The organism is Citrobacter sp. Cpo090 (genome assembly GCF_030332665.1).
Classification (GTDB): domain Bacteria; phylum Pseudomonadota; class Gammaproteobacteria; order Enterobacterales; family Enterobacteriaceae; genus Citrobacter; species Citrobacter portucalensis.
Genome location: NZ_JAOWHK010000025.1, coordinates 1143667 through 1374352 on the forward strand (window position 1 = coordinate 1143667; position 230686 = coordinate 1374352).

Below are 230686 nucleotides of genomic sequence, written 5' to 3' on the forward strand. Positions count from 1 at the left end.
TAAATTATATAACCTTAATTTGAATTTAAGTAATCCTAACATACCGTATGTGAATGTATTTTTTAATATATTATATCGCACCCGCTTTAATCTCTAATTTTTGCATGATTACTTACAGCATTCATCAATAATGTAAATACAAGATCATTTCTTTATCTAATTTTAAGAAAACGTTTATGAAAAAAAACATTTAGCACATGTATTTCTCTCTGCAATACTCCACGACTGTTATCAATGTTAATTAAAAGCAAACAATTGGTTATAAGTGGAGAATGAAATTATGCGCGTCATCACTCTGGCGGGAAGCCCACGCTTTCCCTCTCGCTCCAGCGCGTTACTGGAATATGCCCGAGAAAAACTGCACGGTCAGGATGTCGAAGTCTTTCACTGGAACCTACACAATTTTGCCCCAGAAGACCTGATCTATGCTCGTTTCGACAGTCCGGCGCTGAACACATTTATCGAACAATTGCAGGATGCAGACGGGCTGATTGTCGCAACACCGGTCTATAAAGCCGCTTACTCTGGCGCTCTGAAAACCCTGCTCGACCTGCTCCCCGAGCGGGCGCTGGAAGGGAAAGTAGTTTTGCCGCTGGCGACCGGCGGCAGTGTGGCGCATTTACTTGCCGTCGATTACGCGCTGAAACCGGTACTGAGCGCATTAAAGGCCCAGGAGATCCTGCACGGTGTGTTTGCCGATGATTCACAGGTAATTGATTATCAACATAAACCTCAGTTTACGCCCAACCTTCAGCAGCGTCTGGACAGTGCGCTCGATACCTTCTGGCTGGCGTTGCATCGTCGTGATGTCCAACTTCCCCAACTGAACACCCTGCGAGGTACCGCCCATGCTTGATCTTCTCAAGCGTCACACGTCATGGCTGGCACTGACCGGGTTGTTGTCGCTGTCAACTCTGGGGCATGCCGCAGAGTCGGCCCCCGATGCTCTGCGCATTGGTTACCAGAAAGGAAGCGTCAGTATGGTACTGGCCAAAAGCCATCAGCTACTGGAGAAACGCTATCCGCAGACTAAAATCTCGTGGGTCGAATTCCCGGCTGGACCGCAAATGCTGGAAGCACTCAATATCGGCAGTATCGACCTCGGCAGCACCGGTGATATTCCACCAATTTTTGCCCAGGCCGCCGGAGCCGATCTGGTTTACGTGGGCGTCGAGCCGCCCAAACCGAAAGCCGAAGTGATTCTGGTGCCGAAAAATAGCCCGATCCAGAGCGTCGCGCAGCTTAAAGGACATAAAGTCGCCTTCCAGAAAGGTTCCAGCGCCCACAATTTACTGCTCCGGGCGCTACAACAGGCCGGACTGAAATTTACCGATATTCAACCGACCTATCTGACTCCCGCCGACGCGCGAGCAGCCTTTCAGCAAGGAAACGTTGAAGCATGGGCGATCTGGGACCCCTACTACTCCGCCGCGTTACTGCAAGGTGATGTGCGCGTGCTGAAAGACGGCTCAGACCTCAAACAGACCGGTTCGTTTTATCTCGCTGCACGTCCTTATGCCGAGAAAAATGGCACATTTGTTCTTGGCGTGCTGGATACCTTTAGCCAGGCCGATGCGTTAACGCTCAGCCAGCGCCAGCAAAGCATTACCCTGCTGGCCAAAACCATGGGGCTGCCCGAGCCGGTAATTGCGTCTTATCTGGATCACCGCCCGCCAACCACCATTGTGCCAGTCAACGCCTCTGTTGCTGCCCTACAACAACAAACCGCCGATCTGTTTTATGACAACCGTTTGGTACCGAAAAAAATCGATATTCGTCAGCGTATCTGGCAACCCACTCAGCAGGCAGGAGAAAAATTATGAGTCTGAACATGTTCTGGTTTTTACCCACCCATGGTGACGGTCATTATCTTGGAACGGAAGAAGGTTCGCGCCCGGTCGATCACGGTTATCTGCAACAAATCGCGCAAACAGCCGATCGTCTTGGATTTACCGGCGTCCTGATCCCAACCGGACGCTCTTGCGAAGATGCCTGGCTGGTCGCCTCCTCGATGATCCCGGTCACCCAGCGATTAAAGTTTCTGGTCGCGCTGCGTCCAAGCGTCACCTCACCAACGGTTGCCGCACGTCAGGCTGCAACGCTCGACAGACTCTCAAATGGCCGGGCGTTATTTAACCTGGTGACCGGCAGCGATCCACAGGAGCTGGCAGGCGACGGCGTGTTCCTCGATCACACCGAGCGCTATGAAGCCTCTGCTGAATTTACTCAGGTCTGGCGACGCCTTTTGCAAGGTGAAACGGTGGATTTCAACGGCAAACATATTCATGTCCGCGGCGCGAAGCTGTTTTTCCCTCCCGTACAACAACCCCGGCCACCGCTTTATTTCGGCGGCTCGTCTGATGTCGCACAAGACCTTGCTGCCGAGCAGGTTGATCTCTATCTGACCTGGGGCGAGCCGCCGGAACAGGTGAAAGCGAAGATTGAACAGGTGCGAGCCAAAGCAGCGGCGCTCGGACGCAAGATCCGCTTTGGTATTCGTCTGCATGTGATCGTACGGGAGACAACGCACGAGGCGTGGCAGGCAGCTGATCGTCTGATAGCCCACCTTGATGACGACACCATTGCCAAAGCCCAGGCCGCCTTCTCAAGAACGGATTCGGTTGGTCAGCAGCGAATGGCTGCACTGCACAACGGTAAACGCGACAAACTGGAAATTAGCCCGAACCTGTGGGCAGGCGTTGGCCTGGTGCGCGGTGGCGCGGGTACCGCCCTGGTCGGAGATGGTCCGACTGTCGCGGCGCGTATCAACGAGTATGCCGCGCTGGGAATCGACAGCTTTGTGTTGTCCGGATACCCACATCTGGAAGAGGCATACAAGGTCGGCGAGCTGCTGTTCCCACATCTGGATGTTGCTATACCAGAAATTCCGCAACCGCAACGCCTGCAACAACAAGGCGAAGCGGTAGCAAATGACTTTATCCCGCGCAAAGTCGCGCAAAGCTAAGGAGCTGCTAATGGCAACGCCGAGAAACAGGTGGTTATTACGCCTCGCGCCCTGGTTTTTACCGGTAGGTCTGGTGGCGCTCTGGCAGCTCGCATCTTCAATGGGCTGGCTGTCCACTCGCATCCTGCCCTCTCCTGAGGGTGTTATCGAAGCTTTCTGGACGCTTTCCGCCAGCGGCGAGCTTTGGCAGCATCTGGCCATCAGTTCCTGGCGCGCGTTGATCGGATTCTCCATCGGAGGATCGATTGGCCTGACACTGGGACTGATCAGCGGTCTTTCGCGTTGGGGAGAGCGCCTGCTGGATACCTCGGTGCAAATGCTGCGTAACGTACCGCATCTGGCGCTGATCCCGCTGGTGATTCTGTGGTTCGGCATTGATGAATCCGCCAAGATCTTTCTCGTTGCGTTGGGCACGCTGTTCCCGATTTACATTAACACCTGGCATGGGATCCGGAATATCGATCGTGGGCTGGTAGAAATGGCGCGCAGCTATGGATTATCCGGCTTTTCACTATTTGTTCATGTGATCCTCCCCGGCGCCTTACCCTCGATTATGGTCGGCGTGCGTTTTGCTCTCGGGCTGATGTGGTTGACGTTGATTGTGGCGGAAACCATTTCTGCCAATGCCGGTATTGGTTACCTGGCGATGAACGCCCGCGAATTTCTGCAAACCGATGTGGTCGTGGTGGCCATTATTCTCTACGCCCTGCTTGGCAAACTTGCCGACGTCAGCGCCCAATTGCTGGAGCGAGTCTGGCTACGCTGGCACCCGGCTTACCATGTAAAGGAGGCTACCGTATGAATACCGCTCGCCTGAACCAGGGTACACCGCTGTTGCTGAGCGCCGTGACAAAACAATACGCCGCCAATACAGTGCTCAATCAATTAGATTTGCATATTCCGGCCGGACAGTTTGTTGCCGTGGTTGGCCGCAGCGGTGGTGGTAAAAGTACGTTACTGCGTCTGCTGGCAGGGCTGGAATCGCCCACCTCAGGCGCATTACTTGCCGGAACCACCCCACTGGCGGAAATTCAGGATGATACGCGTATGATGTTTCAGGATGCGCGTCTGCTGCCATGGAAGACGGTTATCGATAACGTCGGTCTGGGCCTGAAAGGTCTCTGGCACAATGCGGCCCGGGATGCGCTGGCCGCCGTTGGACTGGAAAATCGTGCTCAGGAGTGGCCCGCAGCGCTTTCTGGCGGACAAAAACAGCGCGTGGCCCTGGCGCGGGCATTAATTCACCGCCCCGGTTTGCTGCTGCTGGATGAACCCCTCGGCGCACTGGACGCCTTAACCCGCCTTGAAATGCAGGAGCTGATCGTCTCTTTATGGCAAGAGCACGGCTTTACCGTACTGCTGGTCACCCATGACGTCAGTGAAGCGGTGGCAATGGCCGATCGCGTGTTGCTGATTGAGGACGGAAAAATCGGGCTGGATTTAACGGTGGATATTGCGCGACCCCGCCGGATTGGTTCCGTGCGTCTGACAGAACTGGAAGCCGAGGTGTTGAATCGGGTAATGCAGCGTGGTGAGGCAGAACAGTCAATCCGACTGCATGGATAAACATTCAGGACGTTGTAGGCCCGGTAAGCATGAGCGCCACCGGGCATTTTGCCGGATGACGGAGTTACCGCCTTATCCGGCCTACAAAACTACAGGTCAACGTCTCAGGCTAGCGCTTTAGTGATCTTCTCGAACAGATCGCCGGAGAGATTCTCCAGACCTTTCAGCTGTTCCAGCGCCGCACGCATTTTTGCCTGACGTTTTGCATCATAACGTTTTAAGCGAATCAGCGGCTCAATCAGACGTGACGCCACCTGCGGATTACGACTATTAAGCTCAGTCAACATGTCGACCAGGAACTGATAGCCGCTACCATCTTCCGCATGGAATGCCGCCGGGTTGCTACCTGCAAAGGCACCAATCAGCGAACGGATTCGGTTCGGGTTACTCATACTGAAAGATCGATGCTTCAGCAGACCGCGTACTGTTTCCAGTACATTATCCGCCGGGCTGGTGGATTGCAGGATAAACCATTTGTCCATCACCAGACCGTCATGGTGCCACTTATCGTCATACTCCTGCATTAGCGCGTCGCGACATGGCAGCTGTGCCGCCACTGCCGCGGATAGCGCCGCCAACGCATCGGTCATATTGTTCGCTTCACGGTACTGCTTGCTTACCAGTGTGTCAGCCAGATGGGTTTCACCAAAGGCCAGGAAACGCAGGCAGGCATTGCGCAGCGTACGCTTGCCAATATCGGCATGCTCAACGCGGTACTCATCAAGATGATTAGCGTTATAGATGGCAAGGAATTCATCCGCCAGCTCGGCCGCCAGCGTGCGGGTTAACGCTTCGCGTACTTCGGTTATCGCCACCGGATCGATGATGTCAAACAGTTCGGCTATTTCATTTACTGAAGGCAGCGTCAGGATCTCTGCCGCCAGCGCCGGATCGATTCTTTCATCCAGTAAAATTGCGCGGAATGCATCAGCCACGTGTACCGGCAGCGAGAGCGGTTGTCCCTGCTGATGACGAGCAACATTAAGCTTAATATAAGTCGCCAGCAGGCTTTGTGCGGCATCCCAACGAGAGAAATCGTTTCGCGCATGACGCATCAGGAAAGTCAGTTGCTGATCGCTCCATTTATATTCCAGTTTTACCGGCGCGGAGAATTCGCACAGCAGCGCCGGAACCGGCTGGAAGTAGACGTTATCAAAGACAAACGTCTGCTCTGCCTGGGTGACGTTGAGCACGGAATTCACCGGGTGACCACCTTTTTGTAGCGGGATCACTTTCCCTTCGTTGTCATACAACTCGAGGGCGAATGGAATATGCAGCGGCTGTTTTTCGGCCTGATCCGGCGTGGCCGGCGTGCGCTGGCTGATCGTCAACGTGTACTGCTCAGTTGACGGGTTGTAGTCATCACGCACGGTCAGAATCGGCGTACCGGACTGGCTGTACCAGCGGCGGAAATGGGAGAGATCAACGTTAGACGCATCTTCCATCGCCTGCACGAAATCATCACAAGTTGCAGCGCTACCGTCGTGACGCTCAAAGTAGAGCTGCATCCCTTTCTGGAAGTTAGTCTCACCGAGCAGGGTGTGGATCATACGAATCACTTCAGCGCCCTTTTCGTACACAGTCAGGGTATAGAAGTTGTTCATTTCAATGACCATATCCGGACGGATAGGATGCGCCATCGGGCTGGCATCTTCAGCAAACTGCAGGCCGCGCATGGTACGCACATTGCTGATGCGGTTTACCGCGCGTGAGCCGAGATCGGAACTGAACTCCTGATCGCGGAACACGGTTAAGCCTTCTTTCAGGCTCAACTGGAACCAGTCACGGCAGGTCACACGGTTGCCGGTCCAGTTGTGGAAATATTCGTGGCCAATGACGCGCTCAATATCGAGGTAGTCTTTGTCGGTGGCGGTATCGGTACGTGCCAGCACATATTTGGAGTTAAAGATGTTCAGACCTTTATTCTCCATCGCGCCCATGTTGAAGAAATCCACGGCGACAATCATATAGATGTCGAGGTCATACTCGAGGCCAAAGCGCTCTTCATCCCATTTCATGGAGTTTTTCAGTGAGGTCATGGCCCACGGCGCGCGGTCCAGGTTGCCGCGATCGACGTACAGCTCCAGTGCCACTTCGCGCCCTGAGCGAGTAGTAAAGGTATCGCGCAGGACGTCAAAATCACCGGCCACCAGCGCAAACAAATAGCACGGTTTCGGGAACGGATCCTGCCACTGTACCCAGTGACGACCATTTTCCAGTTCACCCTGAGCTACACGGTTACCGTTGGAGAGCAGGAACGGATATTGCGTTTTATCAGCGATAATTTTGGTGGTAAAACGCGCCAGGACATCAGGCCTGTCGAGATACCAGGTAATATGGCGGAACCCTTCCGCTTCACACTGGGTGCACAGCGCTTCGCCAGACTTGTACAGTCCTTCCAGCGCGGTATTGGCCGCTGGGCTAATTTCGTTCACGATACGCAGCGTAAAACGTTCCGGTAACTGACTGATGACCAGAGCGCCCTCTTCTTCTTTATACTCTGTCCACGGCTCGTCGTTAACGTGGATCGACACCAGGGTCAGATCTTCGCCATTCAGGCGCAGGGGCGCATCGGACGCGCCATGACGGACAGCCTGGCTCACTGCGGTGACCACGGTTTTTTCAGCATCCAGGTCAAAGGTCAAGTCAATATCAGTAATCTGGTAATCCGGCGCACGATAGTCGTGACGGTATTTGGCTTGTGGCTGTTGTGTCATAAAAAAACCTTTAGCATCTTTAATAGAGTCTCGGCTTCAGTCTATTCCTGTTGCGTAAATCGCGCTACGCAGAATGTTCATCTTTTCAGGCACAAACACCCTTTTTGCTACATTTTCATAACACGTGGCACGAATTGCCCTCGACCAGAAAGAGAGCTTATGGTGTGATCGGGGTTCAATAAATCGCTAAACAGGGTATACTCCAGCGGTTTTCTTAGTTGTTTATTGTACTAAACGCTCCCGTGAGAGGATGCTACTGCGCACCTATGACACAATTCGCTTCTCCTGTTCTGCACTCGCTGCTGGATACAGACGCTTATAAGTTGCATATGCAGCAAGCCGTTTTTCACCACTACTATGATGTACAAGTAGCGGCTGAATTTCGTTGCCGTGGCGATGACCTGCTCGGTATTTATGCCGATTCTATTCGTGAGCAGGTGAATGCTATGCAGCACCTGCGACTGCAGGAGGATGAGTACCAGTGGCTCTCCGGCCTGCCTTTCTTTAAAGCTGATTACCTCGCCTGGTTACGTGATTTCCGCTATAACCCGGAACAGGTTTGCGTCACCAATGATAACGGTAAGCTAAACATCCGCTTAACCGGTCCGTGGCGTGAAGTGATCATGTGGGAAGTCCCGCTGTTAGCGGTGATTAGCGAACTGGTACACCGTTACCGTTCACCTGAATCAGGCGTCCCGCAGGCACTCGATGAGCTGGAAAGCAAACTAGTAGAATTCTCTGCTTTAACGAAAGATGTCGATATGTCCCGCTTCCATTTGATGGATTTCGGTACGCGTCGTCGTTTTTCGCGCGAAGTACAGCAGGCTATCGTTAAACGCCTGCAGCAAGAGCCCTGGTTTGTCGGCACCAGTAACTACGATCTGGCCCGCCGCCTGTCATTAACCCCAATGGGTACGCAGGCGCATGAGTGGTTCCAGGCTCATCAGCAAATCAGTCCTGAACTTGCCACCAGCCAGCGCGTAGCCCTGGCCGCCTGGTTAAATGAATACCCTGACCAACTCGGCATTGCATTGACCGATTGCATCACCATGGACGCGTTTTTACGCGACTTTGGCGTTGAGTTTGCGACCCGCTATCAGGGTCTACGCCATGACTCAGGCGATCCGGTGGAATGGGGTGAAAAAGCCATCGCCCATTATGAAAAACTGGGTATTGATCCGCTGAGCAAAACGCTGGTCTTCTCAGATAACCTCGATCTGAAAAAAGCGATTGAACTCTACCGCCACTTCTCTTCCCGCGTACAGTTGAGTTTTGGTATTGGGACACGGCTAACATGCGACATTCCGCAGGTTAAGCCGCTCAATATCGTTATTAAGCTGGTGGAATGTAACGGCAAACCGGTGGCGAAGTTATCTGACAGCCCGGGTAAAACCATCTGCCACGATAAAGCATTTGTTCGTGCACTGCGCAAAGCCTTCGATCTCCCGCATATTAAAAAAGCCAGTTAATCCTTCCAGGGAGCCATTTTGGCTCCCTTATTCACGTTTATTTCCGAAATCTTTCACTCCAGCTACGAATTCTGCTTGTCTGATTGCAGATGCCAGGTAACATAGGTATCCCCCCCATTATGGGTGGACATGTGTTTATATATCCGACTATTAACAGAGAGAATATTATGAGCGTTGTGCCTGTAGCCGACGTACTCCAGGGCCGCGTAGCCGTTGACAGCGAAGTCACCGTGCGCGGATGGGTGCGTACCCGCCGAGATTCAAAAGCTGGCATCTCCTTCCTCGCCGTTTATGACGGTTCCTGCTTTGATCCTGTACAGGCCGTCATCAATAATTCTCTGCCCAATTACAATCAGGACGTACTGCGCCTGACGACGGGTTGTTCAGTTATCGTAACGGGTAAAGTCGTTGCATCACCTGGACAAGGACAGAGCTTTGAAATTCAGGCCACTGAGGTTGAAGTCACCGGCTGGGTCGAAGATCCTGACACTTACCCAATGGCAGCCAAGCGTCACAGCATTGAGTATCTGCGTGAAGTAGCGCACATGCGTCCGCGTACCAATATGATTGGTGCGGTGGCGCGTGTACGTCACACGCTGGCGCAAGCTCTGCATCGTTTCTTCCACGAGCAGGGTTTCTTTTGGGTATCAACGCCGCTGATTACCGCTTCCGATACGGAAGGTGCCGGTGAAATGTTCCGTGTTTCTACGCTGGATCTGGAAAACCTGCCGCGTAACGATCAGGGCAAAGTCGATTTCGACAAAGACTTCTTTGGTAAAGAGGCCTTCCTGACCGTTTCCGGTCAGCTGAACGGTGAAACCTACGCCTGCGCCCTGTCCAAAATTTATACTTTTGGCCCGACGTTCCGTGCAGAAAACTCTAACACCAGTCGTCACCTGGCAGAGTTCTGGATGCTGGAACCAGAAGTGGCTTTTGCTGACCTGAACGATATTGCAGGCCTGGCTGAAGCGATGCTGAAGTACGCGTTTAAAGCCGTTCTGGCAGAGCGTGCGGATGATATGAAATTCTTTGCTGAACGTGTCGACAAGGACGCGATTTCACGCCTGGAACGTTTCATTGACGCTGACTTCGCGCAGGTGGATTACACCGACGCGGTAAGCATTCTGGAAAAATGCGGCAAACAGTTCGAAAACCCGGTTTACTGGGGTGTGGATCTGTCTTCTGAGCATGAACGTTACCTTGCCGAAGAGCACTTTAAAGCGCCGGTGGTGGTGAAAAACTACCCGAAAGACATCAAAGCGTTTTATATGCGCCTTAACGAAGACGGTAAAACCGTTGCTGCAATGGACGTACTCGCTCCAGGAATTGGTGAAATCATCGGTGGTTCTCAGCGTGAAGAGCGTCTGGACGTGCTGGATGCCCGTATGCTGGAAATGGGTCTGAACAAAGAGGATTACTGGTGGTATCGCGACCTGCGTCGCTACGGTACCGTTCCGCATTCCGGCTTTGGATTGGGCTTCGAGCGTCTGATCGCTTACGTCACCGGCGTGCAGAACGTCCGTGATGTTATTCCGTTCCCGCGTACTCCGCGTAACGCCACCTTCTAAACGTGCGTTATTGTTTCAAAGGCCAGCATTGCTGGCCTTTTTTATACCCTTTTCATGTTATCTGGATACCCATCTCACGTTAAACACAACCTTTCAATTCCCTCTACCTGTTACGTAATATTTCATCGCAACACATTTGAACAAAAAATAATCAGCAATTTTATTGTGGATTAGCATTTTCTGATTAAATAGTACATTTTTTAACCTTTCACACGGCATTCCAGACGTCCAAAAATCGTTATCTGTAAAAGCCGAACTTTCCGGCATAACGGACAAAAAATAACCTTAGCAAAATTAAATATAAGAAAATCATATAAATAGAAATAAAAACGAGAATTTTCAGCGCAGGGGTATCCGAAGTTTGACGCCGTTCACAAAGTTGCACAAAAATAATATTTTGTTACACATTTTTTCTTTTTGAAACTAAATCTTTATATTTGTAGCACTTTGACGGTAGCGAAACGGTAGTTTGAATGGAAAGATGCCTGTCAGACACATAAAGACACCAAACTCTCATCAATAGTTCCGTAAATTTTCATTGACGGAATTTATTGGCGGCAGTGGCAGGTGTCATATAAAAACCGATGAGGGTAATAAATAATGATGAAGCGCAATATTCTGGCAGTGGTTATCCCTGCTCTGCTGGTAGCCGGGGCAGCTAACGCTGCAGAAGTTTATAACAAAGATGGCAACAAGCTGGATGTATACGGTAAAACCGTAGGTCTGCACTATTTTTCTGATAACGCTGGCAACGATGGCGATCAGACTTATGCCCGTCTTGGTTTCAAAGGGGAAACTCAGATTAATTCCGATCTGTCCGGTTACGGTCAGTGGGAATACAACTTTGCCGGTAACAACTCAGAAGGTGGCAGCGACGCTCAGAACGGTAACAAAACCCGTCTGGCATTTGCTGGTCTGAAATATGCCGATCTGGGCTCTTTCGACTACGGTCGTAACTACGGTATCGTTTACGATGCCCTGGGTTACACCGATATGCTGCCAGAATTTGGTGGTGATACCGCGTACAGCGACAACTTCTTCGTTGGCCGTGTGGGTGGTGTTGCGACCTACCGTAACTCTAACTTCTTCGGTCTGGTTGACGGCCTGAACTTCGGTATCCAGTATCTGGGTAAAAACGAGCGTGATGGCAATACCGGTCGTTCTAACGGCGACGGCGTTGGCGGTTCTGTAAGCTACGAAATGGATGGCTTCGGTATCGTTGGTGCTTACGGTGCAGCTGACCGTACCAACGCGCAGGAAAACTCTTTCTACGCTAACGGCGGCAAAAAAGCTGAGCAGTGGGCAACCGGCCTGAAGTATGATGCTAACAACATCTACCTGGCAGCGAACTACGGTGAAACCCGTAACGCAACCCGCCTCTCTACTACCCAGAATGGCGTGACCACCAGCGGCTTCGCCAACAAAACGCAAGATTTCTTTGTTGTCGCTCAGTACCAGTTCGATTTCGGTCTGCGCCCGTCCATCTCCTACAACAAATCTAAAGCGAAAGACGTAGAAGGTGTAGGCAACGAAGATCTGGTGAACTACATTGAAGTGGGCGCAACCTACTACTTCAACAAAAACATGTCCACCTATGTTGACTACCAGATCAACCAGATCGATTCTGACAACAAACTGGGTGTGAACTCTGACGACACCGTAGCACTCGGTATCGTTTACCAGTTCTAATAGCAGAACCTCTTTGTTAAATGCCTATAAAACAGGACTTCGGTCCTGTTTTTTTATATCTGCTAGCGAATTCTTGCGTCTTAAAAAAACACCTCAGCTTTTCGTCAGTAACGGTTGGCATTTTGTAAATCTACCGTTAACCTGATAGCGGACTTCCCTTCTGTAATCACTATGGAACCTCGTCATGTTTGAGAACATTACCGCCGCTCCTGCCGACCCCATTTTGGGTCTGGCTGATTTGTTTCGTGCCGATGACCGCCCTGGAAAAATAAACCTCGGGATCGGTGTATATAAAGATGAGACAGGCAAAACGCCGGTGCTGACCAGCGTTAAAAAAGCCGAGCAATATATACTGGAAAATGAAACCACCAAAAATTACCTTGGCATTGACGGTATTCCAGAGTTTGGTCGCTGCACTCAGGAATTACTGTTTGGTAAAGAAAGTTCGCTGATCAACGATAAGCGTGCACGTACAGCACAGACCCCTGGCGGCACTGGTGCACTGCGCGTGGCAGCTGATTTCCTGGCAAAAAATACGTCGGCTAAACGCGTATGGGTGAGCAATCCAAGCTGGCCGAACCATAAGAGCGTCTTTAACTCTGCAGGCCTGGAAGTTTGTGAATACAACTATTACGATGCAGCAAACCACTCATTAGATTTTGATGCGCTGCTGGCAAGCCTCAGCGAAGCGCAGGCTGGCGACGTGGTGCTATTCCACGGCTGCTGCCATAACCCTACCGGCATCGATCCTACGCTGGAACAGTGGCAAACGCTGGCTCAGATGTCTGTCGAAAAAGGTTGGTTACCGCTGTTCGACTTCGCATACCAGGGCTTTGCCCGTGGCCTGGAAGAAGATGCAGAAGGTCTGCGCGCATTTGCGGCGCTGCACAAAGAGCTGATCGTCGCCAGCTCCTACTCCAAGAACTTTGGACTGTACAATGAGCGTGTAGGCGCCTGTACGCTGGTTGCTGCCGATGCGGAAACCGTTGACCGTGCGTTCAGCCAGATGAAATCAGCCATTCGCGCTAACTATTCCAACCCACCAGCACACGGTGCATCCGTAGTGGCCACGATTCTAAGCAACGACGCACTGCGTGCCATCTGGGAACAGGAACTGACTGATATGCGCCAACGCATTCAGCGCATGCGTTTACTGTTCGTGAATACGTTGCAAGAGAAAGGTGCAAACCGCGACTTCAGCTTTATCATCAAACAGAACGGCATGTTCTCGTTTAGCGGCCTGACAAAAGAACAGGTTCTGCGTCTGCGTGAAGAGTTTGGTGTCTACGCTGTCGCTTCCGGACGTGTAAACGTAGCTGGAATGACGCCAGATAACATGGCGCCGCTGTGCGAAGCGATTGTTGCGGTACTGTAATCTATCGTGCACAAAAAAGGCCGCAAACGCGGCCTTTTTATTTATTAAACGAATTACCAGACAGGCATTTCATCCTGCAGGAACGGGTTATGTAGCCGTTCATTACCCAGCGTAGAAAGTGGGCCGTGACCTGGAATAAACGTCACGTCATCGCCCAGCGGCAACAGTTTACATTTAATCGAATCGATCAGTTGGCTGTGATCTCCGCGCGGAAAATCGCTGCGCCCTACGCCGCCTTTGAAAATCACGTCACCAGAAATCAGTAACTTTGATTGCTCATCAAAGAAAACCACATGTCCCGGTGTGTGGCCCGGACAATGCAGCACCTGTAACGTCACGTTGCCAACGCTGACCCGATCACCTTCGTTCAACCAGCGATCGGGCGTCAGCGGCTCACAATCTCCGAGGCCAAACATGCGGCTCTGAGCAGGGAGTCCCTGTAACCAGAACTCATCTTCTTTTTCCGGGCCAATAACCGGTACACCATAATGCTGTGCCAGTTCAGCCGCCGCTCCAACATGGTCAAGATGACCGTGAGTAAGCAGGATCTGCATTAGCGTCAGACCGCTGGCATCCACTTCCTGTTTGATTTTCTCGGCATCGCCGCCGGGATCGACCAACGCGGCCAGACGAGTCTGCTCACACCAGATTAGCGAGCAGTTCTGGGCGAATGCAGTGACCGGAATAATACGATAGTTCATACAGCTCCTGTTTCATTAAGCTTATGGATCACCAGTGCCGTGCAGGGCCGGTGTCAATATGCACAAAGTTACTGCTGGGGTAGTATCCTACACCACCTGCGCGCATAGATAACGCAGCTTTGCGAATATTACTTAATGCGATGCCTTCAATATGGAAATCCATGGCCTGACCTTTAGTGTGGTAGCTTTTCTTGGCCACACCACGGCTACGTGCACGGAGTTCATTATTGGTATCGATAGAGCGATAGCCTGAGATCAGCTGTACGGGTTTACGCGTGCCCAGCAGGCCCTGCAGACGGAAGAGTTGATCAAACAGTCCCGGGTCAATGGATTTCACTTTATTGGCCCGAAAATCACGGAAAAAGTGGTTAAGTTTTGCTAATTCGTCCTGAATATAGCCCCTGCCATCAAAAAACTCTGCTTTTATTGACTCACCGGTATGCAGGTTATTCAGAGTCAATATACGCGGACGTGGGGTAGAGAGTGTTGCAAACGCAGGCGTAGGCAAGATGGCAGCGCCGAGGGCAATACCACCAAGCGCCAGCAGTTTGCGGCGATTAGCGTCAAATTTGTCCATGGTATTAAGGTCTACAAGGTCAATGTTATCGTATGTATGCTCTAGCGCACGCGGGAAACCTTATCTGGCTAAGTAGTCCACGTCAAGGCTCCCAACCCCAGGAAATACGGGGCTTGTAGCCATTTCGCCCCGTTTCCAGCATAACTTACGACAATCATTTTCCTCGAACTGCTTCATTTATCTGATTAATTGCTCGGCTTTTGACACAATTTGTGCGCTGGATCGCGCTGTCAGATCGTAATTGTAAATATCTGTACGATACTGCGTGCGACCATCCGGGCCGACAAATGCGGTCAGATAGTAGAGGTTGACCGGAATATTCTGGCGAATATTCACATACCGCGTATCCCCTTGCTTCAGGGCATCCGAGATGCGTGTATCATTCCAACCCGCATCCTGTAGCAGCATATTCGCCAGCTCAGATGCTTTGTTCACACGCACGCATCCGGAGCTTAACGCCCGCGTATCTTTCTGGAACAGATTGTGGTTCGGCGTATCGTGCAGATAAATAGCGTCCGAACTGGGCATATTGAATTTATAGCGTCCGAGCGAGTTACGTGCACCCGGAGCCTGCTGAAAGCGGAACGGCAGATTGGACGCAGTGATGGTGGCCCAGTCAACCTGCCACGGATCTATCGTCTCTTTACTGTTCCAGCCGCGCATTACGGTATAACCGTGACGTTCAAGATATCCCGGATCATTCCATAACTTAGGCAGAATATCTTTACGTGCCAGCGTCGGCGGCACGTTCCACGGCGGGTTAACAACCACGTTATTCAGCGCACTGCTCATCATTGGCGTTTTGCGATCTGGACGCCCGACAATAACGCGCGAGGCCAGCACCTGATTGCCATTCTGATAATAAACCAGCGAATAGGCAGGAATATTCACCATGATACCGGTAGACAGCTCACTCGGCAGCAGGCGTAAGCGCTGAATATTTAACGCCAGCACGCCCGCACGCTGAGCAGGCGTCACGTTCAGCCAGTCACGCGTCGCTGGGCCAATCGCGCCATCTGCGCCAAGTCCCTGCCACGTCTGAAAACGCTTTACTGCATCAACCAGTTCACGATCGTAGGTGCCACGACCTTCTTTGCCAGACGTACTGACAGCAGGCTCCAGCATCCCGGTTCGGCGCAAAATTTCACGCAGCGCGGGGATGTCATTACTCCACTCCCCTGGACGTAGCGTTGCTGTACTGGTGAGCTGCGGCCAGGGACGTGTATCACCCACCAGCTTGAGCAGCGATTCATGCATGGCTGCATACTGCGGATGCTGAGGTGCCAGGTTGGCAACAAACGAAGTTAGTTGACCGTTATCCAGTGCGACCTGCCACTGGTTGATGACGGAAATCGGCGGTGTCGTCAGCGCATAGGGCTTATCGCTGTAGAGCCAGCGATTACCTTTGACAGGGATGTTAGCGATAAAGTGCAGATACCCCATCATCGCATCAGAGAGCACGATGTCTCTCGCCTGACCGGTTACTGCCGGATCGGTCAGAAGTGCAACCCAGGTAGTAAACTGCGGCTGAAAGCCGGCAATCGCTACCTCGGCTAACTGTTGCTGAAAGGCCTTTACCGCATCACGATTTTCCCACATCGGCTTCATTTCGCGTGCGGCATACAGCAGTTCCAACTGGCTCATGTAAACCGGCGTATAGCCTGCTGGCAGTTGAGAGTGTATTTCGGCGCGGGCTTTATCAACAGACACGCCTTCTGGCAGCGGTTGAATACCCGCCATGATAGCCGTCGCAGAAGATTGAACCTGCGGCTGCGATAACGCTGTTGGCTGTTCACTGACGGTCGCAGAGCTATCGCCAGGGATCATTTCAGGCTCATCGGCCTGCGCATTGAACAGTGGAGCGAATGTTACGGCCAGGCACAAACTGATTGCCGACAGCCGACGACCACACATTTTATTAAGCAACATCCCTTGCCCCCTGTTTTCTTTATCATACTCTGAATAGCCAGGCCGCCTGTGTTCCCCTTTATTTGGCGGGGACAGACCTGTAAAACGCCAATACAAACTGAAGTATGACGAGCAAGCCCGTGACGCGTTGGGCTTACCTTTAGTATATAAACATCAAAAAGTTTTTGCCTAACCTAATGTAAAGAAGTCTAAAGAAATTACACCAGGCATGAAGTCTTTTCGGAAAAAAATAAGGCGGCCATATAGCCGCCTTTTTGCTTAACTTGCCTGCGAGGAGGCATCTTCAGTCCCCGGCAGCGGTTCCGGTAACTGAGGCGCAAACCCGCGCAGCCCCACCACGTGAACGTGCTCGGTGTTCTGGAAGACTTTACGCACCAGTTTGTAGGTAGTGCCTTTCTCTGGGCTGATGTTTTCCGGCGCAGCGATAATCAGTTGCATCTGCAAACGCTCACACAGCTCAAACAGGGTCGCAATAGAACGCGCATCGAGTCGTGCAGCCTCATCAAGGAACAGCAGGCGGCAAGGCGAGATATCTTTCCCGCGCAATCTGCGGCCTTCATCTTCCCAGCTTTGCACCACCATCACCAGAATAGACATCCCGGTCCCGATCGCTTCCCCCGTTGACAACGCGCCAGACTCAGCACGCAGCCAGCCGTCAGAGCCACGGTTAACCTCAACTTCCATTTCCAGATAGTTACGATAATCCAGCAGCTCTTCACCAATGGTTTGCGGCGTGCGTTGCCCCATGTCTATCTGCGGATTCAGACGCTGATACAGCTTCGCCAGCGCTTCTGAGAAGGTCAGGCGATTGCTGTTAAACAGATCCTGATGCTGTTCATGCTGCTCTGAAAGTACGTCCAGTAAGGTAGCATGCGTTTCACGCACATTGACGTTCAGGCGAACGCTGTTGACCTGACCAAACGACACGCTTTGCAGACCCTGGTTCAACATGCGAATACGGTTCTGTTCGCGTTGAATGGTCTTACGAATAATGTTCGCCACGCTGCGTGAGCTGATCGCCAGCTTCTGTTCACGAGAGGTTAACTCTTCCGTCAGACGGCTCAGCTCAATCTCCATCTGTTCGATGGCTTCAACCGGATCGTCGGTGCGAATAATATCCTGACGAATACGTTCACGCAGATGCTGGTAAACCGCGACGAAGAACTGAATTTTGCGCTCTGGACGTTTTGGATCTTCAGACAGGCGCAACACATCGCGCAAATGCTCGTTATCCGCAACCGCCAGACGTAGCGCACCGAGCGCCTTATCCGACATCGAACGCAGTTCGTCACCGGAAAGATAGGCCAACTCGCGGCGGTGCAGACGACGTTCCACACCGTTATCTTTCACCATCCGCATGACTGCACACCAGCCAGCTTTAGCGGTGACTACCTGCTCGCGCATTTCATGATAGTCACGTTCCAGCTTGCGCAGTCTGCGGGTCAAGTTTTCCATCTCCGCTTCGCAGAAGGTCAGTGCTTTCTCAAGTTGGTTGCGGCGTGCACGGTTGTTGCTGAGCTGCGCATGCAGTTCGTCACGACGGATACGCGCGCGCTCTTCGGCACCGCTGTCCGCACGAACGCCAATATCCTGCAGTTCACGTTGTAAATCGTTCAGCAGCTCTTTTTTGGTGTCATAAGAGCTTTTTAGCGATGCCATGACCTGGTTGTACTGGCTTAACTGTGCGGCGTGGCTGCGCAGCGCTTCACGAGCGCGGGTACGTTCGGCTTCCGCCTGTTCCAGGCGTTCACGCAATTTTTCGTTCAGATCGCTGTTGCCGCTCAGCATTTCAGCTGAGTCGGAATAACTAAAGTGCGCCCGACGCTGTACGACTTCGGTCAGCGCAAAAGCCTGCTGACGTGCGTCCCGCTGCATCTGCTGGGAATACGTATAGTCTTCCTTCAGCTGTTCAAACTGCTCAGGGTCATTTTGCAGAACCGAAACGATAGGTTCCAGTTTCGCCAACTGATTGCCATGTTGCTGTACAAAACGCGCGGCTTCCTGAGCTTCATCCAGACGCTCGCGAATTTCGTCTACGCGATCGGCCAGCGTATCATCTGCCAGCAGATTCAAGCGCGGCAGCAGGCGGTTCAGCGCAGAGACGCCCTCTTTCGCCTGTTCAAACTGCATACGGCTTTGCTGGTTATCATTTTCATGATTGGTCAGCGCACGCTCCAGTTCAACGCGGCGGCTATTCAGTTGGCGAATTTCCGCTTCTGGATCGGCTTCAAACGCCACCGACAGATGGCTGCCGATAAAGCGGCTGAACGCCTGATGCAGACGTTGGGTTTTCTGGACGTCAAAGGAGAGCGTTGCGAAACGTTCAGACAGCCCTTCACGCTCGGCATGCAGGGTTTCTATACGGCTTTCGCGCGCTGCACGACCAAAAATCGGCACCGTCGGGAAGCGGGAATAACGCCACTGACGCTCGGCAGTTTTCACCACCACCGCATTTTCCAGTTCATCAACGCTGAAGACGCTGTCATCAAACGACTGCGGATCCCCTTCGATGAAATAGAGATCTTCCGGGCAATCCGTCAGCCCTTCAAGCTGTTCGGTAATCAGCGACAGATCCGGCACTACGATGGCATGACGCGAAGGGCCGTACAACGCAGAGAAATACGGCGCATCTTCAAGGCTAACGTCATCATAAATTTCTGACAGCAGCACGCCGCCGAAGCGTTCCGCCAGCGCGTTCAGACGCTGATCTTCGGCCCCGCCCGGCTGACTTAGACGTTCAATCTCTTCATCAACCGCATTCTTACGTGCGCCGACTTCATCACGCTCAACAATGGCTTCACGCTCGCGCTCCAGCAGTTGTTGCAGATACTCGGTTACATCCTGGCTTGAAGTAAATTCTTCACCACACTGCTCGCTAAGCTGGTTCAGACTATTTTGCGCGGCCAGCCAGACAGGTGCCCGTTTCATCAAATGCTGAATACGGGATTGCAGTTGTTCCTGTTCCTGACGCAGCGTCATACGCTGTTCGCTGGCAGACGAAACGCTGTCCGACAAGGCGGCGATGCGCGCTTCCAGCTCCTGGTGCAGCGCTTCCAGCTCATCGATATCGAACTGTTTACCCTGACGCTTGCAGAATTCGGCCAGCAGACGCTCGGCGTCCTGCTGTTCGCGCAGACGCTGCTCCAGTTCGCTCAGTCGCATACGCAACGGCTGAACCTGTTCCGCCAGGTGGCGCTGTTCAACGCCTTCGCGCAGCAGCTCACGCGCTACGCTCCAGGCTTCACCACGCGCCAGCGGGCCGTTGATCGCCGCCACCAGCTGATAAGCCTGTTCGAACTGGCTATGCGCGGTTTGCGCCACGCTCATTTTTTGTTCCAGCGTCAGCAGCTTTTCAGTAGCTTCCTGCTCTTTGGCCTGGAAAGTCTCCAGCCATTCGGCGGCGCTGTCGGCTGTCAGATCCGGTAAGTGGCAAAGCTCTTTCGCCCGATTTAGGGCCTGGATTGCCTGGGTATACTGGATGGCTCGCGTCTGCTGGACGTCGAGCGCCTGCTGGTAATCGGCAAGCTGACTTTTCAGCTCATCCACTTCCAGCTCAGCGGCTTCCGCACGGGCTTCGTTTTCATCCTGGCGGTCAACGGCTTCCGCGACCACCTCATTTTGTTCTTCAAGACGGACCTGCAGTTCTTCGAGATCCGCCTCGTAGCGTTCAATTTTTTCCTGCTGACGCAGTGCGGTTTGCACCAGATTCAGGTGATCGCTTGCGGCCTGGTAATCAGCTTCCAGATCGCCTTCCGCACCGTTGTGCTCACCCAGTTCACGCGCCATATCCACGTGTTTGTACTGCTCTGCCGCCAGTTGCTTGCGAGAGGTATACAGTTCACGACGATATTCCAGTGCTTTATCCAGATGGATACGACGTTCGTTGGCGTGGCGCATATAATCCGCGGCCACATAGTTGGTCGCTTCGCTGATTAAATGCTTAAACAGGTCGCGGTCAGACTGGGTTACGCGAATCGCTTCCAGCGTCATACGGTTTTCACGCAGCGCGGCTTCCATATCCTGGAACGCTTTACGTACGCCGCTGTTTTCCGGCAGCAGGTAGTCACGCAGTGAACGGGTAATGGCGCTGGAGATCCCGCCGTACAGCGAGGCTTCAATCAGACGGTAGAATTTACTACGATCAGACGCGGAGCGCAGACGACGGGCAATGATGCCCAGATCGAACATCAGCGAGTGATAATCGGTTATTGAGTTGAACTGCTTAAACTGCACGCCTTCCATCTCATCAAGCTTCTCTTTCAGCTCAGGTAGAGACAGTACGCGCGCCTGGCGTTCGTTCAGCGTTTCCGTCACCAGTTGGGTTGGCTGTACCGACATCGGCAACCCCTGAATGGCAAACGGTTTGATATCCACTTTGCGATCGCGACCGGCAACCTGTTGCAGACGCACACCCACGACCACGCGCTGATGACGCGAGTTGAGGACGTCGAGCATTGAATAACAAACCCCTGCTTTCAGCTTACCGTGCAGGCCTTTATCGCGTGAACCACTGGTTGCACCGGCTTCGGTGGTGTTACGGAAATGCAGCAGGGTTAAGTCCGGAATGAGCGCCGTAACAAAAGCCGCCATGGTGGTGGATTTACCCGCACCGTTACCACCGGACAGCGTGGTGACCAGCTCATCGAGATCAAACGTACGGGCAAAAAAACCATTCCAGTTAATCAGCGTAAGTGAGCGAAATTTACCGCGTTCAATCATTATTCTTCTTCTCCACTGTCCGGCTGATTCTCTTCGGGCTCATCGTTGAGCTGCAGACGGTTCTCGACCGCCATCGCTTCACCATCACGAATTAAGCGACGCTGTGCTTCACGCGGATCGTCGCCGCTACGCACATCCGCGCCAAAGCGGAAGACAGATTCCGTAATACGGAATTTGCTGCTGTCGTGTCCCAGAAACCACACCATGCCTAAGCGGCGCAAGCGGTTGAGCGAAGAACGCACTTTTTCCTGTAGCTTTTGGCGGTCAACGTCAGAACCGGTTGAACGATTGTTCACCAGCTTCAGTAACTTCGCTTCGTCTGCCAGCGTTAGCAGCTCGTCGTACAGTTCTTGCTGGGTAAAAATCCCTTCGTTCGCCAGGCGTTCCGGGCTGAGATAGAGATAGCAAAGAATTTTACCCACCATCATGTCCAGTTCAGACAGGACCGAACGCGGAATGAGCGTCGTTGAACGCGGACGAAGGTAGAAGAACCCTTCCGGCGCACGGATCAATTCCACGTTATAGCGGCTGTAAAATTCTTCAAAATATTCCTGAAAATCCATCAGGAAGGCATGATTATCCAGTTCATCCAGACCGATATGGCGACCCGAACGTAAGGCACTATCCAGCGCCGGAAATAACGGATTCGCCAGCGCCTGCGCCAGCTTTACCGGCATCACTTGTTCAATATTTGTCAATGACATGCGCCTGTACCTTGGCTCCGTAATCATTAATCGGCTGCCATTTGGCTGGCAGTCCGGTGAAGTCTGCTTGCGCTACGCCAAGGCGTACCGCCTGATCGATAACAATACGCGCGACGTCGAAATGACGCGCACGTGGGTATTGCGCCAGATACTCGCGCACTACCAAACCGAGATCCAGTGGTGTTTGTCTGGATTTGTAGATAGCCAGCTGTTCTTCGATGATCGCCGCCAACTGCTCACGGATCTCGTTAAATTCTTCATATTCCAGATCTTCCGGAAGTTCACCGGTGACCTCTTCGTCACGCAGCACCATCTCCTCGTCACGCATATCCAGCAGACGATCGGCGTTGGCGTAGGTCAGCGCCCATGGGTCGTCAAAGTAGGTCTGCACAGACTGACGCAGACGCTGGGCGAAGACGCGGTTTTTATCCATATCGATCGCGGTACGGATAAATTTATGCACGTGACGATCGTAGCCGATCCACAAGTCAATGGACTGCTGGCCCCAGCTAATAATGCGGTCGAGCTTGCTTTGTAAATCAAACACCAGCCGATCGACAAAATGCAAATCGTCATGCGTCATCGTGGCGTCCTGGATGCGTAACAGGTTAGCCTGCAGCTTATCCCCCGCCGCTTCCAGCGTATCTTGCAGCTCACGCAGCGTACCAGATGTTTCAGACAGCAGCAGTTCACAGCTGGAAATCGCCGCCCGCCAGTCTTTGTTTAGCAACTGTGCGATGTCGTCTTTTACCTGCTGCTGCTGTTCATCCATGATGCGCTGGGTTAGATCGATACTGTCGAAAATCTCCGCCACCGAGTATTTCAATGGCGCATAGACGTTGCGATGCCAGTGGAACTCATCGCCACCTTCCGCTGCCGCATCCGCCGCGCGCTTCAGTTCGCCTGCAACAATCGACAATTGCATGGAAAGACGCAACGTAGAGAACTCGCGCTGACGAATATAGTAATCTGTGATGCCAATCCCGAGCGGCGTTAAACGGTAAATGGCGTTGCCTTCAGCCTGCTCGCTGGTAAAGCGGTTCAGCAGACGTTGACGCACCATATCGTTGATCGCGTTGTTGGCGCGGACGCCGATGGTTTCGCTGGTTTGCTCAAACGCATCACTCACATGGCGGAACGCATCCACCAGTTCACCTTCACTCATCTCACCGTCAAGTCGCTCACCGTTCAATGTGGCGACCGCCAGCAGGAACGAAAGTCTGTCTACCGGCAGAGAGATGGAGAAGTCATTTTTTCTGGCCCAGGCAACCAGTTCGGGGACTGTCTGGGAAAATTCACTCATAGGTTATCCTTGCATCTGCGGCTCGGGCCGGACGTTTAATCGCGGTGACATGAATATAGCGCCCAAGGCTGATAAACGGTTCCTGGCGGCAATAGCGCGTTTCTATTTCTGTTAAATCATCAAAACAGTCATGCTGTTTTTGTTTATCACGCAGATAATCATGAAACACCCTTACGCCCGTTTTACCGGTTATCTCCCAGCCAATCTCCTCCAGCCAGCCATAGACCTGCTGAGGGTCGCGCGGGAAATCGGGAGACAACGTGCGCCGTTTCTTTTTATACATTCCCTGCTGTACATAGCCGAAATTACCGACCAACACATTACGCATCAACAGACCGTTTGCATTGTAGAACATCAGCGATAAAGCACCGCCCGGGCGTAACATCGACCACAATGTTTTTAAGACAGCTTGCGGATCGGCCACCCATTCCAGCACAGCATGAAACAATATCAGATCAACCTGAGAATCCAAATGCTGTGGGATATCCTGAGCGGCACAATGTATAAAATGCATGTTGTCGCTCACACCTTGCTCTTCTGCCGCCCGTTGCGCTCGCGCCACCATCTCAGCAGAAAGATCGCATAAGGTAACATGATGGCCTCGCTGCGCCATCAGAATGGCTGTCTGCCCTTCTCCGCCACCCGCATCAAGCACACGCAACGTTTGGCCCGCGTAGTCGGCAAGAAGTTTGTCCAGATCCTGCCAGAGGATCGTCTGACGGAGCTGGCCTTTGGTGGTGCCGTAAATGTTACGGGAAAACTTCTCTGCAATGTCATCAAAATTGCGATCCCGCATCGGGCTCTCCACATGCTGGCTTTAGGGTGACTAAGTAAAACCGCTATTTTGTCACACCCGCGGCGAGAATGAACCTTCCTGGTGTAATATCGCTGCAGATCCCCTGCTGTATGGTTAAAAAAGGAACCAAAAAGGATGCTTTTTACGCTGAAGAAAGTGATTGGCGGTATGATGCTGCCGCTGCCACTGATGCTAATAATGATGGGCATAGGCCTGGCGCTGCTCTGGTTTAGCCGCTTTCAAAAAACAGGGAAAGTGTGTATTAGCCTGAGTTGGCTGGCGCTGTTACTGCTTAGTTTGCAACCCGTCGCCGATAGTCTGCTGAAACCGATTGAGGACAGCTATCCAACCTGGCAGGATACACAAAAAGTGGAATACATTGTGGTGCTGGGCGGAGGGTATACCTGGAATCCTCAGTGGGCACCAAGTTCAAACCTGATCAGCAACAGTCTTCCGCGTCTGAATGAAGGTATTCGCCTCTGGCGTGCTAACCCAGGATCAAAGCTTATCTTTACCGGTGCTGCGGCAAAGAGCAATAACGTCAGTACTGCAGAAGCGGGAGCCCGCGTAGCGCAGTCACTGGGTGTGCCGCCCAGTGATATCATCACGCTGGATCACCCCAAAGATACTGAAGAAGAAGCCGCAGCGGTAAAGCAGGCCATCGGCAATGCGCCTTTCCTGCTGGTAACGTCTGCCTCACACTTACCGCGGGCGATGATCTTCTTCCAGCAGGCCGGGTTACATCCGCTGCCCGCGCCAGCCAACCAGTTAGCGATTGATTCACCGCTTAATCCGTGGGAGCGCGCGATCCCCTCTCCCGTCTGGTTGATGCACAGCGATCGTGTTGGTTACGAAACGTTGGGGCGAATCTGGCAGTGGCTAAAGGGATCGGAACATTGACAGAAATGTTGTCTGATAAGACGCTACCGCGTCTTATCAGTCCTGCTTGTTCAGCGCAGAATTGTAGGCCGGACAAGGCGCTCACGCCGCCATCCGGCAATGCCGCAACGGGATAGTCAGGCGAGCCACGGCAGTAATGATTTTGTTGCCAGGTCAAAGTTGGAGCGATTAAAACGTCCGGTGTTGACCAGTTGCGTCACTTCATCCCATAACACATACAACCAGCGCCGCCAGATGAAGGACTCCGCCACGGGCGCGCGTTGCAGGTATTGCCAAAGCAGACTTTCTGCCAGCGCGTTATCCATTAAACGGAACAATTCATACTCTCTGGGCGCCCACAGCATCAACCCCGGTCCGACCATCGCCAGAAGCTGATCGCTACGGGCGTCTTTGAGCATGCTACGTAAACTAAAATTACCGTGGATCAGCACGCAGTTATCATTGAATCCTTCAAATAAAGCGGGCAAACACTCACGGGTACGAAACAGGATCCGCTTATCCTGCATCGTCAGCCCGGTATTGTTGAACTGATTTAACGTGGTCCACAACACTTCAACACGCTGACGATACCAGGATGGCCAGATATTCTCTTGCGTGTTATCCACCATTCCCACGCAGCCACGGCTATCCTGCCGATGCCATGACAGCAGACCTTCTACGATCTGATCTTTTAAATGTTCCCAGCGTTCGGGCGTTCGGGCTGGCGCTTCCACCGGCACACCGCGTAAACGCTCAAGCAGTAGCACATCGGGACCGGGATGCTCTTCGTGGGTTAAGACCCCGTAAATGACGGGCATTCGCACCGTACCACTGCGCGCCAACATGGAGGTTTTCCATGCCAGCTGCTGCGCCATACCTGGCGTGGTGAAACTTCTCGCCATCAGCGGCATCGGATTTCCCTGGCTGTCGTACAGTGACCACAGGGCCGTATCCACTTTTTCATTCACGCATTCTATGCGACTGAGTTTTTCGCCCAGCAGGTGGCTGAGTTCGGCACGCAACTGTTCCATTTCAGATTGCCCTCATAAATGCTACTGCTTTCATAATGAGCGTCGTGCAGACAGATGTCACCCGGATGAGATCAATTGATGAAAAGAAAAGTGGAGGGAAAGCGCAACGATACGACACTCCTCCCAAAAATACGCCTCAATATGGGGGGAGTGCCGTGAGAAAAACTAATGCATTTCGGCGCGAACGCGCTCAAGATCTTCGGCAGTGTCTACGCCGGTACCCGGGACTTCTTTTGCGACGGCAACGTGAATTTTTTCGCCGTACCACAGCACTCGCAGCTGCTCCAGCATTTCGATATGCTCAAGCGGGCTAGGCTGCCAGTTAACATAGCGGCGAATAAAACCGGCGCGATAGCCGTAAATGCCCAGATGGCGCAGAAAGGTGTCCCCCACCGTTTCCAGACTTTTGGCGAAACGATCGCGATCCCATGGGATGGTCGCGCGTGAAAAATAGAGAGCATATCCTTCAGCGTCCAACACGACTTTTACCGCATTCGGATTAAATGCCTCTTCCGCACTGTGAATCGGAGCCGCAAGAGTCGCCATACCGACCTGACGTTGCGCCAGATTCTCAGCCACCTGGCGAATAATGACCGCCGGAATCATCGGCTCATCACCCTGTACGTTCACAATAACGGTATCATCGCTAAAACCACATTTCTCGACGACTTCCGCCAGGCGCTCCGTACCAGACTGGTGATCGGCGCGAGTCATGCACACTTCGCCACCCACCGCTTCTACCGCGCGAGCGACATCCTCGTGATCGGTGGCAACGATGATACGTTCAGCGCCAGATTCACGCGCACGCTCCAGTACATGCACGATCATCGGTTTACCGTTGATATCCAGCAACGGCTTACCCGGCAGACGAGTGGACGCATAACGCGCAGGAATAATGACCACAAAACTCATGATTTACTCTCATCAGCAGTCAGAACGCGGGCTTCGGTTTCCAGTAACACGGGAATGCCATCACGCAGTGGGAAAGCAAGGTTATCCAGTTTACAAATCAGTTCCTGTTTTTCCTGGTTAAACCAGAGTTTGCCATTGCATACCGGGCAGGCAATGATTTCAAGCAGACGATGATCCATAGTTCCTCCAGATGGACCGGATTGTGAATCCGTAAATATTAACATAATCGCTTAAAGGGCTGGGTCTATTTCCCAACCATGGCGTGCATCAGCAAATAAACCTTCAGGATAACATCCCAGCGTCACGCGTGTTGCCTGCTGCCAGCGGGCAAAATCGTCAATCGCCTGGAACAATCCTTTTTGCAACGTCACCCCAGGCTTAACCCCATCCTGTAACCACAGCGAAATAACGTCCAGCACACCTGTTTTGCGGTGCATTTTGGCATCCATCCGCCCAACTAACTGTCCGCGATGCAGCAGCGGTAAGACGAAATAACCGTACTGACGTTTTGGTGCTGGCGTGTAACACTCCAGCCGATAGCTAAAATCGAATAGCTGCTCTGCCCGTTTACGATCCCAGACCACCGGATCAAAAGGCGATAATACTGCGCTGTGTGTCGCCGTTAATTTGCCCGCCAGCGCCTGTTCAAGCAGCGGCTGAAGGTGGCTATGCAGCCACAGAGTTCCAAGCCCTTCAACGTCGACAGGAATAATCTGTTGCTGTTCCGTCCGTTCGTTGCACCAGTTTTTTAGCGCCGGGCGCTTCAGGCGGTAGTAGTCTGCCAGCCATTGTTCGCGGAAAATCCCCAGACTGCGGGCGCTGTTATCCAGCATGACGCTTTCAGCATCTTCCTGCGAAAGTGGGTCACGTTCATCGTCCCAGTGTGGCATGACGCGATGAGTTAAATCATACACTCGCTGGAAATTACGCCGTTCCACGACCATCACTTTCCCGGCGGTAAACAACCCTTCAAGATGACGCTTTTGCGGTTTCCATTCCCACCAGCCGCTGGTACCTTTGCGCGGATGCTCAAAATCAGCTGAGCGTACCGGTCCGTTATGCTGGATGTGCTGGAGCAGTTGCTCAATCTCAAGCGCATGCTCTTTCATCCACGCCGCTTTATATTTCCAGCCCATGTTCTCTGGGGCCAGCATGCGGTGACGTATCAGCATAAAATCGCTGCGCGGCAAAAAGCAGGCCTCGTGCGCCCAGTATTCCATCAGTTCGCCCTGCTGTAGCGAGTCGTCCAGCCACTGGGGTGAATAATCGCCTAAACGACTAAACAGCACCAGGTAAGGACTGCGCGCCACAATATTGATGGTGTCGATTTGCAGTAACGACATGCGCGAAATGGTCGCGAGAATATCTGCCGGTGTTGCTCGGCGGCGTGTTTTTTTCAGGAGACCTTGAGCAGCAAGGTGAAGATGACGGGCATCCGTCAGAGAAAGGCGCGGCAACGACATTTATGGCCTCATAAATGATTCGCTGCCGCAGCGTGAATCAGTTAGCGAGTCAGCGAGATTAAGCTATTCAGCAATACATCAGGCCGATCGCCTGACAAATGTGCGTCAACAGGTAAATACCACCAGTTTTCATCGGCAAATGCCCGGCACTTAACCGCATCTTTTTCCGTCATTACCAGCGTTTGCCCGGCGTCTACAAACGCACTGACGTCACTGTAGGTCAGAGACTGATGGTCTGCCAGCGCAATGCTTTTTTGCACGCTGGCACCGCATGCTTTCAGCGTGGCAAAAAAACGCGGTGGATGACCAATGCCCGCCATGGCGACAATATTGGACAATTGCGCCACATCACAGCGTTCACCTGTAAGTAAATTAACGGCCAGCCCCGGTTCAAGTCGCATGGGGATTTCCCCTGGCTGCGCAACGCCACCGTTAACAATAGTCGCATCCACCGATTTAAGGCGACCCGCGCGTTCCCGCATAGGACCAGCGGGAAGCCACCAGCCGTTGCCAAACCGACGTTCGCCGTCAATGACTACGATTTCAATATCTCGCGCCAGACGATAGTGCTGTAGCCCATCGTCCGTCACAATAATCTGCACGTCGTGTTGGGCCAAAATGGCTTTTACCGCATCCGATCTTACCGGGGATACCGCTACCGGCACACCGGTACGTTGGGCGATCAGCACAGGTTCATCGCCCGCTTCTGCGGTAGTGGTATCAGCGGTTAGCAACAGCGGGTAAGCAGTCGCTTTCCCGCCATAACCACGCGACACCACACCCACGCGAATCCCGCGTTGTCGCAGTTGTTCTACCAACCAAATCACCACCGGCGTTTTACCGTTTCCGCCCGCGGTAAGGTTTCCGACCACCACAACCGGGACTGGCGCGCGCCATGCGCGTTTAAGCCCCAACTTGTAGCATAAGCGGATCGCGCCACTCACCAGGCCATACAGCCAGGAGAGTGGAAGTAACAATCGCCACAACGGCGATTCACCAGACCAGATACGTGCGATCATTGACCAAATTGCATTTTGTGTAATTGCGCATACACCCCGCGCTGCTCAATCAGCTCGCTATGGGTTCCGCGTTCGACAATCAGACCATCCTCCACCACGATGATTTCGTCGGCTTGTTCAATGGTTGAAAGACGGTGAGCAATGACCAGAGAAGTACGGTTTTTCTGTAGCTCATCCAGCGCAGACTGAATCGCGCGTTCAGATTCAGTATCAAGAGCCGATGTTGCTTCATCAAGGATAAGAATTGGGCTATCACGCAACAAGGCACGGGCGATAGCGATACGCTGACGTTGCCCGCCGGAAAGCAGGACGCCGTTTTCACCAATCACCGTATCCAGGCCATTGTCCATCTTATTGATGAAGTCCATAGCGTAGGCCATCTGCGCCGCTTTTTCGATCTGCTCACGGCTGTACATATCGGTACGCGCGTAGGCGATGTTGTTGGCAACCGTATCGTTAAACAGGTGCACATTCTGCGAAACCAACGCAACCTGATCGCGCAGCGATGCCAGGGTATATTCGCGCAGATCGTGTCCGTCCATCAGAATCTGCCCTTCATCAACATCGTAGAAGCGCGTAATCAGGCTGGCGAGAGTGGATTTTCCTGAGCCCGAACGGCCAACCAGAGCAACGGTTTTGCCCGCTGGAATATTCAGATTGATGTTACGCAGAGCCGGTACTTCACGTCCCGGATAAGTGAAAGTCACGTTGCGGAACTCAAGATCGCCAGTAGCACGTTCGATAACGCGTTTACCTTCATCTTTCTCCTGCTCGCTATCCAGAATCGTAAATAAGGTCTGGCATGCCGCCATACCGCGCTGGAACTGCGCGTTGACGTTGGTCAGCGATTTCAACGGACGCATTAATGCGATCATTGAGGAGAAGACAACCGTAATAGTCCCTGCTGTCAGGTTTTCCATTATGCTTGGGAAGCTGGCCGCATATAACACAAAGGCCAGCGCCAGAGACGCTATCAACTGGATGATAGGGTCGGAGATAGAAGAAGCAGAAACCATCTTCATGCCCTGCAAACGCATCTTGTTGCTAACCTTATCAAAGCGCTTGGTTTCGACTTCCTGACCACCAAAAATCAGAACTTCTTTGTGGCCTTTCAGCATCTGCTCCGCACTGGTCGTAACCTGCCCCATGGTGTTTTGCATGTTTTTACTGATGCTGCGAAAGCGCTTGGAAACTACACGGATTGCCACTGACACAATTGGCGCCAGTACAATCAGGATCAGTGACAGCTGCCAGCTGTAATAGAACATCATGATAAACAGGCCAATGATTGAGGCCCCTTCACGTACCACGGTTATCAGCGCGCCGGAAGACGATGACGCAACCTGCTCTGAATCATAGGTAATACGCGATAACAATGTCCCTGTAGACTGTTTATCAAAAAATGAGACGGGCATGCCCATCATATGGCCAAACAGGCGGCGGCGCATGGTCATAACCACTTTGCCTGACACCCATGAGATACAGTAGCTGGAGACATAGCTGGTTAAGCCACGAACTATCATCAGCCCAATGACCACCAGTGGCATCCACAGCAGCACCGAGCGATCAGTTTTACCAAAACCATCATCCAGTAATGGCTTAAGGAGCGATAACATGAAGGTATCGCTGGCCGCGTTAAGGACTAACGCTATACCCGCCACGATCAGACCCGATTTAAAAGGCGCTATGGTTGGCCATAGTCGGCGAAACGTCTGCCACGTAGAGAGATCTTTATCGTTATGCATTCAAAAAACCAGCATTTGTTAGAATAGCCGCATATTCTACCCGTTATCCTCCGACACGCCAAACCACTGATGATACCAACGAGGTAAAATCTGATCCCGCATGCTGCGTATTCGCCAGTTTTTTTGGTAAAAATCCAGCGTAATCTGCCCCTGATGTGGTGTATCCAGCCACTGATAGTTTTGTTGCCGATAACGTTGCTTCACTTTCCAGGATGGCAGACGCCAGGCATTGTAACGGGATGCGGAGGCCAACGCGGCCTGTCCGCCGACCCGCTGAATCAATGCTAATGATGATGAGGTATTGCTGCCATGATGCGGAACCTGCATCACCGTCGACTGAAGGTGCTGCCAATAGTGACTTAGCATTTTTTGTTCAGCGGGGGACTCAATATCCCCGGTCAGCAGAATACTCTGATACCCGTCATCAACCTTAACCACGCAGGAGTGGTTATTCCCCTGCCCTGTATTTCCACGCACAGGCCAGTGCGCACTGAAGGTTAACCGTTGCCATTGCCAACGTTCTCCGCGAAAACACGGGAGATGGTCTTTCCAGCCCAGCGGACTTCTTATCCATAGCGACGGCCAGACTTGCTGCAGCGAACGCAACCCGCCACGATGATCCATATGCTCATGGCTTAAAATGACCCCTTCCGGCTCCAGATTATGCCAACGCAACCAGGGAATAATCAGCTGTTGCGCACTATCGCCTTCAGGCCATGCCAGACCGGTGTCGTAAAGCAGCGCTTTCCCATTACGCGCGATCACCATCGCCAGCCCCTGCCCGACATCCAGCATATGCACTTGCCACACATCTGTACGCGGTGCACGCCAAAGCGTCCCACTCAGCAAAAGGAGCACAGAGAAACAGACCACAGGTAGCGTACGCAAGATATTTAGTCGCCATGCGATAATCATCATTCCGGGTAAAAATGCAAGCCATTGCCAGCGTGCATCAATATTGATCCACCCTTCAGGCAGGCTTCTGAGCTCCCAAAATAACAGTGCCAGAGAACGATCCGCTAGATACCACAGGCTCGATTCAACCATCACCGCCCCGGCTAAATGCACGATCATGCCTGCTAATATCAAGGGTACAGAAACAAACGTGACCAAAGGGACAGCAAACAAATTAGCCAGAAACGAGGTCAGACTAAAACCGTGAAACATTGCGATCTGTACGGGAAGAAGCAGAAGCGTAATACCCAATTGCAGATGCGCCAGCGCCAGAAATTGACGTCCAGCACGCGACAGCGGCCAGTCCGGGAGCGGTACCCATTGGTACCAGAACAGCAGTGCCGCAACGGCGGATGCAGACAACCATAGGCTTTGCGAAAGAACAGCAACAGGATCCACCACCAGAATGGCTGCCAGACAGCAAATCCAGACCGACCATCCACTCCACTGCCTGCCGCTAAGTCTCAGCGCCCCCCAGACTAGCAGCGCAACAACCGTTCGTAATGCCGGGGGTTGCAGCCCCGTCAGCCAGGCATAAAATGTGGCGCAGACAATCCCACCCACTAATGGCATCTGCCAGCAAATCCACCTTGTTGGCATAAAAAATTGTCCAGCACGTATCAATCCTGCGGCCAGTAATGCGGCAAATGCAATATGCAGCCCGGAAATTGCCATCAAATGAGCCGTGCCGGTATCACGCATAATCGTTTTCACCTCTTGTGACACGGACAAGCGCTCCCCCATTCCCAGACCCAGTATGACCTGCTGCCAGGGATAGTCGGCAAGTGCCGTTTTCAGCGAGGTGAGATACCGCGAACGCAAACTGCATTGTGGTGTGATTACCGAAGCCTGCAAGAATCGTCCCGTCAGCGGTTGATGCTGCGCCAACGCGTAACGCTGGCTATCAAATCCGCCTTCGTTTAATTGACCGTGTACGGCGCGGACTTTCAACGTCATCGCCCATGTCTGACCCGCACAAACATCACCGGGTAAATACTGCCCGTACAAGACGACTCCTTGCGCAGGAAAGATTCGTTTCCCCTGAAGGTGAGTGATCTGGCCGTAGTGCGTTGTTATATTGTCAGTTCCAGTTATCCGCACAATGGCTTGCTGGGTTTTCGCAGGCAGTGTATTACCGGCCCACAGAGCCTCTTTCGCGGCCAGGATTCCCCAAAGAAAAAACAGCAGGGTTATTCCGACGGAACGTATATATTTGTGGGGGAGAAAACAGAGCAGACATGCCAGACAAAATACAATACCGATACACAACATGCCTGGCAGCGTAGGTAATAGCATGAGTGGGAGAATGCCGAATAATGCACAGGTACTCACCGTTGTTATTTTCATCAATCACCTCCCTGTTACAGGAAGTGTGCAGTACTCTTCGACGGTTGTCTGGCATCAATTTATCGTTATACGACCTGAGTTCCGCAGACATTTAGTGGTGGTTGTAACGCACAAATTAACTGGGATGAAGATTCCAGGATGGGCGGACAGAAATGAAAAAAGCACCCATTTGGGTGCTTTTCTCGGCGTTAAGTCTCGCTAAAAACTTAACCGTAAATATTGGCGCGATCGCGCAGTTCTTTACCTGGTTTAAAGTGCGGAACGTATTTCCCTTCCAGATCCACTTTATCGCCGGTCTTCGGATTACGTCCGGTGCGTGGTGCGCGGTAATGCAAAGAGAAGCTGCCGAAACCGCGGATTTCAATACGCTCGCCCTGCGCAAGAGTCGAGGCCATATGTTCCAGCATCTCTTTAACTGCATCTTCAACCGCTTTCGCGGGAATATGAGGTTGCTGGGTTGCAAGTCTTTCAATCAATTCTGACTTGGTCATGATTCCTCCGGTTCCTTAAAGGCATAATTAGCTGCTGCATTGATTAAGGGCGGCCGTAGCCGCCCTTTGTCATTGATTACAGGACGAATCCTGTAATCTGTCAAGCTACTCGTTACCCTTTGTGCCGTTAACAGCACAAAGGATTTAGAGCACTCGATATTACTCGCCTTTAGCTGCTTTGAAAGCTTCAGCCATTGCGTTGTTAGAGAAGTTAGCATCTTCCTGTTTGTTAACAGTTGCGATTGCATCTTTCTCATCAGCTTCGTCTTTAGCACGAACAGACAGGCTGATTGCACGGTTCTTACGATCAACGCCGGTGAATTTAGCTTCAACGTCGTCGCCTACGCTCAGAACCAGAGTTGCATCTTCAACGCGGTCACGTGAAGCTTCAGAAGCGCGCAGGTAACCTTCAACGCCGTCAGCCAGTTCTACGGTTGCGCCTTTAGCGTCAACTGCAGTGACTTTACCGTTTACGATTGCGCCTTTCTTGTTCAGTGCAACCCAGTTGTTGAACGGATCTTCTGCGAGCTGTTTAACGCCCAGAGAGATACGCTCACGCTCTGCGTCAACCTGCAGAACAACTGCTGCGATTTCGTCGCCTTTTTTGTATTCACGAACTGCTTCTTCGCCTGCAACGTTCCAGGAGATGTCAGACAGGTGAACCAGGCCGTCGATGCCGCCGTCCAGGCCGATGAAGATACCGAAGTCAGTGATAGACTTGATTTTACCTTCAACACGGTCGCCCTTGTTGTGGGTTTCCGCGAACTGCTGCCATGGGTTGTTTTTGCACTGCTTCAGACCCAGGGAGATACGACGACGTTCTTCGTCGATATCCAGAACCATAACTTCCACTACATCGCCAACGTTAACAACTTTGGACGGGTGGATGTTTTTGTTGGTCCAATCCATTTCGGAAACGTGAACCAGGCCTTCAACGCCTTCTTCGATTTCAACGAAGCAGCCGTAGTCGGTCAGGTTGGTCACGCGACCAGTCAGTTTGGTACCTTCCGGATAACGCTTAGCGATAGCTACCCATGGATCTTCGCCCAGCTGTTTCAGGCCCAGAGATACACGAGTACGCTCGCGGTCGAACTTCAGCACTTTAACAGTGATTTCGTCGCCAACGTTTACGATTTCGCTCGGATGCTTAACGCGTTTCCATGCCATGTCGGTGATGTGCAGCAGGCCGTCAACGCCACCCAGATCAACGAATGCACCGTAGTCAGTGAGGTTCTTAACGATACCTTTAACTTCCATGCCTTCCTGCAGGTTTTCCAGCAGCTGATCGCGTTCTGCGCTGTTTTCGGATTCGATAACGGCACGACGGGAAACAACAACGTTGTTACGCTTCTGATCCAGCTTGATTACTTTGAATTCAAGCTCTTTGCCTTCCAGGTGCAGCGTGTCGCGGACCGGACGAACGTCTACCAGGGAACCCGGCAGGAACGCGCGAATACCATTCAGCTCAACAGTGAAGCCACCCTTGACTTTGCCATTGATAACACCAGTAACGGTTGCAGCTTCTTCGTAAGCTTTTTCCAGCGTGATCCAAGCTTCGTGACGTTTAGCTTTTTCACGGGACAGCAGGGTTTCACCGAAGCCGTCTTCTACTGCATCCAGAGCAACGTCAACTTCGTCACCAACCTGGATTTCCAGCTCGCCCTGGGCGTTTTTGAACTGCTCTGCCGGAATGGCGGACTCAGATTTCAGACCAGCGTCAACCAGTACTACGTCTTTGTCGATAGCAACAACAACACCACGAACGATGGAACCCGGACGGGTTTCGATTTCTTTTAAGGATTCTTCAAACAGTTGAGCAAAAGATTCAGTCATGTTTAATCTTCAGGTTTCATATTTAACGTCCACCTGGCTCCATGCCGGATGGGGTTGTTTAACATACCCGCTGTCAATCCATTGCAACGGGGGTACTGCAAATTCGGTCGCACTTAAGCGAGAGCCAGTTTTTGGCGCGCGTATTGTAACGCTTTTTCAATCACTTGCTCAATGCTTAATCGGGTTGAATCCAAAACTAAAGCATCAGCAGCGGGAACCAGCGGCGCTACAGCACGGTTACGATCGCGATAATCGCGTTCTTCGATCTCGGCCAAAAGGCGTTCAAAGTTAACACTAAAGCCCTTCTCCTGCAACTGTAGCATACGTCTATGCGCACGTTCTTGCGAGGAGGCGTCCAGAAAAATTTTCACCGGCGCATCCGGGAACACCACGGTTCCCATATCACGTCCATCGGCAATCAGACCTGGGGTTTCGCGAAACGCGCGTTGACGACGTAGAAGCGCTTCACGCACGCGGGGAAAAGCCGCGACCTGAGAGGCGGCATTCGCCACTTCCTGGGTACGTATTTCACCACTGACATCTTCACCTTCAAGAATGACTTCAAGGTTGCCGTCTGTTGAGATAAAACGCACATCCAGGTGTGAGGCAAGCGGTACCAGAGCATCTTCAGATGTGACATCAACATGGTGATGTAACGCTGCGAGCGCCAGTACGCGGTAGATCGCGCCTGAATCTAACAGATGCCACTGCAATGCTTCCGCCATTGCCTTGCACAAGGTGCCTTTACCTGCACCGCTTGGGCCATCAATGGTAATAACCGGGGCAATTGCCGTCATCTTTTTCTCCTTAAACGGGCGTACATTAACGTGAACGCCGCGCATTATACGCGCCAACGCCAACGATCGTTATCTTTGTGTGAAAAATGCAGAATCATTGAAGCTGAGTGTAGAATAAATAGGCAACTGGAGATGTCAGAATGTGCCGCACCCGAAAGTGCGGCAATAAAATCAGGCAGGTGTACTAATACGAGCCAGCTGTTCGAAATAATCCGGGAAGGTTTTGGCGGTACATTTTGGGTCAAGAATGGTCACCGGCGTGTCAGACAGCGCCACCAGCGAGAAACACATCGCCATGCGGTGATCGTTGTAGGTCGCGATGTCCGCAAATTGCAATGTTGCAGGCGGGGTGATGCGTATAAAATCATGCCCCTCTTCCACTTCCGCGCCCACTTTGCGTAACTCCGTCGCCATCGCGAACAGACGATCGGTCTCTTTGACGCGCCAGTTGTAGATATTACGTAATGTCGTGGTGCCTTTCGCAAACAGCGCCGCCGTTGCAATGGTCATCGCCGCATCAGGAATATGGTTCATATCCATATCCACTGCGTTCAACTCGCCGTGAGTACAGGCAATGAAATCGTCGCCCCATGTAATGGTCGCACCCATTTTTTCCAGTACATCAGCAAAACGAATATCACCCTGCATGCTGTTGCGGCCAATCCCGGTAACTTTTACCGTGCCACCTTTAATGGCGCCCGCCGCGAGGAAATAGGAAGCGGAAGAAGCATCGCCTTCAACCAGGTATGCACCCGGTGACTGATACTGCTGCTGCCCCTTCACGACAAAGCGCTGGTAGTTTTGATTTTCAATTTCAACACCAAACGTTTTCATCAGGTTCAGTGTGATATCAATGTAAGGTTTGGATACCAGGTCACCTTTAATTGCGATCGTCGTATCCTGCGGCGCCAGCGGCGCAGTCATCAGCAGCGCAGTGAGGAACTGGCTGGAAACGCTACCGTCTACCTCAACCTGGCCTCCGGTAAAGCCACCGCGCAGACGTAAAGGTGGATAGTTTTCCTGCTCCAGATAGTCAATTTTGGCTCCGCCCTGGCGCAGCGCATCAACCAGATGGCCGATCGGGCGCTCTTTCATGCGCGGTTCGCCCGTCAGCACGATGTCATTGCTGCCCAGACATAACGCTGCGGCCAGCGGGCGCATTGCGGTTCCGGCGTTGCCAAGGAACAGCTCAACTGCACCTTCTGCGTGCAACGCACCACCATTGCCAATTATCTCGCAGCGGGTACGATCGGCAGAAAGGGTATAGCTAATCCCTAACGCATTCAGAGCATTGAGCATATGGCGAACATCATCGCTGTCCAGCAGATTGGTCAGGACAGTGGTGCCATTGGCTAATGCAGCCAGCAGCAAAGCGCGGTTAGAAACACTTTTGGATCCAGGCAGATTGATGGTGCCATCCACCCGCGCAATGGGTTGTAACGTCAGGGATTCCATGAAACTCGACTCTCAAAAACAGACATAAAAACCCCACAGACGGGCTGTGGGGATGAAAAGTACAGCAGATTAGCCGCGGCGGCGTTCGAAATCGACCATGAAATCGGTCAGTGCTTTAACACCTTCAAGCGGCATTGCATTGTAGATGGACGCACGCATACCGCCGACCACACGATGCCCTTTCAGCGCGTGCAGGCCCGCAGCAAAAGACTCTTCCAGGAACAGTTTATCCAATGCACTGTCAGCCAGCTGGAACGGTACGTTCATGCGTGAACGGTTGGATTTCGCCACATCGTTACGGTAGAAATCACTGTTATCGATTACGCCGTATAGCAGTTCCGCTTTTTGCTGGTTAATTTTATCCATCGCATTAACACCGCCCTGCTTTTTCAGCCATTTAAAGACCAGGCCAGACAGATACCAGGCAAAGGTTGGCGGCGTATTGAACATGGAATCGTTGTCATTCAGCACGGTATAGTCGAGGATTGACGGGCATGAGACATGAGCTTTACCCAGCAAATCTTCACGGACGATGACAATCGTCAGGCCGGCCGGACCGATGTTTTTCTGTGCCCCGGCATAAATTACGCCATAACGGCTAACGTCAAGCGGTGCGGAAAGAATGGTAGAGGACAGATCCGCCGTGACCACTACATTGCTGGCAAAATTCGGCGTTTCATCGATCGCAATACCATCGATGGTTTCGTTCGGACAATAGTGCAGGTACGCCGCGTTATCAGAAAGCTGCCATTCACTCATCGGCTTAACAGCACGCAAGCCGTCCACGGTGACTTTGGCATCAATAACGTTTGGCGTGCAGTATTTTTTCGCTTCTTTAATTGCACTGGCGGCCCAATAACCGGCATCGACGTAATCCGCGGTGGTTTTATCGCCCAGAATATTTAACGGGATACCCGCGAACTGCCCGCGACCACCGCCATGGCAGAACAACACTTTATAGTTGGAGGGGATGCTGAGAAGATCGCGAAAATCCTGCTCCGCTTCCTCTGCTACCTGGATGAATTCTTTGCCACGGTGGCTAATTTCCATCACTGACGTGCCAAGACCGTTCCAGTCACAAAGATCCTGTTGAGCCAGTTTAAGTACTTCTGCCGGTAACATTGCCGGACCTGAACTAAAATTGAAGACCTGAGCCATTTCCCCTCACCACGTTGTGTTGTTGTCCAATCAACATCCTGTCATTGACGATAATCCGGTGACAGACATTGGTATAAGTTATTCCTGTGGATATCGGTTTTATCATTCAGTGACACGCGCCGCAATGGGTAAAACTGGCAAGGGTAAAAATGTGTCATCGGTCACACAACAGAATCTATCGGATTGACGGGTAAAAACCGAGATTTTCGCTGTCAGGTAACCCGTTTTGCCCGACTGGCCTTCGACCATTCTGGATTTGCACAGCGCGGACATAATTGATGATCTCCGGCATTCATTTGCACCACTTCGCTACAACGTATGCAGGCATAGTCCCCTGCTTCAGGTATTACTTTAAATCGTTGCGTACAACGTTTAGGCAGAATACTGAGCCCCGGCTTTACGTCTTCATCGGCAAAAAAGTAGACGCTGATTTGCCCATTCGTTTCCAGAATGGCCAGTTTCACCTGTCCCAATTGCTCCACGCCGTTCAAACGTAATTCCATAAAGAATTCAAATTCCGTCATATTGGCGCTATTGAGCTTTGACCATGCCAGCTCACCGTCCTCAATGATCACAACAGGTTTGCCCTCCAGCAGGTCCTCCATTTTTTCACTATGCGCCATCAGCCACATCACCAGCCGATACAGCACAGCAAGAGTAATAAAGACCACCAGCACCGGCAGCAGCGGGACATCGTCATAGAATGCCACGTCTCCCGCTGCAGAACCCAGCGTAAGGATGATCAGCACTTCAAAAAGCGACATCTGGCGTACGCCGCGCCGTCCGGTGATTTTTAAAAACAGAAAAACCAATATAAAGGTGTAAAGGCTGCGTAGCGCAACTTCCCCAAGAAAATCCATGGGCACCTTATCAAGCGCCATACGGTGTAAATCGAAAGCTTTCATTAGTATGCTCTAAACGTGGTTGGCTGTAAGAAAGCATAGCCAATGCTTTTATTTACGCATGGGCTCCGGCGACGATAGCGCCATTCATTGAAAACCCGTATCATTGCGCGCTTTCCGTACGACAAAAGTGATTTTCATGACGCAAACATTTATCCCCGGCAAAGATGCCGCTCTGGAAGACTCCATCGCACGCTTCCAGCAAAAATTGCTCGACCTCGGTTTTCAAATTGAAGAAGCTTCGTGGTTGAATCCCGTCCCTAACGTCTGGTCTGTACATATTCGCGACAAAGAATGCGCGCTGTGCTTCACCAACGGTAAAGGCGCGACAAAAAAAGCGGCGCTGGCTTCTGCGCTGGGCGAATACTTTGAGCGTCTGTCGACTAACTACTTCTTTGCGGATTTCTGGCTGGGCGAAACTATCGCCAATGGCCCGTTCGTACATTACCCGAACGAAAAATGGTTCCCGCTGACTGAAGAAGACGATGTTCCAGAAGGTTTACTGGATACACGTCTGCGTGCGTTTTACGATCCAGATAACGAACTGACCGGCAGCATGCTTATCGATCTGCAGTCTGGTAATGAAGAGCGTGGCGTCTGCGGCCTGCCGTTTACCCGCCAGTCGGATAACCAGACCGTCTACATTCCGATGAATATTATCGGCAACCTGTATGTTTCTAACGGCATGTCTGCAGGTAACACGCCTAACGAAGCTCGCGTTCAGGGTCTGTCTGAAGTCTTTGAGCGCCATGTGAAGAACCGCATTATCGCCGAAAGCATCAGCCTGCCGGAAATCCCGGCCGAGGTGATGGCGCGCTATCCGGCAGTGGTGGAGTCCATCGCCACACTGGAAGCAGAAGGTTTCCCAATTTTTGCCTATGATGGCTCGCTGGGCGGCAAGTACCCAGTGATTTGCGTTGTCCTGTTCAACCCGGCCAACGGTACCTGCTTTGCCTCCTTCGGCGCACACCCGGATTTCGGCGTTGCGCTGGAGCGTACCGTGACTGAACTGCTGCAGGGCCGTGGTCTGAAGGATCTTGATGTCTTCACCCCACCGACCTTCGACGATGAGGAAGTGGCAGAACATACCAACCTTGAAACTCACTTCATCGATTCCAGCGGTCTGATCTCCTGGGATCTGTTCAAGCAGGATGCCGACTATCCGTTCGTTGACTGGAATTTCTCCGGCACCACGGAAGAAGAGTTCGCCACCCTGATGGCCATCTTCAATGCTGAAGATAAAGAAGTGTATATCGCTGACTATGAGCACCTGGGCGTTTACGCGTGCCGCATTATTGTTCCGGGAATGTCTGACATCTATCCGGCAGAAGATCTGTGGTTAGCCAACAACGCCATGGCCGCCCATCTACGTGACACCATTCTCTCTCTGCCAGGCAGTGAGTGGGATAAAGAAGACTATCTCAATCTGATTGAACAGTTGGATGAAGAAGGTTTTGACGACTTCACCCGCGTGCGCGAGCTGCTCGGCCTGGCGACCGGTGCGGATAACGGTTGGTACACCCTGCGCATTGGCGAGCTTAAAGTAATGCTGGCGCTGGCCGGTGGCGACCTGGAACAGGCACTGGTGTGGACAGAATGGACGATGGAATTTAACGCCTCCGTCTTTAGCGCGGAACGTGCAAACTACTATCGCTGCCTGCAAACATTGTTGCTGCTGTCTCAGGAAGAAGACCGTCAGCCGCTGCAATATCTGAACGCATTTGTCCGCATGTACGGCGCAGAGGCAGTTGAAGCGGCAAGTGCGGCACTGAGTGGTGAAGCGCCATTTTATGGACTTCAGCCAGTAGACAGCGATCTGCACGCATTCCCGGCACATCAGTCTCTGCTGAAAGCCTATGAGAAATTGCAACGCGCGAAAGCTGCACACTGGTCAAAATAGTGACAAACAACTTGCCTCGAGTAGGCTAAATGTATTGTCTGGGCTATATTACGGGGCGCTTAAAGCGCCCTGTTTTTTATTTTGGTCAAATCAAAAAATAAATGTAAAAACAAGGTTAAATATTAGTAGTTGATATTAAAAAATTTAGCTTATTAATGTGGTTTTTTATCTCAATTACTCCATTTTAATTAACCGTCCGACAGGAGGCTGAAAGAAAAAATTCAACTCACTTTATAATTTTTAAAATTTATTTTTATATGGATAATCAACACGTTACACCGTAATCGCATAAAAACCATGCGTCTTACGGGCCTATAAGCCAGGCGAGATATGATCTATATCAAATTCTCATCTATAATGCTTTGTTAGTATCTCGTCGCCGACTTAATAAAGAGAGAGTTAGTGTGAAAGCTGACAACCCTTTTGATCTTATTCTACCTGCTGCAATGGCCAAAGTTGCCGAAGAAGCAGGCGTCTATAAAGCAACGAAACATCCGCTTAAGACGTTCTATCTGGCAATTACTGCCGGTGTATTCATTTCAATTGCCTTTGTTTTCTATATCACCGCCACAACCGGCACTGGTACTATGCCTTTCGGCATGGCGAAATTAGTAGGTGGTATCTGCTTTTCCCTGGGGCTGATTCTTTGTGTTGTCTGCGGTGCGGACCTATTCACTTCAACCGTACTGATCGTCGTTGCTAAAGCCAGTGGTCGTATTACCTGGGGTCAGTTAGCGAAAAACTGGCTTAACGTTTATGTCGGCAACCTGATTGGCGCCCTGATCTTTGTGTTACTCATGTGGCTTTCTGGCGAGTATATGACCGCCAACGGCGCATGGGGGCTCAACGTTCTGCAAACAGCCGACCACAAAGTGCACCATACTTTTGTTGAGGCAGTGAGCCTTGGTATCCTGGCTAACCTGATGGTGTGTCTGGCCGTATGGATGAGCTACTCGGGCCGTAGCCTGATGGACAAAGCGTTTATCATGGTATTACCGGTCGCAATGTTTGTTGCCAGCGGTTTTGAGCACAGTATCGCAAACATGTTTATGATCCCTATGGGTATTGTAATACGCGATTTCGCCACCCCGGAATTCTGGACCGCAGTTGGGTCTTCTCCGGAGAATTTTTCTCACCTGACCGTGATGAATTTCATCACCGATAACCTGATTCCGGTTACGATCGGTAACATTATCGGCGGCGGTTTGTTGGTCGGGTTGACATACTGGGTCATTTATCTGCGTGGTAACGATCATCATTAATCTGATGATGCCCATTACACGCAGTAAATAAAAAATCCACTTAAGAAGGTAGGTGTTACATGTCCGAGCTTAATGAAAAGTTAGCCACAGCCTGGGAAGGTTTTACCAAAGGTGACTGGCAGAATGAAGTAAACGTACGTGACTTCATTCAGAAAAACTACACTCCGTATGAGGGTGACGAGTCCTTCCTGGCTGGCGCAACTGATGCGACCACTGCACTGTGGGACAGCGTGATGGAAGGCGTTAAACAGGAAAACCGCACTCACGCGCCTGTTGACTTTGACACCTCCGTTGCTTCTACCATCACTTCTCACGACGCTGGTTACATCAACAAAGCGCTCGAGAAGATTGTTGGTCTGCAGACTGAAGCTCCGCTGAAACGTGCGATCATTCCGTTTGGCGGCATCAAAATGGTTGAAGGTTCCTGCAAAGCGTACAATCGCGAACTGGACCCGATGCTGAAAAAAATCTTCACCGAATACCGCAAAACCCACAACCAGGGCGTATTCGATGTTTACACCAAAGACATTCTGAACTGCCGTAAATCCGGTGTTCTGACTGGTCTGCCTGATGCGTATGGCCGTGGCCGTATCATCGGTGACTACCGTCGCGTTGCGCTGTACGGTATCGACTACCTGATGAAAGACAAATACGCTCAGTTCGTCTCTCTGCAGTCCGATCTGGAAAACGGCGTAAACCTGGAAGCAACTATCCGTCTGCGTGAAGAAATCGCTGAACAGCACCGCGCTCTGGGTCAGATCAAAGAAATGGCTGCTAAATATGGCTGCGATATCTCTGGTCCGGCTACCAACGCTCAGGAAGCTATCCAGTGGACTTACTTCGGCTACCTGGCCGCAGTTAAATCTCAGAACGGTGCAGCAATGTCCTTCGGTCGCGTATCCACCTTCCTGGATGCTTACATCGAACGTGACCTGAAAGCAGGCAAAATCACCGAGCAAGACGCACAGGAAATGATCGACCACCTGGTCATGAAACTGCGTATGGTTCGCTTCCTGCGTACTCCTGAATATGATGAACTGTTCTCCGGTGACCCGATTTGGGCAACTGAATCAATCGGTGGTATGGGCGTTGATGGCCGTACTCTGGTTACCAAAAACAGCTTCCGCTTCCTGAACACCCTGTACACCATGGGTCCTTCTCCGGAGCCGAACATCACCGTTCTGTGGTCTGAAAAACTGCCTCTGAACTTCAAGAAATTCGCCGCTAAAGTGTCCATCGACACCTCTTCTCTGCAGTACGAGAACGATGACCTGATGCGTCCGGATTTCAACAACGACGACTACGCTATCGCTTGCTGCGTAAGCCCGATGGTTGTTGGTAAACAAATGCAGTTCTTCGGTGCGCGTGCAAACCTGGCGAAAACCATGCTGTACGCAATCAACGGTGGCGTTGATGAAAAACTGAAAATGCAGGTTGGTCCTAAATCTGAACCGATCAAAGGCGACGTTCTGAACTTCGACGAAGTTATGGAGCGCATGGATCACTTCATGGATTGGCTGGCTAAACAGTACGTCACTGCACTGAACGTTATCCACTACATGCACGACAAGTACAGCTACGAAGCCTCTCTGATGGCGTTGCACGACCGTGACGTTATCCGCACCATGGCGTGTGGTATCGCTGGTCTGTCCGTTGCTGCTGACTCCCTGTCTGCAATCAAATATGCGAAAGTTAAACCGATTCGTGACGAAGACGGTCTGGCTATCGACTTCGAAATCGAAGGCGAATACCCGCAGTTTGGTAACAACGACTCTCGCGTTGATGACATGGCAGTTGACCTGGTAGAACGTTTCATGAAGAAAATTCAGAAACTGACTACTTATCGTAACGCTATCCCGACTCAGTCTGTTCTGACCATCACCTCTAACGTGGTTTATGGTAAGAAAACTGGTAACACCCCAGATGGTCGTCGTGCTGGCGCGCCGTTCGGACCGGGTGCTAACCCAATGCACGGCCGTGACCAGAAAGGTGCTGTTGCCTCTCTGACCTCCGTTGCTAAACTGCCGTTTGCTTACGCTAAAGATGGTATCTCTTACACCTTCTCTATCGTTCCGAACGCTCTGGGTAAAGACGACGAAGTTCGTAAGACCAACCTGGCGGGTCTGATGGATGGTTACTTCCACCACGAAGCGTCCATCGAAGGTGGTCAGCACCTGAACGTGAACGTCATGAACCGTGAAATGCTGCTGGATGCGATGGAACATCCGGAAAAATATCCGCAGCTGACCATCCGCGTTTCTGGCTACGCAGTACGTTTTAACTCCCTGACTAAAGAACAGCAGCAGGACGTTATTACTCGTACCTTCACTCAGACCATGTAATTGGTTTTGACTGAAATCGTACTTTAAAAAGCGTACAATAAAGGCTCCACGTAAGTGGGGCCTTTTTAATAGCCTGCTTTGTCAGCTATCTATACTTATATATTCGATGGATTTCGAGTTGCATTGAGGCAGCAACGGAGTGAATCCCCTGGAGCGTACAGAAGTACGTGACTGGGGTGAGCGAAGGAAGCTAACAAAGATGCAGCTTGAAAGACGAAAAGTATGGATAACAGCCAAAACAGACTCGACACAGTTAATAACTGTGCACTAACACTGGCCCCGGATGGGCCACACCTGGAGAAACACCGCAATGTCAGTTATTGGTCGCATTCACTCCTTTGAATCCTGTGGCACTGTTGATGGCCCGGGCATCCGCTTTATTACCTTCTTTCAGGGCTGCCTGATGCGCTGCCTGTATTGCCATAACCGAGACACGTGGGATACGCACGGCGGTAAAGAAGTCACCGTCGACGAATTAATGAAAGAAGTGGTGACCTATCGTCACTTTATGAACGCATCCGGCGGTGGCGTGACGGCGTCCGGCGGCGAAGCTATCCTGCAAGCTGAATTCGTACGTGACTGGTTCCGCGCCTGTAAAAAAGAAGGTATTCATACCTGTCTGGATACTAACGGTTTTGTTCGCCGCTACGATCCGGTGATCGATGAGCTGCTGGAAGTCACCGACCTGGTCATGCTCGATCTCAAACAGATGAACGATGAAATCCATCAGAATCTGGTCGGCGTATCTAACCATCGTACGCTGGAGTTCGCGCGTTACCTGTCAAACAAAGACATCAAAGTGTGGATCCGCTATGTTGTCGTCCCTGGCTGGTCTGATGACGACGACTCCGCACACCGTCTCGGCGAATTTACCCGCGATATGGGCAACGTTGAAAAAATCGAGCTGCTGCCTTACCACGAACTGGGCAAACACAAATGGGTGGCAATGGGCGAAGAGTACAAACTGGATGGCGTCAAACCACCAAAGAAAGAGACCATGGAGCGCGTGAAGGGCATTCTCGAGCAATATGGACATAAAGTGATGTATTGAGTTTTAGCCTCCACGAAACGGCTGCCCCAAATGGCAGCCGTTTTGCTATCTAAGCGACAATATTTGAATCGAAGGTGCGGTTAACAGGAGAAAGCGACGCTATCTCCTGCTCTCGTCTTTAGCGCCCTCTTCTCGCCAGTAGCGGGAAAATTAATCCCAATCCAACCAGCACAAATGGCGTCACAATATTCAGCGTGAGCTGGAATGTCCACTCAGGGGTAAAGGCTTCCATTTTCGGGAAGATCCCGGTCAGACAGGCAAAGGCGGTAAAGGCGAAGCACCAGATCCCTACGGTCATCGCAAGCGATCGGTTGCGAATAAAGACATATTCCGATTTATATTTTTGCGCCAGGCGAATAACGGCAATGAACGCCACAAACACCCATAAATAACGCAATGGCATCACGACAGAGTTAAGATTCAATAGCCATTTATACAAATTGTTCATGTCGCCAATTCCTAGTGTTGGCAACATAATCAGAATCGCCACCAGCACCAGAGTCAGAATATAACCATTTACCGGCGTACCGGAAGCGTTGGTTTTACACAGGCTCTCGGGAATATATTTACGATCGGCATCGCCCAGCAGAACTTTAAGTGGTGCATCAATAGAAAATACCAATGCCGCAATCTGTCCCAGCGTATTGGCAATCGCGTAAATAACCATCAGCGAATTACCCATGCCATAATACTCACCCAATTTCTGGAAGGCGTAATATTGACCATTCGTCATCAGGTCATCTGGAATATGCCGGGAGTCAAACATCATTCCCATAGCCAGCGACCCGAGAATCGCGCATACCGCTACCATAACAGCCAGAACGAGCATCCCTTTCGGAAATTCTTTGCCCGGATTACGTGTCTGATTAACGTAGGGTGAAATTTTCTCCGCGCCGCCCACGGCAAAGACCAGCATGGAGATCGTGGTAATGTAGGTAAAATCGATGTGCGGGATAAACGATTCCCAGGTGATATTGGTTGTCGCTATCTGTACATCCGTAATTGCAGGCGCAGTTACCGCCATCACGACATACAAAATGGACATCACAAACATCGCGATACCCGCCACTGACCCAACAATTTTCAGCGACTTCATGCCACGGGACGCAACCCACATGAAAAAGACAAACAGTGCCAGCGTCAGCCCCTGCAACGCCACGACGGTGTACTCTTTTATCAGCGAACCATCGCCCTTCAGCGCCCATCCCAGCGCAATCAGAATAGCCTGCGGTTTTTGCGCCAGATAAGGTATATGCACAACCCAATAGGTCCAGGCAGCAAGATAGGCCAACCCTGGCCCCATGGTATGTTTAATCCAGGTACTGACGCCGCCTTTACCCTCTTTAAAGGTTGAGCCAAGCTGCCCGACGATCAACGCATAAGGAATAAAATAGAGCGCGAAAATAAATATCCAGGAGGAGACAACAACCAATCCCTGATTAGCATAGTTGTTAACGACGTTGCCAAAACCCCAAACGGTAATAAATGACATCAATGCAATGTTGTACCATCGCAATTGTTTTTCCTGCACACCAGCCATACGCGATCCTTCGAGGAAGCTTTTTGATTATCAATAAATGAGGCGTGGGATTATGCGCGGTAAAATGAGAGAGCGGAAACGGCAGGATGTAAAACTATAACCTTCTGCACACTTTATTTTCAGGACAGAAGTGTGTGATTAAATAATGCAGGTTCCCATAAAGCATACATAAACAATATGTATGGGAACCTGTTCATATTCTGTTAAATCACATCAAATGTGCGCAATAGAATTGGGCGTATGGCCCGTCTTACGCAGCAGCATCAGTAAATAAATAAACGATACGCTGGCAATCATGATAAACAGCAAGCTATCTGAATAATTCTGCATCAGCATCGCTGTAAATGAAGGACCCAGCAGACTGCCCACGGTATAGCTCAATAACAATGCCTGATTCATGGCGACCAGTTGATGATGTTCTACCTTTTCACAGGCCCAGGCCATCGCGACCGGATAGAGGGTAAAACCTGCCGCACCCAACATAAACAACGCAGGCGCCATCGCCGCCTGATTCAGCATGGCGATACTTCCGACGATCACCACGAAAACCTGGACGCGTAAAACCAACAGGCGTCCCAGCTTGTCCGCCAGACGGCCAATCGGCCATTGTCCCAGAATACCGGCACTTACCAAAACCGCCATCCAGAAACCAATGCTGGCGTTACTCACTCCTTGATGATTGAGATACAGCGGCATCAAACCATACAAAGATCCCAGCACGATCCCGGAAATAATGCAGCCATTAACACCCAGACGCGCCTGACGCAGCTTCAGCATGGAGGCAATAGGCGTAGATTGCTGTTCATCACCCTGCTGATTGGCGATGCGCGTAAAGAGCAATGGCAGAACACCCGCCAGGATAGTACCCGTCACCCACGGCAGGACGTTCATCAATTCTGTTGATACTTTACTGACCAGCAGTTGGCCTAAAAACGTACCCACGTAATAGATCATCATATAGGCGGCAAGTAATCGTCCGCGATTACGTGACGTCCCGCTGCACATCAGCGCGCTTTCCACGACCACCCAGATCATGGCGCAGCCAACACCAGCGATAAAACGCCAGGTCATCCAGCTCCAGAATCCCACCATAATCCCCAGCCCGACACAACCCGCTGCAAAAATAAGCGAGGCGATGTAATAGCTGCGGTTAAAACCAAGGTGCTTTATTAAATACCCTGTCAGCAACGTCCCTACCAGATTACCGGTAAAATAAGACGAGCTCACCACACCTACCTGCCAGGTGGGCAGATTTTCATGGGCGAGCCAAAGCGGGACGAGCGTGTTTAACACGGCGATCGCCAAGGTCAACAGAAGTAGCCCGCACAGCAATAGCATGACGGGACGGGTATAGGTGGACATGAATAAAAACCGTGAGGAAGTTCAAATTTCATGCGCATCATGCCACCGCTAAAAACATTGTCAATCGGCGTAATCAGAGGGCTGAGGCGCTTTCTGGTCGATCGATTTGCATTACTGATTCTTAATGTGAATAGATAAAAAACACAAAAACACATCTGCTTGTTTTTATTGATCTAAAACAAAAATCTCGCGTTACGTTCAGTCGAAAAATTTCATGGACTCCCCTTACTTTTATTTCTTACTAAACTCTATGCGGGATGCTGAGCTGCATTGTCTCCAAAATAGAACTGTGAGTTCTTATTTATCTATCTAATCCAAATATCGTTCTTTTCGTAGACTTAAACTCATCAAATTTCCCCCACGGATACTGAACAGGAGAAATACCATGACTAAACCTTACGTAAGACTTGATAAAGACAATGCGGCAGTACTGCTGGTCGACCATCAGGCTGGCCTGCTCTCTCTGGTTCGGGATATCGATCCCGATAAATTTAAAAACAACGTGCTAGCCCTGGGTGACTTAGCAAAATACTTCAACCTCCCAACCATTCTGACAACCAGTTTTGAAACAGGACCAAACGGACCGCTAGTACCGGAACTGAAAGCTCAATTTCCCGATGCGCCTTATATTGCTCGCCCAGGAAACATTAACGCGTGGGATAACGAAGATTTCGTGAAGGCAGTAAAAGCGACCGGCAAAAAGCAGCTGATTATCGCTGGTGTCGTGACGGAAGTTTGCGTCGCCTTCCCTGCGCTCTCGGCTATTGAAGAAGGTTTTGACGTTTTTGTTGTCACCGATGCTTCAGGTACGTTTAATGAAATTACCCGCCATTCAGCATGGGATCGGATGTCTCAAGCAGGCGCTCAATTGATGACATGGTTCGGAGTAGCGTGCGAACTGCACCGCGACTGGCGCAACGATATCGAAGGTCTGGCGACGTTGTTCTCTAATCACATTCCGGATTATCGCAATCTGATGACCAGCTATGACACGTTAACTAAGCAGAAGTAAAGACTGGGGCAAACCCCTGGCCTGACATATTGCCGAATGGCGCGCAGCGTTAAGGCCTACGGATACTTTAGGCTTGATAAAACGCGAGCCGCCATCCGGCATATTATGAATTAACTTGCCACCGCCATACCGACGGTCATATGCAGCCCGTAGAATACGCCACGACCAATCAGCTCGCCGACCAACAGCAGAATAAACGCGACGGAAAGCAGTGGAACGGCAGGCTGGTAACCCTTCACCTGCGGTACTATCCAGCAGCACAGCGCTAACGCCAGTGCCACAATCCGCCACGCCATCAGCGAACCGTAATCCGGAACCAGTGCAGATGCCTGTTGAATCGAACTGTGGATCGTCGCCAGTTCAGTTCCCTGCATTACCGACATGATGGCGCTCACGACCAGAGCAAGCACTGATATAGCCGGCAGCAGGCGCATCGCCCAACCATCCACGCCAGCAATTCTCAGTAACAGATATCCCAGCAGCGGACCGGCCATAAACATCGTCAGGAAGAAGCCCAGCGGTGTCCAGACGCTGTACCAGGTCGGTACGGTATCAATGGTGTTATACACGCGCACCATCATCCAGACAAAAACCACACCAAGCACCATGGTGACAACTAACCACAGATTGCGTAATGCGGGCGACACTTTTTTCATCATAGCCAGCAGCCAGCCGATACCGCCAACAGCAAAGAAGAGTGAGCCGCTGGCAATTTCGTTACTCAACGCAGATGACCCAATGCGATTGAGAGAGTTAAAGGCACGCATCGGTGAGCCCAGGTGGAGCATGGAGGCAATAAAACCAATGCCCATTAATACCCACAACCCAAACATACAGGTAATCACGCGCTGCTGCGATTCTGGGCGTAAGTCACCTTTCATCAACGCCAGCGCCAGAACAATAAAACCGCCAACCACACACTGTCCGAAGACCGTGAAGATCATCAGCGGCCATTCATGCCATCCACTTCCCATCTTACACCTCCTTCGGATTGGCCAGATAACCTGTGGTATCCCCGGTTGGGCGGCTATTGGCGTTAGGTTTGATGACAATACTCGGTTTGGTAAAGTGCGCTCCCGGCAGTGGCGCAACCGCAGCCAAAGTACCGTGTTTCTTGCGCAGTTCATCAATTGGGCCAAAATCCAGCGCACGCAGTGGACAGGACTCGACGCAAATAGGCTTCTTACCTTCAGCGACGCGCTCATGGCAGCCATCGCATTTGGTCATGTGCCCTTTGTCAGCATTGTACTGTGGTGCGCCGTAAGGACAGGCCATGTGGCAATAGCGGCAGCCGATGCACACATCTTCATCGACAACGACAAAGCCATCTTCACGTTTGTGCATCGCACCGCTCGGACACACCTTGGTACAGGCCGGGTCTTCACAGTGGTTACACGCAATGGAGAGGTAATAGGCAAAGACGTTCTGATGCCAGACGCCGTTGTCTTCCTGCCAGTCACCGCCCGCGTACTCATAAATGCGGCGGAAGCTGACTTCAGGGGTTAAATTTTTGAAATCTTTGCAGGCCAGTTCGCAGGTTTTGCAACCGGTGCAACGGCTGGAATCAATAAAAAATCCATACTGGGTTGTCATCGGTTACTCCTTACACCTTTTCAACCTGAACAAGGTTCGTGTGTGATGGATTCCCCTTCGCGAGAGGAGACGGACGCTGGGTCGTCAGGACGTTAATACAACCGCCCTGGTCCACGCGTTTTGCGTCCGGGTCATACCACGCCCCTTCGCCCAATGCCACCACGCCTGGCATCATACGCGGCGTTACTTTCGCCTCGATATGCACTTCACCACGATCGTTAAAGATGCACACCTTGTCGCCGTTGTTAATGCCGCGCCGCTGTGCATCCATCGGGTTGATCCACATTTCCTGGCGGCAGGATGCTTTCAGAACATCCACGTTGCCATAGGTCGAGTGGACGCGAGACTTGTAGTGGAAACCGGTCAACTGCAGAGGGAATTTCTCCACCAGAGGATCGTTTAAGCTCTCAAAGCCTGGGGTATAAATCGGCAGCGGATCGATCACATCACCTTCCGGCAGTTCCCAGGTTGACGCGATCTCGGCAAGCTGCTGCGAATAAATTTCGATCTTACCTGACGGCGTGGTCAGCGGATTAGCTTTAGGATCCTCACGGAACGCCTTGTACGCCACATGATGCCCTTGCGGGTCGCGCTGTTTAAAGATCCCCTGCTTGCGGAATTCTTCAAACGTTGGCAGTTCGGGAATGGCTTTGCGCGACTGCTCGTAGAGATGACGCATCCACTCTTCCTGAGTACGACCTTCTGTAAACTGCTGCTCAACGCCAAGGCGTTTCGCCAGCTCGCTGGTCATCTGGTAGATAGTCTTGCATTCGAAGCGTGGTTTGATCGCCTGATCGGTGAAAATCACATACGACATATTTCCGCAGGAGGCATCCAGTGCGAAGTCCATCTGCTCCGAAGCGGTGCAGTCCGGCAGCAAAATATCCGCATATTTCGCCGAGGAGGTCATATGGCAGTCGATGACAACGATCATCTCGCACTTCTTATCGTCCTGCAGGATTTCATGTGTGCGGTTGATGTCAGAGTGCTGGTTAATCAGGCAGTTACCCGCATAGTTCCAGATCATCTTAATCGGAACATCGAGTTTATCTTTCCCACGAACACCGTCACGCAGCGCCGTCATCTCCGGACCTCGCTCAATGGCGTCCGTCCACATAAACATAGAGATGCTGGTTTCTACAGGGTTTTCCAGCGTAGGCATACGTTCAAACGGCAAACTATATGAGCCCTCACGCGCCCCGCTGTTGCCGCCGTTAATCCCAACGTTACCGGTCAGAATAGCCAGCATAGAAATGGCACGGGTCGCTATTTCACCGTTAGCATGACGCTGCGGTCCCCACCCCTGGCTGATGTATGCCGGTTTAGCGCTACCGATTTCACGGGCCAGTTTGACGATTCGTTCAGCAGGAATACCTGTAATTTGCGCTGCCCATTCCGGGGTCTTAGCGATACCGTCTTTGCCCTGCCCAAGAATATACGCCTTATAGTGACCGTTTTTCGGTGCGTTGGCCGGTAAGGTTTTCTCGTCGTAACCCACGCAATATTTGTCAAGGAACGGTTGATCGACCATGTTTTCGGTGATCAGCACATACGCCAGACCATTAACCAGCGCCGCATCGGTACCTGGGCGGATCGGGATCCACTCATCTTCACGACCCGCGCCAGTATCCGTGTAGCGAGGATCGATAATGATCATGCGGGCATTGGATTTCTGTCGCGCCTGTTCAAGGTAATAGGTTACCCCACCCCCGCTCATACGGGTTTCACCTGGGTTATTCCCGAACAGAACCACCAACTTGCTGTTTTCAATGTCGGACGGGCTGTTACCGTCTGCCCAGCCGCCGTAGGTGTAGTTCAACCCGGCAGCGATTTGCGCTGAAGAGTAGTCACCGTAGTGATTCAGGTAACCACCACAGCAGTTCATCAACCGTGCCACCAGCGTTTTGCCCGGCGGCCAGGAGCGTGTCAGGGTACCGCCCAGCGTACCTGTACCGTAGTTCAGGTAGATAGACTCGTTGCCGTAGTCTTTGATAAGACGCTGCATATTGCTGGCAATGATGTCGTAAGCTTCATCCCAGCTGATACGTTCAAATTTACCTTCGCCGCGTTGGCCGACGCGTTTCATCGGGTATTTCAGACGGTCGGGATTATAAACGCGACGGCGCATGGAGCGACCACGCAGACAGGCACGTACCTGGTGCAAGCCGTCGTAGTTGTCATCACCGGTGTTGTCGGTTTCAACATACTTTATTTCACCGTCTACCACGTGCATACGCAGAGGACAGCGGCTACCACAGTTCACCGTACACGCGCTCCAGATGACTTTCTCATTGGACTGTGTCGGATTAAGGGCTTCTGCAGCATTTGCAATTCGGGTAAATGGCAGGGTAAACGCGCTACTGGCCACCGCCAGTCCGCCTATCGCCGTCGTTTTCACCAAACCTCGGCGACTAACCTCAGCTGCCAGCATGGCATCGGGGATCTTAGTTTTCATAGTGGCTCACTCTGCTGCTCACAATAAACAAAAGAGAAATACTCGTTGTATAGATTTTTATATAGCGTTAATAGCGATATTCAGACTGGTAGATACTGAATTTGCAAAAAGACAGAGATAAATACTGACTTTCATTCGAAGGCAGTATTACTCCTATGGAGGTAGGTGTTATTGTCCGACGTCAAACGGGCATAAAAAAAGCGCCCTGAGGCGCTTTTTTAGCAAAGAAAGGTAGCTTAGCCGATAAATTCCAGGCCATTCATGTACGGACGTAACACTTCCGGAACCTGAATACGGCCATCAGCCTGCTGATAGTTTTCCATCACCGCAACCAGCGTGCGTCCAACCGCCAGACCGGAACCGTTCAGCGTATGTACTAAACGGGTCTTTTTGTCGGATTTGCTGCGGCAACGCGCCTGCATGCGACGGGCCTGGAAATCCCACACGTTAGAGCAAGAGGAGATTTCGCGATAGGTGTTCTGCGCCGGGATCCACACTTCCAGATCGTACGTTTTGCATGCGCCAAAGCCCATGTCGCCTGTGCACAGGATGATCTTACGGTACGGCAGGCCCAGCAGCTGAAGAACCTTCTCGGCATGGCCGGTCATCTCTTCCAGCGCGTCCATAGAGTCTTCCGGGCGAACGATCTGCACCATTTCAACTTTATCGAACTGGTGCATACGGATCAGACCACGGGTATCACGACCGTAAGAACCTGCTTCAGAACGGAAGCACGGCGTATGCGCGGTCATTTTGATCGGCAGCGCATCTTCGTCAATGATTTCGTCACGCACCAGGTTAGTCAGCGGAACTTCAGCCGTTGGGATCAGCGCATAGTTGCTGCTGTCAGCTTCTTCATCCAGCGGACGGGTGTGGAACAGATCACCAGCAAATTTCGGCAGTTGGCCTGTACCGTACAGCGTGTCATGGTTAACCAGATACGGAACGTAGTTTTCGCTGTAACCATGCTGTTCGGTATGCAGATCCAGCATGAACTGAGACAGCGCACGGTGCATACGCGCGATCTGCCCTTTCATCACGACGAAACGAGAGCCGGTCAGCTTAACCGCAGCGGCAAAATCAAGACCCGTGTGCATTTCACCCAGGGTAACGTGATCGCGCACTTCAAAATCGAACTCACGCGGAGTACCCCAACGGCTGACTTCGACGTTGTCATTTTCATCTTTACCCACCGGAACGTCGTCCGCTGGCAGGTTAGGAATGGTCAGCGCAATGTCGCGGATCTCGGCCTGTAAGGTATCAAGTTCAGCTTTCGCGGCATCCAGCTCTTCGCCCAGTTTGTTCACTTCCAGACGTAAAGACTCGATATCTTCCCCGCGCGCTTTTGCCTGGCCGATGGATTTCGATCGAGAGTTACGCTCTGCCTGCAGGTTTTCAGTTTGTACCTGCAGAACTTTACGACGCTCTTCAAGAGCGCGCAGCTTATCTACATCCAGCTTAAAGCCCCGGCTTGCCAGTTTTTCTGCGACTGCGTCTGGCTCATTACGCAGCAGATTGGGATCGAGCATGCTTATCCTGTGCTTATCGAATTAAAATAGGAGAAAGTGACCACAGCCTGCGGTCACAGGGATACAGAGACAACATTACCGCAACGATAACACTAACGGTAGCGTTTTATAGGGCTATTTTGATCCTGTCGGGCGAGCCAGGCGAGCTTTTCGCCAATCTTGCCTTCAAGACCTCTGTTTGTGGGGTGATAATAGCGCGTTTGTGCCATTTCCTGCGGGAAGTACTCTTCTCCAGCGGCATAGGCATTTGGTTCATCATGGGCGTAACGATACTCCTGACCATAGCCCATTTCTTTCATCAGCTTGGTCGGCGCATTGCGCAGGTGGACCGGCACGTCGTAATCCGGTCGTTCGCGGGCATCTGCCAGCGCGGCTTTAAAGGCGGTATAAACCGCATTACTCTTCGGCGCACAGGCCAGATAAACAATCGCCTGTGCAATCGCACGTTCGCCTTCCGCTGGTCCCACGCGGGTAAAGCAGTCCCATGCGGAAATTGCCACCTGCATGGCGCGAGGGTCGGCATTGCCCACATCTTCAGAGGCAATTGCCAGACAGCGACGAGCAACATACAGCGGGTCACCGCCTGCACTAATGATGCGTGCATACCAATAAAGCGCTGCATCCGGAGCACTGCCGCGAACCGACTTATGTAATGCGGAGATGAGATCGTAAAAACGATCGCCTTTGTTATCGAAGCGTGCGCTGCGTTCACCGGCAATTTCAGTGAGCAATTCTGGTTTCAATACGCGCTTGCCAGAATCATCAACTTCGGCCATATCGGCCATCATTTCCAGCGTATTCAGCGCTCGCCGCGCGTCCCCATTAACCAGTTCGGCAATCGCCCGACGCGTCTCTGGCGGCAGTACGATATCCTGGTCGCCGTAACCACGGGCTTTATCTGACATCGCCTGATCAAGCACCTGTTCAATATCGTCGGTGGTTAACGACTTCAGTAAATAAACACGCGCCCGCGACAACAGTGCCGAGTTAAGTTCAAACGAGGGGTTTTCTGTGGTGGCGCCAATAAACGTGATGGTGCCGTCTTCAATATGCGGTAAAAACGCATCCTGCTGGCTTTTATTAAAACGGTGAACTTCGTCCACGAACAGGATCGTACGTCGACCCGCGTTACGATTTTGACGCGCCCGCTCAATTGCTTCACGAATTTCTTTTACACCAGAGGTAACCGCCGAAATTCGTTCAACATCGGCGTTGGCGTAACGGGCAATAACTTCGGCTAGCGTGGTTTTCCCCGTCCCCGGCGGCCCCCATAAAATCATAGAGTGCAGGTGCCCGGCTTCGATGGCGCGCGGCAAGGGTTTACCTGCAGCCAGCAGATGCTGCTGGCCGATGTACTGTGCTAAATTTTCTGGCCGCATGCGTGCGGCCAGTGGCTGAAAGGTATTATCAGAAAAGTCGAGCGACAGATTGCTCACTCACACGCCTCTACTTACGTTGATCGTCAACCGTTACACCTTGCGGCGGGGTAAAGGTGAATTTAGAAGGTTCAATCGCACCATTCTGCTGTGATTTCAGCTGATAACTGCTGCGCTGATCGTCTTGCTCAACGGCGCTAAATTGGTGGATCGTCCCGTCCCGCCCAACATTGATAGTAAACTGTTTCAGGTTACCGCTGCTGGTTTTTGGCGTCAGCACGAAATCGTCGCCGTTTTGCTTAATGTTGTACTGTTGCCAGTCGCTGGCCTGGTTACGCGCAATCAGCATGAACGGCGTGTTGCCCGTGGCGTCTTTCAGCCAGGTCGCGGTCGCCTGCTCGACAAACGGGTTAAAGAACCACAGCGTTTTACCATCGGAAACCAGAATGCTCTCGTCAGGCTGCGTCATATGCCAGTTAAACAGATTAGGGCGTTTAACCCATAAGTCGCCCTGACCTTCCTGCACCGCCGCGCCGCTACCGTCCGTGACCTTCTGAGTAAAGCTGGCATGGAAGCTACTGACTTTATCCAGACGGCTTTTCAGGTCGCTGGCAGCATCAGCCCAGACGCTGCTCACCACAAAGCTCGACAGTAATGCACAGGTGATTGCGATTCTTTTCATCGTTATTCCTCAAAATACGTCACTCCCAACGGGGAGATCCCTCTGCTATCCATTTCAGGCCAAAAATCAGCATGAGGAAAGTAGAAAATACTGAATTACTTAACTTTGCAATCATTCGAAGGGCGGCGGAGCCAGCACTTCACGATTACCATTATGCCCTTGTTCGCTGACAATTCCCTGCGCTTCCATCTGTTCGATGATGCGCGCCGCTCGGTTGTAACCGATACGGAACTGACGCTGAACGCCAGAGATTGAGGCTTTGCGTTTCTGAGTAACAAAGTTCACCGCCTGATCGAACAGCGGATCCAGTTCTTCGCCACCATCAAAGCCGCCACCGCCGCCTTCGCTTTCGCTGTCAGAGGTAATGCCATCAACGTATTGCGGACGACCGCGCGCTTTCCAGTCCTGAACCACCGCGTGAACTTCTTCATCGCGTACAAAGGCGCCGTGTACACGTACTGGGATCGTCGAGTTTGGTGCAGAATAAAGCATGTCACCCATACCCAACAGCGATTCCGCACCGCCCTGGTCAAGGATGGTACGCGAGTCAATTTTACTGGACACCGTAAAGGCGATACGCGTCGGGATGTTCGCTTTAATCAGACCGGTGATAACGTCAACTGATGGTCGCTGGGTTGCCAGCACCAGGTGGATCCCTGCCGCACGCGCTTTTTGCGCCAGACGAGCTATCAGTTCTTCCACCTTTTTGCCAACGGTCATCATCAGGTCGGCGAATTCATCCACCAGCACCACGATATACGGCAGTTTTTCCAGAACCGGATGCTGAACATCCATGCTGTCGCCCGGCTTCCAGTATGGGTCCGGAATTGGACGTCCCATACGGGCGGCTTCAGCAATCTTATCGTTATAACCGGCAAGGTTACGCACGCCAAGCGCCGACATCAGTTTGTAGCGACGTTCCATTTCATTGACGCTCCAACGCAAGGCATTGGCGGCATCTTTCATGTCGGTCACAACTTCAGTCAGCAGATGCGGAATACCTTCATAAACAGAAAGTTCCAGCATTTTCGGGTCAATCATGATAAAGCGAACGTCTTCCGGCTGCGCTTTATAGAGCATGCTGAGGATCATGGCGTTCACCCCAACAGACTTACCGGAACCGGTTGTCCCTGCCACCAGCAGGTGCGGCATTTTAGCCAGATCGGCCACTACCGGTTCGCCCGCAATATCTTTGCCCAGCACCACTGTCAGCGGAGATGAGTTATCACGGAATTTAGCGTTATCCAGCACTTCACGCAGATAAACGGTTTGACGTTTTTTGTTCGGTAATTCCAGTCCGACATACGGTTTGCCTGGAATAACCTCAACCACACGCACCGCCGCGGTCGACAATGAACGCGCCAGATCTCGTGACAGGTTAGAAATACGCGCCGCTTTAACCCCTGGAGCCAGATTAAGCTCAAAGCGAGTAATCACCGGGCCAGGAGAGTAGTTCACCACATCGGCTTTAATGCGGAAATCCGCCAGACGCGCTTCCACCAGACGTGCCATCTGTTCCAGTGCGAACGTATCTATCGGCTCAACTTCACTCGGCGGCGGCGTGAGCAGATCTAACGATGGCAGCGGCGTGCTTGGACGGTGCGCCGGACGACTATCCCCATTACGCATCAGCAGCGGATGGATCAGACTATCCTGCGGCGGCGGTGTAACAGGCTGCGCTGGCTGCTGATAGTGCTGCTGTGGTGCAACTGGCTGCGCTGGTTGCTGATAGTGCTGCTGCGGTGCAACTGGCTGCGCCGGTTGCTGATAGTGCTGCTGCGGTGCAACTGGCTGCACCGGTTGCTGATAATGCTGCTGCGGTGCAACTGGCTGCGCTGGTTGCTGATAGTGCTGCTGTGGTGCAACTGGCTGTGTCGGTTGCTGATAGTGCTGCGGCGGCGCAACGGGTTCCTGGTACTGCGGCGCGGGCTCCGGCATTACGCCAGGCGTAAACAGCGGCTCATGCGGACCCTCATCCACCAACGTTTTCATTGGCGAAAATTCAAAGTCATCGAGAGAGAACGGATTCGCTCCGGCAGGCTGTTCACCGGAATAACGCTGCTGCTGAGAAGAAGCAAACTGGCGAGCCAGTTCCGCTTCTGCGGCTGAATCTTCGTCATCAGTCTGGTGGGTATCGTCCTGATACTCTTCGCCATAACGATGCTGCTGCGACTGAGCGAACTGACGTGCCAGCTCGTCCTGCTGCATTGCATCCATTTCATCGTCATTGTACGCATCTGTATCAAACTGCTCTTCGCGCGCTTTCTCTTCAGCCATACGCTGTGACGGCAGTTTTATGCCATATGAAGCCAGCTCACGACGAGTAGGCACGCGCACACGATTCGGACGCGGCAACTGCGGGCCAATGCCCTCTTTCACCTGCGGACGCGGCGCACCGCCACCCGCAAGGCTAAAGACAGGCGCTGCGGCAGCGGCCCCCGCCCCTAAAGCGGCGCTTTTTACACCGGCAGCCAGCGGTGCAACGGCAGCAACAGACTCAACTGGCGGTATAGATGCCGTCGTCGGCATAGATGGCGTAGACGGCTTAACACGCTCAGGCTCCTGAGCAGGTTCTGGAATCGGCTGATACCATGCGGCCAGTTGCTCACGTTCACGCGCACGTTTCTCTTCGACTTCTTCAAAGTAATAGAGCGGCGGACGAGTCGGTTTAACTTCTTCAACCACCGGCTCAGGTTCCACCACTGGTGGTTGTTCAACCACAGGCTGCTGGAACGTAGTGTTCTGTTGAGGGATTGATTCCTGCTGATAAACAGGTTGCGGCACAGACTCCGGCTGATAAGCAGGCTGCTGGAATGTGGAGTTCTGTTGAGATGTCGGATCCTGTTGATAGACAGGTTGCAGCACGGGCTCTGATTGATAAACAGGTTCCGGCTGCGGCGCGACTGGCTGCGCATATACAGGTTCAACGGGCTGCGGTGCGTAATATTGCGGCTGCGGACTCTCCTCCACAACAGGCTGTTGCCATGGCTCATACGGCTGCTGCACCGGAGGTTGCGCGTACTGGGTTGGTTGCGGATAACCTTCTGGCGCTGGTGCAATCGTGGCATCACCGGTTTGCGGACCAGGCACGGGTTGCCAGGCCACGGTTGGGACCGGTTGCTCCATAACAGTATTGGTCACAGGCGACGTTTGCAGCAATGGATCAACCGGCGCGCTCCATGCCTGAGCGGCTGTTGTAGCTGCAGCTGCTGCAGCCACAGGCTCGGTCACCGAGTGCCCGTTAAGTAGTGGATCAAGTTCGTCATATTCAGGCAGCGTCGCGCGATTTCCGGAGAACAGCACATCGTTAGGATCAGCAACCACGCCACGGGCGCTGTATTCAATTTCGTCTTCATCATCCATGCGTTTGCCGGAGAACAGCGCCGCATCGGTATGACGGCCAAGCGGGTTGGTAAATTTCTCAGCCAGACGCTTACGGCGCGCTAACGCACCGCGCAGGATACGAGCACGGCGCGATTCATGGGGTTTGCCATCAGCGGCATCGACAGACTCTTCTTCGTCTTCATATTCTTCGTCATCGACCCAGGTATCGTCGCGGCGGGTACGGTTGCTGGCAAACGTCAGGATATTGAGTAACCAGCCGCCCAGTTTTTCCGCAATGCTCACCCATGACCAACCGGTGAACAGCGTTAATCCCGCAGCCCAAATGCACAACAACGTCAGCGTGCCGCCGCTGCTGTGCAGCAATGGTTGTAGCGTAGTGCTGAGCAGACTGCCGATCACGCCACCAGAGGCGAAATACCAGATGTCATCGGCGTTAATTGCGGCCAGCCCGCAGGAAGTGAGAATCAGCGCCAGAACGCCAATAATGCGCAGCGAGACGGCAAAATAATCGACGTATTCATCGCTGGCCTGATGTCGCCAGGCAAACCAGCAGCCACCGACAATGATGACGGGGATGGTGTAGGCCATGACGCCAAAAATAAAGAACAGCGTGTCCGCCAGCCATGCCCCAGGTATTCCGCCCAGATTATGGATAGGCTCATGCCAGGCGGTTTGTGACCAACTGGGATCCGAAGGGTTAAAGCTGAGTAAGGCAGCCATCAACCAGACGGCAAAAAGGGCAATAAGGATCAGTAGCGCTTCCAGAAGTCGGCGCCCGCTGCTTAACTTCGTCAATGTGACGTCTTTGTCTTCAGTGTATTCCTGGCTCAAAAACGGCTCTCCAGGTTTCGGGCTTTTCCTGCCCGATGCTAAAACGGACAACAGCACCGGGTTGCCCCGGCACTGTTGCTGTATGGATTAACAGGAGTGTAATCAAACTGCGTCGATTTTGCACCTGTTCCGTGTTAGCGCGTCTTAATTACCAGACGATTGCTCTGTTTGACTTCTTCCATTACTACATAGGTACGTGTGTCATTCACGCCAGGCAGACGCAGCAGGGTTTCCCCCAACAGCTTACGGTATGCCGACATATCCGGTACGCGTGTTTTCAGCAAATAGTCGAAATCACCGGAAACCAAATGACACTCTTGAATTTCTTCAAGTTTTTGTACCGCAGTGTTAAATTGTTCAAACACATCCGGAGCGCCACGATTCAGAGTAATCTCAACAAAAACCAGAAGTGATGCATCCAGATAATGTGGGTTTAACAGCGCTGTATAGCCCTGAATGAAACCCTGTCTTTCCAACCGACGCACACGCTCAAGGCAGGGCGTTGGTGAAAGTCCCACACGTTTAGAAAGCTCGACGTTAGAAATACGCCCATCCTTTTGCAGCTCATTAAGAATGTTACGATCGATACGGTCGAGATCTTTGCCAGGGCGCTTCTTACTATCTACCATTATTATTGTCTCTCTGTATTCCTTCCCTACTCCTGCCTGACTCTACCAACATCACTGTTCAGAGTCGCTCCCCATCAAAATAAACCGCAACCCAGAGGGATTTTCGGTTCGCAATGTCTGGGTTTATGGTGAGAAGACCGTTGCCTGTCGGCGGCTATCGACATCACGAATGGCATCTGTCCACACCATGCGTAGATTTCGCTAACACGGTAAACATGGTATCTACATGCATGATTATGCAGCACATACATGACACAGTTTTTTTCTTCCTTGAATGTTTTCGCAAAACAGCAGGTGATTGTCAAAGCAAAACATCGATTTTTAGTACAACATGCCAGTTATTCATTCGCAGTGATGGAAAATCGTCATTTTATCACCTTATAACTGACCGATTTTAAGTAGAAATCGTTATAGTATTACGCTTAATTCACCCGTTCATCGGTTTCTGCTATTACACATATTGTTAACAAAATCGCCATACTCTTTTTTTACGCCTGTAAATTCCCTACAATCCTGCTCATTGCCTGCCAACAACTATGGGGATCTCATGGGCGCAACCAAACACAGTAAACTTCTTATTCTGGGCTCTGGCCCTGCGGGATATACCGCTGCGGTCTACGCTGCACGCGCTAACCTGCAACCGGTACTGATTACCGGTATGGAAAAAGGTGGTCAGCTGACCACAACAACAGAAGTGGAAAACTGGCCTGGCGATCCGCACGATCTCACAGGCCCATTGCTGATGGAGCGCATGCACGAACATGCGACCAAATTTGAAACTGAAATCATTTTTGATCATATCAGCAAAGTTGATCTGCAAAACCGTCCTTTCCGTTTGACCGGCGATAGCGGTGAATACACCTGTGACGCATTAATCATCGCCACCGGTGCGTCAGCACGCTACCTGGGTCTGCCTTCAGAAGAAGCATTCAAAGGCCGTGGCGTTTCCGCCTGTGCGACCTGCGACGGTTTCTTCTACCGTAATCAAAAAGTTGCGGTGATCGGCGGCGGCAACACCGCTGTTGAAGAAGCGCTGTACCTGGCGAATATCGCATCTGAAGTGCATTTGATTCACCGCCGTGACAGCTTCCGCGCCGAGAAAATCCTGATCAAGCGTTTGATGGATAAAGTCGAAAACGGCAACATCGTGCTGCATACCCACCGCACACTGGAAGAAGTGACCGGCGATCAAATGGGCGTAACCGGACTGCGCCTGCGCGATACGCAAAACACTGACAACGTCGAGTCACTTGACGTTGCAGGGTTGTTTGTCGCTATCGGTCACAGCCCGAATACCGCCATTTTCGACGGTCAGCTTGAACTGGAGAACGGCTACATCAAAGTTCAGTCCGGTATTCATGGTAATGCCACCCAAACCAGCATTCCGGGTGTATTCGCCGCCGGTGACGTAATGGACCATATTTATCGCCAGGCGATCACTTCAGCAGGCACCGGTTGTATGGCTGCGCTTGACGCAGAACGTTATCTCGACGGTCTGGCAGACGCTTGCAAATAAGTTTTACAAATCAGTTACAAAAGTAAAAAAGGCGACTATAAGTCGCCTTTATTTTTGCCCCGTTGTAACATTGCCCTGCCCAAAAATTCCAATAACTCACCTGCTAAGCGTGCAATGAATAAAACCCGTCAAAAAGAACTGACCCGCTGGTTAAAACAGCAAAGTGTAATTTCCCAACGATGGCTGAACATTTCACGCCTGTTGGGGTTCGTGAGCGGCCTGTTAATTGTCGCTCAGGCCTGGCTCATGGCCCGAATTCTCGACCATATGATCATGGACAATATCCCCAGAGAGGCGCTTCTGCTCCCTTTCATTGTGCTGGTATTGATTTTCATCCTGCGAGCATGGGTCGTCTGGTTACGCGAACGCGTCGGGTTTCATGCAGGCCAACATATCCGCTTTGAGATCCGCCGTCAGGTGCTTGACCGTCTACAACAAGCAGGTCCCGCATGGATACAAGGCAAACCGGCCGGGAGTTGGGCTACGCTAATCCTGGAACAGATTGATGACATGCATGATTACTATGCACGTTATCTGCCGCAAATGGCGCTGGCCGTATGCGTCCCCTTATTAATCGTGGCGGCGGTATTCCCGTCAAACTGGGTAGCCGCCCTTATTCTGCTTGGAACTGCCCCGCTGATCCCGTTGTTTATGGCGATGGTTGGTATGGGTGCAGCCGACGCTAACCGCCGCAATTTTCAGGCTCTTGCTCGCCTCAGTGGCCATTTCCTCGATCGCCTCCGGGGTATGGAGACGCTAAGAATCTTTGGTCGCGGCGAAGCTGAAACAGAAAGCATCCGCGCAGCGTCACAAGATTTCCGCCAGCGCACCATGGAAGTCCTGCGCCTGGCGTTTCTGTCATCCGGTGTCCTTGAGTTCTTTACCTCCCTGTCCATCGCACTGGTCGCGGTTTACTTCGGTTTTTCCTACCTCGGTGAGCTCGATTTTGGCCACTACGGGACAGGCGTCACATTGGCTGCAGGCTTCCTTGCGCTCATTCTGGCGCCGGAATTTTTCCAGCCCCTGCGCGATCTGGGCACGTTTTATCACGCAAAAGCGCAAGCCGTTGGTGCCGCGGATAGTCTGAAAACCTTCATGGAAACCCCGCTTGCACATCCTGAGCGTGGCGACATTGAGCTGACGACAAAAGACGCTGTTTCAATTGAAGCAGAAGATCTGGTCATCACCTCGCCGGAAGGTAAAGTGCTTGCAGGTCCGCTCAACTTTACCCTGCCAGCGGGCCAACGCGCAGTGCTGGTTGGCCGCAGCGGCTCCGGTAAAAGTTCGTTGCTCAATGTCCTGTCCGGTTTTCTCTCTTATCAGGGATCGCTGCGGATTAACGGCTTTGAGCTGCGCGACCTGTCGCCTGATTGCTGGCGCAAACAGCTGTCCTGGGTTGGACAAAATCCGCAGCTCCCTGCCGCCACGTTACGCGATAACGTGCTGCTCGCTCGCCCCGATGCCAACGAAGAACAGCTACAAGCCGCACTCGACAGCGCCTGGGTCAGTGAGTTTTTACCACTTCTGCCACAGGGTGTGGATACACCAGTAGGCGATCAGGCTGCTCGACTTTCTGTCGGACAAGCGCAGCGCGTTGCCGTGGCTCGCGCCTTACTCAATCCATGTCAGTTATTGTTGCTGGACGAGCCCGCCGCCAGCCTTGATGCACACAGCGAACAACGCGTGATGCAGGCGTTGAACGCAGCGTCACGCCGCCAGACCACGCTGATGGTGACACACCAACTTGAAGATCTTGCCGACTGGGACGTTATCTGGGTGATGCAGGACGGACAGATCGTTGAACAAGGCACTTATGCCGAACTTAGCGCAGCCAACGGGGCGTTTGCGACATTACTGGCTCATCGTCAGGAGGACATCTAAATGCGCGCTTTGCTACCTTATCTGACGCTGTATAAACGTCACAAATGGATGTTAACCCTGGGGATCGTTCTGGCGATCGTCACACTGCTGGCAAGTATTGGTTTGCTGACGCTTTCAGGTTGGTTCCTGTCGGCTTCTGCGGTGGTAGGTGTCACCGGGATTTACAGTTTTAACTATATGCTCCCTGCAGCCGGGGTACGCGGTGCGGCAATCACCCGAACCGCGGGCCGCTATTTCGAGCGACTGGTCAGCCACGACGCGACGTTCCGCGTGCTGCAACATTTGCGTATTTATACCTTCAGCAAACTGCTGCCGCTCTCCCCTGCTGGCCTGTCCCGTTATGGACAAGGTGAATTGCTTAACCGCGTGGTGGCGGATGTCGACACGCTCGATCATCTCTATTTGCGCGTACTCTCCCCACTTGTGGGCGCTTTTGTCGTCATCATGGTGGTCACGCTGGGGCTAAGCGTTCTCGATTTCACGCTGGCTATCACTCTCGGCGGTATTATGCTGCTGACCTTATTTATCTTGCCTCCACTCTTTTATCAGGCAGGTAAAAGCACCGGGCAAAGTTTGACGCATTTACGTGGGCAGTATCGTCAGCAGTTAACATCCTGGCTGCAGGGCCAGGCCGAACTGACCATCTTTGGCGCCAGTGAACGTTACCGCGCCCAAATGGAAGCCACCGAGTTGCAGTGGCATGAAGCCCAACGACGTCAGTCTGAATTAACGGCGCTATCACAGGCGGTCATGCTGTTAGTCGGCGCACTGGCAGTGGTTGTAATGTTATGGATGGCCTCAGGCGGCGTGGGTGGCAATACCCAGCCTGGCGCACTGATCGCGCTGTTTGTCTTCTGTGCGCTGGCCGCGTTTGAAGCATTAGCACCCGTCACCGGCGCGTTTCAGCATCTCGGACAGGTTATTGCCTCTGCGCTGCGCATCACCGAACTGACCGAACAGCAGCCAGAAGTCACCTTCCCGGATGCCGGTTCTCCGGTTTCTGAGCAGGTCACTCTCACGCTGCGCGATGTTTCATTCAGTTATCCGGGGCAAGCACAAAAAGCACTCGACACCCTTTCCCTACAGGCTCAGCCCGGTGAACACATTGCGATTCTCGGTCGCACCGGTTGCGGTAAGTCAACGTTACTGCAATTGCTGACCCGCGCATGGGATCCGCAGCACGGCGAAATTCTGATTAATGAGCAGCCGATTTCAGCCCTCAGTGAAACCACGCTGCGCCAGAGCATCAGCGTCGTGCCACAGCGCGTGCACCTGTTCAGCGCAACGCTTCGCGATAATCTGCTGTTGGCAGCACCGCACGCCAGTGATGACACATTATCCGCGATGCTGTGCCGCGTCGGTCTGGACAAACTGCTTGAGGGTGATGGACTCAACGCCTGGTTAGGTGAAGGTGGTCGACAGCTTTCTGGCGGCGAACTCCGTCGTCTGGCTATCGCCCGCGCCTTATTGCACGATGCCCCACTGATGCTGCTGGATGAACCGACCGAAGGGCTTGATGCAACAACAGAAAGCCAAATGCTTGAATTAATTGGCGATGTCATGCGCGATAAAACCGTATTGATGGTGACACATCGTCTGCGCGGCTTGTCACGTTTTGATCAAATAATAGTGATGGACAACGGACACATTATTGAGCAAGGTAATCACGCAGATTTGTTAGCCCGGCAGGGGCGTTATTACCAGTTTAAGCAACGTCTGTAAGCTATTATTGAACGATCAAACTCGCGTAGTGGAGTTTCGCTGTCATGCGCCTGGTGCAATTGTCCCGCCATTCTATAGCCTTCCCTTCACCGGAAGGCGCTCTACGCGAGCCTAACGGTTTGTTGGCGCTTGGCGGCGATCTCAGTCCAGCCCGACTGTTAATGGCCTATCAGCGCGGAATTTTCCCGTGGTTTTCGCCTGGCGACCCCATCCTTTGGTGGTCGCCCGATCCACGCGCCATTCTTTGGCCCGAAAAATTTCATCTCAGCCGCAGCATGAAGCGCTTTCATAAAAACTCGCCTTATCGCGTGACGCTCAATTACGCGTTCGGTCAGGTGATTGAAGGCTGTGCGAACGACCGGGAAGAAGGCACCTGGATAACGCATGATGTAGTGGATGCCTACCATCGCCTGCACGAACTGGGGCATGCGCACTCCATTGAAGTGTGGCGACAAAATGTATTAGTGGGCGGTATGTATGGCGTGGCGCAAGGTACACTATTTTGTGGCGAATCAATGTTCAGCCGTCAGGAAAATGCGTCCAAAACTGCACTGCTTGTTTTTTGCGCTGAATTTATCCGTCAGGGCGGAAAATTAATCGACTGCCAGGTATTAAATAGCCACACAGCTTCGCTGGGCGCCGTCGAAACCCCACGTCGGGAGTACCTTGAACACCTGAGCAGACTGCGCCAGCAGCGGCTACCGAGCCATTTCTGGGTTCCCAGGACGTTATTTTCGCCTCAGAGGTGAATGTTTTCGGCACATTTTTTGTCGGGGTGTTATAATTGTCGCGCAGAGTTGGTTTAGCCCATTACCCCGCCGCCGTTAAGGAACAGTTCGCGTCAGGCAACGCCTATCGTTTATCTCCTCGTTCCCTTACACGTTGCGCTTTAAGTGCGGCTTCGCCGTGTGTGGTTAGAGTAATGCGCCAAACCCGATTTGCTGTGTTTTAAACGCACAAATCTTTACTTATTAAAAGAACTTCGGCATTATCTTGCCGGTTCAAATTACGGTAGTGATACCCCAGAGGATTAGATGGCCAAAGAAGACAATATTGAAATGCAGGGTACCGTTCTCGATACGTTACCTAATACCATGTTCCGCGTAGAGTTAGAAAACGGTCACGTGGTTACTGCACACATCTCCGGTAAAATGCGTAAAAACTATATCCGCATCCTGACGGGCGACAAAGTGACTGTTGAGCTGACCCCGTACGACCTGAGCAAAGGCCGCATTGTCTTCCGTAGTCGCTGATTGTTTTTAACGCCCGAATGGCGTCCAGATAATAAAAGGTCGGTTTAACCGGCCTTTTTTGTGGGCTGAGGTCAGGTATTTAATCCTCAATCATCCGCGCATATTCTTCCGTTAAGAAATCCACTAATGCGCGCACTGATGGCAATAATCCCCTGCGTGATGGAAAGACCGCGTGAATAATTTCTCGCTTCGGTTCCCAACCGTCGAGCAATGCCACCAGTTCACCTGCGGCTAATTGATCTTTTACCATCAGCTGCGGAAGTTGAACAACCCCCACACCGGCAACTGCGGCTTCACGTAGCGCCAGCATATCGGTGGTGATCATACGCGGCGTGAAATGCACCTCTGCCCGCGCGCCCTGCGGGCCAAATAACTCCCACCGATGTACATGTTTACCCGTCGCCAGACTCAGGCCCGGCCAGCGCGTCAGCTCCGCCGGAGAGTGTAGCGCCCCCATTTGCTCGATTAACTGCGGGCTGGCATACAAACGATGTCCCCTGTCCGCCAGGACGCGCATCACCAGGTCGCTATCCTCAAATGGCCGGGGCCTGACGCGAATCGCCACGTCCAGCCCCTCTCCAACAACGTCCACGCGGCGGTTAGTGGCTTCCAGTTGCACTGATACGTCAGGATAACGCGCCATAAAACGGGCAAGCATTGGCCCGATATGCACATGCAGCAGCGTGACCGGGCACGTCAACTTCACCACGCCACGCGGTTCAACCTGTAACGCGGCTATCGCATCCTGTGCCGCCTGTGCTTCCACCAGCATCGCTTTACAGTGTTCGTAAAAGGTTTGCCCAACTTCCGTCACATTAAATTGCCGGGTGGTTCGCTGAATCAGCCGTACCCCCAACCTCTCTTCCAGTTGCGCTATACGTCGGCTCAGTTTTGATTTCGGTTCATCAAGCGCCCGACCCGCCGCCGCGAATCCCCCTTCCTCTACAACATGCACAAACCATGCAAAATCATTGAGATCTGGCTTTGTCATCTAATTGTCCTATTTATGAGACAGTGAGGACTATTTTAGCTACTACTCAGCTCGCTGTCATGAATATAAGCTTATTCACATCAAGATAACGCCACAGAGGAGACACATATGAAACAAGTAACAGGCGTCTACACCGCACCTCGCCCGCACTGGGTTGGCGATGGATTTCCGGTTCGCTCGATGTTTTCTTACCAGTCTCATGCTGAGCAACTAAGTCCGTTCCTGCTGCTGGATTACGCCGGTCCACATACGTTTACACCGGGTAACGAAAAACGCGGCGTAGGCGAACACCCTCACCGTGGTTTTGAGACGGTGACCATCGTTTACAGCGGCGAAGTTGAACACCGTGATTCAACCGGGCGCGGCGGCATTATCGGCCCCGGCGACGTGCAGTGGATGACTGCGGGAGCAGGAATATTACACGAAGAGTTCCATTCACCTGAATTTACCCGTCAGGGTGGCGAACTGGAAATGGTACAGCTGTGGGTCAATCTGCCAGCAAAGGACAAAATGACCGTTCCGGGTTACCAGGGCATCAGCAGTGATGTGATCCCCACTGTCGCCCTGCCCGATGAAGCAGGAAGCGTTCGGGTGATTGCGGGCAGCTATCAGGATACAAAAGGCCCGGCACATACCTTCTCGCCGCTGAACGTCTGGGATATGCGTTTGCAACGTAATCATCAGCTCACGTTGTCCCAGCCGGAAGGATGGAGCACTGCGCTGGTGGTATTGAAAGGGAATATCACCGTAAACGGCACTACGTCTGCCAGCGAAGCGCAACTGGTGGTGCTGAGCCAGCAAGGGAAAACGCTGCATCTTGAAGCCTCCAGCGACGCCAGCGTGCTGCTGCTTTCTGGAGAACCGTTGAACGAGCCGATTGTAGGTTACGGTCCGTTTGTCATGAACACGAAACAAGAAATCGCTGAAGCCGTACGCGATTTTAACTCTGGCCGCTTTGGCCAAATCTGAATCGAAGGAGAAGAATATGTCCAGTCCTGCAAACTTTAATGGTTCACGTCCGGTCATCGATGTGAATGATTCCGTCATGCTGCTTATTGATCATCAGAGCGGGCTGTTCCAGACCGTCGGCGACATGCCAATGCCAGAACTGCGTGCGCGTGCCGCCGCGCTGGCAAAAATGGCAACCCTGGCGAAGATGCCGGTGATTACCACGGCATCCGTACCGCAGGGACCTAACGGCCCGCTGATCCCTGAGATCCACGCTAATGCGCCACATGCCCAATACGTGGCACGTAAAGGCGAAATCAACGCCTGGGATAACGAAGACTTCGTGAAAGCGGTCAAAGCAACGGGTCGTAAAACGCTGATTATCGCCGGTACAATTACCAGCGTGTGCATGGCTTTCCCGGCCATCAGCGCGGTTGCGGAAGGCTACAAGGTTTTCGCTGTGATCGACGCTTCCGGTACTTACAGCAAAATGGCGCAGGAAATCACCCTGGCTCGCGTAGTTCAGGCTGGCGTTGTGCCGATGGATACCGCCGCCGTCGCTTCTGAAATTCAGGGCACATGGAACCGTGAAGACGCCGCCGAATGGGCTGAAGTGTATACCAAAGTCTTCCCGGCTTATCAGTTGCTGATCGAAAGCTACAGCAAAGCCCAGGAAGTCGTGACCAACGGCGAAAAACTGGACTCTCAGCGCTAATCCTATCCTCCGCGCCTGCCTGGGCGGAGGAATATGTATAATGCGTAACCAAACGAGAGTTAACACGTAAATTCTGCTTGACCGTTTTAGCGCAACTCCCTATAGTAGCGCCCCGTTGCCCCCCAAGCGGTCAGGCAGCAATACAATATGGTGAGGTGTCCGAGTGGCTGAAGGAGCACGCCTGGAAAGTGTGTATACGGCAACGTATCCGGGGTTCGAATCCCCGCCTCACCGCCATATCTTAAGAAGAGCTCATACGCAAGTACGGGCTTTTTTTTCGCATGTTGCATAGCCAGGTGGGGATGAGAAGCCCGGACCAGGGTTCGACTACTGGCGCAGCCAGTTGGACAGACCGGGAGCATCGCGAACGGGCTGCCCCGCAGGGGCGAGCAAAGCGAGTCAATCCCCGCCTCACCGCCATATCTTAAGAAGAGCTCATACGCAAGTACGGGCTTTTTTTTCGCATGTTGCATTTGCCGGATGCGGTGCAAGCACCTTATCCTGCCTACGAATGACGAACAGCACGTAGGCCTGATAAGCGAAGCGCCATCAGGCAAGTCAGTTATTGTCGGCTGAGTAGCGTTAACACTTCATAATGCGCGGTGTGTGGGAACATATCGAAAAGCTGGACGCGTTCAATGCGATACCCTGGCAACTCACGAATATCCTTCGCCATGGTTTGCGCATTACAGCTGGAATAAACGATAAAACGCGGAGCCATGCGGGAGAGAAAATCGCATAGCGGCTTTCCAATCCCGCGACGCGGCGGATTCACCAGCACCAGGTCCGGTACTTCGCCCTGAGCGGTAGCAAACTGAGTTGAATCCAGCACCTGAAAATGCAGATTCTGCAACCCAAGCTCCTGCGCTGACTGCTTCGCGCAGGTAATCGCCTCTGGCGCGATTTCAATACCCGTCAGTTTCATCTGCGGCGTAGCACAATGCAGACCAAAACCCCCGACGCCGCAAAACAGATCCCACATGTGATTAACCGGAAGCTGGCGCACCCAGTCGCGCGCCGTGGCATATAATTGTCCCGCCACCACCGGGTTAGTCTGGAAGAAGCTCTGCGGGCGGATCCACAACGGCACATCGTTAAAGCGTTCCGCCAACGCCTGTTGTTCGGTCAGGAAGATTTCTGTCTCCCCTTCCATGATCGCCATATGCACCGGTTGAATATTGGCAGTGATCACTTTTAACTGTGGGAGTTGTGCCTGCAACCAGGGGAGCGCCGCGCGCAGCTGTGCTAATTTTGCTTCAGAACGCAGGACAAAACGCAGCATCATACCGCCGTCAAACCGACTTTCCGTTAACAGCAGATACTTCAGTTCCCCGCGTTTGCGCGCTACGTTATAGGGCGTCAGCCCCGCCCGAGCGATAAACGGTTTAAGCGCGGAAAATACGGGCGCAAAAGACTGAGGATAGAGCGGACAGTCGCACAAATCCTCAGGCGTACCGTCACGATGCAGCATCCCCAGCAGCGGTTTTTCCACGCTGCCGCTGACTACCATTTTGGCTTTATTACGAAACGCGCTTTCCGGACCACTGACCGGCGCGCACCATTCTCCGACCGGATACTCGGCCAGCAGATTCTGCAGATCGGCTGTTTTTTCGAAGAGTTGATCGGCGACAGGCTGTGTTATCCACTGACAGGAGCGACAGCGTTCGGCGTCATATAGTGCGCACTGCATACAAAGACCTACAAATTAACCGGGGGCAAAGATTATACACGTTATTGCAAACGGAAGAACCGCCTGCTGGACGCAGGAACAAACAGCAGCAGCAATACCAGCATATCCGGCAGTTTTTGCATTACCAGAGTATGCAGGATTTCGCGTCTGGACTCCCCCGCAATACTGAACAGTTCCGGATATCCGTAACCCAGCGAAGCCGCCCACAGATAGACGCTGGCAATAATCTGGGTCAACAGATAGATCCAGCGTGCCCAGTTTCGGCCTTTTACCAGCGAGAATGCGCAGAAAATTTCGATAAACAGCAGCACCAGACTGCCCAGAAACACCAGCGTCAAATTCCAGGTCTGCACACTGCGATGAATAAACTCACTGGTTCCACGAAACCCAAGCGTATTAAAAATCATCAACAGATCGAGACAGCGGATCATGATAATAGCCAGCGCCGCCACCTGCACCAAAGCAGGGACGTTTAAGCGAGCATGTGATGTGGATGATTTCTTAAAAAATCCCAACGCGTCGTCTTCCATGAAAACGGCGCAACCACCACAGCTGCGCCGTATAGACAGGTTGGCAGATTTTAGTTTTTTCAGCCGCGTCTTGCACGTTGGATATCGCGGATCCGTTGTTTTTCTGTTCGCGCCATCAGATACCACGCGATAAATCCGATAATTCCTACCACACCAAGGATCAGCGTCGCCAACGCGTTGATCTCCGGGTTCACCCCCATACGTACGCTGGAGAACACCAGCATCGGTAACGTTGTGGCGCCAGGACCAGAGACAAAGCTGGCAATGACCAAATCATCGAGTGACAGTGTGAAGGCCAGTAACCACCCGGAGATCACCGCCGGCATAATCATCGGCAGCGTGATGACGAAAAAGACCTTCAGCGGCGTGGCGCCAAGATCCATCGCCGCTTCCTCAATGGAGTGATCCAGTTCGCGCAAACGCGAGGAAATCACCACCGCCACGTACGCCGTACAAAAAGTGACGTGCGCCAGCCAGATGGTCAACATGCCGCGATCCGCCGGCCAGCCGATGGCGTGAGCCAACGCTACAAACAGCAGCAGCAGCGACAAACCGGTAATGACATCCGGCATAACCAGCGGCGCGGTGATCATAAAAGCGAAACCATTCGAACCACGAAAACGACCAAAGCGCACCATTACCACGGCGGCGATGGTGCCGAGGATTGCCGCCATCGTCGCAGCGCCCGCAGCAATCGTTAAACTCATGCCGACGGCGCTTATCATCGCGCTATCGTGAAAAAGCTCGCCATACCAACGTGTTGACCACCCCGCCCAGACTGTCACTAGCTTGGAGCTGTTAAACGAATAGATAACCAACATCAGCATCGGCGCGTACAGGAAGGTAAAGCCCACTACCAGGATAAAAATACGCCACGGCGAGCGAACGACCGGTAAGTTATTCATCCGTGTTCCCCCACGCTTTTCTGCTGATATTTATGGAACCACATAATTGGCACAATCAGTAACAGCAGCATAATAATGGCGACAGCAGAAGCCACCGGCCAGTCGCGGTTATTAAAAAACTCCTGCCAAAGCACACGGCCAATCATGATGCTATCCGGACCACCCAGCAGTTCCGGGATCACAAACTCCCCGACAGCCGGAATAAACACCAGCATTGACCCAGCGATAATCCCGCCCTTGGTCAACGGCACAATCACGCTAAAGAAGGTCTTCAGCGGTCGGGCACCTAAATCCAGCGCCGCTTCGACCAGCGAGTAATCAATACGCGTCAGCGCGGTATAGATCGGCAGCACCATAAAGGGCAAATAGGCGTAAACAATACCGATATAGACCGCCAGATTGGTGTGCAAAATCGTCAACGGTTGGTCGATGACGCCCAGCCACATCAGAAAGTTGTTCAGCACGCCGTTGTTTTTCAGGATCCCCATCCAGGCATACACGCGAATTAAAAACGAGGTCCAGGACGGTAGAATCACCAGCAACAGCAGAATATTACGCGTTGAGGGTTTACTGTGCGCGACTGCCCATGCCAGCGGGTATCCCAGCAGCAGGCAACAGATTGTCGAAATTCCCGCCACCTGTAACGATTGCAGATAGGCATCGAAATAGAGCGGATCGTCCGTCAGTTGCAGGAAGTTGCCTAAGTTGAGCGTGATGGATAACTGATCGTCAGCCCATGAAACAAGGTCGGTATAGGGTGGAATAGCGCGCGCCATTTCAGCCAAACTGATTTTGAAGACAATCAGAAAAGGCAGCAAAAACAGGAGCAGCAGCCACACGTACGGCAGCGCGATCACCATCTTGCGCCCGTGCTTCATTTGCAGCCGTGACATAAACAGCGTGAATCGCCCTGCTTTATCCACGCGTGCCGGAGGTTCAAGTGTACTCATCTTCGCTCCTTAAACCGTCAACACCACACAGCTGTCCGCATCCCAACACAAACGAACTTCGTCACCCCAGGTTGGTAATCCCTTGCGATAACGATGTTCATTTTGTAGCTGAGCGCTAAGCATCTGGCCGCTTTTCAAACGTACGTGGTACACCGACAAATCACCCAGATAGGCAATGTGCACCACTTCGCCAACCGCGAAGTTATATCCCTCTGGCGGAGGCGCTTCGCAGAGCATGATTTTTTCCGGGCGCAGCGCAACATACACCGGGACGTTATCGACAACAGATGCATCGGCGTCCACCTTCAGCGGATGCACCAGTCCTGGAGACTCAATCACCAGACCATCTTCCTGGCGTTCTTTTAGCAGTCCCTCAAAAACGTTTACCGAACCGATAAACTCTGCGCTGTAACGCGTAGTCGGATGTTCATAGATCTCTTCCGGCTCGCCAATCTGGACAAATTTGCCACGGTTCATGATCGCAATACGGCCCGCCATCGTCATGGCTTCTTCCTGGTCGTGCGTCACCATCACGCAGGTCACACCGACGCGTTCCAGGATATCCACCACTTCCAGTTGCATGCGATCACGGAGTTTTTTATCCAGCGCCCCCATTGGTTCATCCAACAACAGCAGCTTCGGGCGTTTTGCCAGGCTGCGCGCCAATGCCACGCGCTGACGCTGACCGCCAGAAAGCTGATGTGGTTTGCGTTTGGCGAACTCCTGCATATGCACGAGTCCCAGCATCTCATTCACCCGACTGGCGATTTCAGCCTTTGGCAATTTGTCCTGCTTGAGGCCAAAGGCAATGTTCTGCTCGACAGTCATGTGCGGAAACAAAGCATAGGACTGAAACATCATATTAATCGGACGCAGATAAGGCGGGACGTGCGCTAAATCGACGCCATCAAGCATGATTTGCCCGGTAGTCGGCAATTCAAACCCCGCCAGCATACGCAGCAGGGTCGATTTGCCACAGCCGGACGCGCCGAGCAGAGCAAATATTTCACCTTTGTAGATAGTAAGATTGACGTCATCAACGGCGTGCTGACCGTCAAATGACTTGGTCAGATTGCGAATTTCAAGCAGCGGGGTCAGCGCCTTGCGGATTTTCGCTTGTGGACGTGGGGTTGCATCATTCACTCAGGTGCTCTCCGGCATAAAACAAAGAAACGGTGCAAATAACGCACCATAACGGTGCGTATTGCCGGGTTATATGTGTCCGGGCTCAACGCTGCCCGGCAGGCACAAACCCTGCCGGGTCATGTCCCAAACATCGGTTTATTTCCCGCTTTTTACCTTTGTCCATGCGCGGGTACGTACACGATCGATCTTCGGATCCTGTACTTTCAGTGTGAACAGCTTAGCTCGCACATCCGCAGGCGGGTAAATGCCCGGGTTGTCACGAACTTCAGGGCTGACCAGAGCCGTCGCTTCTTTGTTGGCATTGGCATAAAACACATGGTCGGAAATATGCGCAATCACGTCAGGGCGCAGCAGATAGTTGAGGAACTGATAGGCTTCGTCTTTGTTTTTCGCATCGGCAGGCATCGCGAATACGTCAAAGAACGCCATTGCACCTTCTTTAGGAATTGAGAAGGAGATATTGACGCCATTTTTCGCTTCTTTCGCACGGTTTGCCGCCTGCCATACGTCCCCTGCCCAGCCAATCGCAACGCAGGTATCACCGTTTGCCAGGTCGTTAATATATTGCGAGGAGTGGAAGTAGCGAATATTTGGACGCAGCTTCAACAGCAGGTCGGTTGCCGGTCCGGTGTAATCATCCGCTTTGGTACTGTTTGGATCTTTACCCAAATAGTTCAGCACCGTGGCAAACACCTCTTCGGGCGCATCGAGGAAAGAGACGCCGCAGCTTTTGAGTTTTTCCAGATTTTCTGGCTTGAGGATCAGATCCCAGCTATCAACCGGCGCATCCGGTCCCAGCACCGCTTTGACTTTATCCACGTTATAGCCAATGCCGGTCGTTGCCCACATATACGGCATCGCAAACTTGTTATCCGGATCGTGTTTACCCACCAGCTTCAGCAGTTCAGGATCAAGATTTTTCCAGCCCGGCAATTTGCTCTTATCTAGCGGCTGGAATACGCCTGCAGTCAGTTGACGCTCAAGGAAGCTGGCAGAAGGAACGACAAGGTCAAAGCCGGTACTGCCAGCCATGAGCTTACCTTCCAGTACTTCATTGGAATCAAATACGTCATAGATAACTTTAATTCCGGTCTCTTTTTCAAAATTAGCCACCGTATCCGGGGCAATATAATCAGACCAGTTATAAATATGCAGCGTTTTTTGTTCAGCAGCGAGCGTGCCGGCAGAGACGGCCATCAGAGCACCCGCAACCAGGCCTGATAACCATTTTTTATTTAAGGCGGTCATAATCTCTTTCCTTCTGAAAGTTCGTTAACAAACGAACAAAAATGTCACACTCTAATGATATGCAAGAAACGTGCATATTCTTTCATGCGGCACCGATGAAAAGAGGGACCTCTCCTCACGCCGCTATTGCTCGCTGGCATCCGCCCAGGCATTCAACATACATCGTGGCCACAGGACTGGTCACAAGGGCTGTTTAAATGATGACGTTGGTAAGCTTCGCAAGAATAACTTTAGCCAGGAATTGTGGATATAGCCCAGCTTAAAAAACGCCTTTTATCAATTTTTTATGCAGGAATTGTCTATGACGTAAAGCGGAAGGCGCTGAATCGAGGTGAATAATTCTTTAATGAAAGGTTAAATGCAGAATAAAAACGGGCAATACGCAACCGCTATGGCAGCGGCTGCGCAATATATGTCCAGACTCAGGAAGAATTAATGGAGGAAATGAATTTCAGCGGTGCTGTTTTGCGCATCTTCTTCAGCATTAAATAACAACTGATGCGCACCGGCTTCAAGGATCACCATCGATATCTGCTCTTCGCTCTGGCGAATAAAATATTCGAACTGCTCAAACGTCACGCCCGGCGTAACGGATAAAGACTGGCAAACCACCAGTTTTGGCAGATTATCATCCTGCATATCCAGAAACGCTTTCACCGTCAGTGAACTAGCATTGATCGCGGACAGATCGGCGGCCAGCGGCAGCAGCGCAGAAGGTCTGACTTCCGCCATCGCGGAAAACAGAATGACGTTATCGACCAAATCAACTTTTGCATCAAAGATGCCGTCAAAATTCTGCATGTGCGGCAAATGCAGCGCCTGACAGGTATCGCATTCAAAAAAACTCATGCCCAGGTCGTCGAGCCATTGACGCAACGTATCCAGAGTGGGAACGACCAGTGATGTCATAATAATGTGCGACCTCTATTGATGAAAAAAATACCGGCACAGCTTACGCAAAAAGAGCGTGTCATACCACGATCGCAATCGATATTGCGCTTAGCCGCCGATTTTAAGGCAAAATTCAGGCGTAGCGTGACGTTCGATCCACTGGATCATCTTGCCAGCTATGTCTATCCCGGTGGTTTTCTCCACGCCTTCCAGCCCTGGGGACGCGTTGACCTCCATGACCAGTGGGCCTCGATCAGCGCGCAGAATATCAACGCCTGCAACGTCCAGGCCCATAGTCCGGGCAGCTTTGAGCGCAATTTCTCTTTCGCGCGGCGTGATACTCGCAATAGTCGCCACACCACCGCGATGGAGATTAGAACGAAAATCACCCTCTTTAGCCCGGCGTTCAATGGCGGCCACTACTTCGTCGCCCACAACGAAACAGCGGATATCCCGCCCTTTCGCTTCTTTGATATATTCCTGAACCAGGATATGGGCATTCAGCCCACGAAAGGCATCTACCACGCTTTCTGCAGCCTGCCGCGTTTCCGCCAGCACCACGCCAATACCCTGGGTGCCTTCAACCAGTTTGACCACCAACGGCGCACCGCCAACCATGTCAATCATGTCGCTGGTATCGTCCGGAGAGTGAGCAATTCCGGTGATGGGTAAATCAATTCCCTGACGCGCAAGCAGCTGTAGCGAACGCAGCTTATCGCGCGCTCGCGTAATCGCTACCGATTCATTCAACGGATAGCTACCCAGCATCTCAAACTGGCGCAGCGCCGCCGTCCCATAAAAGGTAATCGCGGAACCAATCCGCGGGATCACCGCGTCGAAATGGGGAAGCTGACGGCCCTTGTAATGAATAGAGGATGCCGCCGGGCTGATGTTCATATAGCAAGAAAGGGGATCGATAACTTCAACCAGGTGACCGCGCTGCATCGCCGCTTCACGCAGGCGTTTACAAGAATAGAGCGTTCCGTCCCGGGACAAAATGGCAATTTTCACCCTGCACCTCTCTGAATGACCTGGTAAAAGCTGGCGTATCATACACTGGGTTAAAATCTTTAGCGCGTGGCCCACCCCTGTTTATGCAAATATTCCAGGATAAAGGGGCGACTTTCTTTAATGATGGTACGGCGAATATGATCGCTCCAGGTGTCGCGACGAGTATTGCTGCCTCGGGTCAGATAGTACTGCGCGAGCTGCTCATCATATTGCGCCAAAGCATCGCTGTTGAGTGGCTGATATTGGTTTTCGTGCACCACAATCGATGCTGGTAGTCGCGGCTTGATATCCGGGTTATCCGCAGGCCAGCCGAGGCACAATCCAAAGAGCGGAAGAACATGTTGCGGAAGCTTCAACAGTTCGGTGACCGACTCAATATTGTTACGCAGACCGCCAATAAACACGCCGCCAAGTCCCAGCGACTCTGCCGCCGTCAACGCATTTTGCGCCATCATCGCAGTATCGACCACGCCCAGCAGCAGCTGTTCCGCCAGCCCAAGTTGCGCATCAGGGCAAATCTGCAAATGACGATTAAAATCAGCGCAAAACACCCAGAACTCAGCGGCCTGTGCCACATGCTTTTGGCCGCCAGATAAGGTAGCCAGCGATTCGCGCAGAGATTTATCCGTTATGCGAACGATCGTCGTGCACTGAAGAAAACTGGAGCTGGACGTTCCCTGAGCGGCGGCAATAATCGCCTCACGCTGTGCATCCGAAATGGCATCATCGGTAAAATGGCGAATGGAACGGTGGCTGCGGAGTAAATCAATGGTTGGTGTCATCTCTTTTGTCTCTGTCTGAATCAGTTGAATCACCGGGTGCGCGTGACATTAGTTGCGGTGCCAAAAGTTGAGCAATACGCCACATCAACGCCACCGCAGCAGGGAGCATCAGCAGTACGCCCAGAAATATCATCACCACGCAGGCTAACGGGCTGTTAAGCGGTGCGGGTAAGGTGAGGTAATCGTTAAGCGATAGTAGCGCCAGCGATAACAAAACCATCCCAATTATTTCCAGCATCAATACGCTTTTGGGTAATACACCAATTGTGCGCATACGCGGCCTCCCGGCGAAATGGCTTTCATTATAAAACGTTCCGGCTTGCCGTGTTTAACAGATATAGCTTGAGGATATCAAAGCAACAGGCTGAACCTGCTTTCCATCCGTCACAAATCGCGGCATCATAACCAGTATTGCCATCCGGCCTGATAAGTTCGAGGAGAAAGAGATGTTTGCCGTTATTTTTGGTCGCCCAGGGTGCCCGTATTGCGTGCGCGCAAAAGAATTAGCAGAAAAATTAAGCAATGAGCATGACGATTTTAACTTCCGCTACATTGATATCCATGCTGAAGGAATTACCAAAGCAGATCTGGAAAAGACGGTAGGTAAGCCAGTTGAAACCGTTCCGCAGATTTTTGTCGATCAAAAACACATCGGCGGCTGCACGGATTTTGAAGCTTGGGCAAAAGAGAACATGAATCTGTTCGCCTGATAGCTGTTTCTACGCCCTCACCTTGAGGGCGTCATCAGTTCTTTTTCCGCCGTTGATGCTGATTGAATAAGCTACTGATAAATAAAAAACATAATGCGCCAAGCGCGCACCAAAACACCGCACTAAACAACCACGCCAGCTCTTGCCACAATGAACGCGTCGGCATAAAAACGAACCGCATCAGTAACAGGCAGCACGGCGCCGCCAACATTGCACCAAGAAGGGGTTTGAGCACTTCCCGACGATGGGAAAAAAAGCTTGCTGCAGCACCAGGTAAGATAAAAAACAACAATCCGACCTCAGGATGCCCTGCCGCTCTGAATGCCCCTTTCACGTTCAGCGTTAATGAAAGACACACCACAATAAAGAGCACAAAGCAGCAGACCGCACTCGCCCAACTTTGCTTATGTTTCAATCGTTCCTCCTGACACATTCTCTATCGAACACTCTTTTCGCCCGCAGGCGTCCAGTCAGATAAAGTAACTCGGCATTCCATGCCAAAAACACACCCACACGATTCTTATAGCCGTTGATACGTAATGAGATTAAACTAGCCGCATATATTGTTATGCTGCATTATTCGGGGCTGTGTACGATGCTATCGCCCCTTAATTTCTGGCAAAAACATTAGCGTAAATTGCCATTTCTTTCAATAGCTTACTAGTAAACAAGAAGTTAGTCTCCGTGAATATAAACGTCGCAGATTTGTTAAATGGGAATTACATCCTGTTATTATTTGTGGTCCTGGCACTGGGCCTGTGTCTGGGCAAATTACGTCTGGGTTCAGTCCAACTCGGTAATTCCATTGGCGTTTTAGTGGTCTCCCTATTATTAGGTCAGCAGCACTTTAGTATTAACACCGATGCATTAAATCTCGGCTTTATGCTGTTTATTTTTTGCGTCGGCGTCGAAGCCGGCCCCAACTTTTTTTCGATTTTTTTTCGCGATGGGAAAAATTATCTAATGCTTGCTCTGGTGATGGTCGGTAGCGCAATGCTGATCGCCCTGGGGCTGGGTAAGCTATTTGGCTGGGACATCGGCCTGACGGCGGGTATGCTGGCTGGCTCGATGACCTCAACTCCGGTGCTGGTCGGCGCAGGTGACACCTTGCGCCATTCAGGAATGTCAGGGACACAACTTTCAAGCGCTCTCGATAACCTGAGCCTGGGTTACGCCCTCACCTATTTGATTGGTCTGGTCAGTCTGATTGTTGGTGCGCGCTATTTGCCGAAACTTCAGCATCAGGACCTGCAAACCAGCGCCCAACAAATCGCGCGTGAACGGGGTCTGGACACAGACGCCAATCGTAAAGTGTACCTCCCGGTGATTCGCGCCTATCGCGTTGGCCCTGAGCTGGTGGCATGGGCCGATGGCAAAAATCTGCGCGAACTGGGTATTTATCGCCAGACCGGCTGTTACATTGAACGCATCCGTCGCAACGGCATTCTGGCGAATCCGGATGGTGACGCGGTGCTGCAAATGGGCGATGAGATAGCCCTGGTGGGTTATCCGGACGCCCATGCTCGCCTCGATCCCAGCTTCCGTAACGGTAAAGAGGTGTTCGATCGCGATCTGCTCGATATGCGCATCGTCACTGAAGAAATTGTGGTGAAAAACCACAATGCCGTTGGTCGTCGCCTGGCCCAGTTGAAACTGACCGACCACGGTTGCTTCCTCAACCGCGTGATCCGCAGCCAGATTGAAATGCCTATTGATGACAACGTCGTGCTCAATAAAGGCGACGTATTGCAGGTCAGCGGTGATGCTCGTCGCGTGAAAACCATTGCCGATCGTATCGGCTTTATTTCAATTCACAGTCAGGTGACCGATCTGCTGGCCTTCTGCGCCTTCTTTATCATCGGTCTGATGATCGGGATGATCACCTTCCAGTTCAGTAATTTCAGCTTCGGCATCGGGAATGCGGCTGGACTGCTGTTCGCCGGGATCATGCTGGGCTTCCTGCGAGCCAACCACCCTACGTTTGGCTACATCCCACAGGGTGCGCTGAATATGGTGAAAGAGTTTGGTCTGATGGTATTCATGGCAGGCGTCGGTTTAAGCGCAGGCAGTGGCATTGGTAATGGCCTGGGTGCCGTCGGTGGTCAAATGCTGATTGCCGGTCTGGTGGTCAGCCTGGTGCCGGTTGTCATTTGTTTCTTGTTTGGTGCTTATGTATTGCGCATGAACCGCGCCCTGCTGTTTGGCGCCATGATGGGCGCACGTACCTGTGCTCCGGCAATGGAAATCATCAGCGACACCGCACGCAGCAACATCCCTGCGTTAGGCTATGCCGGGACCTACGCGATAGCCAACGTTCTGCTGACATTAGCGGGGACACTCATCGTCATTGTCTGGCCTGGCCTTGGTTAGCACTGAAATTTACCCTTAAACGAAAATTTTTTGCAGGTAAGCAGAACTTTTCTTCAAGGCGTCAGTCATAACTATTGCCACTGCTTTTCTTTGATGTCCCCAATTTGTGGAGCCCATCAACCCCGCCGTTTTGGTTCAAGGTTGATGGGTTTTTTGTTGCCTGAAATTCAAAATCTTTAAAATCATATTTGTAGATCTATTGTGATTTACGCAGTGGAGCGCTCATTCCATGCATCATGGGCTAAAAGATTGCCGTCTTTGTACAGATGCGTAATTTTTTCGTAGTTCAGCGCAACATCTTCCATGTGGCCTGTTCCAGGGCATCCCCGAGTGTCGTGCATTAAAGGACTCACTGAAACTACTTTCACATTTTCGAGTGTGATCCGGTAATACTCTACCTCTTGCCCTGCATCGTTGATGTGGTAGAAACGAAATTCAGCAGATCTGAGAGTCTGACCAGTAGCCGCGGCTTTGAACAGGTACGGACTTGAGCTGTCGAGCTCCTTAGTAAACTGAAATGGCGAATGTTGACGTGTTCCCGTTACCTTACCTGTCATTGGATCTGTAGGTAGCATTATGTTGTGATGTAGTCCCCTTAGTTCCACGCTACCCTCACGGTCTCGAACATCGCACGATCCACGGATAATCGAACCGCCATCATCAGTCAAAAATAAGTGAACAGGTACAGCCATTTTAAAGCTCCTTGCTTATGCTCAGTTATATAACCAGCGTCCTGCTTTTGCTGATTCAATCAACATGCCTATAGTGAAATCAGGTACAGGTACAGGTGGTGATTTTTTAAATGGATTCAGTGAGAATGATTCAGCAGGATAGTATGTTTCAACCTTAAAATTGCCCCGCTCAACATTGAACTGTTCAAAAAAATCATTCATCAGATCTTCGGCTTCCACTTCATCAATATCCAGATCAGTATCGAGGTCAGTTTTAGGTGTTAGCACCACTTTCTTTATGTTGAATAAATAAGTCCCTGCGTAGGGCCGTATCAGATCATAAATTCTTTGTTCGAGACTATTTACCATAACTTATCACTGCCCCTTGCTATAACGTTATAGTCGCGAATAGTACGGTAGGTAATTTGAGACACGTCAGCTGCCAGAATAATCATGCCAACCAAGGGGATTGAGCGACCAACAAATGATCCAATGTTGTGGACCATAACACGGCGAGCTGTCCACGGAGTGTAGCCGCCAAGCCAGGTCGGTAATGATATACCAAAAGGGAATTTTGACTTTTTAAACACTGCGCGTGCTGCTTTGGAGGCGTATGAAGTACCTTTAGTCGCACCAATCGGCTTTGCCCTTGTCCAAAGATTATTGCGACCTGATACCAGGGCAACGATAGCCCCGAAATCTGCAACACCAATCCCGAACTGGCTGGCGGTATTCTCACAGAAAATCATAAACAAAAGCTCAGCAGCCGTCAGATTGGACTTCCCTGCATAGAAATATGTCCCGTTGAGTTCCTCTACAGTGTCCATTGATGTCCTTATTTATCGTTGATTGTTACCGCGTTATAGCCTGATTTTATGAAAATAATTTGATGTTGTGTGCCTGATCTCCTTGAGCGGACTTACGTCCTGTTTGACCTCCACACTACAACGCTTTATGCGCTATTGATTATTTTTTAATAGCTTTGATCTTGGCCTCGGATGCATGATACGCAGTTACCGGGGCCACATCATTTTCAGACACCTGTAAAACAGCCATTCCGAAGTATTTCTGTTTTCCGAGCTTAATGGCCTGAAATGAGTTCAGGATGACCCTTTGCTGATTACCCCCCTTGTTTAGCGCCACTTCGCTACGCGTACAGAACGACGCGGAGAGCACCTCGGCGACCAGCTACCTGTTCAATCCGTCGCCAGCTCGGGATGACAGAACGTGCTGCAGGTGATAGGGATAAAAGGTTAGCTACTCTGCCAAGTGGCGACAAATTTGCAGCATGCCGGTTATGGCACATACTTTAAAACGATGCTTTTTCGGGGATGGAGGTTAGTCATGTTGCTTACTGGCAAAGTCGCAGTAATTTTTGGTGGCAGCGGGGCTATTGGTAGTGCGGTTGCGCAGGCCATGGCGCGCGAAGGTGCTCATGTATACCTGGGCGCGCGTAGCCAGGAAAAGCTGGATTGGACGGCCAGTCGCCTTCGAACGGCAGGCTGTACCGTCGATACCTTTATCACCGATGTACTCGACGAACACGACGCATCAAAACAAATTACTCAACTTGCGCTGCAAACCGGTGGAATAGATGTGGTGGTTAACGCGACCGGCTTTATGCACGAACAGGGCAAGCGCATTGACGCATTATCCCTCTCTGAGTTTATGAGCGGTATCACCCCTTTCCTCTCGGCGCAGTTCAATATCGCAAAAGCCGTAACGCCGCACATGGGCGGCAATCGTGCAGGCGTCATCCTAAGCGTTGTTGCCCCCGCGGCTCCGATGGCGATGCCTGGTCACCTGGGTCATATTGTCGGTTGTGCAGGAACAGAGGCTTTTATTAAAGCGCTCGCCAGTGAGGTGGGACCGGCAAATATCCGGGTCGTCGGCGTGCGCTCGCATGCGATTGTGGATGCTGTTGCAGCTGGCTCCTATACCGGAGAAATTTTCTCCGCTAAAGCACAGTCAATGGGTTTAACCATCGATCAATGGTTAGGGGGTGCAGCGCAAAGTACCATGCTCGCGCGCCTGCCTACGCTTGCACAAATCGCTGAGATCATAACCTTTCTCGCTTCAGGCCATGCCAGCGCCATGACCGCGACGGTGGTGAATGTTACCGGGGGCGCTACGCACAGCTGACTGTCGCGGGTACCCCTGCAATACGCTCCACCATCAGCAAGATATCTTCTCGCTGCAGCGGTTTTTTGTCCGTGACAAAATGCAGCGTCATTCCTTCAATAAACGCATCCAGCGCCCGCGCCGTAACTGGGTCAAACCACTGCTCTAACGTTTGTTGGCTGCGTAGCATCCAGTTCTGCATCACCGTTTTCAACGCTGGTTTACGGCTGGCGAAAGCATACAGCTGATACATGAGCTCCATATTATCAGGCGTTGTGACCTGAGAGCCGTAAATCATATCGGTAATGGCATGGCAAGCCTGCGACGCATCCTTAACGTCGGCAAAAAAGTCCTGATACTGCAGCATCATCCTGTCAGTAAAACGGCCAAATGCCTCCATCAAAAGCTCATCGATTCCCGAAAAGTAATAGGTCATAGAACCCAGTGGCACCTCGGCAATCATAGCGATTTTACGGTGTGTAACCCCATGAATACCATGGGCTATTACTGCATCCAGAGTCGCCTGAACTATTTTTTCCCGCCGCTGCGGATCGTTTGCACGTCGCACTGCATTTCCTCTTCTTGCATTTGTGTACAAATGTACACAGTCTTGCTAATGTTGTCTCCTTCCCTCTTTTCTTTGGCTCGAATTCATGACTGGCATCTCATCACGCAAAGCCTTAAGACGTCGCACCTGGGCGCTGTTCACGTTCTTCTTTTTACCAGGATTATTAATGGCCTCCTGGGCAACGCGTACCCCTGCCATCAGAGATATTCTCTCCATCTCTACCGCCGAAATGGGCGCGGTGTTGTTTGGACTCTCTATTGGTTCGATGAGTGGCATACTTTGTTCGGCCTGGCTGGTGAAACGATTTGGCACGCGTAAGGTGATCCGCACCACCATGTCTTGCGCAGTCCTCGGAATGGCGATCCTCAGCCTGGCGCTATGGTTACACTCCGCCTGGCTTTTCGCGTTTGGTCTGGGTGTTTTTGGCGCCAGCTTTGGCGCGGCAGAAGTCGCCATCAACGTCGAAGGTGCGGCGGTTGAGCGCGAAATGAACAAAACCGTGCTGCCGATGATGCATGGTTTTTACAGCCTGGGAACGCTGGCAGGGGCTGGGGTTGGAATGATGCTCACCGCCTTCAGCGTCCCGGCTACCGCGCATATTCTGCTGGCTGCGATAGTTGCTATCACACCTATTTTCATAGCCATCAAAGCTATTCCTGACGGCACGGGCAAAAATGCCGCTGACGGTTCTCACTCCGGTGAAAAAGGACTGCCTTTTTATCGTGATATCCAGCTATTGCTGATCGGCGTTGTAGTGCTGGCGATGGCATTTGCTGAAGGTTCCGCCAACGACTGGCTCCCACTGTTAATGGTGGACGGACATGGATTTAGCCCGACATCAGGCTCGCTGATTTATGCCGGTTTTACGCTGGGTATGACCGTTGGACGATTTACCGGCGGCTGGTTCATCGACCGTTACAGCCGCGTTGCGGTGGTGCGTGCCAGTGCGCTGATGGGCGCTCTCGGGATTAGCCTGATTATTTTTGTCGACAGCTCTTGGGTGGCGGGTGTGTCCGTTATTTTGTGGGGACTCGGAGCTTCACTCGGCTTCCCGCTGACCATTTCAGCCGCCAGCGACACCGGCCCCGACGCACCAACCCGCGTCAGTGTTGTCGCGACCACCGGCTATCTGGCGTTCCTGGTTGGCCCCCCGCTGCTGGGCTATCTGGGTGAACACTATGGCCTGCGCAGCGCTATGCTGGTGGTGCTGGCGCTGGTGCTTGTCGCCGCCGTCGTCGCGAAAGCGGTAGCGAAACCGGATCTCAAAAATACCACGGTGATGGAGAACAGCTAATGAGTATCAAACTAATTGCGGTCGACATGGACGGCACATTTTTAAGCGACCAAAAAACCTATAACCGTGAGCGCTTTATGGCGCAATACCGCCAGATGAAAGAACAAGGGATCCGCTTTGTGGTCGCCAGCGGCAACCAATATTATCAGTTGATTTCCTTTTTCCCCGAGCTGGCCAATGAAATCTCATTTGTCGCCGAAAACGGCGGTTGGGTGGTCAGTGAAGGAGAAGATGTCTTTAACGGCGAACTGGCTAAAGACGATTTCCACGCCATCGTAGAGCATCTGCTGACCCGCGCCGATATCGACATTATTGCCTGTGGTAAAAACAGCGCCTATACATTGAAACAGTACAGCGATGAGCATAAAAGAGTTTCCGCCATGTATTATCATCGTCTTGAATTTGTAGATAATTTTGACAATCTTAACGACGTTTTCTTCAAGTTCGGGCTGAATATTTCCGATGACCGAATCCCGCAGGTGCAGGCCGATCTCCACGAGGCGATTGGCGATATTATGGTGCCGGTGCATACCGGCTACGGCAGCATCGACTTAATAATTCCCGGCGTGCATAAGGCAAACGGTTTGCGGCTGCTGCAACAACGCTGGAATATTAACGACGATGAGGTTGTTGTGTTTGGTGATGGCGGAAATGATATTGAGATGCTGCGTCAGGCCGGATTTAGCTATGCGATGGCAAACGCCCATGAACCGGTGATCGAGGCGGCGAAATACCGCGCGGGGTCGAACAACGAAGAGGGTGTGCTGAATGTTATCGACCGCGTGTTAAAGAATGAAGCACCGTTTACGCATTAACCTCTCAGCACAGACGGCAACAAAATGATGGCATGATCTATTCATAATCCGCCTCAAATTAACCCGCTGGATTATTACTTCCAGTGAATATTTCAGGCGAGCGGATCATGAAGAAAAGTGTACTGATGGCGACATTGTTGCTGGGCTTTGCGGGGACAACATTTGCACAAAGCGTTACCGTTGATGTCCCCAGCGGTTATAAAGTGGTGGTTGTACCCTCCTCTGTCAGCGTGCCGCAGGCGGTCAGCGTAACGAGCGCACCACAAACAGTCTATGTTGCTCCAGCGCCTGCCCCGGCACCGGTTTATCGCGCGCATCCTTATGCGCGACATGTGGCAAGCGTCGGTGAAGGGATGGTTATCGAACATCAGATTGACGACCACCACTAAGTTTTTGCCAGGCCCGGGCAACCGGGCCTTAACCTTCCCGGGAATTCCCTACCCGTTTATCTTTCAGGAAGATAACCATCAAAATCAGCCACAGTATGCCGCTTGCCAGATTGAACAGGCTGAACAAGCCGTTCCCTCCCAGCAGATACGCGTGTTTACTCAGCTCGATACCAACGGTAAAAATCAGCATCTGCAACATGCCCATTGCAGCAGAAACGGTACCTTTACTCATTTCACTGGCAAACAGCGTCAGGCGCACCAGCCCCGCATTCGCCACCCCAATGCCAAACGCATAGATACTCAAACCCGCCGTCATCCATAGATATGCATGAGATGACACCACCGTAGCCGCAGCGGCAATAATCAAGCCAACGGCGATTGGCCAGCCGCCCATGATAATTAGCGAACGCACGGTTTTTCGCGAAGTCAGACGCGCCAGCACCAGGTTACCGGCAATCAACGCGCCAAAAATCGGCACCTGCAACAGACCATATTCGTAGCTGCTGAGATGTTCACCGCTGATGATAATAATCGGGGACTGCGCAATCCATGCCAGTAACGGCAGGCTGACAAAACCCAACGCCAGCGCGCCTGCAACGAAGCGCACATTCCTCAGCACCAGCTTATAATCCTTGCCCAGCTCTTTAATGGATAGCTTTTCACCAAGCCGGGTCGCCGTTTCCGGCATCGCGCGCTGCAGACCAAAAAAGGAGATGGCCGCCAGAGCAGCAAACAGGATAAACATCCCTTCCCACGGCAGAACATGTACCCAGGCTGCGCCTACCAACGGCCCCAGTAGTGGCGCAATCAGCGCCACGTTTGCCATCAGCGCGGTAATTTTTATGCAGACCGCTTCTTCGAAGGATTCCTGAATGGCGGCGTAACCCACCGCACCAATAAAGCACAGGCTTATCCCCTGCAAAAAACGCAGAAAAGTAAATTGCTCAATATTCTGTGCGAGCAGGGTCGCAAGGCAGGTAACGATGAACCAGATCACACCAGTTAACATTACCGGACGACGACCAATACGGTCCGACAGCGGTCCTAACAACCACTGCAAAAACATGCCGCCTGCCAGATAGGCGGTCATGGACGTAGGTACCCAATCTAATCCGGCGTTATATTGCGCCACCACCGCCAACATTCCGGGCTGGATCATATCGTTGCCGATATAAGTGGAGAATTCGTAAAGCACCAGACAAAGCGGGAAAAGTAATGCCTGACGCCCCAAACGGACGCCTGAAGATAAACGGTTCTGCATGCAATCTCTTAACTATAGAAAAATCGCGCAAAGTGTAATAAATGCGCCGTACTGGTGATAGTGAATTATGTGATTTGAAAGCAAAATGCGCACATTTTTACATTCATTTTTACATTCATTTGCTCAGGAACATTTTGCTTTAAGGTTAATTTAAGTTGAGACCGCTATCATGCTCAATAAGCCTCATAAATTGTCTTAAAAATCGTCATTTAACAGGCAAATAAGACAAGACCGCTTTTTATCCCGTGAAAGCAATTTTATGCTCTCCCCTTATGGGCCTTTTTAACGATTACACTGAGTCTGGACGTTATGCTGGAAAATCTGAACAATTCGCTTTTTTACTTGATCAATGCAACACCCGACTCTGCGCAATGGGCCATTTCGCTCGCCATTTTCATTGCCAAAGATCTGATCAGCATTGTGCCGCTGTTAGCCGTTGTGCTCTGGCTTTGGGGACCTCGTGGTCAGGTTACGCTCCAGCGCCAGTTGGTCATCAAAATGGCCATTGCGTTGGTAATCGGTCTGACGATTTCCTGGCTGATGGGGCATCTTTTCCCCCACGATCGCCCGTTCGTTAACCACATCGGCTATAACTTCCTGCACCATGCGGCAGATGACTCTTTCCCGAGTGACCACGGTACGGTTATCTTTACCTTTGCTCTGGCCTTCCTGTTCTGGCATCGCCTATGGACGGGGGCTCTGCTGATGGCCGTTGCCGTGGCGATTGCGTGGTCACGAGTCTACCTTGGCGTACACTGGCCGCTGGATATGCTGGGCGGATTACTGGCTGGATTGATCGGCTGTCTGAGCGCCCAGATGATCTGGCAGCGCTTTGGCACCCCCCTGTACCTCGGCTTGCAGACTTGCTATCGCACCTGCTTCGCCCTCCCCATCCGTAAAGGTTGGGTACGTGACTAACCCACGGTAAAAAGAGTAGTATTAAGCGCGAAACTGAGTACTTATTCTATTCTCCAGGGGAACTATGGAAACTCGACGCGACGAGCGTATTGGTCAATTACTGCAGGCGCTGAAACGCAGCGATAAATTACACCTCAAAGAAGCCGCGGCGTTGCTGGGCGTATCTGAGATGACCATTCGTCGCGACCTGAATAATCATGATGCTCCCGTCGTGCTGCTCGGGGGCTATATTGTTCTGGAACCCCGCAGCGCTAACCATTATTTAATCAGCGATCAAAAATCCCGTCTGGTTGATGAAAAGCGTCGCGCCGCCCAGCAGGCGGCGAGTCTCGTGCAGGCGCATCAGACCATCTTTTTCGATTGCGGTACTACCACGCCGTGGATCATTGAAGCGATCGACAATGAATTGCCCTTCACCGCAATCTGCTACTCGTTGAATACGTTTCTGGTGCTGCAGGAAAAACCGCAGTGCCGCGTCATTCTGTGTGGTGGTGAATTCCATGCCAGTAACGCGATTTTTAAACCGCTCGATTTCCAGGAAACGCTGAACAATCTCTGTCCGGATATCGCCTTTTATTCTGCGGCAGGTGTTCATATCGAAAAAGGCGCAACCTGTTTTAATCTGGAAGAACTGCCGGTGAAGCACTGGGCAATGTCGATGGCGCAGCATCACGTTTTGGTGGTCGATCACAGCAAGTTTGGCAAGGTGCGACCTGCGAGGATGGGGGAATTAAAACGCTTTGATACCATCATCAGTGATAACCGTCCTGACGATGCGTTTGTTGAGTACGCTAAAGCGCAACGTATCACGCTGAAGTACTAACAGATACTGCCGGACGGCGATTGCGCCATCCGGCAACGGATAAGATTAAGAGAACCAACCACCAAACCACTGGTGGAATTTCATCATCACAAAGTCCCACATGCGGCTAAAGAAACCACCCTCTTCCACATCTTCCATCACCATCAACGGACGCTGCTCAATGGATTTTCCGTTCAACTGGAAGTCGATAGTGCCCACAACCTGACCTTTCTTCAACGGCGCGGTTAGCTGTGGTTCAGTCAGGGTAAAGCTGGCCTTCAGATTTTTGAGCTGACCACGCGGGATAGTCACCGAACCCGCTTCTCCAGCGCCCAAATTTACTTCACTCTTATCGCCAAACCAGACGCGCTGGGTCACGAAAGTGGCATCTGGTTTAATCGGCGTAACGGTTTCAAAGAAGCGGAAGCCCCATGTCAGTAGCTTTTCTGACTCATTAAAACGAATGCGGTCGGTTTTCGCTCCTAGCACCACGGAGATCAGGCGCATATCGCCCTGGGTCGCGGAAGCCACCAGGTTGTATCCCGCCCCGGCAGTGGTCCCGGTTTTCATACCATCCACGTTCAGGTTGGTGCTCCACAACAGACGGTTGCGGTTCGGCTGGCGGATTTTATTGAAGGTAAATTCTTTCTCTTTGTGGATAGCATACTCTTCCGGCACATCGTGAATTAACGCCTTCCCGAGCAGCGCCATATCACGTGCGGTACTGAACTGTCCTGCCGCATCCAGGCCGTGCACCGTTTGGAAAGTCGTGTTGGTCAGCCCCAGTTTTTTCGCATAGCCGTTCATCAGACCAATAAAGGATTCCTGGCTGCCGGCAACGTAATCAGCGAGTGCAATACAGGCATCGTTACCTGACTGAATGATAACGCCTTTATTCAGATCGGATACCGCAACCTGATCGCCGGGCTTGAGGAACATAACCGACGAACCGCGCAGGGCCGGATTACCGGTCGCCCAGGCGTCTTTGCCCACGGTGACCATGTCGTTGAGGTTAATTTTTCCGGCCTTTAGCGCCTGCCCAACCACATAGCTGGTCATGATTTTGGTCAGACTGGCAGGGTCCAGTTTCTCATCAGCATTACCTTCCGCCAGCACCTTGCCGCTGGCGTAATCCATCAGAATCCACGCGCGCGCGTCCACGCTCGGCGGGGCCGTCGGTTGCTCCGCCGCCTGTACGGTCGGCGCCAAAAGGATTAAGAGTGCAGAACCTGCAGCAAAGCTGCGAAGTGAAGAGAAGTATTGCGTCATAAATGCCACCCGAGTATCCATTCCAAAAAACCACGTCATACCACACCGTGTTTACACAAAACCGGCCAGACTACCTCGGCCAACCCATGCAGAAAAAGTCTGATGGATGACGTGTAAAATAAGTGCGGTGAGTAATAACGCACTAACGAGCTTAAAGAAACCGTAAGTTGGTAAAGTTTTTAAAGTTTATGCAATAACGCCGCGCTGCGCTGCTCCTGGCACGATTTTTTTAGACTTTGTTGCGTAAATATTAGGTTTACCCCACCATGTGAGCTAGTCAGATGGCATCTGCAGCCATAAAGCTGCTCAATTAATTTGCGGGGTTACTATGATTACACTGTGGGGTCGCAATAACTCGACCAACGTAAAAAAAGTATTGTGGACGCTCGAGGAACTGGAACTGCCGTATAACCAAATTCTGGCGGGCGGGCAGCATGGCGGTAACCGCGATGCCGACTATCTGGCACTGAACCCGAACGGACTGGTCCCGCTACTACGCGATGATGAAACGGACGTTGTTCTGTGGGAATCCAATACCATTGTCCGCTATCTGGCCGCTCAGTACGGACAAAAACGTTTGTGGATTGACGCCCCGGCCGCGCGCGCTGTCGGTGAAAAATGGATGGACTGGGCAAATCAGACGCTAAGCCCAGCGCATCGGGTTATCTTATTTGGTCTGGTCAGAACACCTGCCGATCAGCGCGATATGGCGGCCATTGAGGCAAGTAAGCAAGTTTGCGATAACCTGTTTGCCATTCTGGATAACGCGCTGGCAGACCAGCCATGGTTCTCCGGGGCTGAATTTGGCACCGCGGATATCGCTGTTGCGCCGTTCATCTATAACCTGTTCAACGTTGGCCTGAACTGGACCCCACGCCCGCATCTGGAACGCTGGTATCAACAACTGACCGAGCGCCCAGCATTTCAAAAAATCGTGATGATCCCGGTCAGCTAACCAAATCAGGGACTCACTTTCAGTAATTCCCCGTCGGACTCGTCGGTTAACACGTACAAATAACCGTCTGGTCCGACGCGCACATCACGGATCCGCTGCCCCCTTTCCTGCAACAGGCGACCATCCTCCCTGACCGTATTCCCTTTAACGCTCAACATGATCACTTCTTTATCTTTCAACGCGCCGATGAACAACTTCTGCCGCCACTGCGGGAAGGTATCGCTATTGTAAAAAGCCATTCCGCTGACCGCCGGCGACTTTTCCCAGTAAAAGATGGGTTGTTCCGTGCCAGCAACAATTTGACCTTTTGCTTCGGGAATTTTCAAACCACTGTAGTTAACCCCCCAGGTCGCGATAGGCCAGCCGTAGTTTTTCCCTTTCTCGGGGATATTGATTTCATCGCCTCCGCGTGGACCGTGCTCATTGAGCCACAGCACATCACTCCACGGATTCATCGCCATACCCTGCGGGTTACGGATGCCATACGACCAAATCTCTGCCCGTGCTCCCGCCATGTTCACAAACGGGTTATCCGGCGGAATTTTGCCCTCGTCGGTCAGTCGGACTAATTTGCCCTGCAATTTATCCAGATCCTGGGCGGTAGCGCGTTGATTATTCTCCCCCAGGCCAATAAACAGATAACCGTTACCATCAAATACCAGACGTCCACCAAAATGGTTTCCGGTGGAAAGCTTTGGCTGTTGGCGAAAAACGGTCTGAAATCCTTGCACATGTTTGAGATCGTCACTCAATCGCCCGTAGCCTACTGCGGTGCCCGCTTTGCCTTCACGGTCGGCTTCAGCGAAGCTTAGCCACACCCGGCGGGATCGTTCAAAGTCCGGAGCTAACACCACATCAAGCAACCCGCCCTGACCATTCGCCCAGACTTTTGGTACGCCGGTCAGCGGGTCGGACAGCCCTTTATCAGGCTGCCAGAGTCGAAGTTGTCCACCTTTGAGCGTAATGAGCATACCGCGGTTATCGGGTAAAAAAGCCAGTGACCATGGGTGATCAAGTTTAGTTTGCAGCACTTCTACCTTTACCGCAGCGGCATAAGATGAAAGTAACGCGAATGAGGCAGCACAGAGAAAGAGTCGACGCATAACACCTCCTGAATGGCTCTGCATAAAGCGTAGCCAGCAAGGGGAATTATCCCGCTACCTTTACATAATATTGACGAAAAGGGGGAGCGCCCTCCCCCTGATTCAGACGTGTTCCAGCGTTGGGTAAGATTGCAAACTCTGGATACTCAGCGTCAGCGTTGTCAGGCAGTTTTCCAGTTTCTCTGCGTTAACGGCGATGAATGTTGGACAATCGTGATGTCCACTCATAAGACAAACAGCAGCGGCGGCTAACGCCCCTTCAGCACGATGAAGGGCATTCCACTCTTCCTGATCAAGATGCATACCGTGAAGCTGTGATTGCTCGTGTAATTCACGATTCAGTGCAAAAAAAACATCACGCAGGCGATCGCTCTCGCTAACTGACATGTAGCCTTTCGCTTTTCTCAACTGCAGATAAGCGGCAAGTTCGATACGGGCGTTTATCAATTTGTTGAGAAGATCGGTTCTCAGTCTGTCAACAACCATACTTTGTTCCTCCTCTTTCCAACTATGGTGCAACTTAATAGTATGGTTGTTTTTTGAACAAATAGATGTCCTACATCAATAAAGCTCAATTGATTAACATAATTTACAATGTTACAACTTCATTCTGTACGCTTTCGAAGGCGCTCAGTGTCTGACTCGTCTGACATTTTTTGCTATACCTGATGTGGTTACTGCCATGGCGTTGATGATGAGGGGTCTATGTCGAAAGCAAATGATGCAGAAAAAATACGCACACTATCAAAAATAGATCTCAATCTGCTGACCATTTTCTGCTTGATCTATAGCGTGGGTAGCATCTCCAGAGTCGCTGACATGCTGAACATCTCGCCTTCCGCCGTCAGCCAGTCATTAAGAAAACTGCGCGAAATGATGGGGGATAATCTGTTTGTCCGTAGCGGTAATGCACTGTTACCGACGGTCTATTCTGATGAGCTGTATGATAATACAATCCCAATTATCGATAAGCTGTCAACGCTGATGCCGCTTTCCACGCCTGCCGCAAAAAAAAGGTTAACGCTTTATACAGAATCTTTTATTTCCCCTATCGTTATTCCAGATGTCACCGCCAGAATAATCGAGACTGACGCCGATATCAGCCTCCTGCACCTTACCGCCGACCTGAATGAACAGAGTATTATTGAACTGCTGAATATGCGTCAGGCAGATGCCGTTTTTTCTACCTTTTCTGTAGAGTCAGCAAGTCTTTCATGCCAGAAAATATGCGATATGCGCCTGGTTCTGGCGGCCTCGCAAAATAATTCTTTATATGGTAACACCATCAGCGAAGCGCAATTCAGAAACGCTAGCCTGGTCGGTTACAATACTAAGAATGAGAAAATCATTTATCATCGCAGTATTGTGGATAAAAAATTCAGAACAGGAGAACGCTGCCTGCTTACCTCATCGTTTACGGCGATTCTGACGATTGTGTCCAATACCCATTGTTTAGGGGTGATCCCGGAAAAGGTATATGAAACACACGCCCACCTGTATGGACTAAAAAAAATAAACACTCCGTTTCCCTTGCCACAATTTAGCGTGTTTGCCTCATCGCGCAAAGAAGGCAATACCCATAAGGTCCTCGCCCCTATTCTGGCTAATTTGCAAACAGCCTCCCTGTTATGAAAACCAGGGAGGCTGAGCGTTAGGAATACTGGCTACACGCGAATTTTTGCTATTCGCCAGATATAGTCGGCATATTCCTGAACCGTTCTGTCCGACGAGAAATACCCCATGTTAGCAATATTGTGCAGGGTTTTTGTCGTCCACTCACGGGGATTACGATACAACTCATCCACCGCATCCTGACAATCTACATAGCTGCGATAATCTGCCAACACCTGATAGTAGTCGCCGAAGTTAATCAATGAATCCAGCACGCCTCTATAACGCCCTGGTTCCTGCGGACTGAATACCCCCGTACCGATTTGCGTCAGCACCTGATGAAGTTCCTCATCCTTTTCAAAGATTTGTCTCGGGTCATAGCCATCATGTCGCAGAGTTTCAACCTGGTTCGCCGTATTACCAAAGATAAAGATGTTATCTTCCCCAACGTATTCGCGCATTTCGATATTTGCGCCGTCGAGCGTACCGATAGTCAGCGCACCATTCATACCGAATTTCATATTGCTGGTCCCGGAGGCTTCCGTCCCGGCCAGGGAAATTTGCTCTGACAGATCGGCTGCCGGAATAATTAGCTGAGCGAGACTGACGCTGTAATCCGGAATAAAGACTACCTTTAGTTTGCCGCCAATTTGCGGATCGTTATTGACTAACTGCGCCACGTCATTAATCAAGCGAATAATTTGTTTTGCCATGTGATAAGAGGATGCTGCTTTTCCGGCAAAGATATTCACTCGCGGTACCCAGTTGGCATCCGGTGCGGCTTTAATCCGGTTATAACGTGTAATAACGTGGAGCACATTCATGAGTTGCCGCTTGTACTCGTGGATGCGTTTCACCTGCACATCAAACAGCGCATCAGGATTCACCACCACGCTATAGTAGGTGGCAATATGGTGCGCCAGCCGCTGCTTATTTTTACGTTTCGCACGATGCACAGCCTCATTCACCGACGGATAATCTATAAACTGCTTTAGCTCGCCCAACTGCATTAATTTAGCCCGCCAGCTGTCACCGATATTGTCGTCCAGCACTTTGGCAAGCGGTGGATTCGCCAGCGCCAGCCAACGACGCGCAGTCACACCATTGGTTACATTGGTGAAACGCAGGGGAAATATACGCGCGAAGTCTGCAAACAGTGATTCGGTCATCAGTTTTGAATGCAACGCCGATACGCCGTTTACCTTATGACTGACAACTACCGCCAGCCAGGCCATACGCACCACACGACCATTGGATTCTTCAATTAACGACACACGTTTCAGTAGATCGCCGTCATTACGATAACGTTCCTGTAAAGTCTTCAGAAAACGATCGTTAATCTCAAAAATAATCTGCAGATGGCGCGGTAAAATTCGACTTAGCATTTCTACCGGCCAGGTCTCCAGCGCCTCACTCATCAACGTATGGTTGGTATAAGAAAAAATCTGGCAGGTCACGTCAAACGCGTGATCCCAGCTAAACTGGTGATGATCAATCAATAAGCGCATCAACTCAGGGATCGCCAGTACCGGATGCGTATCATTAAGGTGAATCGCAATTTTATCGGCCAGATTGTCGTATGTTCTGTGCAACTGATAATGACGACTCAGAATATCCTGAATCGTTGCCGAGGCCAGGAAATAGGCCTGGCGTAAACGCAATTCACGCCCCGCATCGGTGGAATCATCCGGGTACAAAACCCGCGAGATTCGATCGAAGTGATATTTGTTCTCCACTTCTGTAGCAAAGTCGGCCTGTTGATTCAGTTTGCCCGCATTAACTTCGTTATTCACCTGCACGTTCCACAAGCGCAACGTATTAGTCGTGTCCGTCGCATAACCTGGAATGATTTGATCATGCGCCACCGCCAGAATATCCTCGGTTTCAAGCCAGCGGGTTTTATTCCCCTCCTGTTGAACACGCCCACCAAAACGCACTTTATAATGCGTATTATGACGTTTGAACTCCCACGGATTACCGTATTCCAGCCAATAATCCAGCGACTCTTTTTGTACACCGTTAACGATGTTTTGTTTAAACATACCGTAGTTATAACGAATACCGTATCCACATCCCGGTAATCCGAGCGTCGCCAGTGAATCAAGGAAGCAGGCCGCCAGACGACCGAGACCACCATTACCTAACCCGGGATCGTTTTCTTCATCAATCAGTTCTTCCAGTTCAAGCCCCATTGCCTCCAGCGCGCTTCTGACTTCGTCATAAATACCTAAAGAGAGCAATGCATTGGATAGCGTACGACCAATTAAAAATTCCATCGACAGATAATATACCTGGCGCGCATCCTGAGAGAATTGCGCCCGATTAGAACGGTGCCAGCGCTCGACCATTCGATCGCGTACCGCATATAACGTTGCATTAAGCCACTCCCGTTTCGTGGCGATTGCGGGATCTTTGCCAATAGTAAATAAAAGTTTATTAGCAATATCATCTCTCAGTTTATCAACATCAGAGTCCGCCGTAGGCGGCAGTGGCGAAATATACATATTAACGTTACCTTTCAAATTTTGTAGGATGGGTAATAGACAGGTAAATTATTTAATTTCTGGGTTACGAGCGTCAGATTTTTGTCGAATAATTTCATGACTGGCGATGAACGTTAATTCTGTCATTAATACACGCCAACTTAAGCCTGTGGCAAGTGAGATATAATATAAACTCACACCATTAGCATAAAGCGTTTTAGCCATTTCAAGTTTCGACTTCAAAACAATATCTTTCAAATTAAACCTCATTAGTAACGCTCGACGAGATAAAATTTACGATAATGAGTGCCTATAGCCAAGAAGCGGCACTTAAAGCCGGAATTAGACTCACTAAACACCTTTCACTAACCGATCTACTCTTTATAGGTATCGCTCTTTATTCTCTCCGTCTTATGCTGATCAGATATAGATGTACCGTGAAGGCATCTGTATAATCCCCCGATTACGAGCAATGTACAGAATAAGAAAATGGCAAAAATTGGTTTTATATCACTAGGTTGTCCGAAAAACCTCGTCGATTCTGAGCGCATCCTGACCGAACTTCGTACCGAAGGCTATGATGTTGTGCCAAGCTACGACGACGCGGATATGGTTATCGTTAACACCTGCGGCTTTATCGACAGTGCGGTTCAGGAGTCCCTGGAAGCAATTGGCGAAGCGCTGAACGAGAACGGTAAGGTGATCGTCACCGGCTGTCTGGGCGCGAAAGTCGATCAGATCCGTGAAGTCCACCCGAAGGTGCTGGAAATCACCGGGCCGCATAGCTACGAACAGGTTCTGGAGCACGTTCACCACTATGTGCCAAAACCAAAACACAACCCGTTCCAGAGTCTGGTTCCTGAGCAGGGCGTCAAGCTGACTCCTCGCCATTACGCCTATCTGAAGATTTCTGAAGGCTGTAACCACCGCTGCACGTTCTGCATTATTCCATCCATGCGCGGCGATCTGGTGAGCCGTCCGATTGGCGACGTCCTCAGCGAAGCCAAGCGTCTGGTCGATGCGGGCGTGAAAGAGATTCTGGTAATCTCTCAGGATACCTCTGCGTACGGTGTAGATGTTAAGCATCGTACCGGTTTCCATAACGGCGAGCCGGTCAAAACCAGCATGGTTGATCTGTGCGAACAGCTATCAAAACTGGGGATCTGGACGCGCCTGCATTACGTCTACCCCTACCCGCACGTTGATGATGTGATCCCGCTGATGGCGGAAGGGAAAATCCTGCCATATCTGGACATCCCGTTACAGCATGCCAGCCCGCGTATTCTTAAACTGATGAAACGCCCAGGCTCCGTGGACAGACAGCTGGCGCGCATCAAACAGTGGCGTGAAATCTGCCCTGAACTGACGCTGCGCTCCACTTTCATTGTTGGTTTCCCGGGTGAAACGGAAGAAGACTTCCAGATGTTGCTCGACTTCCTGAAGGAAGCGCGTCTGGATCGCGTGGGCTGCTTTAAATACAGCCCGGTAGAAGGCGCTGGCGCTAATGACCTGCCGGATCAAATCCCGGAAGAGGTGAAAGAAGAACGCTGGAATCGCTTTATGCAATTGCAACAGCAGATCTCTGCTGAACGTTTGCAGGAGAAAGTGGGCCGCGAGATTCTGGTCATCGTTGATGAAGTTGACGAAGAAGGCGCAATTGGTCGTAGCATGGCTGATGCTCCGGAAATCGACGGCGCGGTATATCTGAATGGTGAAACCAAGGTGAAACCTGGCGATATCATCCGCGTGAAAGTCGAAAACGCAGATGAATACGATCTGTGGGGCACCCGCGTTTAATTAAGCGCAACCCAACGTAGGCCGGATAAGGCATTTATGCCGCATCCGGCAATGCCTGATGGCGACGCTGAAGCGTCTTATCAGGCCTACGGTTTACCCTTTTATTTTCGGGTCCAGCGCGTCGCGCAGACCATCTCCCAGTAAGTTAAACGCCAGCACCGTCAGGAATATCGCTACCGCCGGGAAAATCGCCACGTGCGGCGCGATCACCATATCAGCACGCGCTTCATTAAGCATTGCCCCCCACTCCGGCGTCGGCGGTTGTGCGCCTAATCCCAGAAATGACAGGCTCGCGGCAGAGATAATCGACGTACCAATTCGCATGGTAAAAAAGACCACGATCGATGAGACCGTTCCAGGCAGAATATGGTTGAAGATGATGGTCGCATCGCTGGCACCAATACTGCGCGCAGACTCAATAAACGTCTGCTGCTTCAGCACCAGCGTATTCCCGCGCACCAGGCGCGCGAAGGCTGGAATGGAGAAAATGGCTACGGCAATGATCACGTTAGCAATACCGCTGCCCAGAACGGCGACCACGGCTATCGCCAGCAATATCCCCGGAAAGGCGAACAGCACATCGCAGATTCGCATAATCAGTCGATCCCACCAGCCTTCGTAGTATCCCGCCAGCAGCCCCAGCACTGTGCCAATCGCCGCGCCAATAAACACGGCAAAGACCCCTGCCGCCAGCGAGATTTGCGCGCCAACCAGCACACGGCTAAAGATATCCCGTCCCAGTGAGTCAACGCCAAACCAGTGCAGCATTGATGGTCCATCATTCAAACGGTCATAATCGAAGTAATTCTCGGCATCAAATGGTGTCAGCCAGCGGGCAAAAATCGCCACCATGATCAGGAGCAATACAAACAATCCAGCGAACATCGCCATGTGCTGTCGACGGAAACGACGCCAGAATTCATGCCACGGTGTGCGTATCTGCTCTGGCTTAACAAGAGGCATCGCATTTAAAATCGCCTGTCGGCGCCAGTTAAAAAATCGCATCCTTACTTGTACCTGATAGCCGGATTAATGGCGGCGTAGAGCACATCCACCACTAAGTTAATAAGAATAAATTCCAGAGAAAACAACAGTACCTCGGCCTGAATTACCGGGTAGTCGCGCATTTCGACGGAGTCCACCAACAGCCGTCCAAGCCCTGGCCAGTTGAACACCTTCTCAACCACAATAGAGCCACCAAGCAAAAAGCCAAACTGTAGCCCCATCATGGTGACCACCGGGATCATCGCATTACGCAGACCATGTTTTAACACCACCCAGGTTTCACTCACCCCTTTAGCCCGCGCGGTCCGCATATAATCTTCACTGAGCACATCGACAAACGAAGCGCGAGTAAATCGGGCTAACACCGCAGCCACCGCCGCGCCCAGCGTAATAGACGGGAGGATATAGTGCATCCAGGTGTCAGCGCCAACGGTGGGTAACCAACCGAGCTCAACGGAGAATATCTGCATCAGCAGCATGCCAAGCGCAAACGCCGGGAACGAGATCCCGGTGACCGCCAGCGTCATGCTCAATCTGTCCGGCCAGCGATTGCGCCATACGGCAGCAATGATCCCCGCCGTCATGCCGAACAATACCGCCCACGCCATACTGGCAATAGTCAGCCATAGTGATGGCATAAAACGACTGGCTATCTCTTCAGAAACCGGACGACGAGAAACCATCGACGTGCCAAAATCGCCTTGCAACACGTTGGTCATGTAATGCCAGAACTGAACATGCAGCGGCTGGTCCAGACCCAGCTGCTTGCGCACCAGTTCAATCACCTCGGCGTCAGCTTCCGGCCCGGCAATCAGCCGGGCCGGATCGCCGGGTAGCAGGTGAACAAATAAAAATACCAGCACCGCAACAATCAACAGAGTTGGAATCAACCCCAGCAGGCGCTTGAAAACATAGTTAAGCATCACGCTCCCTTCGCCGGCCCCTACGCTTCGGGGCCGAATGAATAGCTTATTTTAAATCCGCATCATCAAAGCTAAATCCGGTATCCGGCATGATCCAGAATCCGGTCAACCTGGTGCTGTGCGCCGAAATCAGTTTTTCCACTACCAGCGGGATCCACGGCGACTCTTTCCAGATAATATCCTGCGCATCCTTGTACAGCTTCGCTTTCTGCGCCGGATCGTTGGTTTGCAACGCTGCAGCTAAATCACTGTCCACCTGTTTGTTGCTGTAGAACGCCGTATTAAACAGAGTGGGCGGCCAGTTTTGTGATGCAAACAGCGGCGACAACGCCCAGTCAGCTTCACCCGTAGAGGCAGACCAGCCGGTGTAGAACATCCGCACCCCGCTCTCTTTCTGCGCTTTCCCTTCAACTTCCGCCGCACGCTGGCCGGCATCCATCGCTGTTACCTGAGCTTTAACACCCACCTGCGCCAACTGCTGCTGGGTAAATTGCAGCACTTTCTGCGCGGTACTGTGGTTATGCGAAGACCATAGCGTGGTGGTAAAACCGTTCGGATAACCTGCTTCTTTCAGCAGTTCGCGCGCTTTCGCCGGGTCGTACGCCCATGGCGTATAGCTTTGTGCATAGGCTATCGACGGTGGGAGAACGCCGGTTGCTGGCGTCGCGTAACCGGCAAAAGCCACTTTCACCAGCGCCTGGCGGTTGATGGCATAATTCAGCGCTTCACGCACCTTCGGGTTGTCGAACGGTTTTTGCGTGACGTTCATGCTGATATAACGCTGCATAATAGACGGACTGGCCACCAGTTCCAGGTTTTTGTTCTTCGCCAGTAACGCCGCCTGCTCGTAAGGGATTGGGAAGGCAAACTGCGCTTCCCCGGTCTGTAACATGGCCGCACGCGTGTTGTTGTCGGTCACCGGACGCCAGGTAATCGTATCCAGCTTTGGCAGCCCCTGCTGCCAGTAACCTGCGAACTTCTTAACCTTCACAAAATCTGTCTGATTCCAGGTATCAAGCTGGTACGGCCCGGTCCCCACAGGGTGGAAACCGATCTCCTTACCGTATTTCTCCAGCGCGGCGGGAGAAATCATCGCCGTTGCCGGATGCGCCAGAATATTGATAAAGGCAGAGAACGGCTGTTTCAGGGTAATCTTCACCGTCGACGGATCGACTACTTCGGTTTTATCGATATTCTTATACAGGTTGTAGCGTTTCAGATGGTTTTCTGGGTTACTGGCCCGATCGAGGTTAGCTTTTACCGCATCGGCATTGAAGTCAGTACCATCCTGAAACTTCACACCCTGGCGCAGCTTGAGGGTATAGATCAGCCCATCATCAGAAACCGTATAACTCTCCGCGAGCACATTTTTCAGCTTCATTTCTTTATCAAGACCAAACAGCCCCTGATAAAACGACTTCGCTACCGCCTGCGACAACGTGTCATTCGCGTCATAGGGGTCGAGCGTCGTGAAATTGGATCCCACCGCCACCACCACATCTTTGGCGGCCCAGCCAGGCGATGCGGCCAGTGCAGAGGCCACTCCCACAGCAACCAGCCATTTTCGAGCAACAATTTTTGTCATGTTATTCTCCTTAAACCCTGCCTGCCTGTTATAAACGCGAAAGCGCATTTTCTGGTTGCCCACGCGCAACAAAATGCCCCGGACCAACTAACTGGAGCGAAACGGGGGAAATCTCTTCGCCACGTTTGCGAATATTGCTGGGGATATCGTCCGACAACAGCACGCGCTGGGGACGGTGATGCGATGGATCGGCGACCGGAACTGCCGCCATCAGCTTGCGAGTGTACGGATGTTGCGGATTTTCAAACACCGCCCGCCGGGTGCCTATCTCAACGATCTGTCCCAGATACATGACCGCCACACGGTGACTGATCCGTTCCACCACCGCCATATCGTGGGAAATAAACAGGTATGCGATACCCAATTCTCGCTGCAGGTCGAGCATCAGGTTGATGATTTGCCCACGAATTGAAACATCCAGCGCCGAGACAGATTCATCAGCAATAATCACTTTGGGATTGAGCGCCAATGCACGTGCAATACAGATACGCTGACGCTGACCGCCGGAAAACTCGTGCGGATAGCGCCAGGCATGCTCAGGCAGCAAGCCTACACGTTCCAACAACCATGCAACCCGTTTTGATCCCGCGTCACCCTGCAATAACCCATGTACCCGTAGCGGCTCCAGAATGGAATATCCCACGGTCTGGCGCGGATCGAGCGAGGCATACGGATCCTGGAAGATAAACTGAATATCCCGACGCAGCGGCTGTAACTTGCTGGCAGCAAGGGTATCAATACGCTGTCCGTTGAAAATGATTTCCCCACGCTGAGACTCAACCAGGCGCAGCAGCGCCCGCCCGGTGGTGGATTTCCCGCAGCCCGACTCCCCCACCAGCGAGAGCGTTTCTCCCGGCCACAGGTCAAAGCTGACGTTTTCCACTGCATGCACCTCGCGAGTCACGCGATTTAGAATGCCACTGCGCAGAGGAAAACGCGTCACTAAATTTCGTACCCGCAGAATAGGCTCGCCTTCAACCACGGTGTCCTGCTCGGTCTGCGGTTCTACATGACTGGGATCCTGCAATGAAATAAGCGGGAAACGGCGCGGAAGCTCATGCCCGTTCATCGCCCCAAGCTGCGGCACGGCTGCCAACAGCGCTTTGGTATAGGGATGCTGGGGAGCGTGAAAAATCTGTTCAACGCTGCCGGTTTCTACCGCCTCGCCTTGATACATCACCAGCACGCGGTCGGCAATATCCGCCACAACGCCCATATCGTGGGTAATGAAGATCACGCCCATCGACATATCCTGCTGCAACACTTTTATCAGTTGCAGGATCTGCGCCTGAATGGTGACATCCAGCGCGGTCGTCGGCTCATCGGCAATTAAAACCGCAGGCCGACATGACAGTGCCATGGCGATCATCACTCGCTGACGCATACCGCCGGAAAGCTGATGTGGATAACGCGATAAAATCGCCTTCGCCTCGGGGATACGCACCTGATCGAGCATTCGCTTCGCTTCTACCATCGCCTCTTCGTGACTGGCACCCTGGTGCAAGCGGATAGACTCGGCAATTTGCTCGCCCACGGTAAACACCGGATTGAGCGATGTCATAGGCTCCTGGAAGATCATCGCGATATCCGCACCGCGCACGTGACGCATTTGCGATGCGCTCTGTTCACCCAGCTCAATAACCTGCCGATTGCGGCGTCGCAGCAGCATTTCATCGCAGCTTACCTCGCCGCCTGCCTGTTCAATCAGACGCATCAGCGACAAGGCCGTTACCGACTTTCCTGAACCGGACTCACCAACAATCGCCAGCGTTTCGCCACGCTTCAGGCGAAATGACAGATTGCGCACTGCGCTGACACGCTGCTGCTCCTGTTCAAAGGCAATATTCAGATTGCTGACTGCCAGCACGTCACTGGCATCAAGCTCATCACTGTGTGGCAACGCTCTCTCCTTTTTCCCGATAAATACCGGTGGTTGGCGTATCGCCTGCGTATCCCCAGGCGCGGTACATGCCTTCGCTGTTAAACGGCAAGGCGACGTTGCCCTCATGATCGATAGCAATTAAACCGCCACTGCCGCCAAGCGCCGGTAATTTTTCCATCACTACGCGTTCACACGCTTCGGATAAACTCAGGCCGCCATAGTCCATCAACGCCGCAATGTCATAGGCCGCCAACGCACGAATAAAGACTTCCCCGGTTCCGGTGCAGGAGACTGCCACACTTGCATTATTGGCATAACAGCCTGCGCCGACCAACGGACTGTCGCCCACCCGCCCCGGTAATTTGTTGGTCATCCCGCCGGTCGATGTTGCTGCCGCCAGATTGCCAAACATATCTAACGCGACCGCACCCACGGTACCCATTTTGTTGTTTTCATCCAGCGGGCTCGCGCTATGGTCCAGCACCGTTTCACCCGCTGTTCGCGCCGCTAATAGTTGAGCGTAGCGTTCTGGCGTCGAGAAAATATCCGCGGATACGCGCTCCATACCCTGCGCAATGGCAAAGTTTTCAGCCCCTTCACCTATCATCATGACGTGTGGACTGCGTTCCATTACCAGGCGCGCCGCGAGAATCGGATTGCGTAAATGGCTGACTCCGGCGACGGCTCCCACATTGAGCGTGTTACCGTCCATCACGCAGGCATCCAGTTCATGGGTTTCATCACGGGTATACACCGCACCAATTCCGGCATTAAACAACGGGCACTCTTCCAGCAGACGTACGGCTTCGGTAACGACATCCAGTGCGCTACGACCGTCTTCAAGCATCCGCTGGCCGGTTTCAACGATATCCGACAGCGCCTGTATATAACGCAACTCTTGCTCCTGGCTCAGCTGCGAACGGGTGATAGCCCCTGCGCCGCCGTGAATTGCAATGACTGCTTTACCCATTTTTTTCGTCCATTAGCTGGCAGGTACCGGGGTTATAAATATCAGAATTTCTGTGACTTATTGATTCGATTTTTGAATATAGAAAGATGCAGACGTCATGTAAAGGTAAAGGCTCGCGCCTTACAACTCGCCCCATCAGGTCATGCAGACGTGTTTAACGCAAAAGAGATCCCTAAACGTAATTAATAAATTATTTAAACCTATCGGTAATCTGTTTTTTTGCATAACACACAAAGCGTTCAACAGATGGCATAGACGCAGCCCAGTTTTTTTTGGTTAATCCCAAGTATTCCGCACGTGCAGCTTGCAGCGTATCAGCATACTCAACGGGTAATTGCGGTATAAGCCAGGAGGCGGCTTCATCTTTAGCGACAATATTGCCCGTAACTACGCTGTACCAAATACGCGCCAGAGTAAGGATGATATTTCGCTCGTCACCCTCTAAATCGCCCGGTTTCTGCCATATATCAAGGATATGCCGAAATGTTTGCACGACATCGCTAAAAGGGATGACATTGAATAACGTCCCTGCGGGTTCACCGAACAACGCTACGCTGGCGCGCCGGGCCTGGGTCAGCAGAATGGCAAGATCAGGATCCAGCTGTGTCGGTTCAACAATTCCCGCGAGAATATCGTCACGCAACCATTCGCCAAATTGCATTTCTCTTGACGGTGGGAATTGCCAGGGTACAAGTTGTGAATAGACCACGATGGTCACTTCCAGCGCCCGATAGCTATCAACGCTGCCAGGCGGTGCTGATATTTCCAGAAAACCCTGCATCAGATCTTTTCTTTGCCGGGTATTAAGTGGCTGCCTAATGGTAACCAGTAAATCGATATCGCTTTGGGGCTTTAAGCCACCTTCAACTGCAGAGCCATACAAATGAACAGCTACCAGGTCGCCCTCGATAATCCGCGCAATCAGTGCACTGGCGGCATTCACCTGCCGTCGAATTGAATCCGGGATAGTCGTAGACATTTAGCCTCCTGGCGAAAAAGCAGAAATAATGAGTCTATACTGCATTTTTCCTGTAGCGCTATTCTCTGGCAGAAAACCTGTATCAGATCTGATCCTAAGCCTGAGGTAGCATACTGTCCGCGTCCATTTTCTGACATAATGAGCGGATTCGATTTTGCCCCGCAGGAGTCTTCTCATGGAATTTACCGCCGGACTGATGCCGCTTGAAACGGCTCTCTCTCAGATGCTTTCGCGTATTACCCCACTCACCGCCGTCGAAACGCTGCCGCTGGTTCAATGCTTTGGTCGCATTCTGGCCACCGACGTCGTCTCCCCGATTGATGTGCCGGGATTCGATAACTCGGCAATGGATGGCTATGCGGTGCGATTAGCCGATTTACAATCAGACCAGCCTCTTGCGGTGGCTGGCAAAGCCTTTGCTGGTCAACCATTCCACGGCGAGTGGCCTGCGGGAACCTGCATCCGCATTATGACCGGTGCCCCGGTGCCTGCCGGTTGTGAAGCCGTGGTGATGCAGGAGCAAACGGAACAAACTGACGACGGTGTGCGTTTTACCGCCGACGTCCGCAGCGGACAAAATATTCGTCTGCGCGGTGAAGATATCGCAAACGGCGCGGTGGTATTCCCTACCGGAACTCGTCTGACAACCGCCGAGCTTCCTGTTCTGGCCTCGCTCGGCATTGCCGAAGTACCGGTCGTTCGCAAAGTTCGCGTGGCGTTGTTCTCCACCGGTGATGAGCTGCAACTGCCGGGTCAGCCGCTGGGCGACGGGCAGATTTATGACACAAACCGTCTGACCGTTCACCTGATGCTGCAGCAGTTGGGCTGCGAAGTGATCAACTTAGGAATTATTCGCGACGATCCCAACGCGCTGCGGGCCGCGTTTATCGAAGCCGACAGCCAGGCCGACATCGTCATCAGCTCTGGTGGCGTTTCGGTAGGCGAAGCGGATTACACCAAAACCATTCTGGAAGAGCTGGGAGAAATTGCCTTCTGGAAGTTGGCCATTAAACCCGGCAAACCGTTCGCGTTTGGTAAACTGAGCAACAGCTGGTTTTGTGGCCTGCCGGGTAATCCGGTTTCTGCGGCCCTCACCTTTTATCAACTGGTGCAACCGCTGCTGGCGAAACTCAGCGGCAACACCGCCTGTGGGTTGCCTCCGCGCCAGCGCGTGCGCACCGCATCACGTCTGAAGAAAACACCTGGTCGTCTGGATTTTCAGCGCGGTGTATTGCAGCGTACCGCGGAAGGCGAGCTGGAAGTCACCACCACCGGACACCAGGGCTCGCATATTTTTAGCTCCTTTAGCCAGGGCAACTGCTTTATCGTGCTGGAGCGCGATCGCGGTAACGTTGAGGCCGGTGAATGGGTTGAGGTCGAGCCGTTTAACGCACTGTTTGGAGGCCTGTAATGGCAGAACTCAGCGACCAGGAGATGATGCGCTATAACCGGCAAATCATTCTGCGCGGCTTCGATTTCGAAGGTCAGGAAGCGCTCAAAGATGCGCGGGTACTGGTCGTTGGTCTGGGGGGACTGGGATGCGCAGCAACCCAGTACCTTGCGGGCGCTGGCGTCGGGCATTTAACCCTGCTCGACTTTGACACGGTCTCCGTATCGAACCTCCAACGCCAGACGCTGCACAGCGATGCAACCGTAGGGCAACCCAAAGTGCTATCAGCCCGTGATGCGCTAGCGCGGATTAACCCTTATATCGCCATTACGCCGGTGAATGCGCTGCTGGACGATAGCGAGATTCACGCGCTTATTGCCGAACACGATTTGGTGCTGGACTGTACGGATAACGTCAGCATCCGCAATCAGCTGAATACCGGATGTTTTGCCGCCAGAGTTCCGCTGGTTTCCGGTGCGGCAATTCGCATGGAAGGGCAAATTACCGTATTTACGTATCAGGAAGGAGAGCCCTGCTACCGTTGCCTGAGTCGTCTGTTCGGTGAAAATGCCCTGACCTGCGTAGAAGCCGGAGTGATGGCCCCGCTGATCGGCGTGATCGGCTCGTTACAGGCAATGGAGGCCATTAAGCTGCTGGCAAACTACGGTAAACCGGCATCCGGAAAAATCGTCATGTACGATGCCATGACCTGCCAGTTTCGCGAAATGAAGCTGATGCGCAACCCGGGGTGTGAGGTTTGTAGTCGGTAAAAAAGTCGGGTGGCGGCTTCGCCTTACCCGACCTACAACGACTCGAACGTAGACCGGGTAAGCGTTAGCACCACCCGGCAACAGCATCAGATTGACGTGCGTCCAAATGCGCTCTGCCAGTCATGCTCAAACTTCGCGACGGCAGCGTCAACCGCCGGAGAGCTAATCATCTGCTGAGCAACGTCCAGCGGTAGCGTGATGGACTCGCAGCCCGCCAGCAGACAATCCAGCGCCTGACGCGGCGTTTTAAAACTGGCTGCCAGTACTTTGGCGTGCGGGGCATGCATTTTCAGTAACGTCTGCAGGTCGGTCACCGTCTGAATGCCATCCCCTCCTTGCGCATCCACGCGGTTAACGTATGGCGCAATGTATTCCGCACCCGCCAGAGCAGCTAATAACCCTTGAGCTGCACCGTATACCGCAGTACCCAACGTCGGGATCCCTTCTTCTTTCAGCAATTTTATAGCCGCCAGACCTTCTGCTGTCACCGGCACTTTGACCACGATATCAGCGATGATTGCCCGCAGCTTACGCGCATCGCTGACCATCCCTTCGGCGGTGGTCGCCATCACCTGAGCAAACAGACGGCCTTGCCCTCCCATCGCTTCCTGCAGTTGCGGCAGTAGTACTTCCAGCGTCTGATTCCCTGCCGCCACAATGCTCGGGTTAGTGGTCACCCCTGCCAGCGGGAAAATGCGCGCCAGAGCTTTTACCGCATCAACATCAGACGTATCTAAATAGAGTTCCATAACCTTTCCTCAAACGAATAATTAGCATGAATAAAAGGTAGCACGGCGAAACCTCACGGTTAGTTGACGCATGTCAATATAACTTTCATTCGAAAGTAATTTAATCTTTATACGAAAGAAATGAGGCCGCTTATGATTTTCAATATTCAGCGCTATTCCACGCATGATGGCCCCGGTATTCGTACCGTGGTGTTCCTTAAGGGATGCTCCCTGGGCTGTCGGTGGTGCCAGAATCCGGAAAGCCGCGCCCGCGCGCAGGACCTGCTTTATGACGCGCGTTTGTGCCTCGACGGTTGCGATCTCTGTGCTCAGGCAGCACCCGCGGTGATTGAACGGGCGCTGGGCGGATTACTGATTCATCGCGAAAAACTGACCGATGACGCTCTCACTGCGCTGACCGACTGCTGTCCGACTCAGGCGTTAACCGTCTGTGGAGAGATAAAAAGCGTGGACGATATCATGGCGACCGTATTGCGAGATAAACCGTTTTACGACCGTAGTGGCGGAGGCCTCACCCTGTCCGGCGGTGAACCGTTTATGCAACCAGAGCTGGCAGCGGCTTTGCTCAAAGCCAGCCACGACGCAGGCATTCATACCGCGGTGGAAACCTGTCTGCATGTTCCGTGGAAGTATATTGAACCGTCACTGTCTTACATCGATCTGTTCCTGGCTGATTTAAAACATGTAGCCGATGCGCCGTTTAAACAGTGGACCGATGGCAGCGCCTCTCGCGTACTGGAAAATCTAAAAAAACTGGCCGCCGCCGGTAAAAAAATGATCATCCGTGTACCGCTGATTCAGGGATTCAACGCAGATGAAGCCGCTATTCAGGCCATTACCGATTTTGCCGCCGATGAGCTTCACGTCGGTGAGATCCATTTTTTGCCCTATCACACCCTTGGCATCAACAAATACCACTTACTCAGTCAACCCTACAACGCACCGGATAAACCGCTTGATGCGCCAGCACTGCTCGAATTTGCCCAGCAGTACGCCAGCCTTAAAGGTTTAACCGCGACCCTACGAGGATAATCGCCATGACCACTCTGAAACTGGATACACTCAGCGACCGTATCAAAGCGCATAAAACGGCCCTGATCCACATCGTGAAGCCGCCGGTTTGTACCGAGCGCGCCCAGCACTATACCGAGATGTATCAGCAACACCTGGATAAGCCTATCCCGGTACGTCGCGCACTGGCACTGGCCCATCATCTGGCGGAACGCACCATCTGGATCAAACATGACGAACTGATCATTGGTAACCAGGCAAGCGAAGTGCGTGCCGCGCCTATCTTCCCGGAATACACCGTCTCCTGGATTGAAAAAGAGATCGACGACCTCGCCGACAGACCAGGTGCAGGCTTTGCGGTAAGCGAAGAGAACAAACGCGTGTTGCACGAGGTGTGCCCATGGTGGCGTGGTCAGACCGTGCAGGATCGCTGCTACGGGATGTTTACCGACGAACAGAAAGGGCTGCTGGAAACCGGCATTATCAAAGCCGAAGGTAACATGACCTCCGGCGATGCACACCTGGCGGTAAACTTCCCGCTACTGCTGGAAAAAGGTCTTGATGGTCTGCGTCACAAAGTTGATGAACGTCGCTCCCGTATCAATCTGACGTGTCTGGACGATCTCCATGGCGATCAGTTCCTGAAAGCGATTGATATCGTGCTGGAAGCCGTCAGTCTGCACATTGAGCGCTTTGCCGCGCTGGCGCGTAAAATGGCATCCACGGAAACCCGCACCAGTCGTCGTGATGAACTGCTGACCATGGCGGAAAACTGCGATGTGATCGCCCATGAGCCGCCAAAAACGTTCTGGCAGGCGTTGCAGTTGTGCTATTTCATCCAGCTGATCCTGCAAATTGAATCAAACGGTCACTCGGTGTCGTTTGGTCGTATGGATCAATACCTCTACCCGTTCTATCGTCGCGACGTCGAACTGAACCAGAGTCTGGATCGCGAGCACGCCATTGAGCTGCTGCACAGCTGCTGGCTGAAACTGCTGGAAGTGAACAAAATCCGCTCCGGCTCCCATTCGAAAGCCTCAGCGGGCAGCCCGCTGTATCAGAACGTGACCATTGGTGGTCAAAATCTGGTCAACGGCCAGCCGATGGATGCCGTCAACCCGCTCTCCTACGCGATTCTGGAGTCCTGCGGCCGTCTGCGTTCTACGCAGCCAAACCTGAGCGTGCGTTATCACGCAGGGATGAGTAATGACTTCCTGGATGCCTGCGTGCAGGTGATCCGCTGCGGCTTCGGGATGCCTGCCTTTAACAACGATGAAATCGTCATACCAGAATTCATTAAGCTGGGCATTGAACCTCAGGATGCCTATGACTATGCGGCCATTGGGTGTATCGAAACCGCCGTTGGCGGGAAATGGGGCTACCGTTGCACCGGCATGAGCTTTATTAACTTTGCCCGCGTGATGCTGGCGGCACTGGAAGGTGGGCGCGATGCCACCAGCGGCAAAGTCTTTCTGCCACAGGAAAAAGCGCTCTCGGCTGGTAACTTCAACAATTTCGACGAAGTAATGGAAGCATGGGATACGCAGATCCGCTACTACACGCGTAAATCCATCGAAATTGAGTATGTCGTCGACACCATGCTGGAAGAGAACGTGCACGATATTCTGTGCTCCGCGCTGGTAGACGACTGCATTGAGCGGGCGAAAAGCATTAAGCAAGGCGGCGCGAAATACGACTGGGTATCAGGTTTGCAGGTGGGTATTGCCAACCTCGGTAACAGCCTGGCAGCAGTGAAGAAACTGGTCTTTGAACAGGGCGCTATCGGTCAACAACAACTGGCCGCCACGCTGGCCGATGATTTTGACGGTCTGACCCATGAGCAGTTACGCCAACGACTAATCAACGGCGCGCCGAAATACGGCAACGATGACGATAGCGTTGATACGCTGCTGGCCCGCGCTTATCAGACCTATATCGATGAACTGAAACAGTATCATAATCCGCGTTACGGACGTGGCCCGGTTGGCGGCAATTACTACGCCGGCACCTCGTCTATCTCCGCAAACGTGCCGTTTGGTGCAGCAACGATGGCAACGCCGGATGGCCGTAAAGCGCACACTCCGCTGGCAGAAGGCGCCAGCCCGGCTTCCGGTACGGACCATCTCGGCCCAACGGCGGTAATTGGCTCGGTGGGTAAACTGCCGACCGGTTCGATTCTCGGCGGCGTGCTGTTAAATCAGAAGCTCAATCCGGCCACGCTGGAAAATGAATCAGATAAACAAAAGCTGATGATCCTGCTGCGTACCTTCTTTGAAGAGCACAAAGGCTGGCATATTCAGTACAACATCGTGTCCCGTGAAACGCTGCTGGAAGCCAAAAAACACCCGGATCAATATCGTGACCTGGTGGTGCGCGTCGCAGGCTATTCCGCCTTCTTCACCGCGCTGTCTCCGGATGCACAAGACGACATCATCGCGCGTACTGAACATATGCTGTAAGCAATATTGTTGGCCGGATGAGATTCCACACTGCCATCCGGCACGCTACCCTCCCCATTGCCGGATGCGCTGACGCTTATCCGGCCTACAACGACTCTCCCCTTAGCCGGGTAAGGCGAAGCTACCGCCCGGCTTTTTACTTTCATTCGAAATTAAATTTGTGCTACAGGTCACATTGTTATTAGAATGTTTCTGGTTGCAGTAATCGCCAGGAGCCTATCTTTATGACCATCAAAGTTATCGTCACCGATATGGACGGAACTTTTCTCGACGACGCCAAGAAATACGATCGTGCACGTTTTATGGCGCAGTATCAGGAACTGAAAAAACGAAATATTGAATTTGTCGTGGCCAGCGGCAACCAGTATTACCAGCTGATCTCCTTTTTCCCGGAGCTCAAAGAGGAAATTTCCTTTGTCGCCGAGAACGGGGCGTTAGTTTTTGAACATGGTAAACAGCTGTTTTACGGCGAGCTAACCCGCCACGAATCCCGCATTGTCATTGGTGAACTACTAAAAGATAAGCAGCTCAACTTTGTGGCTTGTGGGCTGCAAAGCGCTTACGTTAGCGAAAATGCGCCGGAGTCCTTTGTCGCGTTGATGTCAAAACACTACCATCGCCTGAAGCCCGTAAAGGATTATCAGGATATCGACGATGTGCTGTTCAAGTTCTCGCTAAATTTACCGGACCAACAAATCCCACTGGTTATCAATCACCTGCATGCTGCGCTGGATGGCATTATGAAGCCCGTCACCAGCGGCTTCGGGTTTATCGATCTGATCATTCCGGGCTTACATAAAGCCAACGGGATCAGCCGCCTGCTTAAACGCTGGAACCTGTCACCGCAAAACGTAGTCGCCATTGGCGATAGCGGCAACGACGCGGAAATGCTGAAAATGGCGCACTACTCTTTCGCCATGGCCAACGCGGCAGAGAGTATCAAAGCGATTGCCCGCTTTCAGACCGACGACAACAACCATCAGGGCGCGCTGAACGTAATTCAGGCAGTGCTGGATAACACCTCTCCTTTTAACGTCTAACCCTGCCAACCGGGGTATCCCTCATCCCGGTTTTCACTCCTTTTCTATTTTGCTCACTCCATCAAATTTTAAACTTGCGTTAACTAAATTTTAACTTATATTATCATCTGTAAGTTAAATTAGTTTCGAATGAAAGTTAATGCGAGGTGGATATGGCTTTTACTTTTACCAGCGACACGCTGCCCGCCGATCACAAAGCGGCAATCCGGCAGATGAAACAGCAACTGCGGGCACAGCTTGGGGATGTTCAGTTGATCTTCAATCAGTTGAGCGACGCTATCGCCACCCGCGTGGCGGAAATCAACGCCCTCAAAGCGCAGGGAGCCCCGGTATGGCCAGTGATATCTTATGCAGATATCAAAGCGGGCCACGTAAATGCAGAGCAGCGTGAAGAAATTAAGCGTCGCGGATGCGCAGTCATTAAAGGTCATTTCCCTCGCGAACAGGCTCTCGGCTGGGACAGCTCAATGCTGGACTATCTGGACCGCAACCACTTTGACGACGTCTATAAAGGACCCGGCGATAATTTCTTCGGTACTCTGAGCGCATCACGGCCTGAAATCTACCCCATCTACTGGTCCCAGGCGCAGATGCAGGCCCGCCAGAGTGAAGAAATGGCCAATGCACAGTCGTTCCTCAATCGTTTGTGGACCTTTACTAGCGAAGGTAAACAATGGTTTAACCCGGATGTCAGCGTTATTTACCCTGACCGTATTCGCCGTCGACCGCCGGGAACCACGTCCAAAGGGCTGGGCGCGCATACGGATTCCGGCGCGTTGGAACGCTGGCTTCTTCCGGCATATCAGCAGGTCTTTGCTCATGTTTTCAATGGCAAGCTGGAAGATTACGATCCGTGGCAGGCGGCACATCGCACTGAAGTAGAAGAGTACACGGTGGATAACACCACCAAATGTTCGGTATTCCGTACCTTCCAGGGCTGGACTGCACTGTCCGATATGCTGCCAGGTCAGGGATTGTTGCACGTGGTCCCTATTCCTGAAGCGATGGCGTATGTGCTGTTACGCCCATTGCTTGACGATGTGCCGGAAGATGAACTTTGCGGCGTAGCGCCTGGCCGAGTGCTGCCGATTTCCGCGCAATGGCATCCGCTACTGATTGAAGCGTTAACCAGCATTCCACAACTGGACGCCGGAGACTCCGTCTGGTGGCACTGTGATGTGATCCACTCCGTCGCACCGGTGGAAAATCAGCAGGGCTGGGGTAACGTGATGTACATCCCTGCCGCCCCGATGTGCGAAAAGAATCTGGCTTACGCCCACAAAGTGAAGGCCGCGCTGGAAAAAGGCGCGTCGCCGGGTGATTTCCCGCGGGAGGATTACGAAACAAACTGGGAAGGACGCTTCACGCTGGAGGATTTGAATATCCACGGTAAACGCGCGCTGGGGATTGTTTGATTTTATATACCCTTATCCCTAAGTATCTCGTGTTACAGGTGCAACCATCACACCTGTAACACGAGAAGGACGGGATAATTATTCGACGCCTTTGCTACGCAGGTAATCTTCGTAGTTACCGGTGAAGTCGATTACGCGTTCCGGCGTAATTTCAATCACGCGGGTTGCCAGCGAGCTGACGAACTCACGGTCGTGAGAAACGAAGATCAGCGTGCCCTGGTACATTTCCAGCGCCATGTTCAGCGACTCGATAGATTCCATATCCAGGTGGTTGGTCGGTTCATCCATGACCAGGATATTCGGTTTCTGCATCATCAGCTTACCGAACAGCATGCGTCCTTTTTCACCACCGGAGAGCACTTTTGCAGGTTTCTTGATATCGTCCTGGCTGAACAGCAGACGACCAAGGAAGCTACGTACTACCTGCTCATCGTCGCCTTCTTGTTTCCACTGGCTCATCCATTCGAAAACGGTCAGATCGTTTTCGAACTCGTATTCGTGATCCTGCGCGTAGTAACCGACCTGGGCGTTTTCAGACCACTTAACGGTACCGTTGTCCGGCTGCAAGTCGCCAACCAATGTTTTCAGCATGGTAGATTTACCCACGCCGTTGGCACCAATGATGGCAACCTTCTCCCCTACTTCCAGCAGCAGGTTGAAGTTTTTAAACAGCGGGCCTTCATCAAAACCTTTCGCCAGCGCTTCCACTTCCAGCGCGTTACGGAACAGTTTCTTATCCTGTTCGAAGCGGATGAACGGGTTCTGACGGCTGGACGCTTTCACTTCGTCGAGCTTAATCTTATCAATCTGACGCGCACGAGAAGTCGCCTGTCGAGATTTAGACGCGTTGGCGCTAAAGCGGCTGACGAAGGATTGCAGATCGGCAATCTGTGCTTTCTTCTTGGCGTTATCGGCCAGCAGACGTTCACGCGCCTGGGTTGCCGCCGTCATGTATTCGTCGTAGTTACCCGGATAAACACGCAGTTCACCGTAGTCCAGATCCACCATATGCGTACAGACCATGTTCAGGAAGTGACGGTCGTGCGAAATGATGATCATGGTGCTGTCACGCTCGTTCAGCGTCTGCTCCAGCCAGCGGATGGTGTCGATATCCAGGTTGTTCGTTGGTTCATCGAGCAGCAGAATGTCCGGGTTAGAGAACAGCGCCTGCGCCAGAAGCACACGCAGCTTCCAGCCGGGCGCAACTTCGCTCATCGGGCCGTAATGCTGTTCTACCGGAATACCTACGCCCAGCAGCAGTTCACCCGCACGCGCTTCCGCAGAGTAGCCGTCCATTTCGCCATACTGAACTTCGAGGTCAGCCACTTTATAGCCGTCTTCTTCGCTCATCTCGGCCAGAGCGTAAATGCGATCGCGCTCCTGCTTCACTTCCCACAGTTCAGCGTGACCCATGATCACGGTGTCAAGCACGGTGAACTCTTCAAAGGCAAACTGATCCTGGCGCAGCTTACCAATGCGCTCGTTAGGATCGAGGGAAACGTTACCCAGCGTCGGTTCGAGGTCGCCGCCGAGAATTTTCATAAAAGTGGATTTACCGCTACCGTTCGCGCCAATCAGGCCGTAACGGTTGCCGCCGCCAAATTTGACGGAAATATTTTCAAACAGCGGCTTACTGCCGAACTGCATGGTGACGTTGCTGGAAACTAACACTGGCGTATCCTGAAAGAGAAAGAAATATGTGACAAACCGCTTATTATGCCATAAGTTTGCAAGAAGATCGCGTCTTCATGCGGAAGGGTAAAAGTGAAACCAAAAGGAAAAAAATGTGATTTAGTACACATCCGAATTCCTTGTTGCTCAGATTGCACATATAATGCGTGCCCAACACTACATAAATCTCAACCCACTAGCCTGCCTGGCACTGAATCTCGCATACATGAAGATGAATATGAAATTAACAACGCTTTTCGCGGCGGCACTCGCAATAGTTGGTTTTTGTAATACCGCTTCAGCCGTCACGTACCCGCTGCCTACCGATGGTAGTCGTTTAATTGGCCAAAACCAGGTCATTACTATTCCTGAAGGCAACACCCAACCGCTGGAGTATTATGCGGCAGAGTATCAGATGGGTCTGTCTAACATGCTGGAAGCCAACCCGGGCGTGGATACCTTCCTGCCGAAAGGCGGCACCGTGCTGAACATTCCTCAGCAGTTGATCCTGCCGGATACCGTGCATGAAGGTATTGTTATCAACAGCGCTGAAATGCGCCTGTACTACTACCCGAAAGGCACCAACACCGTAATTGTTCTGCCGATCGGTATCGGCCAGTTGGGCAAAGACACGCCAATCAACTGGACCACCAAAGTAGAACGTAAAAAAGCGGGCCCAACCTGGACGCCAACGGCGAAAATGCATGCGGAATACCGCGCTGCAGGCGAGCCGCTGCCAGCCGTTGTTCCGGCGGGTCCGGATAACCCGATGGGACTGTACGCGCTGTATATCGGCCGCCTGTATGCAATCCATGGCACCAATGCTAACTTCGGCGTTGGCTTACGTGTCAGCCACGGTTGCGTGCGTCTGCGTAACGACGACATCAAATTCCTGTTTGAAAATGTTCCGGTCGGCACCCGTGTACAGTTTATTGATGAGCCGGTAAAAGCCACTACCGAACCAGACGGCAGCCGTTACATCGAAGTACATAACCCGCTGTCTACGACTGAGGCACAGTTCGAAGGCGGAGAAATCGTACCGATTACCCTGAACAAGAGCATTACCAGCATCACCGGCCAGTCTGACGTCGATCAGGCCGTCGTTGAGCAGGCGGTACAGAACCGTTCAGGTATGCCGGTTCGTCTGAACTAAGCACATACCTAAAACGAAAAAGGCGGATGATTCATCCGCCTTTTTTATTGCCTCAATGCCGTTATTACATTAATAACAACAAACCATACCCCACCAGCACCGCCCATATCAGCATCGGCACCGAATACCAATGAAAACGCCACCAGATCCGTCGATCGTTTGCCATCCGTAACGCAATGAGATTCGCCAGCGATCCCGGCAACAGCCCGAAGCCGCCTACATTGACCGCCCAGGCTAACAGCAGCGTTGGCGGGACGTAGTTCAGCAGCAAAATCGTACTGGGCACATTACTGATAAACTGCGACAGGCCAATGGCGGTTAACCAAAGCCCCGGCGCTGAGAGCGTGCCAATCTGGTGGGTAATCCCCTGCAAGGCCGGGAGCTGCGTCAGCAAATGCACATCAATGAACATCGCCATAAACACCAACAGCAACGTCCAGTCCACGCTGAGGATCACGCGGCGAGCCAGCACCATGAAACCTGCCGCCACAATCGCCAGGCCCCACAGCTCTTGCTTTAACTCCAGCGCCGCCAGGAAAATGATATACAACGCCAGACAGCTCCATACCAGGCGCGGTTGCCAGTCAGGCGCGCGCGTACCGGTATGATAGTGCAACGCTTTATGCGGGAAACTGAACCAGCACAGCACCACCAGCGTCAGCATCATGGCCCCCGCAAGCGGTGCCATTTGCCAGGTAAACGCGGTAAACGATAAGCCTGAGCGTCCCCACATCAGAATGTTTTGTGGATTGCCTATTGGCGTGAGCAACGATCCGGCGTTTACCGCCAGCGCCTCAAAGATAATCAGGCGATTCACTGGAATGGCACATAATTTTTTCAGGGTGATGGTTAGCGGAACAACAATAAACAACGCAACGTCGTTGGTCAGAAACGTCGACAACAACGCCGCCGCCAGCACCATAAATATCGCCAACTGGCGCTCTGTTTTGAAGCGGCGGGTCATCTTGCGCCCTAACACATCGAAATAACCGCTTAGCTCCACGCCTTTGGTCAGTAACATCAGACCGCTAAGCGTAATGATCGTGTGCCAGTCAATCGCCCCTGGCCACGACCGGGGCGTAAATGGCGTGAACAGGCTTAGTACAACCCCGACGATGATTAATAACTGGAAAAAGCGGTCGCGCTGTAAGGCACGCAGTAAAGGAAAACTCATTCAGAGCCAGTTCCTTGCTGTTGCGTAAACCGGCTAAAAGCCTCCAGCGTTTCCTTACTGACGTGATGCTCCATCCCCTCCGCATCACGACGGGCAATTTCCGGGCTGATGCCTAACATCAACAGGAAGTTTTCCACAATCTGATGACGTTCCCGGCTCTCCTGGGCCAGTCGTTCACCTTCTGCAGTTAAGAACACCCCACGCCAGGGGATCATTTCAATCAATCCGACTGAAGCAAGGCGCTTAAGCATTTTGGCAACCGTCGGCTGGGAAACCCCAAGTCGCGCGGCCATATCCACCTGGCGCGCTTCACCCACCTCAATAATGAGATCGGAAATCAGCTCTACGTAGTCATCAATCAGCTCACGGCGATGCGCCTCACGGACCTGACGAAACCCTTCAACGTGTTCTTCGACATTCACCAATTGCGTCACTTTTTTTGTTGTTGGCATACCTGCGCGACGACTCATTCTGCTTCCTCGTTACTGTGACGCGTTAACGGCATCTGATTAGAGAGCGCTCATTGTAAACCAGAGTTGCGTGGGCACAAAAAATTAACGTTTTAGCAATAGCTATATAATATAGCCTGTGCTATATCTGTATATAATAAAGACATCCCTCAAGGACTGATGGGATCGTGAAGTCAGGAGGTTTACATGAATGAATTTAAGAGGTGTATACGCGTGTTTAGCCACTCTCCCTTTAAAGTACGGTTGATGCTGATCTCTATGCTGTGTGACATGATTAACAGCAAACCAGAGCAGGATAAACCTTCAGAAAAATAATGCGGCGTCGCGGTACGCCGCTTCATTTTCCTGCCGTCATTTGGGTACGGTGGTGGTTTTCGTCTCAATAACCCTTCTTTTTGTCAGTTTTGCCACGTCCCTCGCAAAACAATTTCTTTGTAGTAGTTGACCTTCTCTTGCGCACACTCTATCTTTTCGCAGCCCTGCGTATATTGCGGCTCGCGGATGCGGACCCTATCCCTCTTCTCGCTCTCTCAGGCAGGCAATGACCCTTAGCGCCAGGGTAAGCACATGGCGTTTTTGTAACAGTGGCATATGAATTTAACCCTCAAAGATTCAATCATTGCTCGTAGCCGGGCAATTAGTCCGTGGACTGGCCTCTATTTCTTACAGTCTCTGCTGATCAACCTTGCACTGGGCTACCCGCTTAGCCTGCTCTATAGCGTTGCTTTCACCTGTATATTGATGCTGCTGTGGCGTAGCGCGCCGCGCGCGCAGAAAGCACTGATTGGCATTTGCTCACTCATTGCGGCAATGTACTTTCCGTTCGGCCAGGCTTACGGCTCACCGAACTTCAATACTTTGCTGGCGCTGCACTCAACCAATATGGAAGAGTCAACCGAGATCCTGACTATCTTCCCCTGGTACAGTTATCTGGTTGGGGTATTTATTTTTGCTCTTGGTGTTATCGCCGTACGCCGTAAAAAAGAAATACAACAGCGCAACTGGAATAAATTCGACAGTATTTGTTTGCTGTTTAGCGTTGTCGCATTCTTTGTTACCCCGGTACAAAACCTGGCCTGGGGCGGCGTGTTCAAGCTGAAAGATACTGGCTATCCGGTTTTCCGTTTTGCCAAGGACGTTATCGTCAATAACAACGAAGTGCTCGACGAACAAGAGCGTATGGCGAAACTGTCGAGCGTGAAAGACAGCTGGACGGTAACCGCCGTTAAACCGAAGTATCACACCTATGTCGTGGTGATCGGTGAAAGCGCACGCCGCGATGCGTTAGGCGCGTTTGGCGGTCACTGGGATAACACCCCGTTTGCCAGCTCCGTTAACGGTTATTTCTTCGCGGATTACATTGCTGCCAGCGGTTCAACGCAAAAATCGCTTGGCTTAACGCTTAATCGGGTGGTGGATAATAAACCCCAGTTCCAGGATAACTTTGTCACACTGGCTAACCGTGCAGGTTTCCAGACATGGTGGTTTTCCAATCAGGGACAGATTGGTGAATACGATACGGCCATCGCCAGTATTGCGAAGCGAGCTGATGAAGTTCAGTTCCTCAAAAGCGGTGACTTCGAAGCGGATAAAAATACCCGTGACGAAGCGCTGTTGAAGATGACTGCCCAGGTGCTGGCAACCGAGCGCACTCAGCCACAGCTCATCGTACTGCATTTAATGGGCTCGCATCCGCAGGCCTGCGACCGAACGCAGGGTAAATACGAGACTTTCGTCCAGTCAAAAGAGACATCTTGCTATCTGTACACCATGACGCAGACGGATGACCTGCTGCGCCAGCTTTACGAGCAGTTACGTAACAGCGGTAATAGCTTCTCGATGGTCTATTTCTCCGATCATGGCCTCGCGTTTAAAGAGCGGGGAAAAGAGGTGCAGTACCTGGCGCATGACGATCAGTTCCAGCAGAACTTCCAGGTGCCTTTCATGGTGCTGTCGAGCGATGATAAAGCGCATCGGGTAATTAAAGCCCGTCGCTCCGCCAATGATTTCCTCAGCTTTTTCTCGCAGTGGACAGGGATCAGCGCAAAAGAAATTACCAACAGCTACCGCTTTATCTCAGAGAAAAAGGCCGGGCCGGTGTACATCACCAACTTCAAACTGCAGAAGGTGGACTACAACCATCTGGGCACCGATATTTTCTCAACCAAATAATACTCTTGTAAACCGGATAAGACGCACTGTGTCTTATCCGATCTCGACGAACTTCCTTCCAGGATTACAGGCAAAAAAAATCCGCCCCAAGAGGCGGATTTTTCATATCACCGAAGTGATTAGAAGCGGTAACCCACGCCAGCAATCCAGGTGCCAACGTCAACGCTACGAATACGGCTCTGCTCGTAGGAGAAGTCCAGAGCAACGTTTTCGATCGGGTTGAACTGCAGACCAGCACCGTAAGAGAAACCGTAGTCGCTGGTGGTGTGGTTGTCAGCCGGGGATGCTGCGTTCTGGAATTTACCGTAACCAACACCCACTACGCCGTAGATGCTTGCCCAGTCATTCAGACGGTAAGCCGGACCAGCAGTGATGCCGTAGTACTGGGTTTTGTTGTAGTCGCCAGAAGCATCGGTACGATCTTTTTCAGTGTAAGTGAAGGAACCGATAACACCCAGCGGGTTGTTGTCCTGCTCGTAACGATACTTCAGGTTGAAACCGTTCATTTTGTTCGCTGCGCCCTGAGCATCGCTCTGAGCGTAACCACCGGTAACGGTAGAAGTAGCAGCTACAGCAGTACCTGCGGAGAAAGCCAGAACAGCGGCCAGTGCTGAAAGACATGCAATTTTTTTCATAACCACCTCAAATGTGCTTCAAGTAAATCTTAAGTTTTAAATATACCAAAAATTGATGGGAAACTCTTTGCGATTCGCGATGTCTAACGGTGTCTTTCATGTAACAGAACGTTTCAAAAACCCGCTATCTCTTTCAATTAACATCACTTTTTCAACTGAAAATACCATTATTGCGCGCACAATATGGCACATTCATCCAGAACATTCCTAATCACACAGATTATTAATCCATCATTTTCATGCCATTGTACGGAACTGAGCAATTTTTTTTTCAACGAATACTCAACCAGTTGAGCGTAATTCCATTACACTCGCTGTTTTACTTTTCTATACATAAAGTCATCTGCGTCGTAACAATGCTGAAGCGTGGCACAGATGGAGACGTGTAATCATCATTTGACAGGAGAAAGGATGCCGGGGTTGTCACGTAAAGCGCCAGTCTGGTTGCCTATTTTGGTTTTGCTTATTGCTATGTCCTCCATTCAAAGCGGAGCATCACTGGCAAAATCTTTGTTCCCACTCGTCGGTGCGCCGGGCGTTACCGCGCTGCGCCTTGCGCTGGGCACGCTCATTCTTATCGCTTTCTTTAAGCCCTGGCGTTTACGGTTCGCCAAAGAACAACGCCTGCCGCTACTGTTTTATGGCCTGTCTCTGGGCGGGATGAACTACCTTTTCTACCTGTCTATCCAAACCGTCCCACTGGGAATCGCCGTGGCGCTGGAATTTACCGGCCCGCTCGCGGTAGCGCTGTTTTCATCCCGACGCCCGGTGGATTTCATTTGGGTTGCGTTGGCAGTACTCGGGCTTTGGTTCCTGCTGCCGTTAGGTCAGGACGTTTCTCACGTGGATTTAACCGGCGCAGCGCTGGCGCTGGGGGCTGGCGCCTGCTGGGCCATCTATATTCTTACCGGGCAGCGAGCCGGGGCGGAACACGGCCCGGCAACCGTCGCAGTAGGGTCATTCATTGCAGCACTGGTATTTGTACCCATCGGCGCACTCCAGGCCGGAGATGCCCTGTGGCACTGGTCCATTCTGCCATCAGGCCTGGCCATTGCAGTCCTCTCAACTGCGCTTCCCTATTCACTGGAAATGATTGCGTTGACGCGCCTGCCTACGCGTACTTTCGGTACATTGATGAGCATGGAACCCGCGCTGGCAGCGGTTTCCGGAATGATCTTCCTCGGTGAAACGCTGACGCTTATCCAGACGCTCGCTCTGGGTGCCATTATCGTTGCATCAATGGGCTCTACGCTCACTATTCGTAAAGAACCACAAATAAAACAAGTCGACGTGAATTAACCTCGTAATATTCTGCATGGTTTGCATAATCATGCAGAATATCCAACTGTAAACCTGCGTGATAATAATTCTAATAAATATAATTTTCTCATCCGCATATTTCATTTAATCTCAAAATTAACATAAAAATAACACAACGTAAGTAACAAAACACTCATTGCATTGATTTTATTCGATATTTTATATTCACCCTCTTCTTCGCTATTAAAGTGATAGGCAACACCGGAAACAAAAATCAAAATTTAGCGCTATACTTAATTCCGTTGAAGAGTTGGGACATAAATATCAAGAGGATATGAAAATATGAGTACCGCGAAACTGGTAAAAACAAAAGCATCCGCCCTCCTTTATACCCGCAACGATGTGTCTGATAGCGAAAAGAAAGCGACCGTAGAACTGCTGAATCAGCAAGTAATCCAGTTCATTGACCTGTCATTGATCACCAAACAGGCTCACTGGAACATGCGCGGCGCAAACTTCATTGCGGTACATGAAATGCTGGATGGCTTCCGTACAGCTCTGACCGATCACCTCGACACCATGGCTGAACGCGCCGTACAGTTGGGCGGTGTGGCACTGGGCACAACTCAGGTTATTAATAGCAAAACGCCTCTGAAAAGTTACCCGCTGGATATCCATAGCGTACAGGACCACTTAAAAGAGCTAGCCGAACGTTATGCCGTAGTTGCAAACAGCGTGCGTAAAGCTATTAGCGAAGCAAAAGACGAAGATACCGCGGATATCTTTACCGCAGCGTCTCGCGACCTCGATAAATTCCTGTGGTTTATCGAAGCCAACATTGAGTAACAGCAGACATAAGAATTACCTATATAACCCTCGCTCCGGCGGGGGTTTTGCACATCTATGGTGCATAACATTGATCATTCGTCACTCCAAAGTAAATTATTTGTAATAATCACCTCACACAATCGTTAACGAAAGATTGTTTTATCAACAATTTTTACGCTAAATAGTCATACCGTTTGCACCGCGTCTGGTTCGCACCAAATGAGTGCCCCAAAACAGTGCAGATTACTCGCTTTGCCCTACTTATTGTGCAGAGAAACGAGACACCCTCTTGTTAAAACAATGAGTTGCAAAATTGGCACGATTTTTTCATTAAGCCATATGTTCTCGCAGGGGATCGCCCCGTGGATATAAAAGGAAATCCTATGAAGTCTGTATTAAAAGTTTCACTGGCTGCACTTACCCTGGCTTTTGCGGTATCCTCCAATGCCGCAGACAAGAAACTGGTTGTCGCAACCGACACCGCGTTTGTACCGTTTGAATTCAAACAGGGTGACAAATACGTTGGTTTTGATGTGGATCTGTGGGCTGCCGTGGCCAAAGAACTGAAACTGGATTATGAACTGAAACCAATGGATTTCAGCGGCATCATCCCGGCTCTGCAAACCAAAAATATCGACCTGGCTCTGGCGGGTATCACCATCACCGACGAGCGTAAAAAAGCGATCGACTTCTCTGACGGCTACTATAAAAGTGGTCTGTTAGTGATGGTCAAAGCAAATAACAACGACGTGAAAAGTGTGAAAGACCTGGATGGTAAAGTCGTTGCGGTTAAGAGCGGCACCGGTTCCGTTGATTACGCGAAAGCGAATATCAAAACCAAAGATCTGCGCCAGTTCCCGAACATCGATAACGCATATATGGAACTGGGCACCAACCGCGCAGACGCCGTACTGCACGACACACCAAACATTCTTTACTTCATCAAAACAGCGGGCAATGGTCAGTTCAAAGCTGTAGGCGAATCACTGGAAGCCCAGCAGTACGGTATCGCCTTCCCGAAAGGCAGCGACGACCTGCGTGAGAAAGTGAACGGCGCGCTGAAAACGCTGAAAGAGAACGGTACTTACAACGAAATCTACAAAAAATGGTTCGGTACTGAACCTAAATAATAACCGGTAGCGTTGCCCGGTGGCGTGATGCTTACCGGGCCTACGCCTGGATTTTTGAGACCTGTAGGCCGGATAAGCACAGCGCATCCGCCAAAACGGGCATTTGAATATTTACACCACGGTAACAGGAACGACATATGCAGTTTGACTGGAGTGCCATCTGGCCCGCCATCCCGCTTTTGATTGAAGGCGCCAAAATGACCCTGTGGATCTCTGTCCTCGGTCTGGCTGGCGGTCTGATAATCGGACTTGCAGCAGGGTTTGCGCGCACTTTCGGCGGTTGGATCGCCAACCACGTAGCGCTGGTGTTTATCGAAGTCATTCGCGGTACGCCAATCGTTGTGCAGGTAATGTTTATTTACTTCGCTCTGCCAATGGCATTTAACGATTTACGTATTGACCCCTTTAGCGCCGCCGTTGTCACCATCATGATCAACTCCGGGGCCTATATTGCGGAAATCACCCGCGGTGCGGTGCTCTCAATCCATAAAGGGTTCAGCGAAGCCGGTTTGGCGCTTGGACTTTCACGCACAGAGACTATCCGCCACGTTATTTTACCTCTCGCGCTGCGTCGTATGCTGCCGCCGCTGGGCAACCAGTGGATCATCAGCATTAAAGATACCTCGCTGTTTATTGTCATTGGCGTCGCTGAACTGACCCGTCAGGGCCAGGAAATCATTGCCGGTAACTTCCGCGCACTGGAAATCTGGAGCGCCGTTGCGGTGTTCTATCTGATCATTACGCTGGTGCTGAGCTTCATTCTGCGTCGTCTGGAAAGAAGGATGAAAATCCTGTGATTGAATTTAAAAACGTTTCTAAGCACTTTGGTCCAACCCAGGTGCTGCACAATATTGACCTGAACATTCAGCAGGGTGAAGTAGTGGTGATTATCGGGCCGTCAGGATCCGGTAAATCTACCCTGCTGCGCTGCATTAACAAACTGGAAGAGATAACCTCCGGCGATCTGATCGTCGATGGTCTGAAAGTAAACGATCCGAAGGTAGACGAGCGCTTAATCCGCCAGGAAGCCGGGATGGTGTTTCAGCAGTTCTACCTGTTCCCACATCTGACGGCGCTGGAAAACGTCATGTTCGGACCGCAGCGCGTACGCGGGGCGAATAAAGAACAGGCCGAGAAACTGGCGAAAGAGCTGCTGGCGAAAGTGGGTCTGGCCGAACGTGCGCATCACTACCCTTCCGAACTGTCCGGTGGTCAACAACAGCGTGTGGCTATCGCCCGTGCGCTGGCGGTGAAACCGAAAATGATGCTGTTTGATGAGCCAACCTCAGCACTCGACCCGGAACTGCGCCATGAAGTTCTGAAAGTTATGCAAGACCTGGCGGAAGAAGGGATGACCATGGTGATTGTGACCCACGAAATTGGCTTTGCCGAAAAAGTGGCCTCTCGCCTGATTTTCATTGATAAGGGACGTATTGCCGAAGACGGTAATCCGCAGGCCCTGATTGAAAATCCGCCCAGCCAACGCTTACAGGAATTCTTGCAGCACGTTTCCTGATAGCTCAACCTCCCTTCGCCCGAAGGGAGGTTTTTCACCAGAATCCTCTCATTTCAATTCCCTCCCGCCCTGACATCTATACTTATCCTTTTGCATTTATTTTCTCATGGGAGGAGTCATGCGCTGGATCCTGTTCATCTTTGTTTGTCTGTTGAGTCTTCCGGCCCAGGCAGTGACGATACCTGGCGTCACCACGCCAACGTCAACCAACGCACAAACCGCCCCGGCAAAAGAGCCGGATGTTGAACAGAAGAAAGCGGCCTACGGCGCACTGGCTGATGTGCTGGAAAATGACACCTCGCGGAAGGAACTGATCGATCAGTTACGCAAAGTGGCAACTGCCCCCCCTGCCGAGCCGGTGCCAACCATTGTCCCACCCACGTTAACGGAAGAAAAAACGGTGCTGGAAAACGTCACGGACGTCACCCGGCACTACGGTGAGGCGCTCTCCAGCCGCTTTGCTCAGCTTTATCGCAATATTACCGATGCACCGCACAAGACCTTTAACCCGCAAACGTTCACTAATGCCCTGACTCATTTTTTAATGCTGGCGGCGTCAGTGTTCGGTTTTTTCTGGCTGATTCGCCTGTGCGCGCTGCCGCTGTATCGCAAAATGGGGCAATGGGCGCGGCGCAAAAACCGCGAACGCAGCAACTGGCTGCAGCTTCCGGCGATGATCGTTGGCGCATTCATTATTGATTTGCTTCTGCTGGCGCTGACATTGTTTGTCGGGCAGATACTGAGCGACAGAATGAACGCTGGCAGTCGCACCATCGCCTTTCAGCAAAGCCTGTTTCTCAATGCCTTCGCCCTGATTGAGTTCTTCAAAGCCATTCTGCGTCTGATATTTTGCCCAATGGTGGCCGAACTGCGCCCGTTTAATATTCAGGATGCCGGTGCGCGCTACTGGAATCGACGTTTGAGTTCATTAAGCAGTTTGATTGGTTACGGACTGATCGTTGCCGTTCCCATTATCTCCAATCAGGTCAACGTGCAGGTCGGCGCGATGGCCAACGTCATCATCATGCTGTGTATCACGCTATGGGCGCTGTACCTGATTTTCAGAAACAAGAAAGAGATAACGCAACATTTACAGAATCTGGCGGAAAGATCGTTAGCTTTTTTCAGCCTGTTTATCCGCGCCTTTGCGCTGGTATGGCACTGGCTGGCCAGCGCCTATTTCATTGTGCTGTTTTTCTTTTCGCTGTTTGATCCGGGCAACAGCCTGAAATTCATGATGGGTGCTACGCTGCGCAGCCTGGTAATCATTGGCATTGCCGCCTTTGTTTCCGGCATGTTTTCCCGCTGGATAGCCAAAACTATTACCCTTTCACCTCACACCCAGCGCAGCTATCCGGAACTACAAAAGCGGCTGAATGGCTGGCTGTCGACGGCGTTAAGCGTGGCCAGGATCCTGACGGTGTGCGTTGCGGTGATGCTGCTACTGAATGCCTGGGGACTGTTCGACTTCTGGAACTGGCTGCATTACGGCGCAGGAGAAAAAACGGTGGATATTCTGATCCGTATCGCGCTGATTTTATTCTTCTCCGCCATCGGTTGGACGATCCTTGCCAGCCTGATTGAAAATCGTCTGGCTTCCGATATTCACGGCCGTCCGCTCCCCAGCGCTCGTACACGCACCCTGTTGACGCTGTTTCGCAACGCTCTGGCGGTAATCATCAGCACGATCACCATCATGATTGTGCTGTCGGAAATTGGCGTCAATATCGCCCCCTTACTGGCCGGGGCCGGTGCGCTGGGGCTGGCTATCTCTTTCGGCTCGCAAACGCTGGTAAAAGATATTATTACCGGGATTTTTATTCAGTTTGAAAATGGCATGAACACCGGCGATCTGGTGACCATAGGTCCACTCACCGGTACGGTTGAACGGATGTCCATCCGTTCTGTGGGCGTGCGTCAGGACACCGGGGCATACCATATCATTCCCTGGTCATCGATAACGACCTTCGCCAACTTTGTGCGTGGAATTGGATCTGTCGTCGCCAATTACGACGTAGACCGTCATGAGGATGCGGATAAAGCGAATCAGGCGTTGAAAGACGCGGTTGCTGCGGTGATGGAAAAAGATGATATTCGCGGGCTGATTATCGGCGAGCCGTCGTTTGCCGGGATTGTAGGATTAACCAATACGGCATTCACGCTACGGGTCTCGTTTACCACCTTGCCGCTGAAGCAGTGGACGGTACGTTTCGCGCTCGACAGCCAAGTGAAGAAATACTTCGATCTGGCCAACATACGCGCCCCGGTACAGACGTATCAAGTGTTGCCTGCACCAGGGAATGGCCCAGCGCCGGCGGCAAGCGAACCGCTACCGCCAACCGAGCCAACGCTTTAACGTTTACGCGCCATAAAACGACGACGCTGATCGTTATCCATAAAGGTCCAGGCAATGAAGCGGCTCTGCTTTTGCCCCTGGGCCATCTCTTTCTTAACCACTTTCACCGCACCCGCATCCGTTAACGCGTGATACAGTGGAGGCAAGTTCTCACCGCGCGAAACCAGCGTGGTAAACCACATCACCTGACGGCCAAAGGCCTGGCTTTCGGCAATCATTTTTTTGATGAACGCCACTTCGCCGCCTTCACACCACAGCTCCTGCTGTTGTCCGCCAAAGTTCAGCGCATCATCTTTGTCCTGGCCCAGATTACGGCGTTTGCGTTCGCTTCCGGCGCGGGCTGAGGCCGCAGAATCATGGAATGGCGGGTTACACAATGTGGCTTCATACTGCTCATTTTTGTGAATGATGCCGTTGAAGATTGCCGTTGCATCTTTCTGGCGACGCAGACGAATAGCGCGGGTTAACCCCGGATTGGCGTTGACGATCGCCTGAGCGCTGTTAAACGCTTCGCTACTGGTCTCACTGCCGGTGAATCGCCAGCCGTACTCATGTACGCCGATCAGCGGATAAATACAGTTTGCCCCTACTCCCACGTCCAGCACGCTCGCATTTGCCGGAATGGTTCCACTGGTTTCACCCAACAGGTCAGCCAAATGGTGAATGTAGTCAGCACGACCAGGCACCGGCGGACACAGAAAACCGTCTGGAATATCCCAGTTTTTCACCGCATAAAAATGCGCCAGCAGTGCTTTATTGAGCGCCTTTACTGCCTGCGGATTCGCGAAATCAACACTCTGCTCGCCGCCGGGCGTGAGGGTGAGAAATTGCGTCAGCTCGGGCGTAACCTGGCATAAAGTCGCAAGATCATAACGGCCATTGTGGCGGTTGCGTGGGTGTAATCCCGGTTTCTGGGCGGACATAGCATTCTCCTTTTAACAGCGGCGTAAGATACCCGCATAACGCCACGCGGTAAACACACACAACAAGGAAATTTGATTTTTTACGCCTGTTTGACGCTTTGCGTGTTGTTCAAAAAACAGACAGTTCATCACCAGTTTTTTGCGGTAAATGTCATCCGCTAACGACCTAAACTTATCAGGCACACCTGTTGTTTTTCAGAGGACATCACCATGAAGAAATGCCTCACATTACTTGCCGCTACCGTACTTACCGGCATGACATTTGCCTCCTTTGCAGCACAGCCATACACCAGCCCGGCTACCGGTCAGCTACAAGCTTCCGGAACAGTATCCGCTACCGGCGCCTCTAACCTGAGTGACCTGGAAGACAAGCTGGCAGAGAAAGCGAAAGAGCAAGGGGCAAAAGGCTTTGTCGTTAATTCTGCGGGCGGTAAAAATCAGATGTACGGCACCGCAACCATCTATAAGTAACCCCTTCCTAAGCCCAACTGCATTCATCCCGAATGCAGTTTTCTGTGCGCTGTTCACTTCATTTGCCGCTCAAATTGTAATCAATATGTTGGCATTTTGAATACAATGTAAATAAATGTATTTATTTTTGAAGTAATGAATGCTAAAACGTCGCACTGATTAGCAATGCTTATCAAAATCATTATCAATTACACATTCATTTCCGCGAGGCCTGCAGGGTATAACATCCATAGAGATGTCCCTTCGCGCGAGTGAAATCGTCCACTCCAAAAATAATAAGTCACTCATTAACATGGATAAAAATCGCAACTTGCCGTCCAGTAGCTTCCACTCACTGACTTTTTTTGCCGGTCTGTGCATTGGTCTGTCCCCGATAGCTCAGGCTGTCGCTGCGGGCGACCAGGATAAAAAACAAGAAGACACTTTGGTCGTTGAAGCGGCCAAACCTTCGCTGTACGCCCCAACACAGTCTGCCGACCCTAAATTCTCCCGCCCGGTGGCGGATACAACCCGCACCATAACGGTGATTTCTGAGCAGGTGATTAAGGATCAAGGCGCAACAAATCTGACCGATGCGCTGAAAAACGTCCCGGGCGTTGGCGCATTTTTCGCCGGTGAGAACGGTAACTCCACCACCGGTGACGCGGTTTATATGCGTGGTGCGGATACCTCGAACAGTATTTATATCGACGGTGTACGTGATATTGGCAGCGTCACGCGCGACACCTTCAATACCGAACAGGTGGAAGTGATCAAAGGTCCTTCCGGCACCGACTATGGACGTAGCGCACCGACTGGCTCTATCAATATGATCAGCAAACAGCCGCGCACCGACTCAGGAATCGATGCATCGGCCAGCGTCGGTAGCGCCTGGTTCCGCCGGGGTACGCTGGACATTAACCAGGTCATCGGCGAGACCACCGCCGCACGTTTAAACCTGATGGGTGAAAAAACGCATGATGCCGGTCGCGATAACGTTAAGAATGAACGTTACGGTGTGGCCCCCTCTCTCGCTTTTGGCTTAGGCACTGAGAACCGACTGTACCTGAACTATCTACATGTCACCCAGCACAACACGCCGGATGGCGGCATCCCTACCATCGGCCTGCCGGGATATTCCGCGCCTTCTGCGGGGACTTCTGCACTGAATCAGTCAGGCAAAGTAGATACGCACAATTTCTACGGTACCAACTCAGATTACGACGATTCGACAACCGATACCGCGACGATGCGTTTTGAACATGATCTGAACGACAGCACCACTATTCGCAACACCACCCGCTGGTCGCGCATTAAACAGGATTATCTGATGACGGCGGTGATGGGCGGCGCGTCTAACATCACTCAACCCACCAGCAGTGTCGACACCTGGACCTGGTCACGCCTGGCAAATACCAAAGATGTCAGCAATAAAATCCTGACCAACCAGACCAACCTGACCTCAAAGTTCTACACGGGATCCATCGGTCACGACATCAGCACCGGCGTTGAGCTGACGCGCGAAACACAAACCAACTATGGCGTGGCGCCTATCACCCCACCACCGGTGAATATCTATCACCCCGACAGCAATGTGAATATCGGCGGATTGTCTCGTAACGGCGCCAACGCTAACGGGCAAACAGATACCTTCGGTGTGTACGCTTTTGATACGCTACAAATTACCCGTGAGTTTGAGCTGAACGGTGGTATTCGCCTCGACAATTACCGCACTGAATATGATAGCGCCACCGCTTGCGGCGCTTCCGGCCGCGGCGCAGTCGCGTGCCCGACAGGTGTGGCCAAAGGTTCCCCGGTCACCACTGTGGATACTGCTAAATCAGGCAATCTGGTGAACTGGAAAGCGGGCGCGCTGTATCACCTGACCGATAACGGTAACGTGTACATCAACTATGCCGTTTCTCAGCAACCGCCGGGCGGCAGCAACTTTGCTCTTGCTCAGGGCGGCAGCGGTAACAGTGCGAACCGTACCGATTTCAAACCGCAGAAAGCAAAAACCAGCGAGATCGGCACCAAATGGGAGGTGCTGGATAAGCGCCTGCTGTTAACCGCCGCAATTTTCCGCACGGATATTGAGAATGAAGTTGAGCAGAACGACGACGGTACCTATTCCCAGTACGGAGAGAAACGCGTTGAAGGCTACGAGCTCTCGGTAGCAGGCAACATCACCCCCGCATGGCAGATTATTGGGGGTTACACCCAGCAACGCGCGACCATCCACAGTGGCAAAAACGTTGCTCAGGATGGATCCTCTTCACTGCCATATACACCGGAACATGCGTTCACCCTGTGGAACCAGTATCAGGCTACTGATGATATCTCCGTTGGCGCAGGCGCTCGCTACGTGGGCAGTATGCATCGTGGTTCAGATGGAGCCGTGGGTACGCCATCCTACACCGAAGGTTACTGGGTCGCCGACGCCAAACTGGGTTATCGCGTGAATCGCAATCTCGATTTCCAGTTGAACGTCTATAACCTGTTCGACACCGATTATGTATCCTCCATAAACAAGAGCGGATACCGTTATCATCCGGGCGAGCCAAGAACTTTCCTGCTCACCGCCAATATGCATTTCTGATCCATCGCGTGGGGCGTCAGCCCCACTTTCAGGAGAAACACTGATGATGTACCACATTCCCGGCGTTCTGTCGGCGCAGGATGTAGCCTGGTTTCGCGAACAACTGGACGCTGCCGACTGGGTTGATGGCCGCGCAACCACCGGCGCTCAGGGGGCGCAGGTGAAAAACAACCAGCAGGTGAATACGCAAAGTGAACGCTACAGCGTTTTACAACAGGCGGTACAGACTGCGGTAAATAACAGCGCGCTTTTCTTCGCCGCAGCACTACCAAAAACGCTCTCCACACCGCTGTTTAATCGCTACCAGGACAACGAGACCTACGGTTTTCACGTTGACGGTGCGGTGCGTAGCCATCCGCAAAACGGCTGGATGCGCACAGACCTTTCCGCAACCTTATTCCTGAGTAACCCGGATGATTATGAAGGAGGAGAACTGCTGGTCAATGATACCTACGGCCAGCATGCGGTGAAGCTTCCGGCAGGCGATCTGGTGCTTTATCCTTCCAGCAGCCTGCACTGCGTCACGCCGGTGACTCGTGGGGTTCGCGTGGCATCCTTTATGTGGATACAGTCGATGGTCCGTGACGACAAAAATCGCGCCATGCTTTTTGAGCTGGATAAAAACATTCAGTCTTTAAAGGCTCGTCATGGGGAGAGTAGCGAGATCCTGTCATTACTCAATCTTTACCATAACCTGCTGCGCGAATGGTCTGAAATCTGATACTGCTGGCGCATGGTCGTTTTTCAGCCATCACCTTCGCTATACTTAGTCTGTAGACATCAGCAGGAGGTACACATGGCATCCGGATGGGCAAATGACGACGCAGTTAACCAACAGATCAACAATACTATTGAAGATGCTGTTGCCCGCGCCCGCGGTGAGTTACCGACGGGGGAAAGTCTGTATGAATGCGAAGAATGTGGCAATCCTATCCCTCAGGCCAGACGTGAGGCCGTGCCTGGCGTACGCTTGTGCATCACTTGCCAACAGGATAAAGATTCACATAGTTCATCATTTTCAGGATATAATCGCAGAGGTTCGAAAGACAGCCAGCTACGTTGACTCATCTTTACCTAAAGTTTCAGCGCATACGCTTTCCTTTACGAGCACGCTTTTTTGCACTCTGTGTAGCAAAATGTGCCGTTGTCGTCTTCTCTGTAAATCGCAATGACAAGAACTGTAAATCCCTTACTCGAATTTATTAATATTCAATAAGTTATTTGTCATTCAATTTTTTTGATTGATGTCGTCAATTCTATTCGATTTTCTCTCGCCAAAAAAAACGTGATACTTATCACATCGACGGAACAACGTCTTCTTAACAGAACACTTACTAACAGAACAAACCTGCGAGAGATTAATCATGAAAAACATTAAATATGCTGTTGCTGCTATCGCCCTGTCTACCCTGTCATTTGGCGTTTTCGCTGCCGAGCCGGTTTCCTCCACTCAGGCACAAAGCATGAATAAAATTGGTGTGGTTTCTGCTGATGGCGCCACCACGCTGGATGGCCTGGAAGCAAAACTGGCTGAGAAAGCGGCTGCTGCCGGTGCATCTGGTTACAGCATCACTTCCGCTGTCGGTAAAGACAAAATGAGCGGCACCGCGGTTATCTATAAATAACCGAAAGATTACCTGTACGACCCAATGCTCCAACCCTCATTGACCCTGTTTGTTACCCTTTGTTTGCCCGTCCGCCACTGGACGGGCTTTTTTTTGCCTATTGTTCCAGCCGCTGGCAAAATTCCCGCAACACGGCGTCTGGCATCCCAATTTGCAGTGCCGCGTCACAAATAGCCTGCCAGCTTCCGGCGTCCAACGGAATACCGTGTTCCAGCCGTTCCTCACGCGTATTGACTTCCCACTCCCCTGGCAACAGGATTGGAGCCTCTTCAGCATGCGGAGATGCTTTCACCCATTCAGCAAATGCCGCAACCTGCTTGTCGCAGTCCGGCGCGCCGAACAATTCCGGATTCAGAATAATGGTGGTCATACAGTTAATGATGGCGTCCGCGCTAGTCTGCAGGCTCTCTTCATGTGTGGTTTTACCGCCAGAAAGCGCCCCCCCCATAATTTCGCACATCGCCGCCAGCGCATACCCCTTGTGCTCGGCAAAGGTCAGCAACGACCCCAGCGGAGAAACCTGCATTACCGCAGGATCGGTTGTGGGAGCCCCCTCTGCATCGATCAAGCATCCCGGAGCTACCGGCTCACCCTTGTGCCATGCCACCCTGGTTTTGCCAAACGCGATAGCGCTGGTTGCATAATCCAGCAACAGTGGGAAGGTATTTTTACGCGGGAATACGACACAGAAGGGATTGGTGCCAAAACGGCTATCGCGGCCATGAAACGGCGCGACCATCGGGATCCCTACCACATTCACAAAATGCACCGAAACAAAACCCGCCGCTGCACATTGCTCCGCCCAGTAGCCAATGCGTCCGATATGGTGCGAATTATGTAATGCCACGGCAGCGATTCCGTACTGACGCGCTTTTTCGATTCCAAGCGTGATTGCCTCGTGCGCCGCCACCTGACCAAACGCACAGTCGCCGTCAAGCGTAATCACCGCCCCCGCATCTTTTACCACTTTGGCATGACGGTTGATCTGCAGATGCCCCTGCGAGAATGAGCGAATATAGCTTGGGATCATACCGATACCATGGGAGTCGTGACCGGCGAGGTTAGAGGCTATCAGATGGTCGGCCACCAGCCGCGCCTCCTGATCATTGCTTCCCATCTGATGAAAAACGGCCTGGATAAAGGCGTGCAGCGTTGGCACATGGAAGCGATGTCCACTGTTCATTGTTATCTCCTGTTGTGTCGCGTGTTTGTTGTGTTTCTTATTTTTCAACAAACTATGCTGCGCCACGGCGCTCTGGAGGTCAATAAACGTGCAGAAATTTCACATTGCCGAAAAGAGTAAACCGACAGGCCAGGCAACAGGCCCGTCGGGATAACAAATGGTTTAGAAACTTTGCTCGACGCGGGAAAGTCCTTCAGCCAGTGAGGCGGATTCACCGGTTGCCACCAGGCAGCAGGCCATCTGAATTTTCAACGATGCCGGAACCGGCTCACTGCCAGCCAGACAACGCTCAATCCAGCGCGCGGTGGTTTCCGGATCTTTTGCTACCGGTAGCGGTACCGGCTCGTCAGGCATCTCGCTCTGTCGGTCCTGTAGCACTCGCACACCGGATGAATCTATCAGGCTTATCTGCGGGCAGCGCTGCGGGTTGGCATACACTTCGCCCTCGGTACCATGCATCAACAGGCCACGCCCACCGATATCGCCGAAGAACTTCGCCACGCGCGAGACGTATTCCGGGTGGGACACGCTGGAAAGACGCAGCGCGGCATCTTCGGCAAACGGCGTGGCTAATTTAGCCAGCGTATGCGCACTGTTACGCACGCCCATACGCCAGCGCATCGCCAGTTGTTTCTCCAGCGGAGGACACAGGGTGCTCACCGGGATGAACACCGGCTCATGACCATCCAGCTTTGCCTGCGCCTGCCCGGCATGCAGCGTTGGCGTAATCCCCATCAGTTCGAAAATGGTTTCTGTCAGCACACGGGTTGGATCCTCGCTGACGCCGTGTACCACCACCGGGAAGCCGAGCTTATGCAGTAAAATCGCCAGCAGCGGAGTCAAATTCGCCTGCTTACGCGCACCATTGTAGCTGGGAATGACAATCGGCATAGGTTTGGCTACCGGCGGAGTCAGACGAATGGTGTGGTTTTGCATCGCTTCGTAAAAGCCCAGCATCTCCGCTTCGCCTTCGCCCTTGATACGTAGCGCAATCAGTACCCCGCCCATCTCAAGGTCAGGTACGTCGCCGTTCATCATATGGGTATACAGTCCGCGAGCAGTATCCCTGTCCAGGTCACGCGCGTGATTTTTTCCTCGCCCAATCTCTTTAATGATTTTGCGGTAATCCATCGATAACTCCTTGCCTGTTGCTCGCATCGTTAACGCCGACGACGGCGCGTGGGTTTCGCTTTTTCTTTTGGTTTTACTATAACGTCTGGCACAGCAGGTTGCTCTATCGGAAATATGGGTAACGCGTTCAGTAAACGCTTGCCATAGCTTTTGGTCAATAAACGCTTGTCATAAATAACCACTTCTCCCCAGCAGCCATGGCTACGGATGAGTCGCCCAACCTGCTGGATCAAATTGAACGACGCCGCGGGCAGGCTCTGCACCTCGAAGGGGTAGCGGTTCAGGCTTTTCAACCACTCGCCCTCGGTGATCACAACCGGGCTGTCGATAGGCGGAAAAGCAATTTTGTGAATATGCACCTGGGTCAACAGGTCGCCTTTCAAGTCCAGACCTTCAGCAAAAGATTGCAGCCCAACCAGCACGCTGCGCTCGCCGTTAGTCACCCGCTTGCGGTGCAACTCCACCAGACGATAGCGCGGCTGATCGCCCTGTACCAGCAACAGCAGGCGCAGATCGGTAACGTGCTCAAGAAAACGCTGCATCGCCCGACCGCTGGCAAAGAGTACCAGCATGCCCTGATGCTTTTTACTTTCCAGCTGTTCGCGGAAATAGGCGGCCATTTCCGCAATATGCTGCTCTTCGTTATCAATTAACGGTTCGTAGCGCATCTGCGGAATAACGATTTTGCCCTGTTCAACGTGATTAAACGGTGAATCCAGCGCGACAAACCGGTCCCCTGCTTTTTCCTTCAGACCGCTCATCTCCTGCAAACGCGAGAAGCTGTTGAGCGAGCGCAGCGTGGCGGAAGTGACAATAATATGCGGGACGCTACGCCACAGCAGTCGTTCGAGCTGATCGCTCACGCGGATCCCCACGCAGTGGAACCAGACGTGGATCTGCCCGTCACGCACCTCGCGCGTTGCCCATTTACTCACCGGCGCGCCTGACGACTGCGCGAGCGATGCCAGCCGCCACAATTTGCTTTGTGCCTCAAACATGCCCAGCGCCCGGTTCATCTGCAAAATAACCCGATGCAAACGCACAATATCGTGAGTGCCGGTTTTTTCACTGAGATCGTTGAGGAACAGTTCCGCCAGACCGCGCAGCATTTCTGTTAGCTTCGCCAGACGCTGACAAATCTCCATCACTTCAGCAGGCAATTCGCCCATCGCGAAGCGGTGTTCCGCCTCCTGGGTAGCAGGCATGTACAGATTAAGAATGTTATTGAGCGATGAAATCAGCTCATACAATTCCTCACAGTGACCGTTCAGACGCTCGGCATTCGCCAGCGGCGGCGTAGTTTTTGGCCGAAACTGCTCCAGGCAGGTAGCCACTAATTTGCAAAATAGATCCAACTGCAGCCGATACCAGGGGGCACTGATTTCTGCGCTCATCTCCAGCGCATCGCGCGCGACATCCGGCAAATGGTGGCCTTCATCAAGCACCAACAGCAGATTTTTCGGCTCCGGCAAAACGGCTTCGCTTTCCATGGCCGCCATCACCAGCGCGTGGTTGGCTACCACCACTTCAGCTTCCTGAATCTCCCGGCGGGCGACAAAAAAAGGGCATTCACGATAGTAGTGACAGTTACGATTCAGACAGCTGGCTTTATCGGTACTCAGACGCTGCCAGAGTCCGTCGTCAATGGCGATATCGGTGTGATCGCGCAGCCCGTCCCACTTGTAGCTGTCGAGATCGCCTTTTAGCCTGGCGCAGCGCTTTTGTTCTTCCTGGTTGTTGGGCGTCAGGTCATCGTCGAGAAAAGCCAGCAGATCCTGCTGATTGGGTTCGGTGCTGGCCAGCGCCGCTAAGTTACGCGGGCAGACATAGCGTCCGCGACCAAACGCGGCAGTGAAACGCAGGTCGGGGATAATTTTGCGCAGCAGCGGTAAATCTTTGCTGTAGATCTGGTCCTGCAAAGCGACGTTGGCAGTACTGACCACCAGCGTTTTTTGCTCTTCACGCGCAATGGCAATACCGGGAATCAGATACGACAGGGTTTTCCCCACCCCGGTCGGTGCTTCAATCGCCAGATGCCGCCCTTCTTCCCCGGAAAGCGTTTTCGCGACGTCAGCAATCATCTGCCGCTGCGGCGCACGGGGGATAAAGTCGGGGATCTGTTCCTGAAGCGCCTTGTACCAGGCGGCGATTTGCGCTTTTAGCGCAGCCGTAAGTGCCATGAGAAAACCTGAAATACTGTATAAACAGCCACTATTGTGGCACATTTCAGGCGTTGGATGTACCTTTTTCCCCCATTCTGGAAAGCGCTTCGCGGCTCTGGCTTAAATTGCCGGATGGTGGCTTACACCCTATCCGGCCTACAGTCAGGTGCATTGCAGGCCGAATAAACGTGTCGGTTAATAGTATCCCAGCAGCTTCCACCACAGCATGCCCACGGCAAAAATGATGATCACATTTGCCGTTACCACACAGAGGTTAATTTTGTAAAAGCGCGGTCGTTCAAAATATCCCTGGGCAAAATAAATAGGACCAGGTCCGCCGCCATACTCGGTATTCCCCCACATCAGGTTACTAAAGATGCCGAAGCAAATAGCGACCATCATCGGCGGCGCACCCGCAGCAATCGCCGTGGCCGCGAAAGGAGCATACAGTGCAGCTACGTGTCCGGTAGCCGTAGCAAAGAGATAGTGGACGTAAATGTAAAGGATCCCCAGCACAATAAAGGACTCGATCGCACCAAACCCCTGAATGCCGCTGCCTAACTTTATTGTCATCCATTTAATAAAGCCCAGATCGGCAAGTCCGGTCGCCAGGCTAATAATGACGCTAAACCAGATAACCGTATCCCAGGCTGCATGGTCATTAAGCAGGCTTTTCCAGCTAACGGCCCCCGAGGCAAACAGATAAGCAGCCAGCCCCAGTCCGACAGATGTGGCAGACAATCCAGTAATCAAACTGGTGCCCCAGCCAACCAGCGCCAGCACAAAACCAAACGCGACCTTTTTCTCGTTGCTGCTCATCGAACCGAGCTCACCGAGCGCCTTCTTACCCATCGCTTTTGCCTCTGGTGTACGCTTAAGCTCAGGATCCAATAATTTATAGACCAGTAGCGGCATCAGACAGAAACAAACCATCGCAGGGACCACTGCGGAAATAAACCATTCGCCCCAGGTTATCTCCATGCCCAATGACGATTTCGCCAGGCTCGCTACCAGCGGATTCGCCGCCATCCCGGTGAGAAATATCGCCCCGGTAATCGGCGTAAACTGGAAGCACACCATGGTTAAGAAATCGCCAATGCGTTTGCCTGTTACCCCCGGCGCGGAGCCCAACACATCATTGATGGAACGCGTAATGGGAAAAATTATGCCCCCGGACCGTGCAGTTACTGACGGCATTGCCGGGGCCATAATCAGATCGGAAACCCCCAGTGAGTAAGCAATACCCAGGCTGCTGCCGCCAAAGAGCGATAACATTTTATACGCAATACGTTTCCCCAGGCCTGACGTCACAAACCCCAGAGACAAGACGTAGGCACAGAAAATGAGCCATACCGTACCGGACGCAAACCCTGACAGCGCCTTTGCCTCTGGCAACGTTTTGGTGAAAATAACCACGCAAAGTGCAATTAACATCACCGCCCCCGAAGGGAGCGGCTGAGTAAGAATGGCTGCAATAGTCGCGGCAAATATCGCGAACATATGCCAGGCCTGAGGCGTCAGACCATCAGGAACGGGATAAAACCAAACGATCGCGCCTATCGCCAGCGGTATCAGGAACGACAGAATGGATTTTCCCGTGACAGAATTCGTTGACATAAAAATATCCTTATTCCGTTAGCCCGAGAGCATTCATTTCTGCGACATGTATCTTGCTAATACCTGATCCACCATCGCCGGTGCCATTCCAAGGTAATTTGCCGGATCGGTCAGTTTTTCAATCAACTGTGGGTCCAGTCGTTCAGAGACGGACGGCATCGCATTCAGCACATCAGCCAATCGTCCACCTTGTTCGTTGACGATACGACAGGCGTCATACACCACGTCATGTGCATCCTGACGACCAATATACGGAGCCAACCCCATCATGACCGCTTCAGCCACAATCAATCCGTTAGTCATGCCGAGGTTACGTTTCATCGCATCTTCATCAACCACCAGCCCCGCCAGCATAAAGTTGGCCTGATGCAATGCCCCCGCACTGAGCACGAAACTTTCCGGGATAGCAATCCATTCGGCATGCCACGGCCCGGTTGCTCGCTCCAGATCTTGCACCATCGCATCAAGCATCAGCCCTGCCTGTTGGCGAACACCTTTGGCGCAGGCCAGCATCAGCTCACTGGAAATAGGGTTGCGTTTCTGCGGCATGGTACTGCTGGCGCCACGCCCTTTAACAAACGGCTCATACAGTTCGCCAAACTCGTTTGCTGCCAGCAGCATTACGTCGTAGGCAATCTTGCCCAGCGACCCGGTAATCACCGCTAACAGGTTCACCGCTTCGGCAAAACCATCACGCGCGACGTGCCAGGTGGATGTTGGGACATTTAGCCCAAGCTCTTCCATCATCGCTTTTTGTACCGCGAGGCCTTTATCCCCCAGTGATGCCAGCGTACCAGCTGCACCCGCAAATTCGCCGACCAATACACGAGGACGCGCCTGGGTTAGACGTTCCGCATGGCGTTCAAACATATCCAGCCAGATGGCCGTTTTGTAGCCAAAGGTCACGGGCAAAGCCTGTTGTAAATGGGTTCGCCCGGCCATCGGCGTATCACGGTAGCGGCGTGAAAGATCGGCCAGCGTTGCACGGAGTTTGTCCATATCGGATTCAATGAGCGCAAAAGCATCACGAATTTGCAGGACCACTGCGGTGTCCATAATGTCCTGAGTGGTTGCCCCCCAGTGCACATAGCCACCGGACTCGCCAGCCTGTTTAGAAATCTGGTGCACCAGCGGTAGGATCGGATAACCCACAATTTCGGTTTCATGGCGCAATAAATCAAAATCGAGCGTGTCAGCATTACATTTTTCTGCGATTTCCTGCGCCGCAGCCTCGGGTATCACACCGCAGCGTGCCTGGGCTTTGGCTAATGCCACTTCCACTTCCACGTATTTGCGCACCAGCTCACGATCGTCAAACACCGCGCGCATCGCCGGTGTGCCGAAAGAATCCCTGAACAGAACAGAATCAAGTACATTCGAAGCCATAAATCCCCCTGGAAAATCTGATAATGATAAGATGCGTGTTTACGGCAGTTTGTTGGATATTCAAATGCCGCCACAATGTCCAGACATAAGTAAATGTCCGCACATTTAAATGTACGGACATTTATAGTATTCATAAGAAATGTAGGGAATAGTCCGTACAAATTTTCGTGATAAAGATCACTAATATTTTGATGAAACTGCGATGAAAGAATCTCTGTACAAGCGAATAGCACGTGAACTGGCGCAGCAAATTGCGGTGGGAACTTTTGCCCCCGGTTCGCTGTTTCCTACGGAAATGGAACTGTGCGAAACATGGCAGGTCAGCCGCCACACCATGCGTGAGGCGCTAAGGGAATTAACAGAGCAAGGTCTGATATCACGGCGTAAAGGCGCGGGAACCCGCGTTTGCGAACCTAAGGCTAACGGCGTCAATCACCCGCTATCGCATCTTGAGGATCTGTTGCTGCTAGCCAAAAACAATCTGCGCGTCATCAAGAAAATCGATGAGATTGTGGCGGACATAGAGCTGTCCCAGATGATTGGCTGCCCACCAGGTTCGCGTTGGCTGCACATTGCCAGCACTCGCGAAGATGCTCAAAACCCCGACGCGCCAATCTGCTGGACAGACAGCTATGCCAGCACGGATTACGCCAAGCTGCGTACGTACATCCGTGACGACCCACACTCGCTAATCAGCGATTTGATCGAAACCCATTACGGTATCAAAAGTCATGAGGTGCACCAGACCATTACGGCTGTCGGCGTGCCAAAAAAGGTGGCAAAGATCCTCAATGTTGCACCTGATTCACCAGCGATGAGAATCGTGCGTCGTTATCTGGACAGGGACGGGAAAGTATTTGAGACGACGATTTCGATTCACCCGGCAGGACGCTATACCTGCTCAATCGTGCTGAAATCGCAAAGTTCGGGGGAGTGATTGACCTAGCCGGCCTACACTGTGTGTAGGCCGGCTAGCGTGTTTATACTGCCATACAGCAAGGTAAATTACTGCGCTGCAGACGGTTTGCGCGGACGACGCGGTGGACGAGGTTTATCACCTGCCGGTTTGCCTTCGCCACTACGCGGTTTCGCTTTTGGCGCACCGCCATCCTGACGACGCGGTTGCTGGCCACGCCCTGCTCCGCCCTGCCCGCGACCACCGCCGCCGCCACGCTGCTGGCGACCATTCTGGATCGGCTCTGCTTTGATGGACGGATCTGGCTCGTAGCCTGGCGTTGCAATACGCGGGATCTCTTTTTTCAGCAACTTCTCGATGTCACGCAACAGCTTGTGTTCATCGACACACACCAGAGACAACGCTTCGCCAGTAGCGGCCGCACGACCGGTACGACCAATGCGGTGCACGTAATCTTCCGGGACGTTTGGCAGCTCGTAGTTCACCACGTGCGGCAGCTCTTCAATGTCCAGACCTCGTGCGGCAATATCGGTCGCTACCAGCACGCGAATATCACCGGATTTAAAATCAGCCAACGCACGCGTACGCGCACCCTGAGATTTATTACCGTGGATTGCCGCACTGCGGATGCCGTCTTTATTCAGCTGTTCTGCCAGATGGTTCGCGCCATGTTTGGTACGGGTAAACACCAGCACCTGCTGCCAGTTGCCCTGACCAATCATCTGCGACAGCAGTTCGCGTTTACGTTTTTTATCAACGAAATGAACATGCTGAGTAACCTGCTCTGACGCGGTATTACGACGCGCCACTTCGATTTCCAGCGGGTTGTGCAACAGTTTTTCGGCCAGCGATTTAATGTCATCAGAGAACGTTGCCGAGAACAGCAGGTTCTGACGTTTTGCCGGCAGTTTTGCCAGAACGCGACGAATATCGTGAATAAAGCCCATATCCAGCATGCGATCAGCTTCGTCCAGTACCAGGATCTCAACCTGATCCAGTTTCACCGCATTCTGGTGTTCCAGATCAAGCAAACGACCCGGAGTGGCGATCAGCACATCTACGCCGCCACGCAGCTTCATCATCTGCGGGTTAATGCTGACGCCGCCGAAGACCACCAGCGAGCGAATATTCAGATACTTACTGTAATCACGGACGTTTTCGCCAATCTGGGCCGCCAGTTCGCGGGTTGGCGTGAGGATCAGCGCACGAACCGGACGACGGCTTTTACCATGCGGCTGATGGGTGATCAGGTGCTGCAACAGCGGCAGGGTAAAACCTGCCGTTTTCCCCGTACCGGTCTGGGCGCTGGCCATCAGATCGCGGCCTTCCAGCACGGCAGGAATAGCCTGCTGCTGAATAGGGGTAGGTTCACGGTAACCCTGCTCGGCAACGGCACGTAAAATTTCAGGGTTTAAACCAAGGGAATCAAAAGACATAACAACTCCGAACCGCCCTGACCGTTACCGGTGTCGTTTTCAGGGAGATACATACAATAGAGATGACAAAAACCACAATGTCATGAAGGGGCGGAGTGTAGCAGTTTTTGTGATGTGCCGCATAAATTATCCCTTCACTGGAAAATAACGCTCTGGACTGGACAAGGCTGCACATCAGTCATAATCTTAATCAATCGATTGATTAAGATCAGAGTCGTGCCATGAATACACCCACCATGACAACCAAAGGTGAACAGGCGAAGAACCAGCTCATTGCCGCCGGATTGGCGCAATTCGGCGAGTATGGTCTGCACGCCACGACGCGCGATATCGCTGCACAGGCCGGGCAAAACATTGCGGCTATCACCTACTATTTTGGCTCAAAAGAGGATTTATATCTCGCCTGCGCCCAGTGGATTGCAGATTTTATCGGCTCGCAGTTTCGCCCGCACGTTGAAGAGGCCGAGCGTTTATTCGCCCAGCCGGAGCCGGATCGTGGCGCGATGCGCGAACTGATCCTGCGTGCCTGCAAAAATATGATCATGCTGTTAACTCAGGACGACACCGTTAACCTGAGCAAATTTATCTCGCGCGAACAGCTTTCCCCCACCGCGGCTTATCAACTGGTGCACGACCAGGTTATCAATCCGCTGCATACTCATCTGACGCGCCTGATTGCCGCTTATACCGGCGGCGATGCCAATGATACCCAAATGATCCTGCATACCCACGCCATACTCGGCGAGGTGCTGGCCTTTCGTCTGGGGAAAGAAACCATTCTGTTACGTACGGGCTGGTCACAATTTGATGAGGATAAAACCGCGCTGATTGACCAAACGATCACCTGTCACATCGATCTTATTCTGCAAGGTTTAACGCAAAGGAGTCTGGAGTCATGAAAAAACCTGTCGTTCTCGGGCTGGTTATCGCGGCCCTCGTTGCCGTGATTGCCGGTGGAACGTGGTGGTATCAGAACCGGCAAGATAACGGCCTGACGCTATACGGCAATGTCGATATCCGTAGCGTCAACCTGAGTTTTCGTGTCGGCGGCAGGCTGGCCTCGCTGGCGGTTGACGAAGGCGATGCGATTACCGCCGGCCAGGTGCTGGGCGAACTGGACCGCGCACCGTATGAAAACGCATTGATGCAGGCAAAAGCCAACGTTGCCGCCGCACAGGCGCAATACGATCTGATGCTGGCTGGGTATCGTGAAGAAGAGATCGCGCAAACCGCGGCGGCAGTCAAACAGGCGCAGGCCGCCTATGATTACGCGCAGAACTTTTACAATCGGCAGGTGGGATTGTGGAAAAGCCGCACCATTTCTGCCAACGATCTGGAAAACGCCCGTTCATCACGCGATCAGGCGTTAGCTTCGCTGAAATCCGCACAGGATAAACTCACCCAGTATCGCAGCGGTAATCGTGTGCAGGACATCGAGCAGGCAAAAGCCACGCTCGAACAAGCTCAGGCCGAGCTGGCACAGGCAGAGCTTAATTTGCATGACACCACGCTGACCTCACCGTCTGACGGCACGCTTCTCACCCGTGCGGTTGAACCCGGCAGCATGCTGAACGAAGGGGGTACGGTACTGACGCTGTCGCTCACGCGTCCGGTTTGGGTTCGTGCTTACGTTGACGAACGCAATTTGAGCCAGGCTCAGCCAGGACGCGAGATCCTGCTCTATACCGATGGCCGCCCGGATAAACCGTATCACGGCAAAATCGGCTTTGTGTCTCCTACCGCCGAATTTACCCCGAAAACGGTCGAGACCCCTGACCTGCGTACCGACCTGGTTTATCGCCTGCGAATTGTCGTAACCGACGCGGACGATGCGCTGCGCCAGGGAATGCCGGTAACGATTAAGTTTGGCGATGAGGCACGGCATGAATGACGCCGTCATTACGCTTAAAGGGCTGACGAAAAACTTTGCCGGAATGGAAAAACCGGCCGTCGCCCCGCTCGACTGTACCGTTCATGCGGGCTACGTGACCGGGCTGGTCGGGCCGGACGGCGCGGGCAAAACCACGCTGATGCGAATGTTGGCGGGGTTATTAAAACCTGATGCCGGAAGTGCTGCGGTGATTGGTTTTGATCCCATCAAAGACGACAGCGCGCTGCATGCGGTGCTCGGCTATATGCCGCAGAAATTTGGTCTGTACGAAGATTTAACCGTCATGGAGAACCTCAATCTCTATGCCGATTTGCGCAGCGTCACCGGTGAAGCGCGAGAAAAAACTTTTGCCCGACTCCTGGAATTCACCTCGCTGGGGCCGTTTACCGGACGACTGGCAGGCAAGCTTTCCGGCGGCATGAAACAGAAGCTCGGACTTGCCTGTACGCTGGTCGGCGAACCCAAAGTGTTGCTGCTGGATGAGCCAGGCGTGGGCGTCGACCCTATTTCCCGCCGCGAACTGTGGCAAATGGTCCACGAACTGGCCGGGGACGGCATGCTGATCCTCTGGAGTACGTCATATCTGGATGAAGCAGAGCAATGCCGCGATGTGCTGCTGATGAACGAAGGTGAATTGTTATACCAGGGCGATCCTACTCAGCTTACGCAAACCATGGCAGGTCGCAGCTTCCTGATGAGCAGTCCGCAGGAAAACAACCGCCGACTGCTGCAACGCGCGTTAAAACTGCCGCTGGTCAGCGACGGAATGATTCAGGGGAAATCCGTCCGTTTAATCCTGAAAAAAGAGGCAACAGCTCAGCAGATCCAAAACGCTGACGGCATGCCGCAGATAACCATCAATGAAACCGCCCCCCGCTTCGAAGATGCCTTTATCGATTTACTCGGCGGAGCTGGAACATCAGAGTCTCCGCTGGGCGCTATCCTGCATACCGTGGAAGGCACGCCTGGCGAAACGGTGATCGAAGCCAAAGCGTTGACCAAAAAATTTGGCGATTTCGCCGCGACCGACCACGTAGACTTTGCCGTGCAGCGCGGCGAGATTTTTGGTCTGTTAGGCCCTAATGGCGCTGGCAAATCCACCACCTTTAAAATGATGTGCGGCCTGCTGGTCCCCACCTCCGGCAAAGCGCTGGTACTGGATATGGACCTGAAAGTCAGCTCCGGCAAAGCGCGTCAGCATCTGGGCTATATGGCGCAGAAATTCTCCCTGTACGGTAACCTGACGGTTGAACAGAATCTGCGCTTTTTCTCTGGCGTCTACGGCCTGCGCGGTCGGGCGCAGAAAGAGAAAATCGATCGTATGAGCGAGGCATTCGGCCTGAAGAGTATCGCTTCCCACGCCACCGACGAACTGCCGCTGGGGTTTAAGCAGCGTCTGGCGCTGGCCTGCTCGCTGATGCATGAACCCGACATTCTGTTCCTTGATGAACCCACTTCCGGGGTCGATCCCCTCACCCGTCGTGAGTTCTGGTTGCATATCAACAGCATGGTGGAAAAAGGCGTCACAGTGATGGTGACCACCCACTTTATGGATGAGGCGGAATACTGCGATCGCATCGGGCTGGTGTATCGCGGCAAACTGATTGCCAGCGGTACACCGGACGACCTGAAGGCTCAGGCTGCCGACAGCGACACGCCGGACCCGACCATGGAACAGGCGTTCATCACGCTAATCAATGACTGGGATAAGGAGCATACGCATGAGTAACTCCGCTCTCTCCTGGCGTCGCGTACGTGCGCTGTGTGTGAAAGAGACGCGCCAGATCGTCCGCGATCCCAGCAGTTGGCTGATTGCGGTGGTGATCCCGCTGCTGCTGCTGTTTATCTTCGGCTACGGGATCAACCTCGACTCCAGCAAGCTGCGGGTAGGGATTTTGCTCGAACAGCAGAGTGAAGAGGCGCTGGATTTTACCCATACCATGACCGGCTCGCCGTATATTGACGCCACCATCAGCGATAACCGTCAGGAACTGATTGAGAAAATGCAGGCCGGGCGTATTCGCGGTCTGGTGGTGATCCCGGTGGATTTTGCCCAGCAGATGGCACGCCCCAATGACGTGGCACCGATCCAGGTGATCACCGACGGCAGCGAACCGAATACCGCCAACTTTGTGCAGGGTTATGTCGAAGGCATCTGGCAAATCTGGCAGCAACAGCGGGCAGAAGATCGTGGGGAATCGTTCAAACCGTTGATCGACGTACAAACCCGCTACTGGTTTAACCCGGCGGCCATCAGCCAGCACTTTATTATTCCCGGGGCAGTCACCATCATCATGACGGTGATTGGCGCCATCCTCACCTCATTAGTGGTGGCGCGCGAATGGGAGCGCGGCACCATGGAAGCGCTGCTGTCTACCGAAGTCACCCGCGTCGAGCTGCTGCTGTGTAAACTAATCCCGTATTACTTTCTGGGTATGCTGGCGATGCTGCTATGTATGCTGGTGTCGGTGTTTATTCTTGGCGTGCCCTACCGCGGCTCGTTGCTGATCCTGTTTTTCATTACCAGCCTGTTTCTGCTCAGTACGCTCGGCATGGGGTTGCTTATTTCCACCATTACCCGCAACCAGTTTAACGCCGCGCAGGTCGCGCTAAACGCCGCCTTCCTGCCCTCGATTATGCTGTCGGGTTTTATCTTCCAGATAGACAGCATGCCCGCGATTATCCGGGCGGTAACCTACATTATTCCGGCGCGTTATTTCGTCAGTACCCTGCAAAGCCTGTTTCTGGCGGGAAATATTCCGGTGGTATTGATTATCAACGTGCTGTTTTTAATCGCTTCGGCGGTGATGTTTATCGGCCTGACGTGGCTTAAAACCAAACGTCGGTTGGATTAAGGAGGCGGGCATGTTTCATCGCTTATGGACATTAATTCGCAAAGAGCTGCAATCGCTGTTACGCGAACCGCAGACGCGAGCCATTCTGATTTTACCGGTGCTGATTCAGGTTATCCTGTTCCCGTTCGCGGCAACGCTGGAAGTGACCAACGCCACTATTGCTATCTATAACGAAGACAACGGTAAACATTCGGTTGAGCTTACCCAGCGCTTTGCCCGCGCCAGCGCTTTTACGCATGTTCTGCTGCTGAAAAGCCCGCAGGAGATCCAGCCCACCATCGACACGCAAAAAGCCCTGCTACTGGTGCGTTTCCCGGCTAACTTTTCGCGTAATCTGGATACCTTCCAGCAGGCACCCATGCAGATTATCCTCGACGGGCGCAACTCAAACAGCGCGCAAATTGCCGCGAATTACCTGCAGCAAATCGTTAAGGAGTATCAGCAGGAGCTGATGGACGGTAAGCCGAAACCGAACAACAGCGAGCTGGTGGTGCGTAACTGGTATAACCCGAATCTGGATTACAAATGGTTTGTGGTTCCGTCGCTGATCGCCATGATCACCACTATCGGCGTAATGATCGTCACCTCGCTGTCGGTTGCCCGCGAGCGTGAGCAAGGCACGCTGGATCAACTGCTGGTCTCTCCGCTGACCACCTGGCAGATTTTTATCGGTAAAGCGGTGCCCGCGCTAATTGTGGCTACTTTTCAGGCCACCATCGTGCTGGCGATTGGTATCTGGGCTTATCACATTCCGTTTGCCGGTTCACTGGGGCTGTTCTATTTCACGATGGTGATTTACGGGCTGTCGCTGGTCGGCTTTGGTCTGCTAATTTCGTCACTGTGCGCCACCCAGCAGCAGGCGTTCATCGGCGTGTTTGTGTTTATGATGCCGGCGATTTTACTCTCAGGCTATGTCTCACCGGTCGAAAACATGCCGGTCTGGTTGCAGAATCTGACGTGGATAAACCCGATCCGCCATTTTACGGACATCACGAAACAGATTTACCTGAAAGATGCGAGTCTGCAGATTGTCTGGGGAAGCTTGTGGCCGCTGTTGGTAATAGCGGCCACGACTGGCTCAGCGGCGTATGCGATGTTTAGACGCAAGGTGATGTAGTTTTTTGTCTTTCGCCAGCAGCGAGACCACGGCGGGTCCGGCAAGGATTACCAGCCCCGCCAGTGCCAGCAAGACATTGTTTTGCAGCACGCGTGATAGCAGCCACAGTACGATCACTGCGGTACCGAAATACCACGTCGTGGTCAACTCTTCCAGCACGTCAGCCACGTCGCGCCAGCGCTGTTCGTGGTGACGTTGCAATGCAAGCATCAATAAAACCGTAACGCCGTAAACGACGCACAATCCCAGGCCGACATGCACCAGTCTACCGCTCATCCAGCCCATTACCAGCAACGCCACTACCAGTAAATGCAACACTATCTGCCAGCAACTTAGACCCGTTGCGACACGAACACGTTGTTGCCACCTCATGGCTATTCTCCTGAAGGATTTTCGACTAATTGTTCAGAGTACCGGACTTTACGGAAAATTCCGCAACACCGCATCTTTTTGTGACGACGACTACACTATTTTATTTAGGAAGTGACGCCAACGGGAGGCTCATGAGCGGATCGGGAGTTCAATTTTCATTCAATGTGCTCACCATTAATACTCACAAAGGGTTCACCGCCTTCAACCGACGTTTTATTTTGCCTGAGCTGCGGGAGGCCGTCAGAACGGTCGGTGCAGACATTGTGTGTCTGCAGGAAGTCATGGGCGCGCACGAAGCTCATTCGTTGCACATTGAGAACTGGCCGGAGACCAGCCACTACGAATTTCTGGCAGACACGATGTGGAGCGACTTCGCCTACGGGCGTAACGCCGTGTACCCGCAGGGACATCACGGTAATGCGGTGCTGTCGCGGTATCCCATTGAGCATTATGAAAATCGTGATGTGTCGGTCGGCGCAAGTGAAAAGCGCGGAGTCCTTTACTGCCGAATCGTACCGCCAATGCTCTCCCACCCCATTCATGTGATGTGCGTGCATCTCGGCCTGCGTGAAGCTCACCGCCAGGCCCAGCTCGCTATGCTGGCAGACTGGGTTAACGCCTTGCCCAATTCGGAGCCCGTGGTGATTGCCGGAGATTTTAATGACTGGCTTTCAACGGCCAATCGCCCGTTGAAAGCCAAAGCTGGCCTTGACGAGATTTTTACCCGCGCCCACGGCCGCCCGGCGCGAACCTTTCCGGTGCAGTTCCCATTGCTGCGCCTGGACAGGATTTATGTGAAAAACGCGAATGCCAGTACCCCAACGACGCTGGCGCTGCGTCACTGGCGACATTTGTCCGATCATGCCCCCCTGAGTGCGGAGATTCATTTATGAAATATGGCTGGCGTGAAGGCAATCAAATTCAACTGCTGGAAAACGGCGATCAATTCTACCCCGCCGTCTTTGACGCCATTGAGCAGGCACAGCAAAAAATTATCCTTGAGACCTTTATCTGGTTTGAGGATGCGGTCGGAAAACAGCTGCATGCCGCGTTGCTCGAAGCCGCCCGGCGAGGCATCAAAGCAGAGGTGCTGCTGGATGGCTACGGTTCGCCGGATCTTAGCGACAGTTTTGTTGAAGAACTTACCGTAGCCGGTGTCGTTTTCCGCTACTACGATCCGCGCCCGCGCCTGTTCGGTATGCGCACCAATCTCTTTCGCCGTATGCATCGAAAAATTGTGGTCATAGATGACCGTGTTGCCTTTGTCGGCGGCATCAATTACTCCGCTGAACATATGTCTGATTACGGCCCGGAGGCCAAACAGGATTACGCCGTGCGCGTTGAAGGCCCTGTCGTAGCCGACATCCTGAGATTCGTGCTGGAAAACCTGCCCGGGCAAAGCGCCGTACGACGCTGGTGGCGGCGTCATCACCGGGCAATCGACAATCATCGACCTGGCGAAGCGCAGGCGCTGTTTGTCTGGCGCGATAACGAAGAGCATCGCGATGATATTGAACGCCACTACCTGAAAATGCTGACCCAGGCCCGGCGGGAAGTGATCATTGCCAATGCCTATTTCTTTCCTGGTTATCGCCTGCTGCATGCCCTGCGTAAAGCAGCACGACGCGGCGTTCGGGTAAAACTCATTGTGCAGGGTGAACCGGATATGCCGATTGTGAAAGTGGGCGCCCGCCTGCTGTACAACTATCTGGTAAAAGGCGGCGTCCATGTCTATGAGTACCGCCGTAAACCTCTGCATGGCAAAGTGGCGTTGATGGACGATCATTGGGCGACGGTGGGCTCCAGCAATCTCGATCCGCTGAGCTTGTCGCTGAATCTGGAAGCAAATCTGATTATTCATGACCGCACGTTTAACCAGACCCTGCGCGATAACCTGAACCCTATTATTGCGCAGGACTGCAAGCGGGTTGACGAATCTATGCTGCCAAAACGCACCTGGTGGAACCTGACCAAAAGCGTGCTGGCCTTCCACTTTTTACGCCACTTCCCGGCGCTGGTCGGCTGGCTGCCGGCGCATACCCCGCACCTGGCCGAGGTAGAGCCGCCCGCGCAGCCCGCTCTGGAAACTCAGGACCGTATACAAACTGAGGATGCAGGAGGGAAAACCTGATGGCAAAAAATCACCGGCGCTGGCGGTTAGCGAAAAAGATCCTCACATGGTTATTTTTTATTGCGGTGATCGTGCTGCTGGTTGTTTATGCCAGCAAGGTCAACTGGCAGGAAGTGTGGACGGTAATTCGCGATTACAATCGGATCGCCCTGCTCAGCGCAGTAGGGTTGGTGATCGTCAGTTATTTACTTTACGGCTGTTATGATCTGCTCGGGCGCTACTACTGCGGTCACAAACTGGCAAAACGCCAGGTCATGATGGTGTCGTTTATTTGTTACGCCTTCAACCTGACGTTAAGCACCTGGGTGGGCGGTATTGGGATGCGCTACCGGCTTTACTCACGGCTCGGGTTGCCGGGGGGCACAATAACGCGGATTTTTTCACTGAGCATTACCACCAACTGGCTGGGCTATATTCTGCTGGGCGGTTTTATATTTACCTTCGGCGTCGTCGAACTGCCCGCACACTGGTATATCGATGAAGGTACGCTGCGTATCTTAGGCATTGCGCTGCTGTTGATAATTGGCGTTTATCTGTGGTTTTGCGCCTTCGCTAAACATCGTCACATCACCATCAAGGGCCAGAAACTGGTGCTCCCCTCATGGAAATTTGCCCTCTTGCAGATGGCGATATCCGGGACTAACTGGATGGTTATGGGGGCGATTATCTGGTTGTTACTGGGTCAGAATATTAACTATTTCTTCGTGCTGGGCGTGCTGCTGGTAAGCAGTATTGCCGGGGTTATTGTGCATATTCCGGCGGGGATCGGCGTGCTGGAGGCGGTGTTTATAGCGCTGCTGGCGGGAGAGAATACGTCTCAGGGCACGATCATTGCTGCCCTGCTCGCGTATCGCGTGCTGTACTATTTTATTCCGCTACTGCTGGCGCTGATGTGTTATTTGCTGCTGGAAAGTCGGGCGAAAAAGCTACGAACAAAGAACGAGAAGGCGATGGCGAAATGATGGTGCTTATAGTGCCGGATGCGGCTTAACGCCTTATCCGGCCTACTTTCGATACACAACTGCAGGCCGGATAAGCGCAGCGCCATCCGGCAACAGAGAATTAACGACGATTGCCGAAAATACGCAGCAGCATCAGGAACAGGTTGATGAAGTCCAGATACAGCGTTAAGGCCCCAAGAATCGCGTATTTACGCAGATTGGAGCTGTCTCGCAGGTCAATCTGCTCACCGATATTTTTCAGCTTCTGCGTGTCATAGGCGGTAAGACCGACAAACACAATCACCCCGATATAGGTCACCGCCCACATCAGCGCTTCGCTCTTCAGCCAGAAGTTAACCAGCGAGGCCAGCACAATACCGATCAGCGCCATGAACAGCATATTGCCGAAGCCGCTCAGATCGCGTTTGGTGGTGTAGCCATACAGACTCATGATCCCGAACATCCCACCGGTAACCACAAAGGTGCTGGCGATAGACGAGTAGGTATAGACAATAAAAATGCTTGATAGCGTTAACCCGGTTAATGCCGAATAGAGCATAAACAGCGTGGTCGCCATACCCGCGCTCAGCCTTTGCACCATGCCGGACAGGACGAACACCAGCGCCAGTTGAGCAATGATCAGGCCAAAGAAGGTGATTTTGCTGGAGAAGACAAACATCATCACCGCGGGCGTATTTGCCGCATACCAGGCGATAAACGCCGTCAGCAACAGTCCGCAGGTCATCCAGCCGTACACCTGCGCCATATACGTTTGTAGGCCGGAACGGGCCTGTACAATAGAATCGGATCGTGGGAATCGGTCCATGACAATCTCCTGAGTCAGTATGAGCCTACAACAATTGTACTCTACCAGCGTTTTGCTGCTAGCTTATCACTGTCACGGGCATCAACCCAGCGCTCACCTTCCGGCGTGGCCTCGCGCTTCCAGAACGGCGCGCGGGTTTTCAGGTAATCCATAATGAACTGCCCGGCATCAAACGCGCTGCTGCGATGCGCACTGGTCACGCCAACAAAAACGATTTCGTCACCCGGCCACAGTTCGCCAATGCGATGAATCACCGTCACCCGACCCAACGGCCAGCGTGAACGCGCTTCGTCGACAATCTCCGCCAGCGCTTTTTCGGTCATTCCCGGATAGTGTTCCAGCGTTAACGCTTTTACGCTGTCGCCGAGATTGTGATTGCGTACTTTACCGGTGAAAGTGACTACCGCGCCGTCTTCATCGCGCTCTGCCAGCCAGGGATACTCATCCCCGACGCTGAACGGCGCATGACCAACAACAATTCGCGTTTCAGCCATTTTAGCCTCCGGTTACCGGCGGGAAGAAAGCAACTTCATCACCCGCGTTAAGAGGATGGTCAAAACTGACCAGCGTCTGATTTACCGCCGCCAGCAATTTGCCGTCTTCCAGCGCCAGCGCCCAGCGATCGCTTTGCGCCGCCAGATGCTTGCGCAGCGCTTCTACCGTTGCAAACTCGGCGGCAACTTCTAAGGCATCTGTGTTCACCAGTTCCCGTACCTGAGCAAAGAAAAGAACCTTAATCATGCGCATCCACCTTAAAATCACCCGATTTGCCGCCGCTTTTTGCCAGCAAACGCACCGGACCAATCACCATATCCTTTTGTACCGCTTTGCACATATCGTAGATGGTCAACGCCGCCACGGAGGCTGCCGTTAACGCCTCCATTTCAACGCCGGTTTTACCGGTCAGGCGACACAGTGTTTCAATACGTACGCGGTTGTGCTCCGGCTCGGCGTGAAGATTGACTTCGACCTTGCTTAGCATCAGTGGGTGACACAGCGGGATAAGATCCCAGGTGCGTTTGGCTGCCTGAATACCGGCAATACGCGCCGTGGCGAAAACATCACCTTTATGGTGGCTGCCATCGATGATCATCGCCAGCGTCTCGCTACGCATGGTCACGAATGCTTCGGCACGCGCCTCGCGTACGGTTTCCGCTTTGGCGGAGACATCCACCATATGCGCTTCGCCAGCGGCGTTAATATGAGTCAGTTGCGACATACTTATTTCTTCAAATGTGGGTGGAAATTACACGGACGCGTACGGGCATCAAGCTGCGGCGCAATGATATTTTCCCAGGCGGTACGACACGCTTTGGTCGAACCCGGCATGGCAAAAATCAGCGTTTTATTCGCCACGCCGGCAATCGCGCGGGATTGCAGCGTCGCGGTGCCAATCTCTTCAAATGACAGCATACGGAAGACTTCGCCAAACCCTTCAACTTCTCTGTCGAACAGCGGTTGCAGCGCTTCCGGTGCCTGGTCCCCTTCAGTTAAGCCAGTGCCGCCGGTAATGAGCACCACCTGTACATCGTCACTGGCAATCCAGGCAGAAACCTGGGCGCGGATGGCGTAGCGGTTCTCTTTGACAATCGCCTTATCGACAATCTGATGACCCGCTTCTTGCGCCGAGTCACGCAGATAATGGCCGGAGGTGTCATCTTCTTCGCCGCGACGGTTGGAAACAGTAAGAATAGCAATGCGTGTCGGGATAAATTCAGCGCTTACCTGACTCATGAAAAACTCCTTTTAGCGATCAGCCGCCAATGTAAGATAAGTTTTGCGTAATACCGGTATTGTTCTGATGCAGGAAATGGGTCTGCTTTTTCTCCAGCAGCGCGGCTGAAATGCGTTCTTCCAGCGCCGGTTGCTGAGCATCGTCTTCCAGCAAATCACGCAGGCTTACGCCGCCTTCACCAAATAAACACAGATGAAGCTTACCGACAGAGGAAACGCGCAGACGATTACAGGTGGCGCAGAAGTCTTTCTCATAAGGCATGATCAGACCAATTTCGCCAACATAATCAGGATGACAGAAAACCTGTGCCGGGCCGTCGCTACGCTGTCGGATCTGGTGGATCCAGCCGCGACGCAGCAGCTCATCGCGAAGTACCTGTCCGGAGATATGGTGTTTACGGAAGAGAGAGCTGCCCTCACCCGTTTCCATCAGTTCAATAAAACGCAGTTGGATTGGCCGAGGTTGGATCCACGCAAGGAAGGTGTCCAGTTGATGATGGTTTACGTCGCGCATCAGTACGGTGTTGACTTTCACTTTTTCAAAACCGGCATCAAAGGCGGCATCAATGCCCGCCATCACCTGCTGGAACTTGTCCTGTCCGGTAATGGCGTGAAACTGACGGGCATCAAGGCTGTCGACGCTGACGTTGAGCGCGGTCAGTCCGGCATCGCGCCAGGCGGCAGCTTCGCGCGCCAGACGATAACCATTGGTGGTTACCGCAATCTGGCGGATGGCGTCGTTTTCGCGCACGGCGGCGATAATGTCAGTGAAGTCGCGACGCAGTGAAGGTTCTCCCCCCGTCAGACGCACTTTTTCCGTTCCCAGACTGGCGAACGCACGCGTGACGCGGCGAATTTCATCAACGGTCAAGAAGCCGTTATTGGTGACCCCGCCGGGCTTATAGCCATCCGGCAGGCAGTAGGTGCAACGAAAGTTACACACATCTGTAATCGACAAACGTAAGTAGTAAAACTTACGTGCGAAAGCATCGGTAAGTTGAGAGCCCATGTACACCTTTCCAAATACGGGAGACGTAGTCATTTCTTCCTGCGCCCTGGTGACAAACTTTTTCAAGTCTTGTCACGGCCAAAGCACCGTATCATTTGACCCAGGTGCAGAGGCTAGAGTGTTTATACTCATCATACTTCGAGTTGCAGATGCGTTGGCTTCCGGCAACTCAAATTATTAAGAGTACTTTGTGGTTATGCCGATACTAGCGTGTAAATGGCGATTTTTCCATGTACACTTTCGCTGTATAAATATGTATATAGCGACATGATCGTGCAATTTCGCTACAGAATAAGCAAAAATCACAGTTTTGCATTGATATACATCATCTTGCCATCAGGTGGGTGTCGTCAGAAAGGAGTAGATCGCAGAAAAAAATTACGGCAAATGCCGACTGGATAATTGCTGAAAACACGCTATTTACGTTACTGTAGCGCCGATCAATTGATATCAGGAAAATATATGCGCACTCGCACGCTGGCAGATCTGGACCGCGTTGTCGCTCTCGGCGGAGGGCATGGATTAGGACGCGTTCTCTCCTCTCTTTCCCCATTAGGTTCCCGCTTGACGGGTATCGTCACCACCACGGATAACGGCGGGTCGACAGGTCGTATTCGTCGCTCTGAAGGGGGAATAGCATGGGGAGACATGCGTAACTGTCTGAACCAGTTAATTACCCAACCCAGCGTTGCATCCGCGATGTTTGAGTATCGTTTTGGCGGTAACGGCGAACTTTCCGGGCATAACCTCGGAAATCTGATGTTAAAGGCGCTCGACCACCTCAGCGTGCGGCCTCTGGAAGCCATCAATTTAATTCGTAGCCTGCTGAAAGTTGACGCACATTTAATTCCGATGTCGGAGCTGCCGGTGGATCTGATGGCCATTGATGACCAGGGGCACGAAGTTTATGGCGAAGTGAATATCGATCAACTCACCGTCCCGCCTCAGGAACTGATGCTGTCGCCAAAAGTCCCGACTACGCGCGAGGCCGTTGAGGCAATCGCTGAAGCGGATTTGATTTTGATAGGCCCCGGCAGTTTTTACACCAGCCTGATGCCGATTCTGTTACTCGATGAAATGTCACAGGCATTACGTCGCACACCGGCTCCGATGGTCTACATAGGCAATCTTGGGCGCGAATTAAGCCTGCCAGCAGCCAGCCTGACGCTTAGCGATAAGCTGGCCATTATTGAACAGTACGTCGGGAAGAAAGTGATTGATGCGGTGGTTGTGGGGCCGAAAGTGGATGCTTCCGCCGTTACCGACCGCGTGGTTATTCAGGAAGTGCTGGAAGCCAGCGATATTCCCTACCGCCATGACCGCCAGCTATTGCATAGTGCACTGGAGAAAGCGGTGCAGGCGTTGGGCTAAACGGATTTGCCTGATGCGCTTTGCTTATCAGGCCTACAAAAACGTTCTGCGCCGCCATCCGGCCTACGTACGCAATCTACCCCGTAGGTCGGATAAGGGGTTTACCCCGCATCCGACACCGTCTTACGATGCCGCAATAAACAACTCGCGCAGCTGATGCAACTGGTCGCGGATTGTCGCGGCCTCTTCAAATTCGAGATTCTGCGCGTGCAGCATCATCTGCCCTTCCAGCTCGTGAATCTTCTGCTGCAGCGCTTTTGGCGTCATATCCAGTTCGACAACCTCAGACTTCGCGCCTGCACGTGACTTCCCTTTGCCTTTCGCCTTGGTCTTCGCGATATTCTGACCCAGCGCCAGAATATCGACCACTTTCTTGTTGAGCCCCTGCGGCGTAATACCGTGCTCTTCGTTATAGAGCTGCTGTTTCTCACGACGACGTTCGGTTTCACCAATCGCTTTAGCCATTGAGGCGGTAATTTTATCGCCGTAGAGAATCGCCTTACCGTTGATGTTACGCGCCGCACGACCGATGGTCTGAATAAGTGACCGTTCAGAACGCAGGAACCCTTCTTTGTCTGCGTCCAGAATCGCCACCAGTGAGACCTCAGGCATGTCCAGACCTTCACGTAACAGGTTGATACCCACCAGCACGTCAAACTCGCCCAGACGCAGGTCACGAATGATTTCCATACGTTCCACGGTATCGATGTCAGAGTGCAAATAACGCACCCGTTCACCGTGCTCTTCAAGATACTCGGTGAGGTCTTCCGCCATCCGTTTGGTGAGCGTGGTGACCAGCACACGTTCGTTAATCGCCGCACGGGTGCGGATTTCAGACAGCAGGTCGTCAACCTGCGTCGCCACCGGACGCACCTCAATAACCGGATCCAGCAGCCCGGTCGGTCGTACCACCTGATCGACCACTTCATCGCCGGATTTCTCCAGCTCATAGTTGCCCGGTGTTGCCGAGACGTAGATGGTCTGCGGTGCCAGCGCCTCGAATTCTTCAAATTTGAGCGGACGGTTATCCAGCGCCGATGGCAGACGGAATCCGTACTCGACCAGGGTTTCTTTACGCGCCCGATCACCGCGATACATGCCGCCAATTTGCGGAATAGTCACGTGGGATTCATCCACCACCAGCAGGCCATCGGCAGGCAGGTAATCAAACAGCGTCGGCGGCGGCTCGCCCGGACCACGCCCGGACAGATAGCGGGAATAGTTTTCAATCCCCGAGCAGTAACCCAGCTCGTTCATCATTTCCAGATCGAACTGGGTACGTTGACTTAAGCGCTGTTCTTCCAGCAGTTTGTTATTTGCCAACAGGACTTTTCGCCGCTCAGCCAGCTCAACTTTAATTTCTTCCATCGCCTGTACAATACGTTCGCGCGGTGTCACGTAGTGCGTTTTAGGATAGATGGTGAAGCGCGATATAGTCGATTCGACCTGCCCGGTAAGTGGGTCAAACAGCGACAAACGTTCGACCTCTTCATCAAACAGTTCCACGCGCAACGCGATGTCGTCAGATTCCGCCGGGAATATGTCGATCACTTCACCGCGCACGCGGAAGGTCCCGCGCTGGAACGCCTGATCGTTGCGGGTATATTGCAGCTCCGCCAGACGACGCAGGATAGCACGCTGGTCGATAATCATCCCCACCGTCAGGTGCAGCATCATTTTCAGGTACAGGTCCGGGTCACCCAGACCATAAATTGCGGAAACCGACGCCACAACGATGACATCCCGTCGCTCAAGCAGCGCTTTGGTCGCTGACAATCGCATCTGCTCAATGTGTTCGTTAACCGAGGCATCCTTCTCGATGAAGGTGTCAGAACTTGGCACGTAGGCTTCCGGCTGATAATAGTCGTAGTAGGAGACGAAATACTCCACCGCGTTATCCGGGAAGAATTCCTTCATCTCACCGTACAACTGCGCGGCAAGCGTCTTATTGGGGGCCAGCACCATGGTAGGGCGCTGTAAGTCCGCAATCACGTTCGCGATGGTGAATGTTTTCCCCGACCCCGTCACCCCCAGCAGCGTCTGATGCGCCAGACCATCCTCCAGACCTTCTTCCAGGCGACGAATCGCCTCAGGCTGATCGCCAGAGGGTTTAAAAGCGGAATTTAGTTTGAACGGTTTACTCATGAGCAGCTACCTGAAGCAATGGGCGGGCAGGTGTGTAATTTTACTCGCAACAGTATATTTTGCCAGTAAAATATACTGGATGAAAAAACAGTAACACGCCAGAATATTTCTGTTACGCCAGCAAAATGGCCGTGACTACAGGCTAAAATTTGTCCGCAGGCAAGATAAAACACCAGCAAAAATGTGTTATCCCCAAACCAATGACTTTTTTAACATTTGTCAAGCTACCCGATGAAAGTTTTGTGGCAACACATGACACTTCTGCGACAGCCATTGCATTTATCTAACACACTGTAATTTAATGACTATTATCTCAAGCCGTCTTTCGCATCAATTTAGTCGCAGGCCGCGTCTTCTCTCGCTTACCTTGTGTTTTCTAACTCTAATACACAAGGTTATCCACAGGAATAGTGGATAACTGCCTCCAGCCCGTACGGACTGTAGCCTGGCAAAAACGTCCTCACTCCCTTTTCCGGTGGCATAAAAAAAAATTATCGCTATTTTTTGATATTTATCAGCTAACGAAGCGACCTGGGATGGCCGAGATCTTGCTCGCATTTTCATCATTTTCCTGCCTGCACCATCACAACGCCACCAGGCACTGACAATGTGCACACTGCGGCGCTCATCCACAACAAGCGGATACCGCAACCCGCTACCCTGCTGTATTTTCCCCTCATTCAGCTTCTGGCAAGAGATTTGCAGTTTTCTCCCGACCATCAGCCCGCGAGGCGGATATCATCATGAGGGAGAAATCTATGTTGAGTCTTCGTGCAGTGAATCACTATTACGGTAATCAACACTCGCTTTGGGATGTCGATCTCGACCTGTTGCCCGGCAAATGTACCGCCGTGCTAGGTCTTCCAGGGATGGGAAAAACCACGCTGGCCAATTGCATCATCGGCAATTTACCGATTGAGAGCGGAACCATGTTCTGGCATCAGGCCGGTGCACCACCTTGCGATCTGCTGCAGATTCCGGCGGCACAGCGCATTGCGCTGGGTATTAACTGTGTGTCACAGAAGCGGCGAATTTTTTCGCAGCTGACGGTAGAGGAAAATCTGCACATTGCGCGCCAGGCGGTTGAGGAAAGCGAAGCAATGAACAGCAGCGATATTTACCGCCTGTTTCCACAGCTGTTTACACTGCGTCAGGCCAAAGGGGTGGCATTGTCGGAGGAAAATCAGCACCAGCTTGCACTCGCCAGTGCGCTGGTCACTCGCCCGCGCCTGCTGATCCTCGATGAGCCGACGCGAGGAAGTGGCCAGGCGTATATCCACAAACTGGGTAATCTGATTGTGAGGCTAAGCCAGGAGCTTGGCATCGCCATTATGCTCGCGGAACAAAGCCTGCCGTTCATTCGTCGGGTCGCCGACTGCTATTGCTTGTTACATCGTGGCCGCAACGTGGCTCAAGGGCAAATAACACAATTCAGCGACCCGCTAATCAACGACTGGTGGGCACCAGAGACAAAACGCTAAGATCGATATAACGACCTGTCGCTGCTCGCTCCGGCTCTTCTGCCAGCCAGGGAATTTCCCCCAGTAGCGGAGCCGCAAGCGAACGCTTTAGTGTCGCCATATATTCAGCATGACGCTTGCCGGGTGGCATCACATCATTGGCAATCCATCCGGCGAGCGTCAGCCCGGCCTGCTGCACCGCCTGGGCGGTCAAAATGGCATGATTGATACAACCGAGCTTAACGCCAACCACCAGAATCACCGGCAGTTGTTCCGCTTTTACCCAGTCAGCAAAACTCAGCGTAGGCGACAGTGGCGTAAACCATCCGCCTGCGCCTTCCACCAATACCCAGTCAGCCTGTTCTTCAAGCAAGCGTAAACCCGAAGACATCACTGAGGCCTGAATGGGGCGCCCTTCGTCAGCACTGATGATATGCGGTGAAGTGGGTTCGGCGAAGGTATACGGATTGATGGCCGCATAATCCACTGCCACACTGCTGTTGCGCTGTAGAGCCAGCGCATCGCTGTTTCGCAGACCTTCAGCCGTCATGTCACTGCCTGACGCCACCGGCTTATAGCCGACGGTTCGCAACCCCAGCAGTCCCGCTGCCTGAAGCAACGCACAGCTGGCGATAGTTTTACCTACTTCGGTGTCCGTCCCGGTAACAAAATAGGTGTTAGTCACGTTGAATCACTCCCAAAAAAAGATGATAGGTCAGCGGATATTTCCCCTGCTGACAGGGCCAGGCGAGCTGTAACTGGCGCAGTTGCGAGCGGGTCAGCACACGCTGCTCGCGTCCATCGTGCAAATGCGTCGCGCCAATGCCCTTCAGCGAGCGCATGGCGCTCAGCGCATCGTCAAACCACAGCGTGACGGTATGAGACTGGTATTCAACGTCCCAGCCGCACAGCGCGTTTTCCAGTTGCTCCACCGGCAAAAAACGGTTGGCATGCTCCCGGTCATCAACTGCTCGCCACGCCTGACGAAGTTCCGGCATGGACCCTTGCGCCAGCGTACTAAACGCCACCGTCCCGCCAGGACGCACCACCCGGTATAGCTCGCATAACGCACCGCGCAGGTCGTTGCACCACTGCACGGCCAGATTGCTCCAGGCCAGGTCGAAAGTGGCAGCGGCCTGCGGAATGGCTTCGATATCCGCCAGCAGATAATGATGGGCGACATCGTGACGCTGCGCTTGCGTAAGCATTTGTGCCGACAGATCCAGCGCACAGACCTCGCTCCCCTGCTCCCGCCAGTAGCGACTCATACGCCCAGGCCCACAGCCCGCATCCAAAACCCGTGAGAACGCCCGGCCATCGAGTTGCGCCAGTAACGCATCGGCGCTCTGACGCTGAAGCTCCGCATGTTGTTCATAGTGCGTGGCCGCGCGCCCAAACGCAGCGGCAATCGCCTGCTTATTGACCTGCGCCATGCAGCACCTCCAGTAAGTTGTCGATATCCTGGACTTCATGCGCCTGGGTCAGCGTAATCCGTAGCCTGGCCGTCCCAACCGGCACCGTCGGTGGACGAATCGCCGTCACCCAGCATCCCTGTTGCCGTAACGTCTGTGCCAGTTGCAAGGCTTTATGGTTGTCGCCAACGATCAGCGGTTGAATAGCGCTGTCTGAATGCGCCAGCGTCAAATCCGTGGTATCAACCCCTGCGCGAAAACGCTGGATCAGCATCGCCAGCTTTTCTCTGCGCTCATCGCCTTCGCGGCTGCGGATCACCGCCAGCGCGGCGCGCAAAGCCTGAGCCTGGGCTGGCGGCATGCTGGTGCTGTAGATCAGATGACGGGCAAATTGCAGCAGATAATCGGCCACGCTATCAGAACACAGGATCGCCGCACCGCTGACGCCAAACCCTTTGCCAAACGTCACCACCAACAGCTCAGGTTTCACCTGCTGTCGAAAGCACGAACCGCGCCCTTCTTCACCTCTTACGCCAATCCCATGCGCATCATCCACCAGCAGCCACGCGCCCTGTCGTTTCGCCACCGCGTGGATTTCTGCCAGCGGCGCGCTGTCGCCATCCATGCTGAACACGCCTTCTGTGACCACCAGCCGCTGTCCCGGACAGGGGGCAGTCAGCAGACGATCCAGATGTTGCGAGTCGTTATGGGTAAAGCGACGTAACACGGCAGGGTTAAGACTGGCAGCTTCCAGCAGCGATGCATGGCTGAGCCTGTCGGCAACAATCTTGTCATCTTTTCCCATCAGTGCGGCAATGACCGCCTGATTGGCGGCAAAACCAGAGATGAACAGCAGCGCCCGGGAATAGCCGAGCCACTGCGCCAGCTCTTCTTCCAGCGCCTGATGAGCAACGGAATAACCGCTGACATGGCCCGAGCCGCCGCTGCCGACGCCAAAACGCTCAGCGCCCTGCTGCCACGCGCAGATAATCTGCGGATGGTGGCTTAAGCCGAGGTAGTCGTTGCTGGAGAAGTTCAGATACTGACAACCGTCGGCCTGCAGCCAGCGACCAGCGCCCTGCGTCACCGCATAGCGCTGACGCCACGCATCAGCACGACGACGCGCCGTTAGCGCATCGTCTATTTTTTGCTGCCAGGTCATACGGTTGCCGCGTTGTAGTAATCGTCGGTATCTGGGGTACGCAGCGCCTGCTCCAGACGTTGCTGTTGTTCGTTATCACCCGCCAGCACCGCCGTTTGCTGCGGGTTAAGACCCAGCTTGCGGAACAACAGTAAATCTTTATCTTCGTTAGGATTCGGCGTGGTCAGCAGTTTGCAGCCGTAGAAAATCGAGTTGGCCCCGGCCATAAAGCACATCGCCTGGGTTTGCTCGTTCATCTGCTCGCGCCCGGCAGAAAGACGCACGTATGAGGTCGGCATCATGATGCGCGCCACGGCGATAGTACGAATAAAATCAAAAGCATCTACGTCGTCGTTATCGGCAAGCGGCGTGCCCTTCACTTTCACCAGCATGTTGATCGGCACGCTTTCCGGCGGCGTCGGCAGGTTAGCTAATTGCAGCAGCAAACCCGCGCGATCGGTCACCGTTTCCCCCAGCCCCACAATTCCGCCGGAGCAAACTTTAATGCCCGCCTCGCGCACTTTATCCAGCGTATCCAGGCGCTCCTGGTACGAACGAGTGGTGATGATATTGCCGTAAAATTCCGGCGAGGTGTCGAGGTTGTGGTTGTAGTAGTCCAGACCCGCATTGGCGAGGCGCTTGGCCTGAGATTCGTCCAGCGTGCCCAGCGTCATACAGGCTTCCAGCCCCAGTTCTTTTACGCCCTGCACCATTTTTTCCAGGTACGGCATATCGCGCTCATGCGGGTTCTTCCACGCCGCGCCCATGCAAAACCGCGTTGAGCCAGCCTGCTTAGCCTTACGTGCCGAGTCCAGTACCTGTTCAACCTCCATCAACCGTTCTGTTTCCAGACCGGTTTTATAGCGGGAGCTTTGCGGGCAGTATTTGCAATCTTCCGGGCAAGCACCGGTCTTAATCGACAGCAGCGTACTGACCTGAACCTGCTGCGGATCGAAATGCTGCCGATGAACCTGCTGCGCTTCAAACAGCAGATCCAACAGCGGTTTTTCAAATAATTCGGTGACTTGCGACATTGTCCAGCGAGAAGAATGAGCCATATTGGTATACGTTTCGTTGTTAGTTTGGTGTAGACTCGTAAACCTAAATCTTTTTAATTTGGTTTACAAGTCGATTATGACAACGGACGATCTTGCGTTTGACCAACGCCATATCTGGCACCCATACACCTCCATGACCTCCCCGTTGCCGGTTTATCCGGTGGCGCGTGCCGAAGGTTGCGAACTGATCTTAGCCAGCGGTGAGAAGCTGATTGACGGCATGTCATCCTGGTGGGCGGCGATCCACGGTTACAATCACCCGCAGCTGAACGCCGCGATGAAAACGCAGATTGATGCCATGTCGCATGTGATGTTTGGCGGCATTACCCATGCCCCGGCCATTGCACTGTGCCGCCAGCTGGTGGCGATGACCCCAGAGGCGCTGGAGTGCGTTTTTCTCGCGGATTCAGGATCGGTTGCCGTAGAAGTCGCGATGAAAATGGCGCTGCAATACTGGCAGGCTAAAGGCGAATCCCGCCAGCGTTTCCTGACATTTCGTAACGGTTATCACGGTGATACCTTCGGCGCGATGTCGGTCTGCGATCCCGACAACTCAATGCACAGTCTGTGGAAAGGGTATCTGCCGGAGAACCTGTTTGCGCCTGCCCCACAAAGCCGCATGGGCGGCGAGTGGGACGAACTGGATATGGTGCCTTTTGCCCGTCTGATGGCCGCACATCGCCACGAAATTGCGGCGGTGATCCTTGAGCCAATCGTACAGGGCGCTGGTGGTATGCGCATGTATCATCCCGAATGGTTAAAACGCATCCGTAAGATGTGCGGCCGAGAAGGGATCCTGCTGATTGCCGATGAAATCGCCACCGGATTTGGCCGTACAGGCAAGCTGTTTGCCTGCGAGCACGCCGACATCACCCCGGACATTTTGTGCCTGGGCAAAGCGTTAACCGGCGGGACAATGACCCTTTCAGCAACCCTGACCACACGTCAGGTCGCAGAAACCATCAGCAACGGTGAAGCCGGATGCTTCATGCACGGCCCAACCTTTATGGGCAATCCGCTGGCATGCGCCGTCGCCTCCGCCAGCCTGTCGTTAATCGAAACCGACGAGTGGCGCTCACAGGTAGCAGCCATTGAAACGCAGCTGCGGACAGAGCTCGCCCCAGCGGCAGATTCCAGTTGGGTCGCTGACGTGCGCGTGCTCGGCGCCATTGGCGTAATTGAAACCACGCATCCGGTGAATATGGCAGCGTTACAGAAGTTCTTTGTCGAACAGGGCGTGTGGGTAAGACCGTTTGGCAAGCTCATCTACCTGATGCCGCCGTACATCATTCAGCCCGATCAGTTGCGTCGCCTGACGCAGGCCGTGAACGAGGCTGTGCGCAATGCAACATTTTTTAGCGATTAATCAGCGGTAAGCTCTACGGTTTCTGGCTACACTTTTTGGCTAACAAGAGGAGTCAGCATGAAACTAATCAGTAACGATCTGTGCGACGGCGATAAGCTTGGCCATCGCCACGTCTTTAACGGCATGGGGTATGACGGGGATAATATTTCTCCGCATCTGGCGTGGGACGACGTGCCCGCAGGAACCAAAAGCTTCGTGGTGACCTGCTTTGATCCTGATGCGCCAACTGGTTCCGGCTGGTGGCATTGGGTGGTGGTAAATCTGCCGGCTGATACCCGCGTACTCCCGCAAGGTTTCGGCTCCGGGCTGGTTGCACAGCCTGATGGGGTGATTCAGACCCGTACAGATTTTGGTAAAGCCGGTTATGGCGGCGCTGCGCCGCCGAAGGGGGAAACCCACCGCTATATCTTTACGGTTCACGCACTGGATGTGGAGCGTATTGATGTCGATGAAGGTGCCAGCGGCGCGATGGTTGGATTTAACGTCCATTTCCACTCGCTCGCCAGCGCCTCGATTACCGCGATGTTTAGTTAAACGCAGCGCCGGATGTCGGCTTCGCCTCATCCGGCCTACGGGTTTCCTGGTTTTGTAGGCCGGATAAGCGTCAGCGCATCCGGCAGGGTATTACAAAAACTCAGGCAATAATTTTAACAACGCCCCCTGCGCTAACAGCTCGGTCGCGCACTCAATATCCGGGGCGAAAAAACGATCCTGCGTGTAATGGGCAACCTGCTCGCGCAAAGCCTGGCGCGCCTGCTCCAGCAGCGGACTGGAGGTTAACCCTTCACGCAGGTCAATCCCCTGACACGCCGCCAGCCACTCCACGGCAATCACGCCGCGCGTATTTGCCGCCATCTCCCACAGTCTGCGCCCTGCCGCCGGAGCCATAGACACATGATCTTCCTGGTTAGCGGAGGTCGGCAAGCTGTCCACGCTGTGTGGATGTGCCAGCGCTTTGTTCTCGCTCGCCAGCGCGGCGGCGGTCACCTGAGCAATCATAAAGCCGGAGTTAACCCCACCATTTTTCACCAGGAACGGCGGCAACTGCGACATATGTTTGTCCATCATCAGCGCAATGCGCCGCTCTGATAACGAACCAATTTCCGCAATCGCCAGCGCCAGGTTATCTGCCGCCATCGCCACCGGTTCAGCATGGAAATTCCCACCGGAGATCACATCGCCCTCTTCGGCAAACACCAGCGGGTTGTCGGAAACCGCGTTGGCTTCAACCAGCAGGACATCCATCACCTGGCGCATTTGTGTCAGACATGCCCCCATCACCTGTGGCTGACAGCGCAGAGAATACGGATCCTGCACTTTTTCACAGTTATGATGCGACTGGGAAAGCGCACTGGTGTCGGTCAACACATGACGGTACAGCGTTGCGGCATCAATCTGTCCACGCTGCCCTCGCGCGGCATGAATACGCGCGTCAAACGGACGACGGGAGCCCAGCACGGCTTCAGTGGTCAGCGCCCCGCACACCGTCGCAGACGCGAACAGCTCCTGAGCTTCAATTAACCCGCGCAGTGCAAAGGCGGTGGAAGCCTGAGTTCCGTTGAGCAGCGCCAGCCCTTCTTTCGCCTCCAGCGTTATCGGCTCCAGCCCGGCCTTTTTCAGCGCGTCGGTCGCCGGGAGCCATTCCCCCTGCCAGCGCGCTTTACCTTCACCCAGCAACGTCAGAGACATATGCGCCAGCGGCGCCAGGTCACCCGATGCGCCCACCGATCCTTTCGCCGGAATCAGCGGATACACCTCGGCATTCACCAGCGCAATCAGCGCTTCAATCACGCTCAAGCGAATGCCGGAAAAACCGCGCGCCAGGCTGTTGATTTTCAGCACCATAATCAGGCGAACCATCGCGTCGTCCAGCGCCTCACCAACGCCTGCCGCATGGGAAAGCACCAGCGAACGCTGTAAATTCTGCAAATCTTCCGTGGCGATACGGGTCTGGGCCAGCAGACCAAACCCGGTATTAATGCCATACGCCGTACGACCTTCAGCGACAATATTATTGACGCAGGCGACGCTGGCGTTGATAGCATCAATCGCTCCGGCATCCAGACTCAGTTTGACCGGCTGCTGCCAGATTTCACGAAGCTGGGAAAAACTCAGATGGCCCGGCGTGAGTGTCATGGTGTTCATATCAGCGTTTCTCCTGCGTCGCAGCAACCATCGGCAAATTCAGCCCTTCTTCGACGGCGCACTCCACCGCAATGTCATACCCGGCATCAGCGTGACGCATCACCCCGGTCGCCGGATCGTTATGTAATACCCGGGCGATGCGCGCCGCGGCTTCATCGGTGCCATCGCAAACAATGACCATCCCGGCATGCTGGGAGAAACCCATGCCAACCCCGCCGCCGTGATGCAGCGACACCCAGGTCGCGCCGCTGGCGGTGTTAAGCAACGCGTTCAGCAGCGGCCAGTCGGATACGGCGTCTGAACCGTCGCGCATAGCTTCGGTTTCGCGGTTTGGGCTGGCAACAGAACCGGAGTCCAGATGATCGCGACCAATAACAATCGGCGCGGATACTTCACCGCTGCGTACCATTTCATTAAACGCCAGCCCCAGTTTCTGACGCCACTCCAGGCCGACCCAGCAGATACGCGCCGGTAAGCCCTGGAAGTTAATCCGCTCACGCGCCATATCCAGCCAGTGATGAAGGTGCTTATCATCAGCCACGATCTCTTTCACTTTGGCATCTGTCTTGTAAATATCCTGCGGATCGCCCGACAGCGCCACCCAACGGAATGGCCCTATGCCGCGACAGAACAGGGGGCGAATATAGGCAGGTACGAAGCCGGGGAAATCAAAGGCGTTTTCCACGCCCATCTCTTTGGCCATCTGGCGAATGTTGTTGCCGTAATCAAACGTCGGCACGCCCATTTTGCTAAACGCCAGCATCGCCTCAACGTGTGTTGCCATTGAACGTTTCGCCGCCTGCACCGTGCCCTGCGGATCGGACACCGCTTTTGCCTGATACTCTTCCCAACTCCAGCCGGACGGCAGATAACCATGCAGTGGATCGTGGGCGCTGGTCTGGTCGGTAACCATATCCGGGCGCACACCGCGCTTCACCAGTTCCGGTACAACATCAGCGGCGTTAGCACACAGCGCAATGGAGACCGCTTTACCCTCGCGGGTGTATTTGTCGATACGCGCCAGCGCATCGTCAAGTGATGTCGCCTGCTCGTCGACGTAATGGGTACGCAGACGGAAATCAATTCGGCTTTGCTGGCATTCAATGTTCAGCGAACAGGCACCCGCAAGCGTAGCGGCTAACGGTTGCGCCCCGCCCATGCCGCCCAGCCCGGCGGTCAGCACCCAGCGTCCGCTCAGGTTACCCTGATAATGCTGACGCCCGGCCTCAACGAAGGTTTCATAAGTCCCCTGCACGATGCCCTGGCTGCCGATGTAGATCCAGCTCCCGGCGGTCATCTGGCCGTACATCGCCAGTCCTTTGGCGTCCAGTTCGTTGAAGTGTTCCCAGGTCGCCCAGTGCGGGACCAGGTTGGAGTTGGCAATCAACACGCGCGGTGCGTTGTCGTGAGTTTTGAATACGCCTACCGGTTTTCCGGACTGGACCAGCAGAGTCTCATCGGTCTCCAGTTTGGTCAGCGCGTTGACGATGGCGTCATAGCATTCCCAGTCCCGCGCGGCGCGGCCAATCCCGCCGTAAACCACCAGCTCATGCGGATTTTCCGCCACATCGGGATCCAGATTATTCATTAACATGCGCAGCGGCGCTTCGGTCAGCCAGCTTTTGGCCGTTAAGGTGGTGCCGCGTGGGGCACGAATATCCTGCTGACGATATTTGCTATGGGACATGACAGAAAACTCCTCGCGAACGTCGGATAGATAAGTAACATATACTTGTCTATACAAGTCACCGCAAGGATGATTTTAACAATTAAGATACATTTTTATTATATTGCGTCAGCAATCACGGTTTTCATATCCTGTATCAGGACATAAACCGCCCTTGCAGGCGATAGCGGGAACCCGGGAACAGCAAACGGGCATGAGAGACAATGGATGACGCAGACCAGGTTTTACGGCGGATCAGCAGGCAGGGATCGTGTTCTTTGATATTCAGCAGCGCGCACTCTTCAGCGCTGGCACGTACCGCTTCAACAATATGCTCACCTTCCGTTAAAGGGGCTATCAGCGACAGGTAAGCGTGCGGCGTGGTCTGGCTGTAATCCTGCGCCAGATACTCCGGCACAATTTCGGCATTCACGCAGCGATCTTCAATCTGCACCGGCAAATCGTTCTCGTAGTGCACCATGACAGAGTGAAAAATGGAGGTGCCTTCTTTGACGTTTAACACCAAAGCCTGCTGCGCGTTGGCCTGGGTTCTTTCCAGCGTCAGCACTTCGCACCGGTGCTGATGCTGACGGGCGTTGATTTCATCCGCAATGCTGCGGATTTCAAACAGCGCGGACTGGCCTTTTGGCTCGGCGACAAACGTCCCCACGCCCTGCAAACGCACCAGTAAACCTTCATCCGTTAACTCACGCAGCGCCCGGTTGATGGTCATGCGGCTGAAACCATACTGCGCCACCAGCTCTGCCTCAGACGGAATGCGATCGTGAGGCTGCCAGATACCGCTGGCTATTTTTTCGCTGATCTCCTGTTTGACCTTTTCGTAAAAAGGAGCCGGAGCAGAACGGGATGGGAGCATGCGTGAGCCTTCCTTAAGCTGAAAATGTGAATGGGTACAGTTTACAGGCATTACCCGAGTCTGATAAGCGCAACGCCAACAGGTATGTCAGTGCCACCAGTGGGCGATTTGCCAGCCTAACCGCGCCGCAACCCGCGCCGCCCTGCCATCATCGTCAAAGCGTGGATTAAATTCAACCATATCCACCGCTTGTAGTTTACCGCTACGGCACAGAGGCTCAATCAGTCTCAGCAGCGTCGCCAACGGTACGCCAAGCGCGGCGGGGGCCGACACGCCGGGCATTTCCCACACCGGCAGCACGTCGAGGTCGATTGTCAGATAGATGACATCCAGGTTGGCGACAAACTGCGCTAACTGCGCTAACTGCGCCTGCGCCGTATCACAATGCAGATCCTCCACTACGGTCACACCGAGCCGTTGCGCCTCATCCCAAAGCGCCTCGGTATTTGCCGCCCGACTGACGCCGATGCAGGCATAGTGAAATTCGCGCTGCTGTTCATCGCAAAGCTGCGCCAGCTGGCGAAACGGCGTACCGGATGTGGCTTGTTCAGCTTTGCGCAAATCGAGATGCGCATCGAAGTTGACAATCCCCACCTTCGCCTGCGGGAACGCGTCCAGTACGCCTGCGCCGTGCGCAAAGGCGGTTTCGTGTCCTCCGCCCAAAACGAAGGTACGCATATTCTCCTGCTGACAGCGCTGTACCGCATTGCGTAACGCCTGCTGCGCGCCCTCAAGATCGGGAGCCTGTGCCACAATATTTCCCAGATCCACCAGACGATGATGCCCATCATGACTGGCTAAATTCGCCAGCGCCTTGCGTAGCACATCGGGTGCTCCGGCGGCGCCCGTGCGCCCCTGATTACGTTTAACGCCTTCGTCGCAGGCAAACCCGAGCAACGCTATCTGCCCGCGGTACATTTCTGGGCTAAACGTCGGGCTCAGGGTGATAGTCTGAAACAGGCGCAGCGCATTCGGCGATTCGGCGCGGTCATCACGTCCCTGCCATAGCGCAGGTGAAGCAGGTTGCCAGTGAGTCATACTATTTTCCCTTTGAATACGCGTTGGTAGAGCGGGTTGCGCCCAGGTTCATACAGGATCTCGACCGGGAGAGTTGCATCCCACACCACAAAATCGGCCACAAACCCGGCCTTCAATTGACCGTGGGTGGCATGACGCCCCAGCGCCCGGGCTGCATGACGGGTTACGCCCGCCCATGCTTCTTCCGGCGTTAGGCCAAACTGAACACAAGCCATATTCATCGCCCAGTGCAGGCTGATAAACGGACTGGTACCGGGGTTAAAATCTGTCGCTACCGCCATCGGTACCTGATATAGACGCAGCAACGCTACCGGTGGGCGCTGCTGCTCTTTGAGGAAATAGAATGCACCGGGCAGCAGCACGCCGACCGTACCGCTTTGGCTCATCGCCGCCACGCCAGCTTCATCAAGGTATTCAATATGATCGGCGGATAGCCCGTGGTAGCGGCTTACCAACTCTGCGCCGCCAAGCAATGACAGCTGTTCAACATGGCCTTTAATCGGGATGCCAAGCACCTGCGCAGCCTGAAACACCCGCTCGCTCTGCGCCAACGAAAAACCAACGCTCTCACAGAACAGATCGACGGTCTCAAACAGCCCTTGTTCCCACAGCTGCGGCAAAATGGTTTCGCACACCAGCGTAATATAGCCGTCAGGATCATCACGGAATTCCGCTGGAGTTGCATGCGCGGCCAACAGCGTCGGACTGATTTCAACGATATTCTCTGCCGCCAGCGCTGCCACCACGCGCAATATTTTCTCTTCTGTCGACAAATCCAGGCCGTAGCCGGATTTTATTTCCAGCAGCGTAACACCTTCTTTGACCAGCTGTTCCATCCGCTGATGGGCTACCTGTAAGAGTTGTTCCTCCGTGGCGCTGCGGGTCGCCGAAACGGTGGCATTGATCCCCCCACCCTGAGCGCTTATCTGCTGGTAGGAGACACCATTTAGCCGCTGCTCCCACTCACCTGCGCGGTTTCCGCCAAAGACCAGATGCGTATGGCAATCAATCAGGCCAGGCGTAATCAGCCTGCCCTGCATATCAAAAGTATTGTCATGTGTGAGATATAACGATGATTCCGGGACGATATCGCGAATCTTGCCCTCGCGGACGATCAGCGCGTGACCATCCACCAGCCCATATGGGGTACCACGTTCAGGATCCATAGTCGCCAGACGAACATTGCGCCAGATAACATCATCAGGGAAGAATTGCTGCATTCGACTCACCACTTGTCATAGGTTGTATAGACATTTATTTTTGATTATAGGGATGTTGTCAACCTGAAGAACCATAATTGTTATCTATTTGTGATATAAAGACTCTCCCTGCCAGACATTGCTGCGATAAAAAACAACTTTTTACCTTTTCGCCTTCCCGTTTCGCTCAACTTAGTATAAAAAAGCAGGCTTTAATGGATAACTTTCAAAGCCCGGAGCAACCTGTGAACATATCATCAGTTTCCCGTCTGGCGCTGGCAATGGCTTTTGGCGTGACGCTGACCGCCTGTAGCTCTACGCCGCCCGATCAAATTCCTTCCGATCAAACCGCGCCAGGAACCTCTTCGCGCCCGATCTTGTCGGCCAATGAAGCGAAAAATTTCGTTGCTGCGCACTATTTTTCCGCGCTGACGCCAAACACGGCGCCATGGAGCCCTTCTTCTATTTCTCTGCCTGCGCAACCTGACTTCGTCGTTGGCCCGGCAGGGACTCAGGGCGTAACCCATACCAGCATTCAGGCTGCGGTTGATGCGGCAATCATCAAACGTACTAACAAACGTCAGTACATCGCGATTATGCCGGGCGAGTATCAGGGCACGGTATATATCCCGGCAGCAACGGGTAGCCTGACGTTGTACGGTATGGGTGAAAAACCGCTGGATGTGAAAATTGGCCAGGCCATTGACGGTGACATGAGCACCGCAGACTGGCGTCGTACGGTGAACCCAGGCGGTAAATATATGCCGGGTAAACCTGCGTGGTATATGTTTGATAATTGCCAGAACAAACGTGGCGCAAATATTGGTGTGATGTGTTCTGCCGTCGTCTGGTCGCAAAACAACGGTCTGCAATTGCAGAACCTGACCATCGAAAACAACCTCGGTGACAGCGTTGATGCAGGCAACCACCCGGCCGTTGCACTGCGTACCGATGGCGATAAAGTGCAGATCAACAAGGTCAATATTCTGGGCCGTCAGAATACGTTCTTTGTAACCAACAGCGGCGTACAAAACCGTCTGGAAAACGATCGTCAACCGCGCACACTGGTTACCAACAGCTACATTGAAGGCGATGTGGATATCGTTTCTGGTCGCGGTGCTGTGGTGTTCGAGAACACCGATTTCCGCGTAGTGAATTCCCGTACCCAGCAGGAAGGTTACGTGTTCGCACCAGCTACCCTGTCAAACATCTACTACGGTTTCCTGGCGATTAATAGCCGCTTCACGGCAAGTGGCGATGGCGTGGCGCAATTAGGCCGTTCGCTGGATGTCGATTCCAACACTAACGGTCAGGTCGTGATTCGTGACAGCGTGATTAACGAAGGCTTTAACATGGCAAAACCATGGGCTGACAGCGTTATCGCAAAACGCCCGTTTGCCGGTAATACCGGTGCGGAAGATGACAAAGGTGAAATCCAGCGTAACCTGAACGACACCAACTTCAACCGTATGTGGGAATACAACAACCGCGGTATCGGTAGCAAAGTGGTTGCTGAACCTAAGAAGTAAAAGCCATTCTCTGATATAAGCCCGGTAAGCGCATGCTCCACCGGGCAATGTGCCGGATGGCGGCGAAAACCGCCATTCGGCCAACAAGTAGACTTACACCAAACGTGACTTATTAAAGTTAATCAAACTCCCGGCCTTAATAATTTCACGCTCTTCTGCGGTCAGGTTTTCCATATACACACTGATTTCACTCACCGCACCATCATCGTGAAGCACATACGCTTTGATTTCTTTACTGCACTCATCTAACGCGCGGCGAATACCGGGAATATAGATATAGTCACCCACTTCAAAAGAGGGTTGCTCTGCCATCTGGAGCGGTAGCATACCCCAGTTGATAACGTTGGAACGGTAACGCTTGGTGGCATATTCCTGGGCAATATTTGCCAGTCCACCAATCACTCGCTGACAGCTCGCCGCCTGCTCGCGCGCCGAGCCGTCGCCAGGTTTGACGGCGTAAATCATGCTGCCAATCTCAGTATCCAACGGTTGCACATTTTCCTGACCGACAATCTGTTGGATGCGTTCGAAAACTGACACCAGTTCGCTGACATCGCCCCTCTCCACGCGCCGTTTTTCCAGCTCCGACGTCGCTTTACTTCTTCCCACATACCCAGGATCTCGTCGTGAGAGCGTAAATTCCGCCAGTCCTAGTGGATTAGAGCGATACGACGAGGTTTCACCGGACGGAATAAGCTCATCCGTTGTTGTCACGTCATCAAGGATCTTCGAGGCCACTTTCAGCAGAATATTTTCCGTTAATGCGCCCAGTTCCGGCCAGTCTTTAATGTTCGGGCCGTATATAAGCGGCTGCTGCGTGGCCCCTTTCACGAATCCCTGGTATACGCGACTCTTATAAGGCGCAGGATTAAACGCATAGTCTGGCACCGTATCCCAACAGTCCAGATCCGTCGCAGCAGTGAGGAATCCTCCGTTGGCTGCCGTAGCCGCAATTGATCGCGCATCCATCAGCGCAACGGCTGACATTTGACCATTGCCCGGCTTCGAGCCTTCACGGTTAGGGAAGTTGCGCGTGGTATGGCGGATGCTAAGACCATTGTTGATAGGCGTATCGCCCGCGCCAAAGCATGGACCGCAGAATGCGGTTCTGATGACGGCCCCCGCACCCAGTAAATCTGTAACGACACCTTTCTGCGCTAAATCCATAAACACCGGTTGTGAAGAAGGGTAGACAGCCAGCGAGAAAGCATCATTACCACAGGATTGGCCGCGCAATGCCTGCGCCGCAGCAATCACGTTTTCATAGTTGCCGCCCGAGCATCCGGCAATGATCCCCTGCTGTACTTTTAAGCGGCCATTTTCTACTTTGTCCAACAACGAGAGGCTGGCTTTACCCTGCGCGATACGTGCAGACTCAACTTCAATCTCCCGGAGAATATCAGTGAGATTCTCATTGAGTGTATCAATCTCATAGACATTACTTGGATGGAATGGCAGCGCAATCATCGGTTTAATCGCACTCAAATCGACATAAATACAACCGTCGTACCAGGCCATCGGCTGCGGACTGAGCTGGCGATAGTCTTGTTCGCGCCCATGTAATGCCAGCCAACTGCGAGTTTCATCATCTGTTTGCCAGACGGAGCTCAGACAGGTGGTTTCGGTGGTCATCACATCAACGCTGTTGCGAAAATCCGTTGAGAGATGGCGAATGCCAGGGCCAACAAACTCCATGACCTTGTTTTTGACGTAACCATTTTTAAAAACTGCGCCAATGATCGCTAACGCCACATCCTGTGGACCAACGCCCGCAACAGGCTTGCCGGTCAGATAAACGGCAACAACGCCTGGATAATCAATGTCCCAGGTGTCGTTTAACAGCTGCTTGACCAACTCACCGCCCCCTTCTCCTACCGCCATCGTGCCTAATGCGCCGTAACGAGTATGACTGTCTGAGCCAAGGATCATTTTGCCGCCGCCTGCCATCATTTCACGCATGTATTGATGGATAACAGCAATATGTGGCGGCACAAAGATTCCGCCGTAACGCTGTGCCGCAGACAGACCAAACATATGATCGTCACCGTTAATAGTTCCCCCTACTGCACATAATGAGTTATGGCAGTTAGTCAGAACATACGGCAGCGGAAACCGCTCCATGCCAGAGGCTTTTGCGGTCTGAATAATACCGACAAAGGTAATATCGTGTGAAGCTAATGAATCAAACTTAATTTTAAGCTTATCCATATCACCGGACGTATTATGCGCGGCGAGAATCGACCACGCGATGGTTCCTTTTTTCGCGTCCTCTTTGCAGATATGCCCAGGAAAAGACTCCTCAGCGACAATTTCATTATTATCGGAGAGATAAACTCCTTTTTCATACAACGTAATCATTTGATACTCCCTAGTCCTGTACTTATATTTGTGCGCGGTCAATTAATAATTTGAATCTGTCTTATGGTTTACAGCATGTTCCAGTTAATCAACATGCTCCACCACCACACGCCCAGGGTGATATGGACAATAAAGGTCAGTAAGGTCAGCATGCCCCCCACCAGCCACCACGATTTAATATCGTTATAGCCAACGCCAAAAATAACCGGACCCGCGGCACCGCCATAATGGGTGACCATTCCGCCATAGGAGTTAGAGAAGAGTAATGCCAGCGCGGTTAACATCAGTGGTGCGCCGGAGACATTCGCCAGCATGGCAAATACCGGCATCATTGCCACAATATATGCACTGCCTGAGGCAAAGAAATATCGAACGATAATGCTCAGGAACAAAATAACGAAGAACGCCACATTGCCATGATTACCAAAGTCGAGATTGTTTTTGAACAGTTCTGCTAACCAGTCAAAGAATTTCACTTTCGACAATAGCGAACTTAACCCGATAATACCGCCGTACCAGATTAATGTATTCCAGCCCCCCTTATTTTTAACCACATCATCCCAGGTGACTACACCAAATAAAAGCATCGTACCCATGACGACAATCGCCACCGTTGATTCATCAACGCCGAGGCTTTTACTGAAGATCCATCCCAATAACGCGAGAACGAAAATGCCCAGCAGCATTTTTTCGCGCCCTTTCATTGGTCCTAAATCCTGAAGGCCAGCTTTAGCGATGGTTTTGTTATCAACCTTTTTAATTTCAGGTGGATACATAAAATAGATAACGAGCGGCGTCGCCAACAGCATGACCAGTCCTGGCAGACCTGCAGCAAGCGCCCATCCGCCCCAACTCAACTGCAAGTGACAGATATCGTTGATCATCTTCAACGCCAGAATGTTTCCTGCCATCGCGGTAAAAAACATATAGCTGGTTGTTTTAGTGACCATATAGACCGACATCATCAGGTAGTGACCGACACGGCGCGGGCTCTTATCCGGTTCAGAACCCAGCGCCACCGCCACACTATTGATGATGGGTAATACGATTCCTCCCGCTCGCGCGGTATTTGACGGTGTTGCCGGAGCTAATACCAGATCAAGGAATACGGTCACGTAGCCAAGGCCAAGCGTGGTGTTACCAATTTTACCGATCAGAATATAAGCAATGCGCTTACCCAGCCCCGTCGTCACAAAAGCAGCACTTAACGTAAACGCGGAGAAAACCAGCCATGTCGTACCGGAAGCATAACCGCTCAGCACGCTGCTGGTCTTCAATACACCATGGCCTAAATTTCCGACAACTACCATAGAGGCGGCAACGGCAATCAATAACACCACCGGTTCAGGAAATGGTTTGATCACCAGGCCGACAATGGCCGCAAGATAAATACCAAATAGCACCCACGCTAGTTCACTTAATCCCGCCGGGGCGGGAATCAAACCGATAATACAGGGGATCGCTAATATTAAAATTAGCTTCCATAATGATTTAACGTTCATTTATTAATCCTGAATAATCTGTACAGGCAATACAGTATTTTTCCGTTTTTCTGCGTTCGCAGAGAAATGAGGCCAATGCTGTCAGGGAAGGTAAACGTCACCAGCGAATATTTTTCTGGCGGTACGAATAACCGAAGCTCTGATAGTTTCAGGCTCATCCCCTTCATTGGTTAAATGAATATCAAGAGTGCCGCCAGGATGTTCGATAGTGATATTCCCATAATGCGCGCCTGCCGTTACCTGACGCGAAACAGTACCGTTAATGACACAGCTACTGGCGATAGCTATCGCCCCGGTAATCGCCAGCGCTTTATGGCAAGAGTGCGGCATAAAATAACGAACATTAATTTCGCCATCGTATTGAGGTGCGGAGATGAGAATCGGTTTTGGGATAACCTTATTGCTGACATCACCCAGCCCCATGGCTTCACCGGCCTGTAAACGAATAGACTCAATGCGCGACAATAATTCGTTGTCTGCATCCAGATCTTCCGCTGATTCATACCCCGTTTTCCCCAGGTATTCGGCAGGAATAATTACGACAGGTGTCGCCATATCCATACAGGTCACCGGAACTGAGTTGATATAATCGATGTGTTGGCCCGTCGGAAAAATATGCCCGGTTTTAGAACCTGCGGCATTAAGAAACGTCAACGCAATAGGGGCCGATGTTCCCGGGACGCCGTCAATTCTTGCCGTTCCTTCATACTCAACAACACCATGCGGTGTCTGTATATCAGCTTCGATAAACGTGTTGGTATTCACATTGCGAATGCGTACGCGGGTGGTCGGCGTAGAAGCTGCAATCAACCCCTTTTCAATAGCAAACGCGCCAACGGCGGAAAGCATATTGCCACAGTTGGGTGTGGTATCGACCCGTTGCTCATGTACCAGTACCTGAGCAAATAAATAATCGATATCAGCGTTGGGATCGTTTGAAAGACTAATAATCGCGACTTTACTGGTTAACGGATTACCACCGCCAATGCCGTCTATTTCCAACGCATTGCCAGAACCCATAATCCCAATCAATATTTCATCCCGCTGTTTTTCTTCTTCTGGTAAATCTTGTGCTAATAAAAATGCACCCCTGGAGGTTCCTCCACGCATCATAACGCAAGCTATTTTTTTCATAACAATGTTCTCAATATTATTTCCACTATATACATGGTTGCATGTCATGATTAGGGTGACTAATGACTTCATTTTCGTGATTAGTGATTTATTTTTATTAATTAAAATTTATGAATTGCGGATACACTGAACACTTTCATCTGAGACAGGGGCTTCCCTGATTGAGTCCGGAGTCAAAATGAAACACGAGTTATCGAGCATGAAGGCATTTGTTACGTTGGCAGAGTCCGATTCTTTTAACAATGCCGCCAAGTTACTTAATATTACGCAACCTGCATTAACGCGCAGAATTAAAAAGATGGAAGAGTATTTACACACTCAACTCTTTGAAAGAACAACTCGCAAAGTGACATTAACAAAAGCGGGAAAAATGCTTTTACCTGAAGCCAGAGAATTAATCAGGGCATTAGATGAGACCATTTTTAACATCAGCGAAATGAATGTTCATCATCATGGTATAGTGACATTGTCTTGTATTCCTACCGCGGTTTTCTATTTCTTGCCGTTGGCAATAGGAAAATTTAATGAGCGGTATCCCAATATCAAAGTGCGAATTATTGAACAAGGTACGAATAATTGTATGGAATCCGTACTTTGCAATGAGGCTGATTTTGGAATAAACATGAACAACATCACAAATTCCTCTATCGAGTTCACTCCACTGGTTAATGAACCGTTTGTTCTGGCCTGTCGGCGCGATCATCCTCTCGCCAATAAACAGTTGGTGGAGTGGCAGGAATTGCTGAATTACAAACTGATAGGCGTTCGTTCCTCAAGCGGTAACCGATTGTTGATTGAACAACATTTGGCCGATAAACCGTGGAAGTTGAACTGGTTTTACGAGGTCCGTCATCTGTCTACTTCGCTGGGTCTGGTTGAAGCTGGACTGGGCGTCTCCGCGTTACCTGGGCTGGCAATGCCGCAAACACCGCATCCCACTCTGATAGGTATCCCACTGATTGAACCCGTCATTCGACGCACGCTGGGGGTTATTCGGCGTAAGGACGCTATACTCTCACCTCCCGCTGAACGCTTTTTCTCTCTTCTGCTTAATTTATGGGCAGATGATAAAGACAGTCTTTGGACATCCGTTGCTGATTGTCATGAAAATCCACCGCTCGTTAAATGAACAAAAAAAATCCGCAATCTTCACAAGATTGCGGATTTTTTGTAACGCCTGCCGTTTTAGTACGCGTTAACCACCACCCACATCGGGCCTTGTCCTACTGCGTAGCGACCTTTCTCCGTCAACAGCCCTTGTTCGCCAGCAATCTCGTACACCGCGATATGGTGTGATTTTTGCCCGGCAGCAATCAGGTATTGACCTCTGTTGTCGATATTAAAGCCGCGCGGCTGAGTTTCGGTAGGCTGGAAACCCTCTTTGGTCAGCACGCTGCCATCTTCAGATACGCTAAAGACCGTAATCAGGCTGGCGGTGCGATCACAGGCATATAGATGACGCCCATCCGGTGTGATGTGAATATCTGCTGCCCAACGGGTATCAGCGAAATCAGCAGGCATCATATCCAGCGTCTGCACGCACTCAATCTTGCCGTACGGATCTTTCAGCTCCCAGACATCAACAGAGCTGTTCAGCTCATTCACGCAGTAGGCATATTGCTTATTCGGATGGAACGCCATATGACGCGGGCCCGCGCCTTCAACGGTAGTCACATCAGCCGGTTCCTGCGCAACCAGATGACCATCATCACTAATGTCAAACAGGCAGATACGATCCTGCTTCAACGCTGGAACCCACAGGGTCCGGTTATCCGGAGAGATGTTGGCTGAGTGGCAACCATCCAGACCTTCAACCACGTCAACCAGTTCCACCGGCAGGCCATCTTCCAGACGTGTGACGCTCACGCTGCCCGCGTTATAAGAGCCGACAAACACGAAACGTCCCTGATGATCGGTAGAAATATGCGTCGGGCTACCCGGCAGCGCAGACTCTGCCGCGAAGGTCAGCGCACCGTCATCAGGTGCAATACGGTAAGCCAACACGCGAAACTCCGGGCGCACGCCAACATAGAGGTAACGCTTATCCGGGCTGACGACCATCGGTTGTACCTGACCCGGTACATCAACCACCTGCGTCAGCGTCAGAGAACCATCATGATTCAGGCTCCAGACGTGGATTTGCTGACTTTCAGGGCTGGCGGTATAAACGGTTTGCTTCATGAATACTCCTTTGCTTTTTGGCAGGTGGCTGCAATTGCCTGACACACGCCTAAGGTAGACGCTTTTAACGGTGAATGCTTAATTAAGGCTCAGAATTTTGTCCGGCTCCCGTCTCGGTGTACCATTCCAGCAGACAAAACTCTCAACCTTAATCTGGAAAAACCTATGACCGCACGCGTGATTGCCCTGGATTTAGACGGTACCCTGCTGACCCCGAAAAAAACCTTGCTGCCATCCTCTCTCGAAGCGCTCTCGCGCGCCAGAGAAGCAGGCTACCAACTTATCATTGTCACAGGTCGCCATCACGTTGCTATTCATCCTTTTTATCAGGCACTGGCGCTGGATACACCTGCAATTTGCTGTAACGGTACCTACTTGTATGATTATCAAGCAAAAAAGGTACTGGAATCCGATCCCCTTCCGGTAGACCAGGCATTACAGCTGATCGAAATGCTGGATAGACATCAGATCCACGGGCTGATGTATGTGGATGAGGCCATGCTGTATGAGCGCCCGACCGGGCATGTGGTGCGTACCGCTAACTGGGCACAAACTCTGCCGCCGGAACAGCGCCCGACCTTCACCCAGGTTCCTTCGCTGGCACAGGCCGCACATGACGTCAACGCCGTCTGGAAATTTGCTCTGACCGACGAAGATATTCCGAAACTGCAGCAGTTTGGTCAGTACGTCGAGCAACAGCTGGGGCTGGAGTGTGAATGGTCCTGGCACGATCAGGTCGACATTGCCCGTAAAGGTAACAGCAAAGGACGACGCCTGACCCAGTGGATTGAAGCGCAGGGTGGATCAATGGAAAACGTGATTGCCTTTGGTGATAACTTTAACGATATCAGTATGCTGGAAGCCGCAGGTACCGGCGTGGCGATGGGCAACGCGGATGACGCGGTCAAAGCCCGCGCCAACATCGTGATTGGTGACAACACCACCGACAGCATCGCGAAATTTATTTACTCACACCTGCTGTAATCAGGCTGTTATCGACACGCTCTTAATTTGCGCGTACAGCCACAGGCCAGGTTTGATACCCAGTTCATCCCTGGCCCACGGGCTAACCCTTGCCCACAGCGTCTTACCGCCCACCTCAAGCTGAACTTCCACCTGACCGTTATCGTCATAACACTGCGCGACTTTTGCCCGCAGCACGTTACGAATACTGGTCTGCTGGGGGGGTTGGAGCACCAGTGAAACATCAGAGGCCTGAATACGAATACGCAGCGCGGTTTGCAGCGGTTGCTCCAGCTTATTGACCCACAGATGCTGATCGCCAAGCGCCAGCGCGGTCATCGCATAGTGTGGATGATGTTCCAGCACGCTGACTTTCAGAATACTGCTTTGCTGTTCCTTAGGCAGCCAGGGGTGCATCACGCTGCTGCCCCAGACATCTTCCAGCGAACCAAACGCTTTGACCTGCCCGTTCTCCAGCACCATCACTTTATCCGCCAGGTGCAAAATCTCATCAAGCGAGTGGCTGACGTACAGCATCGGAATATTAATTTCTCGCGCCAGGCGTTGCAGGTAAGGCAGCAGTTCGCGCTTACGCGGTATATCCAGCGAGGCTAACGGCTCATCAAGCAGTAACAGTTCAGGTGCGGTCAGTAACGCCCGACCGATGGCGACACGCTGCTTTTCACCACCAGAAAGCCCGCCAGGTAAACGGTCAAGCAGCGGCTCAATGCCCAACAGCGCCACCAGCTTATCAAACTGTCCGGCCATGCTTTTCGCCATTCCGTAACGCAGATTACCGCGCACTTTATAGTGCGGGAACAGGCGCGCATCCTGAAAAACATAGCCCACCCGGCGTTTTTCCGGTGTTAAACAGATACCGTTCTCGGCGTCGTTTAAGACCCGACCGTTGAGCACGATGCGTCCGGACTGCGGCTGCGTCAGGCCGCTGATGGCGTTAATCAGTGAGGTTTTGCCCGCACCGGAAACGCCAAAAATAGCGGTGATGCCGCTGGCTGGCAGCGTTTCGTTGAGCGTCAGACAATGCGTCCCCAGCGTCTGGGAGAAATTGAGTTCCAGCATAATTATCGCCCCGTCCGCTCACGGCTAATACGCGCCAGCCATTCAGAAATCAGCAGCGAAATCAGCGCCAACACAATAGAAATGATACACAACCTTGCCGCCGCGCTTTCGCCGCCGGGAGTCTGGATCAGGGTATACATCGCCGAAGGAATGGTGCGGGTCTCGCCTGGAATGTTGGAAACAAAAGTAATGGTTGCGCCGAATTCCCCGAGGGAACGCGCGAACGCCAGCACGGTACCGACAATAATGCCGGGCAGCATCAACGGCAGCGTAATGGTCACGAATACGCGCCAGCGTCCGGCTCCCAGCGTGCGGGCCGCCTGCTCCAGCTTGACGTCAACACCTTCCAGCGCCAGACGAATTGCCCTTACCATCAGAGGAAAGGACATCACCGCCGCAGCCAGTACCGCACCGCGCCAGCTAAAAGCAAAGGTAATGCCAAACCAGTCGTACAGCCATTCGCCGATGAACCCGCGCCGCCCCATGGCGACCAACAGCAGATAGCCCACCACGACCGGCGGCAGAACCAGCGGCAAATGCAGAACACTGTCGAGCAGCGCTTTGCCCGGGAACTTGCATCGCACAAGCAGCCAGGCAAAGAAGATCCCAAACGGCAGGCTAAACAAGACGGCCAGGGAAGAAACTTTCAGGCTCAGTATGACGGCCTGCCATTCAGGATCGGTCAGTATCATTACTTGGTCGTAAATCCATAACGTTTAAAGATTTCAGCAGCCTGCGGTCCTTTCAGGTAATCATAGAACGCGCTAACCGTTGCGTTTTTGTGCCCATCAACAATCGCGATAGGGTATTCCACTTTTTTGTGCGAATCTTCCGGGAAAGTCGCAACAACTTTTACGCCTTTGCTGGCGACAGCATCGGAACCATAGACGATCCCCAGCGGCGCTTCGTTACGCTCTACCAACGCCAGCGCACCGCGCACGTCTTCAGCAGGAGCCAGTTTCGGGGCCAGGGTATCCCATGCACCCAGTTTTTGCAGCGCTTCTTTGGCATAAATGCCTGCCGGAACATGTTCCGGATCGCCAACAGCCAGGCGTCCACCGTTCAACAGACTGGTCCAGTTGGTTTTACTGTCGATAGTGAAGTCTTTCTGCGCGCTGGCTTTCGGCGCCACCACCACCAGGCTGTTACCCAACAGCGTTTCACGCGTTGCGGTATCAATAGATTTCTTGTCTACCGCGTAGTCCATCCATTTCTGATCGGCAGAAATAAACAGATCGGCCGGTGCGCCTGCTTCAATCTGACGCGCCAGTGTGGAAGAAGAAGCAAAAGAGGAGACAACATCAACGTTCTTCTCTTTTTTATATTGCGTTGCAATGTCCTGCATCGCGTTGGTCAGCGAAGCCGCTGCGAAAACAGTAATCTTTCCTTCATCCGCCAGCGCATGCCCGGCAACAGTAAGAGAAAGTGTTGCCCCTGCAAACAAGCGTAACCATGTACGTGCCATCTGTAACTCCTTTGCGTTTCGTTATGTAGGCGCAAATATAACGATTAAACCAGGATTTTCCCAGTGGTTATTGATACCAATTAGAGGTTACACAAAGAAAATATCGGCAGGGAAAGCAGGATCTTGAGAAACTGTAGACAGAGAAAACGAGTAGGAAGGCAAAAAATATAAACGCCCGACTGAGCGGGCGTTTGGGGAATCAATGATTCTGTCTGGACTGGTCTTTCTGACCGATACCGGAGAAAATGTTGAACACTTCACCCAGTCCGTAAATCAGACCCAGAATGATGGCCATTACCACAGGTACCATGATTACGGCGAATACCAGACTTTTCAATAACTCTAACATGGTCAACTCCAGATATAGTCCTTAGTTGTATTCTAACCACATAACGCAGAAAAGCACTCCCCTTTTGTGCGGTTGGCTTTGCGCGCGCGCGGTTTTCCGTCACAATACCCTTTTTTGCCAGGAGCTTGTGATGCAGGCCGAAATCCTTCTTACGCTGAAACTTCAGCAAAAACTGTTTGCCGATCCCCGTCGCATTTCTCTGCTTAAACACATTGCGCTTTCCGGCTCCATCAGTCAGGGCGCGAAGGATGCAGGTATCAGTTATAAAAGCGCCTGGGATGCGATTAACGAAATGAACCAGCTCAGCGAGCAGACGCTGGTTGAGCGCGCCACAGGCGGCAAAGGCGGCGGCGGCGCGGTGTTAACACGCTACGGCCAACGCTTAATCCAGCTGTACGATTTACTGGCGCAAATCCAACAAAAAGCCTTTGATGTTTTGAGCGATGACGATGCGCTACCGCTCAACAGCCTGCTGGCAGCTATCTCTCGCTTTTCGCTGCAAACCAGCGCCCGTAATCAGTGGTTTGGCACCATTACCGCCCGCGACCACGATCAGGTTCAACAGCATGTCGACGTGCTGCTGGCGGATGGCGAAATGCGCCTGAAAGTGGCAATCACTGCGCAAAGCGGCGAGCGTCTCGGGCTTGAGGAAGGCAAAGAAGTCCTGATTCTGTTAAAAGCGCCGTGGGTGGGAATCACTCAGGACGACGCCATCGCTCAGGCTGCTGATAACCAGCTGCAGGGCACGATTAGCCATATTGAACGCGGCGCAGAGCAGTGTGAAGTGTTGATGACGTTGCCAGACGGTCAGACGCTGTGCGCGACGTTGCCGATAGAGCAGACCCACACATTAACGGAAGGCGCTAACGTCACAGCATATTTTAATGCGGACAGAGTGATTATCGCCACACTGTGCTGAGTTAATTGACATCGGCCTGAAGAACACGTATCCCTGTTATTCATCGCTGCAAATAATGGGATACAAAATGTCATCGTTGCAAATTTCGCAAGGCACGTTTCGTCTTAGCGACACAAAAACGCTCCAGTTAGATGCGTTGACGTTAAACGCGGGTGATAGCTGGGCGTTTGTTGGCTCTAACGGCAGCGGGAAATCTGCGCTGGCCCGCGCGCTGGCGGGTGAGTTGCCGCTCCTGAAAGGCGAGCGTCACTGTCAGTTTACGCGTATTACCCGACTCTCCTTTGAGCAGCTCCAAAAGCTGGTCAGCGACGAGTGGCAGCGAAACAACACCGATCTTCTTAGTCCCGGTGAAGACGACACCGGGCGCACCACCGCAGAAATCATTCAGGATGAGGTCAACGATCACGCCCGCTGCACTGCACTGGCACAGCAGTTTGGCATTTCTGCCCTGCTCAACAGGCGTTTCAAATACCTTTCCACCGGTGAAACACGCAAAACTCTGCTCTGCCAGGCATTAATGTCCGCGCCAGATTTGCTGATCCTTGATGAACCCTTTGACGGGCTGGACGTCGCGTCCCGCCGCCAGTTAGCAGAATTGCTCGATGAGCTGCACCAGGCCGGTTTAACGCTGGTGCTGGTGCTTAATCGCTTTGATGAAATTCCCGAGTTCGTGCAGTTTGCCGGTGTGCTTGCCGATTGCACACTGACGGAAACCGGCGCAAAAACCGACCTTCTGCAACAGGCATTAATCGCTCAGCTTGCTCATAGCGAGCGGCTGGAAGGCATCCAGTTACCCGAACCGGATGAGCCTTCGGTGCGCCACACGTTGTCAGATAACGAGCCGCGCATTGTGCTTAACGACGGCACCGTCTCGTATAACGATCGCCCTATCCTGCATCATCTGAGCTGGCGGGTAAATCCGGGGGAACACTGGCAAATCATCGGCCCCAACGGTGCGGGGAAATCAACCCTGCTCAGTTTAATCACCGGCGATCATCCCCAGGGATATAGCAACGACCTGACCCTGTTTGGCCGCCGCCGGGGCAGCGGTGAAACTATCTGGGATATCAAAAAACATATTGGCTATGTCAGCAGCAGCCTGCATCTGGATTACCGGGTAAGTACAACGGTACGCAACGTTATTCTCTCCGGTTACTTTGATTCCATCGGCATTTATCAGGCCGTCTCCGACAGGCAACACAAGCTGGTACAACAGTGGCTGGATATTCTGGGCATCGATAAACGTACCGCGGATGCGCCATTTCATAGTCTTTCCTGGGGGCAGCAGCGGCTGGCATTGATTGTTCGTGCGCTGGTCAAACATCCAACATTGCTGATCCTCGATGAACCCTTGCAAGGATTAGATCCGCTCAACCGTCAACTGATCCGTCAGTTTGTGGATGTCCTGATCGGTGAAGGTGAAACTCAGCTTTTGTTTGTCTCTCATCACGCCGAAGATGCCCCGGCCTGCATTACCCATCGGCTAGAGTTTGTACCCGAGGGCGATATCTACGCCTATCGGCAAACCTCTCTGCGTTAATTTTCATGCCAGGGCGTTTATCACGCCCTTTTTTGTGCTTTTTTTTCAGACAAGAGCTGAAATAGCAACCTAACATAATGATTTATAATAAAGTAACCAGCAGCATCGAGTGAAAACAATGGAGTGTAAACGATTCCACTAATTTATTCCGTGTCACACTTTTCGCATCTTTGTTATGCTATGGTTATTGCATACCATAGGCTTAACGGAGCGAATTATGAGAGTATTGGTTACAGGTGGTAGCGGTTACATTGGAAGCCACACTTGCGTGCAGTTGCTGAAAAACGGTCACGAGGTGGTGATCCTGGATAATCTCTGCAACAGCAAGCGCAGCGTACTGCCCGTCATTGAGCGTTTAGGCGGCAAGCATCCGACCTTCGTGGAAGGAGACATCCGTAACGAAGCGCTGATAACCGAAATTCTGCACGATCATGCCATTGATACGGTCATCCATTTTGCCGGTTTAAAAGCCGTTGGAGAATCCGTTGCCAAGCCGCTGGAGTACTATGACAACAACGTCAACGGAACTCTGCGTCTGGTGAATGCAATGCGCGCTGCCAACGTGAAAAACTTCATTTTCAGCTCCTCCGCGACCGTCTATGGCGATCAGCCGCAAATTCCTTACGTTGAAAGCTTCCCCACGGGCACGCCGCAAAGTCCGTACGGCAAAAGCAAGCTGATGGTGGAACAGATCCTGACCGATCTGCAAAAAGCCCAGCCCGACTGGAGCATTGCCCTGCTGCGCTATTTTAACCCGGTTGGCGCTCATCCAACGGGAGATATGGGGGAAGATCCGCAAGGTATTCCAAACAACCTGATGCCTTACATCGCGCAGGTTGCCGTTGGCCGCCGCGAGTCTCTTGCCATATTTGGCAATGACTACCCTACTGAAGATGGCACCGGCGTTCGCGACTACATCCACGTGATGGATCTCGCCGATGGCCACGTTGCCGCCATGGAAAAACTGGCGGGCAAACAAGGCGTGCATATTTACAACCTCGGTGCAGGCATCGGCAGCAGCGTGCTGGACGTGGTTAACGCCTTCAGCAAAGCCTGCGGTAAACCAGTTAATTACCATTTCGCCCCGCGCCGTGATGGCGATCTTCCGGCCTACTGGGCAGATGCCAGCAAAGCCGATCGCGAGCTCAACTGGCGCGTGACCCGCACCCTGGATGAAATGGCACAAGACACCTGGCACTGGCAGTCACGCCACCCGCAGGGATATTCGGATTAAGGACCAATCATGACGCAATTCAATCCTGTCGATCATCCACATCGCCGTTTTAACCCGCTCACCGGGCAGTGGATCCTCGTATCACCGCATCGCGCCAAACGCCCGTGGCAAGGGGCGCAGGAAACTCCGTCTAAACAGGTACTGCCTGCACATGACCCGGACTGCTTCCTGTGCGCTGGCAATACGCGCGTTACCGGCGATAAAAACCCGGATTACACCGGGACTTATGTCTTTACTAATGACTTTGCGGCACTAATGTCCGATACCCCGGACGCGCCGGACAGTCACGATCCGTTGATGCGCTGCCAGAGCGCGCGCGGTACCAGCCGCGTGATTTGCTTCTCACCCGATCACAGCAAAACGCTACCGGAACTCAGCGTCCCTGCACTGACAGAAATCGTAAAAACGTGGCAGGAACAGACCGAAGACTTAGGGAAAACCTACCCTTGGGTGCAGGTCTTTGAGAATAAAGGCGCAGCGATGGGGTGCTCGAACCCGCACCCACACGGACAAATTTGGGCCAACAGCTTTTTGCCTAACGAAGCCGAACGTGAAGATCGCCTGCAGAAAGCGTACTTCGCCGAACAAGGCGCGCCGATGCTCGTTGATTACGTCCAGCGTGAACTGGCGGATGGCAGCCGTACGGTCGTTGAAACCGAGCACTGGCTGGCGGTTGTACCTTACTGGGCCGCGTGGCCGTTCGAAACGCTGCTGCTGCCGAAAGCGCACGTGCTGCGTATTACTGATTTGACCGATGAACAGCGTACTGACCTGGCGCTGGCGTTGAAAAAACTGACCAGTCGTTACGACAACCTGTTCCAGTGCTCATTCCCCTACTCTATGGGCTGGCACGGCGCACCGTTTAACGGTGAAGAAAACGAACACTGGCAGTTGCACGCACACTTTTACCCGCCGCTGCTGCGTTCCGCGACCGTGCGTAAATTTATGGTCGGTTATGAAATGCTGGCGGAAACCCAGCGTGACCTGACGGCAGAACAAGCAGCTGAACGACTGCGTGCGGTCAGCGACATCCATTTTCGCGAATCCGGAGTTTAAATAATGAGTCTGAAAGAAAAAACACAATCTCTGTTTGCAGAAACATTTGGCTACCCTGCCACCCATACTATTCAGGCACCGGGCCGTGTAAACCTGATTGGCGAACATACCGATTATAATGACGGCTTCGTTCTGCCTTGCGCCATCGACTATCAAACCGTTATTAGCTGTGCGGCTCGCGACGATCGAAAAGTCCGCGTGATCGCCGCGGATTACGACAATCAGATTGATGAGTTCTCGCTTGATACGCCGATTATCGCCCACGACAGCCAGCAGTGGTCAAACTACGTACGTGGCGTGGTAAAACATCTGCAAAAGCGCAATAACGCCTTTGGCGGTGCTGATCTGGTGATCAGCGGTAACGTCCCGCAGGGTGCGGGCTTAAGCTCTTCTGCCTCACTGGAAGTCGCAGTTGGAACGGTATTCCAGCAGCTCTATCATCTGCCGCTCGACGGCGCGCAGATTGCCCTGAATGGCCAGGAAGCTGAAAACCAGTTTGTCGGTTGTAACTGCGGCATTATGGATCAACTGATCTCGGCACTTGGTAAGAAAGATCATGCGCTGCTGATCGACTGCCGAACGCTTGGCACCAAAGCCGTTTCTATGCCTGAGGGTGTCGCGGTGGTGATCATCAACAGTAACTTTAAACGCACGCTGGTCGGTAGCGAATACAACACCCGTCGCGAACAGTGTGAAACCGGCGTGCGTTTCTTCCAGCAGCCAGCGCTGCGTGATGTCAGCCTTGAAGCCTTCAACGCTGTCGCCCACGAACTGGATCCGATCGTCGCCAAACGCGTTCGCCACGTTATCACGGAAAATGCACGTACCGTTGAAGCCGCGCAGGCACTGGAAAAAGGCGATCTGCTGCGCATGGGCCAGCTGATGGCGGAATCTCACGCCTCAATGCGCGATGACTTTGAAATCACCGTGCCGCAAATTGATACGCTGGTCGAAATTGTCAAAGCAACCATCGGCGATAAAGGTGGTGTCCGTATGACCGGTGGCGGTTTCGGCGGCTGCATCGTGGCGCTGATCCCGCAAGATTTGGTACCTGCCGTACAGCAGGCCGTCGCAGAACAATACGAAGCGAAAACAGGTATCAAAGAAACATTCTATGTCTGCAAACCTTCACAAGGAGCAGGACAATGTTAAACGAAATCCCTGTGCAGGCTCCGGACGGTCAGCCGTTTCGCCTGCTCACCCTGCGTAATGACGCAGGGATGGTCGTCACGCTCATGGACTGGGGCGCGACGCTGCTCTCTGCACGTATTCCGCTTAGCGATGGCAGCGTGCGCGAAGCATTACTCGGATGCGCCAGTCCGGAACAATACCCGGAGCAGGCTGCATTTCTGGGGGCTTCGATTGGTCGCTACGCTAACCGTATCGCCAACAGCCGCTATACCTTTGCCGGCGAAACCGTTGAATTAATACCAAGTCAGGGTGAAAACCAGTTGCACGGCGGGCCGGACGGTTTCGACAAACGCCGCTGGCAGATAGTCAATCAGAATGACCGTCAGGTACTGTTCGCCTTAACATCTGACGATGGCGACCAGGGTTTCCCTGGCCATCTATGCGCCACCGCACAGTATCGCCTGACTGACGATAATCGTATTTCGATAACCTACCGCGCCACGGTCGATAAGCCCTGTCCGGTGAATCTGACGAATCACGTTTATTTTAACCTCGACGCTGACAAAACGGATGTGCGTCAACATAAGCTGCAAATTCTGGCGGACGAGTACTTGCCGGTTGATGAAATGGGCATCCCACATGACGGACTGAAATCCGTCGCTGGTAGCACTTTCGATTTCCGCACGCCTAAAATCATCAGCAGTGAATTTCTTGCCGATGACGATCAGCGCAAGGTAAAAGGTTACGATCACGCCTTCCTGCTTCAGGCACAGGGCAATGCGCGTACGCCAGTCGCTCGACTGTGGTCCCAGGATGAAAAACTGCAGATGGTGGTCTACACCTCGGCCCCGGCATTGCAGTTTTACTCCGGCAACTTCCTCGGCGGTACGCCATCTCGCGGGCCTGATGCCTACGAAGACTGGCAAGGTCTGGCACTGGAAAGTGAGTTTCTGCCAGACAGCCCGAACCATCCGGAATGGCCGCAACCGGATTGCATCCTGCTTCCGGGTGAAGAATATGCCAGCGTAACGGAATATCAGTTTATTCCTGCCTGATCGTTCCCCCTTACAGGCCCGATGACATAACTTGTCGGGCCTGTCACTTGTTTACCGCAGTCGTTCCGCTCAAATCCCCACCACTCAAAGACAAAATCGCAACCTTGAATTCACAAGAACCTTACACTGTGGCGCTATTTTCGCTATGGTTATGCGTAAGCATTGCCGCTGACGCTTTACGGCAATATAATGAGAATTATTATCATTCAATATGATTTATAGGAGTGAGTGTATGGCTGTAACTAAGCTGGTTCTGGTACGTCACGGTGAAAGTCAGTGGAACAACGAAAACCGTTTTACCGGTTGGTATGACGTTGATCTGTCAGAGAAAGGCGTGGGCGAAGCAAAAGCAGCAGGTAAACTGCTGAAAGAAGAAGGCTACAGCTTCGATTTTGCTTATACCTCTGTGCTGAAACGTGCCATCCACACTCTGTGGAACGTACTGGACGAACTGGATCAGGCCTGGCTGCCGGTTGAAAAATCCTGGAAACTGAACGAACGTCATTACGGCGCGCTGCAGGGTCTGAATAAAGCTGAAACCGCTGAAAAATACGGTGACGAGCAGGTTAAACAATGGCGCCGCGGCTTTGCGGTAACGCCACCGGAACTGACCAAAGATGACGAGCGTTATCCGGGTCACGATCCGCGTTATGCGAAACTGACCGACAAAGAGTTACCGGTTACCGAAAGCCTGGCGCTGACCATCGATCGCGTTATCCCCTACTGGAACGAAACCATTCTGCCGCGCATGAAAAGCGGTGAGCGCGTGATTATCGCCGCTCACGGTAACTCTCTGCGTGCGCTGGTTAAATACCTGGATAACATGGGCGAAGATGAGATCCTTGAACTGAACATCCCGACCGGCGTACCGCTGGTATATGAGTTCGACGAAAACTTCAAACCGATCAAACACTACTATCTGGGTAACGCTGACGAGATCGCAGCAAAAGCGGCAGCCGTTGCGAACCAGGGTAAAGCGAAATAATTTTCATCCCGGGTCAAACGAAAAAAGCGTGGAATGCTCCACGCTTTTTTTATTGCCGGATAGCGGCGTTGCCTTATCCGGCTTACCAAGCGTAGCCGCCCGGATGCGTTTTTTAACCGCGGCGCGCTTTTACCGCATCCGCCAGCTGGCGCAACACTGCATCGGTATCTTCCCAGCCAATGCAGGCGTCGGTGATGCTCTTACCGTAGGTCAGCGGCTCACCGTTATCCGGGTTCTGATTACCTTCTACCAGATGGCTTTCGATCATCACGCCAATAATTGCTTTTTCGCCCCCAGCAACTTGTCCGCAAACATCTTTCGCGACATCCATCTGCTTTTTGAACTGCTTGCTGGAGTTGGCATGGCTAAAGTCGATCATCACCTGAGCTGAAAGCCCTGCTTTGATCAGACCTTCTTTCACATCAGCAACGTGCTGAGCGCTGTAGTTCGGCTCTTTGCCGCCGCGCAGAATAATATGGCAATCGCCATTACCACTAGTATTTACGATCGCCGAATGACCCCATTTGGTCACAGACAGGAAGCAGTGCGGCGCTCCTGCGGCGTTAATCGCATCAATCGCTACTTTTATCGTGCCATCAGTACCGTTTTTAAAGCCAACCGGGCAGGACAGACCAGACGCCAACTCACGGTGCACCTGAGATTCAGTGGTACGTGCCCCAATCGCGCCCCAGCTCATCAGATCGGCGAGGTATTGCGGGGTGATCATATCGAGGAATTCACCCGCAGCAGGCAATCCGCTGTCATTGATATCCAGCAGCAGTTTACGCGCAATGCGCAGCCCATCGTTGATCTGGAAGCTGTTGTCCATATGCGGATCGTTGATAAGCCCTTTCCAGCCGACGGTGGTTCGCGGTTTTTCAAAATAGACGCGCATGACGATTTCAAGCTCGCCTTTTAATTCTTCACGCAGCGCCAGCAGGCGAGCAGCATACTCTTTGGCTGCTGCCGGATCATGAATTGAGCACGGCCCAATCACTACCAGCAGGCGATCGTCACTCCCTTTCAGGATTTTATGGATCGCTTTACGGGCATGAGCCACCGTGTTTGCGGCATTTTCAGTAGCGGGGAATTTTTCCAACAATGCGACTGGCGGTAATAACTCGTTGATCTCTTTAATGCGTAAATCGTCGTTCTGATAATTCATGATTATTCCAGCGTTGCCATACTTATATAAATGAATGCAATCCCTCCAATCTATATCTTCAGTCATAAAGTGTAAACGGGGTTTTACACTTTGGACGGATTAATCCTGGAATTGGCCAAAAAAACGCAATAAAGTAGCGAAAAACGAGATCCAACCTACAATTTATAACTGTAACAGCTTTAATTTTCATAAATTTCAAGATTCTATGCTGGGTTTAATTTCTCTGGCAAAACTATTAACCACATATTGATGATGTAACTGGCACATGCACTGTTGGAAGACGTTATCCGACATATCGACCATAACAGGAGCATATTATGCATATGACAAAGCTGGCTTCACTCTTTCTTACCGCTACACTCAGCCTCGCCAGCGGCGCGGCGCTGGCAGCTGAAACCAACACGCAGTCCAATAACGGCCAGGCAAATTCCTCGGCGGATGCCGGTCAGGTCGCCCCAGACGCACGCGAAAACGTAGCCCCAAATAATGTCGACAACAGTAACGTGAATTCAGGTGGCACAATGCTGCACCCGAACGGTTCATCAATGAACCATGAAGGGATGACCAAAGATGAGATGCACAAAAACACCATGTGTAAAGACGGTCGTTGCCCTGATGTGAATAAGAAGGTTGAAACCGGAAACGGCATTAATAATGATGTCGAGACAAAAACTGATGGCACTACGCAGTAACGCTGAAAATAAAGCTAATAACGGGAGAGCAATAGCTCTCCTTTTTAATTTTATCATCCCAAAAACGGTATGATGGCATACAGTAAAGATGAGAATAACAAAGGGATGGCATAATGGCGCACTCGCATACTCATACTTCCTCTGAGCAACCCAAGGACAATAATGCCCGCCGCTTGATGTTTGCATTCTGCATTACAGCCGGATTTATGTTGGTTGAAGTGGTGGGTGGAATACTTTCAGGTTCACTGGCCTTGTTGGCCGATGCCGGGCATATGCTCACTGATGCCGCAGCGCTCCTTTTTGCGCTGCTGGCCGTCCGGTTTTCCCATCGCCCGCCCACAATACGACATACCTTCGGCTGGCTGAGACTCACGACACTGGCCGCATTTGTTAATGCTATCGCATTGGTCGTGATCACCATTTTAATCGTCTGGGAAGCCATTGAGCGCTTCCATACGCCCCGCCCCGTGGCTGGCGGCATGATGATGGTTATAGCTGTCGCGGGTTTATTCGCCAACGTGCTGGCTTTTTGGGTTCTACACCGCGGCAGTGAAGAGAAAAACCTGAACGTCCGCGCCGCGGCACTGCATGTGATGGGCGATTTACTCGGTTCAGTCGGGGCGATCATCGCTGCGCTGATTATTATCTGGACCGGTTGGACACCTGCGGACCCGATACTCTCGATTCTGGTTTCCGTGCTGGTACTGCGTAGCGCCTGGCGACTGTTAAAAGATAGCGTTAATGAATTACTGGAAGGCGCCCCGCTAACGCTGGATATCGCCGCACTGCAGCGTCATCTCAGCCGGGATATCCCCGAAGTCCGCAATGTGCACCATGTCCATGTCTGGATGGTGGGTGAAAAACCGGTAATGACGCTGCATGTACAGGTGATTCCACCGCACGATCATGATGCCCTGCTGGAGCGTATTCAGCACTTCCTTATCCATCACTACCAGATTGAACATGCAACGATCCAGATGGAGTATCAGCCGTGTAATGGGCCGGACTGCCACCTGTACCAGGGCGTATCCGGCCATTCACATCATCACCATTAATGGGACAGTGCGTGGGAACCCCGCTCACGCGCGCTGTTAATCCACATCCTGCTACCGTTCAGGGCGATAACCGTCAGGATCATATACTCCAGCGACATAGCATATACGCCTTGCAGGGCGAAAATCACTACGCTTATTACGTTAATGATCACCCACAGCAGCCAGTTTTCAACGTACTTACGCGTCATCAGGATCATCGCCGCAATCGACAACACCATCATGCAGGAGTCCCAGAACGGGAAGGCATCGGGTTGCAACTCAGGCACAACAACCTGTAATCCTAATGCCTGCATAATGTTCACCGCGATGCGGGTCAGGAACGCAAAGACTGGATCGATATAGACCGACATCAAGCCGATCGCCACCACGCAAGCCGCCAACCAGCCGATCGCTTTTGGTAACGGCAGCCAGCGGATTTTCAGCTCCGCTTCATGCTGGTTGGTTTGCCTGGACCAGGCATACCAGCCGTAGATGTTGGCGGCAAAGAAGAAAACTTGCAGCAACAGGCTTGCATAGAGCTGGATCTGAAAGAAGATAATCGCAAACAGCGTGACGTTTATCAGGCCGAAGAAGTAATTGCTGATTTTCTCAAGGCTCGCCAGGCCAATACATAGCAACCCGGCGATCGTCCCCACAGCTTCGATCCACGACAGATCGTAACCGCCAGCGCCAATCGGAATATGTACCAGAATGTTCTGCGTGCTAAAAAAGTCCATCTTTTCCCCCAGAGCCAAAAATATTAATTAAGCTCGAAGTGTAGCCGCAAATTCCAACATGCGGTTTAACGGCAACAACGCCCCTTCTCGCAGCGCAGCATCAACATGTATCTCATGAGCCGCTCCGCCTTGTTCCAGGCCCTCAGCAATCGCCTTGAGGCCGTTCATCGCCATCCACGGACAATGCGCACAGCTGCGGCAGGTTGCCCCCTCACCAGCCGTCGGCGCTTCAAGCAATTCTTTATCCGGAACGGCCTGCTGCATTTTGTAAAAAATGCCCCGGTCAGTCGCCACAATCAGCTGTTGATGCGGTAACGATTTAGCTGCGTTGATTAACTGGCTGGTTGAGCCAACCGCATCAGCCATATCAACGATAGACTGAGGGGACTCCGGGTGCACCAACACCGCGGCATCAGGGTAAAGCCCCTTCATGCGTGTTAAAGCCTGAGTTTTAAATTCGTCGTGGACGATACAGGCCCCCTGCCAACAAAGAACGTCTGCACCGGTCTGTTTTTGTACGTAGTTGCCCAGATGTCTGTCCGGAGCCCAGATGATTTTTTCACCTAAACTATCAAGGTGCTCAATAAGTTCTACCGCGATACTGGACGTGACGACCCAGTCCGCACGTGCTTTAACGGCGGCTGAGGTATTGGCGTAAACCACCACGGTACGCTCCGGGTGCGCATCGCAAAACGCGCTGAACGCATCAATCGGACAGCCCAGATCTAATGAGCATTCCGCCTGTAGGGTCGGCATCAGGATGGTCTTTTCCGGGCTGAGGATTTTGGCGGTTTCCCCCATAAACCTCACGCCAGCAACCAACAGCGTAGATGCGGGATGCTTTGAGCCGAACCGCGCCATCTCAAGAGAATCAGAAATACAACCACCGGTCTCTTCGGCCAACTGCTGAATTTCTGGGTCGGTGTAATAGTGTGCGACCATAACGGCGTCACGCTCTTTCAGCAGGCGCTTGATTTTTTCACGATAAAATTGCTTTTCATCCACACTCAGCGGGGCTGGCTTCGGCGGAAACGGATAAATTGCTGCTTCTGGATCAAACATCACGCTCATCTTGCTTTCTCGTTTTACTGGCTTAACGAAATAACCGATTAAAAGCGTGACGCACGCCGCATTCGGTTAGATTTGTTTTATATGCTAAACAAGATAGCGGATTGGCGTAAGAAAGTCACAATAATTGCGTGTGATGAATGCCGGATGGCGACTGACGTCTTATCCGGCCTACGTGAATAGTGTCGTCTGTAGGACTGATAAGCGAAACGCATCAGGCAAGCAGGTTCGAATCGCTGAATTCTGCGCATAGCAAAAAGGCGCCTTTAGGGCGCCTTTTTACACTGGTGGGGCGTGCAGGATGACTCGACTTCGTCTCGCCCTTACGGGCCGTTGCTAAAGCAACGTTATCCTTCACTTTCAACATCTGAGTTCGATGTTAAATTTGGTGGGGCGTGCAGGATTCGAACCTGCGACCAATTGATTAAAAGTCAACTGCTCTACCAACTGAGCTAACGCCCCCTTATGGGGTTTACTTCTTTATACTTTCAGGATGGTGGGTCGTGCAGGATTCGAACCTGCGACCAATTGATTAAAAGTCAACTGCTCTACCAACTGAGCTAACGACCCGCTCGGGTATAACCTGAAAATTTTTACTCGGTACCACCAATAAATTGGTGGGGCGTGCAGGATTCGAACCTGCGACCAATTGATTAAAAGTCAACTGCTCTACCAACTGAGCTAACGCCCCGAGTGGTGGGTGATGACGGGATCGAACCGCCGACCCCCTCCTTGTAAGGGAGGTGCTCTCCCAGCTGAGCTAATCACCCGATACTACGCTGGATACTGCATTAAGTGGTGGGGCGTGCAGGATTCGAACCTGCGACCAATTGATTAAAAGTCAACTGCTCTACCAACTGAGCTAACGCCCCACTTTTTTCGCCGCTTTCGGGCTGTTTGATATCCCTTGGCAACGGCGGCATATATTACTGATTTCAGATTTTAGCGCAACAAAAATTTCGATGTAAATAACTCAACTGCTTAGGAATCACACGACGCGACCAGAATTAACACGATTTCTGGTCGCATGGTGTTCATTACATCGCGCCAAGGCGTTTTTGCGCTTGTTTCGCGCCATCAGTGCCAGGGTATTTAGTGATAACCTGCTGATAAACGGCTTTAGCTTTCTCTTTATCACCTTTGTCCTGCATGATGACACCGACTTTATACATCGCGTCTGCAGCCTTTGGTGATTTCGGGAAGTTTTTGACTACTGAAGCAAAATAGAACGCTGCATCATCTTTTTTCCCCTTGTTGTAATTCAACTGACCCAGCCAGTAATTCGCATTTGGCAGGTAAGTCGAGTCTGGGTACTTTTTGATGAAGTTCTGAAATGCTTCGATCGCGTCATCCTGGCGGGATTTATCCTGCACCAGAGCAATGGCCGCATTGTAATCGGTATTCGCATCGCCTGTTTGCACCGGAGCGCCTGACGCTGCCGCTGCACCCGCATCAGGCGCAGGGGTTGCTGCTGCCCCACTCTGATCGCCTCCCGCAGATTGCGCCGCAGGTGCACTACCGCTGCCCAGATTATTCATCTGCAGCAATATCTGCTTCTGACGCTCAACAACCTGATTCAGCTGATACTGATTTTCCTGAATTTGACCGCGCAGGGAATCAATATCGGACTGATTATCGGAGAGTTGTTGCTGGAGTTGGGTTAAAAGCTGACTGTGAGCGTTAGAAATACGCTCGAGTTGAGTGACACGGTCTTCGACCGAGCCAGAGCCGACACTACTGATTGGCGCCTGTGCAAAAGCGGCCCAGGGGGCCGCTATGCCAACCAGTAACGACAGACTCAACAGATGATGTCTGAAGTTACTGCTCATGCAATTCTCTTAGTAAACCAGTACGGCGCGACGGTTTTTGGCGTAAGCCGCTTCGTCATGACCCAGTACTGCAGGTTTTTCTTTACCGTAAGAAACGATGGAGATCTGGTCAGCAGAAACGCCTTTACCCTGCAGGTACATCTTAACGGCGTTCGCACGACGCTCACCCAGGGAGATGTTGTACTCAGGAGTACCACGTTCGTCCGCATGACCTTCTACGGTGACTTTGTAAGACGGGTTGCTACGCAGGAAGTTAGCGTGAGCATCCAGCATTGCAGCGAAGTCAGAACGGATATCGTACTTGTCCAGATCGAAGTAAACGATGTTGTTCTGCTGCAGCTGTTGCATCTGAAGACGCGCTTGCTCTTCAGAAGACATGTTGCCGCTGCCGTTTGCATCCATACCAGTGCCGGCACCCAGCATGCCTTCGCTGCCGTCATTGCTGGCGTTCTTGTTAGAAGAACACGCTGCAATAGCCATAACAGGCAGAGCAATCATCAGCCCTTTCAGCACTTTGTTCAGTTGCATTTCAATGATTCCTTTATTAATCAATTATTTATTATCACAGATACGGCGACCAGGCAGGGAATTTAACCTGTCCATCAGTTGCCGGAAGACGCGCTTTGAAACGCCCATCTGTAGAAACCAAATTCAGCACGGATCCCATCCCCTGAGAAGAGCTGTAGATTACCATAGTGCCGTTAGGTGCCAGACTTGGCGTTTCGTCCAGGAACGTTGACGACAGAACTTGTACGCCACCCGCTACCAGATCTTGTTTGGCAATGTGCTGCTGACCATTGGCCGAGCTTACCATTACCATAAACTTACCGTCGCTGCTCACATCTGCATCCTGGTTTTGCGAACCTTCCCATGTAATGCGCTGCGGAGCACCGCCGTTGACGTTAACTTTATATACCTGCGGACGACCGGCCTGGTCAGACGTAAAGGCCAGGTTTTGGCTGTCCGGGAACCAGGTCGGTTCCGTGTTGTTGCTACGACCATCCGTCACCTGACGGATTTGACCGGAACCAATGTCCATAACATACAGGTTCAGGCTACCGGTTTTAGACAGGGCAAACGCCAGTTTGCTGCCATCCGGAGAAAACGCAGGTGCACCGTTGTGACGTGGGAACGAGGCTACCTGACGAACCGCGCCGTTAGACAGTGTCTGAATAACCAGTGCAGAACGACCGCTTTCGAAGGTAACGTACGCCAGTTTTGAACCGTCCGGGGACCACGCCGGAGACATCAGCGGCTGCGGAGAACGGTGAACCACGAACTGGTTGTAACCATCGTAGTCGGACACACGTAATTCGTACGGGAACTGACCACCGTTGGTCTGAACAACATAAGCGATACGGGTACGGAATGCACCTTTAATGCCCGTCAGTTTTTCAAACACTTCGTCACTTGCAGTATGGCCCGCGTAACGCAGCCACTGCTTGTTCACTTTATAGGTGTTCTGTGCCAGTACGGTACCCGGCGCGCCACCGGTGTCAACCAGCTGATAGGCAACGCTGTAAGAACCATCCGGGTTCGGCGTAACCTGGCCGACGACTACGGCATCAATGCCCAGCGCAGACCAAGCGGCAGGTTGAACTTCCTGCGCGGTACCGGGCTGCTGAGGCAGACGAGAACGGTCTAACGGGTTAAATTTACCGCTGTTACGCAGGTCAGCACCTACGATACCACCGATATCTTCAGGTGCAGCACCCGGGCCTGCCCACTGGAAGGGGACAACACCAATCGGGCGCGCCGAGTCCACCCCCTGGGTGATCTCGATACGTACTTCTGCGTGCAGCACCGCTGCCCACAGCATCAAAAAACCAAATGCTACTCGTAATGCCTGCTTCATCATATCTCCCTTATCTGGACGGAAAGCCCACGATAATTTAGCAGAATGTTAACAAACTCAAATACACAAAACTACCAGAACTCTGTCTCAACCTTAGACCGTTTCCCCTGATTTCTCAGGGGTCGTTATTACAGTTTGAAGTCCAGTTTGGCATCTTTTACTTTTTCATAAACTGCCTGGCTAGGCGGTTTAGGAATTCTGGCGGTTTTCGCAGCCGTCAGCGCAGCCTGACACAATGCCGGATCCCCGCCCTCTTCGGTCACATCCAGTAACAGACCATCGGGTGCTAACTTGATATGTAATACGCAAGATTTACCGGCATACAAATCTGCACCATACAGACGGCTCTGGATCGCATTACGAATTTGAGATGCGTAAGCACTGATATCCGCGCCAGAAGCACCACCATTGGCACCACTTGTACCACTATCTTTCGCCGGTTGGCCGTTTCCTTTCGCTCCACCGCCCGATTTCGGTGCATTCTTACCGGAGCTCAGGTCACCCAACAAGTCGTCAACGCCAGAGGCTGCAGCGGCTTTTTCGGCCGCAGCCTTTTTAGCAGCAGCTGCTTTATCTGCCGCAGCTTTCTTATCGGCAGCGGCTTTCTCGGCTGCAGCTTTTTTGTCTGCTGCTGCTTTTTCTGCAGCGGCTTTCTTATCAGCCGCCGCTTTTTCAGCAGCGGCAGCTTTCGCGGCAGCGGCTTTTTCTGCTTTCTCAGCAGCAGCTTTCTCGGCTGCAGCTTGCTTAGCGGCCTCAGCCTGTGCTTTCTTCGCAGCATCCGCGGCTGCCTTAGCAGCTTGTGCTTCTGCAGCTTTCTTCGCATCAGCGGCGGCTTTAGCGGCTTCAGCCTCAGCCTTTTTCTGTGCGTCCGCAGCGGCTTTCTTCGCGGCATCTGCCGCTTGCTTAGCCTGAGCATCGGCTTTAGCCTTCGCGTCTGCAGCAGCCTTCGCCGCAGCTTCTTCAGCCTGTTTCTGTTGCTCTTGCGCTTTCGCGGCGGCGGCTTCAGCTTGCTTCTGCTGTTCCGCCTGTTCACGCACTTTTTCCTGTGCGGCTAAACGTTCTTTTTCCAGCTGCTTCAGTCGCTCCTGCTCAGCTGCCTGCTTCTCGCGAAGTTCCTCAGCTTGCTGCTGCGCCTGCTTTTCACGCTGCTCTTCAGCACGTTTCGCACTTGCCTGCTGTTGCTGCTGCCTGTCGTACTGTTGCACAACGGCGCCAGGATCGACCATGACGGCGTCAATAGACGAACCGCCACCGCCGCCGGCTGAAGCATCAATGTGCTCATCGAACGAACTCCAGATCAGCACTGCAAATAAAATGACATGCAGCACCGCTGAAATAATTATCGCCCTTTTGAGCTTGTCGTTTTGTTCGGTTGCCTTTGACACTCTCGGTTCCCAAAAAACTGTTCGCCTGTTACGCGCTATCTTTCAAGCCAGCAAAACGCAGTCATCAGATTGGCTGCGTCATCAAGCCAACCGATTTTACGCCTGCACTGTGTAACAAGTTCAGCGCTTTAATTATTTCATCATAAGGCACGTCTTTCGCACCACCGATTAAAAAGACCGTTTTCGGATTGGTCTGCAGGCGACTTTTCGCTTCCGCGATAACCTGCTCCGGCGGCAGTTGATCCATACGATCTTTCTCAACCACCACGCTGTATTGCCCAATACCGGAAACTTCAATAATGACCGGGGGTTCGTCGTTACTGCTGACGGCTTGCGATTCGGTCGCATCCGGCAGGTCGACTTCCACACTCTGTGTAATGATCGGCGCGGTTGCCATAAAGATCAGCAACAGCACCAACAGTACGTCGAGCAGCGGTACAATATTGATTTCGGACTTGAGTTCGCGACGACCTCGTCCACGCGTTCTGGCCATGGCTTACCCCTTGTTGCTCTCGCTAACGGTAAACGCCTGGCGGTGCAGAATCGCGGTGAACTCTTCCATAAAGTTGTCGTAATTCAGTTCCAGTTTGTTCACGCGCTGGTTCAGACGGTTGTAGGCCATAACCGCCGGGATTGCCGCAAACAGACCGATAGCCGTTGCAATCAACGCTTCTGCGATACCTGGTGCGACCATTTGCAGCGTCGCCTGTTTTACCGCACCCAGCGCGATAAATGCGTGCATGATCCCCCAAACGGTACCGAACAGACCGATATACGGGCTGATGGAGCCAACGGTGCCGAGGAATGGAATATGCGTTTCCAGCGTTTCCAGTTCACGGTTCATCGAGATACGCATCGCACGGGAAGCCCCCTCAACAACCGCTTCCGGCGCGTGGCTATTTGCCCGATGCAACCGCGCAAACTCTTTGAATCCGCTGTAGAAAATTTGCTCCGAGCCCGCCAAATTATCACGACGCCCCTGGCTTTCCTGGTACAGGCGCGACAATTCAATGCCGGACCAGAACTTGTCTTCAAATGCTTCAGCTTCACGTGAAGCAGCATTAAGAATACGGGTCCGTTGGATGATGATGGCCCAGGATGCGATTGAGAAACCAATCAAAATCAACATGATAAGTTTAACCAGAAGGCTTGCCTTCAGGAACAAATCAAGGATATTCATGTCAGTCACTGCTTAAACTCCGCGACAATAGACTTGGGAAGCGCACGAGGCTTCATTTTGAGTGGATCAACGCAAACAATCAGAACTTCGGCTTCATTCAGCACGGTGTTCTCTGCGTTGACAATGCGTTGCGTGAAAACCAATGAGGTGCCACGCATTGACGTAATTTCGGTTTGAACTTCGAGCATATCGTCGAGCCGGGCAGGCGCAAAATACTCGAGGGTCATCTTGCGTACCACAAAGGCTACGCGTTCGGCCAACAGTACCTGCTGACTGAAATGATGATGACGCAGCATCTCTGTGCGTGCTCTTTCATAAAAAGCGACGTAGCTGGCGTGGTAAACCACCCCACCGGCATCGGTATCTTCATAGTAGACACGAACCGGCCATCGAAACATATACTTATTCATTCTTACTGCCTCTTTGTTGGCTTCGCCCACTCACACCAGTTGCTTACCCTGGTAAGCGCCTGGTGACTCGCGTTCTTGCCGCCGCGATGCATCAAGAATGTCGTTGTATATCGCGCTGTGTTCACTTTACATCCCGGTAATGCAACAAAAGGTTAGTGCTTTCAAACTTCGCTACTATACGCGCGGGAATGGTGCTTTGGAATGGGGGAAAGTAAACGGAGAGTAAAAATTTATGGGCTTATGCAAGCCCATAAATATTTAAGGATGTTTCTTATTCAAAAGAAGAAGAAAATCAGACCAACAACGAGGACAATATCCGCGATCAGCGGGCAGAAGATGCCTTGCCAATGTACGGCGCGAGGACGAAAGCCAACGCCGTGAATGATGCCTGCGCAGACCGCCCACATCAGCAGGAAACCATGCCAGATTTCAAGCTCACTGGTTTTGGCCGCGAAACGCGACGGATCCCAGAATATGCAGCCAGCCAACACGATTGCCAGCACAAATGAAAGCGCCCGCAAGGGGCGCTTGTCCATCGCGTTGTATACCATCGCGATAATGTTGGTCATTAGCTATCTTCTTGCCCGGCTTTGCCTGATTCAACGTGCTCAAGCGCCAGCGCTGTGATTATCCCAAATGCACAGGCAAGAAGCGTTCCCAAAATCCATGCGAAATACCACATTTTAAGCTCCTTACTTAGTACAGAGAGTGGGTGTTGCTTTCAATATCTTCTTTAGTGATGCGACCAAACATCTTCCAGTAACACCAGCTGGTGTACAGCAGAATGATCGGTACAAATACCGCCGCGACCCAGGTCATCAGATTCAATGTACGCTGGCTGGAGGTAGCATCCCACATGGTCAAACTTGCGTTCATCATGGTGCTGGATGGCATCACAAACGGGAACATTGCGATACCGGCAGTCAGGATGATGCAGGCTAACGTCAGTGAAGAGAAGACGAACGCCCATGCCCCTTTCTCCATACGAGAAGTCAGGATGGTCAACAGCGGCAGAACCACGCCCAGTGCAGGAACCAGCCACAGGATAGGTGCATTGTTAAAGTTCACCATCCATGCGCCAGCCACACGAGCCACTTCTTTGGTCAGCGGGTTAGAGGCAGCATGATGATCCAGTGCTGAGGTCACAACATAACCGTCAATACCGTAAATCACCCACACACCGGCCAGCGCGAAGCAGACCAGAGTCACCAGCGCCGCAACCTGTGAAGTAGCACGAGCACGCAGATGCAGTTCACCTACCGTACGCATCTGCAGATAGGTCGCACCCTGGGTGATGATCATCCCAACGCTCACAACACCTGCCAGCAGACCAAACGGATTCAGCAACTGGAAGAAGTTACCGGTGTAGTACAAACGCATATAGTCATCTACGTGGAACGGAACCCCTTGCAGCAGGTTGCCGAACGCCACGCCAATCACCAGCGGTGGCACGAAGCTACCAATGAAGATGCCCCAGTCCCACATGTTGCGCCAGCGCATGTCTTCAATCTTAGAGCGGTAGTCAAAACCGACCGGACGGAAGAACAAGGACGCCAGAACCAGAATCATCGCCACATAGAAACCGGAGAACGCAGCGGCATACACCATCGGCCAGGCAGCGAACAGTGCGCCACCCGCGGTGATGAGCCAAACCTGGTTACCGTCCCAGTGCGGGGCGATGGAGTTAATCATAATTCGACGCTCGGTATCATTACGACCGAGGAAACGGGTGAGCATGCCCACCCCCATGTCGAAGCCATCAGTGACCGCGAAACCAATCAGCAGAATGCCAACCAGCAGCCACCAGATAAAACGCAATACTTCATAATCGATCATTTGACGACTCCTGTCTTAGCGTGCCGGCTGAGAAGTCACAGTGGACTGCTCGTAGTGATAACGACCGGTTTTCAGGCTACTCGGCCCAAGGCGTGCGAACTTGAACATCAGATACAGTTCAGCCACCAGGAACAGGGTATACAGGCCGCAAATCAACAGCATCGAGAAGATGAGGTCGCCAGCAGTCAGCGAAGAGTTCGCTACAGCTGTTGGTAACACTTCACCAATCGCCCACGGTTGACGACCGTACTCTGCGACAAACCAACCGGATTCAATAGCAATCCACGGCAGAGGAATCGCATACAGCGCGGTGCGCAGCAGCCATTTTTTCTCACCGATACGGTTACGAAGCACAGTCCAGAAGGACACCGCGATAATTGCCAGCATCAGAATGCCGCATGCCACCATGATACGGAAAGCGAAGTACAGCGGCGCAACGCGAGGGATAGAATCTTTCGTTGCCTGCTGAATTTGCGCTTCGGTCGCGTCGGTGACGTTATCCGTATAGCGTTTTAGCAGCAGACCATAACCCAGGTCTTTCTTCATGCTGTTGAACTGGTCGCGAACGGCCTGGTCGGTAGTACCAGCACGCAGTTCTTCCAGCAACTGATACGCTTTCATCCCGTTACGGATGCGCTCTTCGTGCTGCACCATCAGGTCTTTCAGACCAATGACCGGTGTATCAACAGAGCGGGTGGCAATGATGCCCAGCGCATAAGGAATTTGAATCGCAAAATGGTTTTCCTGCGCGTCCTGGTCCGGAATACCGAACAGCGTGAAGGAAGCCGGAGCAGGCTGAGTTTCCCATTCTGCTTCAATCGCAGCGAGTTTGGTTTTCTGCACGTCGCCCATTTCGTAACCAGATTCATCACCCAGAACGATAACAGACAGAATAGCAGCCATACCAAAGCTGGCAGCGATTGCAAAAGAACGTTTAGCAAACGCGAAGTCACGACCGCGCAGCATATAGTAGGAGCTGATACCCAGAACGAACATCGCGCCGCATACATAACCAGATGCCACAGTGTGAACAAATTTCACCTGTGCTACCGGGTTGAGCACCAGTTCAGAGAAGCTCAGCATCTCCATACGCATGGTTTCGAAGTTGAAATCCGCTGCGATTGGGTTCTGCATCCAGCCGTTCGCAACCAGAATCCACAATGCGGACAGGTTAGAACCCAGGGCCACCAGCCAGGTGACACACATATGCTGGACTTTACCCAAACGGTCCCAGCCGAAGAAGAACAGACCTACAAAGGTGGATTCGAGGAAGAAGGCCATCAAACCTTCGATCGCCAGCGGCGCACCGAAAATATCCCCTACATAGTGGGAGTAGTAAGACCAGTTAGTCCCGAACTGGAACTCCATGGTCAGACCGGTAGCCACACCCAGAGCGAAGTTGATACCAAACAACTTGCCCCAGAACTTGGTCATATCTTTATAAATCTGTTTGCCGGAAAGGACGTAGACCGTTTCCATGATGGCCAGCAAGAACGCCATACCGAGCGTCAGTGGCACAAACAGGAAGTGGTACATCGCGGTCAAGGCAAACTGTAAGCGCGACAGTTCGACTATATCTAACATCATGACTCCTTGCTCATCGCATGAAGACTCCGAGAGTGAACCCCGTTAGAAAGGGTCACACGCATGCCCCAATACAAATTTATCTGCTTCCTTCCGCCGCTGCCCTTTCCTCTCATTTGAAGAAAGGACAATGATGAAAGGTTACAAACATGTTAATAAAACACTCAAATTGATCCCGCAATTATATTACGCCGTAAAATCCTTACAATAAACAGGTTTTTATCGAGACAAATTTGCATTTTTCGATAGTGATCAATTTATAGCTAATTTACCACTTTCAGACCAATTTGATCTGAAGCAATTTAACCTCTTTTGATACTGTTTTCCAAGTTTTAAACATTGATTTAAATCAATTTTCAAATTTAATGTTAATAGTGTTTAGCACTCACACCACTAGTGAACATGATGTTAACAACATGTTTTTCAATGAGTAATTGCCGTTACTACAAATGATAGGATATTTATTTAAATGTACACGATCTTTTAACCAGCCCGGCTGACAAAATTGATAGCAGATAAAGAATCATTAATGCTGGGTAGCTCACAGTTTTTTGTTTAGCAAGTCATGGGCTTGTTATTTCATACAATTTATTCAATTAAATTTTACTTATAATTAACACCGAGATGTAACTATCTCAGCTGGAAGCGAAAACGTTCCACATTGACCGATGCATTGCGTTTGGTGTTCTGCAAGAGAACGCTGACGTTTCGCTTAAATCATCACTGAAAGTTATCTTTAACGTCCATTTTCTCTTATGTGGCAAAGATTAAATATGCCACAAACATTTCATTATCATTTTTATCCTAAATTTAACAAAAATGAATTATGACATATAAGATTAAAAAACAAAAAACCGTTATGCCGTTCACAAGTTAATTAGTAATCGGGATTTTTGAAATTATTTAAAACACGTCATAAATGGCGCGCATAACAAAATAAGATTTCGATCACAAACATGGCAAGTCATTTATTACCCAATTCCCTAATAAATTAAATCCGGCTAAGAAAATCCAACCCATCACATTGATTATGAAAGAGTTTTATAGAATTCAAATATAACAATCATTTTGCGCAGGATATTTTGAAAATAGATCAATTGCTTCCTTTTTCGCTTCCACAGAAACTCCAACCCTATTAAGAGGTTGTCACAATCCATGCTCTAAATATTAGAAAATAATTTCACTTATTGACCATCAGCCCTACAGAGGATTACCCATGAAGAAATCTACACTTGTTATTGGCGTCATCGGTGCTGACTGCCATGCAGTAGGTAATAAAGTTCTGGATCGCGTTTTTACTGCTCATGATTTTCACGTAATCAACCTCGGGGTGATGGTGAGCCAGGATGAATATATTGATGCTGCGATTGAAACAGGCGCCGATGCCATCGTGGTGTCCTCTATCTACGGTCATGGCGACATTGACTGCCTCGGATTACGTGAGCGCTGCATCGAGCGCGGCCTTGGCGACATTCTGCTGTACGTCGGCGGCAACCTGGTCGTCGGTAAACATGACTTCGCCGATGTGGAAGTGAAGTTTAAAGAGATGGGCTTTAACCGGGTTTTCGCACCGAGCCATGACCTGGAAGATGTTTGTGCACTCATCACCAATGATATTCACCAACACAATGGCCTCGAACAGCGTTGCCTGGAAGAGGCCATCTGATGCAAACAGTTTCTGTCGATATCGGCTCGACATGGACCAAGGCGGCCCTCTTCGCCCATGAAGGCGAGGAATTAACCCTGATAAACCATGTCCTGACCCCAACCACCACACATCATCTGGCAGACGGTTTTTTTGCCAGCCTGAATCAGGTGCTGAATGTTGCCGATGCTCGCCCGTTACTGAAAAGTGGTGAAGTGCAGTTGAAATACTCCTCCTCAGCGAAAGGTGGGCTCGCCGTTGCAGCAATGGGGCTGGTGCCTTCCATTACGCTGGAGTCGGCAAAAGTTACCGCCCATTCGGCAGGAGCGAAAATCGCGCAATATTATTCGTACAAGCTGAACCGTCATGACATCCAGGAGCTGGAATCATCACCGCCAGACATTCTGTTGTTTACCGGCGGAACAGATGGTGGCGAAGAAAGTTACGGCCTGGCGAATGCGCACGCGCTGGCAGGCTCAAAGCTTGATTGCGCCATTATCTACGCCGGAAACCGGGACATTCAGGACGAAATACAAACGATTCTGGGACACAAGGATTTGACCACGGTAGACAACATTCTGCCGGACCTCGATCACCCGAATCCGTTTGCCGCACGCCAGGCGATTTGCGATGTGTTCTTGTCACGCATCGTCAAAGGCAAAGGTCTGGACGTCATCGTCGGCGAAACAGGCGAAGAGCCTATGCCGACGCCATGGACGGTATATGAGTTAGTCAAAGCTATTAGCGATTACGACAGCGCATGGAAGGAATTCATGCTGATTGATATGGGCGGAGCCACCACGGATGTCTATTCGGCCAGCGCGAATACCCTCTCCCCCGATACCGTCCTGCATGGTGTTCCTGAACCGTTCGTCAAACGTACCGTTGAAGGCGACCTTGGAATGCGCGTTTCCGCCGTCGTGGTGGGAGAAAGCACGCAGGATATGGTGAAAGTCATCTTCGCCCAGCAGCCGCAGCGCGAGGAAGCGTTTTACCGCTATCTACGCCACCTGGTTGGGCAACCGGATTACCTGCCACTCAGCGAGGAAGAGAAATATTTCGACACCCTGCTGGCAGGTTTATGCGTGGGCTATGCCGCTGAGCGCCACGCGGGCACTAAAAAGCAGGTTTGCACCTGCGTGGGTAATGTGGATTTACAGATGGGTCGCGATCTCACCACCGTACGCAAAGTCGTCGGTTCAGGGGGATGGCTCTCTCGCGCCAGCCAGTTCGATATCCATAACTGGCTCAAATACAGGGAGTTGGACGACCAGGGTAAAAGAATTCTGTTACCGAATCAGTTTGAGTATTACCGCGATTCAAATGGCCTGCTCCCTCTACTGGCAAACGTCGCCAGGCTGTACCCGCAAGCCGCTGCTCGCACCAGCATTCAGTGTTTAACCCTATAAAACTTAAGGCAGCTACGAATGGAACTTCGAAATAAAAAATTGACCCACGACGAATTCATGACCGAAAGGCATCAGGTGTTACAAACCTGGGAAACCGGCAAAGACGTTGAGAACTTCGAAGATGGCGTGAAGTACCAGCAATCAATTCCAGAGAAAAAGCGTTTCTCCCTCGCCCTGCTGAAGGCCGATCAGGAAGGTAAAACTCTGAGCCAGCCGCGCGCAGGTGTGGCATTAATGGATGAGCATATTGCGCTGCTCAAAACCTTGCAGGAAGAGTGCGACCTCCTGCCAAGTACTATCGATGCCTATACCCGTCTGAACCGCTATGAAGAAGCCGCTGTCGGGATCCAGAAATCCATCGAAGCAGGTACTTCCAAGCTGAATGGTTTACCGGTCGTCAATCACGGGGTTGCTGCCTGCCGTCGTATGACTGAATCGCTGGATAAACCGATCCAGGTTCGCCACGGAACACCGGATGCGCGTCTGCTGGCAGAAATCGCCATGGCCAGTGGCTTTACCAGCTACGAAGGCGGCGGTATCTCCTACAACATCCCTTACGCCAAACGCGTCACTCTGGAAAAATCCATCCGCGACTGGCAGTACTGCGACCGTCTGATGGGACTGTACGAAGAGAACGGCATTCGCATCAACCGTGAACCGTTTGGTCCGCTGACCGGCACGCTGATCCCGCCGTTCATGTCCCACTCAGTTGCGATTATCGAAGGTTTGCTGGCGCTGGAACAGGGCGTGAAGTCTATTACCGTCGGTTACGGCCAGGTCGGCAGCCTGACACAGGATATCGCTGCTATTCAGGCACTGCGTGAACTGTCCCACGAATACTTCCATAACCATGGCTTCGACGACTACGAGCTGAGCACCGTTTTCCACCAGTGGATGGGCGGATTCCCGGAAGATGAAGCAAAAGCCTTCTCCGTTATCGCCTGGGGTGCAGCGGTTGCCGGTATGTCCGGTGCCACAAAAGTCATTACCAAAAGCCCGCACGAAGCGTTCGGTATCCCAACCGCGGCAGCTAACGCCCAGGGTCTGAAAGCGTCACGCCAGATGCTCAACATGGTCAGCGACCAGAAATTCCCGCAGTGCGCTGCCGTGGAGCAAGAAGTTGACCTGATTAAGAGCGAAGTCCGCGCGGTATTGAAGAAAGTCTTCGAACTGGGCAATGGCGACATTGCACGCGGTACGGTGCTGGCCTTTGAAGCTGGCGTGCTGGATGTGCCTTTCGCTCCTGCCGCCTGTAACGCCGGTAAGATCCTGCCTGTTCGCGATAACACAGGCGCAATCCGTATTCTTGAAGCCGGTGCCGTGCCGCTGCCGAAAGATATTCTCGCCCTGCACCATGACTACGTTGCAGAGCGCGCACATTTCGAAGGTCGCAAACCTTCTTTCCAGATGGTCATTGATGACATCAACGCCGTATCCCACAGTAAATTAATAGGAAGACCATAATGAAAATTAAACAGGCCCTTTTCACCGCTGGCTACTCCTCATTTTATTTTGACGATCAGCAGGCCATCAAAAATGGCGCCGGTCATGACGGGTTTATCTATACCGGCGATCCGGTAACGCCTGGATTTACCTCTGTTCGTCAGGCGGGTGAATGCGTTTCCGTACAGCTGATTCTGGAAAACGGCGCGGTAGCGGTGGGCGATTGCGCAGCGGTGCAATATTCAGGTGCAGGCGGTCGTGACCCGTTGTTCCTGGCTGAAAACTTCATTCCGTTCCTCAACGATCACATCAAACCGCTGCTGGAAGGCCGTGACGTTGATGCGTTCCTGCCGAACGCGCGTTTCTTTGACCAACTGCGTATTGACGGTCATCTGCTGCATACCGCCGTCCGCTATGGTTTGTCTCAGGCGCTGCTCGACGCTGCGGCGCTGGCTACCGGTCGTCTGAAAACTGAAGTGGTTTGCGATGAATGGCAACTGCCGTGCGTCCCGGAAGCCATTCCATTATTTGGTCAGAGCGGCGACGACCGTTATATCGCCGTTGATAAGATGATCCTCAAAGGTGTGGACGTCCTGCCGCATGCGCTGATCAACAACGTGGAAGAGAAGCTGGGCTTTAAAGGCGAAAAACTGCGTGAGTATGTACGTTGGTTATCCGACCGCATCTTAAGCCTGCGCACCAGCGAACGTTATCACCCGACGCTGCACATTGATGTGTATGGCACGATCGGTCTGATCTTCGATATGGATCCGGTTCGCTGCGCCGCGTACATCGCCAGCCTGGAAGTCGAAGCCCAGGGTCTGCCGCTGTATATCGAGGGTCCGGTTGATGCCGGTAACAAGCCGGATCAGATCCGCATGTTGACCGCCATCACCAAAGAGCTGACTCGTCTGGGTTCCGGCGTGAAAATTGTCGCCGACGAATGGTGTAACACCTATCAGGATATCGTGGACTTTACCGATGCGGGCAGCTGCCACATGGTACAGATCAAGACTCCGGATCTGGGCGGCATTCACAACATCGTTGATGCGGTGCTGTATTGCAACAAACACGCGATGGAAGCCTATCAGGGCGGTACCTGTAACGAAACCGAGATCAGTGCCCGCACCTGCGTACACGTGGCACTTGCCGCGCGTCCAATGCGCATGCTGGTTAAACCGGGTATGGGTTTCGATGAAGGTCTCAACATCGTGTTTAACGAAATGAACCGCACCATCGCGTTGTTGCAAACTAAGGATTAAGAGATGGCACGCACATTTAAGATCTTATCGCCTACGGCTATCCTGGGTTATGGCTTCCCGGAAGAAAGTTTTCGTAAAGCCATGGAAGAGTCACCGGATCTTATTGCTGTTGACGCAGGTTCCTCCGATCCTGGCCCCCACTATTTGGGGGCAGGTAAACCCTTTACTGACAGGGCCGGTGTGAAACGCGATCTGCGCTATATGATTGTGGCAGGCGTTAAGAACAACATCCCGGTAGTAATCGGCACAGCCGGTGGTTCTGGCGCAGCTCCGCATCTGGAGTGGTGTCGCCAGATAATCCATGAGATCGCGCAGGAAGAAAAACTGTCTTTCTCAATGGCGCTGATTCCGTCTGATGTCGACAAAGAAATCGTTCATCAGGCGCTGGATAACGGCAAAATCACCGCGCTCGATTTTGTGCCTGAACTGACTCACGAGGCCATTGAAGAGAGCACCTACATTGTCGCACAGATGGGCGTCGAGCCTTTCCAGCGTGCGCTGAAAGCCGGTGCGCAGGTGGTCCTGGGCGGACGTGCCTACGATCCGGCCTGCTTCGCCGCGCTGCCGATTATGCAGGGCTTTGATGAAGGTCTGGCGCTTCATTGCGGTAAGATCCTTGAGTGTGCCGCCATTGCCGCCACCCCTGGCTCTGGCTCAGATTGTGCGATGGGAATCATTGACGATAACGGCTTTACGCTGAAGGCGTTCAATCCCAAGCGTAAGTTCACTGAAACTTCCGCGGCGGCGCACACTCTGTACGAGAAGTCCGATCCGTACTTCCTGCCAGGGCCAGGCGGTGTGCTGAACCTGAAAGCATGTACCTTCACCCAGGTTAACGAGGGCGAAGTGTATGTCAGCGGTTCACGTCATGAAGAAACACCGTATGCGTTGAAACTGGAAGGCGCGCGTCAGGTTGGCTTCCGCTGCCTGACCATCGCCGGAACGCGCGACCCGATCATGATTGCCGGGATTGACACCATTCTCGAAGAGGTACAGGCCAGCGTGGCACGTAACCTCTCGCTGAATGATGACAGTATCCGCATGACGTTCCACCTGTACGGTAAGAACGGTGTAATGGGCAACCATGAGCCGATGAAAACTGCGGGACATGAACTGGGAATTTTACTGGATGTCGTTGCGCCAACGCAGGATATCGCTAACAGCGTTTGCTCGCTGGTGCGCTCTACCCTGCTGCACTACGGCTATGAAAATCGCATTGCGACTGCGGGCAACCTCGCCTTCCCGTTCTCGCCATCTGATATTCAGAGTGGACCGGTGTATGAGTTCTCTATCTATCACCTGATTGAAGCGAGCGATGCGCTGCGTTTTGATTTCCATATTGAACAGGTGACGCCAGAAGGAGTTCAGGCATGAAACACTCAATTTGTTCACTGGCACAAGTTATTCGATCCAAAAACGCCGGACCCTACGAACTAGTTTTAGATATTTTATTTAAAACAAGGGAAGACTATCAACGGGTAAAAGCCTGCGAGCAATTAACGCCGCAGCTTATTGCCGGTTTATATAATGTTGAGCCTGAGTTTATTCACAATATCGTCTGGTTCGACCCAGCGAATGCCGTAAAAATCGTCATGCCGCGAGATATTATTTCCGGCAATGTCGGTGACAATGATGTTTATGGTGCGCAGCAACACGCTCCATTATTAAGTATTGAGTTCGACTTGTAACAAAAAAACACAATAACAGCCATTGGAGCACAGAATTCAGCTGTATCACGGTGCTTCGAATTATTCATGCGGTTGGTCACAACAGGCGTGCGTCTGAGCTGCTGTCCAGGTTCAGGCGCACGCCACCCTACACAATTCCAATTACCAGCCTTTATCCGATGGAGTACACATGAAGAAAATTAGTTTAACGAAGATGATCATATTAGGCCTGATACTCGGCATGATTGCCGGGGTGGTCATAAATAATATGGCCGCGGCTGAAACAGCAAAATCTTATGCAGCAGATATTTCCATTTTCACCACCATATTCTTACGTATGGTGAAAATGATTATCGCTCCATTGGTTATTTCAACTCTGGTTGTAGGTATTGCCAAAATGGGCGATGCCAAAACGCTGGGACGTATATTTTCGAAAACCTTCTTCCTGTTTATTTGCGCCTCTCTGGTGTCAATTGCACTGGGTCTGGTTATCGTTAATATCTTCCAGCCAGGCGCAGGTATCAACTTTGTACCACATGACGTCGGAGCCGTTGCCGCCGTTAAGTCAGAGCCATTCACGCTGAAAGTGTTCATTTCACACGCGGTACCGACCAGTATTGTTGATGCGATGGCGCGTAACGAAATTCTGCAGATCGTCGTTTTCTCAATCTTCCTTGGTTGCAGCCTCGCTGCGATTGGTGAAAAAGCCGACCCTATTGTGAAAGTGCTGGATTCACTGGTGCACGTCATGCTGAAGCTGACGGGTTACGTCATGCTGTTTGCGCCACTGACCGTGTTTGCCGCTATTTCCGGTCTGATTGCCGAACGTGGTCTGGGTGTGATGGTCAGCGCCGGGATCTTCATGGGTGAGTTCTACCTGACGCTGGGTATGCTGTGGGCGATCCTGATTGGCCTGTCTACGATGATCGTCGGGCCTTGCATCGCACGGTTAACTAAATCAATCCTCGAACCCGCTCTGCTGGCCTTTACCACTTCAAGCTCTGAAGCCGCCTTCCCGGGTACGCTGGACAAACTGGAAAAATTCGGCGTTTCTTCAAAAATCGCCAGCTTCGTTCTGCCTATCGGTTATTCCTTTAACCTGGTCGGTTCCATGGCTTATTGCTCATTTGCCACCGTCTTTATTGCCCAGGCGTGCAACATCGAACTGAGCATGGGCGAGCAAATTACCATGCTGTTAATCCTGATGCTGACCTCGAAAGGGATGGCGGGCGTACCGCGTGCATCCATGGTGGTTATCGCCGCAACCCTGAACCAGTTCAATATTCCGGAAGCCGGTCTGATCCTGCTGATGGGCGTCGATCCGTTCCTCGATATGGGTCGTTCCGCCACCAACGTTATGAGTAACGCCATGGGTGCTGCCATCGTGGGCCGTTGGGAAGGCGAACACTACGGCCAGGGTTGCCGTGGAACTGCGCCGGTGAAAACTCCGGAACAGGAACGCCCGGTTACCGAAACAGAAGTCGCTTTGTCCTGATACTACGTTATTGCCGGATGGCGCTTGCGCTTATCCGGCCTACATAACGTTTAACTATCCGTAGGCCAGATAAAGCGGTACGCCGCCATCCGGCACCAAGATAAGCACACCAACAGGAATGCATAATGAATAAAACAATTCTCGGCGTGAGTCTCTTTTCTTTCAGCGTCTTGTTTAGCGCAACCACATTCGCGCAAACCACGCCCGACTACGCCAAGCTGATAGAACAGGCTCATCAGAAGTACAAAAGTAACAACGATGGAAAAGTCGCCGACTACATCCCTGCTCTGGCGACCTATAGCCCGAAAAATTTTGCCATCACCATTGCGACGGTGGACGGCAAGATCTATCAGGTTGGCGATGTTAACAAACCTTTCCCAATGGAATCCCTGAGTAAAGTGTTCACCATGGCGCTCGCCATGGAGCAGCACGGTCCTCAGGTAGTGCTGGATAAACTTGGCGCCAATGCCACCGGTATGCCATTCAACTCAGGTTTAGCCGTTGAACTGACCAAAGGCGCGCCTGAAAACCCACTGGTAAACGCCGGGGCCATGAGCACCGTTAGCCTGATCGAAGCCAAAGACAAAACCGATCGTTGGAACAAAATCCTCGACAACCTGAACGTCTGGGCCGATGCCACACTCACCGTGAACGAACCGGTTTTCAAATCTGAAATGGAAACCAACCAGCACAATCAGGCGCTGGCCAAACTGATGGAATCCTATAACAGCTTCTATGGCAACACTGACGAAGCCGTCGAAATTTATACCCGCCAGTGTTCGGTGGATATCACCGTTGAGCAACTGGCCAAAATGGGTGCGGTACTCGCAAACAAAGGCAAATCTCCGTTCAACGGCAAACAGTTGCTGAATGAGAAATATGTTCCACAAGTGCTGGCAGAAATGGCAATTGCCGGGCTTTACGACGGCAGCGGTAAATGGCTGTACACCGTTGGCATTCCGGCGAAAAGCGGCGTCGGCGGTGGCATGGTTGCCGTTGTCCCAGGCGAATATGCAATTGCGGTCTATTCTCCGCCGCTTGATGAAGCCGGAAACAGCGTTCGTGCCCAGAAAACTATCGAATATGTCGCCGAAGCGACAAAAGCCAATGTTTTTTTAGCCAAATAACTTTACGCCGGATGGCGCTTCGCTTATCCGGCCTACATCAATGCGTTAATCGTAGGCCAGATAAGCGAAGCGCCATTCGGTAAACAACACGAAGAGGTGAGAAGTAAACATGTCTAAACCATTTGTCTGGCAGGAACTCTTTGTTCAGAGTAAAGATAGTACCGAATATGAATTACTGAGTAACCAGCACGTTACAGTAACGGAGTTAGACGGAGAGGAAGTGATCAAGGTTGCACCGGAAGCGTTAACCTTGTTAGCACAGCAGGCGTTTTATGAGGCTTCATTTTTCCTGCGCGCCGGACATTTAAAACAGATTGCCAGCATTTTGCACGACCCACAGGCCAGCAGTAACGATAAGTACGTCGCATTGCAGCTGCTGCGCAATGCAGAGGTTTCAGCTAAAGGCGTACTGCCCAACTGCCAGGATACCGGGACGGCAACCATTGTGGCCAGCAAAGGGCAACATGTCTGGACCGGCGGCGATGACGCAGAAGCGTTAAGCAAAGGCGTGTACACCACCTTTACCGAAAACAACCTGCGTTACTCGCAAAATGCCCCGCTGGATATGTATACCGAGGTCAATACCCAGACCAACCTGCCCGCACAAATCGATATTAGCGCCACCCCAGGTAACGAATACCGTTTCCTGTTCGTCAACAAAGGCGGCGGCTCTGCCAACAAAGCAGCGCTATTCCAGGAAACCAAATCCATCCTGCAGCCGGAAAAGCTCACCGCGTTCCTGATCGAAAAAATGAAATCACTGGGTACAGCCGCTTGCCCGCCGTATCACATCGCTTTTGTGGTTGGAGGCTTATCCGCCGACCAGGCGCTGAAAGTCGCCAAACTGGCTTCAACCAAATATTACGATAATCTGCCCACCAGCGGGAACGAGCTGGGCCAGGCGTTCCGTGATACGGCGCTGGAAGCCGAATTGCTCAATGCCAGCCGCGAGTTTGGCATCGGCGCGCAATTTGGCGGCAAATACTTTGCCCACGATATCCGCGTAATTCGCTTACCGCGCCACGGCGGCTCCTGCCCAATCGCGATGGCCCTTTCCTGCTCTGCCGACCGCAACATTAAGGCCAAAATTAATAAACACGGTATCTGGCTGGAAAAACTCGAGCATAATCCGGGCAAATTTATCCCCGATTCTCACCGGGTAGAAAACGGCGCCCAGACCGTACAACTGGATCTGAACCGTCCGCTGCGTGAAATCCTGCATGATCTCTCCGCCCTGCCTATTGGTACACGTTTGTCGTTAAGTGGCCCGATTGTTGTCGCTCGCGATATTGCCCACGCGAACATCAAAGCGCGGCTGGATAACGGTGAACCGATGCCGGAGTACATGAAAAAGCATATCGTGTATTACGCAGGTCCCGCCAAAACCCCGGAAAATCAGGCCTGTGGCTCAATGGGTCCCACCACCGGTGGGCGTATGGATGGGTATGTCGATGCTTTCCAGGCACAAGGCGGAAGCCTCATTATGCTCACCAAGGGTAACCGTAGCCAGCAGGTCACTGATGCCTGTCACAAACACGGTGGATTTAGCCTCGGCAGCATTGGCGGTGCCGCTGCCCTACTGGCGCAGCAGTACGTGAAGAGTCTGCAGTGCCTTGAATATCCCGAACTGGGAATGGAAGCGGTGTGGATGATGGAAGTTAAAAATATGCCCGCCTTCGTATTAGTGGATGACAAAGGTAATAACTTCTTCAGCCAGTTCGAGCAGCAGCATCGCTGTGCAACCTGTCCGGCAGGGCATTAAGGAGTTTCCATGGAAGCGCGCGCCAATAACGACAGACACCGCCAGCGTCAGCAGAAACTGAAAGAACAGGTTGATACCCGCGTAGCGGCTGCAACGGAGAAGAAAGGGATCCTGATTGTCTTCACCGGCAACGGAAAAGGAAAATCAACCGCAGCCTTTGGCACGGCAACGCGCGCAGTGGGTCACGGAAAAACCGTTGGCATCGCGCAGTTTATTAAAGGTCAGTGGGATAATGGCGAGTACAACACACTGCACCCCCTCGGCGTCGAGTTCCATATTATGGGTACCGGATTTACCTGGGAAACCCAAAATCGGCAAGCAGATATCGAGGCGGCAACGGTCGTATGGCAGGAAAGTAAGCGCATGCTGGCTGATGCGCATTACGATCTAGTGGTGCTGGATGAACTCACCTACATGCTCGCTTACCACTATCTGGATACGCAAGAGGTTATCAACGCCATCGAAAATCGTCCTGCGGAGCAAAGCGTTATCGTTACCGGGCGCGGATGCCATACGCTGCTACTGGAACTGGCCGATACGGTCAGTGAAATTCGTCCGGTCAAGCACGCGTTTGACAGCGGGATTCAGGCGCAGGTTGGGATCGACTGGTAATCACACGGCCTACAGTTCGCAGAGCTGTAGGCCGGTTCCAATGTTATGCCATCGCCATCAAACAGGCGACACCACCGATTTATTCAACAGCCAGTTACGAAAGATCTGTAAATGTTCGGACTCTGATTTCTCTTCGCGCCACGTCATAATAAATCGATTCCCGGTACGCATTGGAACATCGCAAGGAATGACCATATCACCACTGTCCAGATCGTGCTGAATAGCAAAACGCGGGAGCAGCGCAACGCCCAGATTAGAGCGGACCGCCGCGATCAGCATTGATAACAAATCAAATCTCGGACCTTTATTCACCAGCGGGCTGCTGACATCTGACAGCGCAAACCATTCCTGCCAGCCTTTGATTCGCGTGCTCTGGTGCAAGAGTGGGTATTCGTTCAACAGTTCGTCAACAGCCAGTTTTCGTTCCGGCTCGGCCAGCAAACAGCGACTGCATACCGGCAGAATTTCCTCTTCAAACAGGTACTCAACCCCTGACCATGGAGAATAAAAGTCTTCGCGCATGATTGCCGCGTCATACTCTCGATTGAGAAAATCACCAATATTCGCCAGGGAATGAATGTTCACGATAATATCAGGATTAAGTTTGTTAAATTCACGCAGATTTGGGATCAGCCAGTGCGTGCTGAACGTCGGATTCACCGCCAGCTCAATAACCTGTATCGTCGGCTGCCAGGTCATTATCGTCGTCGTATCTCGTTCAAGTTTATTTAACGTTTCTTTAACGATGCTTAAATAGTGTTTGCCAGCCGCATTTAAAAAAATGCGTTTTTTGGCATGATTAAATAGCGCGGTATTGAGAAAATCCTCCAGTGCATTTACCTGGCGGAAAACAGCACTTTGTGTTAAAGCCAGCTCTTCAGCTGCCCGGGTATAACTTTCGTGACGCGCAACAACTTCAAAAGTTACCAGCAACTCCGTCTTAGGTATTTTTCCTCTCATAACCTCTTCCATATGCAGCGTGCAAAAATAGTTTAATTTATAAAAAATAATTCAAGATACCCAGATAAGCACCGAGAGTTATATTTTATTTCATCCATTAATGTCATTGATCCAATCCATGATTTGCTCACACTGATGGCGGATAAATATTAACCAATAATACTCAAGGTCAACAATAAACACAATTTAAATAAGGTTAAACCTAAGCAAATAGTGTCAATAAGTTCTTAATAATTTTTCAAGTCATCTTGTTTATTGCAGAAAAAACTTTGCGAGATTAATCAATATTATCAGTGCGATAATTCTGGATAATTTCACGTTATAACTTACGGGCAAACGACTGCTTTTTATCATTCCTTGATGTAGTTTCTGCCTTTTTTTGATCGATGTGATAAAGGACACAATGTGAAAACTTTCGGAAAGGTCTGGCTCGTTGGGGCAGGTCCCGGTGATATTTCATTACTTACTCTCAAAGCAATGATGTGCATTAAACAGGCTGATGTCATTATTTACGATCGGCTGGTCAATCCTAAAATTTTGGAATGGGCATTACCTGATTGTCTGCTTATCAATGTCGGCAAAAACCCTGGTTTCCATTGTGTACCCCAGGATGAAATCAATGCGCTGCTTGTCCAGTATGCCCAAACGCACAATAATATTGTGCGTCTGAAAGGTGGCGATCCGTATGTTTTTGGCCGTGGCGCTGAAGAAGTTGAGGATCTTGTCGAGACGGGCATCCCGTTTGAAATGGTGCCGGGTATCAGCTCAACCATTGGTGGCCTGACCTATGCCGGAATTCCGGTAACACACCGCGATTTCGCCTCGGGATTTCACGTGGTGACCGGTCATACGCGGGAGGGCAACCAACAGCAGGACTGGCGTCAACTGGCCAAACTGAATGGTACGCTGGTTATCGTCATGGGTATCGCCAATCTGGCGTTTATCTGTGAGGAATTATTGATGGGTGGAAAATCAGCAGATACGCCTGCAGCGCTAATTATGTCCGCTACCCGCGAGAACCAACGGCGACTGACCTGTACGCTCGGTTCACTACTGGGCAAGGCGCAGGAAGCTAACATCCTTCCCCCTGCGCTGATAGTGATTGGTGATGTGGTAACCCTGAGCGATCGGCTCTCTTTTATCCCTGAAGCCATCACGCTGCCAGAAAACCTTTACTGTGACAGTCTGGCATGACGAAAAGACTGGGGCGACGTTTGATGCGCCGCCCGGAAAACACGGCAAAAATAGCTGGTTTGTGCGTATTGGAGTTTCCGGGCAATGCTGTCTATTGAATGAACGGGATCGTGCAATAACTCCCCCGCTTTTTGCATTTTTTTCTGACTCACCCAGGTTTTAAAGTTAACGCCCTGGCGTTTCTTAAAAAAACGGCTGAAATAGTTTGCGCTTAAGCAAACATGAGCTGCTACGGATTCCAGGGATATTTCGCTATATAAATTCTCATCAATATAACGCAACGCTGCCAGAAGCTTTTTCTCGTGTCTGGAAGGCTCTGTAAAATAATGACACATGTAACTGGTCGGCGGGATAACAAATTCATCAGATTGTTGCTGTTCTGTCTCAAAATTATCAATAATGAAATTTAATAAATTAGCTGATGCCACCAGCGTATTATTATCCACTACCGCCACCTGACTCCATTCAGCTTTTATTTTTGGTTCATCCATCCATGAACATTCATTATCAATAACGATAGTTTTATATTCCTGATATTTTGCCCGCACCTGCCCACAGAGCATAAACCCGTACAGATGCCCCTCGCGAATTAATGGCATAGAAAACAGACTTAGCCCCGCGTGACAGCTGAGTATTCTGGGCTTAAGGTGTTTTAATCCTTCAAAAGCACAATATTTTTCACACTTTTTGCAGCTCACACAATAGCGTTCATCCGCCCGCATTAATGTGCAGAACGAATTAAAGTTATGGCAATCCGAGAGAGTTTTTCCGCTAACATCAGTCACAACAGTGGCTAATCCAGTCGCACTGGAGAATATTTTTGCTATCGAGAAAAAACGTTGTAGATAATCATCCTGGATTTTCAACGACACGGTATCCTCCGGAATTAATGAAATTAAAGCCGGTAATATGCAGAATTTAATCAAGAGAAAGAATGATGCTCACCGCAAAAAATAATCTCATTTATGCAGATGATTATGATCAATTGGCAAGAGAATTATAGCGACCACGATAATACTCCACTACACACTACTGACTTCGCTTTCTCAAAGATTAACGAATCTTCACACTCTCTTGTGAGGCTCTTTTCGCAACACTAAACATCTTTCTCTATTATTTTCAATAGATTACTTATTTTTACTGTGAATCAATGATGTGCTTATTTGTGATAATCATCATGTGAATGTGAAAGGCCCTCCTGAATAATATGTTCAATTAGCAAACAATCTGAACGGAGTTGATCCATGGCCGTCACCACAGGCGTTATCGCCGACGATTTCACCGGCGCAACGGACATTGCAAGCTTTATGGCGCAGCAGGGGTGGCGCGTTGCGCTACTGCCCGGAATGCCTGATACCGCTCAATGCTGGAATGAAGAGGTTGACGCTATCGTCATCTCGCTGAAAAGCCGCTCATTACCCGCAGAACAGGCCATCGCACAATCTCGGTCCTGTGCCCGCTGGCTGAAACAAAAGGCAGGTGTCCGCCAGATCTATTTTAAATATTGTTCGACGTTCGACTCCACGCCAACAGGCAACATTGGACCGGTCAGCGATGCGTTGATGAATGACCTGCAGACTCCTGTGATCGTCCACTGCCCCGCCCTGCCGCAAAACGGGCGCACGGTGGTGCATGGCCATCTTTTTGTAAACGGCGTACTGCTTAACGAATCCGGGATGGAAAAGCATCCGCTCAATCCTATGACCGATGCCAGCCTGCCGCGCCTGCTGAGCGCGCAAACGCAGGGTAAGGTTGGTTGCATCAACTTCACGATACTGCGTCAAGGTGTGGAAGCGGTCACTAACGCTCTGGCCCAACTTCAGGCTGAAGGTACGCGTCACGTTATCGTCGATACTCTGGATGAAACAGATCTCACCACGCTGGCACAGGCTCTCCATGCCAGCCCTCTGTTAGCCGGGGGCTCCGGGCTTGGCGGCGCACTGGCCGCCTGCACCGGAGCTCAGCAAACCATGCCGCCGGACGCTTTTCCACTACCCGCTAAAACGGTGGTGTTCTCCGGTAGCTGCTCGGCGATGAGCAATCGTCAGGTTACTCGTTATAAGGCCGCGGCAGCTTCTCGTGTACTCGACGTGGCCCGCTGCCTGTCTGATGCAGAACGCTACACTGATGAACTGTGTGCCTGGGCGATGACGCATATCAACGACCCATTCGCGCCGATGATATACGCCACCCAGCCGCCAGACGTACTCAAACGCATTCAACAAGAGTACGGCGAACAGGCTGCCAGCCAGTCGATCGAACACGCTTTTTCCCGACTGAGCGCAAAGCTACAGGTTGCAGGAGTAAACACCTTTATCGTCGCAGGCGGAGAAACATCCGGCACAGTGGTAGAGGCGCTGCAGGTGAAGCGTCTGTCCGTTGGCAAAGCCATTGCCCCAGGCGTGCCGTGGGTATTTTCCTCCGGTCTGGCGCTGGCGCTGAAGTCAGGCAACTTTGGTGACGAAGATTTCTTTTTTACAGCCCAGGAGTACGCATCATGAATCCGGTGAGTGAACACCAACTACGCGAACTACTCGTCCACTATGGCCGTTCCTTGTTTATGCGTGGTTACAGCAGCGGCGGCTCCGGCAACCTCAGCGTCAAATTACCGGATGGCGGCTATCTGGTAACCCCGACCAACTCCTGCCTGGGCGAGCTTGATCCTGCCACGCTGAGTAGGCTGGATGCCAACGGCGTGCATCTTAGCGGCGACAAACCGTCAAAAGAGGTGCCCATGCATCTGGCGTGGTATCGGCATCGGCCATCCTGCGGCGCGGTTGTGCACCTGCATTCTCCATGGCTGACCGCGCTCTCCTGTCTGCCTTGCTCCACGCCAGAAA

General features: G+C 52.2%; 203 protein-coding genes, 6 tRNA genes and 1 riboswitch (1 of these 210 cut by a window edge). Of the genes, 92 read left to right on the forward strand and 117 right to left on the reverse strand.

Annotated elements, in window-relative coordinates:
• The first annotated feature begins 280 nt into the window (after positions 1-280).
• Genes ssuE through ssuB form a run of 5 tightly spaced genes read left to right on the forward strand, consistent with a single transcriptional unit; the run spans position 281 to position 4531 of the window.
• Positions 281-856 carry an NADPH-dependent FMN reductase gene (ssuE, locus tag OGY83_RS08310; protein WP_286635676.1) on the forward strand — a complete coding sequence of 192 codons (576 nt, stop codon included), beginning with the start codon at positions 281-283 and terminating at the stop codon, positions 854-856.
• A complete protein-coding gene (locus OGY83_RS08315) occupies positions 849-1823 on the forward strand; it encodes a sulfonate ABC transporter substrate-binding protein (protein ID WP_286635677.1) in 975 nt (324 codons plus the stop codon). Before ssuE ends, OGY83_RS08315 begins: the two co-directional genes overlap by 8 nt.
• Positions 1820-2965: an FMNH2-dependent alkanesulfonate monooxygenase gene (ssuD, locus tag OGY83_RS08320; protein ID WP_286635678.1), complete on the forward strand. Its 1146-nt coding sequence runs from the start codon at positions 1820-1822 to the stop codon at positions 2963-2965. The genes OGY83_RS08315 and ssuD overlap by 4 nt, the downstream gene beginning before the upstream one ends.
• Before the next feature lie 10 nt (positions 2966-2975).
• On the forward strand, positions 2976-3767 hold the full coding sequence (ssuC, locus tag OGY83_RS08325; RefSeq protein WP_123268234.1) for an aliphatic sulfonate ABC transporter permease SsuC: 792 nt from the start codon (positions 2976-2978) through the stop codon (positions 3765-3767).
• A complete protein-coding gene (gene ssuB, locus OGY83_RS08330; RefSeq protein WP_123268235.1) occupies positions 3764-4531 on the forward strand; it encodes an aliphatic sulfonates ABC transporter ATP-binding protein in 768 nt (255 codons plus the stop codon). Before ssuC ends, ssuB begins: the two co-directional genes overlap by 4 nt.
• A 104-nt stretch (positions 4532-4635) precedes the next feature.
• Here the strand turns inward: ssuB and pepN are convergent, their stop codons facing one another.
• Positions 4636-7248 (reverse strand): aminopeptidase N, encoded by a 2613-nt coding sequence (gene pepN / locus OGY83_RS08335; protein ID WP_286635679.1) that lies wholly within the window; start codon positions 7246-7248, stop codon positions 4636-4638.
• Between the two features lie 266 nt (positions 7249-7514).
• Here pepN and pncB point away from each other — a divergent pair, with 266 nt between their 5' ends.
• The 4 genes from pncB (at position 7515) to aspC (ending at position 13349) form a co-directional block, all read left to right on the forward strand.
• On the forward strand, positions 7515-8717 hold the full coding sequence (gene pncB / locus OGY83_RS08340; RefSeq protein ID WP_194210977.1) for a nicotinate phosphoribosyltransferase: 1203 nt from the start codon (positions 7515-7517) through the stop codon (positions 8715-8717).
• A gap of 167 nt (positions 8718-8884) precedes the next feature.
• On the forward strand, positions 8885-10285 hold the full coding sequence (gene asnS / locus OGY83_RS08345; RefSeq protein ID WP_218667520.1) for an asparagine--tRNA ligase: 1401 nt from the start codon (positions 8885-8887) through the stop codon (positions 10283-10285).
• A gap of 600 nt (positions 10286-10885) precedes the next feature.
• Complete coding sequence (gene ompF / locus OGY83_RS08350) at positions 10886-11974, forward strand: porin OmpF (protein ID WP_003035828.1); 1089 nt, start codon at positions 10886-10888, stop codon at positions 11972-11974.
• Positions 11975-12158: 184 nt separating this feature from the next.
• Positions 12159-13349 carry an aspartate transaminase gene (gene aspC, locus OGY83_RS08355; protein WP_003831950.1) on the forward strand — a complete coding sequence of 397 codons (1191 nt, stop codon included), beginning with the start codon at positions 12159-12161 and terminating at the stop codon, positions 13347-13349.
• Between the two features lie 53 nt (positions 13350-13402).
• Here aspC and OGY83_RS08360 read toward each other — a convergent pair whose 3' ends face one another.
• The 7 genes from OGY83_RS08360 to cmoM all read right to left on the reverse strand — a co-directional run bounded on the left by OGY83_RS08360 (position 13403) and on the right by cmoM (position 24078).
• Positions 13403-14050, reverse strand: a complete 648-nt coding sequence (locus OGY83_RS08360) for an MBL fold metallo-hydrolase (protein ID WP_286635680.1) — start codon at positions 14048-14050, stop codon at positions 13403-13405.
• A gap of 28 nt (positions 14051-14078) precedes the next feature.
• Positions 14079-14627 carry a peptidoglycan L,D-endopeptidase MepK gene (mepK, locus tag OGY83_RS08365; protein WP_003831948.1) on the reverse strand — a complete coding sequence of 183 codons (549 nt, stop codon included), beginning with the start codon at positions 14625-14627 and terminating at the stop codon, positions 14079-14081.
• Between the two features lie 177 nt (positions 14628-14804).
• A complete protein-coding gene (gene ldtD / locus OGY83_RS08370; RefSeq protein ID WP_286635681.1) occupies positions 14805-16556 on the reverse strand; it encodes a L,D-transpeptidase in 1752 nt (583 codons plus the stop codon).
• Positions 16557-16814: 258 nt separating this feature from the next.
• Positions 16815-21275: a chromosome partition protein MukB gene (gene mukB / locus OGY83_RS08375; protein ID WP_123268239.1), complete on the reverse strand. Its 4461-nt coding sequence runs from the start codon at positions 21273-21275 to the stop codon at positions 16815-16817.
• Positions 21275-21979 (reverse strand): chromosome partition protein MukE, encoded by a 705-nt coding sequence (gene mukE, locus OGY83_RS08380; RefSeq protein WP_003035809.1) that lies wholly within the window; start codon positions 21977-21979, stop codon positions 21275-21277. The genes mukB and mukE overlap by 1 nt, the downstream gene beginning before the upstream one ends.
• Complete coding sequence (mukF, locus tag OGY83_RS08385; protein ID WP_003836877.1) at positions 21960-23282, reverse strand: chromosome partition protein MukF; 1323 nt, start codon at positions 23280-23282, stop codon at positions 21960-21962. Before mukF ends, mukE begins: the two co-directional genes overlap by 20 nt.
• Positions 23275-24078, reverse strand: coding sequence for a tRNA uridine 5-oxyacetic acid(34) methyltransferase CmoM (gene cmoM, locus OGY83_RS08390; RefSeq protein ID WP_079936781.1), 804 nt, complete (start codon positions 24076-24078; stop codon positions 23275-23277). Before cmoM ends, mukF begins: the two co-directional genes overlap by 8 nt.
• 135 nt (positions 24079-24213) lie before the next feature.
• Here cmoM and elyC point away from each other — a divergent pair, with 135 nt between their 5' ends.
• Positions 24214-24978 carry an envelope biogenesis factor ElyC gene (elyC, locus tag OGY83_RS08395; RefSeq protein WP_286635682.1) on the forward strand — a complete coding sequence of 255 codons (765 nt, stop codon included), beginning with the start codon at positions 24214-24216 and terminating at the stop codon, positions 24976-24978.
• 116 nt (positions 24979-25094) lie between these two features.
• Here elyC and OGY83_RS08400 read toward each other — a convergent pair whose 3' ends face one another.
• From OGY83_RS08400 to OGY83_RS08460, 13 genes are all read right to left on the reverse strand, one after another.
• The gene (locus OGY83_RS08400; protein ID WP_079936783.1) at positions 25095-25988 is read right to left on the reverse strand and encodes a YcbJ family phosphotransferase; all 894 of its coding nucleotides are present in this window, start codon (positions 25986-25988) and stop codon (positions 25095-25097) included.
• 165 nt (positions 25989-26153) lie between these two features.
• Positions 26154-26900 carry a 3-deoxy-manno-octulosonate cytidylyltransferase gene (gene kdsB, locus OGY83_RS08405; RefSeq protein ID WP_003831932.1) on the reverse strand — a complete coding sequence of 249 codons (747 nt, stop codon included), beginning with the start codon at positions 26898-26900 and terminating at the stop codon, positions 26154-26156.
• Positions 26897-27079: a protein YcaR gene (gene ycaR / locus OGY83_RS08410; RefSeq protein WP_003035793.1), complete on the reverse strand. Its 183-nt coding sequence runs from the start codon at positions 27077-27079 to the stop codon at positions 26897-26899. Before ycaR ends, kdsB begins: the two co-directional genes overlap by 4 nt.
• 51 nt (positions 27080-27130) lie before the next feature.
• Positions 27131-28363: a winged helix-turn-helix domain-containing protein gene (locus OGY83_RS08415; protein WP_286635683.1), complete on the reverse strand. Its 1233-nt coding sequence runs from the start codon at positions 28361-28363 to the stop codon at positions 27131-27133.
• 41 nt (positions 28364-28404) lie between these two features.
• On the reverse strand, positions 28405-29382 hold the full coding sequence (gene lpxK, locus OGY83_RS08420) for a tetraacyldisaccharide 4'-kinase (RefSeq protein ID WP_286635684.1): 978 nt from the start codon (positions 29380-29382) through the stop codon (positions 28405-28407).
• A complete protein-coding gene (gene msbA / locus OGY83_RS08425; RefSeq protein ID WP_079936786.1) occupies positions 29379-31127 on the reverse strand; it encodes a lipid A ABC transporter ATP-binding protein/permease MsbA in 1749 nt (582 codons plus the stop codon). Before msbA ends, lpxK begins: the two co-directional genes overlap by 4 nt.
• 36 nt (positions 31128-31163) lie before the next feature.
• Positions 31164-33428 carry a ComEC family protein gene (locus tag OGY83_RS08430; RefSeq protein ID WP_286635685.1) on the reverse strand — a complete coding sequence of 755 codons (2265 nt, stop codon included), beginning with the start codon at positions 33426-33428 and terminating at the stop codon, positions 31164-31166.
• Between the two features lie 206 nt (positions 33429-33634).
• Complete coding sequence (ihfB, locus tag OGY83_RS08435; protein WP_003035780.1) at positions 33635-33919, reverse strand: integration host factor subunit beta; 285 nt, start codon at positions 33917-33919, stop codon at positions 33635-33637.
• 159 nt (positions 33920-34078) lie between these two features.
• A complete protein-coding gene (gene rpsA / locus OGY83_RS08440) occupies positions 34079-35752 on the reverse strand; it encodes a 30S ribosomal protein S1 (protein ID WP_003035776.1) in 1674 nt (557 codons plus the stop codon).
• A 113-nt stretch (positions 35753-35865) separates the two neighbouring features.
• The gene (cmk, locus tag OGY83_RS08445; protein ID WP_003035772.1) at positions 35866-36549 is read right to left on the reverse strand and encodes a (d)CMP kinase; all 684 of its coding nucleotides are present in this window, start codon (positions 36547-36549) and stop codon (positions 35866-35868) included.
• A 171-nt stretch (positions 36550-36720) separates the two neighbouring features.
• The gene (gene aroA, locus OGY83_RS08450) at positions 36721-38004 is read right to left on the reverse strand and encodes a 3-phosphoshikimate 1-carboxyvinyltransferase (RefSeq protein ID WP_191213026.1); all 1284 of its coding nucleotides are present in this window, start codon (positions 38002-38004) and stop codon (positions 36721-36723) included.
• 69 nt (positions 38005-38073) lie between these two features.
• The gene (serC, locus tag OGY83_RS08455; protein WP_032942886.1) at positions 38074-39162 is read right to left on the reverse strand and encodes a 3-phosphoserine/phosphohydroxythreonine transaminase; all 1089 of its coding nucleotides are present in this window, start codon (positions 39160-39162) and stop codon (positions 38074-38076) included.
• 212 nt (positions 39163-39374) lie between these two features.
• A complete protein-coding gene (locus OGY83_RS08460; protein WP_191227523.1) occupies positions 39375-40067 on the reverse strand; it encodes a DUF421 domain-containing protein in 693 nt (230 codons plus the stop codon).
• 136 nt (positions 40068-40203) lie between these two features.
• Between OGY83_RS08460 and ycaO the strand changes: the two genes are divergently transcribed.
• From ycaO to pflA, 4 genes are all read left to right on the forward strand, one after another.
• The gene (ycaO, locus tag OGY83_RS08465) at positions 40204-41964 is read left to right on the forward strand and encodes a 30S ribosomal protein S12 methylthiotransferase accessory factor YcaO (protein ID WP_286635686.1); all 1761 of its coding nucleotides are present in this window, start codon (positions 40204-40206) and stop codon (positions 41962-41964) included.
• A 404-nt stretch (positions 41965-42368) separates the two neighbouring features.
• Positions 42369-43226, forward strand: coding sequence for a formate transporter FocA (gene focA / locus OGY83_RS08470; protein ID WP_003831909.1), 858 nt, complete (start codon positions 42369-42371; stop codon positions 43224-43226).
• Positions 43227-43285: 59 nt separating this feature from the next.
• A complete protein-coding gene (pflB, locus tag OGY83_RS08475; RefSeq protein WP_191233871.1) occupies positions 43286-45568 on the forward strand; it encodes a formate C-acetyltransferase in 2283 nt (760 codons plus the stop codon).
• Between the two features lie 310 nt (positions 45569-45878).
• Positions 45879-46619, forward strand: coding sequence for a pyruvate formate lyase 1-activating protein (gene pflA, locus OGY83_RS08480; protein WP_003035751.1), 741 nt, complete (start codon positions 45879-45881; stop codon positions 46617-46619).
• 118 nt (positions 46620-46737) lie between these two features.
• Here pflA and OGY83_RS08485 read toward each other — a convergent pair whose 3' ends face one another.
• Together OGY83_RS08485 and OGY83_RS08490 are read right to left on the reverse strand one after the other, a co-directional pair.
• Positions 46738-48159, reverse strand: a complete 1422-nt coding sequence (locus OGY83_RS08485) for an amino acid permease (RefSeq protein ID WP_003035749.1) — start codon at positions 48157-48159, stop codon at positions 46738-46740.
• Between the two features lie 213 nt (positions 48160-48372).
• Complete coding sequence (locus OGY83_RS08490; RefSeq protein ID WP_079936792.1) at positions 48373-49521, reverse strand: MFS transporter; 1149 nt, start codon at positions 49519-49521, stop codon at positions 48373-48375.
• A 385-nt stretch (positions 49522-49906) separates the two neighbouring features.
• On the opposite strand from OGY83_RS08490, the gene ycaC reads away from it, so the two are divergent.
• Positions 49907-50533, forward strand: coding sequence for an isochorismate family cysteine hydrolase YcaC (ycaC, locus tag OGY83_RS08495; protein WP_003035746.1), 627 nt, complete (start codon positions 49907-49909; stop codon positions 50531-50533).
• A 110-nt stretch (positions 50534-50643) separates the two neighbouring features.
• On the opposite strand, the gene OGY83_RS08500 is transcribed toward ycaC, so the two are convergent.
• The 8 genes from OGY83_RS08500 to lrp form a co-directional block, all read right to left on the reverse strand.
• A complete protein-coding gene (locus tag OGY83_RS08500) occupies positions 50644-51507 on the reverse strand; it encodes a dimethyl sulfoxide reductase anchor subunit family protein (protein WP_286635687.1) in 864 nt (287 codons plus the stop codon).
• Position 51508: 1 nt separating this feature from the next.
• Positions 51509-52126, reverse strand: coding sequence for a dimethylsulfoxide reductase iron-sulfur subunit DmsB (gene dmsB, locus OGY83_RS08505; RefSeq protein ID WP_003831905.1), 618 nt, complete (start codon positions 52124-52126; stop codon positions 51509-51511).
• Between the two features lie 10 nt (positions 52127-52136).
• Positions 52137-54581: a dimethylsulfoxide reductase subunit A gene (gene dmsA / locus OGY83_RS08510; protein ID WP_286635688.1), complete on the reverse strand. Its 2445-nt coding sequence runs from the start codon at positions 54579-54581 to the stop codon at positions 52137-52139.
• A gap of 236 nt (positions 54582-54817) precedes the next feature.
• Positions 54818-56110 carry a serine--tRNA ligase gene (gene serS / locus OGY83_RS08515; RefSeq protein WP_003831902.1) on the reverse strand — a complete coding sequence of 431 codons (1293 nt, stop codon included), beginning with the start codon at positions 56108-56110 and terminating at the stop codon, positions 54818-54820.
• 92 nt (positions 56111-56202) lie between these two features.
• Positions 56203-57546 carry a replication-associated recombination protein RarA gene (gene rarA / locus OGY83_RS08520; protein ID WP_286635689.1) on the reverse strand — a complete coding sequence of 448 codons (1344 nt, stop codon included), beginning with the start codon at positions 57544-57546 and terminating at the stop codon, positions 56203-56205.
• A 10-nt stretch (positions 57547-57556) separates the two neighbouring features.
• The gene (gene lolA / locus OGY83_RS08525; RefSeq protein WP_003831898.1) at positions 57557-58168 is read right to left on the reverse strand and encodes an outer membrane lipoprotein periplasmic chaperone LolA; all 612 of its coding nucleotides are present in this window, start codon (positions 58166-58168) and stop codon (positions 57557-57559) included.
• Between the two features lie 111 nt (positions 58169-58279).
• Positions 58280-62344, reverse strand: coding sequence for a DNA translocase FtsK (gene ftsK, locus OGY83_RS08530; RefSeq protein WP_286635690.1), 4065 nt, complete (start codon positions 62342-62344; stop codon positions 58280-58282).
• A 134-nt stretch (positions 62345-62478) separates the two neighbouring features.
• Positions 62479-62973 carry a leucine-responsive transcriptional regulator Lrp gene (gene lrp, locus OGY83_RS08535; RefSeq protein ID WP_000228473.1) on the reverse strand — a complete coding sequence of 165 codons (495 nt, stop codon included), beginning with the start codon at positions 62971-62973 and terminating at the stop codon, positions 62479-62481.
• A 547-nt stretch (positions 62974-63520) separates the two neighbouring features.
• Here lrp and trxB point away from each other — a divergent pair.
• The 5 genes from trxB to infA all read left to right on the forward strand — a co-directional run bounded on the left by trxB (position 63521) and on the right by infA (position 69345).
• On the forward strand, positions 63521-64489 hold the full coding sequence (trxB, locus tag OGY83_RS08540) for a thioredoxin-disulfide reductase (protein ID WP_003831889.1): 969 nt from the start codon (positions 63521-63523) through the stop codon (positions 64487-64489).
• Between the two features lie 114 nt (positions 64490-64603).
• Positions 64604-66370, forward strand: coding sequence for a heme ABC transporter permease/ATP-binding protein CydD (cydD, locus tag OGY83_RS08545; protein ID WP_079936797.1), 1767 nt, complete (start codon positions 64604-64606; stop codon positions 66368-66370).
• Positions 66371-68092, forward strand: a complete 1722-nt coding sequence (cydC, locus tag OGY83_RS08550; protein ID WP_191215009.1) for a heme ABC transporter ATP-binding protein/permease CydC — start codon at positions 66371-66373, stop codon at positions 68090-68092. It begins immediately after the preceding gene.
• Positions 68093-68136: 44 nt separating this feature from the next.
• Positions 68137-68841 carry a leucyl/phenylalanyl-tRNA--protein transferase gene (gene aat / locus OGY83_RS08555; protein WP_286635691.1) on the forward strand — a complete coding sequence of 235 codons (705 nt, stop codon included), beginning with the start codon at positions 68137-68139 and terminating at the stop codon, positions 68839-68841.
• A 285-nt stretch (positions 68842-69126) separates the two neighbouring features.
• Positions 69127-69345 carry a translation initiation factor IF-1 gene (infA, locus tag OGY83_RS08565; protein WP_002211347.1) on the forward strand — a complete coding sequence of 73 codons (219 nt, stop codon included), beginning with the start codon at positions 69127-69129 and terminating at the stop codon, positions 69343-69345.
• A gap of 79 nt (positions 69346-69424) precedes the next feature.
• On the opposite strand, the gene OGY83_RS08570 is transcribed toward infA, so the two are convergent.
• Positions 69425-70336 carry a LysR family transcriptional regulator gene (locus OGY83_RS08570; protein ID WP_191213035.1) on the reverse strand — a complete coding sequence of 304 codons (912 nt, stop codon included), beginning with the start codon at positions 70334-70336 and terminating at the stop codon, positions 69425-69427.
• Positions 70337-70444: 108 nt separating this feature from the next.
• Between OGY83_RS08570 and OGY83_RS08575 the strand changes: the two genes are divergently transcribed.
• The 3 genes from OGY83_RS08575 (at position 70445) to OGY83_RS08585 (ending at position 72236) form a co-directional block, all read left to right on the forward strand.
• Positions 70445-71305 (forward strand): pirin family protein, encoded by an 861-nt coding sequence (locus OGY83_RS08575; protein ID WP_286635692.1) that lies wholly within the window; start codon positions 70445-70447, stop codon positions 71303-71305.
• Between the two features lie 16 nt (positions 71306-71321).
• Positions 71322-71999 (forward strand): isochorismatase family protein, encoded by a 678-nt coding sequence (locus OGY83_RS08580; RefSeq protein WP_032939929.1) that lies wholly within the window; start codon positions 71322-71324, stop codon positions 71997-71999.
• Between the two features lie 149 nt (positions 72000-72148).
• Positions 72149-72236: transfer RNA gene (locus tag OGY83_RS08585), tRNA-Ser, on the forward strand.
• A 325-nt stretch (positions 72237-72561) separates the two neighbouring features.
• Here OGY83_RS08585 and rlmC read toward each other — a convergent pair.
• From rlmC to OGY83_RS08635, 10 genes are all read right to left on the reverse strand, one after another.
• Positions 72562-73689 (reverse strand): 23S rRNA (uracil(747)-C(5))-methyltransferase RlmC, encoded by a 1128-nt coding sequence (gene rlmC / locus OGY83_RS08590; RefSeq protein ID WP_286635693.1) that lies wholly within the window; start codon positions 73687-73689, stop codon positions 72562-72564.
• A 41-nt stretch (positions 73690-73730) separates the two neighbouring features.
• A complete protein-coding gene (locus OGY83_RS08595; protein WP_137345635.1) occupies positions 73731-74219 on the reverse strand; it encodes a YbjO family protein in 489 nt (162 codons plus the stop codon).
• 59 nt (positions 74220-74278) lie between these two features.
• Positions 74279-75124, reverse strand: a complete 846-nt coding sequence (gene potI / locus OGY83_RS08600; RefSeq protein ID WP_008784246.1) for a putrescine ABC transporter permease PotI — start codon at positions 75122-75124, stop codon at positions 74279-74281.
• Positions 75121-76074 (reverse strand): putrescine ABC transporter permease PotH, encoded by a 954-nt coding sequence (gene potH, locus OGY83_RS08605; protein ID WP_079936804.1) that lies wholly within the window; start codon positions 76072-76074, stop codon positions 75121-75123. The genes potI and potH overlap by 4 nt, the downstream gene beginning before the upstream one ends.
• A gap of 9 nt (positions 76075-76083) precedes the next feature.
• Positions 76084-77217, reverse strand: a complete 1134-nt coding sequence (gene potG / locus OGY83_RS08610; protein ID WP_003831665.1) for a putrescine ABC transporter ATP-binding subunit PotG — start codon at positions 77215-77217, stop codon at positions 76084-76086.
• 138 nt (positions 77218-77355) lie between these two features.
• Positions 77356-78468, reverse strand: coding sequence for a spermidine/putrescine ABC transporter substrate-binding protein PotF (potF, locus tag OGY83_RS08615; protein WP_003035370.1), 1113 nt, complete (start codon positions 78466-78468; stop codon positions 77356-77358).
• A gap of 432 nt (positions 78469-78900) precedes the next feature.
• Entirely contained in the window at positions 78901-79377 is a 477-nt protein-coding gene (locus OGY83_RS08620; RefSeq protein ID WP_079936807.1) for a type III secretion system chaperone family protein, read from the reverse strand.
• Between the two features lie 90 nt (positions 79378-79467).
• Positions 79468-80370, reverse strand: a complete 903-nt coding sequence (gene rimK, locus OGY83_RS08625) for a 30S ribosomal protein S6--L-glutamate ligase (RefSeq protein WP_003836932.1) — start codon at positions 80368-80370, stop codon at positions 79468-79470.
• 59 nt (positions 80371-80429) lie between these two features.
• Positions 80430-81152 carry a nitroreductase NfsA gene (nfsA, locus tag OGY83_RS08630; RefSeq protein WP_079936809.1) on the reverse strand — a complete coding sequence of 241 codons (723 nt, stop codon included), beginning with the start codon at positions 81150-81152 and terminating at the stop codon, positions 80430-80432.
• Positions 81136-81426: a YbjC family protein gene (locus tag OGY83_RS08635; protein ID WP_079936810.1), complete on the reverse strand. Its 291-nt coding sequence runs from the start codon at positions 81424-81426 to the stop codon at positions 81136-81138. The genes nfsA and OGY83_RS08635 overlap by 17 nt, the downstream gene beginning before the upstream one ends.
• Before the next feature lie 172 nt (positions 81427-81598).
• Between OGY83_RS08635 and OGY83_RS08640 the strand changes: the two genes are divergently transcribed.
• Entirely contained in the window at positions 81599-81862 is a 264-nt protein-coding gene (locus OGY83_RS08640) for a GrxA family glutaredoxin (protein WP_016152408.1), read from the forward strand.
• Positions 81863-81896: 34 nt separating this feature from the next.
• Here the strand turns inward: OGY83_RS08640 and OGY83_RS08645 are convergent, their stop codons facing one another.
• Complete coding sequence (locus OGY83_RS08645; protein WP_003035356.1) at positions 81897-82277, reverse strand: inner membrane protein YbjM; 381 nt, start codon at positions 82275-82277, stop codon at positions 81897-81899.
• Positions 82278-82546: 269 nt separating this feature from the next.
• On the opposite strand from OGY83_RS08645, the gene OGY83_RS08650 reads away from it, so the two are divergent.
• On the forward strand, positions 82547-84232 hold the full coding sequence (locus tag OGY83_RS08650) for an aspartate:alanine antiporter (RefSeq protein ID WP_003035354.1): 1686 nt from the start codon (positions 82547-82549) through the stop codon (positions 84230-84232).
• A gap of 206 nt (positions 84233-84438) precedes the next feature.
• Here OGY83_RS08650 and OGY83_RS08655 read toward each other — a convergent pair whose 3' ends face one another.
• Genes OGY83_RS08655 through OGY83_RS08665 form a run of 3 tightly spaced genes read right to left on the reverse strand, consistent with a single transcriptional unit; the run spans position 84439 to position 85730 of the window.
• Positions 84439-84924, reverse strand: coding sequence for an Hcp family type VI secretion system effector (locus OGY83_RS08655; RefSeq protein ID WP_079936812.1), 486 nt, complete (start codon positions 84922-84924; stop codon positions 84439-84441).
• 21 nt (positions 84925-84945) lie between these two features.
• The gene (locus OGY83_RS08660; protein ID WP_286635694.1) at positions 84946-85272 is read right to left on the reverse strand and encodes a DUF1493 family protein; all 327 of its coding nucleotides are present in this window, start codon (positions 85270-85272) and stop codon (positions 84946-84948) included.
• A complete protein-coding gene (locus tag OGY83_RS08665; RefSeq protein ID WP_191213046.1) occupies positions 85266-85730 on the reverse strand; it encodes an STM2901 family protein in 465 nt (154 codons plus the stop codon). Before OGY83_RS08665 ends, OGY83_RS08660 begins: the two co-directional genes overlap by 7 nt.
• Before the next feature lie 517 nt (positions 85731-86247).
• On the opposite strand from OGY83_RS08665, the gene OGY83_RS08670 reads away from it, so the two are divergent.
• Positions 86248-87045 (forward strand): SDR family NAD(P)-dependent oxidoreductase, encoded by a 798-nt coding sequence (locus OGY83_RS08670; protein ID WP_286635695.1) that lies wholly within the window; start codon positions 86248-86250, stop codon positions 87043-87045.
• On the opposite strand, the gene OGY83_RS08675 is transcribed toward OGY83_RS08670, so the two are convergent.
• Entirely contained in the window at positions 87032-87592 is a 561-nt protein-coding gene (locus OGY83_RS08675) for a TetR/AcrR family transcriptional regulator (protein ID WP_286611003.1), read from the reverse strand. The genes OGY83_RS08670 and OGY83_RS08675 overlap by 14 nt on opposite strands.
• An 85-nt stretch (positions 87593-87677) precedes the next feature.
• Between OGY83_RS08675 and OGY83_RS08680 the strand changes: the two genes are divergently transcribed.
• From OGY83_RS08680 to OGY83_RS08690, 3 genes are all read left to right on the forward strand, one after another.
• Positions 87678-88886, forward strand: a complete 1209-nt coding sequence (locus OGY83_RS08680) for an MFS transporter (RefSeq protein ID WP_286635696.1) — start codon at positions 87678-87680, stop codon at positions 88884-88886.
• Positions 88886-89701 (forward strand): Cof-type HAD-IIB family hydrolase, encoded by an 816-nt coding sequence (locus OGY83_RS08685; protein WP_286635697.1) that lies wholly within the window; start codon positions 88886-88888, stop codon positions 89699-89701. Before OGY83_RS08680 ends, OGY83_RS08685 begins: the two co-directional genes overlap by 1 nt.
• Before the next feature lie 107 nt (positions 89702-89808).
• Positions 89809-90090 carry a hypothetical protein gene (locus OGY83_RS08690; protein WP_123268267.1) on the forward strand — a complete coding sequence of 94 codons (282 nt, stop codon included), beginning with the start codon at positions 89809-89811 and terminating at the stop codon, positions 90088-90090.
• 28 nt (positions 90091-90118) lie between these two features.
• Here OGY83_RS08690 and OGY83_RS08695 read toward each other — a convergent pair whose 3' ends face one another.
• On the reverse strand, positions 90119-91351 hold the full coding sequence (locus OGY83_RS08695) for an MFS transporter (RefSeq protein WP_123268268.1): 1233 nt from the start codon (positions 91349-91351) through the stop codon (positions 90119-90121).
• A gap of 309 nt (positions 91352-91660) precedes the next feature.
• Between OGY83_RS08695 and ybjG the strand changes: the two genes are divergently transcribed.
• Both ybjG and deoR read left to right on the forward strand, forming a co-directional pair.
• Entirely contained in the window at positions 91661-92269 is a 609-nt protein-coding gene (gene ybjG / locus OGY83_RS08700) for an undecaprenyl-diphosphate phosphatase (RefSeq protein WP_123268518.1), read from the forward strand.
• Positions 92270-92333: 64 nt separating this feature from the next.
• Positions 92334-93092 (forward strand): DNA-binding transcriptional repressor DeoR, encoded by a 759-nt coding sequence (gene deoR / locus OGY83_RS08705; RefSeq protein ID WP_079936821.1) that lies wholly within the window; start codon positions 92334-92336, stop codon positions 93090-93092.
• Positions 93093-93137: 45 nt separating this feature from the next.
• On the opposite strand, the gene dacC is transcribed toward deoR, so the two are convergent.
• Entirely contained in the window at positions 93138-94340 is a 1203-nt protein-coding gene (gene dacC, locus OGY83_RS08710; RefSeq protein ID WP_032944358.1) for a serine-type D-Ala-D-Ala carboxypeptidase, read from the reverse strand.
• 328 nt (positions 94341-94668) lie between these two features.
• Between dacC and OGY83_RS08715 the strand changes: the two genes are divergently transcribed.
• Positions 94669-95295 (forward strand): glutathione S-transferase family protein, encoded by a 627-nt coding sequence (locus OGY83_RS08715; protein ID WP_286635698.1) that lies wholly within the window; start codon positions 94669-94671, stop codon positions 95293-95295.
• A gap of 5 nt (positions 95296-95300) precedes the next feature.
• On the opposite strand, the gene OGY83_RS08720 is transcribed toward OGY83_RS08715, so the two are convergent.
• Together OGY83_RS08720 and bssR are read right to left on the reverse strand one after the other, a co-directional pair.
• Positions 95301-96398 carry a PQQ-dependent sugar dehydrogenase gene (locus tag OGY83_RS08720; protein ID WP_286635699.1) on the reverse strand — a complete coding sequence of 366 codons (1098 nt, stop codon included), beginning with the start codon at positions 96396-96398 and terminating at the stop codon, positions 95301-95303.
• Positions 96399-96500: 102 nt separating this feature from the next.
• A complete protein-coding gene (bssR, locus tag OGY83_RS08725; RefSeq protein WP_008784229.1) occupies positions 96501-96884 on the reverse strand; it encodes a biofilm formation regulator BssR in 384 nt (127 codons plus the stop codon).
• 219 nt (positions 96885-97103) lie between these two features.
• On the opposite strand from bssR, the gene OGY83_RS08730 reads away from it, so the two are divergent.
• Positions 97104-98030, forward strand: coding sequence for a LysR family transcriptional regulator (locus OGY83_RS08730; RefSeq protein ID WP_286635700.1), 927 nt, complete (start codon positions 97104-97106; stop codon positions 98028-98030).
• A gap of 32 nt (positions 98031-98062) precedes the next feature.
• Here OGY83_RS08730 and glgP read toward each other — a convergent pair whose 3' ends face one another.
• Both glgP and OGY83_RS08740 read right to left on the reverse strand, forming a co-directional pair.
• Positions 98063-100513, reverse strand: a complete 2451-nt coding sequence (gene glgP / locus OGY83_RS08735) for a glycogen phosphorylase (protein WP_286635701.1) — start codon at positions 100511-100513, stop codon at positions 98063-98065.
• 48 nt (positions 100514-100561) lie between these two features.
• Positions 100562-100750, reverse strand: coding sequence for a glycine cleavage system protein T (locus tag OGY83_RS08740; RefSeq protein ID WP_249418755.1), 189 nt, complete (start codon positions 100748-100750; stop codon positions 100562-100564).
• A gap of 231 nt (positions 100751-100981) precedes the next feature.
• Here OGY83_RS08740 and rimO point away from each other — a divergent pair, with 231 nt between their 5' ends.
• Complete coding sequence (rimO, locus tag OGY83_RS08745) at positions 100982-102289, forward strand: 30S ribosomal protein S12 methylthiotransferase RimO (protein ID WP_003831616.1); 1308 nt, start codon at positions 100982-100984, stop codon at positions 102287-102289.
• Between the two features lie 93 nt (positions 102290-102382).
• On the opposite strand, the gene gsiD is transcribed toward rimO, so the two are convergent.
• From gsiD to OGY83_RS08775, 6 genes are all read right to left on the reverse strand, one after another.
• Positions 102383-103294 (reverse strand): glutathione ABC transporter permease GsiD, encoded by a 912-nt coding sequence (gene gsiD, locus OGY83_RS08750; protein WP_079936826.1) that lies wholly within the window; start codon positions 103292-103294, stop codon positions 102383-102385.
• A 2-nt stretch (positions 103295-103296) separates the two neighbouring features.
• The gene (gene gsiC, locus OGY83_RS08755; RefSeq protein WP_048235754.1) at positions 103297-104217 is read right to left on the reverse strand and encodes a glutathione ABC transporter permease GsiC; all 921 of its coding nucleotides are present in this window, start codon (positions 104215-104217) and stop codon (positions 103297-103299) included.
• Between the two features lie 46 nt (positions 104218-104263).
• Positions 104264-105802, reverse strand: a complete 1539-nt coding sequence (gsiB, locus tag OGY83_RS08760; RefSeq protein WP_286635702.1) for a glutathione ABC transporter substrate-binding protein GsiB — start codon at positions 105800-105802, stop codon at positions 104264-104266.
• 28 nt (positions 105803-105830) lie between these two features.
• Positions 105831-107702, reverse strand: coding sequence for a glutathione ABC transporter ATP-binding protein GsiA (gsiA, locus tag OGY83_RS08765; RefSeq protein WP_286635703.1), 1872 nt, complete (start codon positions 107700-107702; stop codon positions 105831-105833).
• Complete coding sequence (iaaA, locus tag OGY83_RS08770) at positions 107689-108654, reverse strand: beta-aspartyl-peptidase (RefSeq protein ID WP_286635704.1); 966 nt, start codon at positions 108652-108654, stop codon at positions 107689-107691. Before iaaA ends, gsiA begins: the two co-directional genes overlap by 14 nt.
• A gap of 190 nt (positions 108655-108844) precedes the next feature.
• Entirely contained in the window at positions 108845-109633 is a 789-nt protein-coding gene (locus OGY83_RS08775; RefSeq protein ID WP_286635705.1) for an aminoglycoside adenylyltransferase family protein, read from the reverse strand.
• A 175-nt stretch (positions 109634-109808) separates the two neighbouring features.
• Between OGY83_RS08775 and moeA the strand changes: the two genes are divergently transcribed.
• Positions 109809-111044 carry a molybdopterin molybdotransferase MoeA gene (moeA, locus tag OGY83_RS08780; protein ID WP_286635706.1) on the forward strand — a complete coding sequence of 412 codons (1236 nt, stop codon included), beginning with the start codon at positions 109809-109811 and terminating at the stop codon, positions 111042-111044.
• Positions 111044-111793, forward strand: a complete 750-nt coding sequence (gene moeB / locus OGY83_RS08785; RefSeq protein ID WP_194211007.1) for a molybdopterin-synthase adenylyltransferase MoeB — start codon at positions 111044-111046, stop codon at positions 111791-111793. The genes moeA and moeB overlap by 1 nt, the downstream gene beginning before the upstream one ends.
• An 86-nt stretch (positions 111794-111879) precedes the next feature.
• On the opposite strand, the gene fsa is transcribed toward moeB, so the two are convergent.
• On the reverse strand, positions 111880-112542 hold the full coding sequence (fsa, locus tag OGY83_RS08790; RefSeq protein ID WP_123268277.1) for a fructose-6-phosphate aldolase: 663 nt from the start codon (positions 112540-112542) through the stop codon (positions 111880-111882).
• Positions 112543-112674: 132 nt separating this feature from the next.
• On the opposite strand from fsa, the gene OGY83_RS08795 reads away from it, so the two are divergent.
• From OGY83_RS08795 to OGY83_RS08810, 4 genes are all read left to right on the forward strand, one after another.
• Positions 112675-113574 carry a glycyl-radical enzyme activating protein gene (locus OGY83_RS08795; protein ID WP_286635707.1) on the forward strand — a complete coding sequence of 300 codons (900 nt, stop codon included), beginning with the start codon at positions 112675-112677 and terminating at the stop codon, positions 113572-113574.
• 5 nt (positions 113575-113579) lie between these two features.
• Positions 113580-116012: a glycyl radical protein gene (locus OGY83_RS08800; RefSeq protein WP_286635708.1), complete on the forward strand. Its 2433-nt coding sequence runs from the start codon at positions 113580-113582 to the stop codon at positions 116010-116012.
• 224 nt (positions 116013-116236) lie between these two features.
• Positions 116237-117052 carry a Cof-type HAD-IIB family hydrolase gene (locus tag OGY83_RS08805; protein ID WP_286635709.1) on the forward strand — a complete coding sequence of 272 codons (816 nt, stop codon included), beginning with the start codon at positions 116237-116239 and terminating at the stop codon, positions 117050-117052.
• A gap of 152 nt (positions 117053-117204) precedes the next feature.
• A complete protein-coding gene (locus tag OGY83_RS08810) occupies positions 117205-118467 on the forward strand; it encodes a DUF1479 domain-containing protein (protein ID WP_123268281.1) in 1263 nt (420 codons plus the stop codon).
• A 78-nt stretch (positions 118468-118545) separates the two neighbouring features.
• Here OGY83_RS08810 and OGY83_RS08815 read toward each other — a convergent pair whose 3' ends face one another.
• Complete coding sequence (locus OGY83_RS08815; RefSeq protein ID WP_286635710.1) at positions 118546-120138, reverse strand: ABC-F family ATPase; 1593 nt, start codon at positions 120136-120138, stop codon at positions 118546-118548.
• A gap of 232 nt (positions 120139-120370) precedes the next feature.
• On the opposite strand from OGY83_RS08815, the gene ldtB reads away from it, so the two are divergent.
• Positions 120371-121291 carry a L,D-transpeptidase gene (ldtB, locus tag OGY83_RS08820; RefSeq protein WP_079937011.1) on the forward strand — a complete coding sequence of 307 codons (921 nt, stop codon included), beginning with the start codon at positions 120371-120373 and terminating at the stop codon, positions 121289-121291.
• A gap of 64 nt (positions 121292-121355) precedes the next feature.
• Here ldtB and OGY83_RS08825 read toward each other — a convergent pair whose 3' ends face one another.
• Together OGY83_RS08825 and mntR are read right to left on the reverse strand one after the other, a co-directional pair.
• A complete protein-coding gene (locus OGY83_RS08825; protein ID WP_286635711.1) occupies positions 121356-122465 on the reverse strand; it encodes an anion transporter in 1110 nt (369 codons plus the stop codon).
• Positions 122462-122935 (reverse strand): manganese-binding transcriptional regulator MntR, encoded by a 474-nt coding sequence (gene mntR, locus OGY83_RS08830; protein ID WP_003831586.1) that lies wholly within the window; start codon positions 122933-122935, stop codon positions 122462-122464. Before mntR ends, OGY83_RS08825 begins: the two co-directional genes overlap by 4 nt.
• A gap of 186 nt (positions 122936-123121) precedes the next feature.
• Between mntR and mntS the strand changes: the two genes are divergently transcribed.
• Complete coding sequence (gene mntS / locus OGY83_RS08835) at positions 123122-123250, forward strand: manganase accumulation protein MntS (RefSeq protein WP_003831584.1); 129 nt, start codon at positions 123122-123124, stop codon at positions 123248-123250.
• 276 nt (positions 123251-123526) lie between these two features.
• Positions 123527-125107 carry a phosphoethanolamine transferase gene (locus tag OGY83_RS08840; RefSeq protein ID WP_286635712.1) on the forward strand — a complete coding sequence of 527 codons (1581 nt, stop codon included), beginning with the start codon at positions 123527-123529 and terminating at the stop codon, positions 125105-125107.
• Between the two features lie 119 nt (positions 125108-125226).
• On the opposite strand, the gene ompX is transcribed toward OGY83_RS08840, so the two are convergent.
• Entirely contained in the window at positions 125227-125742 is a 516-nt protein-coding gene (gene ompX, locus OGY83_RS08845) for an outer membrane protein OmpX (protein ID WP_003035257.1), read from the reverse strand.
• A 411-nt stretch (positions 125743-126153) separates the two neighbouring features.
• On the opposite strand from ompX, the gene rhtA reads away from it, so the two are divergent.
• The 6 genes from rhtA to ybiO all read left to right on the forward strand — a co-directional run bounded on the left by rhtA (position 126154) and on the right by ybiO (position 132832).
• Positions 126154-127041, forward strand: a complete 888-nt coding sequence (rhtA, locus tag OGY83_RS08850) for a threonine/homoserine exporter RhtA (RefSeq protein WP_286635713.1) — start codon at positions 126154-126156, stop codon at positions 127039-127041.
• A 303-nt stretch (positions 127042-127344) separates the two neighbouring features.
• The gene (dps, locus tag OGY83_RS08855) at positions 127345-127848 is read left to right on the forward strand and encodes a DNA starvation/stationary phase protection protein Dps (protein ID WP_003035253.1); all 504 of its coding nucleotides are present in this window, start codon (positions 127345-127347) and stop codon (positions 127846-127848) included.
• 365 nt (positions 127849-128213) lie between these two features.
• Positions 128214-128960, forward strand: a complete 747-nt coding sequence (glnH, locus tag OGY83_RS08860; RefSeq protein ID WP_079936839.1) for a glutamine ABC transporter substrate-binding protein GlnH — start codon at positions 128214-128216, stop codon at positions 128958-128960.
• 137 nt (positions 128961-129097) lie between these two features.
• Positions 129098-129757, forward strand: coding sequence for a glutamine ABC transporter permease GlnP (gene glnP, locus OGY83_RS08865; RefSeq protein ID WP_003035248.1), 660 nt, complete (start codon positions 129098-129100; stop codon positions 129755-129757).
• Positions 129754-130476, forward strand: a complete 723-nt coding sequence (gene glnQ, locus OGY83_RS08870; protein ID WP_003035246.1) for a glutamine ABC transporter ATP-binding protein GlnQ — start codon at positions 129754-129756, stop codon at positions 130474-130476. Before glnP ends, glnQ begins: the two co-directional genes overlap by 4 nt.
• A 118-nt stretch (positions 130477-130594) precedes the next feature.
• Positions 130595-132832: a mechanosensitive channel protein gene (ybiO, locus tag OGY83_RS08875; protein WP_286635714.1), complete on the forward strand. Its 2238-nt coding sequence runs from the start codon at positions 130595-130597 to the stop codon at positions 132830-132832.
• On the opposite strand, the gene rlmF is transcribed toward ybiO, so the two are convergent.
• Positions 132829-133755: a 23S rRNA (adenine(1618)-N(6))-methyltransferase RlmF gene (gene rlmF, locus OGY83_RS08880; protein ID WP_048226015.1), complete on the reverse strand. Its 927-nt coding sequence runs from the start codon at positions 133753-133755 to the stop codon at positions 132829-132831. The genes ybiO and rlmF overlap by 4 nt on opposite strands.
• Positions 133756-133965: 210 nt before the next feature.
• Between rlmF and mcbA the strand changes: the two genes are divergently transcribed.
• The 5 genes from mcbA (at position 133966) to ybiJ (ending at position 138429) form a co-directional block, all read left to right on the forward strand.
• Entirely contained in the window at positions 133966-134226 is a 261-nt protein-coding gene (gene mcbA, locus OGY83_RS08885; protein ID WP_003035239.1) for a DUF1471 family periplasmic protein McbA, read from the forward strand.
• 292 nt (positions 134227-134518) lie between these two features.
• A complete protein-coding gene (locus tag OGY83_RS08890; protein WP_286635715.1) occupies positions 134519-136804 on the forward strand; it encodes a catecholate siderophore receptor Fiu in 2286 nt (761 codons plus the stop codon).
• Between the two features lie 43 nt (positions 136805-136847).
• Entirely contained in the window at positions 136848-137525 is a 678-nt protein-coding gene (gene ybiX / locus OGY83_RS08895) for a PKHD-type hydroxylase YbiX (protein WP_079936842.1), read from the forward strand.
• Positions 137526-137600: 75 nt separating this feature from the next.
• Positions 137601-137867 (forward strand): DksA/TraR family C4-type zinc finger protein, encoded by a 267-nt coding sequence (locus OGY83_RS08900; protein WP_123268285.1) that lies wholly within the window; start codon positions 137601-137603, stop codon positions 137865-137867.
• Positions 137868-138168: 301 nt separating this feature from the next.
• A complete protein-coding gene (ybiJ, locus tag OGY83_RS08905; protein ID WP_079936844.1) occupies positions 138169-138429 on the forward strand; it encodes a DUF1471 family protein YbiJ in 261 nt (86 codons plus the stop codon).
• A gap of 97 nt (positions 138430-138526) precedes the next feature.
• On the opposite strand, the gene OGY83_RS08910 is transcribed toward ybiJ, so the two are convergent.
• The 5 genes from OGY83_RS08910 to OGY83_RS08930 all read right to left on the reverse strand — a co-directional run bounded on the left by OGY83_RS08910 (position 138527) and on the right by OGY83_RS08930 (position 145908).
• Complete coding sequence (locus tag OGY83_RS08910) at positions 138527-139612, reverse strand: malate/lactate/ureidoglycolate dehydrogenase (RefSeq protein WP_286635716.1); 1086 nt, start codon at positions 139610-139612, stop codon at positions 138527-138529.
• A gap of 162 nt (positions 139613-139774) precedes the next feature.
• A complete protein-coding gene (gene ybiB / locus OGY83_RS08915; protein WP_286635717.1) occupies positions 139775-140743 on the reverse strand; it encodes a DNA-binding protein YbiB in 969 nt (322 codons plus the stop codon).
• A gap of 29 nt (positions 140744-140772) precedes the next feature.
• Positions 140773-142923, reverse strand: coding sequence for an ATP-dependent DNA helicase DinG (dinG, locus tag OGY83_RS08920; RefSeq protein ID WP_032942770.1), 2151 nt, complete (start codon positions 142921-142923; stop codon positions 140773-140775).
• A gap of 177 nt (positions 142924-143100) precedes the next feature.
• On the reverse strand, positions 143101-144522 hold the full coding sequence (locus OGY83_RS08925) for a DASS family sodium-coupled anion symporter (protein ID WP_286635718.1): 1422 nt from the start codon (positions 144520-144522) through the stop codon (positions 143101-143103).
• 33 nt (positions 144523-144555) lie between these two features.
• Entirely contained in the window at positions 144556-145908 is a 1353-nt protein-coding gene (locus OGY83_RS08930) for a class-II fumarase/aspartase family protein (protein ID WP_123268290.1), read from the reverse strand.
• A gap of 202 nt (positions 145909-146110) precedes the next feature.
• Here OGY83_RS08930 and OGY83_RS08935 point away from each other — a divergent pair, with 202 nt between their 5' ends.
• On the forward strand, positions 146111-146845 hold the full coding sequence (locus OGY83_RS08935; protein ID WP_003831553.1) for a GntR family transcriptional regulator: 735 nt from the start codon (positions 146111-146113) through the stop codon (positions 146843-146845).
• A 68-nt stretch (positions 146846-146913) separates the two neighbouring features.
• Here OGY83_RS08935 and rhlE read toward each other — a convergent pair whose 3' ends face one another.
• Positions 146914-148260: an ATP-dependent RNA helicase RhlE gene (gene rhlE / locus OGY83_RS08940; RefSeq protein ID WP_079936850.1), complete on the reverse strand. Its 1347-nt coding sequence runs from the start codon at positions 148258-148260 to the stop codon at positions 146914-146916.
• Between the two features lie 221 nt (positions 148261-148481).
• Between rhlE and cecR the strand changes: the two genes are divergently transcribed.
• The 5 genes from cecR to OGY83_RS08965 are packed head-to-tail and all read left to right on the forward strand — an operon-like array spanning position 148482 to position 154123.
• Positions 148482-149159, forward strand: a complete 678-nt coding sequence (gene cecR, locus OGY83_RS08945; protein ID WP_286635719.1) for a transcriptional regulator CecR — start codon at positions 148482-148484, stop codon at positions 149157-149159.
• Positions 149156-150151, forward strand: a complete 996-nt coding sequence (hlyD, locus tag OGY83_RS08950) for a secretion protein HlyD (RefSeq protein ID WP_286635720.1) — start codon at positions 149156-149158, stop codon at positions 150149-150151. The genes cecR and hlyD overlap by 4 nt, the downstream gene beginning before the upstream one ends.
• Positions 150144-151880 carry an ATP-binding cassette domain-containing protein gene (locus OGY83_RS08955; protein ID WP_126318747.1) on the forward strand — a complete coding sequence of 579 codons (1737 nt, stop codon included), beginning with the start codon at positions 150144-150146 and terminating at the stop codon, positions 151878-151880. The genes hlyD and OGY83_RS08955 overlap by 8 nt, the downstream gene beginning before the upstream one ends.
• Positions 151873-153006, forward strand: a complete 1134-nt coding sequence (locus OGY83_RS08960; RefSeq protein ID WP_003831545.1) for an ABC transporter permease — start codon at positions 151873-151875, stop codon at positions 153004-153006. The genes OGY83_RS08955 and OGY83_RS08960 overlap by 8 nt, the downstream gene beginning before the upstream one ends.
• A 10-nt stretch (positions 153007-153016) precedes the next feature.
• Positions 153017-154123 (forward strand): ABC transporter permease, encoded by a 1107-nt coding sequence (locus tag OGY83_RS08965; protein WP_008784194.1) that lies wholly within the window; start codon positions 153017-153019, stop codon positions 154121-154123.
• On the opposite strand, the gene OGY83_RS08970 is transcribed toward OGY83_RS08965, so the two are convergent.
• The gene (locus OGY83_RS08970) at positions 154085-154495 is read right to left on the reverse strand and encodes a YbhQ family protein (protein ID WP_079936855.1); all 411 of its coding nucleotides are present in this window, start codon (positions 154493-154495) and stop codon (positions 154085-154087) included. The two genes, OGY83_RS08965 and OGY83_RS08970, sit on opposite strands and share 39 nt — an antisense overlap.
• A gap of 131 nt (positions 154496-154626) precedes the next feature.
• Here OGY83_RS08970 and OGY83_RS08975 point away from each other — a divergent pair, with 131 nt between their 5' ends.
• From OGY83_RS08975 to OGY83_RS08985, 3 genes are read left to right on the forward strand one after another with little or no spacing between them, the layout of a single operon-like run.
• Positions 154627-155388 (forward strand): endonuclease/exonuclease/phosphatase family protein, encoded by a 762-nt coding sequence (locus OGY83_RS08975; RefSeq protein ID WP_286635721.1) that lies wholly within the window; start codon positions 154627-154629, stop codon positions 155386-155388.
• Positions 155385-156626, forward strand: a complete 1242-nt coding sequence (clsB, locus tag OGY83_RS08980; protein ID WP_079936857.1) for a cardiolipin synthase ClsB — start codon at positions 155385-155387, stop codon at positions 156624-156626. The genes OGY83_RS08975 and clsB overlap by 4 nt, the downstream gene beginning before the upstream one ends.
• On the forward strand, positions 156626-157588 hold the full coding sequence (locus OGY83_RS08985; RefSeq protein WP_286635722.1) for a lysylphosphatidylglycerol synthase domain-containing protein: 963 nt from the start codon (positions 156626-156628) through the stop codon (positions 157586-157588). Before clsB ends, OGY83_RS08985 begins: the two co-directional genes overlap by 1 nt.
• Before the next feature lie 100 nt (positions 157589-157688).
• Here OGY83_RS08985 and OGY83_RS08990 read toward each other — a convergent pair whose 3' ends face one another.
• The 6 genes from OGY83_RS08990 to moaA form a co-directional block, all read right to left on the reverse strand.
• The gene (locus tag OGY83_RS08990) at positions 157689-158393 is read right to left on the reverse strand and encodes a Bax inhibitor-1/YccA family protein (protein ID WP_003831536.1); all 705 of its coding nucleotides are present in this window, start codon (positions 158391-158393) and stop codon (positions 157689-157691) included.
• A gap of 41 nt (positions 158394-158434) precedes the next feature.
• Positions 158435-158887 (reverse strand): molybdopterin synthase catalytic subunit MoaE, encoded by a 453-nt coding sequence (gene moaE / locus OGY83_RS08995; RefSeq protein WP_008784190.1) that lies wholly within the window; start codon positions 158885-158887, stop codon positions 158435-158437.
• 1 nt (position 158888) lies between these two features.
• Complete coding sequence (moaD, locus tag OGY83_RS09000) at positions 158889-159134, reverse strand: molybdopterin synthase sulfur carrier subunit (protein WP_003831530.1); 246 nt, start codon at positions 159132-159134, stop codon at positions 158889-158891.
• A complete protein-coding gene (moaC, locus tag OGY83_RS09005; protein WP_003035188.1) occupies positions 159127-159612 on the reverse strand; it encodes a cyclic pyranopterin monophosphate synthase MoaC in 486 nt (161 codons plus the stop codon). The genes moaD and moaC overlap by 8 nt, the downstream gene beginning before the upstream one ends.
• Before the next feature lie 2 nt (positions 159613-159614).
• A complete protein-coding gene (gene moaB, locus OGY83_RS09010) occupies positions 159615-160127 on the reverse strand; it encodes a molybdenum cofactor biosynthesis protein B (RefSeq protein WP_003035187.1) in 513 nt (170 codons plus the stop codon).
• Positions 160128-160146: 19 nt separating this feature from the next.
• Positions 160147-161136, reverse strand: a complete 990-nt coding sequence (gene moaA / locus OGY83_RS09015) for a GTP 3',8-cyclase MoaA (protein WP_286635723.1) — start codon at positions 161134-161136, stop codon at positions 160147-160149.
• Positions 161124-161269, reverse strand: a riboswitch (molybdenum cofactor riboswitch). Its footprint overlaps the gene before it by 13 nt.
• Positions 161270-161598: 329 nt before the next feature.
• On the opposite strand from moaA, the gene yvcK reads away from it, so the two are divergent.
• Positions 161599-162507, forward strand: a complete 909-nt coding sequence (yvcK, locus tag OGY83_RS09020) for a uridine diphosphate-N-acetylglucosamine-binding protein YvcK (protein WP_003831525.1) — start codon at positions 161599-161601, stop codon at positions 162505-162507.
• A gap of 123 nt (positions 162508-162630) precedes the next feature.
• On the opposite strand, the gene uvrB is transcribed toward yvcK, so the two are convergent.
• Positions 162631-164652 (reverse strand): excinuclease ABC subunit UvrB, encoded by a 2022-nt coding sequence (uvrB, locus tag OGY83_RS09025; RefSeq protein WP_286635724.1) that lies wholly within the window; start codon positions 164650-164652, stop codon positions 162631-162633.
• 758 nt (positions 164653-165410) lie between these two features.
• On the opposite strand from uvrB, the gene OGY83_RS09030 reads away from it, so the two are divergent.
• Positions 165411-166133 carry an ABC transporter ATP-binding protein gene (locus OGY83_RS09030; RefSeq protein WP_286635725.1) on the forward strand — a complete coding sequence of 241 codons (723 nt, stop codon included), beginning with the start codon at positions 165411-165413 and terminating at the stop codon, positions 166131-166133.
• Here OGY83_RS09030 and bioD read toward each other — a convergent pair.
• The 4 genes from bioD to bioB are packed head-to-tail and all read right to left on the reverse strand — an operon-like array spanning position 166099 to position 169723.
• Complete coding sequence (bioD, locus tag OGY83_RS09035; protein ID WP_286635726.1) at positions 166099-166797, reverse strand: dethiobiotin synthase; 699 nt, start codon at positions 166795-166797, stop codon at positions 166099-166101. The genes OGY83_RS09030 and bioD overlap by 35 nt on opposite strands.
• The gene (bioC, locus tag OGY83_RS09040) at positions 166790-167545 is read right to left on the reverse strand and encodes a malonyl-ACP O-methyltransferase BioC (RefSeq protein ID WP_286635727.1); all 756 of its coding nucleotides are present in this window, start codon (positions 167543-167545) and stop codon (positions 166790-166792) included. The genes bioD and bioC overlap by 8 nt, the downstream gene beginning before the upstream one ends.
• Positions 167529-168686, reverse strand: a complete 1158-nt coding sequence (gene bioF / locus OGY83_RS09045) for an 8-amino-7-oxononanoate synthase (protein ID WP_286635728.1) — start codon at positions 168684-168686, stop codon at positions 167529-167531. The genes bioC and bioF overlap by 17 nt, the downstream gene beginning before the upstream one ends.
• Positions 168683-169723 carry a biotin synthase BioB gene (gene bioB, locus OGY83_RS09050; protein WP_286635729.1) on the reverse strand — a complete coding sequence of 347 codons (1041 nt, stop codon included), beginning with the start codon at positions 169721-169723 and terminating at the stop codon, positions 168683-168685. Before bioB ends, bioF begins: the two co-directional genes overlap by 4 nt.
• A 76-nt stretch (positions 169724-169799) precedes the next feature.
• Between bioB and bioA the strand changes: the two genes are divergently transcribed.
• A complete protein-coding gene (gene bioA, locus OGY83_RS09055) occupies positions 169800-171089 on the forward strand; it encodes an adenosylmethionine--8-amino-7-oxononanoate transaminase (RefSeq protein ID WP_286635730.1) in 1290 nt (429 codons plus the stop codon).
• 57 nt (positions 171090-171146) lie between these two features.
• Positions 171147-171623, forward strand: a complete 477-nt coding sequence (locus OGY83_RS09060; protein WP_286635731.1) for a kinase inhibitor — start codon at positions 171147-171149, stop codon at positions 171621-171623.
• 90 nt (positions 171624-171713) lie between these two features.
• On the opposite strand, the gene hutH is transcribed toward OGY83_RS09060, so the two are convergent.
• From hutH to hutI, 5 genes are all read right to left on the reverse strand, one after another.
• The gene (hutH, locus tag OGY83_RS09065) at positions 171714-173234 is read right to left on the reverse strand and encodes a histidine ammonia-lyase (protein WP_286635732.1); all 1521 of its coding nucleotides are present in this window, start codon (positions 173232-173234) and stop codon (positions 171714-171716) included.
• A 1-nt stretch (position 173235) separates the two neighbouring features.
• Entirely contained in the window at positions 173236-174921 is a 1686-nt protein-coding gene (gene hutU / locus OGY83_RS09070) for a urocanate hydratase (RefSeq protein WP_110248923.1), read from the reverse strand.
• Between the two features lie 136 nt (positions 174922-175057).
• On the reverse strand, positions 175058-175777 hold the full coding sequence (locus OGY83_RS09075) for a histidine utilization repressor (RefSeq protein ID WP_079936870.1): 720 nt from the start codon (positions 175775-175777) through the stop codon (positions 175058-175060).
• 87 nt (positions 175778-175864) lie between these two features.
• A complete protein-coding gene (hutG, locus tag OGY83_RS09080; RefSeq protein WP_286635733.1) occupies positions 175865-176815 on the reverse strand; it encodes a formimidoylglutamase in 951 nt (316 codons plus the stop codon).
• Positions 176812-178035 carry an imidazolonepropionase gene (gene hutI / locus OGY83_RS09085; RefSeq protein ID WP_286635734.1) on the reverse strand — a complete coding sequence of 408 codons (1224 nt, stop codon included), beginning with the start codon at positions 178033-178035 and terminating at the stop codon, positions 176812-176814. Before hutI ends, hutG begins: the two co-directional genes overlap by 4 nt.
• Before the next feature lie 224 nt (positions 178036-178259).
• On the opposite strand from hutI, the gene OGY83_RS09090 reads away from it, so the two are divergent.
• Positions 178260-179543 (forward strand): putative acyl-CoA thioester hydrolase, encoded by a 1284-nt coding sequence (locus tag OGY83_RS09090; RefSeq protein WP_191213089.1) that lies wholly within the window; start codon positions 178260-178262, stop codon positions 179541-179543.
• Positions 179544-179636: 93 nt separating this feature from the next.
• Here the strand turns inward: OGY83_RS09090 and OGY83_RS09095 are convergent, their stop codons facing one another.
• From OGY83_RS09095 to OGY83_RS09105, 3 genes are all read right to left on the reverse strand, one after another.
• Positions 179637-181901 (reverse strand): hydratase, encoded by a 2265-nt coding sequence (locus OGY83_RS09095; protein ID WP_286635735.1) that lies wholly within the window; start codon positions 181899-181901, stop codon positions 179637-179639.
• Positions 181902-181969: 68 nt separating this feature from the next.
• Positions 181970-183403: an anion permease gene (locus OGY83_RS09100; RefSeq protein WP_079936874.1), complete on the reverse strand. Its 1434-nt coding sequence runs from the start codon at positions 183401-183403 to the stop codon at positions 181970-181972.
• Positions 183404-183484: 81 nt separating this feature from the next.
• On the reverse strand, positions 183485-184537 hold the full coding sequence (locus OGY83_RS09105) for a 4-oxalomesaconate tautomerase (protein WP_194211033.1): 1053 nt from the start codon (positions 184535-184537) through the stop codon (positions 183485-183487).
• Between the two features lie 178 nt (positions 184538-184715).
• On the opposite strand from OGY83_RS09105, the gene OGY83_RS09110 reads away from it, so the two are divergent.
• A complete protein-coding gene (locus OGY83_RS09110; protein ID WP_079936876.1) occupies positions 184716-185666 on the forward strand; it encodes a LysR family transcriptional regulator in 951 nt (316 codons plus the stop codon).
• A 56-nt stretch (positions 185667-185722) separates the two neighbouring features.
• Here the strand turns inward: OGY83_RS09110 and pgl are convergent, their stop codons facing one another.
• Positions 185723-186718 (reverse strand): 6-phosphogluconolactonase, encoded by a 996-nt coding sequence (gene pgl, locus OGY83_RS09115; protein WP_286635736.1) that lies wholly within the window; start codon positions 186716-186718, stop codon positions 185723-185725.
• A 165-nt stretch (positions 186719-186883) separates the two neighbouring features.
• Between pgl and OGY83_RS09120 the strand changes: the two genes are divergently transcribed.
• Positions 186884-187702, forward strand: a complete 819-nt coding sequence (locus OGY83_RS09120; RefSeq protein ID WP_079936878.1) for a pyridoxal phosphatase — start codon at positions 186884-186886, stop codon at positions 187700-187702.
• Here the strand turns inward: OGY83_RS09120 and modC are convergent, their stop codons facing one another.
• From modC to OGY83_RS09140, 4 genes are all read right to left on the reverse strand, one after another.
• The gene (modC, locus tag OGY83_RS09125; protein ID WP_286635737.1) at positions 187703-188761 is read right to left on the reverse strand and encodes a molybdenum ABC transporter ATP-binding protein ModC; all 1059 of its coding nucleotides are present in this window, start codon (positions 188759-188761) and stop codon (positions 187703-187705) included.
• A gap of 2 nt (positions 188762-188763) precedes the next feature.
• Positions 188764-189453 carry a molybdate ABC transporter permease subunit gene (modB, locus tag OGY83_RS09130; RefSeq protein WP_016152327.1) on the reverse strand — a complete coding sequence of 230 codons (690 nt, stop codon included), beginning with the start codon at positions 189451-189453 and terminating at the stop codon, positions 188764-188766.
• Complete coding sequence (gene modA / locus OGY83_RS09135) at positions 189453-190226, reverse strand: molybdate ABC transporter substrate-binding protein (RefSeq protein WP_003023029.1); 774 nt, start codon at positions 190224-190226, stop codon at positions 189453-189455. Before modA ends, modB begins: the two co-directional genes overlap by 1 nt.
• A 199-nt stretch (positions 190227-190425) precedes the next feature.
• Complete coding sequence (locus OGY83_RS09140; protein WP_003023026.1) at positions 190426-190575, reverse strand: AcrZ family multidrug efflux pump-associated protein; 150 nt, start codon at positions 190573-190575, stop codon at positions 190426-190428.
• 130 nt (positions 190576-190705) lie between these two features.
• On the opposite strand from OGY83_RS09140, the gene modE reads away from it, so the two are divergent.
• From modE to gpmA, 7 genes are all read left to right on the forward strand, one after another.
• Positions 190706-191494, forward strand: a complete 789-nt coding sequence (gene modE, locus OGY83_RS09145) for a molybdenum-dependent transcriptional regulator (protein WP_286635738.1) — start codon at positions 190706-190708, stop codon at positions 191492-191494.
• 67 nt (positions 191495-191561) lie between these two features.
• Positions 191562-193034 (forward strand): molybdate ABC transporter ATP-binding protein ModF, encoded by a 1473-nt coding sequence (gene modF, locus OGY83_RS09150; protein WP_194211037.1) that lies wholly within the window; start codon positions 191562-191564, stop codon positions 193032-193034.
• Positions 193035-193251: 217 nt separating this feature from the next.
• Positions 193252-194268, forward strand: a complete 1017-nt coding sequence (galE, locus tag OGY83_RS09155; RefSeq protein ID WP_286635739.1) for a UDP-glucose 4-epimerase GalE — start codon at positions 193252-193254, stop codon at positions 194266-194268.
• A 9-nt stretch (positions 194269-194277) separates the two neighbouring features.
• A complete protein-coding gene (galT, locus tag OGY83_RS09160) occupies positions 194278-195324 on the forward strand; it encodes a galactose-1-phosphate uridylyltransferase (RefSeq protein ID WP_047412540.1) in 1047 nt (348 codons plus the stop codon).
• A gap of 3 nt (positions 195325-195327) precedes the next feature.
• Positions 195328-196476: a galactokinase gene (galK, locus tag OGY83_RS09165; protein WP_286635740.1), complete on the forward strand. Its 1149-nt coding sequence runs from the start codon at positions 195328-195330 to the stop codon at positions 196474-196476.
• Entirely contained in the window at positions 196470-197510 is a 1041-nt protein-coding gene (gene galM / locus OGY83_RS09170; protein WP_286635741.1) for a galactose-1-epimerase, read from the forward strand. Before galK ends, galM begins: the two co-directional genes overlap by 7 nt.
• 232 nt (positions 197511-197742) lie before the next feature.
• Positions 197743-198495: a 2,3-diphosphoglycerate-dependent phosphoglycerate mutase gene (gpmA, locus tag OGY83_RS09175; protein ID WP_003022999.1), complete on the forward strand. Its 753-nt coding sequence runs from the start codon at positions 197743-197745 to the stop codon at positions 198493-198495.
• Positions 198496-198607: 112 nt separating this feature from the next.
• On the opposite strand, the gene aroG is transcribed toward gpmA, so the two are convergent.
• Positions 198608-199660, reverse strand: a complete 1053-nt coding sequence (gene aroG, locus OGY83_RS09180) for a 3-deoxy-7-phosphoheptulonate synthase AroG (RefSeq protein ID WP_079936882.1) — start codon at positions 199658-199660, stop codon at positions 198608-198610.
• Positions 199661-199977: 317 nt separating this feature from the next.
• Here aroG and OGY83_RS09185 point away from each other — a divergent pair, with 317 nt between their 5' ends.
• Both OGY83_RS09185 and zitB read left to right on the forward strand, forming a co-directional pair.
• Positions 199978-200352, forward strand: coding sequence for a YbgS-like family protein (locus OGY83_RS09185; protein ID WP_079936883.1), 375 nt, complete (start codon positions 199978-199980; stop codon positions 200350-200352).
• Positions 200353-200465: 113 nt separating this feature from the next.
• A complete protein-coding gene (gene zitB, locus OGY83_RS09190) occupies positions 200466-201407 on the forward strand; it encodes a CDF family zinc transporter ZitB (RefSeq protein WP_191233916.1) in 942 nt (313 codons plus the stop codon).
• Here the strand turns inward: zitB and pnuC are convergent.
• From pnuC to cydA, 18 genes are all read right to left on the reverse strand, one after another.
• On the reverse strand, positions 201404-202123 hold the full coding sequence (gene pnuC / locus OGY83_RS09195) for a nicotinamide riboside transporter PnuC (RefSeq protein WP_008784161.1): 720 nt from the start codon (positions 202121-202123) through the stop codon (positions 201404-201406). The genes zitB and pnuC overlap by 4 nt on opposite strands.
• 27 nt (positions 202124-202150) lie before the next feature.
• Complete coding sequence (gene nadA / locus OGY83_RS09200) at positions 202151-203194, reverse strand: quinolinate synthase NadA (protein ID WP_286635742.1); 1044 nt, start codon at positions 203192-203194, stop codon at positions 202151-202153.
• A gap of 383 nt (positions 203195-203577) precedes the next feature.
• A tRNA-Lys gene (locus OGY83_RS09205) sits at positions 203578-203653 on the reverse strand.
• Between the two features lie 32 nt (positions 203654-203685).
• A tRNA-Lys gene (locus tag OGY83_RS09210) sits at positions 203686-203761 on the reverse strand.
• A 45-nt stretch (positions 203762-203806) separates the two neighbouring features.
• Positions 203807-203882 (reverse strand) — tRNA-Lys (locus tag OGY83_RS09215).
• Between the two features lie 3 nt (positions 203883-203885).
• A tRNA-Val gene (locus OGY83_RS09220) sits at positions 203886-203961 on the reverse strand.
• Positions 203962-203987: 26 nt separating this feature from the next.
• Positions 203988-204063: transfer RNA gene (locus OGY83_RS09225), tRNA-Lys, on the reverse strand.
• Positions 204064-204228: 165 nt separating this feature from the next.
• On the reverse strand, positions 204229-205020 hold the full coding sequence (gene cpoB, locus OGY83_RS09230; protein WP_003831441.1) for a cell division protein CpoB: 792 nt from the start codon (positions 205018-205020) through the stop codon (positions 204229-204231).
• A gap of 9 nt (positions 205021-205029) precedes the next feature.
• A complete protein-coding gene (pal, locus tag OGY83_RS09235) occupies positions 205030-205548 on the reverse strand; it encodes a peptidoglycan-associated lipoprotein Pal (RefSeq protein ID WP_003022983.1) in 519 nt (172 codons plus the stop codon).
• 34 nt (positions 205549-205582) lie between these two features.
• On the reverse strand, positions 205583-206875 hold the full coding sequence (tolB, locus tag OGY83_RS09240) for a Tol-Pal system beta propeller repeat protein TolB (RefSeq protein ID WP_003022981.1): 1293 nt from the start codon (positions 206873-206875) through the stop codon (positions 205583-205585).
• A 128-nt stretch (positions 206876-207003) separates the two neighbouring features.
• The gene (gene tolA, locus OGY83_RS09245) at positions 207004-208260 is read right to left on the reverse strand and encodes a cell envelope integrity protein TolA (RefSeq protein ID WP_286635743.1); all 1257 of its coding nucleotides are present in this window, start codon (positions 208258-208260) and stop codon (positions 207004-207006) included.
• Between the two features lie 64 nt (positions 208261-208324).
• Positions 208325-208753, reverse strand: a complete 429-nt coding sequence (gene tolR, locus OGY83_RS09250) for a colicin uptake protein TolR (protein ID WP_003022978.1) — start codon at positions 208751-208753, stop codon at positions 208325-208327.
• 3 nt (positions 208754-208756) lie between these two features.
• The gene (gene tolQ / locus OGY83_RS09255) at positions 208757-209449 is read right to left on the reverse strand and encodes a Tol-Pal system protein TolQ (RefSeq protein ID WP_003022976.1); all 693 of its coding nucleotides are present in this window, start codon (positions 209447-209449) and stop codon (positions 208757-208759) included.
• Entirely contained in the window at positions 209446-209850 is a 405-nt protein-coding gene (gene ybgC / locus OGY83_RS09260) for a tol-pal system-associated acyl-CoA thioesterase (protein WP_003831439.1), read from the reverse strand. Before ybgC ends, tolQ begins: the two co-directional genes overlap by 4 nt.
• Before the next feature lie 275 nt (positions 209851-210125).
• Positions 210126-210419 (reverse strand): cyd operon protein YbgE, encoded by a 294-nt coding sequence (ybgE, locus tag OGY83_RS09265; RefSeq protein WP_003831434.1) that lies wholly within the window; start codon positions 210417-210419, stop codon positions 210126-210128.
• Positions 210419-210532, reverse strand: coding sequence for a cytochrome bd-I oxidase subunit CydX (gene cydX, locus OGY83_RS09270; RefSeq protein WP_003022970.1), 114 nt, complete (start codon positions 210530-210532; stop codon positions 210419-210421). Before cydX ends, ybgE begins: the two co-directional genes overlap by 1 nt.
• A gap of 14 nt (positions 210533-210546) precedes the next feature.
• A complete protein-coding gene (gene cydB, locus OGY83_RS09275; RefSeq protein ID WP_003831431.1) occupies positions 210547-211686 on the reverse strand; it encodes a cytochrome d ubiquinol oxidase subunit II in 1140 nt (379 codons plus the stop codon).
• Between the two features lie 15 nt (positions 211687-211701).
• The gene (gene cydA / locus OGY83_RS09280) at positions 211702-213270 is read right to left on the reverse strand and encodes a cytochrome ubiquinol oxidase subunit I (RefSeq protein ID WP_003022965.1); all 1569 of its coding nucleotides are present in this window, start codon (positions 213268-213270) and stop codon (positions 211702-211704) included.
• Positions 213271-214486: 1216 nt separating this feature from the next.
• Here cydA and glmS point away from each other — a divergent pair.
• The 10 genes from glmS to cobO all read left to right on the forward strand — a co-directional run bounded on the left by glmS (position 214487) and on the right by cobO (position 225692).
• A complete protein-coding gene (gene glmS, locus OGY83_RS09285) occupies positions 214487-214936 on the forward strand; it encodes a methylaspartate mutase subunit S (protein WP_003022963.1) in 450 nt (149 codons plus the stop codon).
• Entirely contained in the window at positions 214936-216324 is a 1389-nt protein-coding gene (glmL, locus tag OGY83_RS09290) for a methylaspartate mutase accessory protein GlmL (protein WP_123268323.1), read from the forward strand. The genes glmS and glmL overlap by 1 nt, the downstream gene beginning before the upstream one ends.
• Before the next feature lie 18 nt (positions 216325-216342).
• Positions 216343-217788, forward strand: a complete 1446-nt coding sequence (locus tag OGY83_RS09295; protein ID WP_003831428.1) for a methylaspartate mutase subunit E — start codon at positions 216343-216345, stop codon at positions 217786-217788.
• Entirely contained in the window at positions 217788-219029 is a 1242-nt protein-coding gene (locus OGY83_RS09300) for a methylaspartate ammonia-lyase (RefSeq protein ID WP_079936890.1), read from the forward strand. Before OGY83_RS09295 ends, OGY83_RS09300 begins: the two co-directional genes overlap by 1 nt.
• A 3-nt stretch (positions 219030-219032) precedes the next feature.
• On the forward strand, positions 219033-220403 hold the full coding sequence (locus OGY83_RS09305; RefSeq protein ID WP_003022951.1) for an acyclic terpene utilization AtuA family protein: 1371 nt from the start codon (positions 219033-219035) through the stop codon (positions 220401-220403).
• Positions 220400-220717: a DUF4387 domain-containing protein gene (locus OGY83_RS09310; RefSeq protein WP_003831425.1), complete on the forward strand. Its 318-nt coding sequence runs from the start codon at positions 220400-220402 to the stop codon at positions 220715-220717. Before OGY83_RS09305 ends, OGY83_RS09310 begins: the two co-directional genes overlap by 4 nt.
• 169 nt (positions 220718-220886) lie before the next feature.
• Positions 220887-222191 carry a dicarboxylate/amino acid:cation symporter gene (locus OGY83_RS09315; RefSeq protein ID WP_079936892.1) on the forward strand — a complete coding sequence of 435 codons (1305 nt, stop codon included), beginning with the start codon at positions 220887-220889 and terminating at the stop codon, positions 222189-222191.
• A gap of 125 nt (positions 222192-222316) precedes the next feature.
• The gene (gene glsA, locus OGY83_RS09320) at positions 222317-223318 is read left to right on the forward strand and encodes a glutaminase A (RefSeq protein ID WP_032942734.1); all 1002 of its coding nucleotides are present in this window, start codon (positions 222317-222319) and stop codon (positions 223316-223318) included.
• A gap of 109 nt (positions 223319-223427) precedes the next feature.
• Positions 223428-225080, forward strand: a complete 1653-nt coding sequence (locus OGY83_RS09325; protein ID WP_123268325.1) for a class I fumarate hydratase — start codon at positions 223428-223430, stop codon at positions 225078-225080.
• A 9-nt stretch (positions 225081-225089) separates the two neighbouring features.
• Positions 225090-225692 carry a cob(I)yrinic acid a,c-diamide adenosyltransferase gene (cobO, locus tag OGY83_RS09330; RefSeq protein ID WP_079936895.1) on the forward strand — a complete coding sequence of 201 codons (603 nt, stop codon included), beginning with the start codon at positions 225090-225092 and terminating at the stop codon, positions 225690-225692.
• A 57-nt stretch (positions 225693-225749) separates the two neighbouring features.
• Here the strand turns inward: cobO and OGY83_RS09335 are convergent, their stop codons facing one another.
• On the reverse strand, positions 225750-226652 hold the full coding sequence (locus OGY83_RS09335) for a LysR substrate-binding domain-containing protein (protein WP_079936896.1): 903 nt from the start codon (positions 226650-226652) through the stop codon (positions 225750-225752).
• Between the two features lie 405 nt (positions 226653-227057).
• Here OGY83_RS09335 and cobA point away from each other — a divergent pair, with 405 nt between their 5' ends.
• The gene (cobA, locus tag OGY83_RS09340) at positions 227058-227846 is read left to right on the forward strand and encodes a uroporphyrinogen-III C-methyltransferase (protein WP_286635744.1); all 789 of its coding nucleotides are present in this window, start codon (positions 227058-227060) and stop codon (positions 227844-227846) included.
• Here the strand turns inward: cobA and OGY83_RS09345 are convergent.
• The gene (locus OGY83_RS09345; protein WP_286635745.1) at positions 227825-228718 is read right to left on the reverse strand and encodes a PocR ligand-binding domain-containing protein; all 894 of its coding nucleotides are present in this window, start codon (positions 228716-228718) and stop codon (positions 227825-227827) included. The two genes, cobA and OGY83_RS09345, sit on opposite strands and share 22 nt — an antisense overlap.
• 372 nt (positions 228719-229090) lie before the next feature.
• On the opposite strand from OGY83_RS09345, the gene otnK reads away from it, so the two are divergent.
• Positions 229091-230347, forward strand: coding sequence for a 3-oxo-tetronate kinase (gene otnK / locus OGY83_RS09350; RefSeq protein WP_286635746.1), 1257 nt, complete (start codon positions 229091-229093; stop codon positions 230345-230347).
• Positions 230344-230686, forward strand: the 5' portion of a protein-coding gene (otnC, locus tag OGY83_RS09355; RefSeq protein WP_008784146.1) for a 3-oxo-tetronate 4-phosphate decarboxylase. The gene runs 302 nt beyond the window's last position; only the first 343 of its 645 coding nucleotides appear in the window; its start codon is at positions 230344-230346; the stop codon falls past the right edge of the window. Before otnK ends, otnC begins: the two co-directional genes overlap by 4 nt.

What these genes read in the sequence shown, in the direction of transcription:
- zitB (WP_191233916.1), top strand. Translation starts at nt 200,466, where the DNA reads ATGGCGCACTCGCATACTCATACTTCCTCTGAGCAACCCAAGGACAAT.
- hutG (WP_286635733.1), bottom strand. Translation starts at nt 176,815, where the DNA reads ATGACTCACTGGCAACCTGCTTCACCTGCGCTATGGCAGGGACGTGAT.
- pncB (WP_194210977.1), top strand. Translation starts at nt 7,515, where the DNA reads ATGACACAATTCGCTTCTCCTGTTCTGCACTCGCTGCTGGATACAGAC.
- OGY83_RS08795 (WP_286635707.1), top strand. Translation starts at nt 112,675, where the DNA reads ATGATTTTCAATATTCAGCGCTATTCCACGCATGATGGCCCCGGTATT.
- iaaA (WP_286635704.1), bottom strand. Translation starts at nt 108,654, where the DNA reads ATGGGTAAAGCAGTCATTGCAATTCACGGCGGCGCAGGGGCTATCACC.
- OGY83_RS08900 (WP_123268285.1), top strand. Translation starts at nt 137,601, where the DNA reads ATGGCATCCGGATGGGCAAATGACGACGCAGTTAACCAACAGATCAAC.
- rhtA (WP_286635713.1), top strand. Translation starts at nt 126,154, where the DNA reads ATGCCGGGGTTGTCACGTAAAGCGCCAGTCTGGTTGCCTATTTTGGTT.
- OGY83_RS08680 (WP_286635696.1), top strand. Translation starts at nt 87,678, where the DNA reads ATGACTGGCATCTCATCACGCAAAGCCTTAAGACGTCGCACCTGGGCG.
- mepK (WP_003831948.1), bottom strand. Translation starts at nt 14,627, where the DNA reads ATGGACAAATTTGACGCTAATCGCCGCAAACTGCTGGCGCTTGGTGGT.
- cydD (WP_079936797.1), top strand. Translation starts at nt 64,604, where the DNA reads ATGAATAAAACCCGTCAAAAAGAACTGACCCGCTGGTTAAAACAGCAA.
- ybiO (WP_286635714.1), top strand. Translation starts at nt 130,595, where the DNA reads ATGCGCTGGATCCTGTTCATCTTTGTTTGTCTGTTGAGTCTTCCGGCC.
- glgP (WP_286635701.1), bottom strand. Translation starts at nt 100,513, where the DNA reads ATGTATATTTCGCCACTGCCGCCTACGGCGGACTCTGATGTTGATAAA.
- OGY83_RS08620 (WP_079936807.1), bottom strand. Translation starts at nt 79,377, where the DNA reads ATGACATCACTGGTCGTTCCCACTCTGGATACGTTGCGTCAATGGCTC.
- glsA (WP_032942734.1), top strand. Translation starts at nt 222,317, where the DNA reads ATGAATAAAACAATTCTCGGCGTGAGTCTCTTTTCTTTCAGCGTCTTG.
- gsiC (WP_048235754.1), bottom strand. Translation starts at nt 104,217, where the DNA reads ATGCTTAACTATGTTTTCAAGCGCCTGCTGGGGTTGATTCCAACTCTG.
- OGY83_RS08685 (WP_286635697.1), top strand. Translation starts at nt 88,886, where the DNA reads ATGAGTATCAAACTAATTGCGGTCGACATGGACGGCACATTTTTAAGC.
- ldtD (WP_286635681.1), bottom strand. Translation starts at nt 16,556, where the DNA reads ATGTTGCTTAATAAAATGTGTGGTCGTCGGCTGTCGGCAATCAGTTTG.
- OGY83_RS09140 (WP_003023026.1), bottom strand. Translation starts at nt 190,575, where the DNA reads ATGTTAGAGTTATTGAAAAGTCTGGTATTCGCCGTAATCATGGTACCT.
- OGY83_RS08315 (WP_286635677.1), top strand. Translation starts at nt 849, where the DNA reads ATGCTTGATCTTCTCAAGCGTCACACGTCATGGCTGGCACTGACCGGG.
- bioB (WP_286635729.1), bottom strand. Translation starts at nt 169,723, where the DNA reads ATGGCTCATTCTTCTCGCTGGACAATGTCGCAAGTCACCGAATTATTT.
- ybiB (WP_286635717.1), bottom strand. Translation starts at nt 140,743, where the DNA reads ATGGATTACCGCAAAATCATTAAAGAGATTGGGCGAGGAAAAAATCAC.
- OGY83_RS08930 (WP_123268290.1), bottom strand. Translation starts at nt 145,908, where the DNA reads ATGGCTTCGAATGTACTTGATTCTGTTCTGTTCAGGGATTCTTTCGGC.
- OGY83_RS08430 (WP_286635685.1), bottom strand. Translation starts at nt 33,428, where the DNA reads ATGAAAATAACAACGGTGAGTACCTGTGCATTATTCGGCATTCTCCCA.
- otnK (WP_286635746.1), top strand. Translation starts at nt 229,091, where the DNA reads ATGGCCGTCACCACAGGCGTTATCGCCGACGATTTCACCGGCGCAACG.
- rimO (WP_003831616.1), top strand. Translation starts at nt 100,982, where the DNA reads ATGGCAAAAATTGGTTTTATATCACTAGGTTGTCCGAAAAACCTCGTC.
- OGY83_RS08570 (WP_191213035.1), bottom strand. Translation starts at nt 70,336, where the DNA reads ATGACAAAGCCAGATCTCAATGATTTTGCATGGTTTGTGCATGTTGTA.
- OGY83_RS08975 (WP_286635721.1), top strand. Translation starts at nt 154,627, where the DNA reads ATGAGCGGATCGGGAGTTCAATTTTCATTCAATGTGCTCACCATTAAT.
- deoR (WP_079936821.1), top strand. Translation starts at nt 92,334, where the DNA reads ATGGAAACTCGACGCGACGAGCGTATTGGTCAATTACTGCAGGCGCTG.
- potH (WP_079936804.1), bottom strand. Translation starts at nt 76,074, where the DNA reads ATGAGTACACTTGAACCTCCGGCACGCGTGGATAAAGCAGGGCGATTC.
- trxB (WP_003831889.1), top strand. Translation starts at nt 63,521, where the DNA reads ATGGGCGCAACCAAACACAGTAAACTTCTTATTCTGGGCTCTGGCCCT.
- OGY83_RS08985 (WP_286635722.1), top strand. Translation starts at nt 156,626, where the DNA reads ATGGCAAAAAATCACCGGCGCTGGCGGTTAGCGAAAAAGATCCTCACA.
- pflB (WP_191233871.1), top strand. Translation starts at nt 43,286, where the DNA reads ATGTCCGAGCTTAATGAAAAGTTAGCCACAGCCTGGGAAGGTTTTACC.
- OGY83_RS08730 (WP_286635700.1), top strand. Translation starts at nt 97,104, where the DNA reads ATGTCGAAAGCAAATGATGCAGAAAAAATACGCACACTATCAAAAATA.
- OGY83_RS08695 (WP_123268268.1), bottom strand. Translation starts at nt 91,351, where the DNA reads ATGCAGAACCGTTTATCTTCAGGCGTCCGTTTGGGGCGTCAGGCATTA.
- potI (WP_008784246.1), bottom strand. Translation starts at nt 75,124, where the DNA reads ATGAATAACTTACCGGTCGTTCGCTCGCCGTGGCGTATTTTTATCCTG.
- OGY83_RS08910 (WP_286635716.1), bottom strand. Translation starts at nt 139,612, where the DNA reads ATGAACAGTGGACATCGCTTCCATGTGCCAACGCTGCACGCCTTTATC.
- cydB (WP_003831431.1), bottom strand. Translation starts at nt 211,686, where the DNA reads ATGATCGATTATGAAGTATTGCGTTTTATCTGGTGGCTGCTGGTTGGC.
- aroG (WP_079936882.1), bottom strand. Translation starts at nt 199,660, where the DNA reads ATGAATTATCAGAACGACGATTTACGCATTAAAGAGATCAACGAGTTA.
- OGY83_RS09325 (WP_123268325.1), top strand. Translation starts at nt 223,428, where the DNA reads ATGTCTAAACCATTTGTCTGGCAGGAACTCTTTGTTCAGAGTAAAGAT.
- OGY83_RS08775 (WP_286635705.1), bottom strand. Translation starts at nt 109,633, where the DNA reads ATGTCTACGACTATCCCGGATTCAATTCGACGGCAGGTGAATGCCGCC.
- OGY83_RS09335 (WP_079936896.1), bottom strand. Translation starts at nt 226,652, where the DNA reads ATGAGAGGAAAAATACCTAAGACGGAGTTGCTGGTAACTTTTGAAGTT.
- ompF (WP_003035828.1), top strand. Translation starts at nt 10,886, where the DNA reads ATGATGAAGCGCAATATTCTGGCAGTGGTTATCCCTGCTCTGCTGGTA.
- moaE (WP_008784190.1), bottom strand. Translation starts at nt 158,887, where the DNA reads ATGGCTGAAACGCGAATTGTTGTTGGTCATGCGCCGTTCAGCGTCGGG.
- OGY83_RS08720 (WP_286635699.1), bottom strand. Translation starts at nt 96,398, where the DNA reads ATGCGTCGACTCTTTCTCTGTGCTGCCTCATTCGCGTTACTTTCATCT.
- modA (WP_003023029.1), bottom strand. Translation starts at nt 190,226, where the DNA reads ATGGCACGTACATGGTTACGCTTGTTTGCAGGGGCAACACTTTCTCTT.
- OGY83_RS08635 (WP_079936810.1), bottom strand. Translation starts at nt 81,426, where the DNA reads ATGCGCACAATTGGTGTATTACCCAAAAGCGTATTGATGCTGGAAATA.
- OGY83_RS08575 (WP_286635692.1), top strand. Translation starts at nt 70,445, where the DNA reads ATGAAACAAGTAACAGGCGTCTACACCGCACCTCGCCCGCACTGGGTT.
- moeA (WP_286635706.1), top strand. Translation starts at nt 109,809, where the DNA reads ATGGAATTTACCGCCGGACTGATGCCGCTTGAAACGGCTCTCTCTCAG.
- OGY83_RS08595 (WP_137345635.1), bottom strand. Translation starts at nt 74,219, where the DNA reads ATGGAAGACGACGCGTTGGGATTTTTTAAGAAATCATCCACATCACAT.
- rhlE (WP_079936850.1), bottom strand. Translation starts at nt 148,260, where the DNA reads ATGTCTTTTGATTCCCTTGGTTTAAACCCTGAAATTTTACGTGCCGTT.
- OGY83_RS08955 (WP_126318747.1), top strand. Translation starts at nt 150,144, where the DNA reads ATGAATGACGCCGTCATTACGCTTAAAGGGCTGACGAAAAACTTTGCC.
- OGY83_RS09075 (WP_079936870.1), bottom strand. Translation starts at nt 175,777, where the DNA reads ATGCTCCCATCCCGTTCTGCTCCGGCTCCTTTTTACGAAAAGGTCAAA.
- OGY83_RS09315 (WP_079936892.1), top strand. Translation starts at nt 220,887, where the DNA reads ATGAAGAAAATTAGTTTAACGAAGATGATCATATTAGGCCTGATACTC.
- dps (WP_003035253.1), top strand. Translation starts at nt 127,345, where the DNA reads ATGAGTACCGCGAAACTGGTAAAAACAAAAGCATCCGCCCTCCTTTAT.
- OGY83_RS09110 (WP_079936876.1), top strand. Translation starts at nt 184,716, where the DNA reads ATGAAACACGAGTTATCGAGCATGAAGGCATTTGTTACGTTGGCAGAG.
- ycaR (WP_003035793.1), bottom strand. Translation starts at nt 27,079, where the DNA reads ATGGATCATCGTCTGCTTGAAATCATTGCCTGCCCGGTATGCAATGGC.
- ssuC (WP_123268234.1), top strand. Translation starts at nt 2,976, where the DNA reads ATGGCAACGCCGAGAAACAGGTGGTTATTACGCCTCGCGCCCTGGTTT.
- lrp (WP_000228473.1), bottom strand. Translation starts at nt 62,973, where the DNA reads ATGGTAGATAGTAAGAAGCGCCCTGGCAAAGATCTCGACCGTATCGAT.
- OGY83_RS08935 (WP_003831553.1), top strand. Translation starts at nt 146,111, where the DNA reads ATGAAAGAATCTCTGTACAAGCGAATAGCACGTGAACTGGCGCAGCAA.
- OGY83_RS08805 (WP_286635709.1), top strand. Translation starts at nt 116,237, where the DNA reads ATGACCATCAAAGTTATCGTCACCGATATGGACGGAACTTTTCTCGAC.
- rlmC (WP_286635693.1), bottom strand. Translation starts at nt 73,689, where the DNA reads ATGCAGTGCGCACTATATGACGCCGAACGCTGTCGCTCCTGTCAGTGG.
- hutI (WP_286635734.1), bottom strand. Translation starts at nt 178,035, where the DNA reads ATGCAGCAATTCTTCCCTGATGATGTTATCTGGCGCAATGTTCGTCTG.
- tolR (WP_003022978.1), bottom strand. Translation starts at nt 208,753, where the DNA reads ATGGCCAGAACGCGTGGACGAGGTCGTCGCGAACTCAAGTCCGAAATC.
- OGY83_RS08660 (WP_286635694.1), bottom strand. Translation starts at nt 85,272, where the DNA reads ATGGTAAATAGTCTCGAACAAAGAATTTATGATCTGATACGGCCCTAC.
- OGY83_RS08665 (WP_191213046.1), bottom strand. Translation starts at nt 85,730, where the DNA reads ATGGACACTGTAGAGGAACTCAACGGGACATATTTCTATGCAGGGAAG.
- mukB (WP_123268239.1), bottom strand. Translation starts at nt 21,275, where the DNA reads ATGATTGAACGCGGTAAATTTCGCTCACTTACGCTGATTAACTGGAAT.
- OGY83_RS09030 (WP_286635725.1), top strand. Translation starts at nt 165,411, where the DNA reads ATGTTGAGTCTTCGTGCAGTGAATCACTATTACGGTAATCAACACTCG.
- ldtB (WP_079937011.1), top strand. Translation starts at nt 120,371, where the DNA reads ATGAATATGAAATTAACAACGCTTTTCGCGGCGGCACTCGCAATAGTT.
- modC (WP_286635737.1), bottom strand. Translation starts at nt 188,761, where the DNA reads ATGCTGGAACTCAATTTCTCCCAGACGCTGGGGACGCATTGTCTGACG.
- pgl (WP_286635736.1), bottom strand. Translation starts at nt 186,718, where the DNA reads ATGAAGCAAACCGTTTATACCGCCAGCCCTGAAAGTCAGCAAATCCAC.
- kdsB (WP_003831932.1), bottom strand. Translation starts at nt 26,900, where the DNA reads ATGAGTTTTGTGGTCATTATTCCTGCGCGTTATGCGTCCACTCGTCTG.
- lolA (WP_003831898.1), bottom strand. Translation starts at nt 58,168, where the DNA reads ATGAAAAGAATCGCAATCACCTGTGCATTACTGTCGAGCTTTGTGGTG.
- ssuD (WP_286635678.1), top strand. Translation starts at nt 1,820, where the DNA reads ATGAGTCTGAACATGTTCTGGTTTTTACCCACCCATGGTGACGGTCAT.
- ssuE (WP_286635676.1), top strand. Translation starts at nt 281, where the DNA reads ATGCGCGTCATCACTCTGGCGGGAAGCCCACGCTTTCCCTCTCGCTCC.
- ybiX (WP_079936842.1), top strand. Translation starts at nt 136,848, where the DNA reads ATGATGTACCACATTCCCGGCGTTCTGTCGGCGCAGGATGTAGCCTGG.
- OGY83_RS08890 (WP_286635715.1), top strand. Translation starts at nt 134,519, where the DNA reads ATGGATAAAAATCGCAACTTGCCGTCCAGTAGCTTCCACTCACTGACT.
- aspC (WP_003831950.1), top strand. Translation starts at nt 12,159, where the DNA reads ATGTTTGAGAACATTACCGCCGCTCCTGCCGACCCCATTTTGGGTCTG.
- galE (WP_286635739.1), top strand. Translation starts at nt 193,252, where the DNA reads ATGAGAGTATTGGTTACAGGTGGTAGCGGTTACATTGGAAGCCACACT.
- elyC (WP_286635682.1), top strand. Translation starts at nt 24,214, where the DNA reads ATGCTTTTTACGCTGAAGAAAGTGATTGGCGGTATGATGCTGCCGCTG.
- cecR (WP_286635719.1), top strand. Translation starts at nt 148,482, where the DNA reads ATGAATACACCCACCATGACAACCAAAGGTGAACAGGCGAAGAACCAG.
- OGY83_RS09185 (WP_079936883.1), top strand. Translation starts at nt 199,978, where the DNA reads ATGCATATGACAAAGCTGGCTTCACTCTTTCTTACCGCTACACTCAGC.
- OGY83_RS08580 (WP_032939929.1), top strand. Translation starts at nt 71,322, where the DNA reads ATGTCCAGTCCTGCAAACTTTAATGGTTCACGTCCGGTCATCGATGTG.
- asnS (WP_218667520.1), top strand. Translation starts at nt 8,885, where the DNA reads ATGAGCGTTGTGCCTGTAGCCGACGTACTCCAGGGCCGCGTAGCCGTT.
- mcbA (WP_003035239.1), top strand. Translation starts at nt 133,966, where the DNA reads ATGAAGAAATGCCTCACATTACTTGCCGCTACCGTACTTACCGGCATG.
- mntR (WP_003831586.1), bottom strand. Translation starts at nt 122,935, where the DNA reads ATGAGTCGTCGCGCAGGTATGCCAACAACAAAAAAAGTGACGCAATTG.
- fsa (WP_123268277.1), bottom strand. Translation starts at nt 112,542, where the DNA reads ATGGAACTCTATTTAGATACGTCTGATGTTGATGCGGTAAAAGCTCTG.
- msbA (WP_079936786.1), bottom strand. Translation starts at nt 31,127, where the DNA reads ATGCATAACGATAAAGATCTCTCTACGTGGCAGACGTTTCGCCGACTA.
- OGY83_RS08400 (WP_079936783.1), bottom strand. Translation starts at nt 25,988, where the DNA reads ATGGAACAGTTGCGTGCCGAACTCAGCCACCTGCTGGGCGAAAAACTC.
- mukE (WP_003035809.1), bottom strand. Translation starts at nt 21,979, where the DNA reads ATGTCATTGACAAATATTGAACAAGTGATGCCGGTAAAGCTGGCGCAG.
- OGY83_RS08655 (WP_079936812.1), bottom strand. Translation starts at nt 84,924, where the DNA reads ATGGCTGTACCTGTTCACTTATTTTTGACTGATGATGGCGGTTCGATT.
- dmsB (WP_003831905.1), bottom strand. Translation starts at nt 52,126, where the DNA reads ATGACAACCCAGTATGGATTTTTTATTGATTCCAGCCGTTGCACCGGT.
- ybgE (WP_003831434.1), bottom strand. Translation starts at nt 210,419, where the DNA reads ATGACCAACATTATCGCGATGGTATACAACGCGATGGACAAGCGCCCC.
- glmS (WP_003022963.1), top strand. Translation starts at nt 214,487, where the DNA reads ATGAAGAAATCTACACTTGTTATTGGCGTCATCGGTGCTGACTGCCAT.
- bioA (WP_286635730.1), top strand. Translation starts at nt 169,800, where the DNA reads ATGACAACGGACGATCTTGCGTTTGACCAACGCCATATCTGGCACCCA.
- OGY83_RS08925 (WP_286635718.1), bottom strand. Translation starts at nt 144,522, where the DNA reads ATGTCAACGAATTCTGTCACGGGAAAATCCATTCTGTCGTTCCTGATA.
- dinG (WP_032942770.1), bottom strand. Translation starts at nt 142,923, where the DNA reads ATGGCACTTACGGCTGCGCTAAAAGCGCAAATCGCCGCCTGGTACAAG.
- OGY83_RS08840 (WP_286635712.1), top strand. Translation starts at nt 123,527, where the DNA reads ATGAATTTAACCCTCAAAGATTCAATCATTGCTCGTAGCCGGGCAATT.
- OGY83_RS08825 (WP_286635711.1), bottom strand. Translation starts at nt 122,465, where the DNA reads ATGAGTTTTCCTTTACTGCGTGCCTTACAGCGCGACCGCTTTTTCCAG.
- clsB (WP_079936857.1), top strand. Translation starts at nt 155,385, where the DNA reads ATGAAATATGGCTGGCGTGAAGGCAATCAAATTCAACTGCTGGAAAAC.
- OGY83_RS08810 (WP_123268281.1), top strand. Translation starts at nt 117,205, where the DNA reads ATGGCTTTTACTTTTACCAGCGACACGCTGCCCGCCGATCACAAAGCG.
- tolB (WP_003022981.1), bottom strand. Translation starts at nt 206,875, where the DNA reads ATGAAGCAGGCATTACGAGTAGCATTTGGTTTTTTGATGCTGTGGGCA.
- modB (WP_016152327.1), bottom strand. Translation starts at nt 189,453, where the DNA reads ATGATACTGACCGATCCTGAATGGCAGGCCGTCATACTGAGCCTGAAA.
- gsiD (WP_079936826.1), bottom strand. Translation starts at nt 103,294, where the DNA reads ATGCGATTTTTTAACTGGCGCCGACAGGCGATTTTAAATGCGATGCCT.
- OGY83_RS09060 (WP_286635731.1), top strand. Translation starts at nt 171,147, where the DNA reads ATGAAACTAATCAGTAACGATCTGTGCGACGGCGATAAGCTTGGCCAT.
- OGY83_RS09105 (WP_194211033.1), bottom strand. Translation starts at nt 184,537, where the DNA reads ATGAAAAAAATAGCTTGCGTTATGATGCGTGGAGGAACCTCCAGGGGT.
- OGY83_RS08360 (WP_286635680.1), bottom strand. Translation starts at nt 14,050, where the DNA reads ATGAACTATCGTATTATTCCGGTCACTGCATTCGCCCAGAACTGCTCG.
- ihfB (WP_003035780.1), bottom strand. Translation starts at nt 33,919, where the DNA reads ATGACCAAGTCAGAATTGATTGAAAGACTTGCAACCCAGCAACCTCAT.
- OGY83_RS08690 (WP_123268267.1), top strand. Translation starts at nt 89,809, where the DNA reads ATGAAGAAAAGTGTACTGATGGCGACATTGTTGCTGGGCTTTGCGGGG.
- cmk (WP_003035772.1), bottom strand. Translation starts at nt 36,549, where the DNA reads ATGACGGCAATTGCCCCGGTTATTACCATTGATGGCCCAAGCGGTGCA.
- OGY83_RS09310 (WP_003831425.1), top strand. Translation starts at nt 220,400, where the DNA reads ATGAAACACTCAATTTGTTCACTGGCACAAGTTATTCGATCCAAAAAC.
- moaD (WP_003831530.1), bottom strand. Translation starts at nt 159,134, where the DNA reads ATGATTAAGGTTCTTTTCTTTGCTCAGGTACGGGAACTGGTGAACACA.
- mukF (WP_003836877.1), bottom strand. Translation starts at nt 23,282, where the DNA reads ATGAGTGAATTTTCCCAGACAGTCCCCGAACTGGTTGCCTGGGCCAGA.
- modE (WP_286635738.1), top strand. Translation starts at nt 190,706, where the DNA reads ATGCAGGCCGAAATCCTTCTTACGCTGAAACTTCAGCAAAAACTGTTT.
- moaB (WP_003035187.1), bottom strand. Translation starts at nt 160,127, where the DNA reads ATGAGTCAGGTAAGCGCTGAATTTATCCCGACACGCATTGCTATTCTT.
- OGY83_RS08965 (WP_008784194.1), top strand. Translation starts at nt 153,017, where the DNA reads ATGTTTCATCGCTTATGGACATTAATTCGCAAAGAGCTGCAATCGCTG.
- dmsA (WP_286635688.1), bottom strand. Translation starts at nt 54,581, where the DNA reads ATGAAAACTAAGATCCCCGATGCCATGCTGGCAGCTGAGGTTAGTCGC.
- OGY83_RS09120 (WP_079936878.1), top strand. Translation starts at nt 186,884, where the DNA reads ATGACCGCACGCGTGATTGCCCTGGATTTAGACGGTACCCTGCTGACC.
- cpoB (WP_003831441.1), bottom strand. Translation starts at nt 205,020, where the DNA reads ATGAGCAGTAACTTCAGACATCATCTGTTGAGTCTGTCGTTACTGGTT.
- moeB (WP_194211007.1), top strand. Translation starts at nt 111,044, where the DNA reads ATGGCAGAACTCAGCGACCAGGAGATGATGCGCTATAACCGGCAAATC.
- dacC (WP_032944358.1), bottom strand. Translation starts at nt 94,340, where the DNA reads ATGACGCAATACTTCTCTTCACTTCGCAGCTTTGCTGCAGGTTCTGCA.
- serS (WP_003831902.1), bottom strand. Translation starts at nt 56,110, where the DNA reads ATGCTCGATCCCAATCTGCTGCGTAATGAGCCAGACGCAGTCGCAGAA.
- OGY83_RS08970 (WP_079936855.1), bottom strand. Translation starts at nt 154,495, where the DNA reads ATGAGGTGGCAACAACGTGTTCGTGTCGCAACGGGTCTAAGTTGCTGG.
- pnuC (WP_008784161.1), bottom strand. Translation starts at nt 202,123, where the DNA reads ATGGACTTTTTTAGCACGCAGAACATTCTGGTACATATTCCGATTGGC.
- OGY83_RS08500 (WP_286635687.1), bottom strand. Translation starts at nt 51,507, where the DNA reads ATGGGAAGTGGATGGCATGAATGGCCGCTGATGATCTTCACGGTCTTC.
- glnH (WP_079936839.1), top strand. Translation starts at nt 128,214, where the DNA reads ATGAAGTCTGTATTAAAAGTTTCACTGGCTGCACTTACCCTGGCTTTT.
- OGY83_RS09095 (WP_286635735.1), bottom strand. Translation starts at nt 181,901, where the DNA reads ATGATTACGTTGTATGAAAAAGGAGTTTATCTCTCCGATAATAATGAA.
- moaC (WP_003035188.1), bottom strand. Translation starts at nt 159,612, where the DNA reads ATGTCGCAACTGACTCATATTAACGCCGCTGGCGAAGCGCATATGGTG.
- ybjG (WP_123268518.1), top strand. Translation starts at nt 91,661, where the DNA reads ATGCTGGAAAATCTGAACAATTCGCTTTTTTACTTGATCAATGCAACA.
- cydX (WP_003022970.1), bottom strand. Translation starts at nt 210,532, where the DNA reads ATGTGGTATTTCGCATGGATTTTGGGAACGCTTCTTGCCTGTGCATTT.
- glmL (WP_123268323.1), top strand. Translation starts at nt 214,936, where the DNA reads ATGCAAACAGTTTCTGTCGATATCGGCTCGACATGGACCAAGGCGGCC.
- OGY83_RS08460 (WP_191227523.1), bottom strand. Translation starts at nt 40,067, where the DNA reads ATGAAAGCTTTCGATTTACACCGTATGGCGCTTGATAAGGTGCCCATG.
- bssR (WP_008784229.1), bottom strand. Translation starts at nt 96,884, where the DNA reads ATGGTTGTTGACAGACTGAGAACCGATCTTCTCAACAAATTGATAAAC.
- uvrB (WP_286635724.1), bottom strand. Translation starts at nt 164,652, where the DNA reads ATGAGTAAACCGTTCAAACTAAATTCCGCTTTTAAACCCTCTGGCGAT.
- pepN (WP_286635679.1), bottom strand. Translation starts at nt 7,248, where the DNA reads ATGACACAACAGCCACAAGCCAAATACCGTCACGACTATCGTGCGCCG.
- serC (WP_032942886.1), bottom strand. Translation starts at nt 39,162, where the DNA reads ATGGCTCAGGTCTTCAATTTTAGTTCAGGTCCGGCAATGTTACCGGCA.
- galT (WP_047412540.1), top strand. Translation starts at nt 194,278, where the DNA reads ATGACGCAATTCAATCCTGTCGATCATCCACATCGCCGTTTTAACCCG.
- cobO (WP_079936895.1), top strand. Translation starts at nt 225,090, where the DNA reads ATGGAAGCGCGCGCCAATAACGACAGACACCGCCAGCGTCAGCAGAAA.
- OGY83_RS08490 (WP_079936792.1), bottom strand. Translation starts at nt 49,521, where the DNA reads ATGTCCACCTATACCCGTCCCGTCATGCTATTGCTGTGCGGGCTACTT.
- hlyD (WP_286635720.1), top strand. Translation starts at nt 149,156, where the DNA reads ATGAAAAAACCTGTCGTTCTCGGGCTGGTTATCGCGGCCCTCGTTGCC.
- galM (WP_286635741.1), top strand. Translation starts at nt 196,470, where the DNA reads ATGTTAAACGAAATCCCTGTGCAGGCTCCGGACGGTCAGCCGTTTCGC.
- moaA (WP_286635723.1), bottom strand. Translation starts at nt 161,136, where the DNA reads ATGGGCTCTCAACTTACCGATGCTTTCGCACGTAAGTTTTACTACTTA.
- gpmA (WP_003022999.1), top strand. Translation starts at nt 197,743, where the DNA reads ATGGCTGTAACTAAGCTGGTTCTGGTACGTCACGGTGAAAGTCAGTGG.
- nfsA (WP_079936809.1), bottom strand. Translation starts at nt 81,152, where the DNA reads ATGACACCAACCATTGATTTACTCCGCAGCCACCGTTCCATTCGCCAT.
- mntS (WP_003831584.1), top strand. Translation starts at nt 123,122, where the DNA reads ATGAATGAATTTAAGAGGTGTATACGCGTGTTTAGCCACTCTCCCTTT.
- hutH (WP_286635732.1), bottom strand. Translation starts at nt 173,234, where the DNA reads ATGAACACCATGACACTCACGCCGGGCCATCTGAGTTTTTCCCAGCTT.
- rpsA (WP_003035776.1), bottom strand. Translation starts at nt 35,752, where the DNA reads ATGACTGAATCTTTTGCTCAACTGTTTGAAGAATCCTTAAAAGAAATC.
- OGY83_RS08715 (WP_286635698.1), top strand. Translation starts at nt 94,669, where the DNA reads ATGATTACACTGTGGGGTCGCAATAACTCGACCAACGTAAAAAAAGTA.
- ybiJ (WP_079936844.1), top strand. Translation starts at nt 138,169, where the DNA reads ATGAAAAACATTAAATATGCTGTTGCTGCTATCGCCCTGTCTACCCTG.
- OGY83_RS08485 (WP_003035749.1), bottom strand. Translation starts at nt 48,159, where the DNA reads ATGGCTGGTGTGCAGGAAAAACAATTGCGATGGTACAACATTGCATTG.
- aat (WP_286635691.1), top strand. Translation starts at nt 68,137, where the DNA reads ATGCGCCTGGTGCAATTGTCCCGCCATTCTATAGCCTTCCCTTCACCG.
- ybgC (WP_003831439.1), bottom strand. Translation starts at nt 209,850, where the DNA reads ATGAATAAGTATATGTTTCGATGGCCGGTTCGTGTCTACTATGAAGAT.
- pal (WP_003022983.1), bottom strand. Translation starts at nt 205,548, where the DNA reads ATGCAACTGAACAAAGTGCTGAAAGGGCTGATGATTGCTCTGCCTGTT.
- lpxK (WP_286635684.1), bottom strand. Translation starts at nt 29,382, where the DNA reads ATGATCGCACGTATCTGGTCTGGTGAATCGCCGTTGTGGCGATTGTTA.
- aroA (WP_191213026.1), bottom strand. Translation starts at nt 38,004, where the DNA reads ATGGAATCCCTGACGTTACAACCCATTGCGCGGGTGGATGGCACCATC.
- potF (WP_003035370.1), bottom strand. Translation starts at nt 78,468, where the DNA reads ATGACCGCCTTAAATAAAAAATGGTTATCAGGCCTGGTTGCGGGTGCT.
- ssuB (WP_123268235.1), top strand. Translation starts at nt 3,764, where the DNA reads ATGAATACCGCTCGCCTGAACCAGGGTACACCGCTGTTGCTGAGCGCC.
- bioC (WP_286635727.1), bottom strand. Translation starts at nt 167,545, where the DNA reads ATGGCGCAGGTCAATAAGCAGGCGATTGCCGCTGCGTTTGGGCGCGCG.
- galK (WP_286635740.1), top strand. Translation starts at nt 195,328, where the DNA reads ATGAGTCTGAAAGAAAAAACACAATCTCTGTTTGCAGAAACATTTGGC.
- ycaO (WP_286635686.1), top strand. Translation starts at nt 40,204, where the DNA reads ATGACGCAAACATTTATCCCCGGCAAAGATGCCGCTCTGGAAGACTCC.
- ompX (WP_003035257.1), bottom strand. Translation starts at nt 125,742, where the DNA reads ATGAAAAAAATTGCATGTCTTTCAGCACTGGCCGCTGTTCTGGCTTTC.
- OGY83_RS08990 (WP_003831536.1), bottom strand. Translation starts at nt 158,393, where the DNA reads ATGGACCGATTCCCACGATCCGATTCTATTGTACAGGCCCGTTCCGGC.
- OGY83_RS08960 (WP_003831545.1), top strand. Translation starts at nt 151,873, where the DNA reads ATGAGTAACTCCGCTCTCTCCTGGCGTCGCGTACGTGCGCTGTGTGTG.
- OGY83_RS09295 (WP_003831428.1), top strand. Translation starts at nt 216,343, where the DNA reads ATGGAACTTCGAAATAAAAAATTGACCCACGACGAATTCATGACCGAA.
- OGY83_RS08640 (WP_016152408.1), top strand. Translation starts at nt 81,599, where the DNA reads ATGTTTGCCGTTATTTTTGGTCGCCCAGGGTGCCCGTATTGCGTGCGC.
- OGY83_RS09300 (WP_079936890.1), top strand. Translation starts at nt 217,788, where the DNA reads ATGAAAATTAAACAGGCCCTTTTCACCGCTGGCTACTCCTCATTTTAT.
- OGY83_RS08670 (WP_286635695.1), top strand. Translation starts at nt 86,248, where the DNA reads ATGTTGCTTACTGGCAAAGTCGCAGTAATTTTTGGTGGCAGCGGGGCT.
- OGY83_RS09100 (WP_079936874.1), bottom strand. Translation starts at nt 183,403, where the DNA reads ATGAACGTTAAATCATTATGGAAGCTAATTTTAATATTAGCGATCCCC.
- infA (WP_002211347.1), top strand. Translation starts at nt 69,127, where the DNA reads ATGGCCAAAGAAGACAATATTGAAATGCAGGGTACCGTTCTCGATACG.
- gsiB (WP_286635702.1), bottom strand. Translation starts at nt 105,802, where the DNA reads ATGACAAAAATTGTTGCTCGAAAATGGCTGGTTGCTGTGGGAGTGGCC.
- nadA (WP_286635742.1), bottom strand. Translation starts at nt 203,194, where the DNA reads ATGAGCGTGATGTTTGATCCAGAAGCAGCAATTTATCCGTTTCCGCCG.
- glnP (WP_003035248.1), top strand. Translation starts at nt 129,098, where the DNA reads ATGCAGTTTGACTGGAGTGCCATCTGGCCCGCCATCCCGCTTTTGATT.
- cmoM (WP_079936781.1), bottom strand. Translation starts at nt 24,078, where the DNA reads ATGCGGGATCGCAATTTTGATGACATTGCAGAGAAGTTTTCCCGTAAC.
- pflA (WP_003035751.1), top strand. Translation starts at nt 45,879, where the DNA reads ATGTCAGTTATTGGTCGCATTCACTCCTTTGAATCCTGTGGCACTGTT.
- OGY83_RS09305 (WP_003022951.1), top strand. Translation starts at nt 219,033, where the DNA reads ATGGCACGCACATTTAAGATCTTATCGCCTACGGCTATCCTGGGTTAT.
- cydC (WP_191215009.1), top strand. Translation starts at nt 66,371, where the DNA reads ATGCGCGCTTTGCTACCTTATCTGACGCTGTATAAACGTCACAAATGG.
- OGY83_RS08800 (WP_286635708.1), top strand. Translation starts at nt 113,580, where the DNA reads ATGACCACTCTGAAACTGGATACACTCAGCGACCGTATCAAAGCGCAT.
- ycaC (WP_003035746.1), top strand. Translation starts at nt 49,907, where the DNA reads ATGACTAAACCTTACGTAAGACTTGATAAAGACAATGCGGCAGTACTG.
- OGY83_RS08415 (WP_286635683.1), bottom strand. Translation starts at nt 28,363, where the DNA reads ATGTCGTTGCCGCGCCTTTCTCTGACGGATGCCCGTCATCTTCACCTT.
- yvcK (WP_003831525.1), top strand. Translation starts at nt 161,599, where the DNA reads ATGCGCACTCGCACGCTGGCAGATCTGGACCGCGTTGTCGCTCTCGGC.
- rlmF (WP_048226015.1), bottom strand. Translation starts at nt 133,755, where the DNA reads ATGTCCGCCCAGAAACCGGGATTACACCCACGCAACCGCCACAATGGC.
- cydA (WP_003022965.1), bottom strand. Translation starts at nt 213,270, where the DNA reads ATGTTAGATATAGTCGAACTGTCGCGCTTACAGTTTGCCTTGACCGCG.
- hutU (WP_110248923.1), bottom strand. Translation starts at nt 174,921, where the DNA reads ATGTCCCATAGCAAATATCGTCAGCAGGATATTCGTGCCCCACGCGGC.
- bioF (WP_286635728.1), bottom strand. Translation starts at nt 168,686, where the DNA reads ATGACCTGGCAGCAAAAAATAGACGATGCGCTAACGGCGCGTCGTCGT.
- modF (WP_194211037.1), top strand. Translation starts at nt 191,562, where the DNA reads ATGTCATCGTTGCAAATTTCGCAAGGCACGTTTCGTCTTAGCGACACA.